This window comes from Clostridioides sp. LIBA-6622 (genome assembly GCF_056716095.1).
In genome coordinates this window covers 3,996,825-4,167,404 of record NZ_CP196998.1, presented here as the reverse complement: position 1 = coordinate 4,167,404, position 170,580 = coordinate 3,996,825, and the positions used below count along the sequence as shown (strand labels likewise).

The 170,580-nt window shown below is 29.7% G+C and carries 165 protein-coding genes, 4 tRNA genes, 3 rRNA genes, 1 pseudogene and 1 other annotated feature (1 of these 174 cut by a window edge); of the genes and pseudogenes, 154 read left to right on the top strand and 19 right to left on the bottom strand.

Translation table 11 applies throughout. From position 1 onward, the window contains the following. The first annotated feature begins 658 nt into the window (after positions 1 to 658). The 12 genes from rpmH (at position 659) to ACTG47_RS19440 (ending at position 10,932) form a co-directional block, all read left to right on the top strand. Entirely contained in the window at positions 659 to 796 is a 138-nt protein-coding gene (gene rpmH / locus ACTG47_RS19495) for a 50S ribosomal protein L34 (RefSeq protein WP_169469356.1), read from the top strand. A 77-nt stretch (positions 797 to 873) separates the two neighbouring features. After that, positions 874 to 1,218: a ribonuclease P protein component gene (gene rnpA / locus ACTG47_RS19490; protein ID WP_003420486.1), complete on the top strand. Its 345-nt coding sequence runs from the start codon at positions 874 to 876 to the stop codon at positions 1,216 to 1,218. Positions 1,219 to 1,250: 32 nt separating this feature from the next. After that, positions 1,251 to 1,502 (top strand): membrane protein insertion efficiency factor YidD, encoded by a 252-nt coding sequence (gene yidD, locus ACTG47_RS19485; RefSeq protein ID WP_169469353.1) that lies wholly within the window; start codon positions 1,251 to 1,253, stop codon positions 1,500 to 1,502. A 31-nt stretch (positions 1,503 to 1,533) separates the two neighbouring features. Then, positions 1,534 to 2,241 (top strand): YidC/Oxa1 family membrane protein insertase, encoded by a 708-nt coding sequence (locus ACTG47_RS19480; protein ID WP_021386599.1) that lies wholly within the window; start codon positions 1,534 to 1,536, stop codon positions 2,239 to 2,241. Then, on the top strand, positions 2,210 to 2,839 hold the full coding sequence (gene jag / locus ACTG47_RS19475) for an RNA-binding cell elongation regulator Jag/EloR (protein WP_479925751.1): 630 nt from the start codon (positions 2,210 to 2,212) through the stop codon (positions 2,837 to 2,839). Before ACTG47_RS19480 ends, jag begins: the two co-directional genes overlap by 32 nt. A gap of 110 nt (positions 2,840 to 2,949) precedes the next feature. Further along, positions 2,950 to 4,329 (top strand): tRNA uridine-5-carboxymethylaminomethyl(34) synthesis GTPase MnmE, encoded by a 1,380-nt coding sequence (mnmE, locus tag ACTG47_RS19470; protein WP_479925750.1) that lies wholly within the window; start codon positions 2,950 to 2,952, stop codon positions 4,327 to 4,329. Between the two features lie 93 nt (positions 4,330 to 4,422). After that, the gene (gene mnmG, locus ACTG47_RS19465) at positions 4,423 to 6,318 is read left to right on the top strand and encodes a tRNA uridine-5-carboxymethylaminomethyl(34) synthesis enzyme MnmG (RefSeq protein ID WP_479925749.1); all 1,896 of its coding nucleotides are present in this window, start codon (positions 4,423 to 4,425) and stop codon (positions 6,316 to 6,318) included. After that, positions 6,311 to 7,030 (top strand): 16S rRNA (guanine(527)-N(7))-methyltransferase RsmG, encoded by a 720-nt coding sequence (rsmG, locus tag ACTG47_RS19460; RefSeq protein ID WP_479925748.1) that lies wholly within the window; start codon positions 6,311 to 6,313, stop codon positions 7,028 to 7,030. The genes mnmG and rsmG overlap by 8 nt, the downstream gene beginning before the upstream one ends. A gap of 162 nt (positions 7,031 to 7,192) precedes the next feature. Beyond that, positions 7,193 to 7,978: a nucleoid occlusion protein gene (gene noc, locus ACTG47_RS19455; protein WP_169469345.1), complete on the top strand. Its 786-nt coding sequence runs from the start codon at positions 7,193 to 7,195 to the stop codon at positions 7,976 to 7,978. A gap of 137 nt (positions 7,979 to 8,115) precedes the next feature. Beyond that, positions 8,116 to 8,886: a ParA family protein gene (locus tag ACTG47_RS19450; RefSeq protein WP_479925747.1), complete on the top strand. Its 771-nt coding sequence runs from the start codon at positions 8,116 to 8,118 to the stop codon at positions 8,884 to 8,886. Between the two features lie 4 nt (positions 8,887 to 8,890). Next, a complete protein-coding gene (locus tag ACTG47_RS19445; protein WP_169469328.1) occupies positions 8,891 to 9,754 on the top strand; it encodes a ParB/RepB/Spo0J family partition protein in 864 nt (287 codons plus the stop codon). A gap of 32 nt (positions 9,755 to 9,786) precedes the next feature. Continuing rightward, the gene (locus ACTG47_RS19440; RefSeq protein WP_479925746.1) at positions 9,787 to 10,932 is read left to right on the top strand and encodes an aminotransferase class V-fold PLP-dependent enzyme; all 1,146 of its coding nucleotides are present in this window, start codon (positions 9,787 to 9,789) and stop codon (positions 10,930 to 10,932) included. A 119-nt stretch (positions 10,933 to 11,051) separates the two neighbouring features. Here ACTG47_RS19440 and ACTG47_RS19435 read toward each other — a convergent pair whose 3' ends face one another. After that, positions 11,052 to 11,627, bottom strand: a complete 576-nt coding sequence (locus ACTG47_RS19435) for a GerMN domain-containing protein (RefSeq protein ID WP_479925745.1) — start codon at positions 11,625 to 11,627, stop codon at positions 11,052 to 11,054. A 259-nt stretch (positions 11,628 to 11,886) separates the two neighbouring features. On the opposite strand from ACTG47_RS19435, the gene rstA reads away from it, so the two are divergent. From rstA to ACTG47_RS19340, 19 genes are all read left to right on the top strand, one after another. Further along, positions 11,887 to 13,179, top strand: a complete 1,293-nt coding sequence (gene rstA / locus ACTG47_RS19430; protein WP_169469322.1) for a toxin production/motility transcriptional repressor RstA — start codon at positions 11,887 to 11,889, stop codon at positions 13,177 to 13,179. Positions 13,180 to 13,283: 104 nt separating this feature from the next. Then, positions 13,284 to 13,886 (top strand): sulfurtransferase-like selenium metabolism protein YedF, encoded by a 603-nt coding sequence (gene yedF, locus ACTG47_RS19425; protein ID WP_169469320.1) that lies wholly within the window; start codon positions 13,284 to 13,286, stop codon positions 13,884 to 13,886. A gap of 83 nt (positions 13,887 to 13,969) precedes the next feature. After that, on the top strand, positions 13,970 to 14,233 hold the full coding sequence (locus ACTG47_RS19420) for a putative Se/S carrier protein (protein ID WP_169469318.1): 264 nt from the start codon (positions 13,970 to 13,972) through the stop codon (positions 14,231 to 14,233). Between the two features lie 14 nt (positions 14,234 to 14,247). Continuing rightward, on the top strand, positions 14,248 to 14,433 hold the full coding sequence (locus ACTG47_RS19415) for a DUF951 domain-containing protein (protein WP_021386561.1): 186 nt from the start codon (positions 14,248 to 14,250) through the stop codon (positions 14,431 to 14,433). Between the two features lie 102 nt (positions 14,434 to 14,535). Beyond that, positions 14,536 to 15,732, top strand: coding sequence for an aminotransferase-like domain-containing protein (locus ACTG47_RS19410; RefSeq protein ID WP_479925744.1), 1,197 nt, complete (start codon positions 14,536 to 14,538; stop codon positions 15,730 to 15,732). A gap of 216 nt (positions 15,733 to 15,948) precedes the next feature. Further along, positions 15,949 to 16,227: a 30S ribosomal protein S6 gene (rpsF, locus tag ACTG47_RS19405; RefSeq protein WP_003420522.1), complete on the top strand. Its 279-nt coding sequence runs from the start codon at positions 15,949 to 15,951 to the stop codon at positions 16,225 to 16,227. A gap of 36 nt (positions 16,228 to 16,263) precedes the next feature. Further along, positions 16,264 to 16,698, top strand: coding sequence for a single-stranded DNA-binding protein (locus ACTG47_RS19400; protein ID WP_021386628.1), 435 nt, complete (start codon positions 16,264 to 16,266; stop codon positions 16,696 to 16,698). Between the two features lie 18 nt (positions 16,699 to 16,716). Beyond that, positions 16,717 to 16,944: a 30S ribosomal protein S18 gene (rpsR, locus tag ACTG47_RS19395; protein WP_003420527.1), complete on the top strand. Its 228-nt coding sequence runs from the start codon at positions 16,717 to 16,719 to the stop codon at positions 16,942 to 16,944. 142 nt (positions 16,945 to 17,086) lie between these two features. Continuing rightward, the gene (locus ACTG47_RS19390; protein ID WP_003420530.1) at positions 17,087 to 17,407 is read left to right on the top strand and encodes a MazG-like family protein; all 321 of its coding nucleotides are present in this window, start codon (positions 17,087 to 17,089) and stop codon (positions 17,405 to 17,407) included. Positions 17,408 to 17,414: 7 nt separating this feature from the next. Beyond that, positions 17,415 to 18,371: a YybS family protein gene (locus tag ACTG47_RS19385; RefSeq protein ID WP_169469314.1), complete on the top strand. Its 957-nt coding sequence runs from the start codon at positions 17,415 to 17,417 to the stop codon at positions 18,369 to 18,371. A gap of 10 nt (positions 18,372 to 18,381) precedes the next feature. After that, a complete protein-coding gene (locus ACTG47_RS19380) occupies positions 18,382 to 20,376 on the top strand; it encodes a DHH family phosphoesterase (RefSeq protein ID WP_479925743.1) in 1,995 nt (664 codons plus the stop codon). Next, positions 20,377 to 20,826, top strand: a complete 450-nt coding sequence (gene rplI / locus ACTG47_RS19375; RefSeq protein WP_054272076.1) for a 50S ribosomal protein L9 — start codon at positions 20,377 to 20,379, stop codon at positions 20,824 to 20,826. It abuts the gene before it with no gap. 18 nt (positions 20,827 to 20,844) lie between these two features. After that, the gene (dnaB, locus tag ACTG47_RS19370) at positions 20,845 to 22,173 is read left to right on the top strand and encodes a replicative DNA helicase (RefSeq protein WP_003420541.1); all 1,329 of its coding nucleotides are present in this window, start codon (positions 20,845 to 20,847) and stop codon (positions 22,171 to 22,173) included. A gap of 204 nt (positions 22,174 to 22,377) precedes the next feature. Beyond that, entirely contained in the window at positions 22,378 to 22,686 is a 309-nt protein-coding gene (locus ACTG47_RS19365) for a hypothetical protein (protein WP_479925742.1), read from the top strand. 81 nt (positions 22,687 to 22,767) lie between these two features. Beyond that, a complete protein-coding gene (locus tag ACTG47_RS19360) occupies positions 22,768 to 24,057 on the top strand; it encodes an adenylosuccinate synthase (RefSeq protein ID WP_169469308.1) in 1,290 nt (429 codons plus the stop codon). 325 nt (positions 24,058 to 24,382) lie between these two features. Continuing rightward, positions 24,383 to 24,458, top strand: a tRNA-Lys gene (locus tag ACTG47_RS19355). Between the two features lie 4 nt (positions 24,459 to 24,462). Further along, positions 24,463 to 24,537 (top strand) — tRNA-Glu (locus tag ACTG47_RS19350). Positions 24,538 to 24,541: 4 nt separating this feature from the next. Beyond that, positions 24,542 to 24,617 (top strand) — tRNA-Val (locus tag ACTG47_RS19345). A 32-nt stretch (positions 24,618 to 24,649) separates the two neighbouring features. Then, a tRNA-Thr gene (locus ACTG47_RS19340) sits at positions 24,650 to 24,724 on the top strand. A 348-nt stretch (positions 24,725 to 25,072) separates the two neighbouring features. On the opposite strand, the gene ACTG47_RS19335 is transcribed toward ACTG47_RS19340, so the two are convergent. Then, positions 25,073 to 26,065, bottom strand: coding sequence for an ATP-binding protein (locus tag ACTG47_RS19335; RefSeq protein WP_479925741.1), 993 nt, complete (start codon positions 26,063 to 26,065; stop codon positions 25,073 to 25,075). 8 nt (positions 26,066 to 26,073) lie between these two features. Next, the gene (locus ACTG47_RS19330; protein ID WP_479925740.1) at positions 26,074 to 27,132 is read right to left on the bottom strand and encodes a DnaD domain protein; all 1,059 of its coding nucleotides are present in this window, start codon (positions 27,130 to 27,132) and stop codon (positions 26,074 to 26,076) included. 124 nt (positions 27,133 to 27,256) lie between these two features. On the opposite strand from ACTG47_RS19330, the gene ACTG47_RS19325 reads away from it, so the two are divergent. Then, positions 27,257 to 28,720 carry a M1 family metallopeptidase gene (locus ACTG47_RS19325; protein WP_169469302.1) on the top strand — a complete coding sequence of 488 codons (1,464 nt, stop codon included), beginning with the start codon at positions 27,257 to 27,259 and terminating at the stop codon, positions 28,718 to 28,720. Between the two features lie 254 nt (positions 28,721 to 28,974). On the opposite strand, the gene ACTG47_RS19320 is transcribed toward ACTG47_RS19325, so the two are convergent. Both ACTG47_RS19320 and ACTG47_RS19315 read right to left on the bottom strand, forming a co-directional pair. After that, entirely contained in the window at positions 28,975 to 29,343 is a 369-nt protein-coding gene (locus tag ACTG47_RS19320) for a DUF4872 domain-containing protein (protein WP_479925739.1), read from the bottom strand. Then, entirely contained in the window at positions 29,303 to 29,545 is a 243-nt protein-coding gene (locus ACTG47_RS19315; protein WP_479925738.1) for a MerR family DNA-binding transcriptional regulator, read from the bottom strand. Before ACTG47_RS19315 ends, ACTG47_RS19320 begins: the two co-directional genes overlap by 41 nt. 345 nt (positions 29,546 to 29,890) lie before the next feature. Between ACTG47_RS19315 and ACTG47_RS19310 the strand changes: the two genes are divergently transcribed. From ACTG47_RS19310 to rlmH, 4 genes are all read left to right on the top strand, one after another. Beyond that, on the top strand, positions 29,891 to 30,355 hold the full coding sequence (locus ACTG47_RS19310) for a GyrI-like domain-containing protein (protein ID WP_479925737.1): 465 nt from the start codon (positions 29,891 to 29,893) through the stop codon (positions 30,353 to 30,355). 137 nt (positions 30,356 to 30,492) lie between these two features. Then, positions 30,493 to 31,290, top strand: a complete 798-nt coding sequence (locus ACTG47_RS19305; RefSeq protein ID WP_479925736.1) for an MBL fold metallo-hydrolase — start codon at positions 30,493 to 30,495, stop codon at positions 31,288 to 31,290. Between the two features lie 12 nt (positions 31,291 to 31,302). Next, entirely contained in the window at positions 31,303 to 33,402 is a 2,100-nt protein-coding gene (locus ACTG47_RS19300; protein ID WP_479925735.1) for an EAL domain-containing protein, read from the top strand. Between the two features lie 67 nt (positions 33,403 to 33,469). Then, positions 33,470 to 33,949: a 23S rRNA (pseudouridine(1915)-N(3))-methyltransferase RlmH gene (rlmH, locus tag ACTG47_RS19295; protein ID WP_169469294.1), complete on the top strand. Its 480-nt coding sequence runs from the start codon at positions 33,470 to 33,472 to the stop codon at positions 33,947 to 33,949. Positions 33,950 to 34,015: 66 nt separating this feature from the next. Here rlmH and dpaL read toward each other — a convergent pair whose 3' ends face one another. Then, positions 34,016 to 35,242: a diaminopropionate ammonia-lyase gene (gene dpaL / locus ACTG47_RS19290; RefSeq protein ID WP_479925734.1), complete on the bottom strand. Its 1,227-nt coding sequence runs from the start codon at positions 35,240 to 35,242 to the stop codon at positions 34,016 to 34,018. Between the two features lie 159 nt (positions 35,243 to 35,401). On the opposite strand from dpaL, the gene ACTG47_RS19285 reads away from it, so the two are divergent. Next, a complete protein-coding gene (locus tag ACTG47_RS19285; protein WP_479925733.1) occupies positions 35,402 to 36,295 on the top strand; it encodes an AraC family transcriptional regulator in 894 nt (297 codons plus the stop codon). 108 nt (positions 36,296 to 36,403) lie between these two features. On the opposite strand, the gene ACTG47_RS19280 is transcribed toward ACTG47_RS19285, so the two are convergent. Continuing rightward, positions 36,404 to 37,285 (bottom strand): LysR family transcriptional regulator, encoded by an 882-nt coding sequence (locus ACTG47_RS19280; protein WP_479925732.1) that lies wholly within the window; start codon positions 37,283 to 37,285, stop codon positions 36,404 to 36,406. A 270-nt stretch (positions 37,286 to 37,555) separates the two neighbouring features. On the opposite strand from ACTG47_RS19280, the gene ACTG47_RS19275 reads away from it, so the two are divergent. The 22 genes from ACTG47_RS19275 (at position 37,556) to ACTG47_RS19170 (ending at position 58,651) form a co-directional block, all read left to right on the top strand. After that, positions 37,556 to 38,944 carry an LVIVD repeat-containing protein gene (locus ACTG47_RS19275; protein WP_479925731.1) on the top strand — a complete coding sequence of 463 codons (1,389 nt, stop codon included), beginning with the start codon at positions 37,556 to 37,558 and terminating at the stop codon, positions 38,942 to 38,944. A gap of 26 nt (positions 38,945 to 38,970) precedes the next feature. Continuing rightward, positions 38,971 to 39,927, top strand: coding sequence for a flavodoxin family protein (locus tag ACTG47_RS19270; protein ID WP_479925730.1), 957 nt, complete (start codon positions 38,971 to 38,973; stop codon positions 39,925 to 39,927). Positions 39,928 to 39,976: 49 nt separating this feature from the next. Further along, a complete protein-coding gene (locus tag ACTG47_RS19265) occupies positions 39,977 to 40,186 on the top strand; it encodes a hypothetical protein (protein ID WP_479925729.1) in 210 nt (69 codons plus the stop codon). Continuing rightward, entirely contained in the window at positions 40,179 to 40,691 is a 513-nt protein-coding gene (locus tag ACTG47_RS19260) for a DUF1097 domain-containing protein (protein WP_479925728.1), read from the top strand. Before ACTG47_RS19265 ends, ACTG47_RS19260 begins: the two co-directional genes overlap by 8 nt. 36 nt (positions 40,692 to 40,727) lie before the next feature. Beyond that, the gene (locus tag ACTG47_RS19255) at positions 40,728 to 41,576 is read left to right on the top strand and encodes an acetyl-CoA hydrolase (protein ID WP_479925727.1); all 849 of its coding nucleotides are present in this window, start codon (positions 40,728 to 40,730) and stop codon (positions 41,574 to 41,576) included. A 134-nt stretch (positions 41,577 to 41,710) separates the two neighbouring features. Beyond that, the gene (locus tag ACTG47_RS19250; protein WP_479925726.1) at positions 41,711 to 42,232 is read left to right on the top strand and encodes a cysteine hydrolase family protein; all 522 of its coding nucleotides are present in this window, start codon (positions 41,711 to 41,713) and stop codon (positions 42,230 to 42,232) included. Positions 42,233 to 42,722: 490 nt separating this feature from the next. Next, the gene (locus ACTG47_RS19245; protein ID WP_479925725.1) at positions 42,723 to 44,804 is read left to right on the top strand and encodes a BglG family transcription antiterminator; all 2,082 of its coding nucleotides are present in this window, start codon (positions 42,723 to 42,725) and stop codon (positions 44,802 to 44,804) included. A gap of 14 nt (positions 44,805 to 44,818) precedes the next feature. After that, the gene (locus ACTG47_RS19240) at positions 44,819 to 45,106 is read left to right on the top strand and encodes a PTS sugar transporter subunit IIB (RefSeq protein WP_169469266.1); all 288 of its coding nucleotides are present in this window, start codon (positions 44,819 to 44,821) and stop codon (positions 45,104 to 45,106) included. 27 nt (positions 45,107 to 45,133) lie between these two features. Beyond that, positions 45,134 to 46,405 (top strand): PTS sugar transporter subunit IIC, encoded by a 1,272-nt coding sequence (locus ACTG47_RS19235; RefSeq protein ID WP_169469265.1) that lies wholly within the window; start codon positions 45,134 to 45,136, stop codon positions 46,403 to 46,405. 64 nt (positions 46,406 to 46,469) lie between these two features. Further along, positions 46,470 to 47,069: an SIS domain-containing protein gene (locus tag ACTG47_RS19230; RefSeq protein ID WP_479925724.1), complete on the top strand. Its 600-nt coding sequence runs from the start codon at positions 46,470 to 46,472 to the stop codon at positions 47,067 to 47,069. Next, positions 47,041 to 47,970, top strand: a complete 930-nt coding sequence (gene dapA, locus ACTG47_RS19225) for a 4-hydroxy-tetrahydrodipicolinate synthase (protein ID WP_479925723.1) — start codon at positions 47,041 to 47,043, stop codon at positions 47,968 to 47,970. Before ACTG47_RS19230 ends, dapA begins: the two co-directional genes overlap by 29 nt. Before the next feature lie 114 nt (positions 47,971 to 48,084). Next, complete coding sequence (locus tag ACTG47_RS19220; RefSeq protein WP_479925722.1) at positions 48,085 to 48,717, top strand: beta/alpha barrel domain-containing protein; 633 nt, start codon at positions 48,085 to 48,087, stop codon at positions 48,715 to 48,717. 183 nt (positions 48,718 to 48,900) lie between these two features. Continuing rightward, positions 48,901 to 49,335 carry a helix-turn-helix domain-containing protein gene (locus ACTG47_RS19215; RefSeq protein ID WP_479925721.1) on the top strand — a complete coding sequence of 145 codons (435 nt, stop codon included), beginning with the start codon at positions 48,901 to 48,903 and terminating at the stop codon, positions 49,333 to 49,335. 225 nt (positions 49,336 to 49,560) lie between these two features. Further along, positions 49,561 to 49,905: a zinc ribbon domain-containing protein YjdM gene (locus ACTG47_RS19210; RefSeq protein WP_479925720.1), complete on the top strand. Its 345-nt coding sequence runs from the start codon at positions 49,561 to 49,563 to the stop codon at positions 49,903 to 49,905. 221 nt (positions 49,906 to 50,126) lie between these two features. Continuing rightward, complete coding sequence (locus ACTG47_RS19205) at positions 50,127 to 50,993, top strand: pentapeptide repeat-containing protein (protein ID WP_479925719.1); 867 nt, start codon at positions 50,127 to 50,129, stop codon at positions 50,991 to 50,993. Between the two features lie 112 nt (positions 50,994 to 51,105). Continuing rightward, positions 51,106 to 51,510, top strand: coding sequence for a YmaF family protein (locus tag ACTG47_RS19200; RefSeq protein ID WP_021386546.1), 405 nt, complete (start codon positions 51,106 to 51,108; stop codon positions 51,508 to 51,510). Between the two features lie 176 nt (positions 51,511 to 51,686). Continuing rightward, positions 51,687 to 52,136, top strand: a complete 450-nt coding sequence (locus ACTG47_RS19195) for an acetyltransferase (RefSeq protein ID WP_479925718.1) — start codon at positions 51,687 to 51,689, stop codon at positions 52,134 to 52,136. 66 nt (positions 52,137 to 52,202) lie between these two features. Next, positions 52,203 to 54,059: a glycerophosphoryl diester phosphodiesterase membrane domain-containing protein gene (locus tag ACTG47_RS19190; protein ID WP_479925717.1), complete on the top strand. Its 1,857-nt coding sequence runs from the start codon at positions 52,203 to 52,205 to the stop codon at positions 54,057 to 54,059. A 68-nt stretch (positions 54,060 to 54,127) separates the two neighbouring features. Then, positions 54,128 to 55,036 carry a DUF2268 domain-containing putative Zn-dependent protease gene (locus ACTG47_RS19185; protein WP_479925716.1) on the top strand — a complete coding sequence of 303 codons (909 nt, stop codon included), beginning with the start codon at positions 54,128 to 54,130 and terminating at the stop codon, positions 55,034 to 55,036. A gap of 483 nt (positions 55,037 to 55,519) precedes the next feature. After that, a complete protein-coding gene (locus ACTG47_RS19180; protein ID WP_479925715.1) occupies positions 55,520 to 56,932 on the top strand; it encodes a potassium/proton antiporter in 1,413 nt (470 codons plus the stop codon). A 95-nt stretch (positions 56,933 to 57,027) separates the two neighbouring features. Then, entirely contained in the window at positions 57,028 to 57,825 is a 798-nt protein-coding gene (locus ACTG47_RS19175; RefSeq protein ID WP_254176384.1) for a MerR family transcriptional regulator, read from the top strand. 208 nt (positions 57,826 to 58,033) lie between these two features. Next, entirely contained in the window at positions 58,034 to 58,651 is a 618-nt protein-coding gene (locus tag ACTG47_RS19170) for a DUF488 domain-containing protein (protein WP_479925714.1), read from the top strand. A gap of 158 nt (positions 58,652 to 58,809) precedes the next feature. On the opposite strand, the gene ACTG47_RS19165 is transcribed toward ACTG47_RS19170, so the two are convergent. Then, entirely contained in the window at positions 58,810 to 59,262 is a 453-nt protein-coding gene (locus ACTG47_RS19165) for a staygreen family protein (RefSeq protein WP_479925713.1), read from the bottom strand. 304 nt (positions 59,263 to 59,566) lie between these two features. On the opposite strand from ACTG47_RS19165, the gene ACTG47_RS19160 reads away from it, so the two are divergent. The 12 genes from ACTG47_RS19160 to ACTG47_RS19105 all read left to right on the top strand — a co-directional run bounded on the left by ACTG47_RS19160 (position 59,567) and on the right by ACTG47_RS19105 (position 70,529). Next, a complete protein-coding gene (locus tag ACTG47_RS19160; protein WP_479927098.1) occupies positions 59,567 to 60,331 on the top strand; it encodes a helix-turn-helix domain-containing protein in 765 nt (254 codons plus the stop codon). Between the two features lie 101 nt (positions 60,332 to 60,432). Then, positions 60,433 to 61,611, top strand: a complete 1,179-nt coding sequence (locus tag ACTG47_RS19155) for an alpha/beta hydrolase family protein (RefSeq protein ID WP_479925712.1) — start codon at positions 60,433 to 60,435, stop codon at positions 61,609 to 61,611. Between the two features lie 398 nt (positions 61,612 to 62,009). After that, a complete protein-coding gene (locus ACTG47_RS19150; protein WP_479925711.1) occupies positions 62,010 to 63,368 on the top strand; it encodes an MATE family efflux transporter in 1,359 nt (452 codons plus the stop codon). A 270-nt stretch (positions 63,369 to 63,638) separates the two neighbouring features. Then, positions 63,639 to 64,019, top strand: coding sequence for a VOC family protein (locus ACTG47_RS19145; RefSeq protein ID WP_479925710.1), 381 nt, complete (start codon positions 63,639 to 63,641; stop codon positions 64,017 to 64,019). A 124-nt stretch (positions 64,020 to 64,143) separates the two neighbouring features. Continuing rightward, on the top strand, positions 64,144 to 64,344 hold the full coding sequence (locus ACTG47_RS19140) for a hypothetical protein (protein WP_054272042.1): 201 nt from the start codon (positions 64,144 to 64,146) through the stop codon (positions 64,342 to 64,344). A gap of 175 nt (positions 64,345 to 64,519) precedes the next feature. Next, the gene (locus ACTG47_RS19135; RefSeq protein ID WP_169469237.1) at positions 64,520 to 65,248 is read left to right on the top strand and encodes an ATP-binding cassette domain-containing protein; all 729 of its coding nucleotides are present in this window, start codon (positions 64,520 to 64,522) and stop codon (positions 65,246 to 65,248) included. 21 nt (positions 65,249 to 65,269) lie between these two features. Next, positions 65,270 to 66,187, top strand: a complete 918-nt coding sequence (locus tag ACTG47_RS19130) for a SufB/SufD family protein (protein ID WP_479925709.1) — start codon at positions 65,270 to 65,272, stop codon at positions 66,185 to 66,187. A 141-nt stretch (positions 66,188 to 66,328) separates the two neighbouring features. Next, positions 66,329 to 67,513: an amidohydrolase family protein gene (locus ACTG47_RS19125; protein ID WP_479925708.1), complete on the top strand. Its 1,185-nt coding sequence runs from the start codon at positions 66,329 to 66,331 to the stop codon at positions 67,511 to 67,513. Positions 67,514 to 67,619: 106 nt separating this feature from the next. Further along, complete coding sequence (locus ACTG47_RS19120; protein ID WP_003422320.1) at positions 67,620 to 67,808, top strand: ferredoxin; 189 nt, start codon at positions 67,620 to 67,622, stop codon at positions 67,806 to 67,808. A gap of 152 nt (positions 67,809 to 67,960) precedes the next feature. Further along, positions 67,961 to 68,611, top strand: coding sequence for an HAD family hydrolase (locus ACTG47_RS19115; RefSeq protein WP_479925707.1), 651 nt, complete (start codon positions 67,961 to 67,963; stop codon positions 68,609 to 68,611). 102 nt (positions 68,612 to 68,713) lie between these two features. Continuing rightward, the gene (locus ACTG47_RS19110) at positions 68,714 to 69,652 is read left to right on the top strand and encodes an SDR family oxidoreductase (protein WP_479925706.1); all 939 of its coding nucleotides are present in this window, start codon (positions 68,714 to 68,716) and stop codon (positions 69,650 to 69,652) included. Positions 69,653 to 69,773: 121 nt separating this feature from the next. Next, positions 69,774 to 70,529: a metallophosphoesterase gene (locus tag ACTG47_RS19105; RefSeq protein WP_479925705.1), complete on the top strand. Its 756-nt coding sequence runs from the start codon at positions 69,774 to 69,776 to the stop codon at positions 70,527 to 70,529. A gap of 233 nt (positions 70,530 to 70,762) precedes the next feature. Here ACTG47_RS19105 and ACTG47_RS19100 read toward each other — a convergent pair whose 3' ends face one another. After that, positions 70,763 to 71,497 (bottom strand): tRNA 2-thiocytidine biosynthesis TtcA family protein, encoded by a 735-nt coding sequence (locus ACTG47_RS19100; protein ID WP_479925704.1) that lies wholly within the window; start codon positions 71,495 to 71,497, stop codon positions 70,763 to 70,765. Positions 71,498 to 71,623: 126 nt separating this feature from the next. On the opposite strand from ACTG47_RS19100, the gene ACTG47_RS19095 reads away from it, so the two are divergent. The 8 genes and pseudogenes from ACTG47_RS19095 (at position 71,624) to ACTG47_RS19060 (ending at position 79,754) form a co-directional block, all read left to right on the top strand. After that, positions 71,624 to 72,340: a M15 family metallopeptidase gene (locus ACTG47_RS19095; protein WP_169469222.1), complete on the top strand. Its 717-nt coding sequence runs from the start codon at positions 71,624 to 71,626 to the stop codon at positions 72,338 to 72,340. A 136-nt stretch (positions 72,341 to 72,476) separates the two neighbouring features. Next, on the top strand, positions 72,477 to 72,968 hold the full coding sequence (locus ACTG47_RS19090; RefSeq protein ID WP_479925703.1) for a response regulator transcription factor: 492 nt from the start codon (positions 72,477 to 72,479) through the stop codon (positions 72,966 to 72,968). Between the two features lie 671 nt (positions 72,969 to 73,639). Further along, positions 73,640 to 74,459: pseudogene (locus ACTG47_RS19085) on the top strand (RNA-guided endonuclease TnpB family protein). A gap of 120 nt (positions 74,460 to 74,579) precedes the next feature. Next, entirely contained in the window at positions 74,580 to 74,780 is a 201-nt protein-coding gene (locus tag ACTG47_RS19080) for a winged helix-turn-helix domain-containing protein (RefSeq protein WP_054272029.1), read from the top strand. Between the two features lie 16 nt (positions 74,781 to 74,796). After that, positions 74,797 to 75,957 (top strand): sensor histidine kinase, encoded by a 1,161-nt coding sequence (locus ACTG47_RS19075; protein ID WP_479925702.1) that lies wholly within the window; start codon positions 74,797 to 74,799, stop codon positions 75,955 to 75,957. Between the two features lie 273 nt (positions 75,958 to 76,230). Further along, the gene (locus tag ACTG47_RS19070) at positions 76,231 to 76,686 is read left to right on the top strand and encodes an S-ribosylhomocysteine lyase (protein WP_479917800.1); all 456 of its coding nucleotides are present in this window, start codon (positions 76,231 to 76,233) and stop codon (positions 76,684 to 76,686) included. Continuing rightward, entirely contained in the window at positions 76,676 to 77,401 is a 726-nt protein-coding gene (locus ACTG47_RS19065; protein WP_479925701.1) for a vitamin B12 dependent-methionine synthase activation domain-containing protein, read from the top strand. Before ACTG47_RS19070 ends, ACTG47_RS19065 begins: the two co-directional genes overlap by 11 nt. Further along, positions 77,373 to 79,754 carry a homocysteine S-methyltransferase family protein gene (locus ACTG47_RS19060; RefSeq protein ID WP_479925700.1) on the top strand — a complete coding sequence of 794 codons (2,382 nt, stop codon included), beginning with the start codon at positions 77,373 to 77,375 and terminating at the stop codon, positions 79,752 to 79,754. Before ACTG47_RS19065 ends, ACTG47_RS19060 begins: the two co-directional genes overlap by 29 nt. Positions 79,755 to 79,959: 205 nt before the next feature. On the opposite strand, the gene ACTG47_RS19055 is transcribed toward ACTG47_RS19060, so the two are convergent. Continuing rightward, the gene (locus tag ACTG47_RS19055; protein WP_479925699.1) at positions 79,960 to 81,189 is read right to left on the bottom strand and encodes an aminopeptidase; all 1,230 of its coding nucleotides are present in this window, start codon (positions 81,187 to 81,189) and stop codon (positions 79,960 to 79,962) included. Positions 81,190 to 81,557: 368 nt separating this feature from the next. On the opposite strand from ACTG47_RS19055, the gene ACTG47_RS19050 reads away from it, so the two are divergent. The 7 genes from ACTG47_RS19050 (at position 81,558) to carB (ACTG47_RS19020) (ending at position 93,245) form a co-directional block, all read left to right on the top strand. Further along, a complete protein-coding gene (locus tag ACTG47_RS19050; RefSeq protein ID WP_169470501.1) occupies positions 81,558 to 82,472 on the top strand; it encodes a nitroreductase family protein in 915 nt (304 codons plus the stop codon). A gap of 23 nt (positions 82,473 to 82,495) precedes the next feature. After that, positions 82,496 to 83,131 carry a DUF1847 domain-containing protein gene (locus ACTG47_RS19045; protein WP_479925698.1) on the top strand — a complete coding sequence of 212 codons (636 nt, stop codon included), beginning with the start codon at positions 82,496 to 82,498 and terminating at the stop codon, positions 83,129 to 83,131. A gap of 376 nt (positions 83,132 to 83,507) precedes the next feature. Further along, complete coding sequence (gene pyrF, locus ACTG47_RS19040) at positions 83,508 to 84,224, top strand: orotidine-5'-phosphate decarboxylase (RefSeq protein WP_054277797.1); 717 nt, start codon at positions 83,508 to 83,510, stop codon at positions 84,222 to 84,224. Between the two features lie 25 nt (positions 84,225 to 84,249). Next, entirely contained in the window at positions 84,250 to 85,293 is a 1,044-nt protein-coding gene (gene carA, locus ACTG47_RS19035; RefSeq protein ID WP_169470499.1) for a glutamine-hydrolyzing carbamoyl-phosphate synthase small subunit, read from the top strand. Between the two features lie 52 nt (positions 85,294 to 85,345). Next, on the top strand, positions 85,346 to 88,552 hold the full coding sequence (gene carB, locus ACTG47_RS19030) for a carbamoyl-phosphate synthase large subunit (RefSeq protein ID WP_479925697.1): 3,207 nt from the start codon (positions 85,346 to 85,348) through the stop codon (positions 88,550 to 88,552). A gap of 257 nt (positions 88,553 to 88,809) precedes the next feature. Next, complete coding sequence (carA, locus tag ACTG47_RS19025) at positions 88,810 to 89,859, top strand: glutamine-hydrolyzing carbamoyl-phosphate synthase small subunit (protein ID WP_479925696.1); 1,050 nt, start codon at positions 88,810 to 88,812, stop codon at positions 89,857 to 89,859. A 179-nt stretch (positions 89,860 to 90,038) separates the two neighbouring features. Further along, a complete protein-coding gene (gene carB / locus ACTG47_RS19020) occupies positions 90,039 to 93,245 on the top strand; it encodes a carbamoyl-phosphate synthase large subunit (RefSeq protein WP_479925695.1) in 3,207 nt (1,068 codons plus the stop codon). Between the two features lie 57 nt (positions 93,246 to 93,302). On the opposite strand, the gene ACTG47_RS19015 is transcribed toward carB (ACTG47_RS19020), so the two are convergent. The 3 genes from ACTG47_RS19015 to ACTG47_RS19005 all read right to left on the bottom strand — a co-directional run bounded on the left by ACTG47_RS19015 (position 93,303) and on the right by ACTG47_RS19005 (position 94,530). After that, on the bottom strand, positions 93,303 to 93,680 hold the full coding sequence (locus ACTG47_RS19015) for a DNA polymerase III subunit delta (RefSeq protein WP_479925694.1): 378 nt from the start codon (positions 93,678 to 93,680) through the stop codon (positions 93,303 to 93,305). Between the two features lie 65 nt (positions 93,681 to 93,745). Beyond that, on the bottom strand, positions 93,746 to 94,195 hold the full coding sequence (locus tag ACTG47_RS19010) for a permease prefix domain 1-containing protein (protein ID WP_479925693.1): 450 nt from the start codon (positions 94,193 to 94,195) through the stop codon (positions 93,746 to 93,748). Between the two features lie 8 nt (positions 94,196 to 94,203). Further along, positions 94,204 to 94,530 (bottom strand): PadR family transcriptional regulator, encoded by a 327-nt coding sequence (locus ACTG47_RS19005; protein WP_479925692.1) that lies wholly within the window; start codon positions 94,528 to 94,530, stop codon positions 94,204 to 94,206. 467 nt (positions 94,531 to 94,997) lie between these two features. Between ACTG47_RS19005 and ACTG47_RS19000 the strand changes: the two genes are divergently transcribed. The 4 genes from ACTG47_RS19000 to ACTG47_RS18985 all read left to right on the top strand — a co-directional run bounded on the left by ACTG47_RS19000 (position 94,998) and on the right by ACTG47_RS18985 (position 99,975). Beyond that, a complete protein-coding gene (locus ACTG47_RS19000; RefSeq protein WP_479925691.1) occupies positions 94,998 to 95,678 on the top strand; it encodes a response regulator transcription factor in 681 nt (226 codons plus the stop codon). Positions 95,679 to 95,952: 274 nt separating this feature from the next. Next, a complete protein-coding gene (locus ACTG47_RS18995; RefSeq protein WP_479925690.1) occupies positions 95,953 to 96,660 on the top strand; it encodes a sensor histidine kinase in 708 nt (235 codons plus the stop codon). 82 nt (positions 96,661 to 96,742) lie between these two features. Further along, positions 96,743 to 97,432: an ABC transporter ATP-binding protein gene (locus ACTG47_RS18990; RefSeq protein WP_479925689.1), complete on the top strand. Its 690-nt coding sequence runs from the start codon at positions 96,743 to 96,745 to the stop codon at positions 97,430 to 97,432. Then, a complete protein-coding gene (locus ACTG47_RS18985) occupies positions 97,429 to 99,975 on the top strand; it encodes an ABC transporter permease (protein WP_479925688.1) in 2,547 nt (848 codons plus the stop codon). Before ACTG47_RS18990 ends, ACTG47_RS18985 begins: the two co-directional genes overlap by 4 nt. 145 nt (positions 99,976 to 100,120) lie before the next feature. Here ACTG47_RS18985 and ACTG47_RS18980 read toward each other — a convergent pair whose 3' ends face one another. From ACTG47_RS18980 to ACTG47_RS18970, 3 genes are read right to left on the bottom strand one after another with little or no spacing between them, the layout of a single operon-like run. Continuing rightward, a complete protein-coding gene (locus tag ACTG47_RS18980; RefSeq protein ID WP_054272013.1) occupies positions 100,121 to 100,978 on the bottom strand; it encodes a MerR family transcriptional regulator in 858 nt (285 codons plus the stop codon). Between the two features lie 20 nt (positions 100,979 to 100,998). Continuing rightward, positions 100,999 to 101,664, bottom strand: a complete 666-nt coding sequence (locus ACTG47_RS18975; RefSeq protein ID WP_479925687.1) for an RluA family pseudouridine synthase — start codon at positions 101,662 to 101,664, stop codon at positions 100,999 to 101,001. Then, the gene (locus ACTG47_RS18970) at positions 101,664 to 102,536 is read right to left on the bottom strand and encodes a class I SAM-dependent methyltransferase (protein ID WP_479925686.1); all 873 of its coding nucleotides are present in this window, start codon (positions 102,534 to 102,536) and stop codon (positions 101,664 to 101,666) included. The genes ACTG47_RS18975 and ACTG47_RS18970 overlap by 1 nt, the downstream gene beginning before the upstream one ends. Positions 102,537 to 102,704: 168 nt before the next feature. On the opposite strand from ACTG47_RS18970, the gene ACTG47_RS18965 reads away from it, so the two are divergent. Continuing rightward, on the top strand, positions 102,705 to 103,448 hold the full coding sequence (locus ACTG47_RS18965; RefSeq protein WP_479925685.1) for a DUF3298 and DUF4163 domain-containing protein: 744 nt from the start codon (positions 102,705 to 102,707) through the stop codon (positions 103,446 to 103,448). Positions 103,449 to 103,667: 219 nt separating this feature from the next. Here ACTG47_RS18965 and ACTG47_RS18960 read toward each other — a convergent pair whose 3' ends face one another. Continuing rightward, positions 103,668 to 103,895, bottom strand: coding sequence for a single-stranded DNA-binding protein (locus ACTG47_RS18960; RefSeq protein WP_021386506.1), 228 nt, complete (start codon positions 103,893 to 103,895; stop codon positions 103,668 to 103,670). A 202-nt stretch (positions 103,896 to 104,097) separates the two neighbouring features. On the opposite strand from ACTG47_RS18960, the gene ACTG47_RS18955 reads away from it, so the two are divergent. From ACTG47_RS18955 to ACTG47_RS18760, 40 genes are all read left to right on the top strand, one after another. After that, positions 104,098 to 104,667: a recombinase family protein gene (locus tag ACTG47_RS18955; RefSeq protein WP_074178786.1), complete on the top strand. Its 570-nt coding sequence runs from the start codon at positions 104,098 to 104,100 to the stop codon at positions 104,665 to 104,667. 563 nt (positions 104,668 to 105,230) lie between these two features. Further along, complete coding sequence (locus ACTG47_RS18950; protein ID WP_479925684.1) at positions 105,231 to 106,385, top strand: trans-sulfuration enzyme family protein; 1,155 nt, start codon at positions 105,231 to 105,233, stop codon at positions 106,383 to 106,385. A 49-nt stretch (positions 106,386 to 106,434) separates the two neighbouring features. After that, a complete protein-coding gene (locus ACTG47_RS18945) occupies positions 106,435 to 107,688 on the top strand; it encodes an MFS transporter (RefSeq protein ID WP_479925683.1) in 1,254 nt (417 codons plus the stop codon). A 127-nt stretch (positions 107,689 to 107,815) separates the two neighbouring features. Further along, positions 107,816 to 109,210, top strand: coding sequence for a sodium:solute symporter family protein (locus ACTG47_RS18940; protein WP_479925682.1), 1,395 nt, complete (start codon positions 107,816 to 107,818; stop codon positions 109,208 to 109,210). A 14-nt stretch (positions 109,211 to 109,224) separates the two neighbouring features. Then, a complete protein-coding gene (locus ACTG47_RS18935; RefSeq protein ID WP_169470120.1) occupies positions 109,225 to 109,455 on the top strand; it encodes a hypothetical protein in 231 nt (76 codons plus the stop codon). A 16-nt stretch (positions 109,456 to 109,471) separates the two neighbouring features. Next, complete coding sequence (locus ACTG47_RS18930; protein ID WP_169470121.1) at positions 109,472 to 110,002, top strand: hypothetical protein; 531 nt, start codon at positions 109,472 to 109,474, stop codon at positions 110,000 to 110,002. A gap of 146 nt (positions 110,003 to 110,148) precedes the next feature. Continuing rightward, entirely contained in the window at positions 110,149 to 110,859 is a 711-nt protein-coding gene (locus ACTG47_RS18925; RefSeq protein WP_479925681.1) for a peptide arginase family protein, read from the top strand. Between the two features lie 115 nt (positions 110,860 to 110,974). Further along, positions 110,975 to 111,472, top strand: a complete 498-nt coding sequence (locus ACTG47_RS18920) for an SEC-C metal-binding domain-containing protein (protein ID WP_479925680.1) — start codon at positions 110,975 to 110,977, stop codon at positions 111,470 to 111,472. A gap of 9 nt (positions 111,473 to 111,481) precedes the next feature. Further along, a complete protein-coding gene (locus ACTG47_RS18915) occupies positions 111,482 to 111,643 on the top strand; it encodes a hypothetical protein (RefSeq protein ID WP_054272001.1) in 162 nt (53 codons plus the stop codon). 109 nt (positions 111,644 to 111,752) lie between these two features. After that, a complete protein-coding gene (locus ACTG47_RS18910) occupies positions 111,753 to 112,691 on the top strand; it encodes a dipeptidase (protein ID WP_169470124.1) in 939 nt (312 codons plus the stop codon). Between the two features lie 83 nt (positions 112,692 to 112,774). Beyond that, a complete protein-coding gene (yabG, locus tag ACTG47_RS18905; protein ID WP_169470125.1) occupies positions 112,775 to 113,635 on the top strand; it encodes a sporulation peptidase YabG in 861 nt (286 codons plus the stop codon). A gap of 147 nt (positions 113,636 to 113,782) precedes the next feature. Then, complete coding sequence (locus ACTG47_RS18900; RefSeq protein ID WP_009892135.1) at positions 113,783 to 114,049, top strand: Veg family protein; 267 nt, start codon at positions 113,783 to 113,785, stop codon at positions 114,047 to 114,049. Positions 114,050 to 114,141: 92 nt separating this feature from the next. Beyond that, positions 114,142 to 115,692, top strand: coding sequence for a DUF3794 and LysM peptidoglycan-binding domain-containing protein (locus ACTG47_RS18895; protein ID WP_169470126.1), 1,551 nt, complete (start codon positions 114,142 to 114,144; stop codon positions 115,690 to 115,692). A gap of 117 nt (positions 115,693 to 115,809) precedes the next feature. Beyond that, positions 115,810 to 116,700, top strand: a complete 891-nt coding sequence (gene ispE, locus ACTG47_RS18890; RefSeq protein ID WP_169470127.1) for a 4-(cytidine 5'-diphospho)-2-C-methyl-D-erythritol kinase — start codon at positions 115,810 to 115,812, stop codon at positions 116,698 to 116,700. Continuing rightward, the gene (locus tag ACTG47_RS18885) at positions 116,684 to 117,364 is read left to right on the top strand and encodes a GntR family transcriptional regulator (protein WP_479925679.1); all 681 of its coding nucleotides are present in this window, start codon (positions 116,684 to 116,686) and stop codon (positions 117,362 to 117,364) included. Before ispE ends, ACTG47_RS18885 begins: the two co-directional genes overlap by 17 nt. Positions 117,365 to 117,507: 143 nt before the next feature. Further along, positions 117,508 to 118,167 carry a stage II sporulation protein R gene (gene spoIIR / locus ACTG47_RS18880; protein WP_479925678.1) on the top strand — a complete coding sequence of 220 codons (660 nt, stop codon included), beginning with the start codon at positions 117,508 to 117,510 and terminating at the stop codon, positions 118,165 to 118,167. 50 nt (positions 118,168 to 118,217) lie between these two features. Continuing rightward, positions 118,218 to 118,703, top strand: coding sequence for a cell wall hydrolase (locus tag ACTG47_RS18875; protein WP_479925677.1), 486 nt, complete (start codon positions 118,218 to 118,220; stop codon positions 118,701 to 118,703). A 201-nt stretch (positions 118,704 to 118,904) separates the two neighbouring features. After that, positions 118,905 to 119,711 (top strand): glutamate racemase, encoded by an 807-nt coding sequence (murI, locus tag ACTG47_RS18870; protein WP_479925676.1) that lies wholly within the window; start codon positions 118,905 to 118,907, stop codon positions 119,709 to 119,711. Between the two features lie 16 nt (positions 119,712 to 119,727). Then, entirely contained in the window at positions 119,728 to 120,156 is a 429-nt protein-coding gene (locus ACTG47_RS18865; RefSeq protein ID WP_479925675.1) for a YwiB family protein, read from the top strand. Positions 120,157 to 120,338: 182 nt separating this feature from the next. Next, entirely contained in the window at positions 120,339 to 121,727 is a 1,389-nt protein-coding gene (gene tilS / locus ACTG47_RS18860) for a tRNA lysidine(34) synthetase TilS (RefSeq protein ID WP_479925674.1), read from the top strand. Positions 121,728 to 121,760: 33 nt separating this feature from the next. Next, on the top strand, positions 121,761 to 123,731 hold the full coding sequence (ftsH, locus tag ACTG47_RS18855; RefSeq protein ID WP_169470134.1) for an ATP-dependent zinc metalloprotease FtsH: 1,971 nt from the start codon (positions 121,761 to 121,763) through the stop codon (positions 123,729 to 123,731). A gap of 307 nt (positions 123,732 to 124,038) precedes the next feature. Then, positions 124,039 to 125,016 (top strand): biotin--[acetyl-CoA-carboxylase] ligase, encoded by a 978-nt coding sequence (locus tag ACTG47_RS18850; protein WP_479925673.1) that lies wholly within the window; start codon positions 124,039 to 124,041, stop codon positions 125,014 to 125,016. Continuing rightward, complete coding sequence (locus ACTG47_RS18845) at positions 125,009 to 125,977, top strand: P1 family peptidase (protein ID WP_479925672.1); 969 nt, start codon at positions 125,009 to 125,011, stop codon at positions 125,975 to 125,977. The genes ACTG47_RS18850 and ACTG47_RS18845 overlap by 8 nt, the downstream gene beginning before the upstream one ends. 156 nt (positions 125,978 to 126,133) lie before the next feature. Then, positions 126,134 to 126,751 (top strand): ECF transporter S component, encoded by a 618-nt coding sequence (locus ACTG47_RS18840; RefSeq protein ID WP_227832531.1) that lies wholly within the window; start codon positions 126,134 to 126,136, stop codon positions 126,749 to 126,751. A gap of 18 nt (positions 126,752 to 126,769) precedes the next feature. Beyond that, on the top strand, positions 126,770 to 127,540 hold the full coding sequence (locus ACTG47_RS18835; RefSeq protein ID WP_169470137.1) for a type III pantothenate kinase: 771 nt from the start codon (positions 126,770 to 126,772) through the stop codon (positions 127,538 to 127,540). Positions 127,541 to 127,678: 138 nt separating this feature from the next. After that, positions 127,679 to 128,647, top strand: a complete 969-nt coding sequence (gene dusB, locus ACTG47_RS18830) for a tRNA dihydrouridine synthase DusB (RefSeq protein ID WP_479925671.1) — start codon at positions 127,679 to 127,681, stop codon at positions 128,645 to 128,647. Between the two features lie 108 nt (positions 128,648 to 128,755). Then, positions 128,756 to 129,235, top strand: a complete 480-nt coding sequence (gene greA, locus ACTG47_RS18825; RefSeq protein WP_054271987.1) for a transcription elongation factor GreA — start codon at positions 128,756 to 128,758, stop codon at positions 129,233 to 129,235. Positions 129,236 to 129,249: 14 nt separating this feature from the next. Then, positions 129,250 to 130,779: a lysine--tRNA ligase gene (gene lysS / locus ACTG47_RS18820; protein WP_169470139.1), complete on the top strand. Its 1,530-nt coding sequence runs from the start codon at positions 129,250 to 129,252 to the stop codon at positions 130,777 to 130,779. A gap of 308 nt (positions 130,780 to 131,087) precedes the next feature. Continuing rightward, complete coding sequence (locus tag ACTG47_RS18815) at positions 131,088 to 131,282, top strand: hypothetical protein (RefSeq protein WP_021386474.1); 195 nt, start codon at positions 131,088 to 131,090, stop codon at positions 131,280 to 131,282. Between the two features lie 296 nt (positions 131,283 to 131,578). Further along, positions 131,579 to 133,081: ribosomal RNA gene (locus ACTG47_RS18810) — 16S ribosomal RNA — on the top strand. A gap of 240 nt (positions 133,082 to 133,321) precedes the next feature. After that, positions 133,322 to 136,218, top strand: a 23S ribosomal RNA gene (locus ACTG47_RS18805). A gap of 114 nt (positions 136,219 to 136,332) precedes the next feature. After that, positions 136,333 to 136,449 (top strand): 5S ribosomal RNA (gene rrf, locus ACTG47_RS18800). Together the 16S, 23S and 5S rRNA genes form the textbook arrangement of a ribosomal RNA operon. 120 nt (positions 136,450 to 136,569) lie before the next feature. Then, complete coding sequence (locus ACTG47_RS18795; protein WP_021386455.1) at positions 136,570 to 136,761, top strand: DUF378 domain-containing protein; 192 nt, start codon at positions 136,570 to 136,572, stop codon at positions 136,759 to 136,761. A gap of 177 nt (positions 136,762 to 136,938) precedes the next feature. Further along, the gene (locus ACTG47_RS18790; protein WP_479925670.1) at positions 136,939 to 138,348 is read left to right on the top strand and encodes an aminotransferase class I/II-fold pyridoxal phosphate-dependent enzyme; all 1,410 of its coding nucleotides are present in this window, start codon (positions 136,939 to 136,941) and stop codon (positions 138,346 to 138,348) included. A gap of 130 nt (positions 138,349 to 138,478) precedes the next feature. Then, positions 138,479 to 139,168 (top strand): deoxynucleoside kinase, encoded by a 690-nt coding sequence (locus tag ACTG47_RS18785; RefSeq protein ID WP_169468742.1) that lies wholly within the window; start codon positions 138,479 to 138,481, stop codon positions 139,166 to 139,168. Positions 139,169 to 139,170: 2 nt separating this feature from the next. Further along, positions 139,171 to 140,106, top strand: coding sequence for a DNA polymerase III subunit (locus ACTG47_RS18780; RefSeq protein ID WP_479925669.1), 936 nt, complete (start codon positions 139,171 to 139,173; stop codon positions 140,104 to 140,106). Next, positions 140,103 to 140,996 carry a PSP1 domain-containing protein gene (locus ACTG47_RS18775; protein WP_169468746.1) on the top strand — a complete coding sequence of 298 codons (894 nt, stop codon included), beginning with the start codon at positions 140,103 to 140,105 and terminating at the stop codon, positions 140,994 to 140,996. The genes ACTG47_RS18780 and ACTG47_RS18775 overlap by 4 nt, the downstream gene beginning before the upstream one ends. A gap of 73 nt (positions 140,997 to 141,069) precedes the next feature. Then, entirely contained in the window at positions 141,070 to 141,822 is a 753-nt protein-coding gene (locus ACTG47_RS18770) for a tRNA1(Val) (adenine(37)-N6)-methyltransferase (RefSeq protein WP_169468748.1), read from the top strand. After that, a complete protein-coding gene (gene rsmI, locus ACTG47_RS18765) occupies positions 141,823 to 142,656 on the top strand; it encodes a 16S rRNA (cytidine(1402)-2'-O)-methyltransferase (protein WP_479925668.1) in 834 nt (277 codons plus the stop codon). It abuts the gene before it with no gap. 22 nt (positions 142,657 to 142,678) lie between these two features. Then, positions 142,679 to 143,383 carry an HD domain-containing protein gene (locus ACTG47_RS18760; RefSeq protein WP_479925667.1) on the top strand — a complete coding sequence of 235 codons (705 nt, stop codon included), beginning with the start codon at positions 142,679 to 142,681 and terminating at the stop codon, positions 143,381 to 143,383. Positions 143,384 to 143,570: 187 nt separating this feature from the next. On the opposite strand, the gene ACTG47_RS18755 is transcribed toward ACTG47_RS18760, so the two are convergent. Together ACTG47_RS18755 and ACTG47_RS18750 are read right to left on the bottom strand one after the other, a co-directional pair. Next, on the bottom strand, positions 143,571 to 143,999 hold the full coding sequence (locus tag ACTG47_RS18755; protein ID WP_169468754.1) for an Lrp/AsnC family transcriptional regulator: 429 nt from the start codon (positions 143,997 to 143,999) through the stop codon (positions 143,571 to 143,573). A 36-nt stretch (positions 144,000 to 144,035) separates the two neighbouring features. Further along, entirely contained in the window at positions 144,036 to 145,466 is a 1,431-nt protein-coding gene (locus ACTG47_RS18750; protein ID WP_169468756.1) for a nicotinate phosphoribosyltransferase, read from the bottom strand. A gap of 131 nt (positions 145,467 to 145,597) precedes the next feature. On the opposite strand from ACTG47_RS18750, the gene ACTG47_RS18745 reads away from it, so the two are divergent. From ACTG47_RS18745 to ACTG47_RS18635, 23 genes are all read left to right on the top strand, one after another. After that, positions 145,598 to 146,182, top strand: a complete 585-nt coding sequence (locus ACTG47_RS18745; RefSeq protein ID WP_169468758.1) for a nucleoside recognition domain-containing protein — start codon at positions 145,598 to 145,600, stop codon at positions 146,180 to 146,182. Between the two features lie 15 nt (positions 146,183 to 146,197). After that, positions 146,198 to 146,719 carry a nucleoside recognition domain-containing protein gene (locus ACTG47_RS18740; protein WP_169468760.1) on the top strand — a complete coding sequence of 174 codons (522 nt, stop codon included), beginning with the start codon at positions 146,198 to 146,200 and terminating at the stop codon, positions 146,717 to 146,719. A gap of 65 nt (positions 146,720 to 146,784) precedes the next feature. Beyond that, positions 146,785 to 147,032 (top strand) — a binding site (T-box leader). Between the two features lie 83 nt (positions 147,033 to 147,115). Next, the gene (gene metG / locus ACTG47_RS18735) at positions 147,116 to 149,053 is read left to right on the top strand and encodes a methionine--tRNA ligase (protein ID WP_479925666.1); all 1,938 of its coding nucleotides are present in this window, start codon (positions 147,116 to 147,118) and stop codon (positions 149,051 to 149,053) included. Between the two features lie 29 nt (positions 149,054 to 149,082). Next, on the top strand, positions 149,083 to 149,853 hold the full coding sequence (locus ACTG47_RS18730; RefSeq protein WP_169468764.1) for a TatD family hydrolase: 771 nt from the start codon (positions 149,083 to 149,085) through the stop codon (positions 149,851 to 149,853). Between the two features lie 255 nt (positions 149,854 to 150,108). Further along, positions 150,109 to 150,540, top strand: a complete 432-nt coding sequence (phnG, locus tag ACTG47_RS18725) for a phosphonate C-P lyase system protein PhnG (protein ID WP_479925665.1) — start codon at positions 150,109 to 150,111, stop codon at positions 150,538 to 150,540. Positions 150,541 to 150,554: 14 nt separating this feature from the next. Continuing rightward, a complete protein-coding gene (phnH, locus tag ACTG47_RS18720; RefSeq protein WP_479925664.1) occupies positions 150,555 to 151,130 on the top strand; it encodes a phosphonate C-P lyase system protein PhnH in 576 nt (191 codons plus the stop codon). A 2-nt stretch (positions 151,131 to 151,132) separates the two neighbouring features. Then, a complete protein-coding gene (locus ACTG47_RS18715) occupies positions 151,133 to 152,218 on the top strand; it encodes a carbon-phosphorus lyase complex subunit PhnI (RefSeq protein WP_479925663.1) in 1,086 nt (361 codons plus the stop codon). A 19-nt stretch (positions 152,219 to 152,237) separates the two neighbouring features. Continuing rightward, positions 152,238 to 153,107, top strand: a complete 870-nt coding sequence (locus ACTG47_RS18710) for an alpha-D-ribose 1-methylphosphonate 5-phosphate C-P-lyase PhnJ (RefSeq protein ID WP_479925662.1) — start codon at positions 152,238 to 152,240, stop codon at positions 153,105 to 153,107. Beyond that, positions 153,100 to 153,966: an ATP-binding cassette domain-containing protein gene (locus ACTG47_RS18705; RefSeq protein ID WP_479925661.1), complete on the top strand. Its 867-nt coding sequence runs from the start codon at positions 153,100 to 153,102 to the stop codon at positions 153,964 to 153,966. Before ACTG47_RS18710 ends, ACTG47_RS18705 begins: the two co-directional genes overlap by 8 nt. A gap of 40 nt (positions 153,967 to 154,006) precedes the next feature. After that, the gene (locus tag ACTG47_RS18700) at positions 154,007 to 154,720 is read left to right on the top strand and encodes an ATP-binding cassette domain-containing protein (RefSeq protein ID WP_169468776.1); all 714 of its coding nucleotides are present in this window, start codon (positions 154,007 to 154,009) and stop codon (positions 154,718 to 154,720) included. Further along, a complete protein-coding gene (locus ACTG47_RS18695) occupies positions 154,721 to 155,890 on the top strand; it encodes an alpha-D-ribose 1-methylphosphonate 5-triphosphate diphosphatase (RefSeq protein ID WP_479925660.1) in 1,170 nt (389 codons plus the stop codon). Positions 155,891 to 155,893: 3 nt separating this feature from the next. After that, on the top strand, positions 155,894 to 156,730 hold the full coding sequence (locus ACTG47_RS18690) for a PHP domain-containing protein (RefSeq protein ID WP_479925659.1): 837 nt from the start codon (positions 155,894 to 155,896) through the stop codon (positions 156,728 to 156,730). After that, positions 156,731 to 157,726 carry an ABC transporter ATP-binding protein gene (locus ACTG47_RS18685; protein WP_479925658.1) on the top strand — a complete coding sequence of 332 codons (996 nt, stop codon included), beginning with the start codon at positions 156,731 to 156,733 and terminating at the stop codon, positions 157,724 to 157,726. A gap of 17 nt (positions 157,727 to 157,743) precedes the next feature. Then, a complete protein-coding gene (locus ACTG47_RS18680) occupies positions 157,744 to 159,432 on the top strand; it encodes a putative 2-aminoethylphosphonate ABC transporter permease subunit (RefSeq protein ID WP_479925657.1) in 1,689 nt (562 codons plus the stop codon). Positions 159,433 to 159,444: 12 nt separating this feature from the next. Further along, positions 159,445 to 160,512: a putative 2-aminoethylphosphonate ABC transporter substrate-binding protein gene (locus ACTG47_RS18675; protein WP_479925656.1), complete on the top strand. Its 1,068-nt coding sequence runs from the start codon at positions 159,445 to 159,447 to the stop codon at positions 160,510 to 160,512. Between the two features lie 200 nt (positions 160,513 to 160,712). Continuing rightward, the gene (locus tag ACTG47_RS18670) at positions 160,713 to 161,363 is read left to right on the top strand and encodes a TetR/AcrR family transcriptional regulator (protein ID WP_479927097.1); all 651 of its coding nucleotides are present in this window, start codon (positions 160,713 to 160,715) and stop codon (positions 161,361 to 161,363) included. 345 nt (positions 161,364 to 161,708) lie between these two features. Next, complete coding sequence (locus tag ACTG47_RS18665; RefSeq protein ID WP_479925655.1) at positions 161,709 to 163,499, top strand: ABC transporter ATP-binding protein; 1,791 nt, start codon at positions 161,709 to 161,711, stop codon at positions 163,497 to 163,499. Then, positions 163,492 to 165,237, top strand: coding sequence for an ABC transporter ATP-binding protein (locus tag ACTG47_RS18660; protein ID WP_479925654.1), 1,746 nt, complete (start codon positions 163,492 to 163,494; stop codon positions 165,235 to 165,237). The genes ACTG47_RS18665 and ACTG47_RS18660 overlap by 8 nt, the downstream gene beginning before the upstream one ends. Before the next feature lie 111 nt (positions 165,238 to 165,348). Further along, complete coding sequence (gene rnmV, locus ACTG47_RS18655; protein WP_479925653.1) at positions 165,349 to 165,879, top strand: ribonuclease M5; 531 nt, start codon at positions 165,349 to 165,351, stop codon at positions 165,877 to 165,879. Between the two features lie 158 nt (positions 165,880 to 166,037). Beyond that, complete coding sequence (rsmA, locus tag ACTG47_RS18650; RefSeq protein ID WP_169468794.1) at positions 166,038 to 166,907, top strand: 16S rRNA (adenine(1518)-N(6)/adenine(1519)-N(6))-dimethyltransferase RsmA; 870 nt, start codon at positions 166,038 to 166,040, stop codon at positions 166,905 to 166,907. A gap of 65 nt (positions 166,908 to 166,972) precedes the next feature. Next, positions 166,973 to 168,247 (top strand): hypothetical protein, encoded by a 1,275-nt coding sequence (locus ACTG47_RS18645; protein ID WP_169468796.1) that lies wholly within the window; start codon positions 166,973 to 166,975, stop codon positions 168,245 to 168,247. A 159-nt stretch (positions 168,248 to 168,406) separates the two neighbouring features. Further along, entirely contained in the window at positions 168,407 to 169,522 is a 1,116-nt protein-coding gene (locus ACTG47_RS18640) for a M20/M25/M40 family metallo-hydrolase (protein ID WP_169468798.1), read from the top strand. A 182-nt stretch (positions 169,523 to 169,704) separates the two neighbouring features. Continuing rightward, positions 169,705 to 170,580: the 5' portion of a cation diffusion facilitator family transporter gene (locus ACTG47_RS18635; RefSeq protein ID WP_169468800.1), read on the top strand. Its footprint extends 21 nt past the window's final position; the window shows 876 of its 897 coding nt (coding positions 1-876); the start codon lies at positions 169,705 to 169,707; the stop codon falls past the right edge of the window.

Genomic DNA, 170,580 nt, shown 5'->3' with positions numbered 1-170,580 from the left:
AATATAAACCTCCGAACAGAATAATTAATATTTTCCACAAAGTTATTAACAGAAAAGCAAAAATATATATAAATTTTACAGAATAACTAAATTTATGGATAATGGTGTTGATAAATTAATAATAGTATAAATTATTAAAAAAATATGAAAAGATATAAACAATATGTAGATAAAGTTATAAATAACATAAACATACAATAAATGGTGATTATAACTAGAGTATTGTCAGTAATCTTAAAAGTTATACACAAAAGTATCCACAAGCTGTGAATAATTTTTAATAAGTTGATAACATTTATGCACATTATCAACAAGTATATTTATAATATCAAAATATATGTCAAACTTCAATGATTTGTAACTAATTTATCCACAATATTAACTAATTGTTGATAAAAATATAAACATGTTAAAATTGCTTTATTTGTGTATATAATTGAAAAAAATAATTTAGAATAAAATTAAATAGATTTTTACTAGTATTTTCAATAAAAAAAATACATAATATATATATGGTAGAATTTGTGATAGAAGCGTCCCAAAAACTCGTTGACAACAGTGGTAAAAGTATTTATAATTATATGTGTTATGTTTACTTTGAGGGTAAAGTTATTATTTTTATAAACGGAAAATGAAATCTGAAAGGCGGTGCAAAATAATGAGTAAAAGAACTTATCAACCAAAAAAGAGACAAAGAAGTAAAGAACATGGTTTCAGAAAAAGAATGAAAACGTCTAACGGAAGAAACGTGTTAAAGAGAAGAAGAGCTAAAGGAAGAACTAGATTAACTCATTAATTACAAAAGGGCCGCTGCAAAGGTGGCCTTTTTGTGTAAATAATTACAATTCATAGCTGTGTTTATGGAGGTTAACTATGGACTTTAATAGGACTAAAGGGTTAAAGAAAGACTCTGATTTTAGAAAAGTATATAAACACGGCAAATCTTTTGCAAACAAATATTTAGTAATATATATACTTAAAAATAAATCAGATTATAGTAGAGTGGGTATTTCTGTTTCAAAGAAAGTAGGAAAAGCCATCACTAGAAATAGAGTAAGAAGACTAATAAAAGAAGTCTACAGATTAAATATTGATGAAAAAATTAAGCCTGGATATGATATAGTATTTATAGCAAGAGTATCTAGTAAAGATGCTACTTTTAAAGACATAGACAAGTCTATAAAAAATTTAGTTAAAAGAACGGATATTTCTATTTAAATTGGATGCTATAAATATGGAGGTTCATAACTTTGAATAAAATAATTTATATATTAAAGGAAATAAGTAAGCATTTATCGAATTTATGTATTTATTTAGTGAGATTTTATCAAAAATATATATCTCCCTTAAAGGGACCTACCTGTAGATTTTATCCAACTTGCTCACAATATTCAATAGAGGCATTTAAGAAATATGGATTTGTAAAAGGTATGTATTTAACATTGAGAAGAGTTTTAAAATGTCATCCTTTTCATCCAGGAGGTTACGATCCTCTAAAATAAAAGAGAGTAACTATTAGGAGGTATAAAAAAATTGAATATAATAGGAAATTTCTTAGGAATGATTCTTAAGGTAATATTTGAATTTGTTAACCACTATGGTATTTCTATAATACTTTTTACTATTCTTGTAAAGATTATTTTACTACCATTAACAGTTAAGCAGACTAAGTCAACAAAGGCAATGCAAGATATACAACCTCGTATAAAAGAGATACAAGAAAAATATAAAAATAAGCCAGAAAAACAAAATGAAGAAATTGTTAAGTTATATGGAGAAGCTAAAATTAATCCACTATCTGGTTGTTTACCTTTATTAATACAGTTTCCTATATTAATAGGATTATTTAGCGTTCTGAGAGAACCAGTTGCTCATGGCGTTTTTGCAAATCAAGCTGCGTTTTTAGCAGCTGATAATGGGTTTTTATGGATAAAAAGCTTAACAGCACCAGATTATGTACTAGCAGTATTTTCAGGAGCAAGTGCATATGTAATGCAAAAAGTAATGACTCCAAAAGATCAATTACAAGGCTCTATGAAAGTAATGACATATGTAATGGCAGGTATGTCTTTCTATTGGGGATTTATATTCCCAGCAGGACTTACATTGTACTGGACAGTAAGTAACTTATTCTCAATAGCTCAATACTACTTAATAATGAATCCTTTAAAAGCTAAACTGGCTGCTAACTCTAAGGAGGAAAAAGTTAATGAGAAAAAGCCTAAAATTAATAAAAAGTAAAAGTAAGGAAGAAGCTATAAGTAAGGCTATAGCAGAGTTAAATTTAAAAGCAGAGGATATAGAAGTCGAAATACTTGAAAATCCGAGCAAAGGTTTTTTAGGTTTTATAGGTGCTAAAGATGGTACTTATGAAATTTTTGTTATCGAGAGGGAACTAGATGTAGCTAAAAATTTTATAGAGGTAATGTTGAAAAATGCAAATGTTGATGCCAAAGTCAATGTATCTCAAAAAGATAATTTAATCATGGTTGATATTGAAGGCAAAGAAGCTGCAAGTTTAATTGGTAGAAGAGGGGAAACTTTAGATTCTATTCAATTTTTAACTGGATTAGCTCTTAATAAAATAAATAAAGATTCTCATACAAGAGTGCTTGTAGATATAGAAAACTATAGATCAAAAAGAGAAGAATCTTTAATAAGATATGCTAATAAAGTTGCTAGAGAAGTAGCGAAAACAAGAAAAACTAAAAAATTAGATTATATGAATCCGTATGAGAGAAGAATAATACATTCAGCTCTTCAAAATGACAAATATGTAATTACATATAGTGAAGGAACCGATCCATATAGAAGATTAGTAATTGAGTGTAAAAGATAAAATCAACCTCCTAAACATTAGGGGGTTTTATTTTTTAATATTATTACATTATTGTGATTGGTCAAAAGTAAATCTATATGTAAAAAATTATAAATTAAGAGGTGATAAATTTGTTTATAGATGATACAATTGCAGCAATAGCTACAGCGCCTGGAGAAGGTGGTATAGGAATACTTAGAATAAGTGGAGACAAATCTTTAAGGATTGCAGAAGAAATCTTTAAATCTATGTCAGGAAAGAGTATTAAAGAATATAATAAGAGAACATTAATATATGGAAATATAATAGACGATGAAAATGTAATTGATGAAGTCTTGTTGGCATATATGAAAGGTCCAAATTCATATACAGGAGAGGATGTAATAGAAATCAATTGTCATGGTGGATTTATTTCAGTAAAGAAAATATTAGAGCTAATATTATCAAAAGATGTTAGGTTGGCAGAAGCTGGAGAGTTTACTAAAAGAGCGTTTTTAAATGGCAGAATAGATTTATCACAAGCAGAGGCGGTGATTGATGTTATAAAGGCTAAAACTGATATAGCTCATGAAGTTGCTCAAAATCAATTAGAGGGTTCTTTATCAAAAAGGATAAGAGAATTAAGAGATAAAGTCACTGAGATATTAGCTCATGTGGAAGTTGCTATAGATTATCCTGAGGAAGATATTGAACATATAACATATCAAACTCTTAAAGAAAAAGCTGATATGCTTAAAAAGGAAATTAAAAAATTATATGACACAGCTGAAAGTGGAAAAATACTTAGAGAAGGTCTAAAAACGGTAATAGTTGGTAAACCAAATGTAGGTAAATCTTCACTACTTAACTCTATTTTAGGAGAAAATAGAGCAATAGTTACTGATATACCAGGAACTACTAGAGATGTTATAGAAGAGTTTGTAAATATAAAAGGGATACCTTTAAAAATCGTTGATACAGCAGGTATAAGAGATACTGATGATATAGTTGAAAAAATAGGTGTTGAAAAATCTAAAGAATCATTTTCTAGTGCAGATTTGATTATAATGGTTTTAGATGCATCTAGAAAGTTGTCAGAAGAAGATATAGAGATATTAGAAAATCTTAGAGACAAACAAACAATAGTGCTATTAAATAAGAATGACTTAAAACAGGAAATTGAAGAAGAAAAAATACTTAAATATGTAGAAAATAATAGTATAATAAAAATATCAGCTTTACAGCAAGAAGGTATAGAAGAATTACAAGATAAAATAGAGTCTATGGTATATAAAGGTAGTGTTAAAAATAACTCTAGTTTAGTAGTAACAAATTCTAGACATAAGGATGCACTTAGTAAAGCATATAAATCTGCTACAGATGCTTTAATTGCTTTGGAACAAAGTATGCCATTTGATTTTGTAGAAGTAGACTTAAAAAATATATGGGATTATCTTGGTTATATTAATGGAGATACAGTGACAGAGGATTTATTAGATAACATATTCCATAACTTCTGTATAGGTAAGTAAGGTGTAAAAACAAATTTGATTTTTTTATTATAGAAGTTTGAAAAAATTATAGTGTTTCTCATGAAACATTAATTTAAAAGAAAGGAATTATAAATGATAAAGTTTGAAGCAGGAAAATATGATGTTATAGTAGTTGGAGCAGGACATGCTGGATGTGAAGCTGCCTTGGCTACTGCAAGAATGGGATATAAAACTTTGATAATAACAATGTCTTTAGATTCTATAGCATTAATGCCTTGTAATCCATCAATTGGTGGAACTGGTAAAGGCCAATTAGTTAAAGAAATAGATGCTTTAGGTGGTCAAATGGGATTAAATATAGACAAGACATATATACAAAGTAGAATGTTAAATACTGCTAAAGGGCCAGCAGTTCATTCTTTAAGAGCTCAAGCAGATAAATTTAAATATCATGAAGAAATGAAAAAGACATTAGAAAATGAACCAAATCTTGATATAGCTATGGATGAAGTTGTAGAAATTTTACATGAAGGAAATGTTGTAATAGGAGTTGGTACTAAGCTAGGATGTTCATTTAAATCTAAAGCTGTAATACTAGCTACTGGAGTTTATCTGAATTCAAAAATATACATGGGTGAGGTTGCATTCTATGAAGGTCCTAATGCGTTAGGATATGCAAAATACCTTACAGATAGCTTAGTTGAATTAGGACTTAGAATGAGAAGATTTAAGACAGGAACTCCAGCTAGAGTTCATAGAGATAGTATAGACTTTTCTGTAATGTCTTTACAGGAAGGTGATGAAAAAGTAACTCCTTTCTCATTTATGAATGAAAATATAGAAAAGGAGCAAGAACCTTGTTATTTGACAAGAACCACTGAAGACACTCAGAAAGTCATATTGGATAATTTAAAAAGGTCTGCTATGTATAGTGGAGTAATAGAAAGTACTGGGCCAAGATATTGTCCTTCTATAGAAGATAAAGTAGTGAGATTTAGTGATAAGACATCACATCAATTATTTATAGAACCAGAAGGCTTAAATACTAAAGAGATGTATATTCAAGGAATTTCAACTAGTCTACCTTTTGAAGTACAATTAGATATGTATAAAACAATAAAAGGACTTGAAAACTGTAAGATAATGAGACCTGCATATGCTATTGAATATGATTGTGTTGACCCAACACAACTAAAAATAAGTTTGGAAATAAAGGGAGTTGAGAACTTATTTAGTGCTGGACAATTCAATGGAACTTCTGGATATGAAGAGGCTGCAGCTCAAGGTCTTATGGCAGGTATAAATGCAGTTAGAAAGATAGAAGGAAAAGAACCTTTTGTATTAGACCGTTCAGAAGCATATATAGGTGTTTTATTAGATGACCTTGTAACTAAAGGTACTAATGAGCCTTATAGAATGATGACATCAAGAGCAGAATACAGATTGTATTTGAGACAAGATAATGCAGATATGAGACTAACTCAAAAAGGTCATGAGATAGGATTAGTTAAAGAAGATAGATATGAAAGATTCATGAGTAAAAAGACTGCTGTAGAAAAGGAATTTGAAAGATTAAAAAATGAAAGAGTTACACCAAAAGAAGTAAATAACCTGTTAGAAGCAAAAGGGGCAACACCAATAAAGGTCGGAATATCACTATATGAGTTTTTAAAGAGACCAGAGGTTACTTATGAATTGCTTGAAGAATTAGGAAAAGGCGCTGGTGAAGATGTTTCAAGAGAAGTTAAAGAACAATGTGTGATAATAACTAAATATGAAGGTTATATAGAAAAACAATTAAAACAAATAGATCAATTTAAGAAACTTGAGAATAAAAAGTTAGATGAAAAAATAAATTATGCATCTATAGAAGGACTTCGATTAGAAGCTAGACAGAAGTTGGATGATATAAAACCTATTTCAATAGGACAAGCTTCTCGTATATCTGGGGTTTCTCCAGCTGATATATCTGTTTTGCTTATATACCTAGAACAAGTCAGAAGAACTAGAGGTGGTAAAGGTGAATAACATAGAACTTCTGCAAAATGGGATTGAAGGTTTTGATATAATTACTAATGATAGTATGTTAGCAAAATTTAAAAGATATAGAGAAATACTAGTTGATTGGAATCAAAAAATGAATCTTACTGGTATAGAAGATGAAAAAGAGGTATATGTGAAACACTTTTTGGATTCTATTTCAGCTGTAAAAAATGGATATATAAAAAATGGTATGTCTATAATAGATGTTGGTACAGGTGCTGGATTCCCTGGTCTACCATTAAAAATATGCTTAGATGATTTAGAGCTTACTTTATTAGATTCTTTAAATAAGAGAATAAACTTCTTAGAGGAAGTTAGTAGAGAATTAGAATTAAATAATATTAAATTTATACATGGAAGAGCTGAGGATTTTGGCAAAGATGAAAAATATAGAGAAAAGTATGATATTGCTACAGCAAGAGCTGTAGCTGGATTACCAACTCTTATGGAATTTTGTGTACCATTTGTAAAGGTTGGAGGATATTTCATTTGTTTAAAAGGTCCAAATGCTAATTTAGAACTGGAAGAATCAAAAAAACCCATTGATATCTTGGGGTTAGAATTTGTTGAAAAAATAGATGTGGAATTACCAGAAATAGATTTAAATCATAATATATTAGTTTTTAAGAAAATAAAAGAAACACCAGTTAAGTACCCTAGAAAGGCTGGTAAACCAGCTAAGAATCCTATTATATAGTTGAAAAAATATTGTAGGTAAGCTTAATTATTTCTCAGGAAATAATTAAGCTTACCTTAAACAAAACAAAAATAAAGGAATTATTAAAGTGGATGCAGAAATAAATTTGTATGTACATATAGAGAACAAAAATATTTATATCTAAAATAAGAGAGGTATGTTATGGAAGATAAAAGAGTTATGGAGATACCTATAGAAGATGTAGTTCCAAATCCATACCAACCAAGAAAAATATTTTCACAAGTTTCATTGGAGGAATTGAGTAATTCTATAAAGGTATATGGTATAATTCAACCTATAACAGTTAGAGCAAAAGATGGCAAATATGAATTAATTGCTGGAGAAAGAAGATTAAGAGCAGCTAAATTGGCAGAACTTAAAACTGTACCAGCAATTATAAATAATATGAACGATGAATCTTCTGCTGTTCTAGCGTTATTAGAAAATTTGCAACGAGAAGACTTAAATTTCATTGAAGAAGCAATTGGTTATGAAAACTTAATAAAAGAACATGCTTTTACTCAACAGCAATTAGCAGAAAAATTGGGCAAAAATCAATCTACTGTAGCAAACAAGCTTAGAATATTAAAGCTTCCAAACAACATAAAAATGAAATTGATAGAGAATAACTTAACAGAAAGACATGCTAGAGCATTCCTTAAACTACCAAGTGAAGATTTAATGCAAAGTGTACTAGATAAAGTTATAAAAAATGAATTAACTGTTAAAAAAACAGAGAAATTGATACAAGAGATATTAGAAGAAACTAAAATTCAAGAAGAGCCTGATAAAAAACAGAATATAAAGGGTGCTATGAGTATAAGAATTTACATAAATACTATAAAGCAGGCCTTTGATGCTATATCAAATACAGGAATTGATGCTAAGTATAATGAAATAGATAAGGGAGATTATATGGAAGTCGTTGTAAAAATCCCTAAAAAATAGAGATTACTGCTTACCAGTAATCTTTTTTTGTAATATAAGCCTTGTAATATAAATTGATTTATAGACATTATTTGTAATTATAAAAGCACCTAGTCAACATTTGAAATTAATTTAATTCTTAAAGGGGGGGGAACATCATGGGCAAAATTATAGCTGTATTCAATCAAAAGGGTGGAGTCGGGAAAACTACAACAAATGTAAATTTAAGTGCTAGTTTAGGAACATTAGGAAAGAAAATATTAGTATTAGACTTGGACCCTCAAGGAAATACAACTAGTGGATATGGTATTAATAAAAATGAAGTGGAAAATACAATCTATGAAATTATGCTAGATGGATTACATATTAAAGAAGCAATAATAAATACTGAGTTTGAAAATATCGATTTAGTTCCATCAGCTACTGAATTATCAGGTGCAGAAATAGAACTTACTTCTAAAAGTAATAGAGAGTATATTTTAAGAAATTCCATAAAAGCAGTAGCAGATGAATATGATTATATATTTTTAGATTGTCCACCCTCACTTGGGATGCTTACAATAAATTGTCTAACTGCTGTAGATAGTGTTTTAATTCCTATACAATGTGAATATTATGCTTTGGAAGGAGTTAGTCAATTGATGGAGACTATAAAATTAGTAAAATCAAGATTAAACACAGATATAGAGATTCAAGGTGTTGTTTTAAGTATGTTTGATGGGAGAGCTAATCTATCAATACAAGTAGTTGAAGAAGTCAAAAAATATTTTAAAGGAAGTGTATATACAACTCTAATTCCAAGAAATGTAAGGCTTGCAGAAGCTCCAAGTCATGGAAAGCCTGTTATTTACTATGATAAAAGGTGTAGGGGCTCCATAGCTTATTTGGAGCTAGCAGAAGAATTTATAGATTTAGAAGAGGAGGAATAGTAGTATGGAGAATAAGTCTAAAAGAAGTAACAGATTGGGTAGAGGTCTTAGCGCATTGATACCAGAAATTAAAGGAGAAACTTCAGAAAAAGAGATAATCAATATAGAAATAGACAAAATTTATCCAAACGAAGTTCAACCTAGAAAACAGTTTGATGAAGAAAAGATAAAAGTGTTATCTGATTCTATAAAAAATTATGGTGTATTACAGCCAATAGTAGTTAAGATGGATGAAAATGATAAGTATATGATAATAGCAGGAGAAAGAAGATTTAGAGCATCAAAACTTGCAAATAAAAGTCAAATACCTGCTATAATTAAAGATATAGATATGAAAGATATAATGGAGATAGCTTTAATTGAAAATTTACAGAGAGAAGATTTAAACTCAATAGAAGAGGCTTTAGCATATAAAAGTCTAATAGAGCATTATAATGTAACTCAAGAGGAAATATCAGAAGCTGTTGGTAAAAGTAGACCTCATATAACTAATACACTAAGACTTTTAAATCTTGGACAAGATGTTATAGACATGATAGATAGTGGTAGAATTACAGCAGGACATGGTAAGGCATTGTTGAGAATTGTAGATAAGGATTTACAACTACAAATAGCAAACAAAATAGAAGAAGAAGAGCTTTCTGTAAGAGAAGTTGAAAATATAGCTAAAAAAATATCTGAAAACAAAGAAGAAGTACCAAAAAAATCTAAGCCTAAGGATGTATTTATCTTAGATGTAGAAGATAGACTTAGAAATATCTTTGGGACAAAGGTAAATATTTCTAAAGGAAAGAAAAAAGGTAAAATAGAGATAGAATACTATAATGATGATGATTTAAACAGTATTGTATCAATGCTTCTTGAATAGAACAAAACTATAAAACAGAGAGGAAGATTGTTATGATTTATTTAGATAATGCTGCAACTACATATCCGAAACCAGAAAGAGTGTATGATGCCGTTTTAGACTGTATGAAAAATTACTGTGCAAATCCAGGTAGAGCTGGACATAAGCTTGCTATGAGAGCTGCTAGGGAAATCTATGATACAAGAGAGAATATAGCTAAATTGTTTAATGTGAACAATCCTATGAATATAGTATTTACATCTAATGCTACAGATTCTTTAAACTTAGCAATAAAAGGTGTATTACAGGATGGAGACCACGTAATAACAACATCTATGGAGCATAATTCAGTAATAAGACCTATAAAAGCATTAGAAAAAAGAGGTATTGAAAATACTGTAGTAAAATGCGATTATGAGGGATTTCTAGATTATGAAGAATTAGAGAAATCAATAAAGGCAAATACTAAATTGATTGTAACAACACATGCATCTAATGTATGTGGCACTTTAATAGATATAAAGAAGGTTGGAGAAATAGCTAAAAAACATAATATATTATTTTTAGTAGATGCATCACAGACAGCAGGTGTTTATGACATAGATGTAAATGAATGTAATATAGATATGTTGGCAATGCCAGGTCATAAATGCTTATTTGGACCTCAAGGAACAGGTATATTATATGTAAGAGATGGTTTAAATTTAAATATATTAAAAGAAGGTGGAACAGGTAGTAAATCAGAAGAAATGGTTCAACCAGAATTGTTCCCAGATAAATATGAGTCAGGAACTCATAATACTCCAGGTATAGCAGGTCTTAACCAAGGTGTCTTATTTATATTTGAAATAGGAATCAACAATATAAGACAACATGAAGAAGAATTATGTCAATATATGATAGACAAGTTAGAGGAAGTGCCAGATATAAAGATATATGGACCAAAAGATAGTAAAAAAAGAGCATCAGTAATAGCTATAAATATAGGAAATATGGATTCTGGAGAGGTTACTTTTTTATTAGACAGTGATTATAATATAGCAACTAGATCAGGAATACATTGTTCTCCACTAGCACATACCACTTTAGGTACTTTAAAACAAGGTGCAGTAAGATTTAGTATAGGATATTTCAATACAAAAGATGAAATAGATAAAGCAATAGAAGCTTTAAAGAAAATTTCAAAAAACAATAAGTAGTACTATGTTTTATCGAATTAAATAGTGTAAGGATATAAGAAAATAGTGTAGATTATATAATCTACACTATTTTTTTATAATAGTACATCTTAAGTATGTTTAATGTGTGCTTGAAAAAATTACTTTAAGTAATCTCCTTCTTCAAGAACTATATGACCACTTTCATAATTAGCGCCATCAACAGTAAGTTTTATTTGTTCAACATTCATATTTTTTATGTAAGTACGAGCAACTGAATCAAGCATTAAAGTTTCTGCATCACTACCTAAGTTTGGCTTTGCGAAATCAGAGTTAACATCTAATATGCCAGTTTTTACACCATCAATATCTTTTGTAGTAAATGAATTTAGTTTTGCAGACTCTGGAACAACTTTAAGTTTTTGAAGCTCTTCAAATAAAGTATTTTCATCAATTTTGTTTAGGTCAACTTTGTTTTCTATTAAATCTGTTTTATCTACGTCAAAAGAGTAGATGATAGCTGATTGAGTTTTCTTTTCCTCTTTTGGAGTAGATGTAGCTTTTTTATTAGGAACCTCTTTTTCAGCATTATTTTCTTCCTTTGGTTGCTCAACATTTGTATTACTCTTAGTTTCTTTTTTAGGTGTATCATTTCCAACTTGAGCATTAGTACAACCAATTGCAAATATAGATATAGATAATATACTTAACACTAACATTATTTTCTTATTTTTCATAAAAATTTCTCCTCTCATAAAAACTATTCTTATATATAATTATAGTCGTTATGAGCAAATATATGAATACAAAATAGTAACAAATTTAAAAAATGATTTATTTAAATTAATTAAATTCAAAATAAACTAAATTTTAGTCATTTTTATGGGAAATCATTTAATGTACACAGAAAATATTGTAAAATAAAAGTAGTGTTTTTAAAATAAATATAAGTTATAATTATATTATAAAAAAATGTCTTCAAAAGGTGGGAATAGTATGGAAATTTTGAGCTTAGGAGAAAAGATTAAAAAATTAAGAAAAGAAAAAAACATGACATTAAAAGAATTAGCTGGTGATAGGATAACAGCAGCACAAATAAGCCATATAGAGAGGGATAAATCTCATACTAGTTATGAACTGTTGGAATATCTAGGCGATAAGTTAGATGTAAGTGTAGAGTATTTATTAGAAACCAAAGAAATGCAGTCAAAAAAGATAACTGATAATTTAATACTACAGAGCGAAATCTACATAAAAGAAAATGAGTTAAACAAGGCTGAGGACCAAATAAAAGAAGTTTTAAATATATGTAAGAGATACGATTTAATGGAGAACTATGGCAGATGTAATTTTTTAATGGCTAATATTAACCTAAAAAAATCTAATTATAATGATGCTATAGAAAACTTTGAAAAGGCATTATACTTCTTTATAAAAAATAGTGACAGTGAAAATATACTTAAGTGCTATTTAAATATAGGAAAAATATACATGCAAGAAGACTTTTATAAAGGTGCTATAAGCCACTTTAATTTTGCAGAGGAAATTTTGTCAGAGAGTAAATTTGAGGATGTTAATATATACAAGGAGCTATACAGTAAGATGGCATATTGTTACATAAAATTAGATAATCCAAATATGTCATTGAAATACATAGATAAGATAAGTGAAATAGATAATAGAAATGATAGAAAAGAAGATGTCGATATTTTGGTATTAAAGGCAAATAACATGCTTGAGATAGGAAAATATGAAGAATCAAAAGATTATTTTAAAAAAGCATTAAAGATACTTGAAAATGAAGATAATAAAACTGGCTTAGCAAATGTATATTTAACAATTTGTGATGTTTATAGAAAAATAGGTGAGACAGATAGAGTACTTGAATATTCACAAAAAGTATATGACATAAAGAAAAATGATGAAGACGAATATATGATGTCTGGATTATTCAAGATAATAGAAGCATATATAGATAAAGAAGATTATGATTTAGCTAGAAAATATTGCAAGATAGCTTTAGCTTCATCAATAAAAAATAAAAATAAGTTCAATGAATATAAAGCACTAAAATTTTATTCTAATATGTATAAAAATCAAAATGAGATTACCCTTGCAATTGAATATTTAATTAAATGTATAAAAATAGTATCAGACTTAGGAAATAGTAGAATATTGGCTAATTTATATATAGACTTAGGTCAATTATATTCAAGTATCTCAAAAGAAAAAGAGTTAGAATATTATCAAAAAGGTGTATTTATGTATAAAAATTTAGAAATAATGTAAGAAAAGTAAACCTATAATGCTATAGAAACAATCTATAACAAGCAAGATAACATCTATGATAAAATATAAATTGTATGAATATTTTTAAGGAGATGAATCAAACAATGAGTATAAAAATAGATGCCAGAGGACTTGCTTGTCCTAAACCAGTTATAAATACAAAAAAGGAATTAGATAAGATAGAAGAAGGTATTGTAGTTACAACAGTCGACAATGAAACAGCTAAAGAAAATGTATTAAAACTTGCTAAATCTTTAAATTGTGAGGCAAACATTGTTGACGAAAAAGAGAATTTTATATCTATAGAAATTATAAAAGGTCAAAATATCTTAGATAAACAAAATAATGTAGATAAGGAAGAATGTAAACTAGAAGATACATGTGTATTTATATCTTCAGACAAAATGGGACTTGGAAATGATGAACTAGGAAAAGTATTAATAAAAGGATTTATATATACTTTAACTGAATCTAAGCCTTATCCTAAATATGTACTTTTAGTCAATGGAGGAGTAACATTAAGTGCTGAAAATGAAGAAACTATAGAAAATTTAAAAATACTTGAGAACGAAGGTGTAGAAGTATTATCTTGTGGTACTTGTTTAGACTACTACAATTTAAAAGACAAACTACAAGTAGGTTCAGTTACAAATATGTACACTATAGTTGAAACATTAAAGAATGCATCAAATACTATTTCTATATAAATAATGTATGTTTGTTTAATAATATAAAAACTAATAATAAAGATTAACTTAAAGAAAAACAGATAGTCAGAAAGGATTAAGCAATGAATCAGATGTATATAGTGTCATTTAATTCGACACATCATGCAATAAGATCAGAGAAGTTATTTGGTGAAAATAATTTAAAAGTGATGGCTCTTCCAACACCAAGAGAAATAACTGCAAGTTGTGGAATATCAATTAAATTTTCTTTTGAAGACATGGAAAAGATAAGAACAATTTTAACTGAAAATAATGTAGATATAAAAGGAATTTATTGTATAAGTAAATTAGAAGATGGTTCGAAAGAAGCAGAGAAGCTAGATTAGGAGGCTAATTATTTATGCCAATGGATTTAAAAATAGGAGACATTGTCGAATTAAAAAAACAACATGCATGTGGGTGTAAAGAATTCGAAATTATAAGAACTGGAATGGATATAAAGATAAAATGTACTAAATGTTCAAGGTTAATAATGCTTGATAGAGAGACCTTAGAAAAGAGAGTAAAAAAGCTAATAAAAGAGTGATATAAATTTAACATTTAAAAAATGTCAAATACCGTATATTAATATCCAAAATTTTGGTATAATAGAAAATGAAGAAAACATTTTCATGGGGGTGCTTTAATTATGGCAATTAAATATGCAAGAAGAATGGAAGGTTTACAAGGATCTGAAATACGTGAGCTTTTAAAACTTACTCAACAACCACAAATAATATCTTTTGCTGGTGGAATGCCTGCTCCAGAATTATTTCCAGTTGAAGAAATGAAAAAAGTATCAGTTGCAGTGCTTGAAGAAAATGGAAGATCAGCTATGCAATATACTACAACAGAAGGATATGAACCATTAAGAGAGAAAATAGCAGCTAGAATGAATGAGAAAAATCAAACTAATGTAAACAAAGATGATATATTAGTTACAAGTGGTTCTCAACAAGGTCTAGATTTTGCAGGAAAAGTATTTATTGATGAGGGTGATGTAATTTTATGTGAAAGCCCATCTTACATAGGAGCTATAAACGCATTTAAATCTTATCAACCTAGATTCATAGACGTTCCAACTGATTCTAATGGAATGATAATGGAAGAATTAGAAAAAATACTAGAAACAACTGATAGAATAAAAATGATTTACGTAATTCCTGACTTCCAAAATCCAACAGGAAGAACTTGGCCACTTGAAAGACGTAAAAAATTCATGGAAATAGTAAACAAATTTGAAATACCAGTAATAGAAGATAATCCATATGGAGATTTAAGATTTGAAGGAGAAACTTTACCATCTTTAAAATCAATGGATACAAAAGGATTAGTAATATTCTTAGGAACTTTCTCTAAAATATTCTGCCCAGGATACAGATTAGGATGGACTTGTGCTTCTGCAGAAATATTATCTAAATTTAACTTTGCAAAACAAGGTGCAGACTTACAAGCATCAACTATATCTCAAATGGAAGTAAGTAAATTCATGGATATGTATGACTTAGATGCACACGTTGAAAAAATTAAAGCAGTTTATATTAAACGTAGAGATGTAATGCTTAAGACTATGGAAGAAGAGTTCCCAGAAGGATTAGTATTTACTCATCCAGAAGGTGGATTATTTACATGGGTAGAGCTTCCAAGTAATTTAAATGCTAAAGAATTAATGCCAAAATGCTTAGAAAAGGATGTTGCTTATGTTGCTGGAGGAGGATTCTTCCCTAATGGTGGTAGAGAAAATACTTTCAGACTTAACTATTCAAATATGCCAGAAGAAAAAATAATAGAAGGTATAAAAAAGATAGCATCAGTTTTAAAAGAAGCTATGGGTGTTGAAGCTTAATTAAAAATAATAACTTATATAGATATATTATAGGGGATGGCTATTGCCATCCCTTGTTAATTTAAGAATATATAATTTACCTTATATTAAACTTTGTCCAAAATTTGAATTGACATAAATGAGAATAAATGATAAAATGTGTAGGTATGAGATTTTAGTCTCATTTCTCTGCTCTAAGAGTGTAGAGCCGTTAAGTCCAAAGGGAGGTGAATTATAGTGAGAAATTATGAATTAGTTTATGTGGTAAAGCCAAACTCTGATGAAGAGGTAAGAGAGGCTATACTAAACAAAGTTAAGGAAGTTGTTGCAACTGACGGAGAAATAGTTAAAGTTGATACTTGGGGAACTAAAAAATTAGCTTATCCAATAGCTAAGTTTACAGAAGGTTTTTACGTATTAGTTAACTTTAAATCAGCAGTAGACGTTCCTAAAGAGATAGACAGAAACTTAAAGATAAATGAAAACGTAATAAGACACATGATAGTTGTTGCTTAATAACTGGTTTTATTATAAAAAATAGGTGGTGTTTTTATGAATCAAGTTGTATTAGTGGGAAGATTAACTAAAGACCCTGAATTAAGATACATCCCAGGTACAGGAACACCAGTGGCATCCTTTACAATAGCCATTGATAGAGACTATGTAAAAAAAGATGGATCTAAAGAAACTGATTTTATACCTGTTGAAGTAATGGGTAAATCTGCTGAATTTTGTGCTAACTACATAACTAAAGGTAGATTAGTTGCATTGCAAGGATCTATAAGAGTAGACAATTATCAGACACAATCAGGTGAAAAGAGAACTTTCACAAAAGTAAGTACTAGATCAGTACAAGCTTTGGACAGTAAGAATAAATCGGAAAATTCATATAGAGAAAGTGCTCCAGCTTTTGAGCCAAGCTTTGAACCTCAAGGTCTAGACCCACAAGGTTTCCAAGCTATAGATGATGACGATATACCATTTTAAAAAGGAGGGAAAAAAGTCATGATGAATAAAAAAAGACGTAAGAAAAAAAGAGTTTGTCAATTCTGTGCTGACAAAAACGCTAAAATAGATTACAAAAGTACTCAGAGATTACAAAAGTATATAACTGAAAGAGGAAAGATATTACCAAGAAGAATATCTGGAACTTGTGCTAAGCATCAAAGAGAATTAACAGTTGCTATAAAAAGAGCGAGAAATATAGCACTTTTACCATATACATTAGACTAAAAAAATGAGCCTTGTGCTCATTTTTTATTATAGGTATTTATATATCTAAATGAGGCGAGCTATAAAGCTCGTTTTTTTGTTTATATACTTAAATATATTATTATTTATGATATAATATTATATATTAAGGAGGGTTGTAAACGTGAAAATAGATAAAGGTTCTGAGATAACGAGAAACATAAAGATAATAGAATGGATGAAAACAGAAATATTAATGAGTGTAAGTGATTTGTTTAACTTATTATTTAAAGGGGTAAAACCTTTAGATGAAGCAATTCAAGATACTCTAGCAAATATAATAATGATAACATATCTCTTAGCAAAGAGATTAGGGATTAGTTTTAGAGATGTGGATTATAAAGTCAAAGAAAAAATAAAAATTGGTATAGATGAAGACCATAGTGTTGAAAGATGGTATGGAGATTTATCTAATTTAAAAAAACATATGGATAATAGGGAGTGATATTAAATTGAATAATAAAATTAGACTATCTAAAGCAATGTCTATAATAGTTTTAGCTGTAATAATCGCTTTAGTAATAGCCTATATTCCAATGCTAGGAATGTTTAGTATATTAGCAGCTGTTCCATATGTAATTATAGGTGCCATTACTGATAAAAAGTATTCTCTTATATCTATTTTGATTACATTTTGCGTACTAGTGCTATTTGCAGACATTTCTTATGCATTAAATATATGTATAATGTATTCTTTACCAGGTATAGCAATAGGAAAGATGTTAAAGAGAAGTTTTGAACAAGAAGATAGTAATAAATTTGAACCAATATATGGTGGAACAATAATATTTGTACTTTCAATGCTTGTATATTTCTTTGTATTAAAGACATTTTTAAATGTAAATATGTTAGATGAAGTTTCTAAGATGATAGCAGAAATTGTAAATATTCAAAAAAATAGTTTTTCGGCAACTGAGCTTAAAATATTTGATAAAATGAAGCCAGATGAAATTGTAAGCTATTTTACAAACATGTTACCAATGATGCTATTTTTACAAGGGCTATTATCGGCATTTGTAACGTATTATTTAAGTGTATTTTTTATAAAAAGAATTACAAAGATGAATATAAGATTTCCTAAATTTGCAGATTTTTATTTACCAGGAAATGCTATACTCACAACTTTCTTACTTTATTTGTTAGTCTTATTTATTCAAATTATTGGTTCAAAACTATATACAGAATTAATAATGACTAATTTACAGCTAGTTTTTAATTTAATGTTTGTAATTCAAGGTATAGCAGTTTGTATTTATTTTTTAAAGAAATGGATAAGACAAGGACCAAATAAAATTATGTTTCTTTCAGGGATAATTTTATGTTTATTTGGATTTATGGGAATATCTTTTGTTGGTATGGTAGATAGTATAATTGACTTTAGAAAGGTGAGAAGTTATAAATCCACTTAGGAGGATAGAAATGGGTAATAAACAAACCTTTAAATTAAATATGCCAGAAATAAATTTATATATAATTGTTATTGGTATTTCTAGTATAATTTTGCTTTATTACAACTTGTATGTAGGGTGTTTATTTTTCTGTATTTTTGTATATATGGTTTTTCACAATTGGAGAACAACTAATATTAGACGTCATGAATGGACAGAGTATATTCAAAACTTATCTTTAGACATAGATGAAACAACCAAGAAAGCCATAATAAATCTTCCAATACCACTGTGTATCTTAGAATTTGATGGAAATATATCGTGGTATAATGGGAAGTTTTATGATATGATTGATCAAAAAGATTTACTTGATAAAAATATAGAAGAGATAGTTAAAAATCTTAATTTAAGAAAAGTATTAAATGAAAATAAAGAGATGTACACAGAAATAAACTACAAAGAAAAAGAATATACAATAATTTATAATGTTATAAAAAATGATCAAGAAAAGAATCCTAAATATTTGATGATATTATACTGGATAGACAAGACAGAATATTTAAAAGTAAAACAAGATTATGATGATGAAAAAAATGCAATGATGCTAATTCAAGTAGATGGATATGATGAAGTATTAAAAAGTGCAGCAGAAGACAAGAGAGCTTTAATTAACGTTGAAGTAGAAAAAATACTTTCTGCTTTAGAATTAAACTCAAATGGTGCATTAAGAAGAACTTCAAAAGATAAATTCTTCTTGGTAATGCATAAAAAAGAGTTAAAAAAATTAGAAACTGAGAAGTTTTCTATTTTAGATACAATAAGACATATTGATTATGGAAATAATCTTCCTGTTACTATAAGTATAGGAATTGGTATAGATGGAGATACATTAAATGAGAACCTAAAACTCGCTACAGGTGCACTTGATTTAGCACTTGGTAGAGGTGGTGACCAAGCTGTTGTAAAAACAAAAGATAAATTTGTATTTTATGGAGGAAAATCTAAAGCTGTAGAAAAGAAGACCAAAGTAAAGTCCAGATTGATAGGTCATGCTTTAAGAGAGGTTATACAGCAAAGTGACCAAGTTTATATAATGGGACATAAATATCCAGATATGGACGCTATGGGAGCCGCAGTTGGAGTTTATGATATATGTAAATCCTGTAACAAAACAGCAAACATAGTTTTACAATCTGTAAATGAATCTATAGAAATATTTATAAATAAAATAAATGAGAATAATTATTATAAAAAACTGTTCATTGGGAAGGAAGATGCTATTGACAACTGTACTAAAAACACATTAGTTGTAGTAGTTGATACTCATAGACCTAATTATACGGAATGTGAAGAGCTATTAAAGTTATCAGAGAAGATAGTTGTAATAGACCATCATAGAAGAGGTGTAGAGTTCATAAATGATGCAGTACTTTTATTCCATGAGATATATGTATCTTCAACATGTGAAATGGTTACAGAATTAGTTCAGTATATGGATGAAGATGTAACAATAAATAAACTCACAGCTGAAGGACTTTTAGCAGGAATAAGTTTAGACACTAAAAACTTTGCATTTAAAACAGGTGTTAGGACCTTTGAAGCTGCTTCTTATCTTAGAAAAGTTGGAGCAGACACTATTGAAGTCAAAAAATTCTTCAATTCCGATGTAAAAGATTTCATAATAAAAGCTGAAATAATTCAAAGTACTAAAATAATTAATAATAGAATATGTTTAGCTTATTCAAGTACAGAAATAGATAGTATAAATGTTATAATAGCTCAAACTGCTGATGAATTATTAAACATAAAAGAAGTAGAAGCTTCCTTTGTATTAGGTGAGAAAGATGATACTATATTTATAAGTGCAAGGTCTTTAGGACAAATAAATGTACATGTACTTATGGAGAAATTAGGAGGCGGGGGGCATATAGATATAGCTGGAGCACAGTTAAAGGATGTTTCTCTAAAAGAAGCTTATAAGATGGTAAATAAAATAATAGAGGAGTATTTAGAGGAGGAAGAATAGATGAAAGTTATATTATTAAAAGACGTAAAAGGAACTGGTAAAAAAGGGGAAATGAAAGAAGTAAGTGATGGCTATGCAAGAAATTTCTTATTTCCTAAAAAGATGGCTGTACAAGCAGATAATGTAGCAATAAAAGAGTTAAATGAAAAGAATAAGTCTAAAGAGATAAAAGCGAAAAAAGAATATGAAGAAGCTGTTTTATTAGGGAAACAAATGGAAGAAATCAATATAGAAATATATTCAAAAGCAGGAGAAGGTGGAAGACTTTTTGGTTCAATAACTGCTAAAGAGATTGCTGAGCAATTAAAGAAACAAAAAGATATAGATGTAGATAAAAGAAAAATATTATTAGATGAACCAATAAGAACTTTAGGTTCAACATTTGTAGAAATAAAAATACATCAAAAAGTAACTACTAAAATAAGAGTAGATGTAAAAGAAAAACAGTAATAACTAGAGGTGATAAAGATGGAAGATATGACGAGAATTCCTCCTCATAGTGTAGAATCAGAACAATCAATATTGGGCTCTATACTTCTAGATAAAGATGCTATAATAACAGTTACAGAAACTATAAAGCCTGATGATTTCTATAAAGAGGCTCACAAAATAATATATGAATGTATGATAACTTTAAGTAATAAAGGTGAGCCTATAGACTTGATAACACTGACAGAAGAACTAAGAAAACAAGGGCATCTTAATGATATTGGAGGAATCAGTTATATTACAAGTCTTTCTACTATAGTACCTACGACTTCAAATGTAAAATACTATGCTGACATAGTAAAAGAGAAGTCTGTGCTTAGAAAGCTTATAAAAGCTTCTAATGAAATAATAAATTTAGGGTATAGTGGAGCAACTAAAATTGAAGATGTTTTAGAACAAGCTGAAAAGAGCATATTTGATATATCACAGGAGAAAACTAGTGATGATTTTAAATCTATAAACTTAGTTTTGATGGATGCCTATGATATGATAGAAAAACTATACACTAATAAGAGTGATGTAACTGGTATAACTACTGGTTTTAAAGATTTAAATAAGAAAATAAATGGTCTTCAAAGGACTGATTTAATATTAATTGCAGCTAGACCAGCAATGGGTAAAACTGCTTTTTCTTTAAACCTGGTACAAAATGCAGCCTTAAAAGGTGATGCTTCTGTAGCTGTGTTTAGTCTAGAGATGTCTAAAGAACAATTAGTGCAACGTATGTTATCTTCACAGTCCAGTGTAGAATTAAAAAAGATAAAGACTGGGACACTTAATGATAATGACTGGCCTAGAATTATAGATGCTATGGCAGTATTATCAGATGCCAAAATACACATAGATGATACTCCTGGTATAAAAATATCAGAATTAAGGTCAAAGTGTAGAAAGTTAAAAATAGAAAAAGGTCTGGATTTAGTGCTTATTGATTATCTTCAACTTATGGAAGGTGAAGGTAATAATGAAAGTAGGCAACAAGAGATATCTAAAATATCAAGGTCACTAAAGATATTAGCAAAAGAATTGAACTGTCCTGTTGTGGCATTATCTCAGTTATCACGTGCACCAGAGCAAAGAGCAGACCATAGACCTATGTTATCTGACTTAAGAGAGTCTGGAGCAATAGAGCAGGATGCGGATATAGTCATGTTTTTATATAGGGATGAATATTATCATGCTGATTCTGAGAGTAAAAATATAGGAGAAGTAATAATAGCAAAAAACAGACATGGTGAAACTGGTTCTGTAGAACTAGTTTGGCTTGGTGAAGTTCAACGATTTGGGGATAAGTTAAGAGACCTATAATCTACCGAATATCCACAGAACATTCTTTCTTTCTACAGGAAAAATGTGGATACATGTCACTAAATATGTCTAAACATTGAAATATAGCTAAAAAATTATCCACAGTATCCACAGATAGCCTGTTGATAAGTGTGAATAAGTAGATAAAGCAAGCTTTTGGCTTGCTTTATCTGTGTATAAATGTTAATTATTAGGAGGAATAATATGGAAAACATAAGCTTAAAGTGTATATATCCCAATATAATTAAAGTACTTGATGAAATAAACTTATTTAGAGTAATTGATAATGATTTAAAAGAATCAATTGTGGTTTATGCTAGTATCGTGGATAGTCAATATTATATAAATATGACTAACACAAACTTTGGAAATATAATTAACATATGTAGATTAGAAAAACTTTTAGATGTGGATAAATTTATGGAAAAAGTTATAAAATATGAAAAGGAAATCATAGAGAAAGATGAATTTCCAAAAATAGAAAAATATCTGTTAAATATTGGAGAATGCTAAAAAAGTTGAAAAAAATACGAATATTTGATAGAATAAATAAGTGAAGCGTTCGAGAGTATATAAAATATAGAGGTGAATTACATGAAAACAGTTGCAATTGTTGGTTCTCAATGGGGAGATGAGGGTAAAGGTAAAGTTATAGATTATCTTGCTACTCAAGCAGATGTAGTAGTAAGAGGACAAGGTGGAAATAATGCAGGACACACATTAGTTGTAGAAGGTAAGAAGTATGCATTACATTTAATTCCATCTGGAGTATTAAATCCAAAAACAGTGAATATAATAGGAAATGGTATAGTATTTGACCCTAAAGGATTTTTAGAAGAATTGGAAATGTTTAAAGCGGATAATATAAGTACAGAAAATATAAAAATAAGTGATAGAGCCCATGTCATATTCCCATATCATAAAGAGCTAGATGCATTGTCAGAAGAAGCCAGAGGCGACTTGAAGATAGGTACAACAAAAAAAGGTATTGGACCTTGTTATATGGATAAAACAGAGAGATCTGGAATAAGAATATGTGATTTAATGGATAAAGATAAATTTGCCATAAAATTAAAAGCTCAGATAGATGCTAAAAATGAAATAGTTAAGAATATATATGGAAAAGAAGAATTATTTGATTTTGAAACTATATATAATGAATATATTGGATATGCAGAACAAATAAGAAAATACGTGGCAGATACATCAGTTATTGTATATGATGCAGTAAGAGAAGGCAAAAAAGTATTATTTGAAGGAGCACAAGGTACTTTATTAGATTTAGACTTAGGAACATATCCATTTGTTACATCTTCTCATCCAACATCTGGTGGATTTGCAATTGGTGCAGGTATAGGGCCAAATATGATAAAAGACGTTGTAGGTATAGTAAAAGCATATACTACAAGAGTTGGAGAGGGTCCATTTGTTACAGAACAAATAAATGAAACTGGTGACAAAATAAGAGAACAAGGTCATGAATTTGGAGTAACTACTGGTAGACCAAGAAGATGTGGATGGTTTGATGCAGTTATAGTTAAGTATGCGGCTAGAGTTAATGGTTTAACTAGTATATCCTTTATGTTATTAGATGTTTTAACTGGATTTGATAAGATAAAAGTTTGCACATCTTATAAAATGGGTGATAAAATAATAACAGATTTTCCAGCATCATTAGATGACCTAGCAAAATGCGAACCTATATATGAAGAATTAGATGGATGGAATGAAGATATAACTCAAGTAGATAATTTTGATAATCTTCCAGAAAATGCAAAGAAATATATAGCTAAAATAGAAGAGTTGGTCGGAGTAAGTGTAGACATGGTTTCTGTTGGGCCTAATAGAGCTCAAACGATAATAAGAAAAAATATATTTGCTTAATATTTTATTAAATAATTTAAATTGTGAATAATAAGGAAAGAGTATCTTAAGATAATGATTATAGTTATCAGAGATACTCTTTTGCGTTAGATTTATATTAAATTTTATTCAGTTAAGATTATTTATGTATATTCTATGTGTAATTAAAGCTGAATTTCTGTATTCTAATTACATATTTTATTTAAAATACTTGTTGAAAATAAGTAGTTTAAGAGTATTTTAAATATATGCTAAAAAAAATAAAAAAACTATTGACTAAAAATTGTACAGCAGTTATAATATAACTTGTGAGTGAAAGAAACGACGAAAAAAGTCGAAAAAATGTGGTCTATTAGCTCAGTCGGTAGAGCACCTGACTTTTAATCAGGGTGTCCCGCGTTCGAGTCGCGGATAGATCACCAAAATGGCTCGTTGGTCAAGAGGTTAAGACACCGCCCTTTCACGGCGGTAACAGGGGTTCAATTCCCCTACGAGTCACCAGTATGGGACTATAGCTCAGCTGGGAGAGCACCTGCCTTACAAGCAGGGGGTCACAGGTTCGAGCCCTGTTAGTCCCACCATTTTTTTATGAGAGATAAATACTAGATTATATGCTGGTGTGGCTCAACGGTAGAGCAGCTGACTTGTAATCAGCAGGTTGTAGGTTCGATTCCTATCACCAGCTCCACAAAGTACACAAATTCAAATCAATATAATTTTCTATGTTACAGGATACTTTTAAGTATCTTTTTTTGATTGAAAAATTAAATTTAATTACAATAAAATATTAAGTTATTTTTGATGATATAATTTTAAGATTAAAATTTAGAATTTTTTTAAAATAATATTATATAATATGCTGAGTTTAAAATATCGATAAATTACAAGTAATATAAAGAATTAGATGTATTAAAAATACTTTAGAAGTGTAATTATGGTAAAGAGATTAGTTTCTCTAGTATAAGTTTTAAACAGAGAAGCAAGGTTGTTCTTACCTCTCTATTTAAAAATAAAAAAATGTTTTTTAAGGGCTATTTTATTTAAATCTTTCCCATCTCAAATCATCACCAGTAAATTCTAAAATCCTAAACTTGTCTAAAATTCTAGAAAGAGTTCTTTGAGTATAAGTGTTTCCTATTTGGGATGGTGTTAAGTTGGTTGAGATAATAATTTTTTTACCAGTAACGAGTCTTGTGTTGACAATGTTGAAAATTTCTCCACTAGTAAAAGAGTTATTGAGTTCAGTACCAAGGTCATCTATTATTAATAAATCACAATCAAACAAGTTTTTATAATTATCTTCACTTATCTGATTATTTGCGTCTCTTCTAAATTTATAGTCTTCAAGAATATCTAAGATTCTAAAAGAAGTCTGATAGATTACAACATTTCCTTTGTCCAATAATTCCTTTGCGATACAATTACACATATATGTTTTTCCAAGTCCAGTAGAACCATAAAACAATAGATTTTCATCATTATCTTTCTTGAAATCATGAACAAAATTTTCGCAGATACTTAAATTATTTAGCATATTTTCTCTAGGAGATATTTCTCCGTTAGAGCCTTTATTAGGAGAAAATATATTCAAGTTAAAATTCGAAAAATTTTCCTGACTTAAAATCCTATCTAAATTAGACATTTTATAAGCTTCATTTACAATTTCTTGTTTAAGGCAAGAACATTTTTCCCCATTAGGTAAAAAACCTTTGTCTTTGCAATAAGTACATTGAAACTTCATTTCTAGGTAATCAAGAGGTATATTATTCTTAATGAAAAGCTCCTCTTTCATTACTTTTAAAGATTCGATAGTCTCTTTAGATTTATTTACAATCTCATCTTTAGATTTAGGATTTAAAAGTACTATTTTAGCTAAACTAAGACCTATTTTAGAAATTTCATCCTCTATAGATTTTATTTCGGGAATTCTATTATATACCTCATTTTTTCTGTTTTCTAATAAGAGTTCGTTATTATCTTTTCTCTTATCGTATTTAGCAAGTATTTTTCTTATTTTATCTTCATTCATTTAATCACCTACTTAAACTTTTCTTTTTGACTTTTTTTAATAATCTCATCGAGTTCATCAGAGGTATACTGAGTGAATGTTTCGTTGAAATTATGAAACTTAGTTTTCTTGTAAGTATTGTTGTTTTGAGTAGTATTAATCTGCTTCTTATTAATATTCTCCTTAACTATACGTTCTTCCTCTTTTTGCTTTAAATCATTTAAATTTTTTATATTTTTTTCATTCCAATTTTTAATGATACCATTTATATAAGATATACTTGGGTTTGAAATATTTTTAGATTTAGAACAAGCATTTATTATTAAGTCTATATCCATATCAAACTTATCAAACCAAGTGTCCATAAGTTCTTTTTCTGACTTTGATGGTTGTCTTGAAAATCCTAATTCATTGAAAATGGTTTTATATAAAATATATCTTTCGCTTCTAACTAAAAAGCTATCTTCAACATCCTTTGGAGTATATAAATTTGAATCATACCAATTCCTGATAATACCCTCAATGTATTTAACTGGTTTTGATGTACCAGTTTTATCTTTGACGTATTCATAAGCACAAAGTATCATATCAGTGCTCATATTGTATTTATTCATTATATCCATGATACTTATCTTTTCGCTTGGGTCGAGATAACGACCAACTATTTTATTTATGGAATTGAACATTTTTCTAATACTTGGATTTTCAGAAGTAGATACAACTTGGTCTGTATTAGATTTTATAGATGAATTATTACCTAATATATTCTCAATATAGAAATTTTTTAAATCTAAAAATTCTATTGAATAATTAAAATTATCATGTTCTCCATTGTCATGTATTTTTATAATCTTCTTTTCCTCCCAAAATTTCCAAGCCGATAATACATCAGACAAAGGTATATTTAGGTTTTTGGCTATTGAATTGTTGTCAAACTTAGGATTAGAAGTAATATCACATGCTTGTCTATAGCCCAAAAGATAAACTTTTACGTATAACCCGTCCGCCATTGGCATAAATATATCTATAAAGATATTGGGAATAGTGATTTCACCTAAATCTATTTCATTGCTTTCTTTGAAAAACATTTTATCACCTCAGATTAAATTATATCATTTTTTATATTATATTTGTCTGTAAACAAATAAAAGGTCACAAGATTAGCATGTAAATATTTTCTAGCAAGATTCATTTTGAAAGGGAGGAGATATTTTGGTTATAAAATTCAACCAAAAAGTAAGAAGAACATTATCAGTAGCAATTCTATTTATGGTATTAATAATAGGTTGCTTTATAGAAAAGGATGACAGTTTAGAAACATACAAAGAAAAAACTAATTCAAAGATAAATCAATATAATATGGATGTTATATTTGATGATGAAACTAAGAGGCTAATGTGCAATCAGAATATTGAGTACATAAATAATACAAAATCAAATATGGATAAAATATATTTTCATATATATCCAAATGCTTTTTCCAAGAAAGATTTTGCTCCTTTTGAAAAAGAGGAAATGACAAGAGCTTATCCTAATGGATTCAATGAGGGATACATAGATATAAAGAATGTCTTAAACAAGAATAGTAAAATGGAGTATAAGATTAAAGGGGATAAAAATGATATATTGGAAATAGAATTGGGAAAAGAATTAAAACCAGATGAAAGAATATCATTGGACATAAAATATAATGTAAAGATACCAAATTCAGTTGGAAGATTTGGATATGGAGAAAATACTATAAATGTTACTAATTGGTTTCCTATAGCTTGTGTTAATGATGAAAGAGGATGGAACTTAAAGAGTTACGAAACAATTGGTGACCCATTTTATAGCGAGACTAGCGATTTTCATGTGAAACTATTGATTCCAAATAAGTATAAAATTGCCCATACAGGAAAACTTATTAACGACAAACATGATAATAAAAAGATGCTATATGAAATAGAAGCTGAAAGTGTTAGAGATTTTGCATTTATATTAAGTAGCAAATTTGATGTAAGTAAAGTGGATTCAAAAGGGATAGCAATTAATACATACAATTTAAATAAAAAACTTTCTAAAAAAGCAACTGAAGTGGCAAAAGATTCAATAGATATATTTAGTGAGTTATTTGGTAAATATCCATACAAAGAATACTCTGTTGTAGCAAGTGACTTTTTTATAGGTGGTATGGAATATCCTATGCTCGTTATGATAGACCAAAGTTTATATAATGAGAAAAATGAATTTCTACTTGAATATGTTATTGCACATGAAACAGCACATCAATGGTGGTATTCTGCTGTTGGAAATGATGAAATAAGTGAGCCTTGGTTAGATGAAGCACTTACTGAATATTCTACAATAGTGTATTTTGAACAAAAATATGGTAAAGAAATGGCAAATAAGCTCCTAAAGACGATGGAGATACAGACAAAGAGTTATTTGAGTGAGAATATATTTAAGCCAGCAAATGAGTATAAAAATTCTACTGAATATAGTTTGAATGTTTATACAAAAGGAGCAATAGCTTTTAATGAAGTGAGAAAAGAAGTTGGTGATAAAGTATTCTTTGAGACTTTAAATGAATACTATAATAAATATAAGCATAAGAATGCAAATGGAAGAGCTTTTGTAGAGATATGGAGCAATAAAGGGGTAGATATAAATAAGATTATAAGTGAATACAAGTAGATTTTGTATAGGAGATGTTTCAAAATAGGAATTTGGAGCATTTCCTTTTTTATGTAAAGAACGAGAAAATAGAAATGGAGGTTCTTAAGAACCTCTAATCTACAGGATAATTGTTTTTAAAAAAGAAAAGCATCATGTTTAATTGTTATTTCAAAATAAATATTATGTCATTATACTTTATTTGGATGCATATTTGCCTTATAGCTACAACGATAGTTTTTTATTTAGCAGAGTTTATAGGACTTGTACTATTCTCAAATATGTTTATGGAGAGTAGTTTTTAATGATAAATACAAATCTTTTTCATCTTCATAAATTTCTGAGATTGAATTAGATATTCTTTTCAAAAGTTCAACATTAGCTGTTTGAGATAATTCCCACATATCATTAGCTATTTCGTTCCAATGTTCAGAAACATCAATAAACTTCTCTCCTATCACAACTAGTCTCTCATCATTTATTATTGGAGCAGATTCAATTAAAAATTCGCCATACATCTTGCGGAAAATTCCACCACCAGTTCCACCATCTTTACTGATTTGAAAATAGTTTGTTATTCCAGCCAAGCGTAGTTTATCTGAGCTAAATTGCTTCCACTTTAGTATTTCTTTTGAAAATTTCATTATAACTAACCATATGATAATCTTGAGCTATTTGCCCAGAGGGAACTCGTATAGGGTAATCGTGATTATCTCTATCACTTATCCAAAATCTTCTTGTTGTTTCATCTTTAAATGATGGTTCTAAAATACCTTCTTTGTCATAATAGCGTAGAGCTTTTACAGTCAAACCAGATATTTTAGAAAACTGACTTGTTTTGTACATAATTACCTCCTTTGATTTTAATTTTAAACTATCCTCTACACTGGAATGTCAAGAAAATTATAAAGTATTAAATCTGACTATACAATGAGCTATTTATCTATATATATATTTGCATAATGCAAGTAGGGAGTATAGTGTTAATGTTCATAGCAAATATAATATCTTTTTAAAGTAATTTTCTTTATGGTTTGTATCTTGAAAACATTATGTATAGTAAATATGTTTGTACCATTTAATAATAACATCAATTTGGCTTTTAAAAAGAGCATTGTAGGACAAGCCACAATCTATACTAGATGATATCATGTTAACTATAAATAAAATAAACTTATTGGAGGAAATGAAATGTCAAGAATAACAGATATTACTATAGTTAAACAGAGTGCATATTATGCTTTAGTAATAAGGAAAACAATTAACTTCATGAATGAATTTCAAGAGTTTTCTGCTCAAGGATATGATAAAATCATGGAATATATAAAAAGTAAAAATACTTTCGTAGCAGGAGGACCTATTGTCTGTTTTTACAATATGGACTTAGAAAAATTGGATATTGAGATAGGATTTCCTACTGCAACTAAGATGAAAGGTGCAGATGATATTAGAGGCATAGAAATTCCTTCACAAAAGGTAGTTACTGCAATTGACCAAGGTGATTATCTTTTGCAAGACTCCACATTAGAAGAATTATTTGCATGGGTACAGAATAGCCCATATGAAATGCTTGGAGAAATTTATTATCAGTACTTAAATACACCAAATCGTCCGACAAAGGAACTATTAACAAAGATGATGTTGCCTATTCGTTAATATGAGGTATTAAAAATAATACATGAAAATTCAAAACAGGAGTTGAACTTAAAATTTGATTGGAAAAAATCAATTTCGAGACAACTCCTGTTTTTTTGGTATAATATAATTTATAAGGCAGAAAAAGAGGTGAAGGAATGCTAAAGTATTGTTCAGTTGGAAGTGGCAGTAGTGGAAATTGCCATTATATAGGGTATAGAAATACTAATATACTAGTAGATGCAGGATTAAGTGGAAAGAGAATAACTACAGGTCTTAAAGACATTGATGTAGATGCAGATAAATTAAAAGGAATATTTATAACACATGAGCATGTTGACCACATAAAAGGAGCAGGTATATTATCAAGAAAGTTTGATATACCAATATTTGCTAATATAAAGACGTGGTGTTCTATGAAGGATAAGTTAGGAGATATCAAAGATAAAAATATGAAAGTTTTTGAAAATGATAAAACTTATTCATTGGGAGATATTATAGTGAGACCTTTTTCAATAGAACATGATGCGTCTGACCCAGTTGGATATAATTTCTATACAGAGAGTGATGAAAAGATGTCTATAGCTACTGATATAGGGTGTATAACTCAAAATATAAAAAAACATCTATATAAATCTAAATTGGTAGTATTAGAATCAAATTATGACCCTAATATGCTTATGATGGGTTCATATACATATACTTTAAAGAAAAGAGTAATGTCAAACACTGGGCATTTATCTAATGAAGATGCTGCTAACTTCTGTGTTGAGCTGATTAATGAAGGGACAGAATCTATATTATTAGCACACTTAAGTAAAGAAAATAATTTTCCAGAATTGGCATATGAAACTTCAAAAGGAATATTAGCATCAAATGATATAGTAGTTGGGCAGGATGTAAAACTAGATGTACTATCACGAAATGATGTTTCTAATGTTTATGAAATGAAGTAGAGGTGAATAACTTTGCTAAAAAGAAATTTCGAAAATGTTGAAGATAATAAAATTTTATATTCTATAAAGCAAGGAATGATTTTAGCGATACCTGCTATTATGACTGGTTCAACTGCACTTGTTATTTTGAACCTTCCAATAAGAGAGTATCAAGAATGTTTATCAAATTTGTTTAATGGAGAAATTACAAATATTCTTAACTTTATAAATGACTCTACTTTAGGAATTATTTCATTAATAATACTATTAACAATAAGTTATAGTTATGGGAAAATATATGGGAGCAAGTATACAGTACTTGTTCCTATAGTTGCAATGTGTTCTTTTTTAGTATTTTCAAGTGGAAATGAACCTAATTATATAGAGGTATTTAAGACCAAGTGGTTATTTACAGCTATTATTGTAGCTATGACATCTTCTGTATTGTTTGTAAAACTTACAGAATCTTTTATCACAAGTGTAAAGTTCCATACAGAGGGAGCAGACGCAGACTTTAATATGGTAGTATCAGCTATAATTCCATTTGTAATTGTAGTATTTTTATTTTCTATTTTTAGAGTAATAATGATAAGTTTAATTGGCAGTTCAAACTTTCAAGATATATTTTATAATTTATTTTCAAATGTGTTTAGTAAAATGGGAAGAAATCTCATGAGTGCTTTACTATTTATTTTCTTAATGCATTTTATGTGGTTTTTTGGAATTCATGGGAGCAATGTGCTAGATACAGTTGCGAAAAATTTATTTGAAAATAGTATGGCAATTAATATCAATTTAGTTAATAATAATCAATTGCCAACAGAAATTTTTACTAAGACTTTTTTTGATACAATGGTCTTATTGGGTGGATGTGGCTCTTTACTATGTCTAGTAATTGCGATTTTTCTTAGTGAAAAACGTATAAATGTGAGAAAACTAGCAAAAATTGCTTCCATACCAGCTCTTTTTAATATAAATGAGATGTTGGTTTTTGGGATACCAATTGTTTTTAACCATATCATGTTTGTGCCTTTTGTAATTACTCCAATAATTTTAACTATTACAAGTTATATAGCTATGTCTATAGGATTTGTTCCATGTACAATTTCTCCTGTAGAATGGACATCCCCTATATTTTTAAGTGGATATATGGCTACAGGTTCGATAAGAGGTAGTATGTTACAATTGTTTAACTTATGTATTGGAATTATGATTTATATACCATTTATAAAGATGTCACAAAATAGATATACATATATGTTTAAAAATAATATAGAAAACTTAACAAATTTAGTAAAAAGATATGAATTAACAGGTGAACAACCAAATCTTTTAAATTATAGTGGCAAAATAGGGTCAATTTCAAAAATGTTAGCTTCAGATTTAAAGTTTGCTATGAAAAGAGGAGAGATAGAACTTTTTTATCAACCTCAAGTCAATTATAATGGAAGTGTTGTGGGTGCAGAAGGATTACTTAGATGGAAACATTCAATAGGAGGATTTATTTATCCACCATTAGTTATAATCTTGGCTAAAGAAGAAGGATTCTTAGATGAACTTGGAGAGTATATTATTAATAAAGCATGTATTGATTTAAAAAAGAGTGAAAAGTTATTGAGAAATCCTGTTAAATTCTCTGTAAATATATCTCCAGACCAACTTGATGACTCTAAGTTGCCAGAGCAAATAAAAAATATTATTAATAGTAATGATATAAATCCTAGTATGCTAGGTATAGAAATTACAGAGCAGGTTGCATTATCAGGTTCACAAATAATTATTGAACGTATCAATGCGATACATAACTTGGGAATAAAGCTAATTATGGATGATTTTGGAATGGGTCATAGTTCTCTCATATATCTTCAAAATAATAATTTTGATATAGTTAAATTAGATGGTTCGTTAGTTAAAGAGATACTTACAAATAAAAGAAGTAGTGAAATTATAATGTCTATTGTAAATCTTTCAAAGAATTTGGATTTTGACATAGTTGTTGAGTATGTTGAAAATTTGAGCCAAAGGGATAAGCTATATGGTTTAGGATGTGAGATATATCAAGGATATTATTATAGTAAAGCTGTACCTTTTGAAGAGTTTATAGAGTATGCAAATCAAGAAAGAGTGAGATAATTTTATAAGAGTTTATAGATTATATTAGGATATAAATTTGTAGCAAAATTAAGTTTAGGAGAAACATATGAATATAAGTATAGTTGTGGTAGGTAAAATTAAAGAGAAATATTTAAAATTAGGTATTGATGAGTTTAAAAAAAGACTTTCTAAGTACTGTAAGTTGGAAATTATAGAATTGGACGATGAGAAAGCTCCAGAAAATTTGAGTGCTAAGGAAATGGAAATTATAAAAGATAAAGAAGGTAAGAAAATTTTAGGCAAGATAAAGCACAATAGTTATGTTATAGCTTTAGCCATTGATGGAAAGAATTTGTCTTCTGAGGAGCTTGCTAAGACTATGAGTGATTTAGCAGTTAGAGGTAATAGTAGTATCTGTTTTATAATCGGAGGTTCTCTAGGACTATCTGATGAAGTCTTAGGAAGAGCTGATTATAGGTTATCTTTTTCTAGGATGACTTTTCCTCATCAGATGATGAGGTTGATATTGTTGGAGCAGATTTATAGGGCGTATAGGATAAATAATGGAGAACCATATCATAAGTAAGTGATATAACATAATAAATAAAATAAAGGTAGATAAGGTAATAAATACCTAATCTACCTTACTTTATTAAATTGACGTATAAGTGCCATCCCACACTATTCTTTTATAATTTTCAGTATCAGTATCACCCTCTGTACTTATAACAAGTATTTTTGAATCTTCATTTATATTTAGCTTATCAGCTATTTCTTTTAATCCATCTTCCTCTAAAATTAAACTTAAAATTCCTAAACCTACTGCACCAGATTCTCCAGATACGACTTTAGGGTCTCCTTTTAGTGGATTAGCAAGTATTCTCATTGCTCTTGCAGATACATAGTCAGGGCAAGAAATATACATATCAGAATAATCTCTTAAAATATTCCAACCTATAGTATTTGGTTCTCCACAATTAAGTCCTGCCATTATAGTTTCCATAAAACCTGTAATAGCATGTGGTTTTTGGTCATTTATTTCTGCTGATTTAAATATACATGCTGCTTCATTTGGTTCAACTATAGTAGTTATTGGTCTATTATTGCCAAATAAATATTCTAGATATCCTTGTACAGTTCCAGCAAAAGAGCCAACCCCTGCCTGAAGGAATACATGAGTAGGAATTCCATTATCTAAAGAATTTATTTGCTCTATAGCTTCATCAATAAGAGTAACATATCCCTGCATAATCCAAGTTGGAATTTCTTCATAACCATCCCAAGCAGTATCTTGTATTATAACACCATTATTTTCATCAGCATATTTAGTAGCTAATCTTACTGCATCATCATAATTTAAGTCTGTTATAGATGCCTCTGCACCTTCTTTTCTAATATTATTTAATCTTATCTCAGAAGATCCTTTTGGCATAAATACTACTGATTTTTGTCCAATTTGATTTGCAAACCAAGCAATTCCTCTTCCATGATTTCCATCAGTGGCTGTTACGAAAGTTAAACTTCCAAGCTTTTCTTTTATATCCTTACTGTTTAGCATTTCAAAAGAAAGATTAGAAATATCTATATCTAGTTTTTTTGCTATATATTTTCCAACTGCGTATGACCCACCAAGACTTTTAAAGGCATTAAGCCCAAATCTATATGATTCATCTTTTAGCCAGATATTACTAACCCCTAATTCCTTAGCTAATTCACTTAAACTGTGAAGAGGAGTTACTTTATACTCTGAAAAGCTTCTATGGAAGTTTCTAATTTTTTCTATTTGTTCTTTGTTAATAAAGTCTATACTTACTTTAGATTTGTGTAAATTTCTTGCATTTTTATTTTGTATATATTTAATATCTTTTATATTTCTCATAGTTTTTATCTCCTAAAATTATTTGTTATTTATTTCTTAATTATAATTATATTGACTAATTAATAAAAAATATATAATAATATAAGCAATAAGTATCGTTATATTATCAAGTTATGTATAATTTTTAAAAATCAAAATCAGTAAAAGGAGCTTAGATTTATGAAGGATAATATTGTTACTAATAAAAATAAAAAAGAAGTAACACAACAAGGTTCATTTGAATTTCCAATTACAGTATATAAAACTAAAATAAGTGAAAATATTTTGGGGTATATTGATTGGCACTGGCATGAAGAGTTGCAATTTTGTATTGTAACAGAAGGTAATATTAATTTTAATGTTGATGGAGACTCAATAATTTTATCTGAAGGAGAAGGGATATTCATAAATACAAAGCAATTACATCAGGCAAAAAATTATAAGGAAAGTGATTGTTCTTATATAAGTGTAGTTTTTAATTCAGACTTTATATCTAGCTTTGCAGGAAGTCTTATAAATATAAAATATATACAACCTTATATAGATAATTCTAGAATTAATTATTGTACTTTGAAAAATGATATTGAATGGAAATCGGTTATACTAAACAATATTTTTAAAATTTATGAAGAGTATAACAAAAAGGAAATGGGATTTGAATTACATATATTTATATTATTAATAGAAGTATGGAATGTTTTAATAAAATCTTATTTTGTATCATTTCCTAATAATAATGCTAGAAATAATAGTTTGCATATAAAAAATATAATTGGCTATATATGTGACCATTATATGGAGAAAATCGAACTTAATGATTTAGCAAAAGAAGTTAATTTATCGAAAAGTACTTGTTGTCGTGAATTTAAAAAATATATGAATTGCACTATTTTTGAATATATTATTAATTACCGTTTGGTAGCTAGTTCAAATTTATTAATTGCAACTGATGATTCGATTTCAGATATAGCTTATCAGTGTGGATTTGGTAGTACTAGTTATTTTATTGAAAAATTTAAAATGAAAACAGGAGTATCACCATCTATTTATAGAAGACAAAAAACAAGTTTTTAATAAGATAGTATTTTTATATAGAATAAAGTTTAAAAAATGAAGAATAAAAAATAGCATTAACCATGGAAAAATGGCTAATGTTATTTTTATAATCAATATTAACTAATTTTATATTATAGAAATAAATTTTTCTAATGCTGGGTTTGTATTGTTTTTATTCCATACAACTACAACTTCAATTCTATCTTGTACTTCTTTTATAGGTACAATTGCAATATCATGCTCTATCATATTACCTACAGCACAAAACGAAGGTAATATGGATACACCCATATTAGAGGCTACTAGAGATTCAATAGTATTGAGGTCATTTGAACGTTGTACCACATTAGGTACAAATCCTGCCTCACGATATCTATCTTGTATCATAGATTTTTGACCATATCCATCTCCTGTTTCCTTTACAAAAATAAATTTCTCATGTTGTAACTCAATTAAATCGATACACTCTTTATTACAAAGTGGATGTCCAGGGGGTAAAAGGGCGACTAAGGAATATCTTGCTACAGTTTTATATTCAAAACCTTTTAATGGTTGATTTTCTGGATTAATAACAAAAGCAAGGTCCATAAAATTATTTTTCACTAAGTTTAAAAGCTCAGTCATCTCATTAGTACAGAGTTCCATAGATATGTTAGGGTATGTATGAGAAAATTCTTTTAAATATTGTTGAAGTTTGTTTTTTTCATATCCGATTAAAATTCCAATGCTTAAGGTTCCAGAAAAACCATTTGCAAATTGTTGTGTTTTTGCAATAGCATCATTAATATTTTTTATTATGGTACGTGCTTCAGATAAAAAAACTTTTCCAGCTGGAGTCAGTTCAACATGTCGTTTACTTCTTGTAAACAGAGTTACATGTATCTGTTCTTCTAAGGCTTTAATTTGTTGCGTAACAGCAGTTTGAGAAATATAAAATTTTTCAGCTGTTTTGGTAAAACTTAGATTTTCTGCTACAGATATAAAATATTCTAATTGTTTAGTATTCAAAGAATCACCCCTTTTTAAACTTATCTTGCTTGTAAACATTAGTTATATAATTAAAACTTATTATAGTATAAGGAAACTTACTTTTAAATAATATTAGAAAATATTTGTATAAAAATATATGTTTAAATATGTATTTACATTAAATTTTATAAATTTATTAATAAGAATAACTTATATATTCCCATAAAAACGATATTGGATTTGACTGAGTTTATCCCATAAAATGAAAGTATATCAATTGATAATAACTCAAATAAGAAAGGAGAAAAAATGGAAGATAAATTTTATGCAAAAGGTAAAGGTAATAATGGGTATATTAAAAACCTTGAAGTTTGTTCATTTAATAACTTAGATGGAACTTGTGGAATGTTTCAAATGGCACTTTATAAAAGAGACGAGAAGTATTATTTATATGGGTGTTGTTTTGGGGGAAGTAAAAAGAATGGAGTAATGATTAGTGATATTACAAATCCTTATAATCCAAAATTTATTAAACACTTTCAAATGTTAGATCCAAAAGAATATCCTACAACAACAACTCCAAAAATTCAAATAGCAGATGATTTAATGATAGTAGCCATGAGCTGTGGAAGTGGGCCAGGAGCACTTGTTGACCAGGCTAAATTAGAAAGTATTAAGTGTGAAGCGGGAATTAGAATATATAGTTTAAAAGAGGACCCTCTAAATCCTAAGTTTTTAGGATATTGGGATTGTGGATTGAAGCATGTAATGGGTGTTCATAGATTTATGTATAATGGTGGAAGATATGTACATTTATCAAGCGACTGTATTGGATTTGAAGGAATGATTTATAGAATCATAGATATAATAGACCCAGCTAATCCAGTAGAAATAGGTAAGTGGTGGAGACCAAACCAATATGCAGATGGGTATCCAAATAGAACATTTAATCCAGGTGCACCTCATTGTCCAGAATTTATGGATAAAGGATGGCTTCATGGACCTCCATTTGCAAGAGATAAAAAGGCTTATTGTGGTTATGGTGGAGCTGGTTTAGTTGTGCTAGATGTTGAGGATTTAACAAGACCAAGATGTTTGGGTGAATTACCATTTATGCCTACATTTTCTAGTAGACTTGCAGGAGCAAGAACTCATACAGCACTACCATTACCAGGAAGGGATTTGGTTGTTGTCCAAAATGAAGGAGAACGTTTTCAGTTTTTTGAACCAGAAAATATTACAGATGTGCAAGCTATGAATAATATACATATGGTTGATGTTAGTAATCCAACAAAACCAACATTAATTGCTCAATTCCCATATCCTGAAGTACCAAAAGATTTTCCTTATCCTAATTTTAACGTTGCAGGACTAGGGAAACCAGGACCATTTGGACCACATAACCTTCATGAGCCAATGGATAATAAGCCATGGCTAGAGCAAAGAGGAGATAGAGTGTATTGCTGTTATTTCCATGCAGGTTTAAGAGTTTACGATGTATCAGACCCATATTATATCAAAGAATTAGCATATTTTATACCGCCAAATCCAAATAAAACACCAGAAGAGTCTTATTTTCCAGGATTCCCTGGACCACGTTTAGCAGTAACAGAAGACATTATTGTTGATGATAGAGGATACATCATTATAGATGCTCTAGATGATGGGTTCTATATATTAAAAATGAAAGAAGATTAGTAAATACTAAAGAGGGAGAGTTAAATATGAAAATATTAGGTATTTCTTTTGGAACAAAAAACGGAAATAATGACACAATGTGTAAAGTGGCACTTAAAGGAGCTCAAGAAGTAGGAGCTGAAGTAGAATTTATTCAAATGTCATCCCTTAATATTAAACATTGTACTGGGTGTTGTGCATGTGTTAAGACTTTATTATCTGGAAAAGGTAGTATGTGTATACTAAAAGATGACTTTGAATGGTTACTTGATAAAATAAAAGATGCAGATGGGATAGTATTCTCAGACCCAATATTCGAAGAAGGAGCATCAGGATTATTTCATACTATAATGGACCGTTTTGGACCAAGAGTAGATAAAGGAAATAATATTATAGGAACAAAAGTTGCAGAAGCTACAGGAGGAAAAATACCAGACCCAAGAATGCTTAAAGATAAAGTAGTATCATTTATGGGAATAGGTGGCTCAGACTGGGGTACAAGAGTTCAATGTGAACATGCTATGCTAGCTCTAATACCAATGTGGAAAGTGATAGATAATGCTTGGTTCCCATGGGCAAAAGAACTAGTCATGAATGATGAAAAACTTGCTCAAGTTCGCCAAATAGGTATAAATATAGTTGAAGCATCAAAGGATTTCGAAAAAGCTTCATACCAAGGAGAAGAGGGGGTCTGTCCACATTGTCATAATAGATTATTCTACCTTGAACCAGGTACTAAAAAATCAATATGTGCACTATGTGGTATAGTTGGGGAGTTAGATACAGCAAGTGGAAAAACTATATTTAATTTTCCAGAAGAACAATTAGGTCATGCTCATGATACTTTACCAGGCAAGTTTATACATGGTGATGATATTAAGCGAATGGAAGGTCATTATGCAGAAGTTCGTAAAACAGCAGAGTTTAAAGAAAGAAAAGTAGCTTACAATTTTATAGAGCCATTGACTAAAGAAAAGCAAATCGAAGCTTCATTAGGAGAATAATTGAAATATAAAGGCTCTTTTTTAAGGCGTGTTGTAGGAGGCCTATTATATGAAAAATAAATCAAGTTTTAGACAAACTGTAGTTATTAATACAGTTAAAAATATCCCCATAATTCTTATCAAATCAACTGTAGCACTAATGATGCCACTATACCTAATTTATTTTGTAGTATCTATGATTGTAAATCTAATAGTAAGTAAGTTAGTAGAGAAAATGCAAGCTAGAAAATATACTAATTACAATATAGAAAATGGATAGAAAGAAAAAAGAAATATTAACACTATCCATAGGGATTGCTTTATTACCTCCTTTATGGGCAGTGTTAGCACCTTACATAGGAATAAAAACTGGCGCTGTAGCATTAATTTGTGCAGGATTATATGTAACTAATGGTAATAAACAAAAAGATGGATTAAAAATAATGCTTGGTTTTTGGTGTGGAGATTTGTGGGCAATATTGGCTATTTTAATTATGGAATATATAAATCTCAATCAAAACCTAGAATTATTTTTAACGCTTAGTATTTTAGGATTCTTTGCAGTTATAATTGCATCTTTATTTGAAAAAATAATTTTCTTACCATCATGGCTTTGTGGTTGGGCGATAGGTCTAACTATTATGACAGGTGAAAGTCTTGTTAACTTAGAGGGCATTTGTATTCAAATTGCTGTAGCTATGGCAGTAGGAGTGTGGTATGTGGGAGCAGGTGTAGATTTGTTTACTAGGGGTATTTTAAACAAAGATAAAACAACGGAAAATTGAAGCATGTGAATATAATTTGATTATAGGAGGGTGTTTATGGGATTTGAATTTAAAATAATGAGAAGTTTAATATATGTAGGGCTTGCTAAAGAAGAATATAGACCCAAATTAATGGATTGGTTATATCGCTATCATATTCCAGATAGTATTAGTAATTTTGGACCATACTGTACTAAATATGCTTTTTATCAGGCATATCCTACACCAAATGAAGGAGAGCGTTTTGGTGTACGTAAGATGCAATTAACAGAGCATTATTGGCTTGTGGATGAACATATGCCTGAAATGGCAAATAGAATTATGACAGAATACATGCCTATGGATGTTCTTCGTTGGCAAGGATGTATACCAGATGTGGAGAATAAAAAGGTTCATAAGAATGCAGAAAGTGGAGATGTAGGACGTGCAGTAGGTGGTGACAATGGATGTCCACCATTTATATTTGCTTTTGTTCCAATAAACTGGGAAGAAGATTTTAGAGGAAAAGGACGTACTGTACAAGATGGACCAAACTATCGTTGGCAATTTATGATTAAGTATCCAGATGGGATTTCAAAAGAAGAAGGAGAAAAATGGTTCTATGATGAGATAGTTCCATACTTTACGAACTGTTGCTATATTAATCGTTTTGTTAGCAGTAAAATCACGATTAACTATGGAGCAACTGCCTTTGACCGTGTAATAGAACTATGGTTTGAAGGAGAAGAAGAGTGGTATAAAGCTGTAGTTGAAGATGCAAAAGCATTTATTAAAAAGCCAGAATGGGCACAAGAAGAGGAGTTTCCATATTTAAAACCACAATTTAATATCGCATCAGTATTCTTAGGTGATATAGCAACTATGGATGCATATTCACAGTATCGCGGATATATCCCAATGAGATAAAAATTAAATGTGTGTATGAGTATCTTAAAGTAAAGAATCATTATTAAAAATATGTAGACAGTATATAAGATTGTATTTACTTTTTATGGTAAAATATAAAGAAATTTTAAAATAACATCCAAGGAGGAGTAAATATGGTTTTATTGGTAGTCGATACACAAAAACTAATAACGAACGAAAAGTTATATAATTTTAATGGGTTTATAGCAAATGTAGAAAACTTAATTGATAAAGCTAGAAAACGTAACATAGAAGTAATATATGTACGTCATGATGATGGGGCTGAAAATGAGTTAACTAAGGGTAAACGCGGTTTTGAGATATATGAAAAATTTAAACCATATGATAAAGAAAAAATATTTGATAAGAAAGTAAACAGTGCTTTTAAGAGAACTGGTCTATTAGAATATTTAACTAATAAGGGTGAAAAAGATATAATTATCGTTGGTCTTCAAACAGACTATTGTATCGATGCAACTATAAAATGTGGATTTGAACATGGTTTTAATATAATAGTTCCAGTGTATTCAAATACAACTATTGATAATTCATTTATGTCAGCAGAACAATCATATAAATACTACAATGAATTTATATGGAATGGAAGATATGCAGAATGCATTTCATTGGATGAAACATTTAAAAGAATGAAGTAAATATAGACTATTTATAATAAAAAGAATTTAACCTACTTGGTTTAAAATATTAAAGTCATAATAAGTATAAATTACTGAATCTTGTATTTAGATAAATTAACTTCAGAAAAAAATACTAGAGTACAAATTAATAAACAAATCTAATGTATTAAAATTATATAAGTAGTGTAAAGCACATCAATTTTATTTTAAATTAATGTGCTTTTTTAGTTGGAATAATATATTAAAATTGAATATAATTTTTATTATTTCAATCACTTTTCTTGTGTTTCTTTACTAAAGAAACCTTTTTTATTTATAAAATCTACAGTTGTACTATAGTATCTGTTTTAGATAAGTATAATTTTTGTCTTAATCTAAAACAAAAGTTATACTTAAATGAAATTGAAAACATTAAAATTCTCCAATAAAATAAATATTGTGGAGGTGATGAAAGAATCCAATGATAATATGAAGACTAATCTTAATAAGAAAGTAGGGATTAACAGTAGTGGATAAAGAAATTGTATCGATTCTCCAGATTTTATTAAATAGCACATTGATTACAACGAATGGATTACAAGAGGAATCTAACTCATCAAAGAGACAAATTACTTATAGAATAAATAAAATCAATGACATGCTTAAAGTAAAAAAAGTACCACTTATATATTTAAGAGCTGATAAAGATATTATCGTTAGAAAAGAAACCAAAAAAGCCATTAAAGAAATTCTAGAAAAAAACTATTCTAAGAATACTTATTACTTTAGTAAAGAAGAAAGACTTTTATATATGTATCTAATGCTTTTTATTAACATGGAGGACATCTCAATTAACCATTTTACAAACTCTATAAAAGTGAGTAGGTCTACTGTAAATCTTGATTTTAAAGATTTAATACCAAATCTTGAAAAAAAGGGTATTGAAATCAAGAATAATCGTATAAGTGGTTATTATTTAGTTGGAAATGAAATGGAAATTAGAAGAGTACTCATTAAGAATATTATAGAAACTTTGTCTAATGAGAAAAGCTCAAGAGTATTTGATATTTTTATTGAAGAATACAATCTAGATAAATTTGAAGAAGCCAAAAAGATTATATTAAAACTCATAAAAAGATACGAAATTAATTTTGTTGAAGATAGATTAATAGAATTTATTTATATATTTATCTTTTTAAAAGCAAGGATGTGTTCGACTAGAATAGTTACTCAAGAAAATATAGATATCCCTAATATTGCAGTCATGAGTTCAATGAAAGAATATAAATTTGCTAAGGAATTGTTAGAAGTATATGAAAGTGAAGAAAATATAAGACCTCATAATATAATGTATATTAGTGCTTGGATTTTAGGTATATCAGTAGGAAATTATGAAGAAGATACAAAAGATAAGGCTGTAATTTCAGAGATTGTAAATAAAATGATGACAAGATTTGGATATTTAAGTGGAGTTTATTATATAAGTCAAGAAAAGATATTTAAACAATTATATTCTCATTTTAGACCAGCCTATTATAGACTTTTATTTAAATTACCTATTTATAATCCAATTTGTGAAAAGGTAAAAGAAGAATATAGATTAGTCTATAGAATTGTAAGTAATGCAATGAAAGAGTTTTGTGGGTTATTTGGAGAAGAAATTCAAGAAGAAGAGTTAGCATACTTAACAATGCATTTTGCAACTCTTTTCTCAAATAAAAAAGAGTTTGATAATTTTAGAAAAAGAATAGCATTAATAGTTTGTTCAAATGGTGTTGGGAGTTCAGCTATTTTACATGCAGAACTTACAAACTTATTTCCTGACTTACATTTTATACCAATGTCAGAATCAGTCGGATTAGAAAATATCAGTGAACCTGTAGACATTGTATTTACTACTAATTATAACACAGAAGGCTTAAAAACAGATGTGCCAGTGATTAAAGTAAGTCCTGTTATGACCACAAAAGAAAAGTATAAGATTACACGTGAAGTGTACCTTCAATTGGGAGATATTTTCTTAAGACAACCTAAAATAGATGAGGTTATGAATATAATAAAAAAATATGCAAAAGTAACTTCTGAAAGTATGCTTTCAAGTGAGTTATTAGCTTATTTTGCACAAATAGAGAATTTTACATCTAAGGAAGGAGATGGGCCTATGCTAAGTGAGATTACTAGTGAAACACTAATAAAATTAAAGGTAAAAGCTATGAACTGGGAGGATGCTATTAGACAATCAGCTTCTGTCTTAGTTGAAAACAATAAAGTAACTGAGGGATATGTCGATGCAATGATTGACTCAGCAAAGATATCTGGTCCATACATAGTAATTACAAAACATGTAGCACTTCCTCATGCTAGACCAGAAGCTGGGTCAAAAGAAATTGCAATAGGTATTGCTACTTTAAATAGCCCTATTGAGTTTGGAAATGATGAAAATGACCCAGTAAAATATGTATTTTGTTTAAGCGCAGTAGATAATAATAGTCATCTACGTGCTATGTCTGAACTGGTTGAATTATTAGAGCAAGATGAATTCTTTAGAGTGTTAGATACTGCTAAAGAAGGCAGAGAAATTATTGATTTTATAAAAAAACACGAATTATAAAGGAGGATTTAATTATGTATAAAATTTTAATCGCATGTAGAGCAGGAGTTGGCTCAAGTTTAATGTTAAAAATAAAGACTCAACAAATTATTAAAGAAAATAACTTTCCAATCGAAGTAGAACATGGTTCATTGGATTCATTAAATGGATTCAATGGAGATGCTATAGAAACATTAATTGATGTTGCTGAAGAATTAAAAAAGAAGAATTTAAAATTTGATATAATTGGAATTCGTAATATTGTTGACCGCAACGAAATCAAGACAGCACTAGAAAAATTTCTTGCTTCAAAAGAGGAATAAATTTAAAAAAAATAGGGAGGAATGTTTATGGAGTTTATTATTAGTTTGTTAAGTACACCTGCTGTTTTGCTTGGTGTAGTTGCATGTATAGGGCTGATTCTTCAAAAGAAATCAGCAGTTGAAGTATTTACTGGGTCTTCAAAAACACTTATTGGATTTCTAATATTTGGTATTGGTGCATCTGCTATGACTGGTGCACTTCAGAATTTCAATAAATTGTTCCAGCAGGGGTTTGGAATTACTGGTGTTATAGCTTCACCAGAAGCAGCTACAGCACTTGCACAAAGTACATACGGTTTTGCAGTTTCATGTACATTAATTCTTGGATTCATACTAAATTTAGTATTTGCACGTATTACAAGGTTCAAGAATATTTTCTTTACAACAGGTCATAGTTTATTCTTTTCTTGTGTATTAGTTTTAATTATGAAAGCACATGGATTCGATAATACAATCACTATTTTAATAGGTGGAGTTATTTTAGGATTTATGTCTGCTGCACTACCTCAATTCTGTCAGCCATTTATGCGTGAATTAACAGGTGGGGATGAACAAGCCATTGGTCACTTCAATATGATTGGTTATGGTCTATCAGGATATATTGGACGTTTATTTTCAAAACATAAAGATGATACAACAGAAACTATAGAATTTCCTAAGTGGTTATCAATATTTAGAGATTTTTTAATGGGTCTATCTATAGTTATGCTAATCTTATTTTATATCGCAACCTTAAAAGCTGGGAAGGATTTTACTCAAGAAATTGCTGGTTCAACACATTGGTTAGTATTTCCACTTATAGAAGCATTTACATTTGTAGCTGGGATGTCAATACTGATGTCAGGTGTTCGTATGTTCTTAGCTGAAATAACTGCAGCATTTGTAATTATTTCAGAAAAATATATTCCAGGTTCACGTCCTGCACTTGATGTTCCAACAGTATTCCCATATGCACCAAATGCAGTTATTATTGGCTTTATTTCAGCCTATGCTGCTGGTCTATTAGCAATTGCTATTATGGCATCATTTCCTAGTATATTTCCTGTAGTAATTATTCCAGCTGCTCATATATGTTTCTTTTCGGGTGGTACAGCTGCAATATTTGGTAATACCTCGGGAGGATGGAGAGGCGCTATTGCAGGGTCATTTGTTGTAGGACTATTACTTGCATTTTTACCAGTTATTTTATATCCAGTTTACGGAACTCTTGGTATAGAGGGTGCGACTTTCCCTAATATTGACTATAACGTAGTTGGTTCAATATTACATAATATTTTACAATTTATAAAACCTATCTAGTCTAAAGTAATAATATAAAAGGCATAGATATGGTCGCCATAATTTAAAGGAGGATAAATCTACTATGGGAAATACACTGTCTGCATTTCTAGACACTCTATCTAATGAAGTATCGGAATTTATTTCATCAATAGATGAAATATCTATAAATAAAGCATGTGATTTGATTTTTGAAGTTGAAAGGAATCATGGACGTGTACATGTGACTGGTATTGGTAAACCAGGGCATGTATCAGGGTATATTTCATCATTACTTTCATCTACTGGAACGCCAGCATATATATTACATGGTACAGAAGCAGTACATGGCTCAAGTGGTCAAGTAGTAGTTGGGGATGTTGTTATTGCAATATCAAATAGTGGTGAGACTCAAGAATTAAAAGCAACTATTGAGACATTAAAAGTAAATGGAGCAAAGATAATTGGTGTGAGTGGTAATACTAATTCATTCTTAAAAAATGTTTCTGATGTATTTTTGTTTGCAGGTGTTAAACAGGAAGGTGATTATCTTAATAAGGCTCCTCGTGCTTCAATTCTTGCGGAAACTATAGTATTACAGTCCCTAAGTGTTGCATTACAATATGCTAAAGGACTTGATGTGCAACAGTATTTGAAGTGGCATCCAGGAGGAAGCCTTGGAAAGTCTATTAGAGAGGAAATGTAATTTTATGAAATATAAAGGTATTATATGTGCTATGATAACACCTTTTGATGAGAATCAAAATATAAATCCAAAGGCAACATATGAGTTAATTGACTATTTGTTAGATAGGGGAGTTTATGGGTTATTTATTTTGGGAACTAATGGTGAATGTCATGTGTTAACAGATGATGAAAAAGTTGAATTTGCGAAAATTGTTATTACTCACACTAATAATCGTGTACCTGTTTTTGTTGGGACAGGTGGAAACTCAACTCGTGAAGTTATAACTTTGTCTAAAAGAATGGAAGAAATAGGTGCAAGTGCATTATCAATTATCACTCCATATTTTGTAACACCAACACAACAGGAATTAATTTTACATTATAAATCTATTGCTGATTCAGTTAATTTGCCTATTATGATGTATAACATGCCAGGTAAGACAGGGATTAATATTGAGCCTGACTCAGTGAGTGAATTGGCAAAGATAAAAAATATTGTTGGTATTAAAGATAGTAGTGGTAAGCTTGACAACATAAAAGCTTATATTGAAGCAACTAAGAGTGAGGATTTTAGTGTATTTTCAGGTTCAGATTCACTTATTCTCGATAGTTTGAAGGCCGGTGGGCAAGGTGCTGTTGCTGCAACAGCAAACTTCATCACAGAGATTGATATTGCTATTTATGAAAATTTTATGAATGGGGATTTAGAAAAAGCTCAGAAAGCTCAAAATAGTATTGAAGAGCTTCGTCACATTCTAAAGCTTGGAACAATTCCATCTGTTATAAAAAAAACTGTTGTATTGAATGGAATTAATGTTGGAACTGCACGATTTCCTGTAACTGAACCAAATAGAGAAGTTCTTGAAGAAATTAAGCAAGTGGTCGAAAATTATAGAATGATGCTTAATAAATATAATTAGAATAGATGACATAGCTAGAAGAAATACGTTTGTATACGATTAATATATATCTTATGAAAAGAAAATTAACTTAATAGAGAAGTAAAATGTTTTGATGAATATAGAGGTGATGATATGAAAAAGATGAATATAACCAAAAGAATGGCAGAATGCGGGGCCCTTGCAATTGTAAGAGAAGAAACACTTAATCGTGCATGTGAAATTGCTGAGGGTTGTATAAAGGGTGGAATAACAGTTATAGAAATGAGCTATACTTTGAATAATGCTGGTGAGATAATTCAAGGACTTAATAAAAAATATGGTGATTCTCTTTGCGTTGGAGCAGGAACGATTTTGGATAGTGAAACAGCTCGTCATGCTATCTTACATGGAGCTCAATTTATTATTGCACCAAATTACAATGAAGATGTAGCAAAAACTTGTAATAGATATCAGATTCCTTATGCTCCAGGATGTACATCATTGACTGAAGCAGTAGATGCCTTAAGTTTAGGAGCAGCTTTTATAAAAGCTTTTCCAATATCCGATTTTTATGGACCTAAACTAGTAAATGTATTTAAAACACCAATACCTGATATGCCAGTTTTAGCAAGTGGTGGAATCAATTTGGATAACTTACATGTATGGTTGGAAAATGGTGTTGATGTATGTGGTTTTGGTGGTCTATTAACTAAAGGTAATATTGAGGATATTGCTGAAAATGCTAAAAAGATTCGTGAAATCATTAAAAATATAAGAAAAGTTTAATGTTGAGGCTGTATCATAGTAGTTTATAATTGCTATGCTACAGCTTCTTTAATATTCATTATATTTTGATTCAAACTATAGATAAAATCAGTAATGCAACTATTAGTTAACAAAATGCAACTATAGAAGGATTGTGAATTAACCAATATATAAATATAATTAAGTTGAGATGAGGTGATAATATTGAATTTTGGAGAAAATTTAAAGAGACTAAGAAAAGAAAGAAATTTATCACAAGAACAACTTTCTGAAATGCTAAATGTATCTAGACAAGCCATATCAAAATGGGAATCTAATAAAACATATCCAGATATAGAGAATTTAATGTTATTAAGAAATATATTTAATATAACTTTAGATGATTTGTTATTAGATGAAAATAAAGATAAAATTGAAAGCATGATTGAATTAAGTAAATTACCTACAAATAGTACAAATTATGATGAAAACAAGTCAGAAGATGAAATATCAGATAATTTCATGATAGGTGGTTTTATAGTAGGAATATCAATTGGATTTATTACAGATAATTTTATGTGGGGAATAGTGGGTAGTTTTATAGGTATGGGAGTTGCTTATTTATTAGAATATATAAATAAAAAGGATATGACAAACTAAATTTAGAAAAACTTTAGTAAAATGTATTATGGCGATTGCAAACTATACATAAGCATGTCTACATTTATAATTAGTAATTAAATTAAAGATAATAGGAATATCAAGAATTTAAATCTTAAGTAAAAGAGTAGTTTGTAAATATAAGTATAATATGATATCATATAGGCTTAAAAGAAATTTTATATAATAAAAAATTTAAAAATAACAAGTGGAGGACATATAAATATGGAAAATTTACCAAATTGCCCGAAATGTAATTCAGAATATACTTATGAAGATGGAACTCTTTTAGTGTGCCCAGAATGCTCTCATGAATGGGCTTTAGAATCAGGAGCAGAAGAAGATTCAAATATTATTAAAGATATAAATGGAAATGTATTAAAGGATGGAGATTCTGTTACAGTAATCAGGGACCTTAAAGTAAAAGGAAGTTCATCATCTATAAAGATTGGAACAAAAGTAAAAAATATACGTTTAGTACAGGACCCATCAGATGGGCATGATATAGAATGTAAAATAGATGGATTCGGGGCTATGAAGTTGAAGTCTTCAGTAGTTAAAAAAGCATAAAATCATGAATAAAGTACTTTATTTATGATTTTATAGTATAAACCACAAGAGTTTATCAAGGAATTAAAGTTTTTTTATCCTTATATTCTCTTGTGGTTTTATTAATATGTAGTTGGAATAACTGACACATTAAATTATAATTAAGAATAAGAAATGTTACATAAGAGGTTGAAGTTTACAATAGTAGCTTGTTAAAAACCATACTGAGGAGGAGAATCGATATGATAAATATACATAAAAAAATATATAATAATAAATTATTTGATGAGTTAAAAATTGATTGTGAGAAGTGTTTTGGACTTTGTTGTTTAGCTCTCTATTTTTCTGCTTCAGATGGATTTCCTGATGATAAAGAATCAGGAAAACCATGTATTAACTTGCAGTCAGATTTTAAATGTTCTGAACATAACAATCTTGTAAAGCGAGGTTTTAAAGGCTGTACTGCATATGATTGTTTTGGTTCAGGTCAAAAAGTAGCACAAGTAACATATAAAGGTAGAGACTGGATGAAATCATCAGAATTAGCAAATCAAATGTCTGAAGTGTTTTTAATAATGCGACAGTTACATGAAATGCTATGGTACCTTAAAGAAGCATCTGTATTAGACATATCAGATAAAGTAAAAACAAAAATTGATTCAATAATTGAGGAAACTGAAAAAATAACTACTATGAATCCAGAACAACTAATTGATTTAGATATAACATCACATAGATTAAAGGTTAATTCGTTATTATCACAAGCTAGTGAAGATGTAATGGAAAAAGTCAAATCTTTTCTTAAAATTTCTAATCCTAAAAATAAGAAGAAATTGAGTAAAAGTATAGATTTAATAGGAGCAGACCTTAGAAAAACAAATCTAATAGGAGCAGATTTAAAAGGAAGATTAATGATAGCAGCAAACTTAAAGGACACAGATTTAAGTGGAGCAAATTTAATAGGAGCAGATTTAAGAGATTGTGATATTAGAGGAGCTAATCTTAAAGATAGTATGTTTTTGACACAATTGCAAGTTAATACTGCAAAAGGAGATTGTAATACGAAATTACCAGCTTCACTAGTACATCCTAAACACTGGAATAAATAATTAAATTAATACATGATTTTACAAAATATGAACTTTTTTGACTCTACTTCATACTATATATTAGAGATTCCTTAGAAGAATTTCTTAATATATAGTAGGGAGAGATAAAAAAATGAGTTATCAAAATTATAAATGTGAAAGAGATTATGTATATGATGATTATAAATATAATGAATGTAATAAGTGCTATAATGATTATGAAGAAATGACACATGTTCATGAATATTCACAAAGTGTTAAGTTAGCAGAAGAGTGTGATGATAGACATAATCATCGTGCAGCAGGGGTTACTGGAGAAGTTATACCAATAAATGGTGGAACAAATCATGTTCATAAAATAAATGATAATGTAGATTTCCTTGACCATTTTCATAAGATATGTGTTACAACAGGTCCAGCTATTAAGATACCTGGAACTAATAAACACGTTCATTTAGTATGTGGAAATACTACTGTTAATGATGGTCACTGCCATAAATTCCTTTTTACTACTCAAATAGAAGCTCCTTTAGTATAACTAATGTGAATCATTGTAGTAAAATTGTTAGATTTCAGTGCATAAATGGTAAAAATGTAGTGAATAATATTTAAATTTAATCAGGGCTATGATATTAACTTTCATAGTCCTTTCTAAATTTTGTATAAACAAACTAGGTAAAATTAAAAATTATATAGAATAGAAAGGAAGTTTTTATGAACTCTGAAATGATTTTTGAAATGGAACAAATAAATTCAAGTGAATCTAAAGAAATGTTGCAAGTCTGGGAATCATCGGTAAGAGCAACACACGATTTTTTGACAGAGAAAGATATTAAATCTCTAATGCCATTAGTTGAAATGGGATTTAAAGAAGTGGAAAATATAGTCATCGTAAAAGAGAATGATATGATAAAGGCCTTTATGGGAATAGAAAAAAACAAAATAGAGATGTTGTTTATAAAAGATGAGTATAGAGGTCGTGGTATTGGAAAACAGCTAATAACATATGCTATAGATAAATATAATGTAAAATATGTTGATGTAAATGAACAAAATAAAAAAGCAGTAGGATTTTATATTCATCTAGGATTTAAAGAATTTGATAGGTCTAAAATAGATGGGCAGGGTAATCCATTTCCAATATTACATATGAAATTAATTTAAATAAAAAATAATATATATTTATAAGATTTATAGGATAAAATACAATAAAAAGATTAAGGGGACACCATGAATAAGAATATTTTAGATACTTTTGTAAAATTAATAAAATATAACTGGAGTACATTAATTACTTTTGAACTATTTCACAAGGGACTGGCTTTGATAATTATATTACCATCAATTAAATTTGTATTAAGCAGCTCTATGAAAAGTGCAAATATAGTTTATTTAAGTACTGATAACATAGGAGAAATATTAACAAATCCTTTATCAATATTATTTGCTATACTTTCAATTGTGATATTAACATTTTATATGTTTTTTGAGTTTACTTCAGTAATTATTTGTTTTGATAAATCGAGAACTTCTAAAAAAATCACATTATACAAACTTGTTAAATTATCTTTACAAAAATCTATAAAAATATTGTATCCCAAAAATCTATTGCTATTTATATTTGTTCTACTGATAATTCCACTTACAAATATAGCCTTAACTTCAGGATTTATTGGAAAGATAAAGCTACCAGAGTATATATTAGAGTATATAAATTCTAATATAGTTCTAAATATAATTTATATGTTTTTAATATTAATATTATATATATCAGTTATTAGGTGGATTTTTAGTATACATGAAATAACTTTAAATACAGACAGTTTTAAAGAGGCTAGGGATAAAAGTATTAATCTTACAAAAGGAAAGGCAATAAAATTAATTTTTTATTCATTAGGAATATCTTTAATAGTAAGTATTACAGGATATATAATATACCATGTTGTTGTTATATTGATAGGAATATGGACAAAAAATTATACTGATGCAAATTTCTTAAAAGATATATTTATTAATAGGTGTATATTGTTTGATGACTATGCGACATTTATTTCTTCAATAGCCATATTTATAATTAGTACAGGATTTATTTCTGCATTTTATTATGAATATAATAATATCAAAACTTATGAAAAGAAATTTGAAAGGCAAAAAAAATCAATAACTCAACTATTGAAAATAACTCTAAAAATATCCATAATTTTATCTTTCTTACACATTGAGTCTATGGCATATTCTTTAAATTATACAGTTTATTCTTTAAATAATGATACTTTAATTAATTCTTCATTTTTTTACAATACAACAGCAACAGCTCATAGGGTATCTTCATTAATTGCTCCAGAAAATACACTAACTGCTTTTAAAGAAACTTTTGTAACCCAAGCTGAGTATGCTGAAATTGATGTGCAGGAAACTAAGGATGGAGAATTGGTTTTATTTCATGATTCTAATTTTGAGAGGGTAACTGGTGTAAATAAAAATGTTTGGGAAGTAAATTATGATGAAATTAAGACATATGATGCTGGAAGCCACTTTAGTTCAGGTTTTGCAGGAGAAAAAATACCAACTCTTGATGAGGCTATGAAGTATTCAAAAGGGAAAATCAAACTTCTAATAGAAATAAAACTTAATGGTCATGAAAAAACTGATGTAGAAAAAAAGGTTTTGGAATTGATTAAGTCAAATAGATTAGAGAATCAATGTGTTGTAGCATCTATGGATAAAGATGTATTAAAAAATGTTAAAAGATTAAATCCAGATATAATAACCTGTTATTTAACAGCTGTTGCATATGGAAACTTTTACAATTGGGACTATGTTGATATATATGGAATAGAATCCACATTTGTAACTGAAAATGTTGTATCTAATATACATCAAAATGGAAAACAAGTTTTTGTGTGGACTATCAATAATAGTGAACTAATGAAAAAAATGATTAATTTAAATGTAGATAGCATAATTACTGATAATCCATTTTTATTAGATGATGTAATTTATTGGCAACAAAATGGGTTTGTTAATAGAATGGCTTATCACTTGTTTGGTGATGATTCTAAAGAAACTATAATTGAAGAAGGTTAAATTTAAAATATATATTGACATTGACTTAGCGTGATTCTATATACTCTATTTTGAAGGAGATGATAAATATGAATATTATGGAAGTCCGCTCAGATAAGGTATATAAAAAGATAATGAATGCACCAGTAAACAAGAAGGAAGATATATACAGATATGAACTTATGAAGCCTTTTGAATTTAAATGGAAGTGCATAAATGTTCCAATAGTTCCCAAACAAGAAGGCGGATATGATGTAATTATGGCAAGTGAAATGATGGGAGCTTTATCACCTAAAGATATTAATGAAAATCAAATAAATAATATAAATGCAATATCTGATGATAAAATTTGGAACAATTGTAAAGAAACTATAGAAAATTCTATAAACTCATTTATAAAAGAAGGATACGATTTAAATATTAAGGACTATAAATATTCAATATTGTTGGCTAATCCAAATAGCCCTTATACAATCTTAAGTGATGGATATTGGGGTGATGGTGGGATACCTGGATATATGTTCGTATCACTGGTTCCTAATGAATACACGATTAATAGATTACAAGTAGCACTAGCACATGAATGTAATCACAATATTAGATTCCAGTTTATAAATTGGAGTAATGATATAACACTAGAAGAAATGATGATAAATGAGGGTCTTGCAGAGAATTTTGCAACCTGGATGTTTGGGGATGATAAGGTAGGACCTTGGGTTAGTAAAACAGACATTCAGACATTAGACACATATATAAAACCAATAATAAAAAATGCTTTAAAAGAGACTGGATTTCAAAACATCACATCCTATCTATATGGTGATGATATAGCCAAAATGCAAGGATACTTTCCCATTGGTTTACCTTACTGTGCAGGATATGCTTGTGGATATTATATGATTAAATATTATTTAGAGAAAACAAATAAATCAATAGTCGAAGCTACTTTGTTGCCTTATACTGAGATAATAGAAGGGACGAAAGAGTTTTGGAAATAAATATTATAGTTGCATAATTTGAAAAAAATTATGCAATTTTTCTATTTTTGAGAAAAAATAAATTGACAATAATTTGTAACAAATATAAAATAATATATATAAAGAAATATTTCAATGTATGAAGTTTTTTAAGATTTCATATCTAAAGTATCTAACATTGTATGTTAGTTTCTTATTACTTATCTAAATATTATATATTTCATAGTATCTATAAAACTACTATAAAAGTATGAAATATATTAAATAATCAACTGAAAAATGAAATATTAATAAAAAATAATTCAAATTTTGAATGTTAAATGAATATAATTAAAATAAATATATAAACTTGAGTGCAATACTCATATTTTAGTGTATTATCGAATTTTAATTGTACTTTTATGCACCATAACTTATAAACTTATGTCATGTTATATTTGAACAAGTAACAAAACTGTAGATATAATTTAATCTACAAAATTTATATGAAATGGAGTTGATGCTATGACAGAATTGATGATTATAAGTGGATTAGTGCTATTGATTTGTATAACCTCGAGTAAGGTCTTATATAAATTTGGAGTACCAATATTATTAATTTTTATCCTATTAGGGATGTTATTTGGGTCTGATGGAATGGTAGGAATTTATTTTGACAACTATGAATTAACAAAACAATTATGTTCTATTGGACTAATATTTATAATGTTCTTTGGAGGATTCGGAACAAACTGGAATATGGCTAAACCTGTTGCAGTACCTTCTATATTAATGTCATCGCTGGGTGTAATAATTACAGCTGGAGTTACAGGAATATTTTGTCATATGGTAGTAGGAACTAATTTAATTGAAGGCTTATTAATTGGAGCAATTGCAGCTTCGACAGATGCTGCATCTGTGTTTGCTGTGTTACGTTCTCGAAAACTAAATTTAAAAGGCTCCCTTGCTTCATTATTGGAAGTTGAAAGTGGGAGTAATGACCCTATAGCGTATACATTGACTATAATTCTTTTGACATTGATGAATAATTCTGGGGTAGAACTTATTATACCAATAGTAATAAAGCAAATAGTTTTTGGGCTAGTTATAGGATTTATATTAGCAAAATTGTCTGTTTATATTTTAAGAAATTCAAACTTCGAGATAGAAGGATTTTATACTATATTTATAACAGCTATTGCAATACTTTCGTATGCACTTAGTGAGTATATTGGAGGAAATGGATATTTAAGTGTGTATATTTCAGGTATTATTATAGGTAATAGTAAGATACCTCATAAAAAAAGTTTAGTTCATTTCTTTGATGGAATTTCATGGATTATGCAGATAATGTTATTCTTTATGTTAGGATTGTTATCTTTCCCTTCCAAACTACCAAATGTATTTGGTATAGCAATGGCAATATCTATATTCATGATAGTTATTGCAAGACCATTAGCAACATTTATAGTCCTAGCAAAATTTAAATTTTCAAATAAAGAAAAACTATTCATATCATGGGTAGGTCTTAGAGGTGCAGCCTCAGTAGTTTTTGCAATTTATGCAGTTACTCAGGGTGTAATTATAGAGAATGACATATTCCATATAATCTTTTTCATAGCTTTACTTTCAGTAGGAGTACAAGGCACATTGATACCAACTGTAGCTAGAAAGCTAGATTTAGTCGATGATAATACACCTGTATTAAAAACATTTAATGATTATGATGGAGAAATTAGTTCTAAACTTATAGAAGTAAATGTTGATGATAGTAGTAAGTGGGCAAATAAGAGTATAATGGATTCTAATATACCAGAGGATATATTAATAGTTATGATAAAACGAAAAGAACAGGTTTTAGTGCCTAAAGGTTCAACTGTTATAAAAACAGGGGATACATTGGTATTAAGTGGAGATAGAATTGAAGAATTAATATAATTATAATTTATTTGTATTGACTTTAACCTAAGGGTAAGGTCTAAACTTAAATTAATCAAATCTAATGCGCAGGTGATGAGATGTTTTCTATAGGAATGTTTTCTAAAATAAATAAAATAACTACAAAGACATTAAGGTATTATGAAGATATAGGATTGTTAAAACCAGAATATGTAGATGAGTTTACAAAATATAGGTACTATACAACAGAGCAATTACCTAAATTACATCAGATAATAACCTTAAAACAAATGGGTTTGTCATTAGCTCAAATAAAAGAAGCTATAGAAAATCCTGAAGAGGTTGAAAATATTTTAATGAACAAAGAAAAAGAAATGTTGGATGTAATTAAAAGTGAAGAATATAAACTCATTAAACTGCGTAATTACCTTGTGAATTTGAAAGGAGAAGTCAATATGAATGATGTAATTATTAAGTCTTTACCAAAAGTTAAAATTGCTTCTATGAGAAAGGTATTAAAGGGGTATGATGAACTTTTCAATCTATTTCCAAATGTAATGGCTGAAGAAATGATGAAGGCTGAGTGTACATGTGCAGTTCCAGATTATTGTTTCAATATATATCATGATGGTGAATACAGAGAGACTAATATGGATGTTGAGATGTGTCAAGCTATAAATGATTTAAAAGAAGATACAGATATATTAAAGTTTAAAGAACTAGATGAAGTTGAAAGTGCTGTTTGTATATTACACAATGGTTCATATTCAACATTAGGAAAAACTTATGCAGATGCATTTAAATGGATAGAGGATAACAAATATGAAGTAATTGGAAATCCTAGAGAATCTTATATAGATGGCATATGGAATAAAGAGAATGAGGAAGATTGGCTAACAGAAGTTCAGATACCAGTGAAACGAATTTTATAAAAGATTAAAACAGTAAAGATAAAGTTATTAAATGAGGTCTATCTAAATTAAAGATATACCTCATTTTTTTGATAGCTATAAATGTTCTAGACTTATATTTATATAAAATATATTGATGTTTTATATATAAAGTAGTATATTTTCGTTGAGGTAATAAAGTGGAAAAATATGAGACATTAATTCTTTTTTAAGAATAGGAGGTATTTATATGGAAATATTCGCAATGGGACATTCAAATTACCCATATGATAAACTTATTGACATGATAAGAAAATACAACATAAACTGTGTAGTTGACATTAGAGAAACTCCATATTCTAAATATAATATTCAGTATAATAGAGAGGCATTCAATGAATCACTGAAAAAATCTGGATTTGTATATATATACATGGGCAAGGAGTTTGGAGCAAAAAGAACCAACAAAGATGTATATACAGAGGAAGGTTATGCAGATTTTGAAAAAGTAATTAAGGAAGAGATTTTCTTAAAAGGTATAGAAAGATTGAAAAATGGATGTCAGATGGGATATAAGATAGTTTTATTGGGGGCAATGCAAGAGCCTATACGATGTCATAGAAGTATTTTATTGGGGAAGGAATTGAATAAAGAAGGTTTTGATGTAAAATATATAATGCATGAAGGACATCTAGAGACTCAAGAAGATATAGAAAAATCGTTATTGGACAAGTACTTTAGTGATAGAAAACAACTTAGTATTGATAATTTGTTAGGGAATGCGTTAACAATAGATGAGATGATACAGGAAGGCTATAAATTAGCGAATAAAGAGATAGGGTTCAGAACAGAGAAAATAAGTAAATAGAAAACTCAATTACTAAAAGTCTAAAAGTAATTCTAAATAAGAAAACATGATAAAATTGTAACAGATAAACATGATGTACTGATTAATAATATTACTATAATTTTAATAATAAGATTTAGTCTATGATGTTGCTTTAAATAGTACATCATGTTGCAATGTTACAAAACAAAATTTCTAATACTGCCATAATCAATGGTTCTATTAAGTGTAGGATGACTGGATATAAATCTAACTGTAATTTTTGAGTTTAATAAACAAGAGTTAGAGACTAAGAACAATCTATCTCCATTTACAATGGAAGTAATCGCAATTGGAAGAACATTAACAAAAGCGTCATATCTATTTCTAGCAATTTCATAAGGATAGTTTCCAACAAAAACGAATAGATTTAAATCATATATATCACCAACAACCCAAGCCCATTGACCATAAACTTTATCAATACTTACTGTTCCTAAGCTAAGTGTATCGAAGTAGGTAGCTATAGTTAAATAAATATTGCTCATATCTTCTGAGTATGAAACAGTGTATCTTCTAAAACGTATAGGTTCTGTAGCAGAAACAGGATAAACCATATTTACGTTTAAATTAGTTGAATTCAAATTAACCAAAGTATCACATCCTAAAAATAGTCTATAAAATACAATATTAAATTGAGTCAAATTTGTTACATTTATATTGTAAGATTTTATATTTTAGATTATCTTTTATATAAATCAATGTAATTAAAATATGGATAAAGATGAAAAATATACTTATATTAAATAAGCTATTCTCTAAAACTAATGATGTCGTGAGCAGATAATATATTCTCTTGAGAAATTGTGTAACATTAAAAATTTCCTACAATTACTAGTTTTTTTATTAATAAATAAAGGTATGATATGCTAAGTTATAAATAAGGAGGTGGACACTATGACTACTATTTGTGTGATGAGTGACCATATATTTTTAGATACAGAGTATAGACAACCGACAATTCATCAACATCTTGCAAAACATATTATTGTGTCACTTTCTGGTAACTTGTCTGTGATGTTTAATGAGACAGAGAAATTAGAATGTAATGGGATTATTATTGATTCCAATGTCCCACATACAGTGGCAAGTAAAGAAAATAAAATGCTAGTTTTCTTAATAGAGGATACAAGTACACTTGCCAAAAATCTTAGTAAATATCAATTATTAGAGCATTCTTTTTTCGTCATGGATAATCTTATAGTTGAACAAATACAAGAGATTTACACTATTTGTCAGGTTGAAGGGTTGCCTCAAAGTTATATTGATTTTTCAAAGAAGGTTTTTCGTCTATTAAATTTAAATTATCATATTATGTCTGTTGTAGACAGTAGAATACAATGGGCACTGAATCACATTCTAAAGTATACATATATTGAAAATAAAATCATTTTTGAGATATGTTCAAAGTTGAAATTATCTCAAAGTCGATTTTCTCATCTTTTCAAAGAACAAACAAGAATATCACTAAATAGTTATTTAGCTTTCTCAAAACTTCGCAAGGCTTATGAAATATTGTTAAGAGGTGTGGATATTACTACAGCTGCTATGGAAGCTGGGTTTAGTTCCCCTTCTCATTTTTCAGCTTCCAGTAAGAAATATCTTGGCATTGCTGCAAGTGAGCTTGCAGGAAAATGTAGAATATATTTTATCTATCAGTAGCGTCTATTTGAAAGTTAATAGCTTTACTGTTTGTTACAATAAATACATAGTAATAAAGATTATTCTTTATCACTACGTATTCTCTTTTTAGGAGTGATGATATGAAAAACAACAAAATTTTTTTTAATAAAGGGCTATATTGCTTTAATACAAATGATAATTTTAATTTTCAGTTGAATAGGGTTATTATGTGGGATGGAGGACGCTTGGAGGATATACAAAAAGTTGCTTCTAAAATTGTCGATAGTGATAGTTGGAAAGCAGAACTTACCTATCTAGCACAAGAAGCTGAACAAGATGACCGTATAGAAAATGCTATTGCTTACTATCGTATGAGTGAATTTTTTATGTACGATGGCGACCCTGATAAAATAGTAGCCTATACAAAAGCGACTACTCTATTTTACGACTACTATACTGAATACTTCTCAACAGGAGCTATACAGATTTTTCATGTACCATATGAAAATACTACTCTCCCTGTGATGTATGCAAAAGCTCAGGGAGAGAAAAAGGACATTATCTTGCTTCATGGTGGAAATGATTCTTACTTTGAAGAATTCTTTTTTCCGATGATTTATTTTGCATCACAGGGATTTGATGTTTATCTTTTTGAGGGTCCTGGTCAAGGTGGTGTGATGCGTTTGCAGGGGAAACACTTCACTTATCAATGGGAACGTCCTGTGAAAGCAATTTTAGACTATTTTAATTTAGAAAATATAACTATTGTGGGTGCTTCCTTGGGAGGTTTTCTTGCACCAAGAGCAGCAGCATTTGAAGGACGAATTGAGCGTGTGGTGGCTTGGTCTGTATTTCCAAATTTTTTAGACGTAGTTATCGGATCGCAACCAGTAAAGACTCAAAAATTACTTCGTTTACTGCTAAAATTCAAAGCAAAAGGGTTAGTAAACTTCATAATAAGTCAAAAAATGAAGTGTGGTGATAGTCTAGTAGTATGGGGTTTAAAGCATGGAATGTATGCATATGAAGCAGATACTCCATATGATTATTTTCAAACAATCAACAATTATCAACTAGGGCCTATTGCAGAAAAGGTAACGCAAGATATTTTGATTTTAGGTGCGACACAAGATCATTTCATTGACTATAAAACTGTTGGAAAAGAGATTGATTTGCTTACCAATGTACGCTCTCTTACATTCCGACTTATGACAGAGGCAGAGCAAGCTAGTAATCACTGTAATTGTGGAAATAGTGAGCTAGTTTTAGATACAATTTCAAATTGGATTATGATGATGAAAAGGTCTAATAGAGTTTAAAATTGACTTTTGAGTTATACGAAACTCCACTAGAGCAACTTCAAAATAAAAAATGTTGTTGCAGAGAAGACTTTGTATTGTCTCTTTGATGGTATGGTGATTATTTTCTTACTATCAACTGGTATCTGTCTAATTCTATGGTCTTAGTACAATTATTTGAGAGCTAATTGGTAATTAAATATACAAATACTTAAAATTTAGTATCCATAAAAAATAATAAACATAAAATAATTATAAAGATATACTGTGTTAAAATGATATTAAGCAAGAATAATATTATTTTAAATACAGTATATTATCATGTCAGGAATATAAATTTAAATTTTAAAAGATTAACTTACAGTTCACTAAACTAACTAAAATTTAAATTTATATAAAGAGGGAAAAGAGGAAGTGGGATGTTTATAAGGAAAAATGTTATAAAATTAGCAATTCCTATAATGATAGAGCAGACATTTGTCATGCTTCTAGGGGTATTTAATACAATGATGGCAGGTCATATTGGGGAAGAAGCTGTATCTGCAGTTGGAATGGTTGATTCAATAAACAATATATTCATATCTGTATTTGCTGCATTATCTGTAGGAGCTACTGTTGTTGTAGCTCAACAAATAGGTAAAAGAGATAGTGAAAAAGTGAATGAAACTATCAAGCAAGCTCTAGTATCTGGGGCAATACTATCATTCACAATAACAATCTTAATGTGGATTTTTAGAACTGGTGTAATTAATTTATTTTATGGTTCAGCAGAAGAATTGGTAAAATCAAATGCAAAATTATACATAGAGTTTACATTATTTACGTATCCATTTATTGCAACACAGCAAATAGCGAATGGTATTCTAAGAGGTTGTGGAGATGTAAAAAAGCCTATGTATGTGACTATGTTTATGAATGTAATAAATGTGACACTGGGGTATATACTTATATATGGTATTGATTTAAACCCTTTAGGTATAAATTTCCAAACACCATCTTATGGGATAACAGGTGCAGCTATGTCTATTGCTATAGCTAGAATAATTGGATGTATAGTTATTGTAAGAGCTTTATTCAAAGGAAATAAATTTATATCTATAGGTAAAATATTTCCATTTAAGATTGATGTTGAAACTCAAAAATCTATATTCAATATAGGAATACCAGCTGGTGTTGAACAGCTGCTTTTTAATGCAGGAAAATTAATTGTTCAGGTATTTATAGTTACTATGGGAACCTCAGCAATTGCTTCCAACGCAATAGGAATGTCAATTGCATCTATCATAAATGTAATTGGAAATGCTCTAGCCTTGTCTGCAACAACATTGGTAGGCCAGTATATAGGACGTGGAGATATTAAAGGAGCTAAAAGTACTCTCCTATACTTAACTAAATTTGCAACAATTTGTTTATTTGCAGTAGGAGCTATATTTATGCCAATTGCACCCTGGATTTCAAGTATGTATACTCAAAATACTAGTGTAATTGATGTATCAACACAACTGATTCGAAGTGATTGTCTAGCCATGGTGATATGGCCTATATCTTTTGTATTGTCAGCAGGGTTAAAGGGGGCAGGTGATACAAGATATACAATGATGACAGCTATAATAGGTATGTGGATTTTTAGAATTTTTATAGGTTATGTGTTGGGAGTTGTGTTAGAATTTGGAGTACTTGGAATTTGGATAGGTATGTACACGGATTGGCTTGTTAGAGGAACCTTATATTGTTTAAGATTAAGAGGAACAAAGTGGCTAAAACACAAAATTGCATAGGACATATAAAATCACTTTTAAATAGAAAACTCTATCTAAGAGTGATTTTTACTATATATATTCTCATAATTATAAGTATGATACAGAATGATTGAATCAGATAAATAAAGTCTATAATAGTATGAGATGAATAAATTACATTATAGTTTAGAATTATATAATATGGGATAAATATTAGAAATATATATCTATAGAAAATAATATATATGGGTATATTATTAAATATAAAAAATATTAGATATTTATTTAATAATAAAGGTGGGTATTGTTATGATAAATAAAATAGGAAAGATAAGTCTCTATGTAAATAATCAAGAGGATGCAAAATTGTTTTGGACAGAAAAATTAAACTTTGTAGTAACTTATGAAAAGGAAATGGGTCCAAATATGAAATGGGTAGAAATAGCACCAAGCAAAAATGAGTTTACTACATTTGTGTTGTATGATAAAAATCTAATGATGGAACAAAATAAAGAGATAGAGGTATCTCATCCATCAATAATCTTAAGTACAAGAGATATTAATGGAACTTATGAACAAATGGCTAACAATAAAGTTGAGGTTGGTGAACTAATGGAAATGCCTTATGGAAGGATGTTTTCATTTAAAGACCAGGATGGAAATGATTATTTGGTTAGAGAAGATAAATAATTTTACAAAGTATTAAATTTACTCAATATCTGATATAATTAGAGGCAATAATTATTATAATTTAGTCTAAGACTAGGATTATACAATTAAAAATCAATTGAAAATTTTGAGTAGAGGTGATAAAATGTTTAAGAAAATGGCAGTACTAAAAGATATAGCAACTAAAATAGGACGTAAAAAGGCTTATGAGTTATTAGAAATGGTTGAAGGTAATGATGCTTTTATAGCTGAGGTAAAGATAAAAAAGAATGGAATAGAATCTAAAAAAGAAGAGATTATGTTAAAAGATAATCAAAAAATAATACTAGAGTATATAGAAGGTTAATTTTTAAATACATATAATTTTATAATAAGAATTTTTTAAGATGAGTCAATATTAGACTCATCTTTTTTATTATTTAATACATATTTTGTCTCTTTGGAGTTGCTGGTATATAAAAATTACTGATATAATAAAAGAATGGATATCAATGTAATATTTTACAGAAAAGAGGGGTATTATGCTTGAAATAAAAAATCTTTCCTTTAATGTTGAGTCTAACAATGAGGAACTAGGAATAATAAATGATGTTAGCCTTTCGTTTGAGAGAGGAAAGCTTATTGTTATAACAGGACCAAATGGTGGAGGAAAATCCACAATTGCTAAACTAATAATGGGAATTGAAAAAGCTACTAGTGGTCAGATAATTTTAGATGGAGAAGATATAACAAATCTTAGTATTACAGAAAGAGCAAAAAGAGGTCTAGGATATGCATTCCAACAACCACCAAGAATAAAAGGTATGACAGTTGAAAATTTACTTACACTTGCTCATGGAAAACCATTGTCTACAGATATATGTTGCCAATACCTTACAGATGTTGGATTATGTTCAAAAGACTATTTAAATCGAGAAGTTGATAACTCGCTTTCTGGAGGAGAAATGAAAAGAATTGAGATAGCAACTCTTTTTGCTAGAGATTTAAAGGTTTCTATATTTGATGAGCCTGAGGCAGGAATAGACCTTTGGAGTTTTGGAAAGCTTAATGAAAGCTTTAAGAAAATACATGAAGAGTCTGACCAGACTATAATTATAATTTCTCACCAAGAAAGAATATTAGAGTTAGCTGATGAAATAATTGTTTTACAAGATGGTTCAGTAAAAAGCCATGGAACAAAAGATGCTATATTACCTGAAATCATGTGCCAAGTTAATTCAAGTTGTGAATTAATGAAAGACATGAATTAATTAGAAAGGAAGGCAAATTAAATGAACAAAACAGATTTAAATCTTTTAGAAAAAGTTGCTGAACTTCGTGGAACTCCATTAGGAGCATACAATATACGTAAAAATGGGCAAGGGATAGAAAGACATTCAACTGAAAACGTAACTATAGTTCCTAAAAATGATAAACCTGGAATTGATATTATAGTAAAACCAAACACAAAAGGTGAAAATGTTCATATACCAGTAATAGTAACAGAAGCTGGTGTACAGGATATGGTTTATAATGATTTTGAAATTGGAGAAAATGCAGATGTTGTTATAATTGCTGGATGTGGAATACATAATTGTGGTTGTGATGATAGTGAACATAATGGAATACATAGATTCTTCTTACGTAAAGGAGCCCGCTTAAAATATGTAGAAAAACATTATGGAGAAGGTGATGGTGAAGGAAAGAAAATTTTAAATCCAGTTACTATTGTTAATATGGATGAAGATTCATATTGTGAGATGGAAACAATTCAAATTAAAGGCGTAGATTCAACTAAAAGAGAAATGGATGCAAACCTAGGTAAAGGGGCCAAAATAGTTGTATTTGAGAAATTATTAACTCATGGAAATCAAGTTGCAGAATCTAATATGAAGGTTGTCTTAGAAGGAGAAAATTCATCTGCTCAAGTGGTTTCTCGTACAGTTGGGCAAGATAATTCTAAGCAAAAGTTTAATCCTTGCGTTATAGGGGATTCTCTTTGCTCTGCACATGTCCAATGTGATTCAATAATCATGGGAAATTCTCAAATTAGTGCTATACCTGAGATTGCCGCAAATCATCCAGATGCTCTCTTAGTGCATGAGGCAGCAATTGGAAAGATTGCAGGAGACCAAATACTAAAAATGATGACATTGGGTCTTACTGAAGAAGAGGCTGAACAACAAATACTTAATTGCTTCTTAAAGTAAATTGAAGTTTCTATTTAATTTAATATAATGAATATAGTATAATATAATGAATAAGTCTAAGATATTTTTATTTTTAGACTTATTTTCTTTATGTAAGAAAAACTATTAGAGAAATTATACTGTAATTAGGATGTGGAATAGATGAAGAATTTACTTATAAGAAATGGGACAATAATATCTCCGAAAGATGGTATCAAATTTGAAAAAAAAGATATCTTGGTTTTGCATGGGAAAATATATGCTATTGGATTGAATCTCAAAGAAAAAATAAGAAAAGAAAAATTACTTACGAACAAAGAGTTTGAGATAATAAATGCTGATAATATGTATATTTCTCCAGGATTTATAGATGTTCACACCCATTGTTATAAGAGAAAATTACCTACAGGTATGGACTCTGATTCAATTGGAATTGAAAAAGGTTCAACAGTTATATTTGATGCAGGGACAGCTGGTCCTTTAAATTATTATGATTTTAAGAAAAAATATATGGATGAGTGCAAAACTGAAGTATATTCATTTTTAAATGTGACAAATGAGGGATTAAATATACTGAATGAATCGACCTCTTTAGATGTCATAAACTTTGACGATGTTGAGTCTGTTGTAGAAAAGAATATGGAAAAGATAAAGGGCATAAAAGTAAAAGCAAGCAAATTTCAAGCTAATGAAAATGGCATAGATATAGTTAGAAAATCAAAGCAAGTTGCTAAAAAATTAAATTTACCATTAGTGGTATATATAGGTGAGCATCCATCATATATAGATGAAGTAATGAATATTTTGGGTAAAGGAGATGTAGTCACACCTGTATATGGAAACAGTGTAAATGGAATATTTAATGAATTTGGCACATTAAGAGAATCAGTAATAAATGCAAAGAATAGAGGCGTATTATTTGATGTGTGTTATGGATTAGACCAGTTTGATTTTAAAGTTTTTAAAAAAGCAATAAATCAAGGATTAGAACCAGATTTAATAAGCACAGATATGCATATAAAAAATATGAAAGACATAAATTATTCTCTTTTAACTGTTATAAATAAAATTATGGAACTTGGAATATCTTTAGAAAAATGTATAGAAAAAGTAACTGAATATCCAACAAAAATCTTCGATTTGCATGGAAACAAAGGTGGAATAAAGGTTGGTGGAGAAGGTGATTTTACTATATTTACAATGGAGAAGAGTAACTATATTATAAAAGACTATAATGATAATGAACTAGTTTTAAATAAAAAATTAAGTTTACAATATACTGTAAAATCATGGATGAAGAGTAGCGAAGTTTATAGACATGGATACGAAGATACTATAATAAATTAAACAATAGTGATAAAATAATAAATATATGTTTAAATTGGCATATATTGGATAAATATCTAAGGAAACGATAATTAAAAAAAGATAATTTTAGGGGAGGTATTTTAGTATGAAAGCATTTGTTGATAAGGATGTATGTGTAGCTTGTGGAGCATGTATAGGAACATGTCCAGACGTTTTTAGTATGAGTGATGAAGGACATTCAGTTGCAATTGAAGGGGAAATACCAGCGGATTTACAAGATTTATGTAAAGAAGCAGAAGAAGGATGTCCAGTTTCAGCTATAACAGTTAAATAGAACTGTTCAAATTTATTTTAACACTAAACATATAAGATTTAATTATTACTTAAGCTATAGTATTAGAAAGTTCTATTACTATAGCTTTTTAAGATAGATAAATATAAAATAAAACATAAGATATTACTTTTATAAACGTGGAGGATTTAAATATGAAAAAAAACTATGAAATAGTATTGTTTGATTTGGATGGAACGCTTACAGACCCTAAAGAAGGAATAACAAAATCTATTCAATATTCACTAGATAGTTTTGGTATAAAAGAAGATTTGGACAACTTGGAACAATTTATAGGACCACCATTATATGATACTTTTAAAGATTATTATAAATTTAATGATGATAAAGCTAAAAAAGCTGTTGAAAAGTATAGAGAGTATTTTTCAGATAAAGGAATATTTGAGAATAAAATTTATGAGCATATAAAAGAGATATTAGAAATTCTCTATACAAATGGTAAAATATTATTAGTAGCTACTTCTAAACCAACAGTTTTTGCAGAAACGATACTTAAATATTTTGATATAGATAGATATTTTAAGTATATAGTAGGTAGTAATTTTGATGGCACAAGAGTGAATAAAAATGAAATTATACAATATGTACTAGACTTATGTAATGTGAAAGATAAAGATAAAGTTATTATGGTTGGAGATAGAAAATATGACATAATTGGCGCTAAAAAAATAGGTGTAGATTCTATTGGAGTATTGTATGGATATGGTTCGTTTGAAGAAATTAGTGAAAGTGAACCTACTTATATTGTCGAAAGTGTAGATTTTATAAAAGATATTTTGCTATAAATATCTTTTATAAACAAAAATAATACAAAATACTGTAGCATATTTAAAAATATGATATTATAATTAAGGAAGCCATTTAAAAAAGAGGAGGATGCACTTGAAATGAAATCTATTTTAATTATGGGTGGAAGCGACTTCATAGGTTCTGCACTTGCTAAGCGTTTAATTAAATGTGGGTATCAAATTGATATACTTACAAATGGTAAAAAGGAAATAGATTATACAGGTTTTAAAGAACATCTAATTTGTGATAGAAAAGTTCGCAAAGATATGGAAAACATTATCAGGGGAAGAAAGTATGATTACATATATGATATGACGGCATATACAAAAGACGATGTAAGTAATCTTATTGATTTTGTAAGCCTAGATAGCCTAAAGAAATACATAGTATTGTCAGCAGGAGCAGTATACAAAGATAGTGGAAGAAATATTAAAGAAGAAAATGAGAAGGGTGAAAATGAAAACTGGGGAAAATATGGTCTAAATAAAAAAGAAGCAGAGGATTTTGTTATAAGTAGCTCTATACCATATATAATTGTTAGACCAACTTATATATATGGTGAAAATAATAATTTATATAGAGAATATTATTTCTTCGAGAAAATAGAGAAAAATGAAAAGATACCAGTACCAAAAGGCAAACAAGTAAGCAATCAATTTATATATATTGGTGATTTGGTAAAGGTATTAGAAAGTATAATGAAAAATCCTCATGTAAGAGAGGCATATAATGTAACAAATCCACAGTTAATTTCTTGGGACGAACTTATACATACATGTGGAGAAGTTATTGGTAAAGAACCTATTATAAAGTATGTAGATATGGAAAAAGTTGAGTTTAGAGAAAGAACATATTTCCCATTTAGAAATATAGACTTCAATCTGGATATAAATAAGCTTATTGAACATGGGCTTTATATACCAAATGTATTATTAAAAGAAGGGCTTACATCCACATATAAATGGTTTTTAGCTAATAAACCAAAAATGCATGACAGAAAAATGGACAAAGTTGAATCTGTAGTGCAAATAGTTTAAGAAAGTAAATAAGTAGGTAGATACTTTGAATTTAAGAGTTAAGTCTTTTTTAAAAATTTTTATACTGATATTTATTTTAATTTTTATATACTCAGTTGCGATAGAACCGAGTCTATTAATCGTGAAAAAATATAGTATAAGTGAAAGTGGAAATTTGGTAAAAAATGATACAGTGAAGACTGAATCTGAAAGTATAAAAGTAGTTCAATTTTCAGATACTCAAATAGGTAGTTTTTACTCAACTAAGAACCTTAAAAAAGTAGCTAATAAGATTAATGCTTTAAATCCAGATATAATAGTATTTACTGGAGATTTAATTGATTATTCCAATAAAAATCCAAATATAGATGAAATTACAGCTATTTTATCAAGTATGAATGCTAGATTGGGAAAATTTTCAGTATTCGGCAATCATGATTATATGTATAAACTTCCTAGGTATTATAGACAGATTATGAAAAATTCCAACTTCAATCTTTTGATAAATGAAAATAAAAAAATAAAGTTAGCTGATGATAAGTATATTAATATATTAGGTGTTGATGAAATATTAAATGGAAATCCTAATATAAAATATCTGGAGAATAAAACTGATAAGAAGAATTTTAATTTATTATTAGCACATGAACCAGATTTAGTTGATATGCTCAGTAAAGATTCAATGAATTTAGTTTTATCTGGGCATAGTCATGGTGGTCAAATAAGAGTACCTTTTAAGGGAGCACTGGTTACTCCTCCATATGGAAGGAAATATACTAAAGGATTTTATGAGATAGATGGAAATCACTTATATGTGAGTTCAGGTCTGGGAAGTACAAAATTACCATTTAGATTTCTTAATATACCAGAGATAGTAGCATTTAATATTCTAATTTAACATGAAATATTATTTTGTTTATTAGAATTTATAGAACTTTCAAGGATAGATTGAATTAAGATATAAAATGTTCAAGTTATAACTAGTATAAGATAATAGAAACATTATTAATAACTATTAAGATATAGATTAAAAACAATATAAGATAAAGAAATATAGCAAGATTGTGTAGGTTATAGAAGGTTTATTTATATAATTAATACAATCTTGCTTTTTTGTAAAAATATTAATTACTATTTAAAATTTTTTATCTTTTCTTTATCCCATATAAATAGTTTTTCTGAATTATTTAAAGCACCAAACACATTTCTTTTAAAATCTGGCATCTCTTTATTCAAATCAGCAATAAGATTCTTTATGTATTCTCTTCGAGTATGACCATTTGCAGGGCATGGATTTGTTATAATAGGATAATTAGAATCTTTTGAAATCTTTTTAGTCATGTACTCTTCTATGTAAATCATGGGTCTTATCACAGTTAAATCTTGTCTATCTAAATATGTCTTTGGAGAAAAACAATTTACTCTACCTTCATAAAACATAGACATTAGAAATGTTTCAATTGCATCATCTTTATGATGTCCAAGAGCTACTTTATTACACCCAAGTTTTTTAGCATTATCATTCAAGGCACCTCTTCTTAAATTAGCACATAATGCACAAGGATTTTTTTCTTGTCTTATATCAAACACAATTTCCTTTATATCAGTTTGAAATTCATAAAAAGGCACATCTATTTCCTGACACAACTTATCTAATGGAGAATTATCAATATCACCAGTATTTAATGTTATAGCTATCAATTCGAATTTTTGAGGAGAAAATCTTTGATAACTTTTAAGTATATGAAGTAATGTTAAACTATCTTTTCCACCAGAGAGTCCAACAGCAATTTTATCATTTTCTTGTATCATATCGAAGTCTTGTATAGCCTTGCGAGCTTTACTAAGAAGTTTTTGTATAGACATTTTTAGCACCACCCTTCAAAAATATTAAATTTAAGATTTACTTAAGATTTACTTATAAAATACTTAAAATTTATACTCTAAAATTAACATTATAGACAAACATACCAAAAAGGAGAAGATGTAGCCATGAAAAAAATCAAATTAATATTAGCCATTGTTATAGTTGTATTTATAAGTATATTTATATCTAAGGATAAATTTCTTGTAAAAGACAAAACACCAGCAGGAGATGCTCAATTTGCTTCAGAAGAAGATGTTGAATCAAATTCCCAAAATAAAAATCACTCAAATAGTATAGCAAATATATTACTGGTAAACAAGACAAACGAAATTAGTAAAGACTATGCTCCCGAAAATATTACCAAAGTAAATATACCTTTTGTTGAAGAAGCGACAGAAGAAGAAAAGCAAATGGCAGGAGAACCTGCAAAAGCAGTTGAGGATTTAGTTAAGCAAGCTAATAAAGAAGGAATACAGTTTTTAGGGTCTTCAGCATATAGATCTTATGGTACTCAGCAAGAGACTTACACAAAAAGAGTAAAATCTCAAGGTCAGGAAAAAGCAGATGAATATGTGGCAAAACCTGGTCATAGTGAGCATCAGACTGGACTTTGTATTGACTTAACAAATCCAGAAAGATGGTTTGTTGGGAGTACGAAAGAAGCTATATGGTTGGCAGAAAATGCTCATAAGTTTGGATTTATAATAAGATATCCTAAAGGAAAAGAAGATATAACTGGTACAGCATATGAACCATGGCATATTAGATATGTTGGTAAAGATATTGCCGAGGAAATTTATTCAAAAGGATTAACTTTAGAAGAATATTTACAAAGTAAATAATATAAATATTTAAAATAAATTGTATTATATTGGAAATAAGGAAATGAAGAAATTTAATGGATTAGATTAACTAAAGTATAGTATAATTTTATTGGAATAAAAACTATGTATAAAAGTTAAGTTGGGATGTGTAAAAATGGAGAATACAATTCTTGTTGTTGATGATGAAAAAGAAATAAGAGATCTTATAGAGATATATCTTTTAAATGGTGGATATAATGTAATTAAAGCCGAAGATGGAGAAGAAGCTTTAGATATTTTAAAAAAAGAAAATATTCATTTAATGGTGTTGGATATAATGATGCCCAAAATGGATGGTATAGAAGTTTGTAGAAGAGTTAGAGAAAGTTTAAATATACCAATACTTATGTTGAGTGCAAAATCAGAAGATATGGATAAAATACAAGGAATAATGACTGGTGCAGATGATTATCTGACAAAACCATTTAATCCACTTGAACTTACTGTGAGAGTCAAATCATTGATTAGAAGAGCATATTATTTTAGTGGTGCTAATAATGAAAATAAAAATATCATAGAAGCTGGAGTGGTATTGATAGATAAGGAAAAACATAGTGTAACAGTAGCTGGAAAAGACATAACTTTAACATCAAGAGAATTTGATTAAAAAATAGCCACGCACACTCGTGACTTTAGTCGTGAGTTAGTAGCTAAAGTAGTCAGCATATAGGGAAACTTATATGTAGAGATAGGATATAACCTATCCAATACTACTTGAATTGCTGGAAACCCCTAAAGCTAACCAAACTAAAACATAAGGATGAAATAAACCTAAGTGTGAAAGTTACGAAAGTAGAAAAAATTGGTTAGATAGTATAAGGTTAAATCCTAAGTACTTTAAAATGGGCAATCAGCAGGTAAGCTCCGAATAGGAGAAACTTCAACGACTATTCCTCTTGAGGGAAGTACACTACAAGCTATTGGTAGTGGAAGTGGGTAGACCTTAACGGATAACGCCGAAGGATAAGATATAGTCTGTGCTTACATGAAAGTGTAAGAAGTTCATAAGAGAACTGCATAGGTAGTAGCGAACTTATGTGAACGACAACCTCAAAAATGATAAAAGTTAGAACTTACAGTTCTTACATATGTTATTTAAAAATAAATATAAAAACCTTTAAAATACTTGTTTAAAAAAATTGACCTTGTTAATATTAGGATGGGTGAGGAAAAATTGAAGTGGCCCAGATATGTATATTTAGTACAATACCATATAGTATAGTGTGTAAAATATGGACATGGAGTATTAACATAATAATAAAAAACAAGTAAAGTGAGGTGATAGTAGTGGAAAAAGCATATAAGTTTAGAATGTATCCAAATAAAAAACAACAAGAGTTAATTAACAAAACTTTTGGATGTTGTAGATTTGTATATAATAAATATCTTGCTAAAAAAATAGAAGTTTATGAAAACAATAAAGAAACTTTTACTTATAAACAGTGTAGTTCTGATTTGACCAATTTAAAAAGAGAATTAGAGTGGCTTAAAGAACCTGATAAATTTTCACTACAAAACATCTTAAAAGATTTAGAAAACGCATATAAAAAATTCTTTAAAGAAAATGTAGGGTTTCCTAAATTTAAATCAAAGAAAACTAATAGATTTTCATATAGAACTAACTTTACAAATGGAAATATTATGTACTGTAGTCAATATATAAAATTACCTAAACTTGGAATGGTTAAAGTAAGGGATAAATAAGTACCTCAAGGGAGAATACTTAATGCTACTGTATCAAAAGAACCAAGTGGTAAATATTATGTATCATTATGTTGTACTGATATAGATATTAAAGTATTTGAAAATACTAATAGTCAGATAGGTTTAGATTTAGGAGTTAAAGAATTTTGTATCTCAAGTTGTGGACAACTTATAGAAAATCCTAAGTATCTTCAGAAATCATTAAATAAACTTGCTAAATTACAAAGAGAATTATCAAGAAAAACAATTGGTAGTTTAAAACGAGGAAATGAAGAATTTAAGTATAAGAGAATGGATTTGTCCTTGTTGTAATGTAACTCACGATAGAGATATAAATGCAAGTATAAATATAGTAAAAGAAGGACTAAGATTAATAACAGTTCAAAATAAATAACTTATGTAAGAACCGTAGGAACTACGGGGATAGCCTGTGGAGAGTTGGTAAGACATATTTTAGTATGCGAAATTCTATGAAGCAGGAACCCCGTGACTTTAGTCATGGGAGGTTCAGATATTGTACTTACTAGCAAATAATAAGGGAAGAGTATATAGTACAGAAGAAATATTTGAAAAGGTATGGAAAGAGAAATATTATCAATCTAATAATACTGTAATGGTTCATATGAGTAGAATAAGAGATAAAATTGAAAAATATACAGATGGAGAAAAAATAATTCATACCGTATGGGGAGTAGGATATAAAATTGAAAAATAAAAGCTTATTAAATCATATGTTTCGTCCTATAATAGACTTTGCCATAAGTTGCACTATAACCTTAATGCTTATGTTAACAAGTATTTATATAATAAAATCGATATATGTTAATAATTATATGTCTACAATTAATTATCTTGTATATAATCTAAGAGATTTGAGAGATTTTATGGGAGAGGGATTATTTTATCCATCTTTATTTGTAATTTCATCGTTAGCAATTTATTCCTTAATATCATACAAGAGAAATAAGCAAGTTGTAAATTTTATAAGAAAAACTAATAAAAAAAATCAGAAGTTAGAAATTATTATAGATGCTGTAAATTCAATGGATGAAAGTGATTTACAAAAGGATATAGACATCGAGTATGATTTAGATGCGTTAAAGGATAAAGAAGCTGACAATATTGATGAACTAGCACACAAAATTAATAGTATTATTCATCAACTTAGAAACATAACTGTTGAAGAGAGACAAGCTCAGCAAACCAAAACAGATTTAATAACAAATGTGTCACATGATTTAAGAACACCTTTGACATCAATAATGGGTTATTTAGGATTGATAGAAGAAGGTAAATATAAAGATGAAGTACAGATGATGTATTATGTTAATATTGCATATGAAAAATCGAAAAATTTAAATGTACTTATAAATGATTTGTTTGAACTTACTAAAATGCAAAACAATACAACGAGATTAAATAAAACAGAAATAAACTTAGTAGAATTATTAAGTCAGATAGTATCTCAATTTGAAATTTATTTTAAGCAGGAATTTATGGTTAGTAGAGTTAATTTTAATGAAGACAAATTAATTGTAAAAGCTGACCCCAATAAATTAGTAAGAGTATTTGAGAATCTTATGACTAATGCTATGAAGTATGGAAAAGATGGACTTTATGTAGATATAGTCACAGAGAAAAAAGAAGATATGGCGGTTGTAAAAGTTATAAATTATGGAGAACCAATTCCAGTATTAGATTTACCAAATATATTTGATAGATTTTATAGAGTTGAAAAATCAAGAAATAGAAATGCTGGAGGGTCTGGATTAGGTCTTGCAATCACAAAAAATATTGTAAACTTACATGGTGGAGAAATAACTGTTTCAAGCAATAAACATCAAACTGTATTTGAGGTACAATTGCCAATAATACAATCAGTTGAGTTGTAAAATAAAAGTATAATTAGATGTATAAATAATATAGCAATAAAGTGTTTACAAAAATAAAAAAGTAATATATAATTTAAGTCAGTTTAATAAGATACTTATCAAGAGTTAGGGGAGAGAGTTAGCTCAGTGATCCTATACCAACCTTTTATCAGGTGGTCCTGCTAACAACGATGAGACGATTTGAAATAATATACTCTTCTTATCAATAATGGATAGGGGGAGTTTTTTTTAGAATTAATGTAATAAATTTAAATGATAATGGAGGATTAAATAATGGAAAAAGTGGAAAGTTTTAAGTTAGACCATACAAAAGTAAAAGCCCCTTTTGTAAGAAAATGTAGTGTACTTGATGGAGTAAAGGGAGACAAGGTAAGTAAATTTGACCTAAGATTTTTACAACCAAATGTAGAGAGTTTTGGAACTGCTGCTATGCATGGTTTAGAGCATCTGTTAGCAACTTATTTAAGAGACACATTAGAGGGAGTAATAGACTTATCTCCAATGGGATGTAGAACAGGATTTTATTTAATATTATGGGGAGATGTAGATGCCAATACAGTTAAGGTTGGCTTAGAAGAAGCATTAAAAAAAGTGATTGAATCTGATGAAATGCCAGCAGCTACAGCAATAGAATGTGGGAACTACAGAGATTTATCTTTATTTGGCGCAAAAGAATACGCAAAAGATGTTTTAGATAAAGGATTTTCTTTAAATATATATGGAGAATAATTTAATTGAAAAAGGAAATATAAACATAAATCAAAGTGAAGTTTTAAGATATTTACAATACAAAGGTCAAGAGATAGATAAAGACCTTAAATATACTATTGATGAATGTGTAAATATAACTAAAAATAAAATAAATCCTAGATATTTATCTAGGATTTATCCTATTAAAATAAATAAAGATAATGTTGTAGAATTAGAGGGGACAAATTTAACATTAGAGAGTAAAGACATATATGAACTTTTAAAAGAATGTAATGAATGTGTAATAATGGCAGCGACTTTAGGACTAGAGATAGAAAAAGAAATAAGAAGACATTCTTATTCAGATTTAACAAAAGGACTAATAATAGATTCATGTGGAACAACAGCAATCGAAGAAGTATGTGACATCGTTCAAGATAATGTAGAAAAGGTTTTTTCAGAACAAAATAAATTTATAACTATGCGATATAGTCCAGGATATGGAGATTTACCAATAGAAAAAAATATAGATATATTAAACGTTTTAAATGCTCAAAAACAAATAGGTTTAACAATTACCTCCAATGGAATTATGATACCAAGAAAGTCAGTAGTGGCTATTATAGGTATTTCTAATATACAAATAGATGAAGCTAAAAAAGAAAAATCGTGTGAAAATTGTAAAAACTATAGAAACTGTACATATAGAAAAGGAGCGAATTCTTGTGGAAATAAGACAATATCTGAAGAATAATATACTAATATTTGATGGTGCAATGGGAACAATGCTTCAACAAAAAGGTTTAAAGTTAGGTGAAAATCCAGAAGTGTTTGGTATTCAAAATCCAGAAAAACTTATAGAAATACATACCTCATATTTAGAGGCAGGTTCAAACGTAATTCTTACAAATACTTTTGGATGTAATGAGCTAAAATTAGATAGTAATTATACAGTAGAAGAAGTGATTGATAATGCTGTTTCAGTGGCTAGAAAAGCTATAGAAAGTATAGATAATACTAAACCTAGATATGTAGCATTAGATATTGGACCTATAGGAGAAATGTTAGAACCTATGGGGACTTTGAGCTTTGATAGAGCATATGAAATATTTAAAAGACAAGTATTACAGGGTGCCAAGTCGGGTGTTGATGTGATAGTAATAGAAACCATGATGGATTTATATGAAGCTAAAGCAGCTGTATTAGCAGCCAAAGAAAATTCTGATTTACCTGTTTTCTGTACGATGACATTTGATGAAGGGGGAAGAAGTTTTACCGGATGTATGCCAGAGAGTATGGTGGCTACTATAGAAGGATTGGGTGTTGATGCAATAGGAGTAAACTGTTCATTAGGACCTAAACAACTTTTACCAATAGTTAAAAAAATAGTATCAAGAGCTACAATACCTGTGATGGTTCAAGCAAATGCTGGTTTACCAAATATAGTTGATGGAGAGGCTATATATGATGTTGATGCAAAAGAATTCTTTGAAGGGGTCAAGAAATTCGTCGAAGTCGGTGCTACTATAATAGGTGGATGCTGTGGTACAAACCCAAGTTTTATAAAAGAAATCTCTGATAATATAAGTTCTGTTACTAAGGGCAGTATCGAGAAGATAGACAAATGTGTTGTTTGCTCACCATCAAAGTTTGTGGAAATAGAATCACCTATAGTTGTTGGAGAAAGATTGAATCCTACAGGTAGAAAATCTTTACAAGAAGCATTAAAAAATGAGAATGTAGATTATGCAATAAATTTAGGATTAGAACAAGTAAATGCTGGAGCACAAATATTAGGGGTAAATGTTGGTTTACCAGAGATAGATGAGAAAAAATTAATGCCAAAATTAATAAGAGAAATACAAGCAGTAGTAGATACACCTTTACAAGTTGATTCTTCCAATGTAGAGGCATTAGAGCAAGGGCTTAGATATTATAATGGTAGAACAATAGTGAACTCTGTAAATGGCAAAGAGGAGTCTTTAGAAAGTATATTACCAATAGTTAAAAAGTATGGTTCATGTGTAGTTGGGCTTGCACTTGATGAAAAAGGTATACCTAAAAAAGCTGAAGAAAGATTTGAAATAGCAAAAAAGATAGTAGATAGAGCAGTTTCTTATGGAATAAAGCCAAAAGATATATTTATAGATTGTTTATCATTAACTGTATCAGCGCAACAAGAGGAAGCAATAGAGACGATAAAGGCTATAACAATGGTAAAGACATTGGGGGTAAAAACTATTTTAGGTGTTTCAAATATTTCATTCGGACTTCCAAATAGAAAAGCACTTAATGCTTCTTTTCTAACATTAGCTTTAGGAGCAGGTCTTGATTTAGCAATTATAAATCCAAATGAATATAGTATGATGGAGGCTATTAATTCTTTTAGAATCTTAAATAATACAGATAAAGGATGTATAAACTATATAAATCAATATAGCAATATAAACAATTCAAAAAAATCAGATTCTGCTACGAAAGTTGACAAAGATTTGTCTCTAGATGTTTTAGTTGAAAGAGGCTTAAAGGACGAAGCAAAAAATGTAACACTAAATCTTTTGAAGGAAAAGGATGAAAATTATATATTAGATGAGATTTTAATTCCTGCCCTTGATAAAGTAGGAAAGAAATATGATAGTGGAGATATATTCTTACCACAATTGATTCAATCAGCAGAGACAGTAAAGGCTTCATTAAATACAATAAAGGAAACTTTACTAAGTAAAAGTAGCGAGAATGTATCTAAAGGAAAAATAATAGTCGCTACAGTAAAAGGTGATATTCATGATATTGGAAAAAATATAGTAAAAATAATGCTAGAAAATTATGGATATGAAGTTATAGATTTAGGGAAAGATGTTCCAATTGAAGAAGTAGTAGAAGTAGCTAAAAAAAGAAATATAAAATTAGTAGGATTAAGTGCACTTATGACTACAACTGTCCAAAGTATGAAAGACACAATTCAAGCATTAAGAGATAATGATATAAATGCAAAAGTATTTGTAGGAGGTGCAGTTTTAACAGAAGAATATGCAGAAGAAATGGGTGCTGACTATTATTCAAAGGATGCAAAATCTGCTGTTGAAATAGCAAAGTTAAATTTTTAGTATATAAATTAAAATAAAGGTTTTACTAAATAGGATATTTTATATATAATATAGATATAAGTTTTAGATACTTATGTTTGAAACAATAGGAATTAATCTATAAAAATGAGATTAATTAATATAAAAAAATATTTATCATCAACATTAAAAAGGGCTGGGAAGTCTGGTATAACTTCCATCAGCCCTTTTTAGTTAAAAACATAGTTTAAAAAGCCCAGTTACCATTTTTAAAAATCTGTATTTGCTTTCCATCATAAGTTTCTCCAAGAATGTCCATATCATTAGAGCCAATCATAAAGTCTACATGTGTTAAGCTATCATTTACACCGTATTCATCTAATTCTTCATCTTTTAAATTGTTTCCACCTTTTAGACAAGTTTTATAAGCAGAACCAATTGCAAAGTGGCAAGAAGCATTTTCATCATACAGAGTATTGTAAAAAATTATATCTGTATTAGATATTGGTGAGTTGTATGGAACAAGAGCAACTTCTCCTAAATATTGAGAACCTTCATCTGTTTCAATAAGTTTCTTTAAAGTTTCAAGTCCTTTTTCAGCAGAGAAATCTATTATTTTTCCATCTTTAAAAGTTAAGAAGAAATTATCAATTATGTTTCCACCATAAACAAGAGGTTTAGTACTATAAACAGTTCCATTCACTTTAAACTTATGTGGCATTCCAAAAATTTCCTCTGTTGGTATATTAGGATTAAAGCTTATTCCATTAGGGTCTTTAGATGCTCCACTTAGCCAAATATGACCATTTGGTAAATCTAAAGTTAAATCAGTTTTTGAAGATTTATATTTTAAAGTTTTAAAATTATTTTTATTTAAGAAATCCATTTTAGATTTAAGGTTTTCATTATGTTCCTCCCATGCTTTTATAGGGTCTTGACCATCTACTCTTGAACACTTAAATATAGCATCCCATAATTTTTCTATTGCTTTTTCTTCTGATAAATTTGGAAACACTTTTTTTGCCCACGCTTTTGTTGGTACAGAAACTATGCTCCATTTGCACTTATCAGTTAAAGTATAAGAACGCCATTCTTTTAAAGCCTTACCAGATGCTTTTTGAAAATTTGCAACTCTTTCAGGGTCAACATCTTTTAGTAAGTCAGGATTTTGAGCATATACTGATAAGAATGCACCACCTTCTTTTGCTATATCTACATATTGTTCCGCTGTCCATTTTGGGAACTCATGAAATGCTTCATCTGGAGCATATAAATATTTAATAAGAGCACTTTCTTCATCAGACCATTCTATATATACATTTTTAGCACCACATTTATATGCTTCTTTAAGTGCGTTTCTTGCAAAATCAGCACATTCTATTGGTGATTTTATAAGTAAAGTTTGACCTGGCTGTATGTTAATCCCGACTTTGATTGCCAATTCAGCATATTTCTCTAAATTTCTATTTAAATTCATGTCTATCCTCCTATATTTTTAATATTTGATAACCTATAAAATATTATAACATTACTTAGATTTTGGGTCATATTTAAAATATTTATACTCTATAAACTAAGAAATAAAAAATATATATTTTAATTAAAATAGATTGTTTAGATGTATAAACTTAATTGGTAGAATATTTTTTGTTGATATTAGTATTAAAGTAGAAATAAAAATACTTTTTTAGTGAAAAGCTATACAAGAATACCGAAAAAAACTTATAATATAATAATGAGATAAATATAAATAATGAAATAAAAAATTTTCTGGCAAAGCTTATATATGTTTAAATATAGTAGTTTATATATTATGAACAGAAGATTTCAGTTAGGAGGGCATAAATGGAGCTTTATGAAGCCATTTTTTATAGAAAATCTGTAAGAAATTTTTCCAGTAATAAGATAAAAAAGCCATTAATGGAAGAAATAAAGAGAAGTTGTAAAAATTTAGAATATTTAAATGAAGATTTAAATATTAAAGCGCATGTTGTTGATAGAGGTCATATAATACATTTCTTAATGGGTAAGGAATGTAAAGTAAAAGCACCTCATTATATAGTAGTCACATCAAATAAAGGTGAAGATTATTTACAAAACATAGGTTTTGCTACAGAAGGTGTAGTTTTACGTCTTACAACATTAGGTGTAGCTACCTGTTGGCTGGAAGGAAACTTAAAGAGAGAAGACATTTTAGAATTTGTAGATATAGGAAATAAAAGCTCTGAAGAAGATGAGGAAGACGATTTAGATTATTTAGCTGGAATAAAAACAGAAGAAGATAAGGAAGAAGAAATAGAGTATCCTTATATAATAATAGCTTTTGGATATCCAGCGAGAACTGAGGATTTATTCAGAACAAGATATGCTAGACCTGATAGAAAACCAGTAAAAGATATGATAAATAAGATAAATAGGAATAGAAAGTGGAAAGAAGTATTAGAATTTACAAGAAGAGCTCCATCTGTAAAAAATTCTCAACCGTGGTATTTCCATAAGGATGAACGAGGTCTTCATTTATTTGAAAAAAAACCTAAGAAACATTGTGAAGACATGAATAAAGTTAGCTTAGGCGCAGGATTAAGACATTTTGATATAGCCTGCATAAAAAATAAAATAGATGTTTCATATGAAAAACTTCCTATAAGAAATAAAATAGGAAAATCATATTTTATAACTGTAGTTGAACATGTGAAACCAGAAGAAGAAATATCAGAAGAAAATGTAAGTCCAGAAAAAGAAGAATCACAAGAAGAATAAAATTTTGGAAGGGGATATTGGATATGTACAAGTGTGGAAAGTGTAATCTTAGAGGCTGTTCTGATGGAAATATGGATAAGCTAATGAAGATATGTCCTACTAGAGAAGTTGAACTACAACAAAAAGCAAAACAGCTTTATAAAGAAGAGGAGAATAGAAAAATAGCTTATAATGCTGGTCTAGTTGAGACAGAGGGGTATTGTCAATATACTAGACTAAAAGAGATAATAGAGTTTGCTAAGAAATGTGATTATAAAAAAATAGGTATCGCATTTTGTATTGGATTAAAAAGAGAAATGCAAACAGTACAAAAAATATTTGAACACCATGGATTTGAAGTATTTTCTGTTATATGTAAAAATGGAGCAATGCCTAAGAGCACAGTTGGATTAGAAGCATCTCAAACAATATCAAAATGTGCAGATGAAATAATGTGTAATCCAATAGGACAGGCTTTGTTTTTAAATGAAGCTAAAGTTGACCTTAATATAATTCTTGGATTATGTGTTGGACATGATACATTAGCCATGAAATATATGGAAGCTCCTATAACAACTCTAATTGTCAAAGATAGAGTAACTGGGCATAATCCAGCTGCTGCGATATATAATGCAGAGTCATATTTTGAAAAAAAATTGTTTGATAAAGATGAAGAATAATTCAAAGACTTATTGACATAAAAAGCAATTAGTGGTTTAATTATAAAAAAAGATAAAACTTTAAATTATCTTAGAGATACATAAAGTTATATTAATAAAGAAAAATATTACAGCTAAATTCCTTAAATTAGTCCAGAGAGACTAAAGGGTTATAGATAGTGTTAATATATAACCTCTAGTAAATCTTCTAGAGGTTTTTGATGAGTATAAAATAAAAATTTAAATATAATAAAGTCTTTTAAACTAGTCCAGAGAGACTGGGAAAGATATCTCATAGCTAATGAATTGAGTTATGTATAGATAAAATCCTTGTGCCTCTTTTGGTGTGAGGATTTTTTTATAAAGATTTAGGCTTTATTAAAAAGGAGATGTAAAAATGATAAATGGTAAAGAAAAATTGATAGTTGCAATTGATACTGATGAATTTGATAAAGCTAAAGAATTAATAGACAAATTAGAAGATAGTGTAGATATATTTAAAGTAGGATTAGAGCAGTATGTTGCTACAAAAGGAAAAACAATAGATTACCTTAAAGAAAAAGGTAAAAAAATATTTTTAGACCTTAAGTTCCATGATATCCCAAATACTATGAAAAGTGCAGTAAGAGCTGCAGTGAGAGATAATGTTTGGTTAATGACAATACATGTATCAGATATGGAAGGAATGAGACAGTGTGCGCTAGTTGCTAAAGAAGAAGCAGAAAGATTAAATATAGAAAAGCCTTTAGTAGTTGGAGTAACAGTTTTAACTTCATTAAGTAACCAAGACTTACAAGATATAGGATGTAATATGACAACAGAAGAGTTAGCTATAAAAAGAGCTAAACTGGCAAAAGAATCAGGAATAGATGGAGTTGTTTGTTCAGCACAAGAAGTAGATAAGATAGTAGAAGCATGTGGAACTGATTTTATAACAGTTTGTCCAGGAATAAGACCTAAATCAGCAGAGGTTGGAGACCAAAAAAGAGTTGTAACGCCATCAGATGCAATAAAAAGAGGAGCTCATTATTTAGTTGTTGGAAGACCTATAACAAAAGCAGAAAATCCAAGAGAATCAGCTATTAACATTGTAAAAGAAATAGAAAATGCTTAGATAAAATATTTGGGAGGTAGCTTATATGAAGGGGAAATTAATTTTAGAAGATGGAACAGTATTTGAAGGAAAAGCATTTGGATATCTAAAAGAGACTGTTGGAGAAGTTGTATTTAATACTTCAATGGCGGGATATGGAGAACTATTAACAGATGCAACTTATTATGGACAAATAGTTACTATGACTTATCCGCTTATAGGTAACTATGGAATAAATTTAGAAGATGTTGAATCAAATAAGGTACAAGTAAAAGGACTTATTGTAAGAGAAAAAAGTGATAACCCAAATAATTTTAGATGTGAGATGGATATAGACACATATCTAAAGCAAAATAAAGTAATAGGACTTGAAGGAATAGATACAAGAGCGCTAACTAAAATTATTAGAAATAATGGAACAAAGAGAGGTATTATAACTTTAGAAAATGCATCATTAGAAGATGTTAAATCTAAGTTAGCAGAGCATTGTAACAAGGATTCAGTAAAAAATGTTACAAGAAAAGAAATTGAAAATATTAAAGGGAATGGTGCAAAAGTTGTAGTTATAGATTTTGGTGTTAAAAATAGTATACTAGAGTCTCTTAAAGCTTGTAACTGTGATATAACTATAGTACCAGCAATGACTACATCAGAAGAAATTTTAAATATAAATCCTGACTTAATATTATTATCTAATGGACCAGGAAATCCAGAAGATGTAAATGATATAGTTGAAAATATAAAAAATTTAGTAGGTAAAAAGCCACTGACAGGAATCGGTTTAGGGCATCAAATTTTGGCATTGGCATTAGGAGGAAAAACTTCAAAGCTCACATTTGGACATAGAGGAGGAAATCATCCAGTTAAATGTTTAGAAACTGGAAAAGTGTTTATAACTTCTCAAAATCATGGATATAATGTTTCAGAAATGCCAAAAGATACAGAGATAACTCATATAAATTTAAATGACAATACTATAGAAGGAATGAGACATAAAGAATTACCAATATATAGTGTTCAGTACATTCCAGAATACACAACAAAAGAAGATTTAGATTGTATATTTAACAAATTCTTAGCATTAATATAGATTTAGTATTATTTACAGATAGTAAAAACCATTTAGATAAGGAGAAAAATTTATGCCTAAATTAGATAGTATAAAGAAAACTTTAGTATTAGGGTCAGGTCCAATAATAATAGGTCAAGCAGCAGAGTTTGACTATTCAGGGACACAAGCGTGCCAATCTTTAAAAGAAGAAGGAATTGAAGTTGTATTAATAAACAGTAATCCAGCTACTATAATGACTGATAAAGAAGTAGCAGATAAAATATATATAGAACCATTAACAATAGAATTTATAGAAAAAATAATAGAAAAAGAAAGACCAGATAGTCTGCTTGCAGGTATGGGTGGGCAAACAGGATTAAACTTAGCAGTTGAACTTTATGAAAAAGGCATACTAGATAAATATGGAGTAAAAATAATAGGAACTTCAGTAGAATCTATCAAAAAAGGTGAAGATAGAGATATATTTAGAGATGTAATGAAAGAAATAAATCAACCAGTAATAGTTAGTGATATAGTTACAGAGTTACAAGCAGGTCTTGACTATGCACTTACAATAGGTTATCCAGTAGTTGTAAGACCAGCATACACATTAGGTGGAACTGGCGGAGGTATAGCTGATAATGAAGAAGAATTAAGAGAAATACTTTCACATGGATTACAATTAAGTCCAGTTGGACAAGTATTAATTGAAAAAAGTATAAAAGGTTGGAAAGAAATAGAATATGAAGTAATAAGAGATTCAAAAGGAAACTGTATTGTTGTATGTAATATGGAGAATATAGACCCAGTTGGAGTTCATACAGGAGATAGTATAGTTGTTGCCCCAACTCAAACTCTAAGTAACAAAGAATGCGCAATGCTTAAAAAAGCTTCTTTAGATATATTAAATGCAGTAGAAGTTCAAGGTGGATGTAATGTCCAATTTGCACTTAACCCACATAGTTTTGAATATGCAGTTATAGAGATAAATCCAAGAGTTAGTAGATCATCAGCTTTAGCATCAAAAGCTACAGGGTATCCAATAGCTAAAGTTTCATCAAAAATAGCTCTAGGTTACACTCTAGATGAGATAGAAAATGCAGTAACTAAAAAAACATATGCTTGTTTTGAGCCAACTATAGATTATGTAGTAGCAAAAATACCAAAATGGCCATTTGATAAATTTAAAAAAGCAAATAGAAAATTAGGGACTAAGATGATGGCAACTGGTGAAATAATGAGTATAGGAAGTAACTTTGAAGCGGCCATCCTTAAAGGAATAAGATCACTTGAAACAGGAAAATACTCATTGGTTCATACACCATCTGAAGAGAGAAGTATTGAGGAACTAAAGAAAAGAGTAGTAGTACCTGATGATGAGAGACTATTTGACTTAGCTGAAATGATAAGAAGAGGCTATAAAGTAGAAATGATAGAGCAAATTACAGGCATAGATAAATGGTTTATAAATAAATTTAAATGGATAGTAGAGCAAGAAGAAAAATTAAAAGTTATGAAAATTGAAGATTTAACTAAAGATTATCTTCTTGAATTAAAGAAAAAAGGATTCTCTGATAAAGGTATATCTGACTTAATGAAAATAAGCCCAGAAAAATTATACGAATTGAGAAGTCTATATAATATAAAACCAGCATATAAAATGGTTGATACTTGTGCAGGTGAGATAGATGCTATATCTCCTTACTATTATTCAACTTATGAACAATATGACGAAGTAGTTGTTAGTGATAAGAAAAAGGTAATAGTATTGGGTTCTGGACCAATAAGAATAGGTCAAGGTATAGAGTTTGACTATTGTTCAGTTCATTGTGTAAAATCTCTAAGAAAAATGGACATAGAAACTATAATTATAAACAATAACCCTGAAACAGTAAGTACAGACTTTGATACATCAGATAAGTTGTATTTTGAACCATTAACAGAAGAGGAAGTTCTAAGCATAATCGAAAAAGAAAAACCAGAAGGTGTAATACTACAGTTTGGTGGGCAAACAGCTATAAAATTAGCTAAGTTCTTACATGAGAAAAATATACCTATATTAGGTACTGATTTTGATGATATAGATGCAGCAGAAGATAGAGAGAAGTTTGATGACTTATTAGAAAAACTAGACATAAATAGACCAAAAGGAAAAGGTGTATGGTCACTTAGTGAAGGTATTGAAATTGCTAATGAATTAGGTTATCCAGTATTAGTTAGACCATCTTATGTACTTGGTGGTCAAGGTATGGAAATAACTTATAATGAAGAGAAATTATCTCAATACTTACAGGATGCATTTGATAGAGACCATAAGAATCCAGTTCTTATAGATAAATATCTAACTGGTAGAGAAATAGAAGTAGATGCGATATGTGATAAAGAAGATATATTGATACCTGGTATAATGGAGCATTTAGAAAGAGCTGGAGTTCACTCTGGAGACAGTACAACAATGTATCCAAGTCAAAATATATCTGATGAGATAAAAGAAAAGATAGTAGAATACACTAAAAAAATAGCTTTAGAGCTTAATGTAATTGGCATGGTTAATATACAATTTATAGAATTCCAAAATGAGTTATATATAATTGAGGTTAATCCTAGAGCTAGTAGAACAGTTCCATATATAAGTAAAGTTAGTGGAGTACCAATAGTTGACTTAGCGACTAAATGTATGTTAGGAGCTAAATTAAAGGATTTAGGATATGGTACAGGGGTTTACAAAGAGCCAAAATTAGTATCAGTAAAAGTACCAGTATTCTCAATGTCTAAATTAGCTAAAGTTGAAGTAAGTCTAGGACCTGAGATGAAGTCTACAGGAGAAGTTCTAGGTGTAGGAGAAAATTTAGAAGAAGCTTTATACAAAGGATTCTTAGCAGCAGGCAGACATATGTCTGATGAAAGAGGAGTGGTACTTGCTACTGTTAATAATCTTGATAAAGATGAGTTTATAGAGATAGCAAAAGATATGAAAGAGTTAGGATACACTTTTGTTGCTACAGAAGGAACAGCTAAAAGTTTAAGAGAAAATGGAATAGAGGCTGATATAGTAAATAGAGTAGAAGAATCTAGACCAAATATATTAGACGCTATAAGAAATAAACAAGTTGATATAGTTATAAATACACCAACTAAAGGAAATGATTCTACAAGAGATGGATTTAAGATAAGAAGAACAGCTATTGAGTTTTCTACTGAAATAATGACATCTTTAGATACATTAAAAGCTTTAGTAGAGGTTAAGAAGAAACATTTAAACAAAGACAAGTTAAAAGTTTACAATATAGCTGAATAAACATTAAGTTAATTGTATAGCTTAAGAATTTAATTATTAAATTAAAAATAAGAAGTTATTTTTTCTATGAGTTTTTACTTTTGAGATAACTTCTTTTTTTTAAGAAATTTGTAGTATAATAGAAAAAGATAAAAAATAGCTGTAAATAAGTATAAAACTAGAATGTAAAAGTGAAAAATATAGATAGATATTTAAAAGCTTATATTTAGTTAATGTTCTTTAGTTTGCCTAAAGAGAATTATAGGAGGTACTGTAATATGAAAGCAAGGTTAATATTAGAAGATGGGACAATTTTTATAGGAAAGGCATTTGGATATTTAGAAGAAAGTGTAGGAGAAGTAGTATTCAATACTTCTATGATAGGATATGGTGAAGTTTTAACAGACCCTTCTTACTATGGTCAAATAGTTACTATGACTTATCCTCTTGTAGGAAATTATGGTATAAATTTATCATCAGCGGAATCTGAAAAAGTGCAAGTGAAAGGATTTATAGTAAGAGAAAAAAGTGATTCTCCAAGCAATTTTAGATGTGAAATTGATATAGACCAATATCTAAAGCAAAATAAAGTTATTGGGCTTGAAGGAATAGACACAAGAGCTCTAACTAAGATACTTAGAAATAATGGAACAATGAAAGGTATAATTACGTTAGAAGACAGTAAGTTAGAAGATGTTAAACATAAATTGGATAAATTTTCGAATACAGAAGCAGTTAGAACAGTTACAAGAAAAGAAATAGAGCATATAAAAGGAAATGGTCCAAAAGTGGCTGTTATGGATTTTGGTGTTAAGAGAAACATATTAAGATCATTTGCAGCTCGTGGATGTGATATAACAATATTTCCAGCTACAACATCTCCAGAAGATGTATTAGGTATAAATCCTGACTTGATATTCTTGTCAAATGGACCTGGAGACCCAGAAGACCTAGAAGATGTTATAGAAAATATAAAAGCTCTTATTGGTAAAAAGCCTATAGTTGGAATATGTTTAGGACATCAGCTTTTAGCTTTAGCTCTTGGAGGAAAGACTGCTAAACTTAAATTTGGTCACAGAGGTGGAAACCACCCAGTTAAAGATGTGGAAGAGGGAAAAGTATTTATAACTTCTCAAAATCATGGATACTATGTTTCAGAAGTTCCTGAACAAATGAAAGTTACACACATAAATTTAAATGATAATACTGTTGAAGGGATGAGACATGAAAAACTAGATGTATACAGTGTTCAGTACCACCCTGAAGCTTGCCCAGGACCAAAAGATAATGATTATATTTTCGATAAATTTTTAGAGTTAGTAAAATAAATAATACTAGGATACAACTAAAAGATAAGAATAACTTAAATCAAAAAATAGATTGGTTTAATTAACATAGATATGTATTGAGAAAATCTAAATTTAAGATGAAATAAAGTAATTAAAATTGATTATATAGATGATAAAGATAAGAACTGTGAAAATTGTTTAGATAAGGAGAAAGAGTTATGCCTAAATTAAATAGTATAAAGAAAACTTTAGTATTAGGGTCAGGGCCAATAATAATAGGTCAAGCGGCAGAGTTTGACTATTCAGGAACACAGGCTTGCCAAGCATTAAAAGAAGAGGGAATAGAAGTTGTATTAGTTAATAGTAATCCAGCTACTATAATGACTGATAAAGAGATTGCAGATAAAATATATATAGAACCTTTAACAATAGAATTTATAGAAAAAATAATAGAAAAAGAAAGACCAGATAGTTTACTTGCAGGTATGGGAGGTCAAACAGGACTTAACTTAGCTGTAGAATTACATGATGCTAGAATATTAGAAAAATACAATGTAAAAGTTATAGGAACATCTATAAACTCTATAAAGAAGGGCGAGGACAGAGACTTATTTAGAGAGGTAATGAAAGAAATAAATCAGCCAGTAATAGTTAGTGATATAGTTACAAACTTAGAAGCAGGGCTTGAATTTGCTGATAAAATAGGCTATCCAGTAGTTGTAAGACCAGCATATACATTAGGTGGAACTGGTGGAGGTATAGCCGATACTGAAGAAGAATTAAGAGAAACTCTTACACATGGATTACAATTAAGTCCAGTAGGTCAAGTTCTTCTTGAAAAGAGTATAAAAGGTTGGAAAGAAATAGAATATGAAGTAATGAGAGATGGAAATGGTAACTGTATAACTGTATGTAATATGGAAAATATAGACCCAGTTGGAGTTCATACAGGAGATAGTATAGTTGTTGCTCCAAGTCAAACTTTAAGTGATGAAGAGTATCAACTACTTAGAAAAGCATCTATAGATATAATAAATGCAATAGAAGTTCAAGGTGGTTGTAATGTCCAAATAGCGTTAAATCCACACAGCTTAGAATATGCAATAATAGAAATAAATCCAAGAGTTAGTAGGTCATCAGCATTGGCATCAAAAGCTACAGGATATCCAATCGCAAAAGTGGCAGCTAAGATAGCTCTAGGTTATACTTTAGATGAGATAGAAAATGCAGTAACTAAAAAAACATATGCTTGTTTTGAACCAACATTAGATTATGTGGTAGTAAAAATACCAAAGTGGCCATTTGATAAGTTTAGACATGCCAATAGAAAATTAGGGACTAAGATGATGGCAACTGGTGAAATAATGAGTATAGGAAGTAACTTTGAGGCTGCTATTCTTAAGGGAATAAGATCACTTGAAACAGGAAAATATTCATTAGTTCATGCTCCATCAGAAGGTAGAACATTAGAAGAGTTAAAAGCCAGAGTAGTAGTACCTGATGATGAGAGATTATTTGACTTAGCTGAAATGATAAGAAGAGGCTATAAAGTAGAAATGATTTCAGAAATAACTGGTGTTGATAAGTGGTTTATAAATAAATTTAAATGGATAGTAGAGCAAGAAGAAAAATTAAAAGTTTTAAAAATAGAAAACCTAGACAAAGAGTATTTACATGAATTGAAGAAAAAGGGATTCTCTGATAAAGGTATATCTGACTTAATGAAGATAAGCCCAGAAAAATTATATGAGTTGAGAAGTTTATATAACATACAACCAGTTTATAAAATGGTTGATACATGTGGGGGAGAGTTTGAAGCTCTATCACCTTACTATTATTCAACTTATGAGCAATATGACGAAGTAGTTGTTAGTGATAAAAGAAAAGTAATAGTACTGGGTTCTGGACCAATAAGAATAGGACAAGGTATAGAGTTTGACTATTGTTCAGTTCACTGTGTGAAATCTTTAAGAAAAATGGGAATTGAAACTATAATTGTAAACAATAACCCTGAGACAGTAAGTACAGACTTTGATACATCAGACAAGTTGTATTTTGAACCATTAACAGAAGAAGAAGTTTTAAATATAATTGAAAAAGAAAAACCAGAAGGTGTAATACTACAGTTTGGTGGACAAACAGCTATAAAATTAGCTAAGTTCTTACATGAGAAAAATATACCTATATTAGGAACAGACTTTAGAGATATAGATGCAGCAGAGGATAGAGAGAAGTTTGATGACTTATTAGAAAAGCTGGACATAAATAGACCAAAAGGAAAAGGTGTATGGACAACTAACGAAGGTATTTGGATTGCTAAGGAGTTAGGTTATCCAGTATTAGTTAGACCATCTTATGTACTTGGTGGTCAAGGTATGGAAATAACTTATAATGAAGAAAAATTAATTCAGTATCTGGATGATGCATTTGATAGAGACCATAAGAATCCAGTTCTTATAGATAAATATCTAACTGGTAGAGAAATAGAAGTCGATGCGATATGTGATAAAGAAGATATATTAATACCTGGTATAATGGAGCATTTAGAAAGAGCTGGAGTTCACTCTGGAGACAGTACAACAATGTATCCAAGTCAAAATATATCTGATGAAATAAAAGAAAAAATAGTAGAATATACTAAGAAAATGGCTTTAGAGCTTAATGTAATTGGTATGGTTAATATACAATTTATAGAATTCCAAAATGAATTATATATAATTGAGGTTAATCCTAGAGCTAGTAGAACAGTTCCATATATAAGTAAAGTTAGTGGAGTACCAATAGTTGACTTAGCGACTAAATGTATGTTAGGAGCTAAATTAAAGGATTTAGGATATGGTACAGGTGTTTACAAAGAACCAAAATTAGTATCAGTAAAAGTGCCAGTATTCTCAATGTCTAAATTAGCTAAAGTTGAAGTAAGTCTAGGACCTGAGATGAAGTCTACAGGAGAAGTTCTAGGTGTAGGAGAAAATTTAGAAGAAGCTTTATACAAAGGATTCTTAGCAGCAGGCAGACATATGTCTGATGAAAGAGGAGTAGTACTTGCTACTGTTAATAATCTTGATAAAGATGAGTTTATAGAGATAGCAAAAGATATGAAAGAGTTAGGATACACTTTTGTTGCTACAGAAGGAACAGCTAAAAGTTTAAGAGAAAATGGAATAGAGGCTGATATAGTAAATAGAATAGAAGAGCCTAGACCAAATATATTAGACGCTATAAGAAATAAACAAGTTGATATAGTTATAAATACACCAACTAAAGGAAATGACTCTACAAGAGATGGATTTAAAATGAGAAGAACAGCGATTGAGTTCTCTACTGAAATAATGACATCTTTAGATACATTAAAAGCTTTAGTAGAGGTTAAGAAGAAACATTTAAACAAAGACAACTTAAAAGTTTATAATATAGCTGAATAGAGTAAATTTATTAAACTATTTTAAAGGCGTTAGCCATAGAGGCTTTCGCCTTTTATTTTAATCAATAGATAAAGGATAAAGATGATAATCATGAATTTCTTCATGTATAAGATTTTCATATTTATCATAGGAATATTTAATTGTAACAACTATCTTATCTCCCTTAGATACATTTCTATAAAGTTTTTTGCTCTTGATAGAATAGATAGCATCTTTGTATGAGGCATTTACTATAAAAATCTCTGATTCATAATCAAATGTACCCATTATTGGATTATAGTGTTTTGAATCTTCTCTATAGCAAAAACTATCAACAGTCATTATATAAGTTCCAAATGAAATCCATTTAGTGTCTTTAAATAAATTTACTTTTTCGTTGATATATGAAACTCCTGAGGTATCAAGCAATTTTTCTAATAGCATTTTTTTATCCATATAAAAGCTCCCTTCATAATTACTATTTATAAGAATAAATAGTAATTTAAAATACATTTATTTAGCTATATATTGTAATCCTTTTCTATCTCTTTTCTTAATCTCTTAATTAAAATACTTAAGATTATTGATACAATTATTGATATTATTAACACTATAATCAGCCATGGTGGAGCTATATGACCAAAACCTCTATTAATTGTAAATGCAGTAGCTGCAAGAAGCCATCCAAATAAATTTAAAAATAAAATTCTTAAATTTGACAACTTCTTTAATAAAACTTTTTTAGGTTCTATCTTTTGCTTAAATATTGAACGTAATTCTACTGAGACTTCATTATTACCATCAAATCTTTCTATTGCCTTATTTTGTGCTTCTTCTATATCATATCCATTCTCAATAAACTCATTTGTAGAATTCATTAGATGCTCTCTTAATTCTTCTTTTAAATCTTGAATTTCTTTACTAGTATCATTTTTATATAGTGCTTCTAAATACTTTTCTATTATTTTCATAAATCTATTCAACCTCTCTTTAGAAATTTGTTCATAACATTTTGTATAAAGTTCCACTCCTGAATTTTTACTTCCAAATTTTCTTTTCCATCACCAGTTATATTGTAATACTTTCTTCTACTTCCAAGACCTTGGTCATTTCCCCAATATGATTTTATTAGGCCTTTTGATTCTAATCTTTTAAGAGATATGTAGAGAGTACTTTCCTTTAATTCAAAGCTTGTTTCATCCCTAACTACTTTTGCTATTTCATAGCCATATGAGTCTCCTTTGTTTAGTATTGATAATATTAAAGTATCAATATGACCCTTAAGCACTTCTTTATTCAAGTCCATAAATTCACCCACTTTATTTTATCATATACCTTATAATATGAGGTATATATAATTATATAATAAGACTTCCAACTTAATTTTTCAAGTATAAAGTATAAAAGACACATTAACAACCACACTATTATGGATGTGATACACATTGTTGAAAGAATATTTTTTTAATTACAGGTATTGAGGTGCATGATTATAAATTAATTATGTGAAAGTGTTTGTGTTTATAACATGCTTTATGACTCAACTTGTATCTTTGTGTCAAAAGAAATATAATAAAGCAATGAAGAATTATTTATAGGATATATAACAGCTAAGGAGACTGCTAAAAGTTGGAAAACCTATAGTATATCATTGTTCTTCTAGACACATTAAATAGGCTAGAAAAATAAGAAATACATGGTTTATTTTGGCTTAGTTACAAAATCAACTGATAAAAAATATAAAATCATTAAAATAAAGGGGGATAAAAATAAATGAAACGGATATTTTTGGTTGAGGATGATAGGGCAATTGCTAGGAACCTTATTCTTTTGTTAAATGCAGAAGGATTTACAGTAATACATGCTTCTACGAGAAATGAAGCACTTGATGAGATTGCTAAAAACAAATTTGATTTGGCACTTATTGATATTTCTTTACCTGATGGAAATGGATTTACAGTTTGTACAGAAATTAAAGAAACACGAGATATTCCTGTTATATTCCTTACAGCTTCTGGAGATGAATCAAGTGTTGTTACTGGGCTTAACATGGGTGCAGATGACTATATCACTAAACCTTTTCGTCCTCGTGAATTAATTGCAAGAATCAAAACCGCATTAAGGAAAAGTGGACGTTTTGGCTCGATTTTTGAAATCTATGGTCTTTATGTTGATACAGCAAGTGGTGTTGTGAAAAAAAATGGTGATGAAGTTTTTCTTTCAGCTTTAGAATACCGCTTATTGTTGGTATTTATTAGCAATCCTAAAAGTATTATCACAAGGGCTAAATTGCTTGATGAATTATGGGATGCAGCGGGTGAATTTGTAAATGACAATACATTGACTGTGTATATTAAACGCTTGAGGGAGAAGATAGAGAATGACCCTTCAAATCCACAAATAATTTTGACTGTTCGTGGAACAGGGTATAGATTGGGGGGAGAGTATGCTTAGGAATAGAGAATTTCTTAAGTTTACGATTTTATTCTCATTAATAACTGTTGTTACTGTAACTCTGGGATTTTCAATCAATATGGTTGCTGGAATTCTTGTAATTGTTTCTGATGTAGCTTTTGGAACTATATTTCTCATATTTACTAAGGCTCGATATAAAAGTATTGCACATATTTCAGAACAAATCGATATTGTACTTCATAATGCTGACCATATTTATATTGCCGAAGTAGATGAGGGAGAACTTTCTATTCTACAAAGTGAGATAACTAAAATGACATTGCGTATTAGGGAGCAAAACGATGCACTAAAAAAAGAAAGAAAACATCTTGCTGATTCTTTAGCTGATATTGCTCATCAACTTCGTACTCCTCTTACATCAGTAACTCTTATTCTGTCATTGTTAGAGGGTAATCCTAATGAAGATGAGCGGAAAGACTTGATACGAGAGACAGAGGAATTGCTTGTACAGGTGGATTGGTTAATCACATCTCTATTAAAGTTATCCCGATTGGATGCAGGTATTGTGGAGTTTCAAAGAGAGCAGATAGATGTAAATGACTTGATATATACTGCAATTAGACCATTTATGATTCCAATGGAATTACATAATATCGATTTACAAATAGACATGCCTAAAGATGTGATTATTCAGGGTGATTCAAGTTGGCTTTCAGAAGCAATTCAAAACATCCTCAAAAACTGTATGGAAAAGGCAGGCGATAATGGGAAGATTGAGATTATTTGTGAGGATAATACATTGTTTACAGAAATTAGTATTCATGATAGTGGAATAGGTTTTGAAAAAGATGATTTACCATTTCTATTTGACAGATTTTATCGTGGGAAAAACACAAATATGGCAGGATATGGTATTGGATTGTCTCTCTGTAAGACGATTATAGTACGTCAGGGAGGAACAATTACCGCAAAAAATCATCCAGATGGTGGTGCTATATTTGCTATACGTTTTCCAAAGTGACTAATCTCTCATCTTAAAGTCACAGAGATGTAAGCTGAAAGTTCTATTATATAGGTAAACCATAAGAAAGGAGACTTAAATAATGGAGTTTTTAAAAATTGAAAATCTATGCAAAGTCTATGGAAAAGGTGAAAATAAGGTCACTGCACTTGATAATGTTTCACTTACTATACAAAAAGGAGAATTTACAGCAATTATTGGTTCCTCTGGGTCTGGTAAATCTACATTGTTACACGCAATTGCAGGTGTAGATGTGCCAACAAGCGGAAAGATATACCTAGAGGGTCAGGACATATATGGTCAGGGAAATGAAAAATTAGCTATTTTCCGCAGACGACAGGTTGGATTGATTTATCAGTTTCACAACCTTATACCAACACTAAATGTAGTGGAAAATATTACTCTGCCTATACTTATGGATAAACGAAAGATTAACAAAGAACGACTAAATGACCTATTGGAGTTACTTGGTTTAAAGGAACGAAAAACACATTTACCAAATCAGCTTTCTGGAGGTCAGCAACAACGTGTAGCCATTGGTCGTGCTTTAATGAATGCACCAGCAGTTATGCTTGCTGATGAACCTACTGGTAGTTTAGACAGCAGAAATGGACAGGATATTATTCATCTACTGAAAGAAAGCCATAATAAATATCATCAGACACTTATTATTGTAACACATGATGAAAATATTGCCTTGCAGGCAGATAGAATTATCTGCATTGCAGATGGAAAGGTAGTGCGTGATGAAAGACAGGTGAATCGTCCATGAATATTTTCAACAAAGTTGCACTACAAGGACTGAAAAAAAATCGTACACGAACTTTTGTAACGATTATAGGTGTTGTGCTATCTGCTGCTATGATTACGGCAGTCACAACCTTTGGAGTTTCTTTGATAAACTACATGACAAAAGGTGCTATTTCGAAATATGGTGATTGGCATGTTGAGTTTTTAGATGTTGATTCATCTTTTGTCAAGAAACAGAAAAGCAATGATAAAGTTTCAAATACTACGGTATTTGAAAATGTTGGCTATTCAAAGCTTAGTGGAAACAGAAATTCAGATAAACCGTATCTTTTTATAGCTGGATTCAATAAAGAAACTTTTGATACTGTGCCTATAGATTTGATTTCTGGTAGATTACCTAAAAATAGTGGGGAAATTATTATTTCTAGTAAAGTTGCAACAGATGGTGGTGTTAAATTTGCAGTGGGTGACACTATTTCCTTAGATGTAGGTAAACGTATAAATGGGAATGAGAGGCTTGGTCAAGGTAAACCATACACTGCTGAAGGTGAAATCCTTGTATCACAGGGCAAGAGGACATATAAAGTTGTTGGTATATGTAGAAAACCCGTCTTTGAGGAATCTTCTGCTCCAGGATATACATTGATAACCAAAGCAGATTCACAATTCAAATCAGATAGCTTTAGCTTGTTTGCCACATTGAAAAATCCGAATCAAGTTCATTCCTATGTAAGTAGCACTGGAGAACATGCTTACACTTTAAATGATAATGTGTTGCGTTTCATGGGAGCTTCCGACAACAATCTGTTCAATGTCTTTTTATATTCAGTTGGCGGAATTGTGCTTGCTATTATCATGATTGGTTCAATTTTCCTAATCTATAATTCGTTTAACATGTCTTTGAATGAACGTACACAACAGTTTGGAATCCTTTCATCTGTTGGAGCAACAGCAAAGCAATTAAGGAATTCCGTATTGTTTGAAGGGATTTGTATTGGTACTATTGGTATACCAATTGGTGTTGTAGTTGGGATAGTGAGTATTGAGCTTGTAATTTCTGTTATCTCCAAAAACTTTGCAGATGTTCTATACACTAACGTCTCTCTGACCTTAACATTGTCTATTACTGCAATAATTGTTGCAGTAGCAGTCAGTATGGTTACTATCTTAATCTCAGCCTATATTCCAGCTAGAAAAGCAGCTAATACGCCAGTGATGGAGTGTATACGCCAAACAAACGAAGTAAAAGTCGAATCCAAAGCTATGAAGACATCAACTCTTGCACAACGTATTTATGGTTTGGAGGGAACTCTTGCACTGAAAAATTTTAAAAGAAATAAAAAACGCTATCGAAGTATAGTTTTATCATTAGCTTTAAGTATAGTGTTGTTTATATCGACTAGTGCTTTGGTAGGGGATTTGAAACAGATGTCGAGCCAGAAGTCAGAGGTTACTGACCATGACATTATTTTTTCCACACAAGACATGAGTGATAATGAAATGCTAAAGCTTTATGATAAAATGAAGAGTGCTAATGGTGTTTATGAAGGCTTATATCAAGAAATTATGACCTATTCATGCATTGTTAAAGGAAATAAGCTGACAGATAACTATTTACACCATGAAGGTTTGCATTCAACAAATGAAACAGTTAATCTACCAGTAGATATGCAGTTTCTTGATGATAGTACTTATCTGAATATTATCAAAGGTCTTGGGTTGAATGCAAAAGAATATACTGGGAAAAATGCAAAGATGATTGCTGTCTCTATGACTGTTGAGGATGATGATATTATTGATATATTTACAAATTCTTCTATGAATGTTACTCTTACTCCTGAAAAAGATGGTGAGTTGAAGAAAGACGAAAATAAAAATGTAAATATTACATTTGTTAAAGTAGTACCACCAGATTCTCCTCCAGGGGTAAGAAATTCTAAGAATAAGCAAGCAAGCTTCAAAGTGTTAGCTCCTTATTCAATCAAAGATAAGTTTGAGATTCTTAATGCTTCCACAGGAATTAAAAGCATGGGATTTCAATCAAAGAACCCAACTCAGTCAGTTGCAGAAATGGAGAAGATTATCGAGAGCGAGGGGATTACATCTGAGTATAATCTGTACAATATGTATGGAATGATGGATGAGAATCGCAATTACATCTTCATTGTAAATGTATTTGCCTATACTTTCATCATTATGATTTCACTTATTTCTGTTGCTAATGTCTTCAATACAATTTCTACGAATATCAAGTTACGTCGTAAAGAACTTGCCATGCTTCGTTCTGTTGGAATGTCTGAGCGTGATTTCCAAAAAATGATGAACTTTGAGTGTGTTTTTTATGGTATGAGGGCTCTACTCTTTGGACTTCCTATAGCAATAATTTCTTCATGGTTAATTCATAAAGGAATGGTTACAGATAACATTAACTTTGTGTTTCCATGGATAAGTATCGGAATCAGTGTATTTGGAGTTCTTTTTATCGTATTCATTACAATGTTGTATACTACTAGTAAGATAAAAAAAGAAAATATTATTGATGCGCTTAGAGATGATATGGCTTAATTTAAGACATATGTTAATTTGATGAAAAAATCATCCTAGGAAATGCTGTTAAAAAAGAATACTAATTTATACTTAAAAACAGGTGAGAATTGGCATTAGCTATGTTCTCGCCTGTTTTCTTACAAAATTTACTGAGAGAAGGTAATTATACTAAACATCTTAAGTCAATTTCTCTCTTTTTAACTTGTATCTGAATTTCAGTTAGAAGTTCTTCTTCATTGTTTGTAGATAAAGGGTCTATTATAGGTATTTCATATATATAATTTTCAATAGGTATTCTTTTATACTCAACATAATCAACAAGTTTCTTAAAAGCAGTATAATTTTCTTTGTAAGGTCCTTTATATGTCATACAGATAAAATCACCAGCTGAAATTTCTGTTATATATTTCTGTGATTTTGTATCAAATAAATCTCTTTCAACTGTAACAAAACTATTGTCATAAATTACTTTATCTTCCTTTAAAAATTTATCTATAGACACAAGCCCACTTACACCACCATAAAATACAGATATATTATCTTCTAATATATTTGCTATTTGTCTTCTCGAAAGTTCCATAGTTTCTTCACTACTTAACCCTTCTTCATATTCTATAGACAATATACTTCTTCTTGGAATATGTTTTCTAACTATTTTATTGACATCATCTACTTTCATACCCTTTTCCATTGTTTCTTTCTTAGTACTTAGTACTTTTTTTATAAGTTCTAATTCTTTAATTTTCTCATCCACTATATTAATTTTATTAGTTAGTAGCTTTAGAATTTCTTCATTATTTTCATCAAGCTTTGATTTAATTTCCTTTAAAGGCATACCTAGATATTTTAAGTATTTTATAATATCTAATTGTGAAAATTGGTCAATTGAGTAATATCTGTAATTGCTTTCTTGATCAACATGAACAGGTTTAAATAAATCTATTTGGTCATAGTATCGTAGTGTCTGTATACTTATTTTATGAAGTTTTGACATTTCTCCTATTGAAAACTTTTTACTCATACAATCACCTCATTTGAGATTTAAAATATATTCCATGGATATTTATCAGGTGGATGACATGTAAATTCCATTTTTTCTTTTGTAGTAGGGTGGTATAGTTCTATTTTATTAGACCAAAGAGCTATTTGTTGTCCAACTTTATTTATCTCTTTGCCATATCTTTGGTCTCCATATAATGGATGTTTTCTGCTTGCAAACTGAACCCTTATTTGATGGGAACGGCCAGTTTTCAAGTTCACTTTAACCAAATTTAGATTTTCTTTAAGGTCTAATATTTTATAGTCAAGTTCAGCTTCTTTGGCATCTTTATGACTTTTTTTCACTACAGTTACCATATTGGTCTTTTTATTCTTGTACAAAAAATCTTTTAATGTATCTTCATCAGATTTCATCTTGCCATGTACAATAGCTAGATAAGTTTTATTAAAAGTCTTATTTCTTACTTGTTCAGAAAGTCTTGATGCTGCCTTTGATGTTTTTGCAAAAACCATAACTCCACCTACTGGTCTATCCAATCTATGTATTAAACCAATATATACATTTCCAGGTTTGTTATACTTTTTTTTAATATAGTCTTTTAAAAGATTTACCATATCTTTATCATTAGTATCATCTCCCTGAGATAATATATTAACTGGTTTTTCTACAACTAGTAAATGGTTATCTTCATATATGACTTTTATCATTATTTTTTCTCCCATCTCCCAAATATACCACAAGGAAGTATCTTACCATCTCTAGAAGCTGGTATTCCTAATTCTCCACCATATATATCTCCTGCATTTGCCTTCTTGCCTATTGTTGTAGATAGTACATTTTCAAGAACTATTGGAGAAAAGCCTGTTGTATAAGAATTAATCAAGAAAAATAATGGGTCATCTGATAAAACACCCATACATAAGTCTACAAAACTATATAATTTTTCTTCTATTTGCCATACTTCTCCTTTAGGTCCCCTTCCATAAGAAGGTGGGTCCATTATTATTGCATCATATTTTTTACCTCTTCTTATTTCTCTTTCAACAAACTTTACAACATCATCTACTATAAATCTTACTGTTTGATTTTTAAGACCTGATAATTCTATATTTTCTTTTGCCCAATTAACCATACCTTTTGCTGCATCAACATGGCATACTTCCGCACCAGCAGATGCACATGCTACTGTAGCTCCACCTGTATAGGCAAATAGATTTAATACTTTTATAGGTCTGTTAGCTTTCTTTATTTTGTCTATCATCCAATCCCAGTTGGCTGCTTGTTCTGGGAACAGTCCAGTATGTTTAAATCCAGTTGGTTTAATGTGAAACTTTAAGTTTTTATAATTTATAGTCCATTGTTCAGGGTATCTTTTTTTGTGTTCCCATTGACCTCCACCTTTATTACTTCTATGATAATGTCCATGAGGGTTCTTCCATAAAGCCCATTCAGACTCCATTGGCCATACAACCTGTGGGTCTGGTCTTCTAAGTACATAATTACCCCAACGTTCTAATTTTTCTCCATTTCCCATATCTATAAGTTCATAATCTTTCCATTTATCCGCTAATAATAACATATCTTTCCTCCTATAAAATAACTCTCAATCCTATGTATTATACCACAAAATTAGTCATTTTTTGTTGTTTTAGATACTTTCTATTCTTTACATTTGATATTAACATTATTACTGCTTTAAGCATATTATATTGTATCTGATTTTTTTAATAAAAGGGGGAGGATTTTAATGGAAAATTATCAATCTACAAATACTTGTACATATAATATATTATATGTGCAATTTAATGAAGACTTTGAAAGAAGTAAGTATTTTTCTTATGATGTAAAGTATCCTATTATACACAATATTAGAAATCAATCTACTTATGTAAATCCAGCAATTTTAAATAACATAAACAATGCTGTAAGAATGACTGTGAACAATTTTAAAAATGGTTTACAGGAAGAAGAACAAGAATATAATAATGCAGCTTCTCAAAATTCACTTCCAAAACAAAGTTACTGGGTATCAACTAGTTATGCAGTTACTTTTAATAAAAATTATGTGCTAAGTATGATATTAAGTCTTATGGGGTTTGCTAATAACTCTGGACCTAAATATAATACATTGAATAATTACAATATAGATTTGACAACTGGAAAAGAACTTTTACTTGGTGATATTTTTAGAGATGGAACTGATTATATAAATATAATAACTGATTATATAAAATCTCAAATAAATGAAAATAGAGATATGTATTATTCTAACGTAGAATTGGTTATACCTGAAGACCAAGCTTTTTATCTAACAGATGATGGAATTGTTATATATTTTGGAGTAGATGAAATAGCACCTGAAAGTTTTGGAATACCTAAATTCAAGATGAAGTTTTCTGATTTTGGGAATTTTATAAACTCACGTTTTTATTGTATTTCTCCAGATATATATGTCCAATCAAGAGGAAAATCAAAGCATTTTGTAGGATAAAAATATAGATAATTCTGAGCCCTATTTTAGTATTTATACTGGAGTAGGGTTAAGATTTATCTATCTTAAATAATGTGATTTAAACTGTACTATTTATATGCGTTAATTATATAAATTTAGACATATTGATAAATATTTAAAATAGCACGATTGTTTTGTATTAAAAGTTTTAACTTTTGAATCAACAAGAGGATTATATTATTATATACATTTAAGTCACTATTTTTTTTTATACATTTGCTGATAAGCAGAGTTTTTATTGATGACCTCTACATTTAAATTGGGATTACTTACCACTTCATATAAAAAGAGTTTTCCTAATTTTAATCTGATATTCATCTCCAACCTGTTCCATTCATAGCCTTTGAACAATTCTTTTAATAAAAAAACTTCGCCACAATTGATGTTTTTTAATTCATCTATTGCTTCTTTTAACAGACTATTCATATTATTTCCTCCAATTTGTATAAACTCATTAATTTCATTATATTGGTAATTTTTGACATAGTCAAACAAATTATAAAGGAATTATTATGGTGTCAAAAGTTAACAGTATTGACACCAAAAAACCATTTTAGTAAAATGGATAAAGATGATTAGATACAAGCCTCTGGGCAACTTCTGTACTAAATATTTATGTTAGGAAGTGATTATTATTATATATGGATATTGTCGTGTAAGTACAAAAAATCAAACAGATAACAATAGTCTTTATCAGCAACAACAAGAAATATTGAGTAAATATAACGATGCCAAGATAATAAAAGAAACTTATACAGGTACTACTACAAATAGACCTAAGTTTGAAAAAGTTATATCATCTTTAAAAAAGGGAGACTTACTTGTTGCAACTAAATTAGATAGACTAGCTAGAAGTACATCAGAAGGAATACAATTAATAGAAGGATTGTTCGCTAAAGAAGTAAGTGTTCATATTTTAAATATAGGACTCTTAGAAAATACTTCAATGGGAAAGTTCTTTCTAACTACATTACTTGCAGTTGCAGAACTTGAAAGAAATATGATAATAGAGCGTACTCAATTAGGTAAGGAATTTGCTAGAAAGAAAAAGGATTTTAAAGATGGTAGACCAAAGAAATATAGTAATCAACAGATACAATATGCATTAGGATTATTAAACTCGAAACCATATAGAGAGGTTGTGAAGATGACTGGAATTTCTAAAAGCACACTTATTCGTGCAAAGAAATCAATATGATAGAGGTATAATTTATGAAAAATTATAGGTATAAATAACTAAAGATGTTTATACCTATAACTAATAGTATTTAAAATTATAATACATAAAAGATTCTTAAAGTTTTTGTAAAATATTTTTTATATTATATAATTTTACTGTTAGGATATGTATGATTAAAGATATTAAGTAATATTAAAATATTTAACTATAGTATATCTATAAAGAGATAATAAATCTTTAAAAATTTATGTGTTATATAAAAAATTAATGATTTATGTAATTAGTTAAGGAACAACATAAAAATAGGTATATCTTGGAGTGACATTAGTTATTCTAAGGTATACCTATTTTTGTGCTAAATATTTTAAACATTGTAAAAAAAATATCAAAAACATATTGACTCTATAGTTACTATAGAGTTTATAATTAGAACTGTAAAAAGACAAAATAAATGTCAGATTTTTAGAAATTATAACAAATATAAAAGTATACTTAAATAATTTGTATTAAGATTAAGCTAAATTGGTGAAATTTGGCAGGGAAAACGTTGTATAAATAAGTCAAACCAGGAGGGAATTAAAATGAGTAATAATATTAATCAAGATTTGGAGACAAAAATAATACATTGGGGACACAGTGCAGATCCAACGACTGGTGCATTAGCTACACCAATATGTCAAACAGCAACATTTGCAGCAAAGACAGTAGAGCATTTTGAAGAGTTATGTATGACATGGGGATATGTATATACAAGAGAATGTAATCCTACACTTACAGAATTAGAGGCTAAATTAGCTATGCTTGAAAATGCAGAAAGTGCTATATCTAGTACATCAGGTATGGGGGCAATAACCTCTACTATATTAGCATTAGTAAAAAGTGGGGACCACATAGTTAGTTCAGATGGGATATTCTCACATACTAAATTATTTATGTCTGAATTATTATCTAAATTTGGAGTTGAAGTTACATTTGTAGATGCAGTAAGTCCACAAAACATAAAAGATGCAATGAAACCAAACACTAAGATAGTTTATATAGAAAGCCCTTTAAATCCATCATTAGATTTAGTAGATATAAAAACAATAGCAGAAATTGCTCATGAGAATAAGAGCTTAGCTATTGTTGACAGTACTTTTGGTACACCAATTATACAAAGACCAATAGATTTAGGTGCAGATTTAGTAATACATAGTCTTACAAAATTTATAAATGGACATGGGGATACTTTAGGGGGAGCAGTAGCAGGTTCAAAAGAATTAATAGATTTAGTTAGATGGCCAAGTTTATGTTGTTTTACAGGAGCATCTTTACCACCAATGAGTGCATGGATGATTCTAAGAGGTATGAAAACGTTAGATATGAGAATGAAAAAGCATTGTGAAAATGGATTAGCAGTAGCAGAGTTTTTAGAGCAAGAAGAAAGTGTGGAGTTAGTAAAATATCCAGCACTAAAATCTCATCCTCAATATGAGCTTTGTAAAACTCAAATGAATGGTTTAGGTGGAGGTGTAGTTTCATTTAAACTAAAAGATGGTATCAATGGTTTGACAAGAGACCAAGCTAGTAGAAGATTAATGAACTCTTTAGAACTTGCAACAATAGCAACAAGTTTAGGAGAAGAGCATACATTAGTTCAAATGAATGGAGAAAATCTAATAAGAATAGCTGTAGGATTAGAATCTTCAAATGATATAATAAAAGATTTTAAACAAGCAATAGAAAAACTAAAATAAAATTATATGAATAAAATTATAAATAAAAAATTTTAAGGAGAGAAAATCAATGGAAAACAAAAGTAATGTTAAAAGATTTTTGATAATATTCATATTGGCATTTGGAACAACAGCTATGTATAGTTTACCATATATGAAATCATCATTTTATGACCCAATGCAACAAGCTTTAGCATTGAGTCATACACAAATAGGGAACTTATTGAGTTTATATGGACTAGTAGGAATGGTATCTTATTTTATAGGAGGATGGTTTGCAGATAGATTCTCAGTTAGAAAACTGATAACTTTTTCTTTAATTGCTTCAGGTTTACTAGGATTTTATTTCTCAACATTCCCATCATATAGTATGATACTTTTAATATTTGTATTATGGGGATTTACAACAATATTAACTTTCTTCTCAGCATCTGTTAAAGTTGTTAGAATGCAAGGAAGTGAATCAGAACAAGGAAGAATATTTGGTTTTTATGAAGGACTATCAGGTGTATCAGGTACATTAATTTCTTTTATAGGTCTTTACTTCTTTGGTAAATTTGCTGAAATAACAATAGGGTTCAAATATGTAGTATGGTTATACTCTGCAGCATCTATAATATGTGGTATAATTTTATTCTTCTTAGTAGAAGAGAAAAAAGATACTGGAGCATCAGATGAAGGATTAAGCATTAAGTCATTATTAAAAGTAGTTACAATGCCAAAAGCTTGGTTAATTGGTCTTATAATATTTTCAACTTATCTAGTATTCTCAAGCTTAACTTACTTAAGCCCATATTTATCAGAAGTGTATGTAATGCCAATGACTCTAGTTTCAGCTCTATCAATAATTAGAACTTATGTTATAAAAATGGGAGCATCTCCTATTGCTGGTGTAATAACAGACAAAGTTGGTTCATCTATAAAAGTAATGTTTGTAGGATTTATACTAATGACAGTGAGTACAGCTGCATATTTGGTAATTCCTAAAGGTGCAGGATTTATATGGATAGCTGTAATAAATATGATAATACTAAGTGTAATCTTATTTGGGTTTAGAGGTATATACTTTGCATCTGTTTCAGAATCTAATATATCTTTAGAAACTACAGGAGCAGTAGTTGGATTTGCTTCATTTATAGGATTTTCTCCAGACGCATTTTATTATACTATAGCAGGTAATTGGTTGGATAAATATGGACAAACAGGATATACTTATATATTCATTTTATCTGTAGTATGTGCAGTTATAGGTATATTTGCTACTTATGCTCTAAATAAAATAAATAAAAGAGAAAATAAAAATTTAAATAACAAGATTGCTTAATAACAAGATTGATTAAATACTTATAATTATTATAATAACTCTACCTATTTTATAGAAATGGGTAGAGTTGTTCATATTTAAATATTAAAAGTAAAAAATTTAAAATATAAGAACGTGGAGATTAGATATGTTAGCATTGTGGGAAAATGGAATTATAGTTATATTTGCATTTATATTATTAGGGATAGGTTATTATTTTTCTAGGAATGTAAAAGATATGGAGAGTTATTACCTAGGAAATCGAAGCTTACCATGGTCATTGATAGTAGGTACTTTGGTTGCTTCATGGTATGGGGGAGTTGGTACGGTAGGTAGTGTAGAGTATGCGGCTATATATGGAATATCTGCATGGGCAGTTTGGTCAATAGCTGCACATATTGGAAGAATGCCTTTAGCATTGTGGGTTGGGCCAAGAATCCATATAAGAACCAATATAACAGTTCCTGATTTATTGGAAAGTTTTTATGGAAAACATGTTGCTATAATTGGAGCAATCTTAATGTTCATATATTGTGCACAACTTGGAGAAATAACAGCTATGGGAACTATAGGTAATGTAGCTTGGGGAATAGATAAAGAATTGATAGGTCTAATAATGGTAGTTGTGGTTGTTGTACTTACAGTACTTGGTGGGCTTATGGGAGTTGCTATTACAGATATGGTATTATTTTTCTGCATGGTATTTGGTTTAACTATGGTTATGCCAGGTCAATTTGAACAAATAGGAGGTTTTCAAGGTCTTACAGAGGCACTTAAAGATGCACCTCAGCTTATGCATCCTACAAAAGGTATGTCAGCAATGAAAGCTTTGATGCTAATTGTATATTCTTTTGGAGCTTATTCAGACCCCACTTTTTATCAAAGATTTTCGGCAGCAGACTCTCCAAAAGTTGGTAGAAGGGCTTTATTAACTTGTTTTTCACTATGGATATGTTTTGATATGGTTTTGACTATGACAGGTCTTATAGTGAGAGCAACTTATCCAGAAATGGCACCAGCTGCTGGGTACATAACTTTAGTTTTAGAGACATTACCACAAGGAATAAGGGTAATATTTATAATAGGAATTTTAGGCTCTATAGTATCAACATTAGATAGTTACTATCTAGCAGCAGGAGCCACATTAGCCAATGATATATATGGAAGAATTACGAAAAAGGAATTATCTCAGAAACAATTAGTAAAATTTACTAGAATAGGTGTATGTTTAGCAGCAGTTATGGGACTTAGTGTAGCTTTTAGATTTGAAAATGTATATGATGCATGTATATTCGTAGGAAGTATTTGGATGGGTTCAGCATTTGTACCTATAGTAGGTGGGCTTCTTGGAAATGGTAGAAGAACATCTATGGGAGGTATTTTAGGAATGATTGTAGGGGGAGTGACATTTGGGTACTTTAAAATATTCCCAGTTCAAAGTTTTGAATTAGAGCCTCTTGTAGTGGCTATACCACTTTCATTTATTGCATGGATGATTGGAAATAGAATAGGTGAGAATTTAAATACACAAAATAATCTATAAAAGGAGAAACTGCTATGTCTAAATTGGTGTCTAAGGTGAAAAAAGATTTAGAAATAAAATGGTTTGGGATAGATGGCTTTCTAGTACTATTGTACTTTTTAATAACAGGATTTATATTTTATGGTATAGTGACTAGAAATGATATTATAGTTGGAAAAATAATTCCATATGGAGTCATGACAGTTGTAGTTATAATATTTTTTGATTATATATATAGAGTTATAAAAATGACAAGAAAAAAATAAGAAAGAGAATGATTTTATGGATATAAGAGCGTTGCCTATAAAAATTACAAAAGATAAAGCTATAGATATAGCCAAGAGTGGAAAAAACTCTTTGATTAGTAAATTGATATTAAAGAACAAGGATACGCATGAAGTTAGACTTCACTATATAGAGTTTAAAATTGTCACACTTAAAATTCATAAAAATAAATCTGTTTTCATGAAGAAAAAACATTCTAATGATATAAATGAGTTGAAAATTTTGGTGAATGGTTCTACAGGTGCTGGTAGTATAGTGCAAGAGTTGCCAATATGTGAGATGGTTAAAAACGTAGATTGTAATATTGTACAATATAGTGATAAAGATGAAAGAAGAGTAAAAGCAAAGGCAAATAAGATGGCTATGAGGTTAACTCATAGGTTTATGGGAGGAATTCCAGAGATTGAAATAGTTAAAATTGAAAGTATTTTTAGACCATACTGGGTAGTATTTTTTGGAAAAGTTGAATTGAATGCAAGAGTTAGTTATCTTCCAATTGAAGCTGATGGCTTTGTTATAGGAATGTAAAATATTTTGCACTTATTGTATAATACATATTAATAGAAGATATTATATATTTAGCCATATAAGATGTCTTCTATAGTAGATAATATGATTTGCAATAAGTGCATTTTAAGTTTTATAGATTTTAAAAATGGAGGAAATTAAATTTTATGCAAAATTATGAATACAATGGATTTTATATAGAAAAACCAATGGGAAATAATATATTTTCATATGATAAAAGAGATAATAAGAGTATCTATGTACCAAAACTTGTAAGTGGTACATTAAATGATGTAAAGTTGGGTAATAAAGTAGTTTTCAATGAAGTAGACGAAAATGAGGAGATAAAAGCAATAGGATTGGAGAATATGGTCGAATATGTCCTGGGAAATAAAAAAATATACGTATTTGATAATCATAATCATGCATTTTATTTTTGGCTAAAATCTATGATGAATGATGAATTTACAAGAGGATGCAAGTTAGTGCATGTGGACCAACATAAGGATACTAGAGAACCTAAAAACTATGATGTAGATATAAATAATATAAAAGATGTATTTAGGTATACAAATGAGATTTTAAATGTAGGTAGCTTTATAAAACCAGCATTGAAACATAAAATATTTTCAGAGTTAATAATAATAGACAGTTTATATGGATTTGCTTTAGATATAGAGCCAGAGTTTGTTCTTGATATAGATTTGGATATATTTTCAAGTGATATGGATTATATACCGTTTGATTTCAAACTGGATAAGATAAAAAACTTAATTAAAAAAGCTAAAGTAATAACAATTGCTACAAGCCCTTACTTTATAAACCAAGAGTATGCTATAAAAGTATTAAAAGAATTGTTTAATTATGATATAATATAAGAGTTAACTTTAAATAGAATATGGTATAATCAAAAAGAAGAAACTTATAATCTAACTAAAAGATTTTATACTATAAAAACTATAAAAATATAGATTTACTTAGGAGGAAAAAAGCATGAGTTTATATACTGAATGGAGAAATTTAAGTGATAATCATGAAAATCAAGAAGTAGAGGTAAAGTTCTGGGAAGAATATTTAAAAATTGAAGCTGGAATATACAATGAAATATTAAATAATAAAATGGATGTTGTTGAAGGTAAAGTAAGTGAATTGGCTGAAAAATTTGGAACTACTAATGAATTTTTCATGGGATTCATAGATGGAATAAGTGAAAGCTTAAAAGAAGAGATAGTGTTAGAAGATGTAGAAGCTGATAAAGAAGTTTCTATAAAAATAGATTGGGAAAAATTATACAGTAATATGGTGACTGTTGAAGCTCATTGGCTATATAATTTACAAGGTTGGGAAGAAATATTACCAGCAGACCAAAGAAAAGAGATAATAAAAACGTATAAAAAATCTAAGACAGTAGTTAAAGAAGCAAAAATAGGAAGAAATGATTCATGCCCATGTGGAAGTGGAAAAAAATATAAGAAATGTTGTGGGAAGTAAGGTAGTCTTATGTTTATTTTAAGATTTGCAGATGATGATGACAATTTATCAGTTAAAGATTTTACATCTTTAACTGATTTAAAAAAGTATATTAGTGAAAATGATATAGATAAAACATGGCATCAAATTGAAGAAGTTAAAAGAGTAATACCTAACTTAAAAGAGGAATAAGATTAAGTAACATAAAAAAGAATATTAAAAAATAGTTGTCAATAGTTGTCTATAAGGACAACTATTTCTATTTTTGGATATAAATATAAAATATACAGGGGGTATAAATATGAAGTTTATTGATTTACATTGTGATACTATAGCAAAGCTAATGGAAAATGTAGAGACAAGTGCACTTAAGTCTAACAAATATTCTGTTGATATAGACAGATTGAAAAAAGGGGATTCGTTAGCTCAAACATTTGCTCTTTTTGTTGATACTGAAGAAGTAAAGCAACCTTTTGATTATTGTATGAGCATGGCAAATAAATTTCATGAGGAAATGAAAAAAAATAGTGATGTAATAGCTTTAGCTACTAACTATGAAGAAATTATGAAAAATCAATCAGAAGGAAAACTTACAGCACTTTTATCTATTGAGGAAGGTGCAGTACTTGAAGGGAAGATAGAAAATCTAACTAAATTTTACGATTTAGGGGTTAGAATGATGACAATAAGTTGGAATCATGTGAATGAATTGAGCTTTCCTCATAATAAAGTAGAGTATAGAGAAAAAGGTCTTACTGATTTTGGAAGAGAAGTAGTACATAAAATGAATGAATTGGGAATGTTAGTTGATGTTTCACATATTTCAGATGGAGGATTTTATGAAATTGCTAAGATTTCTTCTAAACCAATAATTGCTACACATTCTAATTCAAGAGCAATGATGAATCATTCTAGAAATCTAACTGATGATATGATTAGAGTATTGGCAAATAAAGGTGGAGTTACAGGTATAAACTTTTTCCATTTATTTTTAAGTGATAAAAGCGAAAGTAAGCTTGAAGATATGGTCAGACATATAAAACATCTTGTTAATGTAGGAGGAATAGATGTGGTGGCTCTAGGCTCAGATTTTGATGGAATAGATTCAAAGGTCGAGATTGAGGATATATCTCAGATGGGTAAATTATATGAGCCTCTAAAAAAAGAAGGATTTAGTGAAGATGATATAGAAAAGATATACTATAAAAATGCTTTAAGAGTGATAAAAGAAGTATTATAAGAAATGTTTTTTTGACATTAGGAAACAAAGTTTTATATCGAACATAGTATAAACTAAGATAAAAATTTATTGGAGGTTTAACTATGAAGGTAGGAGACATTGTAGCTAGAAAGTCACATAACAAAGATATAGTATTTAAAATAGTCTCTTTTGGTGTAGATGAAAATAATGAAAAAATAGCTATACTAAAGGGAATTGCATTTAGAGTAATAGCAGATGCTTATATTGATGACTTAGAATTAGTAAAAGCACCTGATATAAAAGATATATTAATAGATAAAAATGTAGAAAATTTATTATATAAGTCAGTAAGAAAAGCTAAAGAAAGACAGAAAAGAATGACAAGAGCAGTTCCAAAACTTCAATTAAATCCTAACACATATGGAATGCCTGGAAAAGTATTACAGATAGATGGAGATAAGGAATATTTAAAAATTTGTTTGGATGTATATGCTCAACTTGGAATACCTGCTGTAGGAGTAGCAGTTTCAGAACAAAATCAGCATAAAGAAGTGAGAGCATTACTAGAAAAATATAATCCGGATATACTAGTAGTAACAGGTCATGATGCAATGACAATAAAAAGAGGAGATATAGAAGATATGAGCAACTATAGAAACTCTTTAAACTTTATGAAAACAGTAAAAGAAGCACGTAAATGGCAACCAAATTTGGATAATCTTGTTATATTTGCAGGAGCATGCCAATCAAATTATGAAAAAATAATAAATGCAGGAGCAAATTATGCAAGTTCGCCTGGAAGAATAATGATACATGCTTTAGACCCTGTTTTTGTAGTGGAGAAAATTGCTTGTTCAAGAATTGATGTAGTAGTGCCTATTGATGAGGTTATAGAGCAGACTATTACAGGTGTTAAGGGTATTGGTGGCTCTGAAACAAGAGGAAAATTTAGATGGGCAATGCCAAAAACAATATTACACTAAAAAAAATTAACATAATTATACTGTATATCTTCAAAAATAGTATTGACATTTTTGCAAAAAATATATAAAATAATTAGTTTAAACATTTGACAAAAATGTTTATATGTGATATTATGTAAACATATAAACGTTAAAGAAGGTGATATTGTGGCTACTGTTCAAACTCTAGATAAGATAAGAGTAAGCTTAGAGAGACATATAGGAAAGAAAATATTGTTGAAAGCTAATAAAGGAAGAAAGCAGATTATTACAAAAGAGGGTATACTAGAAAAAGTTTATCCAAGCGTGTTTGTTATAAAATTAGATGATGAAAGTAATGGATACCCTAGAGTATCTTATAGTTACTCAGATTTGTTAACATCTAATGTAAAGTTGCAAGTTTTTAGAGATCAAGATAAATTACAGATAAGTTAAAATTATACCTATTAAAAATAGGTGTAATTTTTTTTTTGCTCCTTAAATATAAATATAGTGTGATACTTTTATAATACTTAAGGAGGTAAACTATGGAATTAATTAAAGATGTAATCAAAATTGACAATAGAATAGACTTCGGAAAATTTCAAACATTTATTGAGGCGGAGGCGGTAGTACCGGACAAAAAATTAGATGTATATGAAATCGTAAAGACAGAAGGGTACATATCACTTAAAAAAATTGAAATGGCAGATGGGAAGATACTTTGTAGAGGAAGTTTTAATTATAACGTAATCTATATTGCAGATGATAAAAATACTATTTCTAATGTAGATGGAAAAGTAGACATAAACGAAGTTATAGAAAAAGATAATGTTGTTCAAGATATGGAATACATGTTATTTTCAGAAGTAGAGCATATGGATTGTACTATAATGAATGAGAGAAAAATCAAAGTAGGAGCTCTTATGAATATAAGAGGAAGTTTATTTGAAAAGCAAAGATTAGATATAGTAAAGGATGTATCACAAGTAGATGGCATACAAAAACACAGAAAAGAAATTTGTTTTCAAGATATAGTTGGAATAGAAAAGGCTGAAAGTTCTATAAGAGATACTATAACTATAAACACAGAAGAAATTCAGTCTATAATAAGTTTAAATCCATCTATTAAAGTAAAAGAAAGTAGAGTAACTGATAATAAGGTTATCATTGGTGGAGTATTAGAAATAAATCCATTAGCTTGTACATATGAGGGTGAACTTGTAGAGTTAGATAGAGTAGGTATTGAGTTTACTCAATTTGTAGAGGTGCCTGGAGTTAGTGATGGTATGATTGAGGAAGTCTTGTTGTCTATGTCAGACTTTAATCATATTTTTAAACAAAATAGTGAAAGTAATACAGGTCTTTTAGAAATAGATTGTATGGCTTGTTGTAAAGTAAAAGTTACAGATGAAGTGACAAGAGAGGTATTGCAAGATGCATATTCTCCTCAAAAAATAATAAAATTTGACCATAAGCCTATTCAATTAAACAAAACTTTAAGAAATAGTGAAGAGACATTTATGGTTAGAGAAGGCATAAGAAATGATAATGATGATATACAAATAAAAAATATTGTAAGCGTTTGTCCAACTATGTCTATAGAAAATAGTTATATTGAAGAAAATAAAAGTATTATACAAGGGATTATAAAAGTTGAGATTTTATTTGTTCCAGTTGAGGGTCTAAAATTAGTTTATAAAATTAGTGAAGAAATTCCGTTTGAACATGATGTAGAGATGGATAACTTAACTGATACAGCATCTGTGTTTAATACAGCATGTATTGATAAAATTGAAGTTGATTTAAATAGAGACCAAATAGATTTAGTTATAAAAATTAAGAGATTTACTGAGGCACTAGACAAAAAGGCAGAAAACTTCATCATAAAAGGTGAAGACCAAGGTGTATATGACTTATCTAAAGCACCTAGTATAATTGTATATATATGTAAAGATGGTGATACTTTCTGGAATATTGCAAAAAAATACAATACAACAGAAAATGAAATTGCAGAGCTTAATGATATAAAACTTGATGAACCAATTAAGCCTGGTAAGTGTCTTATTTTAGAAAAAAAAGTCGTATTAGTAGATTAATATTAAAAAATTTAAAGTAATTAAGTATAATAGGGTATTATAATACCCTATTATTTTATTTTTTGTAGTATAATATTATTGTTAGTGATGCATTATTCTTTAAACAAGGAGGATAGAATGGATTTTATAAAACTAAAAAGTAAGGCAAAAATAAATTTATCCATTGATGTCTTAGGAAAAAGGCAAGATGGTTATCATTTTGTTGAAATGATAATGCAAACGATAGATTTATACGATATAGTAAAAGTAAAAGGATTGGATGAAGATGAAATAAAGGTAAAAAGCACTAGTTTAGATATTCCTTTAGATGAAGATAATATTGTTTATAAAGCCGCTAAAATACTTAAGAATAAATTTGATATAAAAAAAGGTGTAGAAATATTTATAGAAAAAAATATTCCTGTAGCAGCAGGAATGGCTGGAGGAAGTTCTAATGCAGCCGCAGTATTAGTAGGTCTAAATCAATTATGGAAGCTTGAATTATCTGAAGATGAATTAAAAGAAATAGGATTTAATTTAGGGGCAGATGTTCCATTTTGTATATCAGGACAACCTGCTTTAGCTCAAGGAGTTGGAGAAAAGCTAACTGATATCAAAGGTTTGCCATGTGATACGAATATATTGATATGTAAGCCAGACTTATTTGTTTCTACTAAGGAAGTTTATCAAGGGTTAGATTTGAATAATATTAAAAAAAGACCAAATAATAAATATTTGATAGAGTGTTTAAAATCTGAAGACATAAAAGCTTTATCAGAAAACATGGTAAATGTTCTTGAAAATGTTACTATAAGTAAGCATGAAGAAATAGATAATATAAAGCAAGTTATGATGAAAAATAATGCTTTAGGTTCTATGATGAGTGGAAGTGGTCCTACAGTTTTTGGATTATTTGAAAGTAAAGAAGATGCTCTAATTGGAAAAAAAGAATTATTAAAAAAATATAAACAGGTATATGTTGTTAATAGCAGTCAAAAAGGGGTTGAAATTTGTGGAGAATTTAACTAAACTGAACTTGGATAATTACAAGCCATTAAGAGATGTAGTTTTTGAAAACTTAAGAGAAGCAATCTTAGAAGGAAAATTAAAGCCTGGTCAAAGGCTAATGGAAGTACAGCTAGCAGAGCAATTAGGAGTAAGTAGAACTCCAGTAAGAGAGGCAATAAGAAAGCTTGAATTAGAAGGTTTAGTTGTTATGTTGCCTAGAAAAGGTGCTTATGTAGCAAATATGTCATTAAAAGATATTATGGATGTATTAGAAGTGAGAGCGAGCTTAGAAGGTTTAGCAGCATATCTTGCAGCTGAAAGAATCAGTGATGAAGATATTAAAAAGCTTGAAGATATATCAGAAGACTTTAAAAAAAGCACTTTAGAATGTGATGTAGATTCATTATTAAAACTTGATGTAGAATTTCATGAATGTATATTTAAAGCAACAAATAATAAAAAATTAATCCAATTGATAAACTCATTATGGGAACAAGTATATAGGTTTAGAGTTACTTACATGTCTGATTATGATACATCGCATAATATTGTTGAGGAACACAGATATTTACTTGATGCCATAATTAAAGGAGACAGTGAGTTATCTAAACAGTACGCTACAGAACATATAGAGAAAGCAGAACAGTTTATGATAGATAAGGCTATGATTAATAAAGACTTATAATAATAAAGTAAAAAAAGCTATTTTAAAATGATTATAATCATTTTAAAATAGCTTTTTTTATTAATATTAAAAAATAGTATGAATAAATTAATTTAAATTGGACATAATTGATGATATAAATTTATCTTAAGGGGGAATTTTCAATGAGAAAAATTAAGATTAGATTGGGATTATTAATATTAAGTCTTATATCAGTTATATCAATAATGACAATAGTAATAAATGGGGAAGTAAAAAAAGTCGATAATATATCAAAAGACTATAAAGATAAATTAATAAGATTTCATGTTATAGCAAATAGTAATACAGATGAAGACCAAGCACTTAAATTAAAAGTTAGAGATGAAGTGATAAAATATCTACAACCAAAGCTTCAAAATTCAAAAAGTATAGAAGAAAGTGAAGCAATTATAAAAAGAGAATATAGAAGTTTGGAAGAAATAAGTAAAAATATTATTCTTGAAAATGGATATAATTACAGTGTGAAGGTAGGTATACAATATAGCAATTTTCCTACTAAACAATATTCTAATATAGTTCTTCCAGCAGGTGAATATAAAGCTTTAAAAATTATCATTGGAAAAGGTGAAGGAAAAAATTGGTGGTGTGTTATGTTTCCTCCATTATGCTTTGTTGATGAATCTAATGGAGTAATAGATAAATCTACAGATGATAAGTTGAAAGAGGTATTAACTGATAAGGAATATAAGTTGATAAAACAAGATACACCAAAGAAAACAAGTAGAGTAAAAATTAAGTTTAAAGTACTTGAAGTAGTAAAAGATTTAGAGGAAAAGTTTTAAAAATAAGATTGTAAGGAGTGGTTTTAATCATGGACAGGTGGAGTAAACTGATGGCTTTACTATTAGCTTTGACTTGTATATTTATGCCTATTGAAGAGGTATTTGCATATGAACCAGCAGAGAAAGTTAATAAAATAAACAAAAAAGAAGAAAATATAGCAAAGAAAGAAGTCATAAATTTATCTAATGATGATTTGATGCTATTATCTAGGTTGGTTGCAGGAGAAGCTAGAGGAGAAAGCTATGAGGGACAGGTCGCTGTAGCAGCTGTAGTAATAAATAGAATATTGGACCCTAGATTTCCAGACACAATAGAAGAAGTCATATATCAAAAAAATGCTTTCTCAGTTGTGCTTGATGGTTCAATAAATAGGTCACCAACAGATTCGGCATGTAAAGCAGCCCAAGAGGCACTTTATGGAACTGACCCAACTAATGAAGCAGTATATTTCTGGAATCCAGAAATAGCCACTTGCAAATGGATAAATAGACTAAGTCCATATCTAAGAATAGGAAATCATGTGTTTGCAAAATAAATATAAATTTTTGAGAAGTGAAAGGAGTTGTCTTTTTCTAGAAATTATTTTCTAATTTGAGATAGCTCCTTTATTTTTTGTGCAAAATAAACTATAATAATCATTTAGGTAATAATATATTAACTATGAATATAAATATAAATTTTAGCGATAAATAAGTTGTTGTTAAACACAAAAATGTAAAGTAGGTGTTGTATAAATATGAGTAATAAGCCAATAGGAGTTTTTGATTCAGGATTAGGTGGATTAACAGTTCTAAAAGAGATAATGAAGATATTACCAAATGAGGATATAATATACTTTGGAGATACTGCTAGAATACCATATGGTTCAAGATCTAAAGAAACTATAATTAAATATACTTTTCAAGCTATAAACTTTTTAAAGACTAAAGATGTAAAGGCTATAGTTATAGCGTGTAATACTGCTACTGCAAGGAGTTTAAAAGAGGCTCAAGAAAAATATGATATACCTATAATTGGTGTTATAGAAGCAGGAGCTAGAACGGCTGTAAGCTCTACAAAAAATAAAATTGTAGGAATAATAGGAACTGAGGGAACTATAAGTTCAAAAGCATATAATTTAGAAATATCTAAAATAGATGAAAGTATAGAAATTGTCAATAAAGCATGTCCTTTATTTGTGCCTATTGTTGAAGAAGGATGGGCAAATACAGAAGTAGCTAAAATGACAGCAAAGATATATTTACAAGAATTGAAAGAAAAAAATATAGATTCTTTAGTATTAGGATGTACTCATTATCCTATCTTGAAGAGAACAATAGGTGAAGAAGTCGGAGAACATATAAAACTAGTTAACCCAGCTAAAGAGACTGCTAAAGATTTAAAAACGATTTTAGAGGTACAAAGTATGATAAATAATACAGAGGTTCATGGAACATATCAATATTATGTATCAGATATACATGAGAAGTTTTCGGATATAGCAAAAGAATTCTTAAAGAAAAAGATTGATAAGATTCAAAAAGTAGAAATACAAAAATATTAGCGTATATGAAGAATCTATGGAGGGAAAATCGTTGAGTGTAAAAATAAGTATAAATACTAGACAATATGATGAAAAAGGAAATATGGACACCATAGAGATGACTACCTTTGGTAAAATTTTTTATAAAAATGATGGAATATATGTTATTTACAAAGAAAAAGAAGAAAATATAGAAATAACTAATACTATAAAGATACTTAAAGATGAAGTTAGTATCAAAAAGTTTGGTGCTATTAACTCAACAATGTTGTTTAAGTGTGGAGAAAGTAGCACTACAAAATATGTGACCCCACAAGGTACCTTATTAATTGATATTAATACAAGGGAATTGGATATAAATATACAAGAAGGGGAACACATAAAATTGAAAATAGACTATAATATAAAGATACAAGATTTATTTTTAGGTAGGAATAAAATAGATATATACATAGGTATTAAATAATAACTATAGCTATTTTCTAGAAATTTTATAAAGGTAGTGAAAAAACTACCTTTTATTTAATTTATTTGGTATTATTATATTTATATTAAACTTTAATTTCTTAAAATTGATACAAGGGTTTAGCGTTTTTTTATAGAAAGTATACTTAAAAGTGAATAAAACTAAGTGTAAGAGGGATAAATATGATATTTGATAAGGTACTAGGTACTATAAATAAACATAATTTAATACAAAAAGGCGATAAAATAGTTTTAGGTCTTTCTGGAGGACCTGATTCAGTTTGTTTATTGCATGTACTAAATAGATTAAAAAAAGATTTTAATATAGAAATATATGCAGCACATTTAAATCATCAGATAAGAGGAATAGAAGCTCAAAAAGATGCATTATATGTATCTAAACTTTGTGAGGAAATGGGAATTGTGTTCTTTGTAAAGTCTATTAATGTACCAAAATATTGTGAAAATAAGGGGTTGTCATTAGAAGAAGGAGCGAGGAAATTAAGATATGAAATGTTTTATGAAATTAAGGATAAGATTAAAGCTAATAAGATAGCGATAGGTCATAATCTTAATGACCAAGCTGAAACTGTTATGATGCGTATCATGAGAGGAACAGGTCTAACAGGTCTAAAGGGAATTGATTATATTAGAGATAATTGTATAATTAGACCAATATTGGATGTGGAAAGAAGTGATATAGAGGATTATTGCGAAGCTTATAATTTAAATCCTAGAATAGATAAAACAAATTTAGAAAATATATACACTAGAAATAAAATAAGGTTAGACCTTTTACCATATATGAAGGATAATTTTAATTCAAATGTAATAGAATCTATAGTGAGGATGAGCAATAGTTTAAAAATTGATAACGATTATATTGAGAAAGAGGCAGAGGCTAAATTTAGAGAAGTTTCAAGTGTAAAAGAGAAGGGCTTCGTAGAGATAAATTTAGACGATTTTATTTTCTTACATGATGCTATCAAAGTTAGAGTTCTTAGAAATTCTATAAAACATATACTAGGAGATACTAATTTTGTTGACCAAAGACATATAGAGGATATAATGTCTTTAGAGGATAATTCAAAAGTAAATAAAATGTTGACTCTTCCAAGAAATATATTTGTTTATAGAAAAAAAGAAAGTATAATATTAACCAATGAGGAAATTGTTAATGAGGAGATTGAATTTTATTACAATGTACCTAGTAATGGGTTTATTAAAATAAAAGAATTAAAACAAATTATTGAGACCCAAGTAATGAGTATCGATAGGTATAAGAGTATGAAATTAGACAATTCATCTAAAGGGTTTGATTTTAATAAGGTAAAAGGGGGTATAGTAATAAGGAGTAGAAGGCAAGGTGATAAGATAAAACTTGCTATGGGAAGTAAAAAAGTGAAAGATTTATTCATAGATTTAAAAATCCCAAGAGAAGAAAGGTGCAAAATTCCTATAATCACAGACAGTGAAGGAATAATATGTGTTGGAGATTATAAAATCAGTGAGAATTATAAAATTGATGAAAGCACAAAAGAAGTATTAAAAATTAATTTTAACAAATTATAGAGCAAAGCAATGTATGAAAGGAGGGCTTCTATATTGAATAAGTTGCTAAAAGGGGCAGGTTTTTATCTACTTGTTTTTATAATTATAGTGGGTATAGTTCAATTCTCAGGTAAGCCTACAGAAAAAATAAAAGATTTAAAATTCTCCGAAGTGTATAGAGAATTAACTGATGAGAATATATCAAGATTATACTTTGTAAATCAAACTTCGGTAGAAGGTACTATAAAAGATACAAATACAAAGTTTAAGTCATATGTTCCAACAGAAGTAATGGGAAATAAACTTGCAGATGAGGTGTTAGACCAAGCTAAGGCTGGTAAACTAACTTTTGGTGGTGAAGCTAAGCCATCTACACCTTGGTTTGTCGAAATGTTGCCTACATTACTGTTAATATTCTTTATGGTAATTCTTTGGTTTGTATTTATGAATCAGTCTCAAGGTGGAGGCGGAAAGGTTATGAGCTTTGGTAAATCAAAGGCTAAGGTTCATAAAGATGATGAAAAAACTAGAGTTACATTTAAGGATGTAGCTGGATTGGATGAAGAAAAAGAAGATTTACAAGAAGTAGTAGACTTTTTAAAGAATCCTAAGAAATATATTGAATTGGGTGCAAGAATACCAAAAGGTATGCTTATGGTAGGTCCTCCTGGAACTGGTAAAACATATCTATCAAGAGCTGTTGCAGGAGAAGCAGGAGTTCCATTTTTCAGTATAAGTGGTTCTGATTTCGTTGAGATGTTTGTTGGGGTTGGTGCTTCGAGAGTAAGAGACTTATTTGAACAAGCTAAGAAAAGTGCTCCAGCTATAATATTTATAGACGAGATTGATGCAGTTGGTAGAAAAAGAGGTGCAGGTCTTGGCGGAGGTCATGATGAAAGAGAGCAAACTCTTAATCAGCTTCTAGTTGAAATGGATGGATTTGGAGTAAACCAAGGTATAATAATCATGGCTGCTACAAATAGACCAGATATACTTGACCCAGCTTTACTTAGACCAGGAAGATTTGACAGACAAGTTGTTGTTGGTACACCAGATGTAAAAGGTAGAGAGGCTATATTTAAAGTTCATTCAAGAAATAAGCCCCTAAGTGATGATGTTAAAATGGATGTGTTAGCTAGAAGAACACCAGGATTTACTCCTGCTGATATAGAGAACCTAATGAATGAAGCTGCGATATTGACAGCTAGAAAAAGAGAAAAGAAAATTAAGATGGATACTATAGAAGAAGCTATAACTAAGGTTATAGCAGGTGTGGCTAAAAAATCAAAAGTAATAAGTGAAAAAGAAAGAAGACTTACAGCATATCATGAAGGTGGGCATGCAGTTTGTGCTCATATACTTGAAGAAGTAAGCCCTGTTCACCAAGTTACAATAGTACCAAGAGGAAGAGCTGGAGGATTTACAATGCAACTTCCTGTTGAAGATAAATTCTATGCTACGAAAAATGAAATGAAAGAAAATATTGTAGTTTTACTTGGTGGTAGAGTAGCAGAAGAATTAGTACTTAAGGATGTATCTACAGGTGCTTCAAATGACTTAGAAAGAGTTACAGCTACTGCAAGAAGCATGGTAACAAAATATGGGATGAGTTCTAAGCTTGGTCCAATGTCATTTGACAGTGATGATGAAGTATTCTTAGGTAATAGTTTTTCAAGTAAGAGAAATTATTCTGAAGAAGTTGCCTTTGAGATAGACCAAGAAACAAAACGTATAGTTGATGGTGCATATGATAAGACAAGAAGTATACTACAAGAAAATATGGATAGATTAGAGTATGTAGCACAAGCATTACTTATATATGAAACTTTAGATGCAGAACAATTTGTAAAAGCATTCAATAAAGAATTACCACTAAATGATATTGAAAATGCAATTACAGAGGAAAATTCTCCTAAAGAAGTTGAAGAACAACTGACTATAAAATTAGAAAAAGATGAAGTAGAAAGAAACAATGTTATTGATATAAATAAAAATTTAGATAATAAATCTGATGAAGATAAATAGTTTTAAAATATTGATTGTTTTAAGGTTATTATCTGTTGAGGATTAAATGCTAAAACTGAAAGTATAATATTAAATTACTGAGCAAAATATATTTGCAAGTGTTAATTTGATTGATACTTTCAGTTTTTTTATTATTTTACAAAGATTTAAGTAAAACAATAAATTATTTATATAAAATATAAATCTGATTATGATAATATATTGAAAAGGAAATTTAAAATTAATAGTATTAAAAGTCTATTAATAATGTATAATTATTTATTAGAAGAAAATAAGTCATGAAATCATGTCATATTAGAGGTGAAATATGCGAGATAAGATAATAGAAATTATATTAAATAATAAATCTGAATTTATTTCAGGAGAAGAATTATCAAAACAATTAGGGGTATCACGTGCAGCTATATGGAAACATATGAAAGCCCTAAAAGAAGAAGGATATAATATAGAGTCTGTAAATAAGAAAGGTTATAGATTATCAGAAAACCCAACTGATTTATTAAGTCCACAGAATATTTACTATAAATTAGATACGGAGTTTATTGGAAAGAATATCGTACACCTTGAAACTATAGATTCAACTAATGAATATGCGAAAAGAATAGCTACAAATAATATAGATGGAACTGTGATTTTAAGTGAACATCAGGATATGGGAAAAGGTAGATTGGGTAGAACATGGGATTCCAAACCTCATGAGGGAGTTTGGATGAGTATTATTTTGAAACCAGATATGGAGCCATTTAAGGCGCCCTTTATAACTTTAATAGCAGGAGCAAGTGTAACGAAGGCTTTAAATAATTTAGGAGCAAACACTTTAATAAAATGGCCAAATGATGTTATTTTAAATGGTAAGAAAATATGTGGTATATTAACAGAGTTATCTGCTGAGATTGAAAGAACAAACTATGTTGTCCTTGGAATTGGAATAAATGTTAAGATAATGGATTTTGAACCAGAAATAGCCGAGAAAGCTACATCACTGTATAAAGAGGGATATAAATTATCTAGAGTAGATATTGTTAGAAATGTATTGACTGAATTTGAAAAATTATATTTAGATTATATCGTGAATAATTCTAAAGAAAAAACTTTAAAAGTATGTAGAGATTATTCTGCAATTATAGATAAAAATATATATGTATTAAAAGGTACTGATAAGGAATTAGTGAAATGTTTAGACATAAATGAGGATGGAAATCTGCTAGTTCAAAGTAGTGATGGAAATGTAAAAGAAATCATTTCAGGTGAAGTTTCTATAAGAGGAGAAAAAGGATATGTATAATAATATTTTGGATGTAGAAGGTCTAAAGGTTGGGCAAGTGGAGGATACAGAAGGTCTTACTGGATGTACAGTAGTAATATGTGAAGAGGGAGCTACTTGTGGTGTTGATGTAAGAGGTTCTGCTCCAGGGACTAGAGAGACCGATTTATTGGACCCTGTAAATATGGTTCAAAAAGTTCATGCAGTCGTTTTAGCTGGAGGCTCAGCATATGGTCTTGAATCTACTTGTGGTGTAAGTAGATTCTTAGAGGAAAAAGGAATTGGATTTGATGTTGGCGTTGGAAAAGTACCTATAGTTGTTGGAGCGGTGTTATTTGATTTAGGAGCAGGAAATTTTAAGTGTAGACCAGATTTACAAATGGGTTATAAAGCTTGTGAAGTCGCAAGTAAGGATATTTTAAATCAAGGAAATCATGGAGCAGGATGTGGAGCTACTGTTGGAAAGATAAGAGGTCAGGAATATGCCATGAAAGGTGGTATAGGTAGTTATTCCATAAAATTGGATAGTGGTTTAATTGTATCTGCATTGGTTGCTGTAAATGCTCTTGGAGATGTTTATGAAAATGGTGAAGTTATAGCAGGCGCTTTAAATGATAAAAAGACAGAAACCATTGATACCTATAAGTTAATGAAACAAGGTGAAAGTAAGGGTGGATTTAGTATAGATAATACTACAATTGGGGTAATTGCAACAAATGCTAAGCTAACTAAAGCTGAATGTAAAAAGATATCTCAAATGGGACATGATGGATATGCTAAAGCTATTTTTCCTATTCACACACCTCATGATGGAGATACAATATTCACAATATCAACAGGAGAAATAGAAGCAGATATAACATTATTAGGTTCATTAGCTGTAGAGGCTGTGGAAAAAAGTATAATAAATGCAGTAAAAAAAGCGGATAGTGTAGAAAATATAATAGCGTATAAAGATATAGTAAAAAAACGAGAAATATGATGAAATTAGCATATTTTTCTTGTCAAATTGTTGACAATAGCAACTCATCTTGATAAAATTATTCTTGTTAGAGCGGGCATCCTAGAATGGTAGCTTGACTCAGAAATATAAGAAAAAAGACCAAAAAACGAAAAAATTAAGTAGTCCGGCATCGTTATGAGCTGGAACGGAGGTGTATTTTTTATGATGAACACAAGTGCATCAGTAAGAAAAGTAAATGTAAGAAAAATGACTATAATAGGAGTACTATCAGCTATTTCTATTATGCTATCTATGACTCCATTGGGATTTATTCCAGTTGGACCTACAAAAGCAACTATAATGCATATACCAGTTATTATTGGAGCTATTATAGAAGGGCCAATAGTTGGGGGTGCGATAGGATTTATATTTGGAGTATCAAGTCTCTTAAATGCTATAATAAATCCAACCATAACATCCTTTGTTTTTATAAATCCGTTAGTTTCAATATTACCAAGAGTTATGATAGGTATATTGGCTTATTATGTATATCAGCTAATAATTAAGGCTACAAATAAGGTATACATATCTGGTTTAATTACAGGAGCTATAGGTTCCTTGTTAAATACAGCTGGAGTTTTAGGAATGATATATGTCTTATATGCTGACAAATATCTTCATGCAATGGGTCAAAGTGGTTCAGCAGGAAAAGTAATAATGGCTCTTGCCGCAGCAAATGGAGTACCAGAAGCAATAGTAGGAGCTTTAGTAGTAGCTGCCGTTGCCACTGTACTTAAGAAAAGCAAAAAATAGAAAGAAGGTTAATGACATATGCTTCTAGTATTTGATGTTGGAAATACTAATATGGTTTTAGGTATATATAAAGGTGATAAATTAGTTAATTATTGGAGAATCAAAACAGATAGAGAAAAAACATCTGATGAATATGGAATCCTGATAAGTAGTTTATTTGAGTATGATAATGTGGATATAAGTTCTATTAATGATGTGATAATATCATCTGTAGTACCAAATGTCATGCATTCTCTTGAAAACTTTTGTATAAAATACTGTAAAAAACATCCATTGATAGTAGGTCCAGGCATAAAAACAGGTCTAAATATAAAATATGATAATCCAAAGCAAGTTGGCGCAGACAGAATAGTCAATGCTGTAGCAGGCATAGAAAAGTATGGGGCACCAAGTATACTTGTTGACTTTGGAACAGCAACTACGTTTTGCGCTATCTCTGAAAAAGGTGAATATCTAGGTGGAACGATAGCACCAGGAATAAAAATATCTAGTGAAGCTTTATTTCAAAGTGCGTCTAAATTACCCAGGGTAGAATTAACTAAACCAGGTATGACTATTTGTAAAAGTACTGTATCAGCTATGCAATCTGGAATAATTTATGGATATGTTGGTTTAGTGGATAAAATAATAAACATGATGAAGAAAGAATTAAATTGTGATGATGTTAAAGTTATAGCTACAGGTGGATTAGCTAAACTGATTGCTTCAGAGACAAAAAGTATAGATTATGTAGATGGTTTTTTAACACTAGAAGGATTGAGAATAATATATGAAAAAAACCAAGAATAATTAATATACAGGGAATTGGGTTATATATCCAATTCCCTTTTTATGATAGTTTCCTAGCTTTATGTGGTATATTATAATGAGGAAATATAGGATTTAAACTTAAATCATAGAATAAAGGAAAAAAATAGGAGAAAAGCAATGAAAATAGGAAATTTAGAATTGAAAAATAAAGTTTTTCTATCACCTATGGCAGGAGTAACAGACCTACCATTTAGATTAATTTGTAAAGAACAAGGTTGTGGACTTTTATATACAGAAATGATAAATGGTAAGGCGCTTTGTTATGATGATGAAAATACTAAAAAAATGCTTAAAATAGAAGAGGAAGAACATCCAGTAGCTGTTCAGATATTTGGTTCAGAGCCAGATTTTATGGGAAGAGCAGCAGAGATAATGAATGATTATTCAAATGAGATTCTCGATATAAATATGGGATGCCCAGCTCCAAAAGTAGTCAAAAATGGAGATGGGTCGGCACTTATGAAAAATCCTAAGCTTGCTGAGAAGGTATTAAAGGCAGTGGTGAAGAATTCAAAAAAGCCAGTAACTTTAAAAATAAGAAAAGGGTGGGATGACAATAGTGTAAATGCTGTTGAAATAGCAAAGATAGCGCAAGCTTGTGGAATAAGTGCTTTAGCAATACATGGAAGAACTAGAGAACAATTTTATACAGGTAAAGCCGATTGGAATATAATTGCAGAAATTAAGAAAAATTTAAGCATACCTGTTATAGGAAATGGAGATGTATTTACAATAGAAGATTCAATAAATATGTTAGACAAAACTGGTTGTGATGCTATAATGATAGGTAGGGGTGCTCAAGGGAACCCATGGATATTCAAAAGAATAAACCATTATATGAACACAGGTGAGATTTTGCCAGAGCCAACTCTTAACGAAAAAATAAGTACTGCCATTAAGCATTTAAAACTTGCAGTAGAAGAACATGGAGAGTATGTAGCTGTAAGGGAAATGAGAAAACACATCGCTTGGTATTTAAAAGGACTTAGAAATTCTGCAAGACTAAGGGACGAAATTAACAAAATAGAAGACTATCAAGAAGTTGTGTCGAAATTGGAGTACTATATGGAAGACTCCTTGACATAAAAATAATAGTGACTTATAATATAGCGCATAAATTAAAAAAAGATTATAAAATTTTTAAAATATAATTAGGAAAATTCCTAAGAAATCTGTGAAGGAGTTGTATTTATAATGGAAGAAAATAAAGAGTTTTTATTGACACAAGAGGGATATGATAAATTAGAAGAAGAATTAGAAAACTTAAAGGTTGTAAAGAGAAAAGAAGTTGCAGAGAGAATAAAGGTTGCTATATCTTTTGGTGATTTATCTGAAAATGCTGAGTATGATGAAGCTAAAAAGGAACAAGCACAAGTTGAAGAAAGAATTTTAAAATTAGAAAATATGGTTAGAAAAGCTGTTATCATAGATGAAAGCAAAATAGACCTTAATGTTGTTACAATAGGCTCAATAGTTAAAGTTAAGGATTTAGAATTTGATGAAGATGTTGAATATACTATAGTTGGTTCGACAGAAGCAGACCCATATGATGGTAAAATATCAAACGAATCTCCTGTAGGAAAAGCACTTTTAGGTAGAGCTGTAAAAGAGATTGTAGAAGTGCAAGTTCCTGATGGAGTTGCTAAGTTTGAAATATTAGAAATAAGAAGATAATCTGGAGGAAAAAAATGAAAAATAATCAACAAAGCAATGAAGAAGCACAAATTCAAGAAGACCTTAGTGAAGTACTTCAAGTAAGAAGAGATAAACTAAAAAAATTACAAGAATCAAATAGAGATCCTTTTAAAGAAAGTAGATATGATAGAACTCATTATTCTACTGAGATAAAAGATAACTTTGATTCTCTTGAAGGTGAAACTACAAAAATAGCAGGACGTATAATGAGCAAGAGAATACAAGGTAAGGCTGGTTTTATAGATATTCAAGACCAAGAAGGAAGAATTCAATCTTATGTAAGACTAGATGCTATAGGGGAAGAAGAGTATAGTGTATTTTCAACATATGATATTGGAGATATAGTTGGAATTGAAGGGGAAATATTTAGAACTAAAAGAGGTGAGATATCTGTAAAGGCTAAATCCGTAGTATTACTATGTAAATCTTTACAAGTACTACCAGAAAAATACCATGGATTAAAAGACCAAGAATTAAGATATAGACAAAGATATGTTGACTTAATAGTAAACCCAGAAGTAAAAAATGCTTTTTTAACTAGAACAAAAGCACTAAAAGCATTGAGAACATATTTAGATGATAGAGGATTTTTAGAAGTTGAGACTCCAATATTAAATACTATAGCAGGTGGAGCAAATGCTAGACCATTTATAACTAATCATAATACTTTACATATACCAATGTATTTAAGAATAGCTAATGAGCTATATTTAAAGAGACTTATTGTTGGTGGGTTTGATAAAGTTTATGAAATGGGAAGAATGTTTAGAAATGAAGGTATGGATTTAAAACATAATCCTGAATATACTGCAATAGAATTATATCAAGCATATGCTGATTATACTGATATGATGGAAATAACAGAAAATGTTATTGCACATATGGCAGAAGTTGCTACAGGAAGTATGATAATTAACTATCAAGGAACAGAAATAAACTTTACGCCTCCTTGGAAAAGAATGAGCATGGAAGAGTGTGTTAAAGAATATTCTGGGATAGACTTTTCTACTATAGATACAGACGAAGAAGCGTTAGAAGTTGCTAAAGAAAAAGGCATAGAAATAAAACCTGGAATGAGAAGAGGAGAAGTAATAAATGCTTTATTTGAAGAGTTTGGGGAAGATAAATTAATCCAACCAACATTTATAACTCATCATCCAGTTGAAGTATCTCCATTATCTAAGAGAAACAATGAAGACCCAAGAAGAACTGATAGATTTGAAGCATTTGCTAATAAATGGGAATTAGCTAATGCGTTTTCTGAACTTAATGACCCAATTGATCAAAAGGGAAGATTCATGGACCAATTGAGAAAAAGAGAATTAGGTGATGATGAAGCTTTTGAAATGGATGAAGATTTCTTAAAAGCATTAGAGGTAGGTTTACCTCCTACAGGAGGGTTAGGAATAGGTATAGATAGAGTAATTATGTTATTAACTAATTCTCCATCTATAAGAGATGTATTATTATTCCCTACTATGAAACCTATTGATAATAATCCAAATAAAGAAGAAGAGAACTAAAAAATATAAGCATTCTACTAAGTTTTAAATTAAGTATAGCTGCTAAATTAGCAATAAATAGCTTTATTTTATTTAAAATGTCAATGTAGAATGCTTTTTATATGTTACAAATAATTTTTTAGATATTTAATTTATAAATTACCAACAAATATTAGAAAATGATATTAATTTTTGTTGATTGAGATTCTATATTTGGAAAATATGATTGAAAGTAATTTATTATGAAAATATTTAGAATAATTTTTGAGAAGGTAAAAGGAATAATTTCTGAGAATACTATATATAAAAAATTATTGGGGGAATGTCTGATGTTTCAAGTAATTGATTTTTTATGTTTATTTTGTGTTGGATTCTTAGTTCTTGATGTTATGGTATATTTTTGTAAAGATGCAATGGATATCTTTGAAGGTACAACTAAGGTTAATAAGGTTAAGAGTATAAATGTTTGGGCAGATAGAGTCAGAGCTAATTCATATTCTTATGAAAATAAAATTGCAAAATAGGTAAAACTATATATGCAGGCATTACTTGTAATATCAAGGGTTATATCTATTAGTTTTAATTAAATTTATTAAAAAAAACAAAGAGCTATAACCTTTTTAAAAATAAAAAAATAAAAAAATATTGAAAAAGTGTTGACGAAATATTTTTAAGATGATATAGTATTACTTGTCCTTAAGAAAAGGGCAAACATGAAAAATGAACTTTGAAAATTAAACAGTAGGTTAATTTATAAAACAAGAAACAAACCATAAAGCCAGATATTTTGATAACAATAGTATCTGAGCCTGATAAACTTTTATTTGAGAGTTTGATCCTGGCTCAGGATGAACGCTGGCGGCGTGCCTAACACATGCAAGTTGAGCGATTTACTTCGGTAAAGAGCGGCGGACGGGTGAGTAACGCGTGGGTAACCTACCCTGTACACACGGATAACATACCGAAAGGTATGCTAATACGGGATAACATATTTGAGAGGCATCTCTTAAATATCAAAGGTGAGCCAGTACAGGATGGACCCGCGTCTGATTAGCTAGTTGGTAAGGTAACGGCTTACCAAGGCGACGATCAGTAGCCGACCTGAGAGGGTGATCGGCCACATTGGAACTGAGACACGGTCCAAACTCCTACGGGAGGCAGCAGTGGGGAATATTGCACAATGGGCGAAAGCCTGATGCAGCAACGCCGCGTGAGTGATGAAGGCCTTCGGGTCGTAAAACTCTGTCCTCAAGGAAGATAATGACGGTACTTGAGGAGGAAGCCCCGGCTAACTACGTGCCAGCAGCCGCGGTAATACGTAGGGGGCTAGCGTTATCCGGATTTACTGGGCGTAAAGGGTGCGTAGGCGGTCTTTCAAGTCAGGAGTGAAAGGCTACGGCTCAACCGTAGTAAGCTCTTGAAACTGGGAGACTTGAGTGCAGGAGAGGAGAGTGGAATTCCTAGTGTAGCGGTGAAATGCGTAGATATTAGGAGGAACACCAGTTGCGAAGGCGGCTCTCTGGACTGTAACTGACGCTGAGGCACGAAAGCGTGGGGAGCAAACAGGATTAGATACCCTGGTAGTCCACGCTGTAAACGATGAGTACTAGGTGTCGGGGGTTACCCCCCTCGGTGCCGCAGCTAACGCATTAAGTACTCCGCCTGGGAAGTACGCTCGCAAGAGTGAAACTCAAAGGAATTGACGGGGACCCGCACAAGTAGCGGAGCATGTGGTTTAATTCGAAGCAACGCGAAGAACCTTACCTAAGCTTGACATCCCAATGACATCTCCTTAATCGGAGAGTTCCCTTCGGGGACATTGGTGACAGGTGGTGCATGGTTGTCGTCAGCTCGTGTCGTGAGATGTTGGGTTAAGTCCCGCAACGAGCGCAACCCTTGTCTTTAGTTGCCATCATTAAGTTGGGCACTCTAGAGAGACTGCCAGGGATAACCTGGAGGAAGGTGGGGATGACGTCAAATCATCATGCCCCTTATGCTTAGGGCTACACACGTGCTACAATGGGTAGTACAGAGGGTTGCCAAGCCGTAAGGTGGAGCTAATCCCTTAAAGCTACTCTCAGTTCGGATTGTAGGCTGAAACTCGCCTACATGAAGCTGGAGTTACTAGTAATCGCAGATCAGAATGCTGCGGTGAATGCGTTCCCGGGTCTTGTACACACCGCCCGTCACACCACGGGAGTTGGAGACGCCCGAAGCCGATTATCTAACCTTTTGGAAGAAGTCGTCGAAGGTGGAATCAATAACTGGGGTGAAGTCGTAACAAGGTAGCCGTATCGGAAGGTGCGGCTGGATCACCTCCTTTCTAAGGAGAATTGCCTACTGTTTAATTTTGAGGGTTCGTTTTTACGAATACTCAAAATTAGCACTTGAATCAACTAGATAAACTAAACCAATGTGAAGTTTGTTTGTTGAAGATGTGCGTTAGCACCTTAAAAATTGCATATATATTTAGTGATATGACATCTAATTTGTAATATATAAAGCTGATAACTTTTTAAAATTATCAAGTTGATAGACTTTAATCTATCAAACCTTTTTAACTGGTCAAGTTATTAAGGGTGCAGGGCGGATGCCTTGGCACTAGGAGCCGATGAAGGACGCGATAAGCTGCGATAAGCTTCGGGGAGTTGCACGTAAACTTTGATCCGAAGATTTCCGAATGAGGAAACTCACTTAGAGTAATGTCTAAGTATCATTAAGTGAATTCATAGCTTAATGAGGGGAACTCAGGGAACTGAAACATCTAAGTACCTGAAGGAAGAGAAAGAAATTCGATTCCGTAAGTAGCGGCGAGCGAACGCGGAAGAGCCCAAACCAATAAAGTTTTCTTTATTGGGGTTGCGGACATATCATAACGAAGAGGTATCGTAATTGAAGAGGTTTGGAAAGACCCACCACAGAAGGTAATAGTCCTGTATGTTAAACGAGAAGACTTTAGATATGATCCAGAGTACCACGGGACACGTGAAACCCTGTGGGAAGCAGGAGGGACCACCCTCCAAGGCTAAATACTACCTAGTGACCGATAGCGTATAGTACCGTGAGGGAAAGGTGAAAAGAACCCCGGGAGGGGAGTGAAATAGAACCTGAAACCCTGCACTTACAAGCTGTGGAAGCACATTTCTTGTGTGACCGCGTACTTTTTGTAGAACGGGCCAACGAGTTACGTTAAGTAGCAAGGTTAAGCACTTAAGGTGTGGAGCCGTAGCGAAAGCGAGTTTTAACTGAGCGTTCAGTTACTTGACGTAGACCCGAAACCGGGCGACCTACCCATGAGCAGGATGAAGCGAAAGTAAAATTTCGTGGAGGTCCGAACCCACGAGCGTTGAAAAGCTCGGGGATGACTTGTGGGTAGCGGTGAAATTCCAATCGAGCCCGGAGATAGCTGGTTCTCCCCGAAATAGCTTTAGGGCTAGCCTCAAGGTGAGAGATACGGAGGTAGAGCACTGAATGTCCTAGGGGGTATTGCACCTACCGAAGACTATCAAACTCCGAATGCCGTCATCTTATACTTGGGAGTCAGACTGTGGGTGATAAGATTCATAGTCGAAAGGGCAACAGCCCAGATCGTCAGCTAAGGTCCCTAAATGTAAGTTAAGTGGTAAAGGATGTGGGATTGCACAGACAACCAGGATGTTGGCTTAGAAGCAGCCACTCATTCAAAGAGTGCGTAATAGCTCACTGGTCGAGTGATCCTGCGCCGAAGATTTCCGGGGCTAAAACTTACTACCGAAGCTACGGCATCATTATGATGGGTAGGGGAGCTTCCCATACGGGTTGAAGCATGACCGTAAGGACATGTGGACAGTATGGGAGTGAGAATGTTGGCATGAGTAGCGAGATGTGGGTGAGAATCCCACAGGCCGTAAACCCAAGGTTTCCAGGGGAAGGTTCGTCCGCCCTGGGTTAGTCGGGACCTAAGCTGAGGCCGAAAGGCGTAGGTGATGGACAACAGGTTGATATTCCTGTACTACCGATAACCGTTTGAGAGATGGGATGACACAGTAGGATAAGCTAAGCACACTGTTGGTTATGTGTGCCCAAGCATTGAGGCAGTCAGAGTAGGTAAATCCGCTTTGATAATGCTGGGATGTGATGGGGAGCGAAATTTAGTAGCGAAGTAGCTGATTTCACACTGTCAAGAAAAGTCTCTATCGAGGTTAAAGGTACCCGTACCGCAAACCGACACAGGTGGGTGAGGAGAGTATCCTAAGGCCCGCGAGAGAACTGTTGTTAAGGAACTCGGCAAAATGACCCCGTAACTTAGGGATAAGGGGTGCCACCATCTGGTGGCCGCAGAGAATAGGCCCAAGCGACTGTTTACCAAAAACATAGGTTTCTGCTAAGTCGCAAGACGATGTATAGGAGCTGACGCCTGCCCGGTGCTGGAAGGTTAAGGGGATCTGTTAGAGCAATCGAAGCAGTGAACTTAAGCCCCAGTAAACGGCGGCCGTAACTATAACGGTCCTAAGGTAGCGAAATTCCTTGTCGGGTAAGTTCCGACCCGCACGAAAGGCGTAACGATTTGGGCACTGTCTCAACAACAGACTCGGTGAAATTGTAATTCCGGTGAAGATGCCGGATACCTGCGACAGGACGGAAAGACCCCATGGAGCTTTACTGTAGCTTGACATTGGGTCTTGGTACTACATGTACAGGATAGGTGGGAGGCTTTGAAACCAGGACGCCAGTTTTGGCGGAGCCATCCTTGGGATACCACCCTTGTAGTACTGGGACTCTAACCATAGGCCATGAATCTGGTCTTGGGACACTGTCAGGTGGGCAGTTTGACTGGGGCGGTCGCCTCCCAAAAGGTAACGGAGGCGCTCAAAGGTTCTCTCAGTACGGTCGGAAATCGTACGTAGAGTGTAAAGGCAAAAGAGAGCTTGATTGCAAGACATACAGGTCGAGCAAGGATGAAAATCGGACTTAGTGATCCGGTGGTTCTGCGTGGAAGGGCCATCGCTCAACGGATAAAAGCTACCCTGGGGATAACAGGCTTATCTCCCCCAAGAGTCCACATCGACGGGGAGGTTTGGCACCTCGATGTCGGCTCATCACATCCTGGGGCTGTAGTAGGTCCCAAGGGTTGGGCTGTTCGCCCATTAAAGTGGTACGCGAGCTGGGTTCAGAACGTCGTGAGACAGTTCGGTCCCTATCCGTCGCAGGCGTAGGAAATTTGAGAAGACCTGTCCTTAGTACGAGAGGACCGGGATGGACGTACCTCTGGTGTACCAGTTGTTCTGCCAAGGGCATGGCTGGGTAGCTATGTACGGAATGGATAAGCGCTGAAAGCATCTAAGCGCGAAGCCGACTTCAAGATAAGATTTCCCACCGCAAGGGTAAGACCCCAGAAAGACTATCTGGTTGATAGGTCGAAGGTGTAAGTGCAGCAATGTATTTAGCTTATCGATACTAATAGGTCGAGGACTTGACCAAATTATTTGATGTCCATTCAGTAAAATATATGTGCAGTTTTTAGAGTGTTAACTCTAAAGAAACTAGTATTACTAGATTCTAAAAACTTAATAGAGATATTAAGCATAAAGATTATGTGGTTACAATAGCAGAGAGGATACACCTGTTCCCATTCCGAACACAGAAGTTAAGCTCTCTAGCGCTGATGGTACTTGGTGGGAAACTGCCTGGGAGAGTAGGACGTAGCCACGTAATCTTTTTTATTTTTTGTAAAAAAAGACAAAAAATATGAATTTCTTTTTTCATTTCGGGGAAACTAAACACAGGAATTATGGACTATTATAAAAATTTAATTCTTGAGGAGTGATACAAATGAAAAAAGTTGCTTTAATTTTAGCTATAATCGGTGCTCTTAACTGGGGAGGAATTGGTATCCTAGGTACAGATTTAATAGGTAGCATTTTTGGTGGAACATATGAAATGGTAAGTAGAATAATATACTTCATTGTAGGTTTAGCTGGATTATACTTAATACCAAGCTTAATGTCTGATGATAGAGAATAATTTAATTTATACTTTTATATTAAATACCTCATCCTAAATATTTAGGATGAGGTATTTAATTTTATAAAAATCTTAATTTGTATCTTTTTTAATGGTAAAATAGATAAGAATTAAAGTTTTTAAAAAGACGTATTATGCAAAAAAGAAGTACTATGTAAAAAGGAGTATTATTAATATATGTTTATAATTAATGAATTAAGTAAAATTGTAGATGAAGAAGTAATATCTTTTCATATGCCTGGTCATAAAAAAGGTAGTATTTATGAGAAATTAGGATACAAAAATGTACTGGAAAATTTGTATAAAATGGATACTACTGAAATATTAGGAACAGATAACCTACATTCTCCAGAAGGAATTATAAAGCTCTCACAGGAGGAAGCATCAAGAGTATTTAAAAGCGATTATACATATTATCTAGTGAATGGGAGTAGTTGTGGAATACAGTCTGCAATAATGTCAGTGTGCACTCCTAAGAGCAAAATAATTGTAAATAGAGATTGTCATCAGTCTGTTATAAATGCATGTATTTTGGGAGATATAGATATAGAGTATATTTCCTGTGAAATAAGTGAAGATACAAATGTTTTAAAGGGAATATCTATAAATAATGTAATTGATGTAATAGATAAAAATTTAGATGCAAAAGCAGTGCTTCTCACATATCCTACATATTATGGGATGACGTATGATTTAGAACATATTTGTAATTATGCACATAATAAAAAGATGGTGGTAATAATAGATGAAGCACATGGTGCTCATTTAGGTCTTAGTGAAAAACTTCCTAAAACAGCTCTTGAACAAGGTGCGGATATAGTTGTGCAGAGCACTCATAAAACACTTCCATCATTTACTCAATCATCAATGATACATACAAAAGGAAATCGAGTTGACATAGATAAACTCTTAAATATGTTGAGAATTACAGAATCATCTAGTCCTTCATATCTATTGTTATCTTCTTTGGAGTTAGCAGTGGATATATATAAAAATAAGGGACAAGAACTAATGAAAGAGCTTTTAAATAAAATTAGAGTCTTTAAAGATAATATTAATGAAAATATTGAGATATATGATACAAATGATAAAACAAAGATATTTATATCTTCTAAAAATATAGGTATAACAGGTTATGAATTAGAAAATATCTTAAGAAATAAACACAACGTACAAGTAGAATTATCTAATTATTATGGAGTTCTTTTAATATGTACAATAGGAAATAGTACTAAGGATTTCAATAGTTTAGAAACAGCATTGAACAATATTGTAAAAGAAGACTTTAAATTTACAAAGTTAGAAAATAAAAAATATCCTACTATTATTCCAAAGAAAATATTAACACCTAGAGAAGCATTTTATAAAACTAAAAAAAGTGTTAAAATATATGACAGCATAGGTAAAGTCTGTGGTGAATGTATAGTGCCATATCCACCTGGAATAAGCATAATATCTCCTGGTGAAATTATAAGCAAAGAAATAATAGATTATTTAATGTTCTGTAATTCTAAAGGTATGGTTGTAAGTGGATTAAAAGATGTAGATTTAAATTTTATACAAGTAATAGATTTAGAAAGCATTTAAACTTATAATGCAAAAGTAAAAAACTTATAATTGCAATGAGTAATAGATAGAATGTTTATATAAAGTTATAAAATTGTCCAAATAAAAATTATATTAAAAAGTAAAAAGTGTTTGCATGGAGGATATGAAAATGAAAGGTAAGTTAATAATTATAGAAAGTGGTTCAGATGCAAGTGGAAAGGCAACTCAGACAAAAAGATTATATGAAAGATTAAAAAAAGAAGGCTATATGATTAAGAAGGTAGAATATCCAAATTATGAGTCTCCATCATCTGCTTTGGTAAAAATGTATCTAAAAGGAGATTTTGGCAAAAATGCATCAGATGTAGATCCATATATAGCATCAACTTTTTTCACTGCAGATAGATACGCATCGTTTAAAACCGATTGGGAGGAGTTTTATAATGAAGGTGGAATAATTATCGCAGATAGATATACAACCTCTAATATGGTACATCAGGCTTCTAAAATGGATGTTTCTGATAGAGAAGCATATTTGAACTGGTTGGCTGACTATGAATTTAATTTATTTAAGATACCACAACCTGATTGTGTTATATTTCTAGATGTTCCTATTGAGTTTAGTGAGAAACTTATGGAAAATAGAAAAAACAAGATTACAGGAGAAGAAGAAAAAGATATTCATGAAAGTGATATAGAGTATTTGAAGAAATCTTACAATAACTCTTTATACATAGCAGATAAATATGATTGGAAAAAAATAAATTGTGTTTCAGATAACGAATTAAGAAGTATTGAAAGTATACATGATGAAGTTTATGAAATAGTTCTTGATTTAATAAAATCTATGGAGAGATAAATATGTATTTTGAAAATATTATAGGTCAAAATTTTGCAAAGAAATATTTAACAAATTCTATAAAAAAAAATAAACTTAATAATGCGTATATGTTTGAGGGAATAGATGGAATAGGAAAAAAGAAGTTTGCTGATGAACTATCAAAATTGTTGCTTGACTATGTAAATCTAGAAAATAGTCCAGATTATGTACTCATAAAGCCAGATGGAAATAGCATAAAAATAGCCCAAATCAGAAAATTACAATCAGACATAGTAATAAGACCTCATAAGGACTATAAAATATATATAATTAACAATGCTGAGAAAATGACTGTAGAAGCACAAAATGCACTTTTAAAGACACTGGAGGAACCTCCTAATTATGCTATAATGATCTTAGTCACAAACAACAAGGAATCTTTATTAGAAACTATAAAATCGAGATGTGATATAATAAAGTTCTCACCTATACCAATGGAAGATTTAAAAAATTATTTGATAGATACAGGTATAGAGGAAGAAAGTGCTCAACTATTGGCTACTTTTTCAAGAGGAAGTATTGAGAATGCTTTGAATCTATCTCAGTCTACTGAGTTTTCTGTGATGAGGGAAGATATACAACAGTATATTCAGGTAATGTTGGATAAAAACATAGTAGAGATTCTAAACATACCAAATAATATGGAAAAATATAGAGGTAATATTATAAGTTTATTGGATATTATGATAAACTATTTTCGAGATATTATTCTGCTAAAAGAAAATGTAAACAAAAATATGTTAATAAATATAGATAAGCTAGTTTTTATTCAAAATATGAGTGGAAAAATTAGTTATTCTCAATTGTCCAAGATTATTGATATAATAGAAGATGCAAAGAGTAAAATAAAGAGCAATTGCAATTTTAATATAAGCATACAAGTTATGTCTTTAAATATATACGAGGTGATTAAATGATAAAAATAGTAGGTATAAGATTTAAAAGTGCAGGAAAAATATATTATTTTGACCCTGTTGATTTTAATATAGAGCAAGATATGGATGTGGTTGTAGAAACTGCAAGAGGTTTAGAGTATGGAAAAGTAGTAGTAGGACCAAAAGATATGGATGAAAGTGAGCTAGTTTCCCCTCTAAAACCAATCATAAGAATAGCTACAGAAGAAGATAAAAAAATATATCTAGAAAATAAGGAAAAGGCAAAAGAGACTTTTGAATTATGCCAACAAAAAATAAAAGAACATGAGTTAACAATGTTTCTAATAGATTGTGAGTATACATTTGATAGAAATAAATTAATTTTCTACTTTACAGCAGAAGGAAGAATAGATTTTAGAGAATTGGTAAAAGATTTAGCTGCTATATTTAAGACTAGAATAGAACTTAGACAAATTGGTGTTAGAGATGAAGCAAAATCTATAGGGGGTCTAGGCCCTTGTGGTAGAAAACTTTGTTGTTCTTCTTGGCTAGGAGATTTTCAACCAGTTTCAATAAAAATGGCAAAGGATCAAAGCTTATCTTTAAATCCAACAAAAATATCTGGAATATGTGGAAGATTGTTCTGTTGTTTAAAATATGAGCACGATGTATATAGTGAGGCAATAGAAAAAATGCCTATTGTAGGTGCACTAGTGCAATCGGATGATGGAAAAGGAAAAGTTGTAGAAGTAAATCCTCTATTAGAGCAAATTAAAGTAGAATTTCAGGATAAAACTGTAAAGATATACACGAGAGAAGATATAAAAATACTTAAAGAGCCTAGAAAATGTGATGGCTGTGGTGGTAAATGCAAAGATAATGATGGATTAGATGAAGCTACACTAAGAGAGTTGAAGAAATTAGAAGATTAAATTTAAGGTAGGGCTTTTCCTACCTTTTTTAAAGCAAATAATACTTGAAGTTATTAATATTTGAGGAGTGTTTATGAATATTCAATTAAAAGATTCAGAAAGAATAGATGATTTACAATTAAAAGGTCTTAAACTTATACAAGATACTAATGGATTTTGTTTTGGTATAGATGCAGTTTTATTAGCTAATTTCACCAAAATAAAAAAAGATGCTAAAGTTGTAGACCTAGGTACAGGAACGGGTATCATACCTATCTTGATAGCAGGTAAAAGTGAAGCTAAAAAAATTATTGGTGTAGAAATACAAGAAGATGTATATGAAATGGCAACTCGTTCTGTAAAATTAAATAGTTTGGAAGAAAGAGTTGAGATTATAAATGAAGATATAAAATTTATTGATAAAGTCTTGGATATAAATGGTTATCATGTAGTTACATCAAACCCTCCATATATGCATATTGATGGAATAAAAAATCCAAATGATAAAAAAGCAATATCAAGACATGAAGTAAAGTGTAATTTGGAAGATGTAATTAAAGCCGCATCTAGATTAGTTATGCCTAGAGGGAAGTTTTTTATGATACATAGACCAACAAGGCTGGTTGATATAATAACCTTAGGAAGAAAATATAAACTAGAGCCAAAAGTTATCCAATTTGTGCATCCAAGACCTAAAAAAGCACCTAATTTGGTTTTGGTTCAATTTGTAAAAGATGGAAGACCAGAGCTTAAGATATTAGATCCATTGTATGTTTATGGAGAAGATGGGAATTATACAAAAGAATTAAAAGCAATATATAATAATGAAGATATAGGAGAGTTATAGATGAGTGGGAAATTGTACATATGTCCAACACCAATAGGAAACCTAGAGGATATAACATATAGAACTTTAAGAGTATTAAAAGAAGTAGATTTAATTGCAGCAGAAGATACAAGACATAGTATAAAACTTTTAAATCATTTTGAAATCTCAAAACCTTTAACTAGTTATCACGAACATAATAAAGATTCAAAGGGCGATTATTTAATAAATAAACTTATTGATGGTGAAAATATAGCTTTGATAAGTGATGCAGGTATGCCTGGTATATCTGACCCAGGAGAAGAAATAATAAAACAAGCTATACAAAGCAATATAGAGATAGAAGTTTTACCAGGTGCAACAGCATTTGTAACCGCTTTAGTTGGTTCTGGTATGGATACACATAAATTTGTTTTTGAGGGTTTTTTAGATAGAGATAAAAAAGTTAGAAAAGGTCAATTAGAAGAAATAAAAGAAGAAAGTAGAACTATAATTTTCTATGAATCACCACATAGATTGAAGGATACACTAAAAGATATGTTTAAGATTCTTGGAAATAGAAAAATTTCCATAAATAGAGAACTTACAAAAAAATATCAAGAGATAATTAGAGAAGACATAGAAACTGTTATAAAAATATTTGATGAAAAAGAAGTAAGAGGAGAATTCGTATTAATAGTAGAAGGCTTTCATGGTGAAAAAACAAAAAAAGAAGATTATGATGCTCTTACAGATAGAGAATATGTTTTAAAACTAATTGAAAGTGGTATGAACAAAAAAGATGCAATAAAAATAGTTTGTAAAGATAGAAAATTAAAAAAGGATGTAGTTTATAAACAAGTTCTGGATTTATAAAACCTGAATCTGAGGTGATTTTATGGAAATAGAAAAAATTATAATAGAGAGTTTAAAGAGAAAAGATACACATAAAACGTTTATAGAGTTGGATGAAAAGGATGAATTAGAGAAAATAATACCTAAAGTAAAATGTATGAAATCTGTAGGAGAATGTAAGTACCATGTTGTTAATTGCTTTGAACACTCTATAAATGCATTAAGAGAATTGGAAATAGTGCTAAATGAGAAAGATTTTTTCCCAATACATTTAAGAGAACATGTGTTAAATTATTTAAGTGTATATGTTGAGGATGGTATAAATAAATTACATGCACTAAAGTTGGGAATATTTTTACATGATATAGGTAAGCCTGATAGTATGACTTTAGATGAAACAGGAAGAGTCCATTTTACAAATCATGAAAAAATAGGTGCTCAAATAGTAGACAATATGGGGATAAAGTTAGATTTATCAACAGAAACATATAAACTTATAAGTAGATATGTAAGATATCACATGATACTTTTATCTTTGTATAAGAAAAATGATTTGAGTAGAAAAGAATTGATTAATGTATTTAATCTAGTTGATGAAGATACTATAGGTATAATATTACTTGGATATGCAGACATAGTTTCTACAATAAAACTATTAGATAAAAGCGAAGAAGTGAGTGTGTTAAAGACATATATGGAATACATTCTAACAAATTACTTGTATAAGAGTAATTATACACATGTATAAATTTAATCAGTGCAATTAAAATTTAAAAGGTTAGTTAAAGTCTAGGCTATGTGAATTTCAAAAACATAAAAGAAGTTGTCTTTGTTATAAAATTATGAAAGACAACTTTTTTTATATCAAAAATTGGAATTTCATTAAGGTTACTTAATGGTCTATTAATTAATAAACCATTAGTATTTAACTTATATTACAATATTGATTTTGCTTGTATTGGCGTTGATAGTATAACAGAGGTCTTAGTAGAGCCAATTTTCTTTATAGTATCAATCACATTTTCTAATTCGTACATATCTTTTACAATTACTTTTAAAAGTAAGCAATCATCACCTGTTATATGGTGACATTCTACAATTCTAGGGTCCTTTTCAGCTGACTCAATAAATTCTGTATATCCATTACTTGGAAGAGAAATATGAATAAATGCCTTTATAACTCTACCTAATGAATCTGGGTTAACAATAGCCTTATATCCTTCTATAACACCAGATTCTTCTAATCTTTTGACTCTTTCTGAAACTGCAGGAGAAGTTAAACCAACTATTTTTCCTAAGTCCTTCATAGAAATTCTCCCATCATCCTGTAAAATTTCTATGATTCTATAATCTGTAACATCCATAAATAAACAGTCCCCCTTAAATAAAAATAATTAATGCTATAAAACTTTTTTAGAATCTATCATTTTTGTTTTCAAATACCAAAGATCTTTAGATAAATCAACCTTATAAATGTGTGGTTTTGAAAGTCTTTTGTATTGTTCCCAGATAGTACTTAATTCATATTGTACATGATTTTTTATTTCAAGAACAGGTTTTTTATTATATTTGCATATTCCTTTTATATACAATGGCTTAAGAAGCTCTTTAACTTTATATTTTGTAAATGTCTTCGTTTTCCATGTATATGTAGGATGGAAGATTTCTAAAGGTTTAGATTCATCTATAACTTCATCATGTAACATAATTAAATCTGCCTCTGCTTTATTGTCTTCGTTATATATTCTTATAACTTTCTTGTAACCAGGATTATTTATTTTCTCTGGATTTTCAGAAATTTTTATCTTAGGTTCAAGAGTTCCATTTTCACAAGATGCAGCTAATTTGTAAACTCCTCCAAGAGAAGGTGAATCGAAAGACGTAATGAGCTTCGTACCTACTCCCCATGAATTTATAGTAGCTCCTTCTGCTTTAAGTGATGATATAGTGTATTCATCAAGGTCATTAGATGCAGTGATACTAATATCTGAAAAACCAGCACTATCTAATTGCTTTTTAGCTTCTTTAGATAAATAAGCTAAATCTCCAGAATCTAGTCTTATACCCATAGGCTTGTACCCTTTTTCAGAAATATTTTTAAATACTTTTATTGCATTAGGTACACCACTGTTTAATACATCATAAGTATCTACAAGAAGTAAGCATTTGTCTGGATAAACATCAGCATATGCTTGGAATGCATCAAGTTCAGTATCAAATTTTTGTACCCAACTATGAGCATGTGTACCAATTATAGGAATATCAAACATTTTCCCAGCTAATACATTTGCAGTCCCAGTACAACCACCAACTACAGCAGCTCTAGCTCCATATATACCTGCATCTGGACCTTGTGCACGGCGTAATCCAAATTCAAATACAGGGTCTCCTTGAGCCGCAAAGCAAACTCTAGAGGCTTTAGTAGCAATAAGAGATTGAAAATTGACTATGGTCAACAATGCTGTTTCAATAAGTTGAGCTTGATATAGTGGTGCTTTAACAGTAATCAATGGCTCATTAGGAAACATGATAGTTCCTTCCTCAACAGCATATATATCTCCTGTGAACTTAAATTCTTTTAAAAACTTTAAAAATTTATCAGAAAATAAATTTAAGCTTTTTAAGTACTCTAAATCTTCATTTGAAAAATGAAGATTATCTATGTATTCAACAACCTGATCAATACCACAAACTATAGTATACCCTCCATCACAAGCGTTTTTTCTAAAAAACATATCGAATACAACAATGTCTTCGTGAATATTTTTTTCAAAATAGCCATTTAACATAGTAAGCTGATATAAATCAGTAAGAAGTGTTAGATTTCTCATTATTTCTCTCCTTAATTATTATTAAATATTAAAAATTATAAAAACTCCCACACTTATACTAAAACATAATATAGTACAACTTTCAAGTATAAAGTATTACCTAACTATCATAAAATTATTTAAAGAGGAGGATGATTAGCATAGGGAAAATATGGTTTTATATGGTATCGATAGGAATAATAGGAAGTTTGATTTCTAAAAATATGGGTGAATTAAATAAAGTTATATTGAGTGAGACATCTAAAGGTATAGAATTTGCAATAAGTCTAGCTGGTATAATGGCACTTTGGATGGGTGTAATGAATATTGCAAAAGAATCAGGTCTAATCGAAAAGATAGGTCAGAAATTAAATCCTATAATGAGAAGATTATTTCCTTCTATTCCAAAAGGTCACAAAGCAATGTCCTATATAGTTATGAATATTGCTTTAAATATGCTGGGTGCTGGAAATGGAGCAACAGCATTTGGTTTAAAGGCAATGGGTGAGCTTCAAACTTTAAATAACAAAAAAGATACAGCCACTAATGATATGATTATGTTTATGGTAATAAATATATCTTCTATACAGATAATTCCATTTACTATAATTAAACTAAGGATGGACATGGGAGCTCAAAATCCAAGTGAGATAATTTTTACAACTTTATTTGCAACCATTATATCTACAGCAATAGCGATAATAACATGTAAATTTTTTCAAAGAAGATATAGATAAAGGGGATGTAGATACATGGAAGTATTTTCAAACTTACTTATACCAATAATAATTTTGTACATAGTAGTTTATGGCAAATATAAAAAAATAGATGTATATGATAGCTTTGTAAAAGGAGCAATTGATGGACTAAAGGCAGCTTGGGATATTCTACCATATATAATAGGAATATTTTTGGCAATAGGAATATTTAAAACAGGTAAAGGTCTTGATATGTTAGAATGGCTATTTACACCAATAGCAAATGTGCTTAGTATACCAAAAGAATTAATAGGTCTAATAAGTGTAAAACCTTTATCTGGAAGTGGTGCCTTGGGTATGTATAGTGAACTTGCAAATAGGGTTGGAATAGGTAGTTTAGTGGAAAAAATGGGTGCTACAATTGTAGGCTCGTCTGAAACTATATTTTATACAATGGCAATATACTATGGAAGTCTAAAGATAAAGAATACTAGACATACATTGTCATGTGCTATGATTAGTCATGTTGCTGGTGTTATAGCAGCTGTTTTCATTTGCTATGTAATATTTGTATAATTTGTTGACAATGTGGGAAAAATTTTATAATATAATGATTATATAGAAATAAATAGTAATATAAATTATAAGCTATGAAAAGAAGAGTAAATAAAGGTTTTTTCTATCAGAGAGCTAGGTTAGGTGAAAGCTAGTGTCAAAAGCTTTATTGAAGATGGTCTTGGAGCTTTTTATCTGAGCATATATGCTAGGATAAAACGGTTGGGCACGTTATAGTCTACTAAGATGTCTGTAAATTAGTTTCTACATTTCATGTGAAACATAATTATTATAGATGAATTAGGGTGGTACCGTGAATAATCTCGCCCCTATGTTAACTCATAGGAGGCGATTTTTTATTATTTCAATGAAATATTTATAAAATTATGAACGATAAAAAAATAGGAGGTAAATAATATGAGCAAACCGAGTTTTTATGTAACAACACCAATATACTATCCAAGTGGAGGACTACACATAGGTCATACTTATTCAACAGTAGCAGCAGATACGATAGCTAGATTTAAGCGTTTTTGTGGATATGATGTAAAGTTCTTGACAGGAACAGATGAGCATGGTGAAAAAATCCAAAAGAAAGCTATAGAACAAGGAATGTCAGAGATAGAATATCTTGATGGGATGATAAAAGACATCAAGGATTTATGGAATACTATGGATATATCTTATGATGATTTTATAAGAACGACAGAAAAAAGACATACAGACATAATACAAAAGATATTTACTAAATTGTATGAGCAAGGCGATATATATAAAGGAGAATATGAAGGTAGATATTGTACTCCTTGTGAGAGTTTCTGGACAGAGTCTCAATTATTAGAAGGAAATAAATGCCCTGATTGTGGAAGAGAAACATACTTAGTAAAAGAAGAATCTTATTTCTTTAGATTATCTAAATATGAAGATAGATTAAAAGAGTTATTTAAGGATGATAGTTTCTGTTTTCCTGCTGCTAGAAAAAATGAAATGGTAGCAAATTTTTTAGATAAAGGATTAGAAGACTTAAGTGTAACAAGAACGACTTTTGACTGGGGTATAAAAGTTCCTTTTGATGAAAAACATGTAATTTATGTATGGGTAGATGCTTTATGTAATTATATAACAGCATTAGGATATATGACTGACAATGATGAAGAGTTTAAAAAATATTGGCCTGCCAATGTTCAAATAGTAGGTAAAGAAATAGTGAGATTCCACACAATAATATGGCCAGCACTTTTAATGGCTTTAGGTCTAGAAATTCCAAAACAAGTATTTGGGCATGGATGGATACTATTTGCTGATGATAAGATGAGTAAATCAAAAGGTAATGTGGTTTATCCAGAACCTATAATAGAAAGATATGGAATAGATACACTTAAATACTTCTTATTAAGAGAGTTTGCATTTGGACAAGATGGAAGCTATACTCACAGAAACTTTGTAACAAGAATAAATTATGATTTAGCAAATGATTTAGGAAATTTAATAAGCAGAACTGTAGCTATGGTTGAAAAGTACAATAATGGTATAATACCAACAGTAAAAGTTTCAACTGATTTTGATGCAGATTTAAAAGAACAAGCTGTATCAACTAGAGAAAATTTTGAAGCTGAAATGGATAAGATGCAATTTCATGAAGCATTAGAGAGTGTATGGAAATTAGTTAGAAGAACTAATAAATATATAGATGAGACTATGCCTTGGGCGCTAGCTAAAGATGAAACTAAGAAAGATGAATTAGATACAGTTTTATATAATTTATGTGAATCTATAAGAATAATTGCTACATTAATAAATCCTATAATGAATGAAACAGCTAATAAGATATATGAGCATATAGGAATAAAAGGTCAAGATGATATAACTACATGGGAAAGTACAAAAACATTTGGACTTATTGGAGAAAATGTAAAGGTATTTAAAGGTGAGCCTTTATTCCCAAGATTAGATGTAGAAAAAGAAATAGAAGAACTAACTAATATGTTTTCTGGGAAACCTCCAGTAGAGGAAAAGCCATTAGAGCATAAAGAAGAAATTACTATTGATGATTTAGACAAAATAGAGCTTAGAGTAGGAAAAATAATAAGTTGTGAAAAGCATCCAAAAGCAAATAAATTATTAGTGTCACAAGTTAAACTTGGTCCAGAAACAAGACAAATAGTATCAGGAATAGCTGAATACTATAAGCCAGAAGACTTGGTAGGTAAAGAGGTTACAGTAGTATGTAACTTAAAGCCAGTTAAATTAAGAGGTGTAGAATCTCAAGGCATGATATTAGCTGCAGGTGATGATGGAGACCCATATGTTCTACCATTTACACAAGGAGCTAAAGATGGATGCGAGGTTCGTTAATAGGCAATTAAACAGTAAGGAGATTAAAAATGTTATTTGACTCACACGCACATTTAAATGATGAAAGTTTTGATGAAGATAGAGATGAACTTATTGGTTCATTAAAAGAAAAAGGTGTAGATTTAGTTGTGAATCCAGGTGCAGATATAGAAACATCAATAACAGCAATTGAGCTAGCAAAAAAGTATGATTTTATATACTCAGCAGTTGGAGTACATCCACATGATGTATCAAAGCTGGATGATACAGCGATAGATACTTTAAGAAAACTTGCAACTGAAAATGAAAAAGTTGTAGCTATTGGAGAAATCGGGTTAGATTATTATTATGATTATTCTCCAAGAGAAGAGCAAAAAGAGTGGTTTAAGAAGCAAATTGAGTTAGCTAATGAGTTAAAACTTCCAATAATAATACATGATAGAGATGCACATGGAGATACTTTTGAGATAATAAAAAGCACTAAAAGCCCTGAAATAGGATGTGTACTCCATTGTTATAGTGGTAATGTGGAATTAGCTAGAGAATATGTTAAAATGGGTTGTTATATATCGATTCCAGGAACAGTTACTTTTAAGAATAACAAGAAAACTAGAGAAGTAGTAAGAGAAATTCCTCTAGAAAGGTTGTTTATAGAGACTGATTCACCATATATGTCACCAGAACCACACAGAGGAAAGAGAAATAATCCTTCTCAAGTAGCTTTTGTTGCTGATAAAATAGCTCAAGAAAAAGGGATATCCTATGAAGAAGTATGCAGAGCTACAAAGGAAAATGCAAAGAAGTTTTTTAATATAGAATAAACAATTAAAATTTATAATGACTTATAAAATTAGAAATTTATAAGTACAAGATGAGTATACCATTCAGTTTGAATGGTATACTTTTTTTATTTTTAGTGGATTATTTTATTTTTTAATATATATTTTCTTAACATTGTTAAAAAAGAATTTACAAGATATCCATTAGACTTAACTGAAACATAATATCTATTTAACTTAAGTTGTTTATTATATTCTTAGATAAGTAAACGAAAGGTAAATTAAGGAGGCAAAATCTTGTATACAGTTGATAGTACGAAGATATTGATAAATATGGATTTAGGGGAACTAGAAAAAATACATTTAATGATAAAAGATATATCAAGCATCTCTATAATCAAAGAACCTAACTTAGCTACAGTAATGGTAAGAGCTAATGAAAGTGTAAATAATACAACCTTTAATTTAGGGGAGATATTAGTTACAGAATGTAGTGTAAAAGTGGATGAAAGTTTAGGTTATGGAATAGTTGCAGAAAATGATGATAAGAAAGTTGTTTATTTAGCAACTATAGATGCAGTTTTACATAGCAACAACACTAAATTTGATGAGCTAAAAAATTATATAAATAAAAGTGTATATGAAGAGAACTTGAGATATGAGCAAAAGATTATTGATGAGTTTAGCTTGATTAATAAAACAAAAGTTCAATTCAATACTATGGATTAAATAGGAGGAGAGTCATGGTAAATTATACACAAGAAATATATAGAAAACTGCTAGATAGTGCTTCATTTCCTGGGAAATTAAATAATATAGATAATATAAATATAGAAAATAATACAAAGCTATTAAATGGAGCAATTGGTATAGCAATTACTCTATTAGACCAAGAGGTTACTTTCTATGTAGAGAATCATACTCAAAAAGATATAAAAAATATAAGAGCACTTACAATGTCAAATCAAGTAGATTATAAAAAGTCAGATTATCTATTTTTAGATATTAACTCAGAAATAGATATACTACAAGTTAGAATAGGCTCTTTTGAATACCCTGATGAAAGTGCAACTATAATACATCAAGTAAATGATTTATCAATAGATTATCAAACTAAGTATATAAAGCTTGATTTAAGTGGCGCTGGTATAAAATCTAAAAATAGTCTCTATATAGATGGAGTTAAAAAAGAATTTTTAGAAAGATTATCTACTATAAATAAAGATTATCCAATAGGAGTAGATTTGATTTTAGTGGATAAAAAGGGAAAACTTGCTTTTATACCAAGGTCATCAAAATTAAGTTGGGAGGTATTATAACAATGGCTTATGTAGCAGTTAAAGGTGGAGAAGAAGCTATATTACAGGCTAAAAATATACTTGAATTTTATAGAGTAAAAGGAGAGAGTTTACCTATAGATGTAAAGCAAATTAAGGAACAAATGTCTTATGCTGTAGACAAAGTAATGTCTGAAGGAAGTTTATATAACAAGGAATTATCTGCATTAGCTATAAAACAAGCTCAAGGTGATATATTAGAAGCATCTTTCTATATAAGAGCTTTAAGGTCAACTATGCCTAGAGTTACATATTCGCAACCTATAAACACAGAAGAAATGAGAATAAAGAGAAGAATATCAGCTACATTTAAAGACATACCAGGAGGACAATATCTTGGAGCAACTAGAGATTATGAGAATAGAATACTAAATGTAGAATTATTAGAAGAAGATGAAAAGAAGAATAGAGATTTTAAAAATAGTTTTATAAATGAATTAGAAAAGGTGGATGAAATACCTAAGTTCACAAAAATATCCAATATATTTAGAGAAGGAAATTTATTGCAAGAAAAAGTGTGTGAAGATAAATCGGAGGAAGTGATAGATGATATCACAAGAAATAGTCTAAGATTTCCAGTTTCTAGGTCGGCAAAATTACAGGCTTTAACTAGAGGTGAAAGTGGAGTAGTATCAGGCTTTGCTTATGCTATTGTAAGAGGATTTGGTGATGAACATCCATATATAAGTGAACTTAGAACAGGTAATGTATCTGTAAAAATAAAACATCCAATCTATGAAGATGAGCAAATAACAATAGGTGATATGTTGGTTACTGAATGTGAAATAGTTTCCAAAAGCTCACAGAATAAGACTGAAAATTCTAAAAGTAATTTGGAAGATAGAAATAAAATGTCTTTAGGATATGGTCTTTGTATGGGGAATAATGAGAATAAGGCTATATCTATGGCTATACTGGATAAATCTTTAGAACCAAATAGCGAAAAACTAGCACAAGATGAAGAATTTGTATTGCTTCATATAGATGGAATAGATTCATTAGGATTTATATCTCACTTTAAACTTCCTCATTATGTAGATTTTAAAGCGGATGTAGAAAGAATAAAATAGTTTATGGAGGTAAGTTTAGGTGATATATAACTATGGTTTTTTAGATGAAAACACAAAAAAGGAAATAAGAAGAAAAATATTAAAAGCAGTATCAATACCTGGTTATCAAGTTCCTTTTGGTTCAAGAGAGTTGCCTATAGCTAAGGGATGGGGTACTGGAGGTCTACAATTAACACTATCCTTAATTGGTAAAAATGATGTAGTAAAAGTAATTGACCAGGGGAGTGATGATTCCACAAATGCTTGTAATATAAGAAGCTTTGTTGCAGATGTAAGTAATGTAGAAACTACAAAAGACACTTTAGAAGCTACATTGATTCAAACAAGACATAGAATACCAGAAGAAAAACTAAAATCTAACCAAATACTGATATTTCAAGTACCAATACCAGAAACACTTAGAATAGTGGAACCTAGTGAAGTCGAAACGAGAAGAATGCATTCAGAAGAAGATTATAGTAGGATGTGGGTATATCTTTATGAAGATATAGTTAGATTTGATGATATATCAATAGCAGCGGAATATCCATGTAAAGTAAACGATAGATATTTAATGAATCCATCTCCAATACCAAGATTTGACATAAAAAAATTAAACATGTCAGACAATTTATTCTTATTTGGTGCAGGAAGAGAAAAAAGGATATACGCAATTCCTCCATATACAAAAGTGGAACCTTTAGAATTTGAAGATTACAAATTTGAAGAGGAAAAATTTGAAGGAAAGTATTGTAGTTTATGTAAAAGTACAAATACATTCTTAGATGAAGTATATGATAGTAACACAAATGAAAAGTACTATAGTTGCTCAGATACAAGTTATTGTGAAAAGGTTAGATTAAGAAATAACGGTGTAAATGTGACAATTGGAGGTGCTTGGAATGAGTAATATAAATAAAACGAAAAGAGTACAAAACATAGACAAGCAAGTATTAATAGGAAGAAATATCAATCTTATTTATGGAGATGGATGCGAAAAGTGTTTTGAAAGTACAGGATATGAAAGCAATAATATATGCAAATACTGTGGTTCTATAGTTGCATGTAATAATGTAAATTTAGAGCTTTATGAGGGAGAAGTCCTTGGTATTGTAGGCGAATCTGGTTCAGGAAAAAGTACATTGCTAAAGATACTGTTTTTCCAAGAACATGCAAATAGCGGAGAAGTATATATATCACATTACGATAAAGATGAAAATGTATTAGAGCTTTCAGACCAGAAAAAGAGATATATAAAGAATCATTTTATGGGTATTGTGTATCAAAATCCTCATCTTGGCTTGAATTTGGACTTTAGCAGTGGTGGGAATATAGCAGAAAAATTATTAATGGCAAATTTGTATAATGTTGAAAAAATAAGAGATAGAGCAAAAGAACTCCTAATAAAAACTAATATACCTGTAGAGAGAATAGACCATAAACCTAAATACTTTAGTGGAGGAATGCAACAGAGAGTTCAAATAGCAAAAGCTCTTTCAAATAACCCTCCAATATTGCTACTAGATGAAGTTACAACAGGCTTAGATGTATCTGTACAAGCAGAAGTATTGGATTTAATAAGAGAGATTCAAAGAGAATTGAAAATTTCTATGGTAGTTGTATCTCATGACTTCGATGTTATCAAGATGCTTGCTGATAGAACAATTGTAATGAAAAATGGAAGTGTGATTGAGTCTGGTCTTACAGACCAAATAATGGAAGACCCACAACACCCATATACTCAGCAACTTATAAATTCACTGTTATAAATATTGTTTGTAAATAAGTAAAATGGGGGCTTTGAATAAAATGAAAGAAACTATACTTAAGGTAAATAATTTTAGTAAAGATTTTGAGTTACATTCATTAAACAAAACTATAAAGGCATGTAATAACATAAGCTTTGAAGTTTCAAAAGGGGAATTCTTAGGAATAATAGGTAAATCTGGAGCAGGGAAATCTACTATATTAAAAAGCATTTATAAAACATACATACCAACAACCGGAGAAATAATATTTAACTCAGAAATATATGGAAATATAGACCTGTCTAAAATTGGAGATAGAGAAATGATAAACCTTAGAAAAAAGGAAATAGGGTATGTATCACAGTTTTTAAAGACTCTGCCACGAATAACTGCAATTGAGTTAGTAGTACATTCATTAATTGAGAGTGGGTTTGAAAAAAAATGTGCATACGATATGGCAAAAGATATACTAAATCAATTTGAAATAAAGGAAAATTTATGGGATGCTTATCCAAATAATTTTTCTGGTGGAGAGAAGTTAAGATTAAATCTTGCTCAAGCAATGGTTAAAAAACCTAGACTTTTATTACTTGATGAGCCAACTGCATCACTTGATAATCAATCTAAAATATATGTAAAAGAAAAAATGTTGGAACTTAAAAGTCAAGGAACTACAATGATAGGAATTTTTCATGACATAGAATTTATGGAAACTGTTATAGATAAGACCTTTACTATGGCAAAAGGAACTATGAGTGAAAGTGGGGTAGCCTAGATGATAAAATTAATTCATAATGCCAATATTGTATTAGAAGATGTAATACTTGAAAATGCTCATTTAATTATAGAAGGAGATACAATAAAAAAAGTATCAAATGATAAGATTGACTATGCATTTGATTTTAATGAGATAGATGAAGTAATAGACGCAAAAAATTTATATGTCATACCTGGTATTATAGATATTCATAGTGATGCTATTGAAAAGGAAATAGAGCCAAGACCGAGTACATTGTTACCATTTAATATGGCATTTTATGAGCTTGATAAAAAACTACCTGCAAATGGAATAACTACAGTTTACCATTCTATATCTTTAGGAGATGGAGTAGGGGTTAGAAGTATTGATAATTCTTTAAAGATGATTGAAAATATTGATTCATATAAAAATATAGATAGTAAGAGTATAAATCATAAAGTACATTTAAGATATGAAGTATTATACCATGAAGGTTTAGATAAAGTTTCAGAATTATTGGAAGAAAATAAAATAGACTATTTATCAATAATGGACCATTCTCCAGGTCAAGGTCAGTATACGAATCCAGCATTTTATAGGGAATATGCTACTAAAGTATGGGGAGTTACGGAAAGTCATGTAGATACATGGTTAGATGGTTTAGTAGATTTACATGATAATTTGGATTGGGATAAAATAGCTAATGTTATAGGAAAAGCAAAAAATAAAAACATAAATATTGCTTCACATGATGATGATACATTGGAAAAAATGGATTTTATAAAAAATATAGGAGTAAGTGTATCTGAATTCCCTATAACTCTTGAGGTAGCAAAGTATTCAAAGAAACTAGGTGTCTTAACTTGCTTGGGTGCACCTAATATTGTAAGGGGCAAATCTCATAATAACAACTTAAAGGCAATGGATGCTATATTGGAAGACTGTTGTGATATTGTTTGTTCAGATTATCTTCCATCAGCTATGATAAAGTCTATGTGTATAGTTGCACAAAAAACTAACAATTTAAGTAAAGCAGTTAATTTATTTACTTCAAATCCAGCTAAGGCAGTTGGTATATATGATGAAAGAGGTAGTATAAAAGAAAATAAAAAGGCGGATTTAGTTTTATTAGATATTGATAGTGAGTATCCAAAGATTTTAAATACTATTGTAAATGGAAATACAGTTTATAAAAGGGAGGTATAAAGATTGATAACAGATTTACATTGTCATACAAGTATATCAGATAATAATTTAACGACAGAAGAGATAATAAAAAAAGCATCAGAAAAGAATATAAATCTATTGGCAATAACAAATCATGATACTCTATCTGGATTAGATGAAGCTCTTGTACTTGGAGAACATTATGGAGTGACAATAATACCAGGTATAGAAATCTCAGCTTATGATTATAAAAATAGAAAAAGAGTTCATATTCTAGGGTATAACATAGATTTAAACAGTCAAGAAATAAAAAGCTTATGTAACCCAATGGTATGCGATAGACATAAAGCATCTGTCAAGATGGTAAATAAAATTATGGATTTAGGATACGAAATATCCCTAGAAGATGTAAAGAAATACTCATCAAAGACTGGAATATTTAAACAGCATATAATGAAAGCTCTTATAGATAAAGGATATACAGATAATATATATTCTAGTCTATATAAAGAATTGTTTCATAGAGGAAATGGCAAAGCATATGTATCCTTAAAGTATGTGGATTATAGAGATGCAATAAAAGCTATAAAGAATTCTGGTGGAATTTGTGTATTAGCCCATCCTGGCCAAATGGACAATTTCAGTGCTATTGAAGATATGGTAAAAGTAGGATTAGATGGTATAGAAGTATATCATCCTTCACACAATAAAGAATTAGAAAAAGAATCACTTTTTTATGCTAAAAAGTACAACTTGGTAATTACAGGAGGTTCAGATTACCATGGGGCTTATTCTCAGCATAACTATGAACTTGGAAGCAAGAGCTTAAATAGAGAAGACTTATTTAAGTTCAGGTTAGCTTTAGGAGGGGTTTTATAAATGTCTTTTTTACAGGTAAAAAATATAAGTAAAAGTTATGGACAAGTCAAGGTGTTAAAAGATATATCTATTGATATTGAAAAAGGAGAGTTTATATGTTTACTAGGTCCAAGTGGTTGTGGTAAAAGTACATTGCTTAGAATAATTGCAGGTCTTGAGGATAAACATGATGGAAAAATAATAATAAATGATAAAGATATGACTAATTCGCCACCTGAAAGTAGAAATTTTGGTATAGTTTTTCAGTCATATGCACTATTTCCAAATATGAATGTTTACAAAAACATAGCTTTTGGGCTAGAAAATAAAAATATAAGTAAACCTAACATCGATAAGAAGGTTAAGGAGGTTTTAGAAGTTGTAGAATTGAGTGGATATGAGAAAAAATATCCATCACAATTATCAGGAGGACAACAACAAAGAGTAGCATTGGCTCGTGCAATTGCTTTAGAACCAGACTTTTTACTTCTTGATGAACCTTTATCTGCATTAGATGCAAAAGTAAGATTGAAACTTAGGGAGCAGATTAGAAGTCTACATAGAAAACTAGGAATTACAACTATAATGGTAACTCATGACCAAGAAGAGGCACTTTGTCTAGCTGACAAAATGGTTGTTATGAATAGAGGAGAAATAGTACAAGTTGGAACTCCAAAAGAAGTGTATAAAAATCCTAACACGCCTTTTGTAGCTGACTTCATAGGAACAATAAATTTCATAGATGATGGGATTAATAAAATAGCGATTAGACCAGAAGATATAAAAGTAGAGTTTAATAAGGACTTGAAAGATAAGGATATAAAAGTGGGTGAGATTTTAGACATTGAATTTAGAGGGTTTAATTATAGAATTACAGTTGAGTATTGTTATAAACAAATGAAGTTAGATGTAGTCTCAAAAGTTGCTGAACAAATGAAACTATGTATAGGTTCTAAAATAAGCTTTAAGATACCTAAAGAAGGAATCGTAGAGTATAAATCAGAGGGATGTGCTTAATAGCTAGGGGTGAATAAATGATAACAACAAAAAATAAAAGAAGAATAGGTGATAGCACGATACAAAAATATTTCTTAGTTTTTTCAGTAATTTTATTAATAGTATTTATATTATTTCCATTAGTATCATTATTAAAAAATGCATTCTTAGATACAAGTGGAAATTTTATAGGATTTTCAAATTTTAGTAAATATATTGAAAACCCAAGTCTTATAGCATCATTTAAAAACTCGATTTTTGTATCTACAGTTTCATCTTTAATATCACTATGTTTAGCATTTATGTATTCGTATGCAATAACAAGAACAAATATAAAGTTTAAGAACTTTTTTAAAACAATGGGGATGTTTCCACTTTTTGCACCAACCATGTTATATGGTATCTCACTTATATACCTTTTTGGAAATAAGGGAATCTTTACTGCAATGGGGTTTGAAGTACAATTATATGGGCCATTAGGAATAATTATTTCTCAGATATTATTTACATTTCCACAAGCATTCTTAATATTATCTGTTGCACTTTCAATGGCAGACTATAGACTTTATGAAGCAGCAGATAGCTTAGGGGCTAGTGAATTTAAGAAGTTCTGTAAAATTACAATTCCAGGGATAAAGTACTCATTGGTGAGTTCATTCTTTGTATCCTTTATATTAGCATTTACAGATTTTGGAGCGGCAAAGGTAGTTGGAGGAAATTATAATGTATTGGCTACTGACATATATAAGCAAGTAGTAGGACAATTTAACATACCAATGGGAGCAACTGTTTCTATGGTAATGTTGATTCCTGTACTAATAGCTTTTACATTAGACAAAATGGCAAGTAAAAAGCAGGGAATGACTATAACTGCAAAATCTATGCCGTATAAAATTAAGGAAAATAAGCTTAGAGATAGAATATTTTTAATAGCATGCAGCCTTATAACTTTATTAATCTTTATTTTGATATTCGTTTCAGTTATAGGTTCAGTTATAAAGTTATGGCCATATAATTTAAGCCTTACAATGGAACATTATACATTTAAAGGTATCTTGGGAAGTGGAATAAAAACTTATTTAAGCAGTTTAAAAATATCAACACTAACAGCAATTTTTGGAACTATATTTGTATTTTTTAGTGCATATATGATAGAAAAGGTAGATAAATTTCCTAAATTAAGACAAACTGCTTACTTTTTATCAATGATACCTATGGCATTGCCTGGATTGGTTTTGGGTATATCATACATAACTTTTTTTAACTCAGCAAATAACCCATTAAATTTTCTATATGGAAGCACAGTAATACTAGTGATAGTAAATATAGTTCATTTCTATTCAGTTTGTTTTATAACTTCAAATTCATCTTTAAAGATGTTGGATAGAGAATATGAATTAGTTGCAAAATCTATAAACATACCATTTTATAAAGTGTTTTTTAATATAACAGTTCCAATGTCTATAACATCAATACTTGAAATAGTAGTATATTATTTTGTAAATTCAATGGTTACTGTTTCAGCATTAATATTTTTATATACTCCTCAAACTCAGACCGCATCAATATCAATACTAAAGCTAGATGAGATAGGATATATAGGACCATCAGCTGCTATGGCAGTATTAGTGCTTTTAACAAATATAATAGTAAGGCTTTTATACGAATTTGTCACAAAGAAATTAAAAAATAACACACAAAAATGGCAACAAAAAGATGTTGCTTAAGGGGAGGTAAAAATGAAATTTAAGAAGCTAGTTTCTTTAGGAGTATTATCTACACTTTTATTGAGTGTAATAACGGGGTGTAGTACTGTCTCATCAGGTTCAGATTCAAAGACTGATAGTAAGACAAAAGGGGATTTAACAATTTATACAGCAATTGAAGAAGATAGTATAGAACCATATCTAGCTACATTTAAAAAACAATATCCAGATATTAAACTAAACATTGTTAGAGCATCAACAGGAGATATAACAGCAAGACTACTTGCTGAAAAAGATAATCCTCAGGCAGATGTTGTATGGGGAGTTGCAGCTACAAGTTTGTTAGTTGCAGATGATCAAGGAATGTTAGAGCCATATGCTCCAAAAGGTTCTGAGGAAATAGAGTCTGCATTTAAGGATGATAAGGAAGTTCCTTCTTGGGTTGGAATAGATGCTTGGATGACAGGTATAACAGTAAATACTAAAGAATTAAAGGATAAAAATATACCAGTTCCTAGTTCTTATGAAGATTTAACAAAATCAGAGTATAAAGGGCTTATATCTATGCCAAACCCATCTTCTTCTGGCACAGGATATTTAACAGTATCAGCGCTTATACAAATTATGGGTGAAGAAAAAGCATGGCAATACATGGATAAATTACATGAAAATATTGGTGTATATACTCAATCTGGTTCAGCTCCAGCTACATCAGCAGCTTCTGGGGAATATCCTATAGGTATATCTTTTGGATATAGAGGTATAAAACTAAAAGAGGAAGGCTATCCAGTAGAAGTTGTATTTCCAAAAGAAGGTTCTGGATGGGATATAGAAGCAAATGCTCTGGTAAAAAAAGAAAATATAAAAGAAGCTTCAAAAGTATTTTTAGATTGGGCAATAAGTAAAGATGCAATGAATGAGTACTCTAAAAATTATGCTGTTACTACTGTTTCTACAGGAAATCCAATACCAGAAGGGTTCCCTAAAAAGCCATTAGAACAAATGATAGATAATGATTTAAAATCAGCAGCAAAAAATAGAGAAGTTATACTAAATAAATGGATATCAAAATATGATGGAAAGACAGAAAAAGAGAGTTAAAGTTATTTGTAGACAATTAACTTAAAATCGACTGTATTAAAATAAAGTGATAATTTACACATATAAAAAGATGAATTCTTATAGGTAGAATTCATCTTTTTATATATGTAAATATTCTATTGATATAAAAATATACTGAATATTACGAAAAGACATTGACATATTGAAACTGTTGATATAAACTTTGAGATAACGATGTTATTTTAAATAACTTAGTTATTAAAAAGGAGGTACATATTATAAGTTATAGCTCAGAATTAACACGGAATAGAATATTAGAATGTGCAAAAGTAGAATTTTTAAATCTTGGATTTCACAATGTAAGTATGAGAAAAATTGCTGATAATGCGAATGTAACTACAGGCGCAATGTACAATCATTTTAAAAATAAAGAGATATTATTTGAGGAATTAGTGTCAAAAACAGCTACTGAATTACTTACATTATTCAAACATCAGCATGATAAATGTTCAATAATCAAATCTTATAATACAGAGAATTCATATAATCTGATGAGTCAAAGTACAGATTGCATACTTGACTTTATATACGATAACTTTGAAGCAATGAAGTTAATTGTATGTAGCTCTCAAGGAACTAGATATGAAGAGTATGTTGAGAGCCTGATTGAAATTGAAGAAGAATCAACTAGAAATATACTTATTAAGTCAGATTCTTATGATATTAAAAAAGATGATTTTTTCATTCATGTTATGTCTTCTTCTTGTATGCATAATATGTTTGAAGCAATCAAACATGATTTATCTAAAGAAGAAGCTATATATTATATGGAAAAGATAAAACATTTTTATTATGCAGGATGGAATGAAATACTAGATTTTAAATTGTAATCAGAAACTTTATATATGAGCATCTCATGTTTAATTATTAAGGAGATATTAAACAGAGGGCTCTTATATTTTAAAGTATAAATGAGAATGAATATCTATATCGATAAAAATACCCATACAAATTAAAAAACTTTATTAAGAATAGAACTATTTTAGTAAAGATAGAAATAAAATCAATAACAAAAATCTATAAACCTTAGGTATTTATTTTCACATGATATGATTATACGTTAGAAGTTTGGAAAGGAGGAAAGAGGAACATATTTAATTTAAATTTAGACTTTAGAAAATGAGTAATTGATTTGTTTTAGTAATTAAGAGAATAATTTGAAATGAGGTGGAGATATGAATAAAAAAGAGTCATTACTTTCAAAGTTATTTTGCTTTGCAGGAAAACATAAGTATATCACTATATTGGGTATGATTTTGTCTGGAATTAGTTCCATTTTAGCCCTTTTACCAATTGCATTTATATGGATATGTGTATCTGAGATATTTAATGTATGGCCTAGTGTAGAATTAGCTCAAAACATTGTATATTATTATGCTTGGATGGCTTTTATTTTTTCAATATTAAGTATATTAGTGTACTTCCTAGCTTTGATTTGTACACATTTTTCAGCTTTTCGTATAGCAAAAAATATTAGGTATTATACATTAAGACATTTGATGAAATTACCTCTTGGATATTTCAATGAATCAGGAAGTGGTAAGTTGCGTAGGATAGTGGATGAAAGTGCTGGACAAACCGAGTCATATTTAGCTCATCAATTACCCGATTTAGTTGGAGCTTTTGTAACACCTATAGCGGCTATTTTTTTCTTGTTTGCATTTAATTGGAGATTAGGAGTGATTAGTATAGCACCTATTGCTATTAGCTTTATATTTTTAATGCAAATGGTTGGGCCAGGTCATTCTGAAAATATTGGTAAATATCAGAGTTCTTTGGAAAATATGAATAATGAAGCGGTAGAATATATCAGGGGTGTACCTGTTGTAAAAATATTTGGGCAGAGTATATTTTCTTTTAAAAAATTTTATAAGGCAATAAATCAATATAAAGATTTTGCACTAAGATATACTATAAAATTTAGGAAACCCATGATATTTTATACTGTATTTATTAACTCAATATCTATATTTTTAGCACTTGGAGGGGCTTTTTTAATAACAATTTCATCTACACCAAAAGAATTCTTAACTGATTTCCTATTCTATCTTTTTTTTACACCAGTATGCCTTAATATGATGAATAAAATTATGTGGACAAGTAAGGAAATAATAATTGCTAAAGATGCTTTAGATAGAATAGATACTATACTTAAAGCAGAACCATTGAAAGAAAAAGAAGTTACTATAAAACCAAGTAAATTTGATATAAGGTTAGAAAATGTATCTTTTGCTTATCCAAATACAAATAATTTTGCACTTTCTAATATCTCATTAAGCATAGAACAAGGAAGTACTGTAGCTCTAGTAGGGCCATCTGGAGGAGGAAAATCTACAGTAGCATCTTTAATTGCAAGGTTTTTTGATACAGCTGAAGGAAGTATAAAAATAGGAGGAATAGATATTAAAGATATTGCAGAGGATGTACTTATGAATAACATATCTTTCGTATTTCAAAATAGTAATTTATTTAAAACCAGTATTTTAGAAAACATCAGAGAAAGCAAGCCAAATGCAACAAAAGAAGAAGTTATGAAAGCTGTAAAGGCAGCTCAATGTGAAGATATTATAGCTAAGTTACCAGATGGGATTGATACGATTGTTGGAGCTAACGGAGTATATCTTTCAGGGGGAGAAGTACAAAGAATTGTTTTGGCAAGGGCTATATTGAAAGATGCTCCTATAATACTTTTGGATGAAGCAACTGCATTTGCAGACCCCGAAAATGAATATGAAATCCAACTTGCCTTTGAAGAACTTGCAAAAGGAAAAACTGTTTTAATGATTGCTCACAGATTATCAACTATACAAAATGCCTCTTTCATCTATTTATTATCAGATGGAAAGATTATAGAAAGTGGAAAACATACAGAGCTTTTAGGCAAAGAGGGTATTTACAAAGGTATGTGGTATGAGTATAAAAAGGCAGCATCATGGAAGATAAAGGAGGTTTGTGTAAATGATTAATTATCTAAAAAATCTATTTTCTCTTAGTGATAATGGAGCTAAGGACCTTTATAAAGCATCTATATCTTGTTGCATTACAAATATAGCTCTCATGGCATCTGTAAGTATTTTATATATTTTCTTAAAAGATACAGTTATGCCAGTTATAGAAGGTAGTATGCTTGTGCTTAATTTACCTATTTATCTGGCATATAGTATTGCTATTTTTATAATTGTATATATTTGCAACTTTATTCAATATAATTCAACCTTTTTAGCCTCATATTCAGAAAGTGCCACTAAAAGAATTACTCTTGCAGAAAAACTTAGAAAATTACCTCTTTCATATTTTGGGAATAAAGATTTATCAGACTTAACAACAACTATTATGGCAGATACAGAGAGCTTAGAAACTGCTTTTTCCCACTATATTCCACAACTTTTTGGAGCAATAGTATCTACTTGTATTGTAAGTATTAGTCTGCTTTTTATAAATTTTAAGATGGGTATCTCACTTATATGGGTTGTACCTATATCTTTTTTATTATTAATTGCAACAAAAAAAATACAAGATAGAGCTAATATTAAAAATAAAAAAATACAATTGATTTATATTGATGGAATTCAAGAATGTATAGATAATGTAAAAGACATAAAATCAAATAATCAAATAGATAAACATATGGATATTATGGAAAAAAAACTTACAGCATATGAAAAATACTCAATAAAATCAGAATTAACTTCAGGAATTTTAGTGACATCTTCACAAATGATACTAAAATTAGGAATAACAACTTCAGTTATAATTGGAGTTACATTGCTTTTAAGAGGAGATGTAGATATATTTATGTTTATTGTATTTATGATGGTTGCAACAAGGATATTTGACCCGCTTTCAGGAGCTTTAATAAATCTAGCTGGTATATATAACTCATTATTGAGAGTAAATAGGATGAATGAGATTGAAAAATATCCTATTCAAGAGGGAGCAATATCTAATAATTATAATGGGTGGGACGTAAACTTTGATAATGTTAAGTTTTCTTATAACCAGGGAGAGAATGTTTTAAATGGGATATCATTTACTGCAAAACAAGGAGAAATTACTGCTCTTGTAGGTGCTTCTGGATGTGGAAAGTCAACTATAGCCAAACTAGCACCAAGATTTTGGGATATTGACAGTGGAAAGATTACACTTGGGGGAGTCGATATATCAAAAGTAGAACCAGAAACTCTGATGAAAAATTATTCTATTGTATTTCAAGATGTACTACTGTTTAATAATACAATCATAGAAAATATCAGAATAGGTAAAAAAGATGCAAGTGATGAAGAAATTTATGAAGTCGCCAAGGCTGCAAGATGTGATGAATTTATAAATAAAATGCCAGATGGATACCAGACAATTATTGGAGAGAATGGATGTATTCTCTCTGGAGGAGAAAGACAGAGAATATCAATAGCACGTGCACTTTTAAAAGATGCCCCAGTAGTTTTGCTTGATGAAGCCACTGCATCTCTTGATATAGAAAATGAATCTCTTATACAAGATGCGATTTCTAAACTTATAAAAAATAAGACTGTCATTGTGATAGCACATAGAATGAGAACCATATCTCAAGCAGATAAGATTATTGTATTAGATGAAGGTAAAATCTCAGAGATAGGAACACACAAAGAGTTATCAAAAAACAATGGTATTTATAGTAGAATGGTAGAGCTACAATTAAAAAGTTCAAATTGGATTCTTGAGTAAAATATATTTTTAAATAAAAATAAATAGCTTAGTACCTTGATTAAATCAAATAAAAACCTTAAAATAAAGAGATGTAAAGAAAAACTAAAAACGAATAAAAGGTGAATTTATATGATAAAAGAAATAATCGTAGTAGAGGGTAGAGATGATGTTACAGCAGTTAAGAGAGCAATAGATGCAGAACTCATAACTACAGGTGGATTTGGATTTCCAAAAGGTGTAATGGAGCGTATAAAATCTGCTAATGAAAGATGTGGTGTCATAATATTTACAGACCCAGACTTTGCAGGTGAAAAAATAAGAAAAAAAATAGCGTCAGAAGTTCCAGGATGTAAACATGCATTTCTACCAAGAGAAGAAGCTAAAAAAGATGGAGATATAGGTATTGAAAATGCTAATCCTAAAAGTATAATAACTGCTTTGAATAAAGTCAGAACTGAAAGTATAGAAAAAAGAAGTGAATTTAAACAAGTTGATTTAATTAGAAATGGCCTTATAGGTAATGAAGATGCATCACTTAGAAGAGATACACTTGGTAAAATACTTGGAATTGGATATGGAAACGCAAAACAATTTTTAAATAGATTGAATAATTATGGAGTTGAAAGAGAAGAATTTATAGATGCATTAAAACAACTCTAAAGTGTAATATTTAGTATGTGAAAAATATTATATAAAATAGATGTGAAATCACGGGTTAATTTAATACAAAATATTTCTAATAAATATTTTGTATTAAATACATACAAATATGTACAATTAAAAAATCAAATCTTAAAATAAGTTAAAAGGAGTAAATGATGGATAGACTATCTTCACATAGTGCAACAAAAGAAGTAGTACAGAAATATAACTTTAAATTTTCAAAGTCTCTAGGTCAAAATTTTTTGATAGATAGTAATATAATTGATAAAATACTAGTTGGAGCCAGAATTAAAGAAGGCGATAATATAATAGAAGTAGGGCCTGGTATAGGTACACTTACTCGTGAAATGGGTAAAGTAGCAGAAAAAGTAGTGGCTATAGAAATTGACAGGAATTTAATCCCTATACTAAAGGACACTTTGTCAGATTTAGATAACACAGAGGTAGTAAACAAAGATATATTAAAAGTAGATATACAAGAACTAATAAAAGATAAATTAAATGGTGGACCAGTTAAACTTGTGGCAAATCTTCCATATTATATAACCACACCAATAGTTATGAAATTTTTAGAAGAAGATATACCTGTAACAGATATAGTGGTCATGGTTCAAAAAGAAGTTGCAGATAGAATGAATGCTATGCCAAGTACTAAAGATTATGGTGCACTATCTATAGCTGTTCAATATTATTGTGAAACAGAGATTGTGGCAAAAGCTCCAAGACATATGTTTATACCACAACCTAATGTAGATTCTACAGTCATAGGTCTACATGTAAGAGCTGAAAAAAAATATGATGTTCATAATGAAGAGTTATTTTTTAAAACAGTAAAAGCGTCTTTTGGGCAAAGAAGAAAAACTCTTCTCAATTCGTTGGGAGGTCTTGGTTTTCTTAATAAAGATGAAATAAGAGAAATATTAAAAGAAGCTAATATAGACGAGAAAAGAAGAGGTGAAACTCTTAGTATAGAAGAGTTTGCAGTTCTCTCAAATATAATAAATACAAAAGTATCTTCTAAATAGAAGGTACTTTTTTTTATTTTATTAACATATATTGTTTAGAGAAACTGTGTTAAGGGGGGATTGCAGTGGGTTCTAAAAGAAAGTTTAAAAGAGACTATATAATACTAGAAGCTAAAGACATAAACTTTAGATACAAAGAACGAGTACTGCCAAAAGCTTTTGCAAAAGTTGAAGTAAATGATGAAAAAGCAATTATTGCATTATATGTAGAAAATCTAAAATATGTTAAAGATGGGTATAAAGCAGTGGCAATAAAAGGTGACCATGGATTAATAGACTTAGGAAATATAATTTTAAATGAACAAGGGAGAGGTGAATTTGTCTTAGACTTAGAAGATTATGATGATGAAATAAAAGGTATTGCATTGTTGTATGGGAGAAACATACCTTTAATTGGATTTAAGGGAAATAAGATTGAAAATTATGAGGACATATTATTTCAAGAGATAGAAGATGAAGAAGAGTATGAAGAATTGGAAGACGATGAAGAATATGAAGAGTTAGATGCTGAGGAGGAAAGTGATAGAGAAGAAGAAAACGACAATGAAGAAGAGTATATTATAGAAGAATATGATGAAGATGAGTACGAAGATTATTGGGAAGATGATGAATCTGTTGAGGATGTAGAGTTAAAAGCAAGAACGGACATAGAAGATTCTAGTGACGAGGAAATAGAAGAATTTAATAACTATAAGGAAATAGAAAATTATAATAAGGTTAAAGCACAAGAAGAATATAGAGATATGGAATATGATGAGGAATATGACGAAGATGATGAAGAAGATTTTGAAATAAATAGAGAAGAAGAATCTACTATTACTTCAAAAACTACTAAATCAAAGAAATCTCAGAAAGAACAAAATAATATTGAAAAAATAAAAAGAGCCAATGGAGTAAGTCAAGGAGATAGTGGAAATAAACAAGCTGGAACATTACTTATGCCTAGACAAATAAAGAAAGGTTTGAAACTATTCAGAGAGGTAAAACCTTTTACAACAGATTATATAGATAAGACAAGATGGTGGAAAATAGAGATAAACCCTACAACTTTATGTGGATATACAATGCCTCATTTAGGATATTTAAATGTGTTGAATTATACTATGTATAGTGATGCAGTATTGAATTCATATAAATATAGACATTACTTATTTGGAGTTCAATATGATGAGTATAATAAAAGAAAACATTATATTTATGCCATCCCAGGAAATAGAAGTGAACAACCAGATAATGGAAGTACAGGATTTTTAAGATATCAAGCTTGTGATAATAGAACAAATAGTTTAGGATATTGGTTATGTTTTATAGATTCTAGACAAAGAAATATAGTTAGATAGAAATAATAAAAATAATAAAAATGCAAGGATTTAGCTCCAACTTTCATTTTACTAAAATAAATTAACGAAAGTAATATAAAAACTTAAAAACTATTGATAATATTTAAATATTACACTACAATATATGTTGAAATACCTATTATATTATGGAGGAAAATTATGATAAACGAGCAAAGAATTTTAAACGAGTTCCTTGAATTAATACAGATAGACAGTTTATCTTTAAAAGAGGGGAATGTTGCTAAAGTATTAGTTAAAAAATTAGAAGAAATAGGTTGTTCAGTTGTAGTAGATAATGCTGGTGAGAGAACAAATGGAGAAACTGGCAATATAATAGCTACATTAAAGGGAAACAAAGAAGGTAATAAAATATTATTTAGTTCACATATGGACACAGTAACTCCAGGTATAGGAGTAAAACCTATAGTGGATGAAGCAAATGGAATAATAAAAAGTGATGGTACTACAATATTAGGTTCTGATGATAAAGCAGGTATAGCAGCTATATTAGAAGGCTTAAGATATATAAAAGAAAATAATATAGAACATACTGATATACAAGTTGTATTCTCTATATGTGAAGAATGTGGATTAGTTGGGGCTAAAAATTTAGACTATGGAAAAATAGATTCTAAATATGCTTTTGTATTAGATAGTGGAGGTTCTCCTGGAGAAATAATAGTAAAAGCTCCTGCACAAGATGTAATAAACGTTAAGATATTAGGAAAGACTGCTCATGCAGGTCTTGAACCTGAAGCTGGTATAAGTGCTATAATGGTGGCAGCTAGAGCAATAGAAAATATGAGTTTACTTAGAATAGATGAAGAAACAACTGCTAACATAGGAATTATAAATGGTGGAACAGCTACGAACATAGTAACAGGTGAAGTTAATATAGTTGCAGAAGCTAGAAGCTTAAAAGAAGATAAATTAGATGTTCAAACTAAACATATGGTAGATACTTTTGAAAAAGCTGCCAAAGATTTTGGAGCTCAAATTGAGATAGATGTAAACAGAGCATATACTCCAATAGATGTTAGTGAAGATTCTGAAATAATAAAGCTTGCAAAGAAAGCTTTTTCAAACTTAGGTATAGAAGGTCATACTGAATCTACAGGAGGAGGTAGTGATACAAATATATTAAGTAAAAATGGTATTGAAGCTATAACTTTAGGAATAGGTATGAAGAATGCTCATACATTAAGTGAACATATAGCTATAAAAGACTTATATGATTCTGCTAAAATGGTAGTAGAGATAATAAAAGAAGCATAAATTTAAATAATAGTGTATAATATATATATCGCCTAGCTTAAGCTAGGTGATTTTTCATTTTATAGAAGATTGATAATCTTTATTGAAAGTAAAGAGTATACATTTGCATATAATAGTAGGTTTAATTTATGTACAGATGTGTGTTTTTGATATAATAAGTTGTTTTATAAGGAGGAGTAAAAATGGAGACAAGGTATGATGAAGCAAATAAAATAACAATACAATCAATACTTTGGAATATAGCATTAACAATAATTAAGATGATAGCTGGGATTATTGGTAATTCTAGTGCAATGATTGCAGATGGATTACATTCAGCATCAGATATCATAAGTTCGATAGGAGTATTAATAGGTAATTATGTATCTTCTAGACCCGGAGATAGAGAACATAATTATGGGCATGAGAAAGCAGAGACATTGGTATCATTCGTATTATCAATATTACTTATATTTGTTTCTATAACAATAGGTATAGAGGCAATTAAATCTTTATTTAACTTAGATGCACTACATGTCCCATCAATATTACCATTAGTAGTATCAGTTATTTCAATCTTGATAAAAGAGTATCAATATAGAATAACGATAAAAGTTGCTAAAAAGATAAATTCTCCAGCTTTAAAAGCTGATGCTTGGCATCATAGGTCAGATGCATTATCTTCAGTAGCTGCCTTTATAGGAATAGGAGGTTCTATTTTAGGGTTTAAACCTTTAGACCCAATTGCATCAGTTGTAGTGGCTATCTTTGTAGCTAAGGTAGGAATCAATATACTTATAAGTTCTGTTAATGAATTGATGGATGTTTCAGTTGATGAAGAAGAAATAAAAGAATTAAATTATATCGTAGCAGATACAGAAGGTGTTAAGAATCTAGGAGATATAAAGACTAGAAAACATGGAGCTATGGCGTATGTGGATTTGACTATATGTGTCGATGAAAACTTGACAGTTAAGCAAGGTCATGATATTGCCACTAAACTGGAAAAACATATAATAAAACATATGGAATTTGTAAAAGGAATAACGGTTCACGTTGAACCATGTACTAATTGTCAA

What these genes read in the sequence shown, in the direction of transcription:
- rpmH (WP_169469356.1), top strand. Translation starts at nt 659, where the DNA reads ATGAGTAAAAGAACTTATCAACCAAAAAAGAGACAAAGAAGTAAAGAA.
- rnpA (WP_003420486.1), top strand. Translation starts at nt 874, where the DNA reads ATGGACTTTAATAGGACTAAAGGGTTAAAGAAAGACTCTGATTTTAGA.
- jag (WP_479925751.1), top strand. Translation starts at nt 2,210, where the DNA reads ATGAGAAAAAGCCTAAAATTAATAAAAAGTAAAAGTAAGGAAGAAGCT.
- mnmG (WP_479925749.1), top strand. Translation starts at nt 4,423, where the DNA reads ATGATAAAGTTTGAAGCAGGAAAATATGATGTTATAGTAGTTGGAGCA.
- noc (WP_169469345.1), top strand. Translation starts at nt 7,193, where the DNA reads ATGGAAGATAAAAGAGTTATGGAGATACCTATAGAAGATGTAGTTCCA.
- ACTG47_RS19450 (WP_479925747.1), top strand. Translation starts at nt 8,116, where the DNA reads ATGGGCAAAATTATAGCTGTATTCAATCAAAAGGGTGGAGTCGGGAAA.
- ACTG47_RS19445 (WP_169469328.1), top strand. Translation starts at nt 8,891, where the DNA reads ATGGAGAATAAGTCTAAAAGAAGTAACAGATTGGGTAGAGGTCTTAGC.
- ACTG47_RS19440 (WP_479925746.1), top strand. Translation starts at nt 9,787, where the DNA reads ATGATTTATTTAGATAATGCTGCAACTACATATCCGAAACCAGAAAGA.
- ACTG47_RS19435 (WP_479925745.1), bottom strand. Translation starts at nt 11,627, where the DNA reads ATGAAAAATAAGAAAATAATGTTAGTGTTAAGTATATTATCTATATCT.
- rstA (WP_169469322.1), top strand. Translation starts at nt 11,887, where the DNA reads ATGGAAATTTTGAGCTTAGGAGAAAAGATTAAAAAATTAAGAAAAGAA.
- yedF (WP_169469320.1), top strand. Translation starts at nt 13,284, where the DNA reads ATGAGTATAAAAATAGATGCCAGAGGACTTGCTTGTCCTAAACCAGTT.
- ACTG47_RS19420 (WP_169469318.1), top strand. Translation starts at nt 13,970, where the DNA reads ATGAATCAGATGTATATAGTGTCATTTAATTCGACACATCATGCAATA.
- ACTG47_RS19415 (WP_021386561.1), top strand. Translation starts at nt 14,248, where the DNA reads ATGCCAATGGATTTAAAAATAGGAGACATTGTCGAATTAAAAAAACAA.
- ACTG47_RS19410 (WP_479925744.1), top strand. Translation starts at nt 14,536, where the DNA reads ATGGCAATTAAATATGCAAGAAGAATGGAAGGTTTACAAGGATCTGAA.
- ACTG47_RS19400 (WP_021386628.1), top strand. Translation starts at nt 16,264, where the DNA reads ATGAATCAAGTTGTATTAGTGGGAAGATTAACTAAAGACCCTGAATTA.
- rpsR (WP_003420527.1), top strand. Translation starts at nt 16,717, where the DNA reads ATGATGAATAAAAAAAGACGTAAGAAAAAAAGAGTTTGTCAATTCTGT.
- ACTG47_RS19380 (WP_479925743.1), top strand. Translation starts at nt 18,382, where the DNA reads ATGGGTAATAAACAAACCTTTAAATTAAATATGCCAGAAATAAATTTA.
- rplI (WP_054272076.1), top strand. Translation starts at nt 20,377, where the DNA reads ATGAAAGTTATATTATTAAAAGACGTAAAAGGAACTGGTAAAAAAGGG.
- dnaB (WP_003420541.1), top strand. Translation starts at nt 20,845, where the DNA reads ATGGAAGATATGACGAGAATTCCTCCTCATAGTGTAGAATCAGAACAA.
- ACTG47_RS19365 (WP_479925742.1), top strand. Translation starts at nt 22,378, where the DNA reads ATGGAAAACATAAGCTTAAAGTGTATATATCCCAATATAATTAAAGTA.
- ACTG47_RS19360 (WP_169469308.1), top strand. Translation starts at nt 22,768, where the DNA reads ATGAAAACAGTTGCAATTGTTGGTTCTCAATGGGGAGATGAGGGTAAA.
- ACTG47_RS19335 (WP_479925741.1), bottom strand. Translation starts at nt 26,065, where the DNA reads ATGAATGAAGATAAAATAAGAAAAATACTTGCTAAATACGATAAGAGA.
- ACTG47_RS19330 (WP_479925740.1), bottom strand. Translation starts at nt 27,132, where the DNA reads ATGTTTTTCAAAGAAAGCAATGAAATAGATTTAGGTGAAATCACTATT.
- ACTG47_RS19320 (WP_479925739.1), bottom strand. Translation starts at nt 29,343, where the DNA reads ATGAAATTTTCAAAAGAAATACTAAAGTGGAAGCAATTTAGCTCAGAT.
- ACTG47_RS19315 (WP_479925738.1), bottom strand. Translation starts at nt 29,545, where the DNA reads ATGTACAAAACAAGTCAGTTTTCTAAAATATCTGGTTTGACTGTAAAA.
- ACTG47_RS19310 (WP_479925737.1), top strand. Translation starts at nt 29,891, where the DNA reads ATGTCAAGAATAACAGATATTACTATAGTTAAACAGAGTGCATATTAT.
- ACTG47_RS19305 (WP_479925736.1), top strand. Translation starts at nt 30,493, where the DNA reads ATGCTAAAGTATTGTTCAGTTGGAAGTGGCAGTAGTGGAAATTGCCAT.
- rlmH (WP_169469294.1), top strand. Translation starts at nt 33,470, where the DNA reads ATGAATATAAGTATAGTTGTGGTAGGTAAAATTAAAGAGAAATATTTA.
- dpaL (WP_479925734.1), bottom strand. Translation starts at nt 35,242, where the DNA reads ATGAGAAATATAAAAGATATTAAATATATACAAAATAAAAATGCAAGA.
- ACTG47_RS19285 (WP_479925733.1), top strand. Translation starts at nt 35,402, where the DNA reads ATGAAGGATAATATTGTTACTAATAAAAATAAAAAAGAAGTAACACAA.
- ACTG47_RS19275 (WP_479925731.1), top strand. Translation starts at nt 37,556, where the DNA reads ATGGAAGATAAATTTTATGCAAAAGGTAAAGGTAATAATGGGTATATT.
- ACTG47_RS19270 (WP_479925730.1), top strand. Translation starts at nt 38,971, where the DNA reads ATGAAAATATTAGGTATTTCTTTTGGAACAAAAAACGGAAATAATGAC.
- ACTG47_RS19265 (WP_479925729.1), top strand. Translation starts at nt 39,977, where the DNA reads ATGAAAAATAAATCAAGTTTTAGACAAACTGTAGTTATTAATACAGTT.
- ACTG47_RS19260 (WP_479925728.1), top strand. Translation starts at nt 40,179, where the DNA reads ATGGATAGAAAGAAAAAAGAAATATTAACACTATCCATAGGGATTGCT.
- ACTG47_RS19255 (WP_479925727.1), top strand. Translation starts at nt 40,728, where the DNA reads ATGGGATTTGAATTTAAAATAATGAGAAGTTTAATATATGTAGGGCTT.
- ACTG47_RS19250 (WP_479925726.1), top strand. Translation starts at nt 41,711, where the DNA reads ATGGTTTTATTGGTAGTCGATACACAAAAACTAATAACGAACGAAAAG.
- ACTG47_RS19240 (WP_169469266.1), top strand. Translation starts at nt 44,819, where the DNA reads ATGTATAAAATTTTAATCGCATGTAGAGCAGGAGTTGGCTCAAGTTTA.
- ACTG47_RS19235 (WP_169469265.1), top strand. Translation starts at nt 45,134, where the DNA reads ATGGAGTTTATTATTAGTTTGTTAAGTACACCTGCTGTTTTGCTTGGT.
- ACTG47_RS19230 (WP_479925724.1), top strand. Translation starts at nt 46,470, where the DNA reads ATGGGAAATACACTGTCTGCATTTCTAGACACTCTATCTAATGAAGTA.
- ACTG47_RS19220 (WP_479925722.1), top strand. Translation starts at nt 48,085, where the DNA reads ATGAAAAAGATGAATATAACCAAAAGAATGGCAGAATGCGGGGCCCTT.
- ACTG47_RS19210 (WP_479925720.1), top strand. Translation starts at nt 49,561, where the DNA reads ATGGAAAATTTACCAAATTGCCCGAAATGTAATTCAGAATATACTTAT.
- ACTG47_RS19205 (WP_479925719.1), top strand. Translation starts at nt 50,127, where the DNA reads ATGATAAATATACATAAAAAAATATATAATAATAAATTATTTGATGAG.
- ACTG47_RS19200 (WP_021386546.1), top strand. Translation starts at nt 51,106, where the DNA reads ATGAGTTATCAAAATTATAAATGTGAAAGAGATTATGTATATGATGAT.
- ACTG47_RS19195 (WP_479925718.1), top strand. Translation starts at nt 51,687, where the DNA reads ATGAACTCTGAAATGATTTTTGAAATGGAACAAATAAATTCAAGTGAA.
- ACTG47_RS19190 (WP_479925717.1), top strand. Translation starts at nt 52,203, where the DNA reads ATGAATAAGAATATTTTAGATACTTTTGTAAAATTAATAAAATATAAC.
- ACTG47_RS19185 (WP_479925716.1), top strand. Translation starts at nt 54,128, where the DNA reads ATGAATATTATGGAAGTCCGCTCAGATAAGGTATATAAAAAGATAATG.
- ACTG47_RS19180 (WP_479925715.1), top strand. Translation starts at nt 55,520, where the DNA reads ATGACAGAATTGATGATTATAAGTGGATTAGTGCTATTGATTTGTATA.
- ACTG47_RS19175 (WP_254176384.1), top strand. Translation starts at nt 57,028, where the DNA reads ATGTTTTCTAAAATAAATAAAATAACTACAAAGACATTAAGGTATTAT.
- ACTG47_RS19170 (WP_479925714.1), top strand. Translation starts at nt 58,034, where the DNA reads ATGGAAATATTCGCAATGGGACATTCAAATTACCCATATGATAAACTT.
- ACTG47_RS19160 (WP_479927098.1), top strand. Translation starts at nt 59,567, where the DNA reads ATGACTACTATTTGTGTGATGAGTGACCATATATTTTTAGATACAGAG.
- ACTG47_RS19155 (WP_479925712.1), top strand. Translation starts at nt 60,433, where the DNA reads ATGAAAAACAACAAAATTTTTTTTAATAAAGGGCTATATTGCTTTAAT.
- ACTG47_RS19150 (WP_479925711.1), top strand. Translation starts at nt 62,010, where the DNA reads ATGTTTATAAGGAAAAATGTTATAAAATTAGCAATTCCTATAATGATA.
- ACTG47_RS19145 (WP_479925710.1), top strand. Translation starts at nt 63,639, where the DNA reads ATGATAAATAAAATAGGAAAGATAAGTCTCTATGTAAATAATCAAGAG.
- ACTG47_RS19140 (WP_054272042.1), top strand. Translation starts at nt 64,144, where the DNA reads ATGTTTAAGAAAATGGCAGTACTAAAAGATATAGCAACTAAAATAGGA.
- ACTG47_RS19135 (WP_169469237.1), top strand. Translation starts at nt 64,520, where the DNA reads ATGCTTGAAATAAAAAATCTTTCCTTTAATGTTGAGTCTAACAATGAG.
- ACTG47_RS19130 (WP_479925709.1), top strand. Translation starts at nt 65,270, where the DNA reads ATGAACAAAACAGATTTAAATCTTTTAGAAAAAGTTGCTGAACTTCGT.
- ACTG47_RS19125 (WP_479925708.1), top strand. Translation starts at nt 66,329, where the DNA reads ATGAAGAATTTACTTATAAGAAATGGGACAATAATATCTCCGAAAGAT.
- ACTG47_RS19120 (WP_003422320.1), top strand. Translation starts at nt 67,620, where the DNA reads ATGAAAGCATTTGTTGATAAGGATGTATGTGTAGCTTGTGGAGCATGT.
- ACTG47_RS19115 (WP_479925707.1), top strand. Translation starts at nt 67,961, where the DNA reads ATGAAAAAAAACTATGAAATAGTATTGTTTGATTTGGATGGAACGCTT.
- ACTG47_RS19110 (WP_479925706.1), top strand. Translation starts at nt 68,714, where the DNA reads ATGAAATCTATTTTAATTATGGGTGGAAGCGACTTCATAGGTTCTGCA.
- ACTG47_RS19100 (WP_479925704.1), bottom strand. Translation starts at nt 71,497, where the DNA reads ATGTCTATACAAAAACTTCTTAGTAAAGCTCGCAAGGCTATACAAGAC.
- ACTG47_RS19095 (WP_169469222.1), top strand. Translation starts at nt 71,624, where the DNA reads ATGAAAAAAATCAAATTAATATTAGCCATTGTTATAGTTGTATTTATA.
- ACTG47_RS19090 (WP_479925703.1), top strand. Translation starts at nt 72,477, where the DNA reads ATGGAGAATACAATTCTTGTTGTTGATGATGAAAAAGAAATAAGAGAT.
- ACTG47_RS19075 (WP_479925702.1), top strand. Translation starts at nt 74,797, where the DNA reads ATGTTTCGTCCTATAATAGACTTTGCCATAAGTTGCACTATAACCTTA.
- ACTG47_RS19070 (WP_479917800.1), top strand. Translation starts at nt 76,231, where the DNA reads ATGGAAAAAGTGGAAAGTTTTAAGTTAGACCATACAAAAGTAAAAGCC.
- ACTG47_RS19065 (WP_479925701.1), top strand. Translation starts at nt 76,676, where the DNA reads ATGGAGAATAATTTAATTGAAAAAGGAAATATAAACATAAATCAAAGT.
- ACTG47_RS19055 (WP_479925699.1), bottom strand. Translation starts at nt 81,189, where the DNA reads ATGAATTTAAATAGAAATTTAGAGAAATATGCTGAATTGGCAATCAAA.
- ACTG47_RS19050 (WP_169470501.1), top strand. Translation starts at nt 81,558, where the DNA reads ATGGAGCTTTATGAAGCCATTTTTTATAGAAAATCTGTAAGAAATTTT.
- ACTG47_RS19045 (WP_479925698.1), top strand. Translation starts at nt 82,496, where the DNA reads ATGTACAAGTGTGGAAAGTGTAATCTTAGAGGCTGTTCTGATGGAAAT.
- pyrF (WP_054277797.1), top strand. Translation starts at nt 83,508, where the DNA reads ATGATAAATGGTAAAGAAAAATTGATAGTTGCAATTGATACTGATGAA.
- carA (WP_169470499.1), top strand. Translation starts at nt 84,250, where the DNA reads ATGAAGGGGAAATTAATTTTAGAAGATGGAACAGTATTTGAAGGAAAA.
- carB (WP_479925697.1), top strand. Translation starts at nt 85,346, where the DNA reads ATGCCTAAATTAGATAGTATAAAGAAAACTTTAGTATTAGGGTCAGGT.
- carA (WP_479925696.1), top strand. Translation starts at nt 88,810, where the DNA reads ATGAAAGCAAGGTTAATATTAGAAGATGGGACAATTTTTATAGGAAAG.
- carB (WP_479925695.1), top strand. Translation starts at nt 90,039, where the DNA reads ATGCCTAAATTAAATAGTATAAAGAAAACTTTAGTATTAGGGTCAGGG.
- ACTG47_RS19015 (WP_479925694.1), bottom strand. Translation starts at nt 93,680, where the DNA reads ATGGATAAAAAAATGCTATTAGAAAAATTGCTTGATACCTCAGGAGTT.
- ACTG47_RS19010 (WP_479925693.1), bottom strand. Translation starts at nt 94,195, where the DNA reads ATGAAAATAATAGAAAAGTATTTAGAAGCACTATATAAAAATGATACT.
- ACTG47_RS19005 (WP_479925692.1), bottom strand. Translation starts at nt 94,530, where the DNA reads ATGGACTTGAATAAAGAAGTGCTTAAGGGTCATATTGATACTTTAATA.
- ACTG47_RS19000 (WP_479925691.1), top strand. Translation starts at nt 94,998, where the DNA reads ATGAAACGGATATTTTTGGTTGAGGATGATAGGGCAATTGCTAGGAAC.
- ACTG47_RS18995 (WP_479925690.1), top strand. Translation starts at nt 95,953, where the DNA reads ATGACATTGCGTATTAGGGAGCAAAACGATGCACTAAAAAAAGAAAGA.
- ACTG47_RS18990 (WP_479925689.1), top strand. Translation starts at nt 96,743, where the DNA reads ATGGAGTTTTTAAAAATTGAAAATCTATGCAAAGTCTATGGAAAAGGT.
- ACTG47_RS18985 (WP_479925688.1), top strand. Translation starts at nt 97,429, where the DNA reads ATGAATATTTTCAACAAAGTTGCACTACAAGGACTGAAAAAAAATCGT.
- ACTG47_RS18980 (WP_054272013.1), bottom strand. Translation starts at nt 100,978, where the DNA reads ATGAGTAAAAAGTTTTCAATAGGAGAAATGTCAAAACTTCATAAAATA.
- ACTG47_RS18975 (WP_479925687.1), bottom strand. Translation starts at nt 101,664, where the DNA reads ATGATAAAAGTCATATATGAAGATAACCATTTACTAGTTGTAGAAAAA.
- ACTG47_RS18970 (WP_479925686.1), bottom strand. Translation starts at nt 102,536, where the DNA reads ATGTTATTATTAGCGGATAAATGGAAAGATTATGAACTTATAGATATG.
- ACTG47_RS18965 (WP_479925685.1), top strand. Translation starts at nt 102,705, where the DNA reads ATGGAAAATTATCAATCTACAAATACTTGTACATATAATATATTATAT.
- ACTG47_RS18960 (WP_021386506.1), bottom strand. Translation starts at nt 103,895, where the DNA reads ATGAATAGTCTGTTAAAAGAAGCAATAGATGAATTAAAAAACATCAAT.
- ACTG47_RS18950 (WP_479925684.1), top strand. Translation starts at nt 105,231, where the DNA reads ATGAGTAATAATATTAATCAAGATTTGGAGACAAAAATAATACATTGG.
- ACTG47_RS18945 (WP_479925683.1), top strand. Translation starts at nt 106,435, where the DNA reads ATGGAAAACAAAAGTAATGTTAAAAGATTTTTGATAATATTCATATTG.
- ACTG47_RS18940 (WP_479925682.1), top strand. Translation starts at nt 107,816, where the DNA reads ATGTTAGCATTGTGGGAAAATGGAATTATAGTTATATTTGCATTTATA.
- ACTG47_RS18935 (WP_169470120.1), top strand. Translation starts at nt 109,225, where the DNA reads ATGTCTAAATTGGTGTCTAAGGTGAAAAAAGATTTAGAAATAAAATGG.
- ACTG47_RS18930 (WP_169470121.1), top strand. Translation starts at nt 109,472, where the DNA reads ATGGATATAAGAGCGTTGCCTATAAAAATTACAAAAGATAAAGCTATA.
- ACTG47_RS18925 (WP_479925681.1), top strand. Translation starts at nt 110,149, where the DNA reads ATGCAAAATTATGAATACAATGGATTTTATATAGAAAAACCAATGGGA.
- ACTG47_RS18920 (WP_479925680.1), top strand. Translation starts at nt 110,975, where the DNA reads ATGAGTTTATATACTGAATGGAGAAATTTAAGTGATAATCATGAAAAT.
- ACTG47_RS18915 (WP_054272001.1), top strand. Translation starts at nt 111,482, where the DNA reads ATGTTTATTTTAAGATTTGCAGATGATGATGACAATTTATCAGTTAAA.
- ACTG47_RS18910 (WP_169470124.1), top strand. Translation starts at nt 111,753, where the DNA reads ATGAAGTTTATTGATTTACATTGTGATACTATAGCAAAGCTAATGGAA.
- yabG (WP_169470125.1), top strand. Translation starts at nt 112,775, where the DNA reads ATGAAGGTAGGAGACATTGTAGCTAGAAAGTCACATAACAAAGATATA.
- ACTG47_RS18895 (WP_169470126.1), top strand. Translation starts at nt 114,142, where the DNA reads ATGGAATTAATTAAAGATGTAATCAAAATTGACAATAGAATAGACTTC.
- ispE (WP_169470127.1), top strand. Translation starts at nt 115,810, where the DNA reads ATGGATTTTATAAAACTAAAAAGTAAGGCAAAAATAAATTTATCCATT.
- spoIIR (WP_479925678.1), top strand. Translation starts at nt 117,508, where the DNA reads ATGAGAAAAATTAAGATTAGATTGGGATTATTAATATTAAGTCTTATA.
- ACTG47_RS18875 (WP_479925677.1), top strand. Translation starts at nt 118,218, where the DNA reads ATGGCTTTACTATTAGCTTTGACTTGTATATTTATGCCTATTGAAGAG.
- murI (WP_479925676.1), top strand. Translation starts at nt 118,905, where the DNA reads ATGAGTAATAAGCCAATAGGAGTTTTTGATTCAGGATTAGGTGGATTA.
- ACTG47_RS18865 (WP_479925675.1), top strand. Translation starts at nt 119,728, where the DNA reads ATGGAGGGAAAATCGTTGAGTGTAAAAATAAGTATAAATACTAGACAA.
- tilS (WP_479925674.1), top strand. Translation starts at nt 120,339, where the DNA reads ATGATATTTGATAAGGTACTAGGTACTATAAATAAACATAATTTAATA.
- ACTG47_RS18850 (WP_479925673.1), top strand. Translation starts at nt 124,039, where the DNA reads ATGCGAGATAAGATAATAGAAATTATATTAAATAATAAATCTGAATTT.
- ACTG47_RS18845 (WP_479925672.1), top strand. Translation starts at nt 125,009, where the DNA reads ATGTATAATAATATTTTGGATGTAGAAGGTCTAAAGGTTGGGCAAGTG.
- ACTG47_RS18840 (WP_227832531.1), top strand. Translation starts at nt 126,134, where the DNA reads ATGAGCTGGAACGGAGGTGTATTTTTTATGATGAACACAAGTGCATCA.
- ACTG47_RS18835 (WP_169470137.1), top strand. Translation starts at nt 126,770, where the DNA reads ATGCTTCTAGTATTTGATGTTGGAAATACTAATATGGTTTTAGGTATA.
- dusB (WP_479925671.1), top strand. Translation starts at nt 127,679, where the DNA reads ATGAAAATAGGAAATTTAGAATTGAAAAATAAAGTTTTTCTATCACCT.
- greA (WP_054271987.1), top strand. Translation starts at nt 128,756, where the DNA reads ATGGAAGAAAATAAAGAGTTTTTATTGACACAAGAGGGATATGATAAA.
- lysS (WP_169470139.1), top strand. Translation starts at nt 129,250, where the DNA reads ATGAAAAATAATCAACAAAGCAATGAAGAAGCACAAATTCAAGAAGAC.
- ACTG47_RS18815 (WP_021386474.1), top strand. Translation starts at nt 131,088, where the DNA reads ATGTTTCAAGTAATTGATTTTTTATGTTTATTTTGTGTTGGATTCTTA.
- ACTG47_RS18795 (WP_021386455.1), top strand. Translation starts at nt 136,570, where the DNA reads ATGAAAAAAGTTGCTTTAATTTTAGCTATAATCGGTGCTCTTAACTGG.
- ACTG47_RS18790 (WP_479925670.1), top strand. Translation starts at nt 136,939, where the DNA reads ATGTTTATAATTAATGAATTAAGTAAAATTGTAGATGAAGAAGTAATA.
- ACTG47_RS18785 (WP_169468742.1), top strand. Translation starts at nt 138,479, where the DNA reads ATGAAAGGTAAGTTAATAATTATAGAAAGTGGTTCAGATGCAAGTGGA.
- ACTG47_RS18780 (WP_479925669.1), top strand. Translation starts at nt 139,171, where the DNA reads ATGTATTTTGAAAATATTATAGGTCAAAATTTTGCAAAGAAATATTTA.
- ACTG47_RS18775 (WP_169468746.1), top strand. Translation starts at nt 140,103, where the DNA reads ATGATAAAAATAGTAGGTATAAGATTTAAAAGTGCAGGAAAAATATAT.
- ACTG47_RS18770 (WP_169468748.1), top strand. Translation starts at nt 141,070, where the DNA reads ATGAATATTCAATTAAAAGATTCAGAAAGAATAGATGATTTACAATTA.
- rsmI (WP_479925668.1), top strand. Translation starts at nt 141,823, where the DNA reads ATGAGTGGGAAATTGTACATATGTCCAACACCAATAGGAAACCTAGAG.
- ACTG47_RS18760 (WP_479925667.1), top strand. Translation starts at nt 142,679, where the DNA reads ATGGAAATAGAAAAAATTATAATAGAGAGTTTAAAGAGAAAAGATACA.
- ACTG47_RS18755 (WP_169468754.1), bottom strand. Translation starts at nt 143,999, where the DNA reads ATGGATGTTACAGATTATAGAATCATAGAAATTTTACAGGATGATGGG.
- ACTG47_RS18750 (WP_169468756.1), bottom strand. Translation starts at nt 145,466, where the DNA reads ATGAGAAATCTAACACTTCTTACTGATTTATATCAGCTTACTATGTTA.
- ACTG47_RS18745 (WP_169468758.1), top strand. Translation starts at nt 145,598, where the DNA reads ATGATTAGCATAGGGAAAATATGGTTTTATATGGTATCGATAGGAATA.
- ACTG47_RS18740 (WP_169468760.1), top strand. Translation starts at nt 146,198, where the DNA reads ATGGAAGTATTTTCAAACTTACTTATACCAATAATAATTTTGTACATA.
- metG (WP_479925666.1), top strand. Translation starts at nt 147,116, where the DNA reads ATGAGCAAACCGAGTTTTTATGTAACAACACCAATATACTATCCAAGT.
- ACTG47_RS18730 (WP_169468764.1), top strand. Translation starts at nt 149,083, where the DNA reads ATGTTATTTGACTCACACGCACATTTAAATGATGAAAGTTTTGATGAA.
- phnH (WP_479925664.1), top strand. Translation starts at nt 150,555, where the DNA reads ATGGTAAATTATACACAAGAAATATATAGAAAACTGCTAGATAGTGCT.
- ACTG47_RS18715 (WP_479925663.1), top strand. Translation starts at nt 151,133, where the DNA reads ATGGCTTATGTAGCAGTTAAAGGTGGAGAAGAAGCTATATTACAGGCT.
- ACTG47_RS18705 (WP_479925661.1), top strand. Translation starts at nt 153,100, where the DNA reads ATGAGTAATATAAATAAAACGAAAAGAGTACAAAACATAGACAAGCAA.
- ACTG47_RS18700 (WP_169468776.1), top strand. Translation starts at nt 154,007, where the DNA reads ATGAAAGAAACTATACTTAAGGTAAATAATTTTAGTAAAGATTTTGAG.
- ACTG47_RS18695 (WP_479925660.1), top strand. Translation starts at nt 154,721, where the DNA reads ATGATAAAATTAATTCATAATGCCAATATTGTATTAGAAGATGTAATA.
- ACTG47_RS18685 (WP_479925658.1), top strand. Translation starts at nt 156,731, where the DNA reads ATGTCTTTTTTACAGGTAAAAAATATAAGTAAAAGTTATGGACAAGTC.
- ACTG47_RS18680 (WP_479925657.1), top strand. Translation starts at nt 157,744, where the DNA reads ATGATAACAACAAAAAATAAAAGAAGAATAGGTGATAGCACGATACAA.
- ACTG47_RS18675 (WP_479925656.1), top strand. Translation starts at nt 159,445, where the DNA reads ATGAAATTTAAGAAGCTAGTTTCTTTAGGAGTATTATCTACACTTTTA.
- ACTG47_RS18665 (WP_479925655.1), top strand. Translation starts at nt 161,709, where the DNA reads ATGAATAAAAAAGAGTCATTACTTTCAAAGTTATTTTGCTTTGCAGGA.
- ACTG47_RS18660 (WP_479925654.1), top strand. Translation starts at nt 163,492, where the DNA reads ATGATTAATTATCTAAAAAATCTATTTTCTCTTAGTGATAATGGAGCT.
- rnmV (WP_479925653.1), top strand. Translation starts at nt 165,349, where the DNA reads ATGATAAAAGAAATAATCGTAGTAGAGGGTAGAGATGATGTTACAGCA.
- rsmA (WP_169468794.1), top strand. Translation starts at nt 166,038, where the DNA reads ATGGATAGACTATCTTCACATAGTGCAACAAAAGAAGTAGTACAGAAA.
- ACTG47_RS18640 (WP_169468798.1), top strand. Translation starts at nt 168,407, where the DNA reads ATGATAAACGAGCAAAGAATTTTAAACGAGTTCCTTGAATTAATACAG.